This window comes from Streptomyces sp. NPDC046821 (assembly GCF_040645335.1).
Lineage (GTDB): Bacteria > Actinomycetota > Actinomycetes > Streptomycetales > Streptomycetaceae > Streptomyces.
On record NZ_JBEYYB010000016.1, the window covers coordinates 1 to 203,556 of the forward strand.

Sequence of the window (203,556 nt, forward strand, 5' to 3'; positions counted from 1 at the left end):
TACATCAACCTCGGCCCCATCTACAAGGACTACTGGTCCTCGTTCATGACGCCGTTCCTCACCGCCCTGCTCGGCCTCGGCCTGAACGAGGCCGCCTACATGGCGGAGATCTGCCGCGCCGGCCTGATGTCGGTGGATGAGGGGCAGACGGAGGCCTCGCACGCGCTGGGCATGAGCCACGCCAAGACCCTGCGCCGGATCGTGATCCCGCAGGCGATGCGGGTGATCGTGCCGCCCACGGGCAACGAGGTCATCAACATGCTCAAGACGACCTCCCTCGTCTCCGCGGTCCAGTTCTACGAACTGTTCCGCTACGCCCAGGACATCGGCCAGAACTCCGGCGCCCCGGTGGAAATGTTCTTCCTCGCCGCCGCCTGGTACCTGGTCCTCACCTCGGTCCTGAGCGTGGGCCAGTACTACCTGGAGCGCTACTACGCCCGCGGCTCCAGCCGCTCCCTGCCCGCAACACCGTTCCAGAAGGTCAAGGCGAACATGCTGTCCCTTGGCCGCCCGAGGGGAGGCGCGTCCGCATGACCGCGATGGTGAAGTCCGAAGGCGTCCACAAGTCGTTCGGTCAGGTCGAGGTCCTCAAGGGCATCGACCTGGAGGTCAAGGAGGGCGAGGTCTTCTGCCTCATCGGCCCCTCCGGCTCGGGCAAGTCGACGTTCCTGCGGTGCATCAACCACCTGGAACAGATCAACGCCGGCCGCCTCTACGTCGACGGTGACCTGGTCGGTTACCGGCAGAAGGGCGACAAGCTCTACGAGCTCAAGGACAGCGAGGTCGCCCTCAAGCGCCGTGACATCGGCATGGTGTTCCAGCGTTTCAACCTGTTCCCCCACATGACCGCCCTCGAGAACGTCATGGAGGCCCCGGTCCAGGTCAAGCGCCAGTCCAAGAGCGCGGCCCGCGAACGCGCCGCCCAGCTCCTGGAACGCGTCGGCCTTGGCGACAAGGCGGGGAACTACCCCTCGCAGCTGTCCGGTGGCCAGCAGCAGCGCGTCGCGATCGCCCGCGCGCTCGCGATGGACCCCAAGCTGATGCTGTTCGACGAGCCGACCTCGGCCCTGGACCCGGAACTGGTCGGGGACGTCCTGGACGTCATGCGGGACCTGGCCGAGTCGGGCATGACCATGGTCGTGGTCACCCACGAGATGGGCTTCGCCCGCGAGGTCGGCGACAGCCTCGTCTTCATGGACGGCGGCGTCGTCGTGGAATCGGGCAACCCGCGTGACGTGCTGACCAACCCCCAGCACGAACGCACCCAGTCCTTCCTCTCGAAGGTGCTGTAACCCGGCGGATCCGGGGAAGGGGGCGGTACGGACCACAGGTCCGCACCGCCCCCTTTCGCGTGCGCACCCATGCGTCGGGAACCCTCGCACTCGTAATACCCTCATAGAGAGAGCGTCCATTACGCCCGCCCGCCAGCAGACAGACCACCCCGGTAAGGACTACAAGTGGAACTGGCCTATTACTCGGACTACGCCGTACGCCTGGTCAACAGCGAGGAACCGGGGCGCGGCAAGGACTCCCTGACCACGGTCGAGGCGGTGCGCGGGCTGTTCGGCGTCAACCAGTCGGCGGCCCGGCGCGCGACGGACGCCGACGTGACCCGCTTCCGGGGCGTACGGGCGCGGCTGCGCGCGGTCTTCGAGGCGGCGGACGGCGGCGACGAGACCCTCGCGGTCGACCTGCTGAACTCGCTGCTCCTGGAGTTCCCGGTCAGCCCGCAGATCTCCGGGCACGATCACCGTCACGACGACGACAGCCCGCTGTGGCACATGCACCTGGCCGACCATCCGTCGAACGCGACGGCGGGTTACGCGGCGATCGCCGCGATGGGCCTCGCCTTCCACCTCACGGAGCACGGCGTGGACCGGCTCGGCCTGTGCGAGGCGGCGCCGTGCCGCAACGCCTACCTGGACACGTCGACGAACCGCTCCCGGCGCTACTGCTCGGACCGCTGCGCGACCCGGGCCAACGTCGCGGCCTACCGCGCCCGCAAGCGCGCCGAGGCCAACCGGTCGGACAGCACGGGCCGCACCGCGCGGAACGCCCAGGAGGCGACGGCCGTGAGCGAGCGCTGACCCTCGCCCTCGACCCACGGCTTACGGCGCCGCAGCCGGCCCCGCACCTTGGCGAGGACGAGGTCGTCGGGCACCGTCCCGTACACCTCGCTGTCACCGCCGGCGTGAGGGTTGTCGCCGAGCACCCACCAACCCCCCTCGCGCCGCTCGGAGATCCGCTTCACGACGAGCAGATCCTGCTGGAAGGGGTGCCGCAGGATCACCACGTCCCCCGGCCGCACCCGGGCGCCGTGGTGCACGAGCATCCAGTCGCCCGGATACAGCGTGGGCACCATGGACGGCCCGTCCACCTCGATGATCTGGAACGGCACCCTGGCCTCCCGCGTATCCGCCACTGCCTCAGGCATGAAGACATCCTCCCCGGATCCGCCCGCCGGTCCGCCGGTCCCATACTCCACCAGTCCCGGTCACACCCTGGACTTTTGTACTAAGCCCAAGGGGGCACCCGAGAAAACCCCTCTGGCACGGAGTAATGTCCCACCTGAGAAGACGATCACGAGGAAGGACAGCTACATGCTTTCCCGCCTGTTTGCCCCCAAGGTGAAGGCCAGCGCGCACTGCGACCTCCCCTGCGGCGTGTACGACCCGGCCCAGGCCCGCATCGAGGCCGAGTCGGTCAAGGCCGTCCAGGAGAAGATGGCCGGCAATGACGACGTGCACTTCCAGGCGCGTGCCACGGTCATCAAGGAGCAGCGCGCCGAGCTCGCGAAGCACCACGTGTCGGTGCTGTGGAGCGACTACTTCAAGCCCCCGCACTTCGAGAAGTACCCGGAGCTGCACCAGCTGGTCAACGACACCCTGAAGGCCCTCTCGGCCGCCAAGGCGTCCACCGACCCGGCGACGGGCCAGAAGGCCCTGGACTACATCGCCCAGATCGACAAGATCTTCTGGGAGACGAAGAAGGCCTGATCTTCGATCATGCCGCTTGACCTGCGATTTCTTCGATCGTCTGGTCTACCTGTCCGCACCCGGTCCGCAGGCCGCCGAGCACGGCGTCCATGACGGTCCGGGTGCGGTCTTCTTCGCCCGGCCACAGGTGGGCGTAGATCCGCAGCGTGCTGTTGGACCTGCTTGACGCTCGCTCCGCCCGCGATGAGGGCGGAGGCGAAGAAGTGGCGCAGGTCGTGGGTCACCATGTGCGGCAGCTCGACGGGCTTGCGGCCCTCGCGCTCGGCCGCCCCGCTCTCCGCCGCCGGGAGCGCGCGGCGAGCGCAATTCCACTCCGTCTTCCAGCGGCGGTAGTTGAGGGGCTCGCCCTCCTCCATCGTGAACAGCCAGTCCTTGGAGGGACGCGCGGCCGGGTGTGTGAGGAGGCGTCGGTGACAACCTCACTGACCGGCACCGTGCGCCGGGACTTACCGGTCTTCGGCGGCCCGATCAAGCCGGACTGCAGCCGCTGCCACACAACCCAAATCGTGCCGTTCTTGAAGTCGACGTCCGACACCTTGAGTCCCAGCAACTCGCCTATGCGCAAGCCTGATCCGGCCAGGACGACGATCGCCGCGCGGACGTAAGGCGGCATGACGGCGGCGGTCATGCCGCGTACTAGAACGTCGTAGATCGAGCGGTCCATCGCCTGGCTCTTCTGCTACCGCCGCCTCACCATCCGATACGAACGAAACGGCTCCCACTTCCTCGCCTTCCCCGGCCTCGCCGCCAGGCTGACCTGCTACAAGAAGCCGGCGAAACACGCCACGTGAGACAACCTCTAAGGTCGGGCCGCCGGTGTTCAAGTCCCGCAAGGACCATCGGTAGTCCGTCCGCTTCACCAGGAACGCCGAGGGCCTGCCCGCCGTCGGGATCGACCTCGGGCTCAAGCACTTCGCGGTCCTGTCCGACGGCACGAAGATCTCCTCCCCGCGGTTTCTGCGCCGGGCGGAGAAGAAGCTCGAGAAGGCTCAGCGTGAGCTGGCCCGGAAGAAGAAAGGGTCGAAGAACCGGGACACAGCCCGGTTGAAGGTCGCTCGTGTGCAGGCTCAAGTTGTCGACGCGCGCCGCGAATTCCAGCACCAGCTGTCCACCCGCGTCGTCCGTGAACACCAAGCGGTCGCCGTGGAGGACCTCGCGGTGTCAGGAATGGCGCGCACCGGATTGGCCAAGAGCGTGCACGACGCGGGCTGGGCCGCGTTCGTGAACATGCTCCGGTACGAGTGCGAACGCTACGGGCGGGCGTTCGTGAAGATCGGCCGATTCGAACCGACCACCCGCCGCTGCCACGCCTGCGGGCATGTCGACGGGTCCAAACCCCTCGACATCAGGGAATGGGACTGTCCCGCCTGCGGTGCGCATCTGGACCGCGACATCAACGCCGCCACCAATGTGAAGGACGTCGCCGGACGGGCAGCGTATGCCTGTGGAGCACCCCCCCAAGACCACGGCCCAGTGCCGTGGTGGGGCGTGGTTAGGCAGGAAGCCAGGGAATCCAGGCCGGAGCCCGCGCCGCGTAGCGGCGCGGGCTCCGGACCGGAAGGCCAGAATCCTCTCCCTTCGGGGAGAGGATTCACGTCACTGCTTGCCGTAGCCGACGGGGTCGACCGTGACGCCCGGACCGGTCTCCGAGCCGGCCTCCTCCACCGGCATGCTGAGGCCGATCCGGACCGTCTTGGAGTGCGTCTCGTTCGGCGGGGTCACGACGATGGAGACGACCCGGATGCCGGTGCCGCCGGTGTGGTTGGGCGGGTAGTGCAGCGTGAAGCGGGTGGTCTCGCCGCCGCCGAGGACGACCTCCTGCGGGGTGTTCGCAGTGCGGTCCGCGCTCATCGTGTCGCCGTCCGAGGTGTTCAGGTCGACGCCGGGGAAGCCCTTGAGCGAGCAGGCGTCGCTGTCGTTCTTCAGGCTGACCAGGACGTCGCCCTCGGCCATGCCGTCGGCGGCGGTGATGGTGAGATTGGCCGTCTTGCACGGGCCGGTGTTGATCTGGCCGCCGCCGCTGCCCTTGTCACTGCCGCTGCCGTTGCCGTTGCCGTTGCCGGAGCCGCCGCCCTTGCTGCCGTCGTCCGTGGCGGTGCCGCCGTTGCCGCCGGTGCTGCCCGAGGGGGCCGCGGAGTTCTCGGCGGCGGGGGAGGACGCGGTGTCCTGCGACGGGGCGGCGTCGGTGTTGCCGTCCTGGCAGGCCGTCAGAGTCAGGCCCGCGAGGACGGCCACGGTGGCGAGGGTCAGCTTCTTCGTCAGCTTCGGCTGGACGTGCATCGGGACTTCCTTGCTGTGGTGTGGGGGGTGGTGCGGGACGGTGGTGCGCTACTGATGCGCGCTACTGATCATTAAGACCCGTCTGACTAACGTCATGCTGCTGTTTGGCTAACGTTTCGCTGTTCAGCCAGTAAGACGCTTCACGCTGCCCGCTCCTTCGTTTCACCCCAAGTAAAACCCGCGCCTTGAGGTGCTCCTGTCATAAATACAGGACGAAAGCGGCATAGATCATTCAATCGCCTCTCGCCACTAGGAAGCTTCCCTTTCGGCATGCACTCGGAGGCGTTAGTTCCGGGATCCGACTAATTCACGAATGATTTGCGCCCACCCTCGATCTCGACTGCGAGCCCCTCCGCCCGGAACAGGAAGTCGAGGAACACCTGCCGCCCGTCGGCCGTGTCCACCTCGACCTGGCTCTCCGGGCACAGCCCGCCGTCCAGCACCGCCCGATGAACCCGCACCGACTCCCGCCCCGGCCCACTTTGATCCGCTTCCGGCACGCGGGGTCGATGAACTCGGGCATGACGGGCGGCGCCGACCTGGGCATCTCCGTACGCCACAGCGCGGCGGCGGCGTAATGACTGACGACGAGCCGGGGACAGACCCCCTGCTCGGCCCGGAGCCGCACCAGCAGGTCCACTTCCTGCCCCGCCTCGACCCAGGCCCCGGCAACCAACCGGGTCCACCCCTCCCGAGCCAACTCCCGGTACAACGGCCGTGGGTTCGGTTTCGGGGTGCTGGTCCGCACACAGTCCGCAGGACACCCGATCAAGACCGTCTTACCCCTTCGCCAGCCATCACCAAAAGGCCAGGTCAGCACCCCGCAAGGAACAACCCCGCAAGTCACCGACCCGCCCCATCACCAGGAAACGAAGAAGGCCTGACGCCTTCCCGTCGTTTGTCCCGTCCCACAGCACCCTGCATCCGCGCGGAGCCGGGTGCTGTCGGCGTTTGGGGTGGGCTCGGGTAGCGTTTTGCGGATGGACCAGTCACGCCCCCGCATCCTCTACGTCACCGATCTCGCGTACCCGGCCCGTGGGCGGCGCTACTGCGACGAGGACATCTGGCTGACCTCGCGCCTGCGTGAGGACTTCGACGTAGCTCTGTGCCACCCGCTCGACGCCGCCGCCCTGATGGACGGCTTCGACGCGGTCGTGGTGCGTAACAGCGGGCCCGTGCTGCACTACCAGGCCGCCTACGACGCGTTCCGCGAGAAGGCCCTCGCCAACGGCGTGCCCGTCTACACCGAGCTGACCGGCAAGGCCGACATGGCCGGCAAGGCGTATCTGCTCGATCTGACCGCCGCCGGGTATCCGGTCATACCGACCGTGAACCGTACCGCCGACCTCCACCTCCTGCCCGAGGTGGACGAGTACGCGGTCAAGCCCGTCCTCGGCGCCGACTCCATCGGCCTCGAATTCGTCGGCCCCGAGGCGCTGCCCGGCCTGGCGCTCGACGGCGGCACCCTGGTCCAGCCGCGGATCCGCTTCCAGTACGAGGTGTCGTTCTACTTCGTCGACCGCACCTTCCAGTACGCCCTGTACGCGCCCCGGCCGGAGGAGCGGTGGGTCCTCGAACCGTACGAACCGACCGACGCCGACCGGGAGTTCGCGCAGCGGTTCGTCGACTGGAACACCGTCGACCACGGCATCCAGCGCGTGGACGCGTGCCGTACGCCCGAGGGTGAGCTGCTCCTCGTCGAGCTGGAGGACCTGAACCCCTATCTGTCCCTCGACCTGGTCAGCGAGGAGACGCGGACCGCGTTCGTCGCCGCGATGGCCCAGTCCCTGCGGGGGCTGCTCGCCTCCTAGGAGAAGCAGGTCAGCGGGCCGCCTCCTTCGTGACGTCCGCCGTCCAGGCCGTCAGGCGGTCCGCGAGCGCCCCCTCGCCGTCGAGGACGTGGCGCGTGAACGCCGTGCGCTCGTGGGCGAGTACGGCCGCCTCCCATACGCAAGGGGCGAGGCCGACGCGGCCGGGGCGCAGCAGTTCCGGGCGTCCCGCCGGGCCGGTGAAGACCGCCAGGTCGGACATGTGGCCCTCGATCCACGTGTGGACGAGGACGTAGTCGCCGTCTCCCCCGGCGTGCAGCAGGACCACGGCGAGCCCGAGGGAGCCACGTACGCCGCCGAGCGCCAGGTGCGCGTCGACCAGCGGCGCGACCGCCGCGACGTCCGCCTCCGTCACCGCGCGCCCCGGCGCCTCGATGGCGTACGTCTTGACGAGGTGACCGGAGCGTTCCGCGCTGCCCAACGGGCGTACCGCACGGGCGTGGTGGCCGTTCGCGAGGGCGAGGAGCGCGTCCTGGTCGATGGCCGACGGGAGCTTCACGGTCTCGGTGTGATCGGACATGCGTCCATCATGCAGCGGCACCGAGCTCAGGCGCGCGCCTTGTCGCGTCCAAGGCCGAGCCCGGCCAGTACCGAACCAGCCGCCACCAGCAGGGAGTTGACGAGTACGGCCGTCGAGACCCCGGTCAGGACCGCGCCCGGTCCTGCCGCGTCGCCGATGCGAGCCGTCACGACCGCGCTCATCACGGGGATGCCCATGGCGATGCCGACCTGCTGGGTCATCGTGGCGAGTCCGGTGGCGAGTCCCTGTTCCTCGTCGGGCAGTCCGGACGTGGCCGTCACCATGAAGCCGACGATCATCAGCATGTTGCCGACGCCCCCGACGAACGTGGCCACGAGCAGCAGCCAGATCCAGGCACCCGACGAGCCGAGGGCGACCAGGGCGAGCGTCGCGACGGCCTGGACGACGCCTCCGACGACGATCGTGCGCCGGTTGCCGAAGCGTCCGACGGCCCGGCCGCCGAGCGTGCCGCCGAGCACGGTGCCGAGGCCGAGGACACCGAAGGCGAGGCCCGTCGCGAGCGGCGAGTAGCCGAGGACTTCCTGCAGGTAGAGCGTCAGCAGGAAGACGAGGGACGTCTCGGTGACGAAGGCGATGAGACCGGTCGCGTTGCCCCAGATCACGCTGCGTCGCTTGAGGATGTGGAGGGGTACGAGGGGTGCGGCGGCCCGCTTCTCGACGAACCCGAACGCTACGAGGAGTGCGGCGCCGGCGAGCAGCGCGGCCAGGGTCGTGGGGGCGCCCCAGCCGGTTTCGCCTGCCTGCGTGAGTCCGTGGACCAGGAGCAGCAGTCCGCCGGTGACGGTCGCGGCGCCGGGCAGGTCGAGGCGGGGGCGGTGCGCGGGGCGCGAGTCGGTGATCATGGACGGGGCGAGGGCGAGGACGAGCGCGGCCACGGGGACGTTGACGAAGAACGCCCAGCGCCAGGACAGCAGGTCGGTGAGGAGCCCGCCGAGGATGGCGCCCGCGGTGAATCCGGCCGACATGAGCGCGCCGTTGAGGCCGAGCGCGCGTTCGCGGAGCCGCCCTTCCTTGAAGGCGGTGGTCAGGAGGGCGAGTCCGGCCGGGGTGACGGCGGCGGTCGCGAGACCTTGCAACACCCTTGCCACGAGCAGGACTTCGGGTGAACCGGCGAGCCCTCCGAGGAGTGACGAAGCGCCGAGGACCGCCATGCCGACCAGGAACAGCCTCTTGCGGCCCACGAGGTCGGCGACGCGGCCGAAGAGGAGGGTGAACCCGGCGGCGGCGAGGGCGAACGACGTGGCGATCCACTGGAGTTGGGACAGCGGGAAGCCGAGACCCTTGCCGACGACGGGCAGCGCGACGTTCAGGATCGAGAAGTCCACGGCGATCATGAACTGGGCACCAAGGAGGAGAGCGAGGACGAGCTTCTGGCGGCCCGTCATGCGGAGGGGTGGTGGTGCGGCGGGCGGGGTGGGGGTGGGCTGTGCGGGAGTGGGCTGCGTGGGGGTGGACTGCGCAGGGGTGGGCTGCGTGGGCGCCGACGACATGGCGGGCTCCTTAAATGGTTCTACGTTCCCATTAGGGCACGCCAAAGGTAGCAGTATGGAGCCACCTAAAGGAACCTGAGTCCCATTACGCCGATCCCGTGAGCCGCACCGCCCGCCGCACCGCCCACCGCACCGCCCGCCGCGCGGGTCGCCCCCCCTACGCCGGGGCGCCCCACCCCCGTACCTCCGTCACCGCGTCGACCGGCAGCGGCCCGTAAATGTGCGGGAACTCCTCACCTCCCGGCTCAGGCGCCTCGAACCTGATCGGCGAAGGCACCCGCGCACTGTCGATGACCAGCACCACCAGCTCGTCCGGCCCCTTGTAGCCGCCATACAGGAAGTCGGCCACGCGCTGGAGCTGGTCGGCGAGCGAGCAGTGGATGAAGCCCTCTTCGGCGAGCGTCTTGCCGCGTGTGGACATCTCGTAGGCGCCGGAGGGCTGAGCCGCGTCCCACAGGGCGCGCTCGGTGATGTGCAGGAGTTCGGTCATACGGGACAACGTACGGGCCGCCCGCCGAGGGCACCGTTTCCAATGCCTCACCCAAGTCGGGCCGAGCGGAGCTCCAGGTACCGCTTCTCCGGGCCGCTGAGCGTCGCGGCCGCTGCCGCCTGGTACGCCGCGCGTGCCGCGTCGCGGTCTCCGGCCAGTTCCAGGAGGTGACCCCGCACGGCGGCCAGCCGATGGTGTCCGCCGAGGACGTCCGTCAGCTTGTCCGTCTCCGCGAGGCCCGCCTCGGGGCCGTGCACCATGGCCACGGCGACCGCCCGGCCCAGCGCGGCCATCGCGTCCCCGTCGGGCACCACCCGCACGAGCAGGTCGTACAGGCCGAGGATCTGCGGCCAGTCGGTGTCCTCCGCGCGCGGCGCCTCGTCGTGCAACGCGGCGATGGCCGCCTGGAGTTGATACGGGCCGACCGGTCCGCGCGGGAGCGCTACGGCGACCAGCGCGACGCCCTCCGCGATCGCCGCGCGGTCCCACAGGGAGCGGTCCTGTTCGTCGAGGCGGACCAGTTCGCCCGCCGCGTCCGTGCGGGCCGCGCGGCGCGCGTCGGTGAGCAGCATGAGCGCGAGCAGCCCCGCGACCTCGCCCTCGCCGGGCAGCAGCGCGCGGACGGCCCGGGTCAGCCGGATCGCCTCGCGGGCCAGGTCGGCGCGCTGGAGCCGGGGACCCGACGAGGCCGTGTACCCCTCGTTGAAGATCAGGTAGAGGACCTGGAGAACGGCGGGCAGGCGCTCGCGCCAGTCCTCGGGAGGGCTGAACCGCACGCCTCGCACCCGCTGCTTGGCGCGGCTGATCCGCTGCGCCATCGTCGGCTCCGGCACGAGGTGGGCGCGGGCGATCTCGGCGGTCGTCAGGCCACCCACGGCACGCAGGGTGAGGGCGATCTGGGCGGCGGGGGTGAGGTCCGGGTGGCAGCACAGGTGGAGCAGGGTGAGGGTGTCGTCCTCGGAGGGGGCGCGGCTCTCGCCGGGCGGCGGTGCCGTGAACGCGTCACGCGGGGTGAGCGCCGCGTCCGCCTCCTCTCGCCGGCGGCGGGCGTCGTCGCTGCGCAGGGTGTCGACGAGCCGGCGCGACGCGACCTTGATCAGCCAGCCGCGCGGGTTGCCTGGCACCCCGCTCTCGGGCCACTGCGACGCGGCGGCGAGCAGCGCCTCCTGCACGGCGTCCTCGGCGGCGTCGAAATGCCCGTACCGGCGTACGAGCGCGCCGAGGACCTGCGGCGCGTGGCGGCGCAGCAGGTCCTCGGTCTCGGCGCTCAGCACTGCGGCAGGTCCTCGGTCGCGGCCCTCAGGCGAGGTCGCCGGCGCCGTCCAGGATGGGGCGGATGACGACGGGGCGGACGGGTGCGCCCTCGGGGGCGGGGCACTCGGCCACGCGCTTGGCGATCTCGGTGACGCGGTCCAGGTTCTCGCATTCGAGAACCCAGTAACCGGCGAGCAGTTCCTTGGTCTCCCCGTAGGGGCCGTCACTGATCACGGGCCGTCCGTCCTCGCCGGGGGTGACGAACCGGGTCCGCGCGGGCTCCGCGAGACCGTTGCCGTCGAGCATCTCCCCGGACTCCGCGAGGTCGTCGTTGATGCTCTGCATATGGGCGAACATGGCCTTCAGGTCGTTCCCGTCCCAGGCCGGATTGCCCTCGGACGCCTTGCCCCGCATCGCTTCGTAGTCGAGCTGTGTGCCCTGCACCATCATCAGGTACTTCATGGCTGCGCTCCTTCGGCCCGCCGTCCGCCGGGCGCGGGCGGCTTCACTGGAGACGTCGGAGCGGCAACAGCGTTCTCGACACCGCCCGGAAAAAATTCTAGCGGCGAGGGTGCGGGGGCTTCCTGCTGTACGTCTCCGACGCCCAGCGCTATGCGTCCCTGTTGTACGTCGCCGGCGGCTCGCTCTACGGGTCCCTGCGTCTCGTTGCGCACCGAGGCGGGCCTCCCCGGCGGCGCGGAGACGGTGACCGCGCCCTCGCGCTTGCCGGGCGTGAGTAGGGCAGGTGGCCGTGCGGCGCCGGACGTCCGGACCGGTGGCCGTCCGACCAGGCTACTGGGCTCAACCCCCTTGCGGATCCCGCCACATGGGCCACATCGTCGGCCCGTCCGGCAGCGTGATCCCGCTCCCGTGACAGGTGAACCCCAGCCGCTCGTACAGCCCACGGCTACGCGCGCTGCTCGCCTCCAGGTAAGCCGCCTCACCGTCACGGTCGCACCGGTCGAGCACGGGCGTCATCAACGCGGTGCCGAGACCCTCGCCCTGCCGGGCCGGCTCCACGGCGATCATCCACAGGTATTCGTGCGCGCGCCCACGCGGGTGAGCGGCCGAGGTCAGCCGGCCGATCTTCTCCACGCGTTCGTTGTCCGGGTCCACGGCGGCACGCAGCTGCGCGGGGGCATCGCCGGCGTCTGTTTTTACGGCAGCTGCGGCTTCCGCACCCGGTACCGAGAGCCAGAGCGCGGCCGCCGTCCCGTCCTCCGTCATGTCAGCCCACCCCTGGGCCAGCGCGATGTCGACGAAGGCGGCCATCAGGCCCGCGTGCGTACGGCGGCGGTGGGCCAGGTCGGGGAAGACCCAGCCGCTCACCGGGTCGTCCATGAACGCCAGGTCGAGCAGCCGCACAAGAGCCGCCCGGTCGTCCTCCGTGGCCCTCCGGATCGCCACACCCATCGTCGCCCCCGCCCCCTCGAACTTCGCGGCCCGAGTCAACAGGCCGCTCTACTAAGCCAGTTGGCCGCCGATACGCCGACCCATCGGCAGCCTAGGCGATCGCCCCCGTGCGCATGGGACGGACCCGACACCTCCCCGAGCGCGGACTCCGCGACGACACGCGGGCGGGGCCCTCACGCCTCCCCGAGCACCGGCCCCGTCCAACACGCAGGCGGGCCCCGCACCCCTCCCGGAGTGCGGGACCCGCCCGTCACGTCACCTTCCCCTGCGTCTCCCCTGGCACCCCTCCCTTAGTGGCTCCTCCGAGTCACGAACTCCGAGAGCGACAGCAATCCGTCCGCGGCCTCAGGCTCCGGTACCGCCCGGGACAACTGGTGCACCGCGCGGGACATCCGGTCAGCGGCATGGAGCTGTGCCCAGTCGCGCCCTCCGGCCCGCTCGACGACCAGCGCCATGGCCTCCAGCTCCCCTTCCTCCGGCGGAGCGTCGTCCGGCTCCAACACCCCGTAGAGCGCGGCCAGTTCCGCGGCCTCCGGTGTGCCGGAGGCCAGTGCCGCCACCACCGGCAGGGACTTCTTGCGGACCGCAAGATCCGCGCCCGCCGCCTTGCCCGTACGGGCCGGGTCCCCCCAGATCCCGATGATGTCGTCGATCAGCTGGAACGCGAGACCGGCCTCCCTGCCGAACCGGTCGAGCGCCGCGACCTCCTCCTCCCCGGCCCCCGCGTACAGCCCGCCGATCGCGCAGGCGCAGCCCAGCAGCGCCCCCGTCTTCGCTTCCGCCATGACCAGGCACTCGTCGAGCGTGACCTCGTCCGGACGGCGCCTCTCCATGGCGACGTCGGTCACCTGGCCTTCGCACAGCTCCATGACGCAGGCCGCGATCCGGACCGCCGCCTCGCGGGCCGCCGGATGCGGGTCCTCGGCGAGCAGCCGCTGCGCGAGCGCCTGGATCGCGTCGCCCGCCAGGATCGCGTCGGCCTCACCGAAGACGGTCCACGCGGTCGGCCGGTGCCTGCGCGTGGTGTCGCGGTCCATGACGTCGTCGTGCAGCAGTGTGAAGTTGTGGACGAGCTCCACGGCCGCCGCGGCCCGTAGGGCGAGCTCCGGGGTTCCGCCCAGGGCCCGCACCGCGGCGAGGACGAGCGCCGGCCGGATGGCCTTGCCCGCGTGCCCCGCCGCCGGAGTGCCGTCCGCGTGCTCCCACCCGAAGTGGTAGAGCGCGACACGGCGCAGCGACCCCGGGAGGGTCTCGATCGCCCTGCGCAGCTCCGGGTCCACCTGCGTCCTGGCCTGCGCCAGGATCGCCGCCGCCTCCTGTCCGTCCGAGGCCGCCACGGCCCCGGCGGCGGCTATGCCTGCCCCCTGCGCCTCCTGCTGGTGTGGCACCGACGACTGCTTCGTCCGCGTCATGAGCGCCCCCCGGACCGGGTGCCGGGCGTCAACTCCACCTGCCGATCTCGACGTTCTCCAGGACACCGAGCGCGTCCGGCACGAGCACCGCGGCGGAGTAGTACGTCGTCACCAGGTAGGAGATGATCGCCTGCTCGTTGATGCCCATGAAGCGCACCGACAGGCTCGGCTCGATCTCGTCCGGGATGCCCGCCTGCCGCAGGCCGATGACGCCCTGGTCCTCCTCGCCCGTACGCATACAGATGATGGACGTCGTCCGCGCGTCGGAGATCGGGATCTTGTTGCTCGGGAAGATCGGTACGCCGCGCCAGGTCGGGATCCGGGTGCCGCCGATGTCGACGGACTCCGGGACGAGGCCCCGCTTGTTGCACTCGCGGCCGAACGCGGCGATCGCGCGCGGGTGGGCGAGGAACAGCTTCGAGCCACGGCGGCGGCTGAGCAGCTCGTCCATGTCGTCCGGGCTGGGCACGCCGGCGTGCGGCTGGATCCGCTGGTCGTACTCGCAGTTGTTGAGGAGGCCGAACTCGCGGTGGTTGATGAGCTCGTGCTCCTGGCGCTCCTTCAACGCCTCGACGGTGAGCCGCAGCTGGTGCTCCGTCTGGTTCATCGGCTGGTTGTAGAGGTCCGCCACGCGTGAGTGGATGCGCAGGACGGTCTGGGCGACGCTCAGCTCGTACTCGCGCGGCGCGGACTCGTAGTCGACGAACGTGCCGGGGAGCACCGCCTCGCCGACGTGGCCGGCGGAGAGGTCGATCTGCTTCTCGCCGTACTTGTTGGTGCGCTGCTCCGGCAGGGAGCGCAGCGCTTGCAGGTGCGCGGCGAGGCTCTCGGAACGCTCGGCGACCTGCTCCAGGTCGTTGCGCGGCAGGGTGAGCACGGTGCAGGCGGTCACGGCGCGTGCCGTGTACTCCCAGATGGCGTCCGCTTCGACGAGTGCCTGCTCGCCGAAGTACGCCCCGTCGGCGAGGGTCCCGAGGACGGCGTCGTCCCCGTAGGGACCCGTGCCGACCTTCTCGACCTTGCCGTGGGCGAGCAGGAAGACCTCGTCGGCGGAGCTGCCGAAGGAGGCGAGCAGCTCGCCCGGCTGGTACTCCCGCTGCCGGCAGCGGGACGCCAGCTCGCCGAGCACCTCCTGGTCCCCGAAGTCCCGCAGGACCGGCAGTTCGCCGAGCTCGGCGGGGATGACCCGTACTTCGTCGCCGGTCTTCACGAAGGTGACACGCCCGTCACCGACCGAGTAGCTGAGCCGCCGGTTCACCCGGTACGTGCCGCCCTGCACGTCCGTCCAGGGCAGCATCTTCAGCAGCCACCTGGAGCTGATCTCCTGCATCTGCGGGGCGGACTTGGTGGTGGTGGCCAGATTCCGCGCGGCCGCTGTGCCGAGACTCTGCTGCGGCGGGGTCTGTTCCGCGCGGACTTCTTCGCCTACCGACATGAACTTTGCCTCCCGATCAAGAACTGACCTGCGGCGTCAAGACTTTCAGCCGGGATCATGGCGGCGCTATTACACGAACGAGGGGGGTTGAGCGAGGGATGAAGGGGCATGTTGCCCAATTTCCCGGGAGTTGAACGCCCAAATGGAGGAACTTCAAGATCCTGGCGGGCGTTCAACCGGTACACCGCGACACCGACGAGGAATGACGCCAGTAACGGACGACCGCTTCACGGATGACGGGAGACAGTGATGTCGAGCTTCCTGGACCGCGCCAAGGAACAGGCGCAGCGCGGGCTCACGCAAGGCAAACAGAAGCTGGACGAGGTGCAGGCGCAGCGGACGGGCGGCGACCTCCTGAAGAAGCTGGGCGCCGCGTACTACGCGGAGCGCAAGGGGACGGGCACCACCGAGGCGACGCAGGCCGCGCTCGGAGCGGTGGAGAGCCATGCCGCGGAACACGGGGACGCGTTCCTGCGGAGCTGAGCGTGCCGGCACCTCCCTCCTGACCGGAAGGCCCGCGCAGCCCTGGCCGAACCACGGCAGCCCTCCTGACCGGACCACCCGCGACGACCGGAACGGCGCGCTCCCGTGACCGGAACGGCTCGCTTCAGGTGACCGGAACGACTCGCACGCGATGCGAACAAGTCGTTCTGGCACGCCGGTTCGGGTACAAGCGGCGGTACGAGACGGCGGCGTCCGGCCGCCGTCGCATCCGCGAAGGAGGCGGCCGTGGCCTCGCCCATGTCCGCGAGCAGTTTCCTGGCCGCACTCAGGCACGAAGGCCTGACCGTGGTCGAGGTCGGCGACTGGCGGCACCACAATCGCAATCACAAAGGCCCCTGGGGTCCCGTGCACGGCGTGATGATCCACCACACGGCGACGTCCGGCAGCGAGCGGACCGTCGAGCTCTGCCGCGTCGGGCACGCGGACCTGCCGGGCCCGCTGTGCCACGGCGTCATCACGAAGGACGGCCATGTCCACCTCGTCGGCTACGGCCGGGCCAACCACGCCGGTCTCGGCGACGACGACGTCCTGCGCGCCGTCATCGCCGAGAAGGCGCTACCGCACGACAACGAGGCGAACACCGACGGGAACCGCTACTTCTACGGCTTCGAGTGCGAGAACCTCGGCGACGGCGAGGACCCCTGGCCCGCGGTCCAGCTGGAGGCCGTCGAGAGAGCCGCGGCAGCGGTGTGCCGGCATCACGGCTGGTCCGAGCGGTCGGTGATCGGTCACAAGGAGTGGCAGCCGGGAAAGGTCGACCCGCGCGGCTTCACCATGGCCTCGATGCGGGCCCGCGTCCACGACCGGCTCAAGTAGCGTGCCCTCGGCACGCGGCCCTTCACGGACGGATTGCACAATGTCCGGATGACCCCGCCGGCCCCGTCCACCCCGCCGACCTCGCCGTCCTCACATCTGCGCCCCCGGCTGCCTTCGCCGGTGGAGCAGGTCGACGACGACCGGTTCCGCCGGCACGGGGTGCGGCTGCTGCTGAAGCGGGACGACCTGATCCACCCCGACCTGCCCGGGAACAAGTGGCGCAAGCTGGCCCCGAACCTGGAGGCGGCGACCGCCGGAGGCCACCGCACACTGCTCACGTTCGGCGGCGCGTACTCCAACCACCTGCGCGCCACGGCCGCGGCCGGCCGTCTCCTCGGGCTGCGCACCATCGGCGTCGTACGCGGTCACGAGCTCGCCGGCCAGCCCCTGAACCCGTCCCTCGCGCGCTGCGCGGCCGACGGTATGCGCCTGCACTTCGTCGACCGCACGACGTACCGGCAGAAGCGGGATCCGGACACGCTCGCGCGGATCCTGCGCGAGGTGGCCGACGAGTCCGACGGGGCTCCTTACGTCGTCCCCGAGGGCGGCAGCAACGTCGCCGCCGTGCGCGGCTGCGTGGCGCTCGGGGAGGAGCTGCGCGGCAAGGCCGACGTTGTCGGCGTCGCGTGCGGCACCGGCGGCACACTCGCCGGACTCGCGGCGGGACTCGACGAAGGACAGCGCGCCCTCGGCATACCCGTCCTGAAGGGCGGCTTCCTCGGCGACGAGATACGCGCCCTCCAGGAGGCGGCGTTCGGCGGACGGCGCGGCGACTGGTCCCTGGACGAGCGCTTCCACGGCGGCGGCTACGGCCGCACCACCCCCGCCCTTCTCGCCTTCGCCGACGACTTCGCACAGCGCCACGGCGTCCCGGTGGAGCAGCTCTATGTGGCCAAACTGCTGCACGCCCTGCTGACCCTCACAGAGGAGGGCACATTCGCGCCAGGCACGCGCCTCATAGCCGTCATCACCGGCACGCCCTCCCCGTAGGCACCTCCCCGTAGGCACCTCCGGAGCGCCCGCTCCACCGGCACGCCGTCCGCGTAAGCACCTCTCCGTAAGCACCTCCGAAGCACCCGCCCCACCGGCACGCCCTCCCCGTAGACACCTCCGTAGCGCCCGCTCCCCCGGCACATCCCCCTGAAAAGCCCGGCCGGCAGGCCCCCTCACTCGTCGACTTCGCGGCTCGCCGCCGCCTCCTCCAGGTCCAGCTTGCGCAGCAGCGTGCGCATCATCTCGTCGTCGATCCGCCGCTCGTCCCGCATCCGTACGAAGACCTCGCGCTCGGCCGCGATCGCCTCGCGGGTGAGCCTGCGGTAGGTGTCGTCGGCGGACTCTCCCGTGATCGGGTTGGTCTGGCCGAGCCGCTCCCACACGGAGTTGCGGCGCCGCTCCAGGACGGTCCGCAGCCGGTCCTCAAGGGGCTGGGGCAGGCAGTTGCGCCGGTCCGCCATCAGCTCGTCGATACGCGCCTCGGCGGCCTGCGAGGCGAGGGTCTGCGCCTGCGCCTCGACCAGCGTCTCGGCCTTCGCGTCGCGGCCCGGCAGCTTAAGGATCTTGATCAGCCACGGCAGCGAGAGCCCCTGCACGACCAGCGTGCCGATGACGGTCGTGAACGTCAGGAAGAGGACGAGGCTGCGTGACGGGAACGGGCTCCCGTCGTCGAGGACCAGCGGGATGGAGAACGCGATCGCGAGCGACACGACCCCGCGCATCCCGGCCCAGCTCACGATCAGCGGCCGCCGCCAGTCGGTGTCCCGTTCCCGCTCCCTGATCCGCGACGACAGGCACAAGGGCAGATAGGTCGCCGGATACGACCACACGAAGCGCATCAGCACGACGAGGACGAAGACCGCGAGGGCGTACCCGAGGGACTCACCGACGGTGTACTCGCCGAGGTTCTTCAGGACGACCGGCAGTTGCAGTCCGATGAGTGCGAAGACCGTCGACTCCAGGATGAAGGCGACGACCTTCCACACAGCGGCCTCCTGGAGGCGCGTCTCGAAGTCGACCTGCCAGGAGCGGTGCCCCAGATAAAGGGCGACCGTGACGACAGCCAGCACTCCGGAGGCGCCGACCTGCTCGGCGGCCGCGTAGGCGACGAACGGGATGAGCAGGGAGAGCGTGTTCTGGAGGACGGCCTCGCGCAGATGCGTCCGCAGCCAGTGCAGCGGCACCATCAGGACGAGCCCGACCCCGACCCCGCCGACGGACGCCACCAGGAATTCTCTGATGCCGCCCGCCCAGCTGGCGCCCGCCCCGACCGCGGCGGCCAGCGCCACCTTGTAGGCGGTGATGGCGGTCGCGTCGTTCACCAGGGACTCGCCCTGGAGGATCGTCGTGATCCGCGCGGGCAGCCCCACCCGCCGCGCGATGGCCGTCGCGGCGACCGCGTCCGGCGGGGCGACGACCGCCCCCAGGACGAGCGCGGCCGTCAGCGGCAGATCGGGGATCAGCTCGTACGCGAGCCAGCCCACCGTCACGGTCGCGAACAGCACATACCCCACGGAGAGCAGCGCCACCGGTCTCACATTGGCCCGCAGGTCGAGGTACGAGCTCTCCAGGGCCGCGGTGTGCAGCAGCGGCGGCAGGACGAGCGGCAGCACGATGTGCGGGTCGAGCGTGTAGTGCGGCACCCCGGGCACGTACGACGCCCCGAGCCCGACGGCGACGAGCAGCAGCGGAGCGGAGACCGGTGTCCTGCGCGCGGCCCCCGCCACCGCCGCGCTCCCCGCGATCAGTCCCACCAGGGGCAATACGTCCATCAGCCCGTCCCTCGCATCCGCGCCCGTCGTAACCTGGCCATCATGAACGAGTGCCAGCACATCGAAGCGCTGCCGCCCGAACCGGCGCCCCTGAGCGACACCTGTCTCGAATGCGTCGCGGCCGGCACCCATCCCGTGCAACTGCGGCTCTGCCTGGTGTGCGGATATGTGGGCTGCTGCGACTCGTCGCCGCTCCAGCACGAGTCGCGGCACTTCAAGGAGACCGGCCATCCGGTGATGCGGACGTTCGAGCCCGGTGAGAGCTGGCGCTGGTGCTTCGTGGACAACCTGCTCGTCTGAGGTTCGAGCGCGCGAGGCCTGGGTACGTCAACCCGGCGCCCCCTCCGTCCAATTGGGCCCGCACACCTTCCGGCAACTGTCCGTACCCGTAGACTTACGATGAGTGACACCTTCGGGCCGGGGGTCCCCGGGACAGAAGACAAGGGTGCGCGGTAGCGTCACCGCTGAACACGTAGCACACACCCGGGGGACGAGCCCTCCGGAGCCCGAAAGTGCTTGTACGACCATGGAGGTGAGGGTGTCCCAGATCGCAGGCGAGCCCGGGAATCAGGACTTCGTAGAAGTCCGGCTGCCGGCTGCGGGTGCCTACCTGTCGGTGCTGCGGACGGCCACGGCCGGCCTCGCGGCGCGTTTGGACTTCACCCTCGACGAGATCGAGGACCTCCGCATCGCGGTGGACGAGGCGTGCGCGATCCTGCTCCAGCAGGCGGTGCCCGGCTCCGTTCTCAGCTGCGTCTTCAGGCTCGTCGACGACTCGCTGGAGGTGACGGTCTCGGCCCCGACCACCGAGGGCCGCGCCCCGGAGCGCGACACCTTCGCCTGGACGGTGCTGTCGGCCCTCGCGGGCAAGGTGGACTCCTCCGTCGCCGACGACAACACGGTCTCGATCAGCCTCTACAAACAGCGCGGCGCGGGTCCCGGGCCGGCGTGAGGGACGGGGACGGGCCGGTGCGGGACGAGAAGCACGGCACACAGGACCTCCCGGCCGACGGCAGGGAGGGGATGCGGCGGCTGGCCGCCGGTATCCCCGAACAGCAGGCCCGGCCGCACCCGGAGGACTCCGCGGACCCGGACCGGCCGGGTCCGGTGGCGGCCGATGCGTCGGAGCAGGCAGAGCCGGCCGGCGGAGAGATGATCTCCGAGGGACCGGACGCGCGACGGGCGGGATGGATGAGCGAGCACGAGCGAAACGATGAGCGGCAGCGCACGCACGATCCGCGGGACCGCAGCGGCGCGCGGGCGATGTTCATCGAGCTGCGCACCCTGGAGAACGACAGCCCGGAGTACGCGGACCTGCGCAATCAGCTGGTCCGTATGCACCTGCCGCTCGTCGAGCACCTGGCCCGCCGCTTCCGTAACCGTGGGGAGCCGCTCGACGACCTGACGCAGGTCGCGACGATCGGTCTGATCAAGTCGGTGGACCGGTTCGACCCGGAGCGCGGCGTGGAGTTCTCCACGTACGCGACGCCGACGGTGGTCGGTGAGATCAAGCGGCACTTCCGCGACAAGGGCTGGGCGGTGCGCGTCCCGCGGCGTCTTCAGGAGCTGCGGCTCGCGCTGACGACGGCGACGGCCGAGCTGTCGCAGCTGCACGGCCGGTCCCCCACGGTCCACGAGCTCGCCGAGAAGCTGGCGATCTCGGAGGAGGAGGTCCTGGAGGGCCTGGAGTCGGCGAACGCGTACTCCACACTGTCCCTGGACGTCCCCGACACGGACGACGAGTCGCCCGCTGTCGCGGACACGCTGGGTGCGGAGGACGAGGCGCTGGAGGGCGTCGAGTACCGCGAGTCCCTCAAGCCGCTTCTGGAGGACCTGCCTCCGCGGGAGAAGCGGATCCTGCTGCTTCGTTTCTTCGGGAACATGACGCAGTCGCAGATCGCGCAGGAGGTCGGCATCTCGCAGATGCACGTCTCCCGGCTGCTGGCCCGCACCCTCGCCCAGCTCCGCGAGAAGCTCCTCGTCGAGGAGTGAGAAGCGCTACTTCTGAGCCCTACGTTCTGAGCCCTACGTTCTGAGCCCTGCTTCTGAGCGCTACTTCTGTACGTCGCCCGCGGCGCCCGGCGTCTTGATACCGAGCGCCCGCGTGGTGGCGGGGTTCACGAGCAGCACCAGGGCCGTCACGGCGACGACGGCGAGGGCGATCCCGCCGGGGATCATCACGCTGTTCGCCTGGAGCAGCGTGTAGGCGACCGGCAGGGCCATGATCTGCGTGATGATCGCGGGACCCCGGCTCCAGCTGCGCCGCTTCAGGAGTCCGCGCGCCGCGATCAGCGGCAGCAGGGCGAGGACGGCGAGCGTGACACCGCCGGTCACGGCCTGCTGAGTGTTGTCGGGGTGACCCGAGAGCCCCTGTACGAGCATGAAGGCGCCGCCGACGAGCAGGGCGACCCCTTCGAGTCCGGCCAGCGCGGCGGCCGCGGTCAGTCGTCCGGGGCGCGGTCCCTCGTCGGTGGTCGCGTCGTCGGTGGGGGTGGGGTTCTGCGCAGAGCTCACCTCAGCAGGGTAGCCCGCAGGGGACACGGCCCGGCCGCCGCGGGTCCGGGGCACCCCAGGCCGCCGCTTCTTACCGGACTCCTACCTCGGTCTGGGCCGAGTACCACCCGGTAGGTACCCTGCCTCTCATGCGTGCACTTCTTGTGGCCAATCCAGCGGCAACCACCACCAGTGCGCGTACGCGTGATGTGCTGATCCACGCGCTGGCGAGCGAGATGAAGCTCGAGGCGATCACCACGGAGTACCGCGGGCACGCCAGGGACCTCGGCCGGCAGGCCGCGGAGAGTGACGACATAGACCTCGTGGTCGCCCTCGGTGGCGACGGCACGGTCAACGAGGTCGTGAACGGCCTCCTGCACCACGGCCCCGACCCGGAGCGCCTCCCCCGCCTCGCCGTCGTCCCCGGCGGCTCCACCAACGTCTTCGCGCGCGCCCTCGGCCTGCCCAACGACGCCGTGGAGGCAACCGGCGCCCTGCTCGACGCCCTGCGCGAGGAGCGGGAGCGCACGGTGGGCCTCGGGCTCGCGGCCGGCACCCCGGGGACGGAGGACGAGGCGGTGCCGTCCCGCTGGTTCACGTTCAGTGCGGGGCTCGGTTTCGACGCGGGTGTGGTGGGCCGGGTCGAGCAGCAGCGTGAACGCGGCAAGCGTTCGACTCACGCCCTGTACGTGCGACAGGTGGTGCGCCAGTTCCTCGGTGAGCCCGACCGGCGGCGCGGCACGATGACGCTCGAACGGCCGGGCGAGGACCCGGTCACGGATCTGGTCGTCTCCATAGTGAGCAACACCTCACCGTGGACGTATCTCGGCAACCGACCGCTCTTTCCGACCCCTGACGCGTCCTTCGACACCGGCCTTGACGTGCTCGGACTCAAGAAACTGTCGGCTTCGGCGGTGGCCCGTTACGGCACTCAGCTGCTGACTTCGACGCCCGATCGCGGCCCCCACGGCAAGAGCGCGGTAACGCTCCACGACCTGACCGACTTCACCTTGCATTCGAAGGTTCCCCTGCCCCTCCAGATGGACGGTGACCACCTGGGGCTGCGTACGAGCGTGACGTTCACAGGCGTACGTCGTGCACTGCGTGTGATTGTGTGAGTGGAAGAGCCCAAAGTCCTTTATCTCGAACGTTTGGGCCAGGATCCACCCCATGGAAGTACGGCTGTGACCTAGCCGACACCGAGGAATCAAAAAAAACTTTCCCGAAGGGGTTGTATCCGCCGCCGAGGTTTGCGAATCTCTACATGGCGCTCGGGACGGCCCGCAACATCGGCCCCACAGAGAGCCCGAACCCCCTCCTCAACACATAGGACCGTCGTCACATATGTGACGGAAGTCCCTTCCGTTGTCAGGGGATTCGTGAAAGCGTTCACATTCACAAGCAAGTTTCACGTAATACCAAGGAGAGGTAGCAGCCATGGACTGGCGTCACAACGCCGTTTGCCGCGAGGAAGACCCCGAGCTCTTCTTCCCCATCGGCAACACCGGTCCTGCGCTGCTGCAGATCGAGGAAGCCAAGGCCGTCTGCCGCCGCTGCCCCGTCATGGAGCAGTGCCTGCAGTGGGCGCTCGAGTCCGGCCAGGACTCCGGCGTCTGGGGAGGCCTCAGCGAGGACGAGCGCCGCGCCATGAAGCGTCGCGCCGCCCGCAACCGTGCACGCCAGGCCAGCGCCTGACACCCACGCCCCCCACGAGCCTGAGCCCGGCGGCGCGTACAGCGAGTACGCAACTCCCGCCCCCGAGCCGCAGCGCGCAGTACCCCCGAAGCTCCACCCAGGCTCAGCCCGGGATGTAGACCCGGGCAAGACGACAGTGAGCCCCGGACCATCTGGTCCGGGGCTCACTGTCGTATCCGGGTGCTGTTTGTTCGCGTGTGCTGTTCGCGTGTGCTGTTCGCGCGTTTCGTTTGCGGATGCGTCGATTGCGCGGATGGTGACCCTGCGTGTGCGGGTGTGGCGTCCGTTACTTGGCGCCGTCGATGGGGATGTCGAGGACGACCTGTGTGCCGCGGTCGGGGGCCGGGACCATGTCGAACGATCCGCCCAGCTCGCCCTCGACCAGGGTGCGCACGATCTGCAGGCCCAGGTTGCCGGCGCGCTTCGGGTCGAAGCCCTCGGGCAGGCCCACGCCGTTGTCGGTGATCGTGATCAGCAGGCGCTGGTTCTTGGTGGTGCCGCCGCGCACGGCGGAGACCTCGACCGTGCCGGTGTCGCCCTGCCGGAAGCCGTGTTCAAGCGCGTTCTGCAGGGCCTCGGTGAGGACCATCGCGAGCGGGGTGGCGACCTCGGCGTCCAGGATGCCGAACCGTCCGGTGCGGCGGCCGGTGACCGCGCCGGGCGAGATCTCCGCGACCATGGCGAGCACCCGGTCCGCGATCTCGTCGAACTCCACGCGCTCGTCCAGGTTCTGGGACAGCGTCTCGTGGACGATGGCGATGGAGCCGACGCGGCGGACCGCCTCCTCCAGCGCCTCGCGGCCGCTGTCGGAGTCGATGCGGCGGGCCTGGAGGCGCAACAGCGCGGCGACGGTCTGGAGGTTGTTCTTCACCCGGTGGTGGATCTCCCGGATGGTCGCGTCCTTGGTGATCAACTCGCGCTCGCGGCGGCGCAGTTCGGTCACGTCGCGGAGCAGGACGAGTGAACCGATGCGGGTGCCCTTGGGCTTGAGGGGGATCGCGCGGAGCTGGATCGACCCCTCCTCCCCCTCGATCTCGAACTCGCGCGGTGCCCAGCCGCTGGCGACCTTGGCGAGCGCTTCGTCCACCGGGCCGCGCGACGGGGCGAGTTCCGCGGTCGTGCGGCCGAGGTGGTGGCCGACGAGGTCGGCGGCGAGGCCGAGGCGGTGGTACGCGGAGAGCGCGTTCGGGGACGCGTACTGGACCACGCCGTCGGCGTCGAGGCGGATGAGGCCGTCGCCGACGCGCGGCGAGGCGTCCATGTCGACCTGCTGGTCCGGGAACGGGAAGGAGCCGGCCGCGATCATCTGGGCGAGGTCGGAGGCCGACTGGAGGTAGGTCAGTTCGAGGCGGGACGGGGTGCGGACCGTGAGCAGGTTCGTGTTGCGCGCGATCACGCCGAGGACGCGGCCCTCGCGGCGTACGGGGATGGACTCGACCCGTACGGGTACCTCTTCGCGCCACTCGGGGTCGCCCTCGCGGACGATGCGGCCCTCGTCGAGCGCGGCGTCGAGCAGCGGGCGGCGGCCGCGCGGCACGAGATGGCCGACCATGTCGTCCTGGTAGGAGGTGGGGCCGGTGTTGGGCCGCATCTGCGCGACGGAGACGTACCGGGTGCCGTCGAGGGTCGGGACCCACAGCACGAGGTCGGCGAAGGAGAGGTCGGAGAGCAGCTGCCACTCCGAGACCAGCAGGTGGAGCCACTCGAGGTCGGAGTCGCCGAGGGCGGTGTGCTGGCGTACGAGGTCGTTCATGGAGGGCACGGAGCCGAGGGTACCTGGCGCGGCGCCGGGACCTGTGGCGGTGACAGGCCCTGAGACACCCGCGGGCCGCGGCGCCTGGGAGGGACCCTCAGCCCTCCCGGCACCGCAGCCCGGAGTTAACAACAGCCGTCGGGTGTGCGGTCCCTCCGGCCGTGTGAGGATCCGCCGCGGTCAGGGCAGAGAGCGTCGGATCCTCGGTCCGTCCTCCTGTGCGGGGAGGGCGGAGGCTTTACCTTCGCATTGTGGACTAGACCATTCTGTCATGTCTACGCGTCGGACGATGTTTGTTCCCGGCACTTTCGCCGCCGGCGATGACCTCTGGAAAAGCGCCTCTCATCACAGCCTGCCAGAGCGGTCGGGTCGGCGTCAGGCGGTTCGAGGTGCCGTGCGGGCGCGGAGCGTCGAGCATGGGAAAGCGGGCCCGTACGCCCCGTGACCGGCCGGGCCGCCTCTGCTAGATTGGTCTATACCACATGCGTGGCATCACATCCTCGACCCGATCGGCAGGCCCAGCGTGGAAGTTGTGATCGTCCCGGACGCGAAGGCAGGCGGCGAGCTCATCGCCGAGGCGATGGCCCGGCTGCTGCGACGCAAGCCCGACGCGCTGCTCGGTGTGGCCACCGGCTCGACCCCGCTGCCCATCTACGAGGCCCTGGCGGCCAAGGTCCGTGGCGGGGAGGTCGACGCCTCGAAGGCGCGGATCGCGCAGCTCGACGAGTACGTGGGTCTGCCGACCGGGCACCCCGAGTCGTACCGCGCGACCGTGCTGCGTGAGGTCGTCGAGCCGCTCGGGCTGAGCGAGGGGTCTTTCATGGGCCCGGACGGCAGTGCCGAGGATGTGGAGGCGGCGTGCGTCGCCTACGACGAGGCGCTCGCTGCGGCCGGTGGGGTCGATCTGCAGCTGCTCGGGATCGGGACGGACGGGCACATCGGGTTCAACGAGCCGTGTTCGTCGATCGCGTCCCGTACGCGGATCAAGACGCTGACGGAGCAGACGATCGCGGACAACGCGCGGTTCTTCGACGGGGATCTCGGTCAGGTGCCGCGGCATGTGATCACGCAGGGGATCGGCACGATTCTCGAGGCCCGGCATCTGGTGCTGCTCGCCACGGGTGAGGGGAAGGCGGACGCGGTGGCGGCGACCGTCGAGGGGCCGGTGGCTTCTGTGGTGCCGGCGTCTGCCTTGCAGTTGCATCCGCACGCGACGGTTGTCGTCGACGAGGGGGCGGCGTCGAAGTTGAAGTTGATTGACTACTTCCGGCATACGTATGCCAATAAGCCGGCTTGGCAGGGGTTGTAGGGGGCGGGCGTTTTGCGCAGTTCCCCGCGCCCCTGAAGGGGCGCTCCCCCGCCCGTTGTCGACTGCCGGTCCGTCGTGGCTTGTCGCGCAGTTCCCCGCGCCCCTTTCAGGGGCGCGGGATTCAGCCCGTGACGATTACCTCTGCTGCTGCCAGGCCGCATACGCGGGCCGCTCCGTGGGTTGCCACGTGGAGGGCGCCCTGGGGTGGGGACTGGGGTACGCCCATTTCTACGACGATGGTGTCGGGGCGGGCGGCGATGAGCGTTGTCAGTGCTCGGGTCATCCACTCGTGGCGGTGGGCGTCTCGGACCACCGCGACCACGCGTCTCTCCCCCGCCGCCTCCAGCGCCGCGGCACCCGCGTCGTCTCCCGTGAAGCTGCCCGTCTCTGTGCCGGGGAGCAGGCGTCGGAGTTCGGCGGCCACGCCCCATGGGGTCTCGTCGCCGACCGCGATGTTGGCCATCGGCGTGAACGCGGCGACGTACGGCGACTCGGTCAGCGGGGTCGAGGGGGCGCCGCGCGTGACGGTGACCGCGCGGCGGGCCGCGACCAGGCCGATCTCGGTGCCGGGCGCGCCCCCCGAGTGCTCAGCCGCGCCCGGCACCGAAGTCCATGCGGCGAGCGCCCGTACGCGCGCGGCCGCGTCGGCGAGACGCTCCTCCGGCAGTTCGCCCGCGCGCACCGCCATCACGAGCGCGTCGCGCAGCCGCCGGACCGTGAGGTCGTCGGCGAGTCCCCCGCCGACACAGATCGCGTCGGCGCCGGCCGCGATGGCCAGGACGCTGCCGCGTTCGATGCCGTACGTGCCGGAGATGGCCCGCATCTCCATGCCGTCGGTGACGATCAGGCCCTCGTAACCCAGTTCCTCGCGGAGCAGGCCGGTCAGGATGCGGTGCGAGAGGGTGGCCGGGCGGTCCGGGTCCAGGGCGGGGACGAGGATGTGGGCGCTCATCACCGCGCGCGTGCCCGCCTCGATGGCCGCCCGGAACGGAGCGAGTTCCCGCGCGTGCAGCACGTCGAGGCTGACGTCGATGCGGGGCAGGTCGTGGTGGGAGTCGACCGCGGTGTCGCCGTGGCCGGGGAAGTGCTTGGTGCAGGCGGCGACGCCGGCCGACTGGAGCCCGGATACGTACGCGGCGGTGTGCCGGGACACGAGCGCGGTGTCGGCGCCGAAGGAGCGGACACCGATGACGGGGTTGTCCGGGTTGGAGTTGACGTCGGCGGACGGCGCCCAGTTGAGGTTGACGCCGCACTCCGCGAGGCGGCTGCCGAGTTCGGCGGCGACGGCCCGGGTCAGCTCGGTGTCGTCGACCGCGCCGAGCGCGTGGTTGCCGGGGAAGGAGGAGCCCGTACGCACTTCGAGGCGGGTGACGTCGCCGCCCTCCTCGTCGATGGCGACCAGGACGTCGGGGCGCTCGGCGCGCAACTGAGCGGTCAGGAGCGCCAGTTGCTCGGGCGAAACGATGTTGCGGCCGAACAGGCCGACGGAGGCGAGGCCCTCGCCGAGGCGGCGCAGCAGCCAGCCGGGGGCGGAGGTGCCGGTGAAGCCGGGCTGCAGAACGGTGAGCGCGTCGCGGGTGAGGGTGTCGGAGCCGCGTGCGGTGAGTGTCGTCATCTGGGGTGTTATCCCTTCACGGCGCCGTCGGTGAGGCCGCTGACGGCCCTGCGTTGCAGGAAGACGAAGAGGATCAGGATGGGGATCGCGAAGAGGGAGGACGCCGCCATGGTCGCACCCCAGTCGTCGCCGAAGGCGGTCTGGAAGCTGGAGAGCCACAGCGGCAGCGTCTGCGCCTCGGGCGCCTTGTTGAGAACGAGGACCATCGGGAACTCGTTCCAGGCGGTGATGAATCCGAACAGCGAGGTCGACATGAGGCCTGGTGCGAGCAGCGGCAGGATGACCTTGCGGAAGGCCTGCATCCGGGTGCAGCCGTCGACCATCGCGGACTCCTCCAGCTCCCTGGGCACGGCGGCGACGAAGCCGCGCAGCGTGAGGAGGGTGAAGGGCAGGATCATCACCATGTAGAAGAGCGTCAACGGGACGAGGCTGTTCAGCATCGACGCGTCGCGCACGATCATGTAGATCGCGATGACCATGACCTCCCAGGGCGCCATCTGGGCCAGCATGAAGCCGATCACGAAGCCGCGGCGGCCCTTGAACCGCATCCGCGCCAGGGCGAACGACGCGGCGAGCCCGATGACAAGGGAGAACAGGACGGCGAGCACGGTGACGGTGACCGAGTTGCGGACCAGCGTCCAGAAGTGGTCGGCGCCGACCGCCGTCCTGAAGTGCTCGAACGTGATGTCGGTGGGGAACCAGACGGGGTTCTCACTGATGATGTCGCCGGTCGGCTTGAGGGCCGTGGCGAACATCCAGTAGACGGGGAAGACGAAGCCGGCGAACAGGATCACGGCCGTCACATTGGGCCAGGCGCGGCCGAAGAGTGAGCGCTTCACAGCTCGTCCTCCTCTTGCTTGAGCACGATGCGCAGGTAGTAGGAGGTCAGCGCGAGCAGGATCAGGATGGTCAGGACGGCGATCGCGGCGCCCATGCCGTAGTGCTGGTTGCCGACGCCCTCGATGTACGCGTACACGGGCAGGATCTCGGTGAGGCGGTCGGGGCCGCCGCCGTTGATGGTGAAGACCTGGACGAACGCCTTGAAGACCCAGATGACCTCCAGGAACGTGGTAGCGAGGAGGAACGGCTTCAAGTAGGGCAGGGTGACCGAGAGGAAGCTCTTCCAGGGGCCGGCGCCGTCGAGGGACGCGGCTTCGTACAGCTCCTTGGGGATGGTGGTCGTCGCGGCGTAGGTGTTGATCGCGACGAACGGGATCGACTGCCAGACGATGAGCAAGGTGACGACGAAGAACGTCGACATCTGGCTGCCGGTCCAGCTGTAGTCGGCCATGGAGTGCCAACCCAGCCTGTCCAGAACCCAGTTGACGACTCCGAAGCGCTCCGCGAACAGCCACTGGTAGACCGTGGTCGCGGCGACGACCGGCATCGCCCAGGCGAGGACGAGCCCGATCAGGAGGAGTACGCGCATCCGCTTGCCGAGCCGGGCGAGCAGCAGGCCGACGAGGGTGCCGAGGGCCATGGTCAGCAGGGCGTTGGTGAGGGTGAAGACGATGGAGCGTCCGGTCACCCGCCAGAAGTCCGAACTGGTCAGCGTCTCCTGGTAGTTGGCGAAGCCGTTCCACTCGGTGACGTGCTGGATCAGCTGCCCCATGTTGAGGTTCTGGAACGACAGCAGCGCGTCCTTGAGCAGCGGCCAGCCGAGCAGCAGCACCGTGACGGCGACGGCGGGGAGCAGCAACAAGTAGGGCGCGAGCGCCCCGGCCCGTGCGCTCGGTTTCGCGGGGCCCCCGCCGGCCGTCTTCGGGGTGGCCGCCGCCGGGCCGGAGGGCGGCCGTTCGGTCTGCACGGTCATGCTCGCCATCTCTTCTCCGGTCCCGGCGGGGCCTGTTGCCACGTACCGCTACGACGTACTGCCTCTGTTCAGGGCTGCTGCTACTGCTTCTGCGAGAGGCGCTTGTCGAACTCGGCCTGGACCTGCTGGGCGGCGGCGGCCGGGGACTTCCCCTTCAGCACGGCGGTCATATAGGTCTTGATCGGGTTGGGCGCGTTCTCGACCGGGGCCCACTCGGGGATCAGCGGCGTGGTGCCACCGCCCGCGGCGGCCGGGGCGGCGGCTTCGGCGGCCGCGTTGCCCTTGAGGTTGGACTGCAGCGCCGCCTTATTGGGGATCACGCCGCCTTCCTTGGCAAGCTGTCCCTCGAACTTGTCGGAGAGCGCGATCTTCAGGAACTCCTTGGCGAGGTCCTGCTTCTTGCTGCCCGCGGCCACGGCGAGGTTGGAGCCGCCGAGGAAGACACCCTCGGGCTTGTCCGCCGTGGCGCCCGGGATCGTGAAGTAGCCGATCTCCTTCTCGATCTTCGGGTTGGCCTTGACGGCGAGCGCGGACTCCCAGCCCATGCCGATGAAGGCGCCGGTCCTGCCCTTGGCGAAGACCTCGGCCTGCTGCGGGGTCGCCTCGTCCTTGTCCTTGGGGGCCTTGGAGAGCGCCTGGAACTTCTTGTACGTCTCCATGGCGGCGGCGACCTTGGGGTCGGCGAGGTTGGAGACGTACTTGTCGCCGTCCTTCTTGACGAGTTCGGCGCCCTCACCGATGGTCAGGCCGACGAAGTGGTACCAGTTCTGGCCGGGCAGGTAGAGCGGCTCGGCGCCGGTCTTCTTGCCGATGGTCTGGAGGTCCTTGTAGAACTCGTCGCGCGTCTTGGGGGTGTCCTTGATGCCGGCGTCGGCCCAGATCTTCTTGTTGTAGATGACGACGCGGTTCACCACGAACCAGGGGGCGGCGTACTGCTTGCCGTCCGAGACTGCGGACTTGTTCATCGACTCGGCCCAGTCGGCGCCGATCGACGACTTGAGGTCACCGAGGTCGGCGAGGCCGCCGGTCTTGGCGTAGGCGGGGGTCTGGGTGTTGCCGACCTCGAAGACGTCCGGCGGGTTCTGCTCGGAGAGGGCGGTGGTGAGCTTCTGCTGGATGCCGTTCCACTGCTGGACCTCGAACTTCAGCTTCGCGCCGGTCTTCTTCTCGAAGGCCGCCGTCACGTCCTTCTGCCAGGTGTCCGGCGTCGAGCCGTCCATGGCCCACACCGTGAGCGTCTGCCCCTTGTACCCGTCGGGCCCCACCTTGCCGCCACTGTCGCTCTTGGCGCCGCCGCCACCGCCGCCGCACGCCGCGATCGAGACCACCATGCCCGCGACACCGATGGCCGCAATGAGCTTGCGCTTCACGTCACCCTCCTCAGGGATGAAAGCAACCGCCCGCCCACAACGACGCATACGACGAACAGAACGAACTCGACGCGGTACTGCACGTGGGACTGGGACCTGGTCTTTAATGGTGTAGACCAGTACGGGGAGCTTGGCCTAGACCTTTAGGGGTGTCAAGGGTGCGCAAGAAGGGCTTCGGCGTCCGTTATCGGACCGACACCTGAGGCAGCACGACCCTCCTGGGCAGGGCCGTGCCACGATGTGACCCGCGAACAGACGGAGGTGCCGGTGACGGCAGCACCACAGGAGCCGGGAAGGCAGATCATGGGCACCCATGCGGGAAGCGGCGGAACCGACGCCGGCGGCGCCACGACGGCGGAGACACCGGCAGCGGGCCGCACCGCGCGCGTGCCCAAGTACTACCGCCTGAAGAGGCACTTGCTGGACATGACCGAGACGCTGCCCCCGGGCACCCCGGTCCCGCCCGAGCGCACCCTCGCCGCAGAGTTCGACACCTCCCGCACGACCGTGCGCCAGGCCCTCCAGGAGCTGGTCGTCGAGGGCCGCCTGGAGCGCATCCAGGGCAAGGGCACGTTCGTCGCCAAGCCCAAGGTCTCGCAGGCGCTGCAACTGACCTCGTACACCGAGGACATGCGCGCCCAGGGCCTGGAACCCACGTCCCAGCTCCTGGACATCGGCTATGTCACGGCGGACGACACCCTCGCCGGGCTCCTCGACATCAGTACGGGCGGCAGGGTGCTGCGCATCGAGCGGCTGCGTCTCGCGAGCGGTGAGCCGATGGCCATCGAGACGACGCATCTGTCGGCCAAGCGCTTCCCGGCGCTGCGCCGCTCGCTCGTCAAGTACACGTCCCTCTACACGGCGCTGGCCGAGGTCTACGACGTACGCCTGGCCGAGGCCGAGGAGACCATCGAGACGTCACTCGCCACCCCGCGCGAGGCGGGTCTGCTCGGTACGGACGTGGGGCTGCCGATGCTGATGCTGTCGCGCCACTCGATCGACGGCGCGGGCCAGCCCGTCGAGTGGGTGCGCTCGGTGTACCGGGGCGACCGCTACAAGTTCGTGGCCCGCCTGAAGAGGCCTACGGACTGAGGCGGTTCACGGGCTGAGGTGGCCGCCGGGCTGAAGAACCTGCCGGACCAGCACCTCTGACGTACCGACACGTCACCCTTTGACACGACTCGATCATGTCCGCTATTCGGACGGGGTTTCCAAACAGCGAGATCGTCCCCTAAATTTTTCGATCGTTAAAGGTGAGATAAGCAAGCGGAGATCGGCGAGGGGACGGGAGCCGCAAGATGTCGGATGCGCCTGAAGTGAGACGGCCGGTGGTCACACCGGTCCGCGTGGTCATCGCCCTGTGCCTCGTCGCGCCGTTCGTGGCGATGCTCTGGGTCAGCTCGTACGCGAAGGTCGACCCGGCCTTCCTCGGCATCCCGTTCTTCTACTGGTACCAGATGCTCTGGGTGCTCATCTCCACCGCGCTGACGATGATCGCGTACAAGCTCTGGCAGCGTGACCAGCGCTCCCGGAACGCGGGGGGCAAGGCATGAAAACCGGAGTCAACGGCGTCGCGCTCGGCGTCTTCATCTTCTTCTTCATCGCCGTCACGGTGATGGGCTTCCTGGCCGCGCGCTGGCGCAGGTCCGACAACGAGCAGAGCCTCGACGAATGGGGCCTGGGCGGACGGTCGTTCGGCACCTGGGTCACGTGGTTCCTGCTCGGCGGCGACCTCTACACCGCGTACACGTTCGTCGCCGTCCCCGCGGCGATCTACGCGGCCGGTGCCGCCGGCTTCTTCGCCGTGCCGTACACGATCCTCGTGTACCCGCTGATCTTCACGTTCCTGCCGCGTCTGTGGTCGGTCTCGCACAAGCACGGCTACGTGACGACCTCCGACTTCGTGCGCGGACGCTTCGGTTCCAAGGGACTTTCCCTGGCGGTCGCCGTCACCGGCATCCTCGCCACGATGCCGTACATCGCGCTCCAGCTCGTCGGCATCCAGGCCGTCCTCGACGTCATGGGCGTCGGCGGTGACGAGTCGACGAACTGGTTCGTCAAGGACCTGCCGCTGCTCATCGCGTTCGCCGTGCTGGCCGCGTACACGTACTCGTCGGGCCTGCGGGCGCCCGCGCTGATCGCGTTCGTGAAGGACGGCCTGATCTACCTGGTCATCGCCGTCGCGATCATCTACATCCCGATCAAGCTGGGCGGCTTCGACGCCATCTTCCACGCGGCGAACGAGAAGTTCTCGGCCACGAATCCCGCGACGGGCAAGCCGGTGGGCGCGCTCGCCCCGGCTCCGGCCGGGCAGTGGACGTACGCGACGCTCGCCCTGGGCAGCGCGCTCGCGCTCTTCATGTATCCGCACTCGATCACCGCGACGCTGTCCTCACGCAGCCGCAACGTGATCCGCCGCAACACCACGATCCTGCCGCTGTACTCCCTGATGCTGGGCCTGCTCGCGCTGCTCGGCTTCATGGCGATCGCGGCCGGGATCAAGGTGCAGAACGGTCAGCTGGCGATCCCGCAGCTCTTCGAGAACATGTTCCCGGACTGGTTCACGGGCGTCGCGTTCGCGGCCATCGGCATCGGCGCGCTGGTCCCTGCGGCCATCATGTCCATCGCGGCCGCGAACCTGTTCACGCGCAACATCTACAAGGACTTCCTGAAGCCGGACGCGACCCCCGAGCAGGAGACCAAGGTCTCCAAGCTGGTCTCGCTCCTGGTGAAGGTGGGCGCGCTCGCGTTCGTCCTCACCATGGACAAGACGGTCGCCATCAACTTCCAGCTCCTGGGCGGCATCTGGATCCTGCAGACCATGCCCTCGCTCGTCGGCGGCCTGTTCACGCGCTGGTTCCACCGCTGGGCGCTGCTCGCCGGCTGGGCGGTCGGCATGGTCTACGGCACGCTCGCCGCGTACGGAGTCGCGTCGCCGACGCAGAAGCATTTCGGTGGCAGCGCCAAGGAGATCCCGGGCATCGGCGAGATCGGCTACATCGGCCTCACCGCGTTCGTGCTGAACGTCGTGGTGACCGTCGTCCTCACCGTTCTCCTCAAGGCCTTCAAGGCCCCCGAGGGCGTCGACGAGACCTCGCCGGCCGACTACACGGCGGACGCGGGCGACGCGGGCGTCATGGACACGCTGCCGGAGGCGACGGCGGGAGCGGGCGGGCACTGATCTCCCCAACTCCCCCAAGTACGTTGACGGGCCGCCCGATTCCTCCGGCGGCCCGTCTGCGTATCGGGGCCCTGAGGGCTCACGAGCCCCCGTAGAGGTCCTTCCTGACCCGCTGGGCCGCCGCGGCGGCGGAGGAGAGCGTCAGGGCCCTGTCCGTGCCCGCTCCGACCGTCACCAGGACGCCGCCGACGCGGAGTTCGACCTCGTAGTGCGGGGTGCCGTCGTGCTCGTCGTCGCCCGTCGTGCGTGTGGTCTCCAGGAACGCCTCGTCGCCCAACTCGGGGAGGGGACGGGCCTCGTGGTGTTCAACGACCGGAGCGGCCTCGGTGTCCACGGTGACGCGGGCGCACGACTCGTGAAGGGCGCGCCGCAGTTCGAGGTACCGGCCGGCCCGCGCGGCCGGCATCGAGACGAGGCGCTCGAAGACGTAGGGGTTGCCGTCGCCGGTCGCGGCGGGGTCGGGGCGGACGGTGCGCTCGGCGCTGGCGCCGGTCATGCGGATCAGTTCCCCGCGCGCGTCCCGGCCGGCCGCGCACGCGCCCCAGTCACCTCCGCCGAAGTGCCGGTCGAAGAGGCCGAGGGAGATCTCGTTCGCCTTCGCGTGCTTGCCGATGGCCTCGGGCGGCAGGAGGGCGGAACCCAACTCGGCGTCCGTGAAGAGCTTTGCGGGGTCGGCGGAGCCGTCGACGCCGGGGGCCGAGGCGGCGACGTCGGGCACTGAGCCGTCAGCGCCGGGCACCGAACCGTCGGCACCAGTGGCCGCGGAAGGCCGCTTCCCCGCGCCCTCGCCGGGCGCCCCGTCCCCGCCGTTCCCGCACCCCGCGAGCAGCATCACCAGTACCGCCGCACAGCCCGTTCCCCGCCCCCGCACCGCGCCTCCCCCTGCTCGGCCACCAGTTCGGCAGCCACCCTAGTCGACACAAGATGTGGGGCTGCGTTTCACGGCCAACACAAGATGTATGCTCGTGCTCGCTGTCGTCGCAGGGGAATCCGGTGCAAGTCCGGAACTGTCCCGCAACGGTGTACGTATGCGCGCATACGTGAGTCCGAGGACCTGTCGACAGCCCCGCCCGAGCCGTCCGGCCCGGGTGTGACAGACGTCCGGGTCTCGTGGAGTGGGCCGGTGACACGGGCTCCGCCATGCCCCCGTGCCCTCCTCCCCCAAGGCCCAGAGCCGAGCGAGGGAGAGCCCCACGTGACCATCGCGCCCGCCGAACCGGCCTCAGCGCAGTCCGAGTCGGAGGACAGCCCGGGAACCGCGCTGCTGCGCACCCTGACCGAGCTGACCGCCGATCTCCCCGACGCCGACCCCGGCCGGGTCGCCGCCGCCGCGCTGCGCGGCCGGTCCGCCGCAGCCGACGAGGCCGAGCTGCGCTCGCTCGCCACGGAGGCGGCCGCGGGGCTCATCTCCGAGGACCCGGCGTACTCGAAGCTCGCCGCCCGGCTCCTGACGATCAGCGTCGCCGCCGAGGCCGCCTCGCAGGGCGTCACGTCGTTCTCCGAGTCGGTCGCGGTGGGCCACCGCGAGGGCCTGATCGCGGACCGTACGGCCGAGTTCGTGACGCTCCACGCCGCGCGGCTCGACGCCCTGATCGACCCGGCCGGCGACGACCGCTTCGGCTACTTCGGTCTGCGCACCCTGCACAGCCGCTACCTGCTGCGCCACCCGATCACCCGCCAGGTCGTCGAGACCCCCCAGCACTTCATGCTCCGCGTCGCGTGCGGTCTCGCCGAGGACGAGTCGGTCCGCGCGCTCGACGAAGTGGCCGCCCTGTACGGCCTGATGAGCCGCCTCGACTACCTGCCGTCGTCGCCGACGCTCTTCAACTCCGGCACCCGGCACCCCCAGATGTCGTCCTGCTACCTCCTCGACTCGCCCCTCGACGAGCTGGACTCCATCTACGACCGCTACCACCAGGTGGCCCGCCTCTCGAAGCACGCGGGCGGCATCGGCCTCTCGTACTCCCGTATCCGCTCGCGCGGTTCGCTGATCCGGGGCACGAACGGGCACTCCAACGGCATCGTGCCGTTCCTCAAGACCCTCGACGCGTCCGTGGCGGCCGTGAACCAGGGCGGCCGGCGCAAGGGCGCCGCGGCCGTCTACCTGGAGACCTGGCACTCCGACATCGAGGAGTTCCTGGAGCTGCGGGACAACACCGGTGAGGACGCCCGGCGCACGCACAACCTCAACCTCGCGCACTGGATCCCGGACGAGTTCATGCGCCGCGTGAACGCCGACGAGTCGTGGTCGCTGTTCTCGCCGGCCGACGTGCCCGAGCTGGTCGACCTGTGGGGCGACGAGTTCGACGCCGCGTACCGCAAGGCCGAGGCCGAGGGGAAGGCCCGGAAGACCATCCCCGCGCGGGACCTGTACGGCCGCATGATGCGTACCCTCGCGCAGACCGGCAACGGCTGGCTGACCTTCAAGGACGCCGCCAACCGCACCGCCAACCAGACGGCGGAGCCGGGCAACGTCGTCCACTCGTCGAACCTGTGCACCGAGATCCTGGAGGTCACGGACGACGGCGAGACGGCCGTGTGCAACCTGGGTTCGGTGAACCTCGGCGCCTTTGTGATCGACGGTGACATCGACTGGCAGCGCCTCGACGAGACCGTCCGCACGGCCGTCACGTTCCTCGACCGCGTCGTCGACATCAACTTCTACCCGAGCGGGCAGGCCGGCCGCTCCAACGCCAAGTGGCGTCCGGTGGGCCTGGGCGCGATGGGCCTCCAGGACGTCTTCTTCCAGCTGAAGCTGCCGTTCGACTCCCCCGAGGCCCGCGCCCTGTCGACGCGGATCGCCGAGCGCATCATGCTCGCCGCGTACGAGGCGTCCGCCGACCTGGCCGAGCGCAACGGACCGCTCCCCGCGTGGGAGAAGACCCGTACCGCGCGCGGTGTCCTGCACCCCGACCACTACGGCGTCGAGCCTGTCTGGCCTGAGCGCTGGGCGGCGCTGCGGGAGCGGATCGCCGCGACCGGGATGCGTAACTCGCTGCTCCTCGCGATCGCGCCGACCGCGACGATCGCGTCCATCGCGGGCGTCTACGAGTGCATCGAGCCGCAGGTCTCCAACCTCTTCAAGCGCGAGACGCTGTCCGGCGAGTTCCTCCAGGTCAACTCCTACCTGGTGGCGGAGCTGAAGCGGCTCGGCGTGTGGGACGCGCAGACCCGCGAGGCGCTGCGCGAGTCCAACGGCTCGGTGCAGGGCTTCACCTGGGTCCCGCAGGACGTGCGCGACCTGTACCGCACGGCGTGGGAGATCCCGCAGCGCGGCCTCATCGATATGGCGGCGGCCCGTACGCCGTTCCTCGACCAGGCGCAGTCCCTGAACCTCTTCATGGAGACGCCCACCATCGGCAAGCTCTCGTCGATGTACGCGTACGCCTGGAAGCAGGGCCTGAAGACGACGTACTACCTGCGCTCGCGGCCGGCCACGCGGATCGCGCGCGCGGCGTCCTCGGCGCCCGTCCCCGTCCAGCAGGTCGCCGACCCCGACGCGGTCGCCTGCTCCCTGGAAAACCCCGAGTCCTGCGAGGCCTGCCAGTGACCACCGAAGACCGTCAGAAGAACCTCCTGGACCCGGGCTTCGAGCTGACGCTCCGCCCCATGCGCTACCCGGACTTCTACGAGCGCTACCGGGACGCGATCAAGAACACGTGGACGGTCGAGGAGGTCGACCTCCACTCGGACGTCGCCGACCTCGCGAAGCTGTCGCCGGGCGAGCAGCACATGATCGGCCGCCTGGTCGCGTTCTTCGCGACGGGCGACTCGATCGTCTCGAACAACCTGGTCCTGACGCTCTACAAGCACATCAACTCCCCCGAGGCGCGCCTGTATCTCTCGCGCCAGCTGTTCGAGGAGGCCGTGCACGTCCAGTTCTACTTGACGCTCCTGGACACGTACCTGCCCGACCCGGAGGACCGCGCCGCCGCGTTCGACGCGGTCGAGGAGATCCCCTCCATCCGCGAGAAGGCCGGGTTCTGCTTCAAGTGGATGGACTCGGTCGAGAAGCTGGACCGCCTGGAGACCAAGGCGGACCGCCGCCGCTTCCTCCTCAACCTGATCTGCTTCGCGGCCTGCATCGAGGGCCTGTTCTTCTACGGTGCGTTCGCCTACGTCTACTGGTTCCGCAGCCGCGGCCTGCTCCACGGTTTGGCCACGGGGACGAACTGGGTGTTCCGGGACGAGACGATGCACATGTCCTTCGCGTTCGACGTCGTCGACACGGTCCGCAAGGAGGAGCCGGACCTGTTCGACGACGAGCTGCGCGTCCAGGTCACCGACATGCTGCGCGAGGCGGTAGACGCCGAGCTGCAGTTCGCCCGCGACCTGTGCGGTGACGGCCTGCCCGGCATGAACACCGACTCGATGCGCCAGTACCTGGAGTGCGTCGCCGACCAGCGCCTCCAGCGCCTCGGCTTCGCCCCGGTCTACGGCTCGGAGAACCCGTTCTCGTTCATGGAGCTCCAGGGCGTCCAGGAGCTGACGAACTTCTTCGAGCGCCGGCCGTCGGCGTACCAGGTGGCGGTCGAGGGATCGGTCGGGTTCGACGAGGAGTTCTGAGCGGTACCAGAGGGGTTCGGCTGTTCCTGGCAGGAGCTGGGAACAGCCGGACTCTCACCGCGGTTCTTCAAGTCCGGCCCCTTCAAGGCCACTTCGATCAACGCGACCGGTGAAATTCGCGTGCGGCGGCCGGTGTTCCCCCGCCACACTCATCCGGCATGACAGCACCCCACACGCCCCGGCTGGCCGCCGAAGTAGCCGACTACTACACCCGGCGCTTCGACGAGCACGCCCGGCTGAGTGCCTCCGCGCCGGGCGTTCTCGAACTCGTCCGCACACAAGAGCTCTTACGTCGCCACCTGCCCGCCGGGCCCGCCTCCGTCCTGGACGTGGGCGGCGGCCCGGGCGCACATGCGTGCTGGCTCACGGCGGACGGATATCAGGTGCACCTGGTCGACCCCGTCGAGCGGCATGTGGCGCAGGCCGCTGAGGCGGGGTGCTCTGCGGAGCTGGGCGACGCGCGGGCGCTGAGCGCTGCCGACTCCTCGTACGACGTCGCCCTGCTGCTCGGCCCGCTCTACCACCTTCCCGAACCCTCCGACCGGCAGCGGGCCTTGGCGGAGGCGATGCGGGTGGTGCGGCCCGGTGGGCTCGTCGTGGCCGCGGGGATCCAGCGGTTCGCGCCGCTCTTCGACAATGCGGGCCATGCCCGACTGCATCTCGACGAGTGCGAGACCCGTACGGCCAGGGTTCTGGCCAAGGGGGTCAATGACGGAAAGCTGTTCACCAGCGCCTACTTCCACCGCGTGGAGGACCTGGAGCGGGAACTACGAGAGTCCGGGCTCGCGGAGGTGTGCGCTTATGGCGTGGAGGGTCCGGGAGAAGCTCTCCTGAAGGCCGCCGAAGTGGCCACCGGCCGCCGGGTCCCAGTGGAGTCCGACCTGTTCAGGTCGGCTCTGGTCGCGGCCCGGACAGCTGAACCGCACCCCGAGCTCAGGGTCACGAGTTCCCATCTGCTGGCCTTCGGATGGCGGCCCGGTCAGGCTGCCACGTCGTAGCCGGAGCGCCGCTCCTCGGCCTCGCGAGCCGCGCGGATCTGGCGGTCGATCCGGCGGTCGTGGGCCATCCCGTACAGCGACGGGGCGGCGAGGAGGAGGAAGACGGCCAGGACGGTGAGGTAGTTCATCGCTGTGTTCATGCCTCCACTCTGGCGCCGGGCGGCCAGTCGCGGCAGTGGCAGGACTGTCATGGACCCTCGAATTACTGCCAACTCTGCGGCACACTCGGAAGCATGTTGAAAAACGTCGCCGCGGTGCTGCTCGACGAAGTGCATCCCTTCGAACTCGGCGTGGTCTCCGAGGTGTTCGGGCTCGACCGGAGTGACGAGGGCCTGCCGGTCTACGACTTCGCGGTGGTCTCCGCCGCGGGGCCGACGCTCACCACGAACGCCGGGTTCACCGTCTCGACCCCGTACGGGCTCGACCGGCTCGACGAGGCCGACCTGATCGCCCTGCCGGGTATGCCCCGGCGCGACAGCTATCCGCCGGAGCTGCTCGACGCGCTGCGCCGGGCGGTGGACCGGGGCGCGCGGGTGCTCAGCGTCTGCTCCGGCGTCTTCGCGCTCGGCGCGGCCGGCCTGCTCGACGGCCGCCGCTGCGCGGTCCACTGGCGGTACGCGGCCGAACTGGCGGTACGCCACCCGCGCACCCACGTCGACCCCGACGTCCTGTACGTGGACGAGGACCCCGTCTTCACCTCCGCGGGCTCGGCCGCCGGCATCGACGCCTGTCTGCACATCGTCCGCAAGGAGCACGGCACGGAGGTCGCCAACGCGATCGCGCGCCGCATGGTGGTCCCGCCGCACCGCGACGGCGGCCAGGCCCAGTACGTGGAACGCCCCCTGCCGGTCACGCCCTGTGACACGGTCGGAGGCGTACTGGCCTGGATGGAACGGCACTTGGACGAAACCCTCACGGTCGAGGCCCTCGCGGCCCGCGCCCACATGTCCCCCCGCACCTTCGCCCGCCGCTTCCAGCAGGAAACGGGCACAACCCCGTACCGCTGGCTTCTCCGCCAACGGGTCCTGCGGGCCCAGGAGTTGCTGGAACGCACAGACGAAACAGTGGAAACAATCGCCGCGCAAACCGGCTTCGGCAACGCGGCGGCGATGCGCCATCAGTTCATGAAGGCGCTGGGGACTACGCCCAATGCGTTCCGGCGGACCTTCCGGGGGCGGTCCATCGCCTAGGACGACGTGGCCCATGGGTGCACGGTGCGCGTGGGTGGTCGCCCACGCGCACCGTGGTCGCGCGGCTACTTCCGTTCCTCCACCCGCAGCAGCGACCGCTTCGGCTGCAGTGTGATGCCGATCCTGGCCGTCGTGTCGGTTTCGGTGGTCGGGACCAGTCGCCAACGGGGCGTCACCGTGGCGAGAATGATGGCCAGTTCGGCCATGCTGAAGTGGTCGCCGGGGCATTTACGGTTGCCCACGCTGAACGGCATCATCGCGCTCTGGCGGACTTCCGCGGCGCGTTCCGGCAGCCAGCGGTCGGGGTCGAACTCCAGATGGTCACGGAAGGAGCGCGGATCGCGCTGCATCGCGAACGGGCTGTACACGATGTCCGCACCGGCCGGAATGTGATACCCCCCGAGCTCGGTATCGACGGCGGCCTGCCGCGTCAATATCCATACGCCGGGACGCACACGCATCGCCTCGGTGATGACATTGCGCGTATGAATAAGGCCATCGAGGTCGGCGAATGCGACCGGGCGGCCGCCCGTCGCCGATTCGACCTCGTCGTGCATCCGCCTTTCCTGCTCGGGGTGTTCGGCGAGGAGGTGGAATGTCCACGTGAGGGTGGACGCGACATTCTCCGCACCGGCGACGAGGAGCGAGACGACCTGGTCGTGCACCTCCTGCTCGGAAACGGAATCGCCATTCTCGTCCCGGGCGTCGAGCAATGCCGCGAGCAGATCCCCGGGATTGAGGCCGGAAGCGCGCCGCTGCGCAATGATCTCGTCCACGAGCCGATGCAAATCGGCCAGCGCCCGCTCGAATCGCCGGTTGGCCGGAAGGGGCAGCCGGTAGAACGGCCCGACGGACAGCACCATGCGCCGGTAGAGACCACTGAAGACCGTGTGCAGCGAGGAGCCGAGCCGGTCGGCCCGCTCGTCGATGGAGTCGACGTGCAGGACCGAGCGGGCGACGATGCGGACCGCGGTGCGGAACACCTCGGCGCCGATGTCGACCGTGTCGCCCGGCTTCCAGCGCGCCGCCATGGCGCGCGCCTCCTCCTCCATGACCGTCGCGTGCTCGGCGATGCGGTCCATGCGGAACGTGGGCTGGATGGTGCGCCGCTGGCGCCGGTGGAGCGGGCCGTTGCTGGTCGCCACTCCCTTGCCCAGGAGGACGCCGAGGGTCTCCCACAGGGGCCCGCCGACCATGAAGTCGGGGCTCTTGAGGAGTGCGGCCACGAGGTCCGGGTCGCACACCGCGTAGGCCGTCTTCGGACCGAGCTTGAGGCGGACCAGATCGCCGTGGTCGCGCAGGGAGGCGACGAAGCCGAGGGGGTCGCGCAGGAGCTTCCCGGCGTGCCCGAGGAGGGGTGCGCCGCCGCCGGCGTAGGGCGGTGTGCGCCGCTCTCCGGGGTCCGCGCCGAGGGCCGGCGTGGATTCGGCAGATTCGACTGTCATTCGCCACCGTCCTGGTCGCTGATGTAAGGCGGGGTGGCCCGGTCGTCCCACGTGTCGACCTGATAGCGGCCGGACTCGTGGTGGAACCAGTACACGGAACTGAACCAGTTCCGCATATTGGAGACACATGACCTGAGTGCCGTGGCGAGGCTGTCTCCGGCTAAAGTGCCGTCCGCCGCCTCGTCGGCTATTCGGAGCACTTCAGGCTCGGCCGCCAGGAATTCGGAAATGCATTCCTGGACCCGCTTGCGGACTTCTTCGACGGCCTCTTCGAGCGAAAGCCCCTCGTGGTGAATGAGGCTGATCCCGAGATTGTGGAGTTCATCGCCCGCGAGTTCCTTGGGCAGTGAACAGAGGTCGTTGTACCAGGCGGCGAAATCCTGGCACGCGAGCGCGGCCCGCTGATATTCAGCGTTTTCGAGGACCTTTTCCGGGAGCTCGAACTGCGCCGTCGGCTCCAGGAGGTCGAGCCATATCCAGTGCGCGAAGGTGTTCCTCCGCAGCTCGATGTATTCCTCGACCGTGGGGACCGTGCCCGTGGTGCGGTTGTGGAATTCCTGGTCGTACGCGTCGATCACCACGTGGAAGTGGCGGGCGAACCGGGCGTTCCAGCTCGGGGTGAGGGAGCCGTTCAGCCGGACGATGCTGTCGGCGAAGGCGGCCACCAGCGGGTCCTTGTGGTGCAGATGGAGCTGTGGTGCGTCCAGTGCCGCGTGCAGCTGGACGGCGAGGCGCCGCCAGGCTTCGGGCCGGCCGTGGATGACGTCGCGGTCGTGGCGGTCGTCCCAGACGAAGAACCACGCGCTGTAGTCACAAATCGCGGAGAGGAGCTCGTCGGGGGCGCCTATGTAGTAGCCCGCCATGAGGTCCGTGTAGCACAGGCCATCGGCATATTTCTCCACCTTGTCCGCCGGCATGAGCCGTTTGTGGAGCAACCAGGAGCGCGTAGTCTCCTGAAGCTTCGGCCAATACGGATGAAGATTGCGAGGAAACGCCTCCTCGATCACCGGTAGCGCGAGCGCCGGTGGGACCGCTGTCTGCGTCTGTGACTGCACCCGAGTCCGTGAAGTGCTGTGTGAATAAGCAGGCACGAACAAACCCCTCTCAGCCGCCTTGTTGCGTACGCCCGTTCCCTGTGCCGGGCGTGCGCCGTTGCGTATCCCCGCACTTTCTATTCAGCACTACAACTGACCGTTCTGGGAACGGATTTGCTCCCCTCACTACCCCCAGACGCCGAAAAAGTCCCCTTGGATGACTGATTTTGGATCATCGGCGGCTGGTCCGGTTCGCACACCTGACCACCCCGGGCAGTCGGCACCGCACAGACGAGCGGCGCCCGGCCAGGAGGATCCTGTCCGGACGCCGCTCATGTCACACGCATGTGCCCCGGGCCAACAGGCCCGCGGCGCTCAGTCGTTGGGCACGACCTCGTAGCGGGGGGTGCCCTCGGCCATCTGCTTCAGGGCGTCCTTGCGCTCCCGCTTGGAGAGACGGTCGATGTACAGGTACCCGTACAGGTGGTCCGTCTCGTGCTGGAGGCAGCGCGCGAAGTAGCCCGTGCCGCGCACCTTGATCGGGTTGCCCTTCTCGTCCTGCCCGGTCACCACCGCGTAGTCGGGGCGGGCGAGCGCCGCGTACGCGGTCGGGACGGAGAGGCAGCCCTCGTTCGAGTCGTCGAGGCGGCGCTGTTCCGCGGGCAGCTCCTGGAGCACGGGGTTGCACACGACACCGGTGTGCCGCATGCCGTCGTCGTCCGGGCAGTCGTAGACGAAGACCTTGAGGTCGACGCCGATCTGGTTGGCGGCGAGGCCGACGCCCTCCGCGGTGCGCTGGCTGGCGAACATGTCGTCGACCAGCGCGGCCAGCTCGTCGCCGAACTCGGTGACGTCCTTGCACTCCTTGTGCAGGACGGGGTTGCCGACGACGGTGACCGGTCGCGACGTGCCGCGCGCGACGGCGGCCTCCTCGCGCTCGGCGTTGTCCTCGGTGTCGATGACGAAGCCCTCGTCGTCCACGGGGAGCACTCCGGCGTGCCCTTGCTCGGTGTCCTGCTGCGCCATGTCCGACGTACGCCTTCCGGTGCCTGCTACGGGAGAAATCCAGGGAAAATCAGGGGTACAGCCTACGGGGATCGCGGGGATCGCTCAGCAGACCTCTTCGAGGTCCCGCCAGTCCCGGGAGTCCGGGCTGTCCGCGACCCAGCCGTCGAGCAGCCCCCGCACGAGCGACGCGGGCGCCGCGACACCGCACTCACGCTCGGGCACCCACAGGTTGCCGTCGGTGCGGTGGCCGAGCGGTCCCGGATGGCCGGGCTCGCTGTGGTCGTGCGGGTCCAGGTGCTCGCCGTCGCCCTCGTCGGACGGCATCCGCGACTCGGAGCACATCCGGCACAGCAGCCGCACGGAGGACGACCAGTCCTCGGCGGCGAACCCGGCGTCGGAGGCGAGCCGCTCAAGCGCGTCCCGGTCGGACTCGGTCGCGGCCTCCAGGAGGACGACCCAGGTGGGCACCGGCGAGGGCGCCCACAGCTCGATCTCGTCGAAGACGGGGTACGCGTGCCCGGCGGCCGTCGTCCTCTCCCCGTGAGGCACCCCGTCGTGCAGGACGACCTCGCCCCAGCGGCGGCCGGAGGACGGCAGCGGGATCGACAGGACCTCCATGCGGGCGGGGTCGAGCCTGCGCCCCCACACCACCTCGGCCTCGCCCTCCGGCGACAGCCGCACGGCGGCGCTCCCCAGATCCATCCCGGTCGGCTCCCCGGCGGCGGTGGCACCGCCCGGCACCTTCAGCCCGTACGCCTGCCAGGCCCGCCGGGCGAGCGGCCAGTCCTGCAGTGCGGTGGCCGCGATGCCGACGTTCCACCAGTCCGGGGCGCCGGACTCGCGCTCCAGGAGGGCCACCGCGCGCAGTCCCGCGGCCCGCGCCTGCTCCCAGTCGTGCCGGAACTTGTGCAGCAGCGCGAGATTGAACCAGGACTCGGACAGCCACGGTTCGAGATCGGCGGCCCGGGTGAGCAGCGCGCCGGCGTCCTCGTACCGGCCGTCGCCGATGAGCGTGAACGCGCGATCGGTGGCCTGCCGCCATGAGGCGGAGGGCCGATGCCGTCCCTTGCCGAAGATCCTCACGATTCCCGCCTGCATTCCCGCCTGTAGGTCCGGGGGGCAGTGCCCTCGGGGCGCCTTCCCCGGAGAGCACGGCCGGGGGCCTGAATACCCGGACATCCTCTTGTTCGCATCCAACCACGTACGGCCGGACGGCCGCTCATTACCCATGGGTTACCCCGCGGGCGGCAGGGTCACCCCGCCCCTCGACACCACTCTGGCCAGGGATTCCACCACATCCGGCTGGTAGTCGCGCCCGGTGGCCAGGCGCAGTCTCTCCAGGGCGGTGAGGGGGCCTTGTGGGCCTTCTCCCCGGGCCATCTCGTCGTATGCGTTGGCCACACGCACGATCCTCGCGCTGAGAGGCTGCTCACGGAAGGGGTCGGCCTGACGCTCCACGACGACGGCGACCTCGGCGTCCACGCCCGTCTGCCGCACGACGGCCCCGCCGAGCAGCGCGATTCTGCGCTGTTCCTGGGCGGGCAGGGCGGCGGTGGCGCCGTCGGCGACGGGGTCGACGAGGGACAGCTGTCCGATGTCGTGCATGAGGGCCGCGTACTCCAGGACGGTGAGGTCGGGTTCGGAGATGCCCAGCTCACGGCCCACGGCCCGGCTGAGCGCCGCCACGCGCAGGGCGTGGCCCTGCGGGGTGTAGCCGGCGATCTCGGTGGCGCGGGCCAGCGAGGTGATCGTCTGCCGGTAGGTGGTCCGCACGGCGGCGTACCGGCGGAAGGCGAGCTGGGTGAGGAGCAGGGGGAGGCAGAAGACGGGCAGGGCCCACAGGCCTGCGACGGCGACGGCGAGGGTCATCACGGCGCCGGTCGCCATCACCGCCGTACCGATGCCGGTCATGGCCCGAAGCTCGTCCCGCAGCAGCGGCCCGAACGGCCAGCCGGTCCGGGCGTGCATGAGGACGGCGGCGAGTACGGCGTCGCACAGCGCGGTCAGTACGAGGAGCAGGACGAGCAGCAGGGCGTAGGCCGCGCCGTCGCCGAGCCAGGCGCTGAACCGGCCCTGGCCGTACAGAGGTTGGAAGCAGACGGCGGCGAACGCGACGGTGAGGACGCGGCGCGCCATGTCGTCGGCGGACGGCCCGCGCCCGAGCGCGAGGTGCGGCACGCAGCCGACGAGCCCGGCCGCGACAACGACGGCGACGGCCTGGGGCGCTCCGTGGTGGGTGGACCGGCCCGCCGCCTCCCCGAGGAGGGCGTAGGCGAGCGCGCCGGCGGCCCCTAGGGGCGCGGGCTCCCGGTCCCCGCCGGGTGCCCCCCAGCGGGCGAGCTCACCGACGGCGATGAACACACCGAAGGCGAGGGCCGTCCCCGGTTCCGCGACGCCGTGCCAGATCGTGGCGCCGACCGCGGCGACGGCGACCGCGAGAGCGAGGCCCTGGACCGCCACGATCGTGGTGAGCGCTTTTCCGCTGCGCGGCACGCAGGACGCCGCCCACGTCACCGCGGGGCCGCCCGCCGCTCGGAGCGGGGACCGGGCAGCCCGGGGGCGGCCTCGTCCACCGTCACGACGGGGTGCCACCCGTGCTGTCCGAGCGCCCGCACGAGCGCGCCGACCATCTCGGGGTCGAACTGTGTGCCCGCGCACCGGGTGAGCTCCCCGAGGGCGGCGTCCACGGGCCGGGCGCGCGAGTAGGTCCGGGTGGACGTCATCGCGTCGAACGCGTCGGCGACGGCCACCACGCGCGCGAACTCGGGGATCTGCGCCCCGGAGAGCCCGTAGGGGTAGCCGCTGCCGTCCATGCGCTCGTGGTGGTGCAGGATCGCCGCCCGCGCCTCGCCGAGGAAGCCGATCCCGCGCACGATCTCGTGCCCGTACTCGGGGTGCAGTTCGATGACGCGTCGCTCCTCGGGGGTCAGGGGGCCGTCCTTGCGCAGGAGGCGGGTGGGGACGCCGAGCTTGCCTACGTCGTGCAGGATCCCGGCGAAGCGCAGGACCTCGGCCCGTTCGTCCGCCATGCCGAGTTCGCGGGCGATCATCATGGACGCCTGGCCGACCCGCTCGCTGTGGCCGCGCGTGTACCCGTCCTTGATGTCGACGGCCTGCACGAGCGCGCGGATCGTCTCGTGGTGGGCGGCGCGCTCGCGGTGGTACTGGGCGAACACCCAGCAGGAGATGTACATCGGCAACAGCACGAGCAGCGCCGCGAGCGGCCCGTACGGGCTGCGCCACAGGACGGCCATCATCAGGCCCGCCAGGCCGTGCACGGCGACCGGGGCGAGGGCCCGCGCGAAGAGGCCGCGCCAGGCGGCGCGTGGCGGGACGCGTTCGGCGGTGGCGAGGATGGCGCCGTCCAGGAGCGCGAGGACGGCGCAGAACACCAGGACGGCCGCTCCGGCGGGCGCCAGGGCGTACGGGAAGCGGGGCGCCGACACCGCCGCGGCGCCGCCGAGCGCGACGTGGACGCGGGCGGCGGCCCAGGTGGCGAGGGCGAGCTGGGCGGCGCGCCAGACGCGGCGCAGGCCGGCCGGGCGCCGGTCGGTGGTGGCGAGGAGCGCGCCGGGTACGGCGACGAGGGAGGCCGCGGCGGGCGGCAGGAGGAACGCGCCGGCGAGCAGGACGGGGAAGAAGGTGCCCATGCCGTGCGGCACGCGCCGCCCGAACAGCCTTAAACGGCCCGCGTGTTCGCACGCGGCGCACAGGGCGGCGAGGAAGGCGACGGCGGGCCAGGGGGTTGCCGGGCCGGCGGCGGGGGCGGCGCACACGAGGGCGCCCGCGACCACGCACAGGACGCACCCGAGAGCCAGAGGCGGAACCGCCCGCATTGCCGACTCCCTCCCCCGTGTCCCGGCTTCAGCCTCCGGAGAATAGGGCGGCGGGACGGGCGCGCGGGCGGCATCGCGAGGATTCCCCTGGCCACCGGCGGCGGATTAGCACGTTCGGGTGACGCGGGCGCGGAACGGCGGCCGGACGTGACGGCGGGGTGTGGTGACGGTGCGCGAAGTGCCGTGACGGGGCCGCGAACGCGACGGTGGGACGTGACGTACCGCCGTCACGTCCCACCGGTTCACCGCATGTGTGGGGGCCTGACCCCCGGGCCCATGAGGGGCCAGGCCTTGAAGGCTCGCTCTCAGGCTTCCCTGAGCTTCGGCGCCTGCGACTGCGTCTGGGTCTGCGCCTGTGCCTGTGCCTGTGCCGCTACGTCCTGGTCCGGCACCGACTGGCCGGAGCGGATCAGCTCGATGCGGCCCATGACCTTCGACCGCAGGTCCGTCGGTACGTCGTCCTGGCCGCAGCAGCGCTTGACCAGCTTCTTCACCGCCTGCTCGAGGCCGTACTTCTCCAGGCACGGAGAGCACTCCTCGAAGTGCGTCTCGAACTTCGTGCAGTCGCTGTCGGGCATCTCGTGGTCGAGGAACTCGTAGAGATGGTCGAGGACTTCACTGCAATCCGTCTCGTGCGGCTCTCCGCAGCTCATGAGCCCGAGCCTTTCTCGTTCGACTCTCCGGCGCCCGCCGGGACCAGACCACGGTCACGGGCGTAGTCCTCGAGCATCCCGCGCAGCTGCCGGCGGCCCCGGTGCAGCCGGGACATCACCGTGCCGATGGGTGTCCCCATGATGTCCGCGATCTCCTTGTACGCAAAGCCCTCGACGTCCGCCAGGTAGACCGCGATGCGGAACTCCTCGGGGATCGCCTGGAGCGCCGACTTCACGTCCGAGTCGGGCAGGTGGTCGAGCGCCTGCGACTCGGCGGAACGCAGGCCGGTCGACATGTGCGACTCGGCGCGCGCCAGCTGCCAGTCCTCGATCTCCTCGGCCGCACTGCGCTGGGGCTCGCGCTGCTTCTTGCGGTACGAGTTGATGAAGGTGTTCGTCAGAATGCGGTACAGCCACGCCTTGAGGTTGGTGCCCTCGCGGAACTGGTGGAACGACGCGTACGCCTTCGCGTAGGTCTCCTGCACCAGGTCCTCGGCGTCGGCCGGGTTGCGCGTCATGCGCAGGGCGGCCGAGTACATCTGGTCGAGGAACATGAGCGCGTCCCGCTCGAAGCGCGCGTTGCGCTCCGTCGCGGACTCCTCGGGCTCTTCCGCCTGGCCGCGTTCGGTACCTGCGTCGGTCCCTGTGACCGGACCCACCTCCTCCAACGACGTGACGGGGCCGAACGGGACCCCACTGCTCGAATCGGAGAATAGACGACCTTCGGTCGCGGGGCCTCGTCGATCCTGTCCGCCGGCCGCCCCGACGGGGATGGTCGTGGCCGCGTGCAGCACGCTCCACTCCAGGTCAGGAGTGGTGCTGCGGCTCGGGCAGATGGTCGAACCCATGCGGCGGACTTCCTCTCGTCAGAACTTCTCACCGCGCGAGGACAAGGCCTTGTCCACACGTGATGAACGGTGCCGGCGGTCTCCCGCACCGTCTGTTCGGGACAACAGAGGTCCGCCCCACAACATTCCCGGTGTCACCCGAGTGACGCGGTCCACTTCGCGACGGCGCCCGTGATGAGCGCGAGGGCCTCGTCCTGCCCGATGTCCGCGCGCTTGGGCACCGCGAACCCGTGGTCCCCGTAAGGGACTTCGACGAGTTCGTAGGTGGTGGCGCCGGGGAACTCGGCGGGCTTGCCGAAGGGGTCGTTGCCGCCCTGGACTACGAGAGTGGGGACGCCGGCGCCGAGGAGTTCGTCGGCGCGGGACTTCTCGGGCTTCCCCGGCGGGTGCAGCGGGAAGCTCAGGGCGAGGACGGCGGCGGCGCCGAGCTCCGTCGCCGTGCGGCAGGCGACGCGCGCGCCCGCGCTGCGCCCGCCCGAGATCACCGGGAGTCCGGGCTGCGTCAGGGCGGGCCACACCCCGCGCCAGCCGACGTCGAGGGTCTTCGGCGCGGGCGCCACCTTCTTGCCGGCCACGCGCCACGGCTGCTCGACGAGCGCGACGGTCACGCCGTGCGCGGGCAGCTCGGCGGCGATGGCGGCGAGGTCGCGCGCCTCGATGCCGCCGCCGGCGCCGTGGCTGAGCGCGAGGACGAGGCGGGCCTTGCGCGCGGGGGCCGGGTGCCAGGTGATACGCGCCTCACCGGCGCCCGTCTCGACGAGCTCGCTCCGGGTCGCTTTCTGGGTCACGGTCGGCTCGCTTTCTGGGTCGCGTGCGGGATCTTCTGGGTCGCGTGCTGGATCGCGCTCTGGCTCGCGTGCGGGATCGCGCTCTGGGTCACGTTCTGGATCTCGTACTGGATCACGTCAGAAGAGTGTGCCCTCTTCCGGGCCTTCCAGCTCCTTGAGCAGCTCCGGCCCGTTGTTGCGTACGTTGCTGACCGAGGTCGACACGGGGTACGCCCGCATCAGGCCTTCCGGGGGCGGCGCGAGCAGGGGCCTCAGGTCGTCGACGTCGGTGTGCGTGGGGTCGAGCCACGCGTCCCAGCGGTCCGGCGTGAGCATGAGCGGCATCCGGGGGTGGATGTCCGAGAGGGAGCGCGGGCCCTCCTCCGGGCCGACGGCGAGCGGCGCGGTCTCGGCCTCCGTGGTGATCACGGTGCACGTCACCCACCAGGCGAGCGGGTGCTCGTCCGGCAGCGTGCGGTCGCGCCAGAACTCGTACAGGCCCGCCATCGCGAAGACGGAGCCGTCGGCCGGGGTCACGAAGTAGGGCTGCTTGCGGGGGCGCTTCTTCTTGCCCTCGACCTCCAGCTCGCGCTCGCCGACGCCGGTCACCCACTCGTAATAGCCGTCGGCGGGGAGGATGCAGCGGCGGCTGGCGAAGGCCCGGCGGTAGCTCGGCTTCTCGTGGACGGTCTCGGCGCGGGCGTTGATCATCCGGGCGCCGCCCTCGGGGGTCTTGGCCCAGGACGGGACGAGGCCCCACTTGAGCGTGCGCAGCTGGCGAACCGGAGTGCGGTCGGCGGCGTCCTTCACAGGGCGGTCGAGTACCGCGTAGACCTCCTTGGTCGGGGCCACGTTGTAGTCGGGCGCCAGGGCCTCCTCGGGCTCCCACTTCTCGATCTCAAAGACTCCTGCGAGATCCTCGGGCCTACGACTCGATGCATACCGTCCGCACATACGTGCCACAGTGCCAGAACCCGGCCGACCGTAGGGAGCCTTCCCCCACCATGTACGCCACCGCGAGTACCGCTGCCGCCGACCTGTGGGACGAGGTCTTCGGCAGCCAGCCCGACCCCGACCGGTGGGTGGTGTTCGCCACAGCGGCGCTCGCGCTCGCCGCGATCGTCCCGCACGCGATATGGCGGCTGACCCGCAACGCGATCACGATCGCCCACGAGGGCGGGCACGGCATCGTGGCGCTGCTCAGCGGGCGCCGGCTCGACGGCATCCGGCTGCACTCGGACACCAGCGGCCTCACCGTCAGCCGCGGCAAGCCGCACGGCCTCGGCATGATCCTCACCGCGGCCGCCGGCTACACCGCTCCCCCGCTGCTCGGCCTCGGCGGCGCCGCGCTGCTCGGCGCGGGACACATCACCGCGCTCCTTTGGATCGCCACGGCCCTGCTGGTCGCGCTGCTCGTGATGATCAGGAACGCGTACGGCGCCCTGACCGTGATCCTGACGGGCGGCCTGTTCGTGCTCGTGTCGTGGATGACCGGTCCGCAGGTGCAGGCGGCGTTCGCGTACGTCGTGGTGTGGTTCCTGCTCCTGGGTGGCGTGCGGCCCGCCTTCGAGCTGCAGAGCAAGCGCCGGAGGGGCGGGGCCGGGGACTCGGACGCGGACCAGCTGTCGCGGCTCACACACGTGCCGGCGGGCATGTGGCTGTTCTTCTTCCACGCCGTCTCGCTGTGCTCGCTGATCGGCGGAGCGCGCTGGCTGCTGGGCGTCTGAAAGACGGTGCGTGCGAGGGGCCGTGCGCTCGCCTGGAGGCGCGTGATCCGGCCCTGTCCCGTGGGCCCACTAAAGTAAAGGCATGACCGCAACCCCCGAGCCCACCGCCCTCTGGCCCGCCCCGCACGCGAGCGGACCCGTCCTGGCGACGGTCCATGTGCCGGGGTCCAAGTCGGTCACCAACCGCGCGCTCGTCCTGGCCGCGCTCGCCGCCGAGCCGGGCTGGCTGCGCCGCCCGCTGCGTTCGCGCGACACGCTCCTGATGGCGGCGGCCCTGCGCGCCATGGGCGTCGGCATCGAGGAGGGCGTGGGCCCGGACGGTTCGGGCGAGGCCTGGCGCGTCATCCCGGCGGGGCTGCGCGGGGACGCCACGGTCGACGTGGGCAACGCCGGCACGGTCATGCGCTTCCTGCCGCCGGTCGCCGCGCTCGCCGACGGCCCGGTCCGCTTCGACGGCGACCCCCGGTCGTACGAGCGTCCGCTGAACGGTGTGATCGACGCGCTGCGCGTGCTCGGCGCCCGGATCGACGACGACAGCCGTGGCGCGCTGCCGCTGACCGTGCACGGCACCGGCGCCCTGGACGGCGGCACGGTCGAGATCGACGCGTCCTCGTCGTCCCAGTTCGTGAGCGCCCTCCTGCTGTCCGGCCCGCGCTTCAACCAGGGCGTGGAGGTGCGCCACGTCGGCGGCCCGCTGCCCTCGATGCCGCACATCCGGATGACCGTCGACATGCTGCGCGCGGTCGGCGCCCAGGTCGACACCCCGGAGTCCGGCGGCGAGCCGAACGTCTGGCGGGTCACGTCGGGCGCCCTGCTCGGCCGCGATCTGACGGTGGAGCCCGACCTGTCGAACGCCCAGCCGTTCCTGGCCGCGGCCCTCGTCACCGGCGGCAAGGTCACCATCCCCGACTGGCCGGAGAGCACGACGCAGCCCGGCGACCGGCTCCGCGAGATCTTCACGGAGATGGGCGGTTCCTGCGAACTGACCGAGAAGGGCCTGGAGTTCACGGGGTCCGGCTCGATCCACGGCATCGACGTCGACCTGAGCGAGGTCGGCGAGCTGACGCCCGGCATCGCCGCGGTCGCCGCCCTCGCCGACTCCCCCTCCACGCTCCGGGGCGTCGCGCACCTGCGCCTGCACGAGACGGACCGCCTGGCCGCGCTCACCAAGGAGATCAACGAGCTGGGCGGTGACGTCACCGAGACCGCCGACGGCCTGCACATCCGGCCGCGCCCCCTGCACGGCGGGACCTTCCACACGTACGACGACCACCGCATGGCGACCGCGGGCGCGATCATCGGTCTGGCGGTGCCGGGTGTCGGGATCGAGAACGTGGGGACGACGGCCAAGACCCTGCCCGACTTCCCTGACCTGTGGTCCGGGATGCTCGGGAACTGACGGGCGGATCGAGACCATGCGCCGTTACGGCAAGAACCCCGACGAGGACGACATCCGCGTCCGTCCCAACCGCAAGGGCAACCGCCCCCGCACGAACATCCGCCCCAAGCACGAGGACGCCGCCGAGGGCATGGTCCTGACCGTGGACCGGGGCCGCCTCACCGTCCTCATCGACGACGTCCAGGTCACCGCGATGAAGGCCCGCGAGCTGGGCCGCAAGGCCGCCGTGGTCGGCGACCAGGTCTCCGTCGTCGGCGATCTCTCCGGCAAGAAGGACACCCTCGCCCGCATCGTCCGCATCGGCGAGCGCACCTCCGTCCTGCGCCGCACGGCCGACGACGACGACCCGTACGAGCGCGTGGTCGTCGCCAACGCCGACCAGCTCGCCATCGTCACCGCCCTCGCCGACCCCGAGCCGCGCCCGCGCATGATCGACCGCTGCCTGGTCGCCGCGTACGACAGCGGACTCGACCCGCTGCTCGTCCTCACCAAGTCGGACCTCGACCCGCCGGACAAGCTCCTGGAGCTGTACGGCGCCCTGGGCGTCCCGTACGTCGTGACCAGCCGGGACGAGCTGGAGAGCGGGACGGCGGTCGCCCGGGTGCGCGAGCAGCTCGACGGCAAGATCACCGTGTTCGTCGGGCATTCCGGCGTAGGCAAGACCACGCTGGTCAACTCGCTGGTCCCGAAGGGCAGCCGCCGTACGACGGGCCATGTCAACGCGGTCACGGGCCGCGGCCGGCACACCACGACGTCCGCGCTCGCGCTGCCGCTGCCCGACGACAGCGGCTGGGTGATCGACACCCCGGGCGTGCGTTCCTTCGGTCTGCACTACATCGACCCGTCGCGCGTCATCCACGCGTTCCCCGACCTGGAGCCGGGCTCGGAGAACTGTCCGCGCGCGTGCAGCCACGACGAGCCGGACTGCGCGCTGGACGAGTGGGTCGCTCAGGGACACGCGGATCCCGCGCGTCTTTACTCCCTGCGGAGGCTGCTCGCGACGCGCGAACGTCGCGAGGGGGACTGACCTCGCGCATGATCGAAGCGGACGGCCCCGAGCGGCCGCGGAAGTCGACGACGCTGGAGGCAAGCACATGGCGTGGCTGCTCGTCATCGTGGCGGGGATTCTGGAGACCGGCTTCGCGGTCTGCCTGAAGCTCTCGCACGGGTTCACCCGCCTGTGGCCGACGATCGCGTTCTCCTGCTTCGCCCTGGGCAGCTTCGGCCTGCTCACCCTGGCCCTGCGCAGGCTGGACGTCGGCCCCGCGTACGCGGTGTGGACGGGCATCGGAGCGACGGGCACCGCGATCTACGGCATGATCTTCCTCGACGACCTGGTCTCCGTCCTCAAGATCGTCTCCATCTCGCTGGTGATCATCGGCGTGATCGGGCTCCAGCTCTCGGGGTCGACCCGCTGATCCGGTACGGCATGTCAGTTCGGGCCGGGCCACCCGACTGCCGGTCGCGCGCCGCCCCTTGTGGCCCCGGACCGGCGTCGATGGCTAGGGTTCACCCATGCCCGACTACCTCGATGACCTGCGTCTCGCCCACGTCCTGGCGGACGCCGCCGACGCCGCGACCATGGACCGGTTCAAGGCCCTCGACCTGAAGGTCGAGACCAAGCCGGACATGACGCCGGTGAGCGAGGCCGACAAGGCGGCGGAGGAACTGATCCGCGGCCAGCTCAAGCGGGCCCGCCCGCGCGACGCGATCCTCGGCGAGGAGTACGGCATCGAGGGCACCGGCCCGCGCCGCTGGGTCATCGACCCGATCGACGGCACCAAGAACTACGTGCGCGGCGTGCCGGTGTGGGCCACGCTCATCTCGCTCATGGAGGCCGGCGAGGGCGGCTACCAGCCGGTCGTCGGCGTCGTCTCCGCACCGGCGCTCGGCCGCCGCTGGTGGGCGGCGAAGGGCGCGGGCGCGTTCACGGGCCGCAGCCTGACCTCGGCCACGCGTCTGAACGTCTCCAAGGTCGGGCGCCTGCCGGACGCCTCGTTCGCGTACTCCTCGCTCAGCGGCTGGGAGGAGCAGGGCCGCCTCGACGGTTTCCTCGACCTGACCCGCGCCGTGTGGCGCACGCGCGCGTACGGGGACTTCTGGCCGTACATGATGGTCGCCGAGGGCGCGGTCGACATGGCGGCGGAGCCGGAGCTCTCGCTGTGGGACATGGCGGCGAACGCGATCATCGTGACGGAGGCGGGCGGCGTCTTCACCGGCCTCGACGGGCGCCACGGCCCGCACAGCGGCAACGCGGCGGCGTCGAACGGCCTGCTCCACGGGGAACTGCTGAGCTACCTCCAGGGCTGAGGGCGCGCAACGAACCCTTCACGCCCCCTTGCGGCGCAACGAACCTTTCACACCCTCTTGTTGACGGCCCGTCCGGATGCGACTCTATGGATTCCCCCACTTGTGAACTTGTGAATCCGTTCTCCAGGTAACCACCGGAGGCAGTCCTTCGGCAATCGCGGAGGTCGCGGGTTCCCCAAGGAGGTGGCTCACGCCCATGCTCGTCCGCGACGCCATGAGCTCCATGATCCTCACCGTCGGCCCGGCCCACACGCTGCGCCAGTCCGCCCGCCTGATGTCCGAGCGCCGCATCGGCTCGGCGGTCGTCCTCGATCCCGACACCTACGGGATCGGCATCCTGACCGAACGCGACATCCTCAACTCGCTGGGCCTCGGCCAGGACCCCGACCACGAGACCGCCGGCACCCACACCACGACCGACGTCGTCTTCGCCGCCCCGGAGTGGACGCTCGACGAGGCCGCCGAAGCCATGGCCCGCGGCGGCTTCCGGCACCTCATCGTGCTCGACGGCCGCGAGCCCGTCGGCATCGTCTCGGTCCGCGACATCATCCGCTGCTGGGCTCAGGCCCGCCACCCCTTCACGACCCTCGTGAGCTAGGAGCCGCCACACATGAGGGCCGACGCCCGAGGGGGCCGGCCCTCACCCCAGGGAAACCCCACCATGGACATTGTCTAAATCAAGCAGGAGTCCTAAGTCACACCCATTCGGGATCGGACCTCTCTGCTGTTACGCTGACCCTCATGAGTGACCTGTTGGAACGACTGCGCGGACGCGGCTGGCGTATGACCGCGCAGCGGCGCGTCGTGGCCGAGGTCCTCGACGGCGACCACGTACATCTGACGGCCGACGAGGTGCACGCGCGCGCCGTCGCCAGGCTGCCCGAGATCTCCCGGGCGACCGTCTACAACACCCTCGGCGAGATGGTCTCGCTCGGCGAGGTCATCGAGGTCGCCACGGACAAGCGCGCCAAGCGCTACGACCCGAACGCGCACACCCCGCACCAGCACCTGGTCTGCGCCCTGTGCGGAGCGATCCGGGACGTCCACCCGAGCGGCAACCCGCTCAGCGACCTCCCCGACTCCGAGCGCTTCGGCTTCACCGTCTCGGACGTCGAGGTGACGTACCGAGGCATCTGCCCGAGCTGCGCGGCCGCCTAGCCATAGCAGTAGTTCGCACCCGTTCTCCGAAGAGGGCCCGCACCTGATGGCGCGGGCCCTCTTCGCGTACCCGTCGGCTCCACTTTTGGTGCACCTCTCAACCACCTGCCCCCTTCCCTGATCTGACGACCCGTCATATCGTCGGCGGCGCCCACCTCCGCCGCACCCAGGGAGGGAAACCGTGGGAGATCCGCACCCCAAACTCCAGGCCCGCACGCTCACCAGGGCCTTCGGCCGAGGCCACCGCACGGTGGAGGCCCTCGGCCCGATCGACCTCACCGTCGCTCCCGGCGAGTTCACCTGCGTAGTCGGCCCCTCCGGCTGCGGGAAGTCCACGCTCCTGCGGATCGCCGCCGGTCTGCTGCGCCCCACCTCGGGCGAGCTCGCCATCCGCACCGACAGCGACCGCCCCGCCGCGATGATCTTCCAGGACTACGGGATCTACGACTGGAAGACCGTGCAGGCCAACGTCCGCTTCGGGCTCGACATCCAGAAGGTGCCGCGCCGGGAGGCCGACGCCCGCGCCACCGACTGGCTCACCCGCATGGGACTCGCCGAGTTCGCGGACGCCTACCCGGCCACGCTGTCCGGCGGTATGCGCCAGCGCGTCGCCATCGCCCGCGCGCTCGCCGTCGAACCCGAGATCCTGCTCATGGACGAGCCGTTCGCGGCCCTGGACGCCCAGCTGCGCACGATCCTCCAGGACGAGCTCCTCGACCTCACCCAGAACACCCGCACCACCACCCTCTTCATCACGCACAGCCTCGAAGAGGCGATCGTGCTCGGCGACCGCGTCCTCGTCATGTCCGCCCGGCCGGGCCGGATCATCGCCGAGCGCCGCCCGCCGTTCGCGCGCCCGCGCACCGGCGAGATCCGCCAGGCCCCCGAATTCACCGCCCTGAAGAGCGAGTTGTGGGACCTGCTGCGGGGCGAGGTCCGCCGGGACGAGGTGGTCCCGGCATGACGGCCACCGAACCCAAGGAGGACACGCGGCTCCTGGTCAGACGGCCGGGCCCGCAGGAACTGCACCCCGCCCGCACCCATCGCAGGCGCCGCACCCTCGAACTCTCGCTCGCCGTCGCGGTCCCGCTCGCCCTGGTCCTGCTGTGGCAGCTCGCCGCCGGCCAGCAGTGGATCGACGCCCGCGTCTACCCGGCGCCGTCCACGATCCTCGCCGACGGCTGGCACCGCGCGGCGGACGGTGAGCTGTGGCCGGACGTGTGGGCCACCCTCAAGCGCGTACTCGCGGGCTACGCGGTCGGCACGGTCTCCGGGTACGCCCTCGGCCTCCTGATGGGCTCGCTCTCGATCGTCCGCGCCGCCCTCGAACCGATGCTGGACGCGCTCTACGTCGTCCCGAAGCTGGCCCTGCTGCCGATCTTCCTGAACATGTTCGGCCTCGGCGAAGGCCCGCAGATCGCGCTGGTCGCCGCGACCGTCTTCTTCTTCGTGTGGATCTCCACGATGGCGGCCGTGCTCGCCGTCCCCACGGGCCACCGGGACGCCGGGCAGGTCTTCGGCGCCTCGCCCTGGCAGATGTTCCGGCACGTCCTGCTGCCCGCGTCGCTCCCGGCCGTGCTGGTGGGCGCCCGTATCGCAGCGGGTGTGGCGGTCCTCGTGATCGTCGCCTCCGAGCAGATCGCGGCCACGAACGGCCTCGGGCACCTGATCTTCGACGCCCGCGCCCTCTTCCAGAACGACGTCATGTTCGTCGGCATCGTCTGCGTCGCCGTGCTCGGCGTCGTCTTCTCCGAACTGGTGCGGATCGCGGGCCGGTTGCTCACCCCGTGGGCCCCGCGCGACCACGGCCGCAGCCAGTCCTGACCTCCCTCAGCCCCTTCCCGTACGGAGTTCCCATGCGCACCAGACTCATCTGTACGACCCTGATCACGGCGAGCGCCCTGCTCACCTCGGCCGGCTGCGCCAAGACCGACGCGACCTCGGACGCGCCGGCGAAGCCCCGCGCGGTCAAGGCCGTGGCGGGCTGCGAGAAGAACGGCTGGACCGACCCGTCGGACCTGGCCCCCGACCGCGCCCCCGCCCGCTGTGACAAGGGCGCCCCTGCCCCCATCAAGCTCGCGAAGACCCGCAAGATCACCATCGCGACGGGCACCCTGAGCGCCGAGTACGTCGCTCCCCTCGAAATGGCCGTGGAGAAGGGCGAGTTCAAGAAGGAGGGCCTCGACGTCACGCTGAAGGTCCTGCCGACGCCGGACGCGCTGCCGCTGCTCGCCAAGGGCGACATCGACGCGCAGTGGGCCGCGCCCGAGGCCGCCGTGATGAACGGCATCGAGGGCGGCTTCGACATCAAGTGGGTCGCGTCGAACTTCTCCTCCGACCCGAAGTCCAAGAGCGGTCTGTGGGTGCGCCTGAAGAAGGGCGAGTCCCCTGACCACGTGGCGATGGCGGGCCGCAAGCTCGGCACGATGATCGGCAAGGGCTCGGTCATCTCGTACCCGATGGACAAGGCCCTGAAGAAGCACGGCGGCGGCCTCGACAAAGTCCAGTTCCAGCAGCTCGGCGCGGCCGACGTGCTGACGGCGCTCCAGAACGGCGGCGTGGACTCGGCCTGGCTGCTCGACCCGGTCTGGCGCAAGGTCGACGGCGACAAGCGGTACGCGTTCCTGGGCGGCCAGCCCCAGGGCGAACCGCTCGGCGGCCTCCTGTACGGGCCGAACCTGCTCAACAAGGACCCGGACGCCGGGGTCGCGCTCCTGCGCGCGTACATCCGGACGGTGAACACGTACTTCGCGGGCGACTACAAGAAGGACCCGGCGTTCGTCGCCGACCTGGCCAAGCTCCTCAAGACCGACAAGGCGGTCCTCCAGTCGACGCCGTCGCTGCGCATGGACTGGGAGATCAGGTCGGGCACGACTGACCGGCTACAGGCGGCGTACCGCGCGGCGGGCGTCTCGAAGGGAGCTCCGCTGCCGGAGAGCAAGGTCGTGGACCGGGCGATGTACGGGGAGGCGGTGGGCCACAAGGCCTGACATAGCACTGAGGCCCGGAACCAAATGGTTCCGGGCCTCAGGCCTTCAGTAGCGGGGACAGGATTTGAACCTGCGACCTCTGGGTTATGAGCCCAGCGAGCTACCGAGCTGCTCCACCCCGCGTCGGTGAACCTGACTCTACGCGACCCTTCCCGACCAGCGCAAATCGCTTACGGTGCGGTCATCGGTTTGCGGGCGACCCTTCCCGCCTCGTTTGTGGGCAGGCGTTCCGCACGGCGGAACGGGTGGGCACAAACGGCCCACCGGCCAGCACCCGCCCACGCACCCCAGCCCCTGCCCGCGCTACGCGGAAAGCTCCGTGCGCAACGCATCCCGCAACCTTCCGGCCCGCTCCGCAACCTCCGGAGGACCAAGTTCCACGGCCCGCTGCGCCCACCGCTGCCCCTCGACGAGGTCCCCACGCCGCGCGCACAGCAGCGCAAGCCGCAGCGCCGCCCGCCCGTGCCCCGCGTCAGCAGCCCGCGTCCACCACAGCGCGGCCTCCGGCTCGCTCCCCTCGCGGGCAAGGAGCAGCCCGAGATTGAACGCCCCGTTGCGCGATCCGGCCTCCGCGGCCTCGCGGTACCAGCGCGCGGCAGAGACCACGTCGCCCCGCGCCGCGGCCAGCATCCCGACCCGCACCTGAGCGCGCCGGTGCCCCTGCTCGGCGGCCCGCTCGTACCACTCCTCGCACTCGGCGCGCTCGCTGACGCACTCGCCGAGGGACGGCGGTCCGGGCGGCGGCTGCCGCGCGTCGAGCACGGTGGCAAGGCGGTACGCACCCTCCGCGCTGCCCCCGCCCGCGGCGCACCGCAGATGCCGCTCGGCGGCCTGCTCGTCGCCGTCCCGCAGCCGGGCGATCCCGGCCTGGAGGGCGGCCTGGGTGTGCCCGCCCGCCGCGGCCCGCTCGTACCACTGGAGCGCGGCGCCCGCGTCGTCCCTGCTCGCGTACAGGATGCCGAGGTTGAAGGCGGCGTCCACGCTGCCCGCCTCGGCCGCCTTGGAGAACCACGGCTCGGCGCCCGCCGCGTCGCCGCCCTGGAGGAGCAGCACGGCCAGCGCGTTCGCCGCCTCGCGGTGGTTCGCGTAAGCGGCCCGGCGGTACCACTGGTCGGCCTGGCTGGTGCGACCCTGCTCGGCGCAGAGCAGCCCGAGGTTGTACGCGCCATTGATGTCGCCGGCGTCCATGGCAGCGCGGTACCAGCGCTCGGCGGTCTGGGTCTCGCCGCGCTGGGCGTGCAGGGCGCCGAGGGCGTTGGCCGCGTTGCCGTCGCCTTCCTGGGCGGCGCGCAGCCACCAGACGGCCGCGCTCTCCTCGTCTCCGGCGTCGCGCAGGAGGAACCCGAGCGCGCAGGCGGCCCGGGGCTCGCCGTCCTTGGCGGAGTTCAGGTACCAGCGCCCGGCTTCCTTGAGCTCGCCGCGCCTCTCCAGGATCGCGCCGAGGTGCAGGGCGGCGCGGCGGTGTCCGCGCGCGGCGGCCTGCCGGTACCACTGCTCGGCCTCCGCCCCCACGGGCAGCTTCCGGCGGACGCCGGTGGCGGTCGGATCGGCGCTTTCGTCGGCCTTCGCAGGCGCGCCTCGGAGCGCGCCCTCGGGGCGCTGCTGGGCGGTGCGGCGGTCGAGAGCGCGGGCGAGCCGGTACGCCGCCTCGCGGTGACCGTGCTCGGCGGCGGCACGCATCCAGCGCTCGGCGCCGTCGTCCCCCCGGTGTTCGAGCAGGTCGGCGAGCGCGTAGGCGCCGAGGGCGTGGCCCTGTTCGGCGGACTGGCGCAGCCAGTACTCGGCGGCGGGCTCGTCCCCACGCTCGCGGTGGTGGCGGCCGAGCGCGTGCGCGGCGGGTGCCGATCCGGCGACGGCGGCGATCCGCCACCAGCCGGCGGCCTCGTCCGCGTAGCCGCGCTGGTGCAGCAGTACGCCGAGGTTGTTCGCCGCGGCCCGGTCCCCCGCGGCCGTCGCGGCGCGCAGCTGCGGCTCGGCACCGTCCAGGTCACCCCGGCGCAGCAGCATGGCCCCGAGGACACTCATCGCCTCGACGTCGCCCGATTCGGCCGCCGGCCGCAGACGCGCTTCCTCTACCGCCGCTCCGGTTTCCTCCCGGTCGGCCCCCTGCACAAACCGCCCTGTCTCCAACAGAGTTGCCTTGTCCCCCATAACGTCCATCGTCGCACCACCTGCAACCTGGGTACACCGGGTATACCGCAGCCATTGAGGTCACTACAGCGTTTTGTCGACTTGCCCACAGGGAGACAAGTGAAACACAGAAACCTCAACTACCCACGGGAGAGGCACGCTTCGTACGTACACACGCTTCGGGCGCGCACGACAAAGGCCCGGATCCTCATAGGATCCGGGCCTTCGCCTTCAGTAGCGGGGACAGGATTTGAACCTGCGACCTCTGGGTTATGAGCCCAGCGAGCTACCGAGCTGCTCCACCCCGCGCCGTTGTGAGAAAACCGTACCACGGCGCGAGGGGGTGCTCGCTCAGCTGCTCGAACCGCTGCCGTTCTTGCTCGTGTCCTTGGTCGCGTCCTTACCGGTGCTCTGAGCAGCGCTCTTGTCGCCGGCCTTGGCGTCCGGCTTGGCCGCGCCCTTGCCGTCGCCCGCCGCCTTGTCGGCCGCGGACTGCGCCTTCTCGGCGCGCTTGAGGGCCGCCTCCAGCTTGTCCTGGGCGTCGGCGTAGGCGTGCAGGTCGCCCTTCTTCATGGCGGCCTGGCCCTCCTCGAAGGCCGACTCCGCGTCCGCGAGGGCTTCCTTGACCGTCGAGTTCGCCGGGGGCTTCGTGGTGTCGCCGCCGGGCTTCGTCGGTGTGGCCGGCTGCGAGCCGTCCACCCCGAACGCCTGGGTCAGCGCGTCCCCGAGATTGTCGGCGAAGCCCGTTCGGTCACCGTAGGAGACGGCGACCTTGCGCAGCAGCGGGTACTCCGCGTTGCGGCCCTGGGCGTAGATCGGCTCGACGTACAGGAAGCCGTTGTCGAGCGGGACCGTCAGCAGATTGCCGTACAGGACCGTCGAGTCGGCGCCCTTCATGTCGCGGACGAAGTTCGCCACGGGCGTCACGGAGTTGAGCTTGTTCTGCACCTGCTCCGGGCCGTACACCTTGTCCTCGGTGACCCGCAGCAGTCTTATCTTTCCGTAGTCCTTGCTGGTGGCGTCGGCGTCGACCGCCATGAACGCGCGCAGGTTGGGGCGCCCGCTCGGGGTGAACGTCGTCGTCAGCGAGAACTGCTGGTCCGTCTGGCCCGGCATCTTCATGGACAGGTAGTACGGCGGGACCGCGCTGTTGTCCTTCTTCGTCGGGTCGTTCGGGACCTGCCACGCGTCCGACGCGTTGTAGAACTGGTCGGAGTCGGTGACGTGGTACAGCGACAGCAGCTCACGCTGGACCTTGAACATGTCCTGCGGGTACCGCAGATGCTCCCTGAGCTGCTGCGGGATCGCGCTCTTGGGCTCGACCGTGCCGGGGAACGCCTTCTTCCAGGTCTTGAGGACCGGGTCCTTGTCGTCCCACGTGTACAGCTTGACCGTGCCGTCGTAGGCGTCGACCGTGGCCTTCACCGAGTTGCGGATGTAGTTGACCTGGTTCTGCTGGGCCACCACCGCGCGCTGGTTGTCCCCCTCGTTGAGGGAGTCGGCCGTCGTGTCACCGAGCGTCGTACGGGACGCGTACGGGTATCCGTTCGACGTCGTATAAGCGTCGACGATCCACTGGATGCGGCCGTTCACGACCGCCGGGTAGGCGTCGCCGTCGATGGTCAGCCACGGGGCGACCGCTTCGACGCGCTCCTTGGGCGTGCGGTTGTAGAGGATCTTCGATCCGTTGCCGATGGCTCCGGAGTAGAGGATCTGCGGCTCGCTGAACGCCACCGCGTACGCGGCCCGGTCGATCGGGTTGGAGAGGCTGACGCCGCCCTTGCCGTCGTAGCTCGTGGTCTTCTGCGTGCCGTCGTCCTGCTCGTAGTCGAGCTCCTTCTGGGGACCGCCGACGATCGAGTACTGGCGCGTCTTCTCGCCGTAGTAGATCCGCTGCTGGTAGTTGCCCAGGGAGCCGCCGGCCGGCAGGCCCGACTCGGTGAACAGAGGGGCGCCCGGGGAGTCCGGGTCGGTCTGCGTGCCCTTGGCCGAGATGGTGCCGAAGCCGTGGGTGTAGGTGAAGTGGTCGTTGATCCAGTTCCGCTTCTCCACGCCCGAGAGGTCGAGCTCGCGCAGGCCGATGACGGTGTCCTGCCCGTTGTACCGGTCGACGTCGAGGGTCGTGGGGAACTGGTAGTACTTCCGCTCCTGTTCCAGCTGCTGGAACGTCGGCGAGACCACGTTCGGGTCGTTGATCCGGTAGCTGGCCGCCGAGTCGGCGTCCGTGCGCTGCTTCTCGGCGTCCTTGACCGTGCCCTTGCCGGTGTAGTCGTCCGGAGTCACCCCGTCGATGCCGTACGCGATGCGCGTGGCCTCGATGTTCTTCTCGATGTACGGGGCTTCCTTGGACTGCTCGTTCGGCTGGACCTGGAACTTCTGGACGATGGCCGGGTACAGGCCGCCGATCAGGATCGCGGACAGCACCATCAGGCCGAAGCCGATGACGGGCAGCTGCCAGGTGCGCCGCCACAGCGTCGCGAAGAACAGGACGGCGCAGATCGCGGCGATGCAGAACAGGATGGTCTTGGCGGGCAGATACGCGTTCGCGTCGACGTACCGCAGGCCCGTCCAGTTGTTCGTCGCCTTGAAGCCGCTCGACTTCACCGCGAGCCCGTACCGGTCGAGCCAGTACGCGACCGCCTTCAGCGTCACGAACACACCGAGCAGTACGGAGAGATGGCCGGTGGCCGCGGCGCTCGCGCGCGTGCCCGGGCTCGTGATGCGCAGCCCGCCGTACAGGTAGTGCGTCAACGCGGCCGCGATCAGGGCGAGGACGGTCGCCGCGAAGCCGAAGCCGAGCAGGAAACGGAACCACGGCAGGTCGAACGCGTAGAAGGACACGTCGAGATGGAACTGCGGGTCCTTCTGGTGGAACGGCACGCCGTTCACCCACATCAGCCAGGTGCGCCACTGGGTGGCCGCGGACGCGCCCGCGATGAGGCCGACCAGCGCCATCACGCCGATCAGCAGCCACTTCTTGTAGGGCGCGATGCTCATGCGGTACCGGTCGAGGCTCTGTTGCTCCAGCGACATGGCGCTCAGCGGCGGTCGCAGCCGGTGCGCGAGCCACACGTTCACACCGACGCCGGCCGCCATCAGCAGGCCGAAGACGAAGAACAGTCCGATCTTGGTCCACAACGTCGTCGTGAACACGGACGAGTAGTCGACCGATCGGTACCAGAGCCAGTCGGTCCAGAAACCCGCGAACATGACGAACGCCATGCCCAGTGCGGCAAGGACACCCAGCGTCATGAGCAATGACCTGGCCCGCCGTGACGGTCGGCCCACTCTTATCCGCGGTCCCGTCGGGCCTCCGCCGCGGTCCGGCATCTGGAAAGCCAAGGTGCGCACCTCGAAGTTCGAAATCGATCGGTCAGGCCCCCGTGATCGCGGACCCATCACCTATGCAACTTACTCACGCTTTACTCAGTTCCCGGATCCGGGGAGGAACGAGGCAGGATTGTGACCATGTCCAACACTCCCATGGCAGCCAGCCCGCTCACCCGGGCCGTACTCGAGATCGACGAGTACACCTCCGGCCTCGGCTGGGACCAGCCCGCCCGCCTCTTCGCCCTCGTCGACACCGCCCGTCTCCGGGCCCAGGAACCCGGCCTCGCGGCCCAGCTCGGCCTCGACGGCGAGCAGGAGGCCGCAGCGGCCTTCACCCCGATCGAGCAGGACGAGGTGCCCGCCGACAAGGCGCTCGACGAGTTCCTCGGCACCATCGCGTGGCCCGACGCGGTCGTCGGCTGCGCCCTGACCGTGGAGCGGCTGATGCTGCCGCCGTCCGCGGAGGCGTCCGTTCCGGAGGGCCTGAGTCAGAAGCAGCTCGCCAAGTGGGTCGCCAAGCACCCGGACCGTCAGGAAGTCCGCATGACGGTCGCCGTGCTGCGTGACGGCGCGCGGGAGTCGGCGGTGCGGCTGCGCGAGAAGGACTCCGCGACCGAGGTCCTGACGGGCTCGGACCTGGTCCCCGGCCTGGCCGAGGCCCTCGCGGCGACGTTCGAGGACTAGGACGGCACCCTTTCCACCAGGGCTGTACGAGAGTTCGGCCAGGGCACATAGGAGAGGGGCGCCGCGGATAGTCCGCGGCGCCCCTCTCATGTCTCAGCCCTGTCAGCCCTTGGCCGTGCAGCTCGCCAGGTCGGCCGTGTCGCCCGTGCGGATGTCCTTGAGGGCGGTCATCGCGTCGTCGATGGTGTTGACCTTGACGAGGGTGAGGCCCTTCGGGACGTCCTTGGCCGCGTCGGCGCAGTTGTCCTTCGGGGTCAGGAAGTAGCGCGCGCCCTTGTCGCGGGCGCCGACCGTCTTCATCTGGATGCCGCCGATGGGGCCGACCTTGCCGTCGTCGTCGATGGTGCCCGTACCGGCCACGAACTTGCCGCCGGTGAGGGAACCGGGCGTCAGCTTGTCGACGATGCCGAGCGAGAACATCAGTCCGGCGCTGGGCCCGCCGACGTCGGCGAGCTTGATGTCGATAGCGAACGGGAACGTGTGGTCGGTGCCGGCCTGGATGCCCACGATCGCGCGGCCGTCCTTCGCCTTCTCCGTCGTGACCGTCACCTTCTGCGTGCGGGTGGCCTCCTTGCCCGCCTTCTCGGCGGCGGCGGCCTCCTTGACGGGCACGATCGTGAACACGACGGCCTGGCCCGGCTTGTGCTGGGTGACGAGCTTCGCGACGTCGGCGGGCTTCTGGACGGGGGAACCGTCGACGGCCTTGATGACGTCACCGGCGTGCAGCCGGCCCTCGGAGGGGCTGCCCTTGATGACCGACTGGACGATCACCCAGGACTTCACCGGGATCTTCAGCTCACGCAGGGCGGCGACCTTGGCGCTCTCCTGGGACTGGCTGAACTCCTCGGCGTTCTCCTGCGTGGACTGCTGCTCGGTCTTGCCGTCGGGGTAGAGCGTGGCGTGCGGCACGACGATGCTGTCGTGCGCGAGCCAGCCGTAGACCGCCGAGACGAGGTTCATGTTGTAGTCGGCGCTGGTGACCCGGACCGTCGTCATGTTGAGGTTGCCGGTCGTCGGGTACGTCTTGTGGCCGGAGATCTGCAGCACCGGCTCGCCGTCGTGGTCTCCGAGGGTGTTGACCGTCGGTCCCGGGCTCATCTCCGCGTACGGAACTTTGATCAGCATTCCCGCGCAGATCAGCGCGATCAGCATCAGGGTCGAGGCGAGCATCGTCGCGGTGCGGCGTGGCATGGAACGACAGTACGGGACCAGTCTGTCAGTGCACCGCCGGGGCATCCGTCCGAGCCTCTACGGAGGCGGGTGCTTCCGCCTGGCCCGCTTCCGTTTCCGGTGCCGTCACCAGTTCCGTTCCCGTTTCCGCGACGGTGTACGACTTCTCCATGGCCTCGCGGAAGCGGGCGTACCCGTTGAGTTCCGTCGCGTCACCGGTCCTGCGGTTCCGTGCGGCCCAGCTGCCCCACAGACCGGCCCCGACCGCTGCGACAAGAGGAATGAGCAGCCACATGAGCGCTGCCATGCCGACCTCCGACCGTGAGCCACCGCAACTGACTGATCAGCAGATTAACCATCCGCTGCGTCAACGCTCGCCTCAGGGGTGCGGTTACGCAACCGGAGCCGGTCCGTGTGGGCGACGGCCTTGTCCTGGGCCGGATTTCGGGGCTGTCGGCAGGGCTTGCCGGGTCGGTTTTCGAAGCCGACGGAACGCGATTTCCCGGGCCGCCGTCAGCAGGCGCCGACCCACTCCTCGGTGCCGTCCGAGAACTTCTGGTGCTTCCAGATCGGCACTTCGTGCTTGAGGTCGTCGATCAGCTTGCGGCAGGCCTCGAAGGCCTCGCCCCGGTGCGGGCAGGACACGGCGACGACGACCGCGAGATCGCCGACCGCCAGATCGCCCACCCGGTGGACGGCCGCGAGAGCGCGCACCGGGTACTGCGCGACGACCTTCTCGGCGACCCGCCGCATCTCGGCCTCGGCCGTCGGGTGGCACGAGTAGCCGAGCATGTCGACATCCGCGCCGCTGTCGTGATTGCGCACGGTCCCCACGAACAGCGCGGTGCCGCCCGCCGCGTCGTCCCCCACTGCCTTGAAGACCTCGTCCAGGGACAGGGGCGTGTCGCGGATCTCCAGGAGGCGGATGGGATCCGGCGCCGCCTGCTCTCCGGGGTGGTCGTTCGTGGTGCTTGCCATGAACCCATCGTGCCGTACGCGGCCGCCGACGCGGAATAGAGCTATCCACCGGCACGCGCGCGTAGCGGCTTGGAGCCTCCTACAGGGAGGGCCCCCGGCCGGCGGGACGGTCGGTCAGAACCGGCGCCTGGCCTTGCGGGCTCTGCGTACGACGGCTGCCGCGCCGAGCAGGGCGACGGTGGCGCCGGCCGCACCGGCGGCGGTCGCGTCCTTGCGGCCGAGGCGGCGGCCCGCCACGGTGTGCCGCCCGGAGACCTCGTCGAGGAGTTCGGCGAGCACCTCCTCGTTCGTCCACTGCGGGCGCCACCCCGCGTCGTGCAGCCGGCTCACGCTGACCACCCAGGGGTACATCGTGTACGCGAGGTCGCCGGCCGGGGACGGGGTGAGCCCGATCCGGTGCAGCCGGGCGGCGGCGCCGAGGGCGACCGCGGAGGGCAGCTCCATGCGCCGGATCCCGCTGAGCTCCTCGACCTCCTCCTGCTCCAGCCAGCCCTCGCAGCCGACGGCGAGCTCGCCCTCGACCTTCTCCAGGACGGCGTACTCCAAGGCGCTGCACAGGTCCTCGACGTGGCAGAACTGCCAGGCGGGGCGGGAGCCCGCCACGACGAGCAGCCGGGGCGACTCGAAGTACCGGGTGAGGGCGGTGTCGGTGCCGCCGCCTACGAGGACGGCGGGCCGGACGACGGTCACGTTGAGGCCGGGGTGGGCGCGGGGGGCGCGCCGGGCGAGCCGCTCGACCTCCAGGAGGTCGCCGACGCCGGTCGCCTCAGCGGTCGCGCGCAGTTCGGCGTCTTCGGAGAGGGGCAGTTCGTTGTCCTCGAGCGCTCCGTAGACCATCGCCGAGGTGCACAGGACGACGCGGTGGACACCGGCGGCGGCCGCGGCGGTGAGCACCGTCTGGGTGCCGCGCACGTTGTATGCCGTCCGCGCGGCCGAGTCCGTCTCCAGATCGAGGTCGAGCGCGAGGTGCACCACGACGTCGGCGCCGCGCAGCTTCTCGGCGATCGCCGGGTCGCGCACGTCGAGGATGTGCCAGGTCGCGGAGGCGCACTCGCCCCGGCGCTCGTCGATGGCCACGACCTGCTTGATCTCGTCGGACGCGGCGAGGCGCTCGGTCAGCAGCGCGCCGACTCCGCCGGCGGCACCGGTGACCGCGACCACGGGGCCGCGGGCTCCGGAACGACTAGAAGGGTTTCGCGCTCCGCGAACCTGTGGATCTGGGGAACTCACCGGGCGTCTCCAGTGGTTGTCTTCAGTACGTACGTGTACGACGCGTGCGTACCAGGAGGCATCCATCCTGCCGCAGGCCCTGAGTGGGCGGAGCACCGAGGCCCGATCGCGTCGCGGTGTCTACGCTGGGTGTGTAGTCGGGCAATCGCCGCCGGGACAGAACCGGTGGCCTTACCAGCCGAGGAATCCCGTGAGTGACACCCCATTCGGATTCGGCCTTCCGCCGGAGGAGCCGGACGACGGCGACGAGGGCAAGAAGAAGGATCAGCAGGGCGGTGGCGGTCAGGGACCTGCCAACCCCTTCGGTTTCGGAGGTCTGCCCGGCGCGGGCGGCGGGGACAACCCGTTCGCCGCGATGTTCGGCTCCCTGAACCCCAACGACCTGGGCGCCGCGTTCCAGCAGCTCGGCCAGATGCTCTCGTACGAGGGCGGGCCGGTGAACTGGGACATGGCCAAGGACATCGCCCGTCAGACGGTGTCCCAGGGCACCGCCGACGGTGTCAAGGACGCCAGCGTCGGTCCCTCCGAGCGCTCGCAGGTCGAGGAGGCCGTGCGCCTGGCCGACCTGTGGCTCGACGACGTGACGTCGCTGCCGTCGGGCGCCGCGTCCGCCGTGGCCTGGAGCCGTGCCGAGTGGGTCGAGGCGACCCTCCCGGTGTGGAAGGAGCTCGTCGACCCGGTCGCCGAGCGCGTCGGCCTCGCCATGGGTGACGTCCTTCCCGAGGAGATGCAGGCCATGGCCGGCCCGCTCATCGGGATGATGCGCTCCATGGGCGGCGCCATGTTCGGCTCGCAGATCGGGCAGGCCGTTGGCGTGCTCGCGGGCGAGGTCGTCGGTTCCACGGACATCGGCCTGCCGCTCGGCCCGGCCGGCAAGGCCGCGCTGCTCCCGGTGAACGTCGAGTCGTTCGGCAAGGACCTCGGCATCCCCAAGGAGGAGGTGCGGCTCTACCTGGCGCTGCGCGAGGCCGCCCACCAGCGGCTCTTCTCGCACGTGCCGTGGCTGCGCTCGCACCTGTTCGGCGCGGTCGAGGGGTACGCGCGCGGCATCAAGGTCGACACGGCCAAGCTGGAGGACGCGGTCGGCCAGCTCGACCCGCAGAACCCGGAGCAGCTCCAGGAAGCGCTCCAGCAGGGCATGTTCCAGCCGGAGGACACCCCGGAGCAGAAGGCCGCCCTGGCCCGCCTGGAGACCGCTCTCGCCCTCGTCGAGGGCTGGGTCGACGCGGTGGTCCACGCGGCCGCGAAGCCGCGTCTGTCGTCGGCCGACGCGCTGCGCGAGACGCTGCGCCGCCGCCGGGCGACCGGTGGTCCCGCCGAGCAGACGTTCGCGACGCTGATCGGCCTCGAGCTGCGCCCGCGCCGCCTGCGGGACGCCTCGCGCCTGTGGGCCTCGCTGACGGACGCGCGCGGTGTGGACGGGCGCGACGGCCTGTGGGCGCACCCGGACATGCTGCCGACGGCCTCGGACCTGGACGACCCGGACGGCTTCGTGCACCGCGAGCAGCTGGACTTCTCAGAGCTCGACAAGCTGCTCGGCGAGGCGGCGAGCGGCGGCGGCCTGGGCGGGCCGGACCTGTCCAAGGGCGACGCCAAGCCGGATGCCAAGCCTGGCGACGCCCCGGGTGACTCCAACGGCGGCTCCGAGAACGACGAGGGCAAGTGACGCTGCACGACGACGCCGTCCTGGTACTGAAGGGCTACGAGGGCGGGTTCGAGGGCCGGGCCGCCGAGCAGGTCGAGCTGCGTCAGGCGTATCTCGACCACTTGGCCGCCCACCCCGACGACGCCATGTGGAAGTCCTGCACGGACGGTCATCTCACGGCGAGCGCGCTCGTCATCGACCCCTCGCGCGGGCGCGTGCTGCTCACGCTGCACAAGAAGCTCCAGATGTGGCTGCAGATGGGCGGCCACTGCGAGCCGGGCGACGTCACGCTCACGGACGCCGCGCTGCGCGAGGCCACCGAGGAGTCCGGCATTCCGGGCCTGACGCTGCTTGCGGGCGGCCCGGTGCGGCTCGACCTGCACGCGATCCCTGGACCGTGCACCCAGCACTTCGACGTGCAGTACGCGGCCCTCGCCCCTGCGGACGCGGTCGCCGCGATCAGTGACGAGTCCCTGGACCTGCGCTGGTTCCCGTACGACGAGGTCGCGGCCGTGGCGGACGAGTCGGTCGTCCGGCTGCTGGAGGCTACGCGCGCCCGTCTGTGAGCGGGCAGGTGTAAGGCGCGGCATGTGTAAGCGGCACGCGTAAGGGGCGGTCACCATGGGTGGCCGCCCCTTACACATGCTCTGGATCAGCTCCAGACGTTGCCCTGGTTCTGGCCCCGGGCGCCCTGCTGGCCCATGCCGTACTGGGCGCGGAGGCCCCCGCCGATCTCGGCGTTCTGCGGCGGCAGCAGCTCGCTCGGCTGGACGAGGGCGTAGCCCTGGCCCATGAAGCTGAGCTCCCAGCCCTCGCCCGTGTTCCCACGGCGCCGCCACACTCCGGAGGAGTGCGTCTGGGCCTGCATCTGCACACGCAGGCTGTTCGACCAGGCGACGATCGCGTCCGAGTCGACATTGACGTACTTGTCCGGGGTGACCTGGATCATCAGCGGCTGCCCGGACGTCATCAGGGCGACCTTGCCGCGCCCGGTGATGTTGAGCTGGTACTTGCCGGAGCCGGAGATGCCGTACTGGCTGTCCACGGCGACGACCTGGTAGCTGAGCGACGAGTCGAGCGCCAGGACGTAGCTGCTGTCCACCGTCAGGCCGTCCTGCTCGACCTCGACGACGTGGATGTACTGGGCGAGGTTCGCCAGGTAGACGGTGCCCTGCCCGTGGCAGCGCATCAGGTCGAGACCCTCACCGGTGTGCGCGCGGGCGCGCCGCTCGCCGGACGACTGGATCTCGCCGTCGAACTCCACGAGGCCCTGGTAGGCGACCATGGCGCCCTTGCGGGCGAGGATGTCGTCGTGGCCTTCGAGGGTGACCCGCAGCATCTGCGGGTTCTGGAGCGTGTAGCGCTCCTGGGACTGCACGTCGGCGTGTGCGAAAAGCGGACTCTGCATGGTGTTCCGTTCCCCCTCAGCCCCGCGCCCGGAGGCGGTCGGTGCTGTCCTCACTGGGCTGTACGACGACGATGCCCTCGCCGGAGAAGCCCATCTGGTAGGCCTCGCCGCTGCCGCGCCCGATGAGCGAGCCGGCCCTGAAGCTGCGCTTCCCCTTCACCTTGAGGTTCGGGGACCAGGCGATCAGCGCGTCCGGGTCGACGTATGTCTCGTCCTCCCCGCTGCCGCAGTCGACGACGATCGGGGTGCCCCGGGATGTGAGGGCGACGTAGCCCTGGCCCGAGATCCTGATGTTCCACAGGCCCTGGCCGGCGAACTTGGCGAGTCCCTTGACGCGCTCGACGCCCCACTGGAGGTGCGCGTCGAAAGCGAGCAGGTTCGTGCCGTTCACCGAGATGGAGTCGCCGCCGAGGTTGATGACGACGACGTCGGCGCCGTAGTCGGCGAGGTACAGCAGGCCGTCGCCGGAGGCCTTCATCAGGGGCGCGCCCTCGCCGGTGATCCAGTCGCGGGCGATCTGGCGGACGGCGGGCGGGTTGGGCTCGTACTGGACGAAGCCTTCGTAGGCGACCATCGAGCCCACGCGCGCAAGGAGGTCGTTGCCGGTCTGCATGGCGACCTTCAGCATGTTGGACCCGTGGTTCTCCATGCGGGCGGCTACCGGGGTCGGGGCATAGCCCGCGAGCGGCTGGTTCATGACGGGCTCCCTCAGACCTCGAACGGCTGGACGACGATGAAGTTCCCGGGCGCACCCCGGAACTGGAGGTTCACGCTCTCCCCGCTGTGGCCGGGGTAGGCGTTGTAGCGCATACGCACCTGGCTGGAGACGATCGCCTGCGCGGCGGCGGACCAGGCGACGACCGCGTGGCAGTCCGCGAACGTCGTCGGCGTCACGGGGAGCACGACGGGCGTGCCGTGCGTCTTGACGACGACGGTGCCGGTGCCCTGGAACTGCATGACGAACAGGGCGCCGCCGGGGATGCCGTGGCCCTCGATCCGGCGCACCTCGTGCTGGAGGCTCTCGTCGAACGCCAGCACGTTCTCCGCGGAGACGCAGATCGCGTCGCCCTGGAGCTCGATGGGGTGCAGATAGGTGGCCTCGTCCGCGAGGAAGACCTGTCCGCGTCCGGTGCAGCGCATGAGCTGCATCTCCTGGCCGGTCGCGGCGCCCACGATCCGGCCGGCGAAGCCCGCGCCCTTGTAGCTGAACTCGACCTTGCCCTGGTAGAGCACCATGCTGCCCTGACGGGCGAGCACCGGCTGGTCGTTGGCGCCGAGGTCGACGCGGATCAGCTTCTTGTTCTGCAGCGTCCACCGCTGTCCGGTGGGCGCCTCCTTGTACAGCTGCAGCGCGGCGGCCACGCCGGGGGCGGCTGCCGCTTGCGGGGTGCCCTGAGGCATTCCCTGGGGTGCGCCGTACGGCGACGGGGCGGGCGGCTGGCCCGGGAACTGCTGTCCGTAGCCCGGCGGCGGGGCGGGCGCCTGGGGCGGCTGCCCGTAACCGGGGGGCGCGGTCGGCGTGTGCTGCTGCTGGCCGTAACCGGGGGGCGGGGTGGGTGCGTGGGGCGGCTGTCCGTAGCCGGAGGGCGGGGGCGGGGTCTGGCCGGGCATGTGGCCGATCGGCGGCGCTTGCGGGGACGGTGCCGCCGGGGGCTGTCCGGTCAGCGGCGCGATGATCGTCGGGGCCGCGTGCACGGACTGCTGGGCCGGCTCGGGCGCGGGCGGCGGCGTGAAACCCTGGGCGGGCTGCGGCGCGGGTGCGGGGGCCGAGGGGGCGCCGAAGGCCGGGGGTTCCGTGACCTGCGCGGGCGGCGCGAACGACGGTGCGCCGGCGGCCTGCTGGGGCTCCGGAGCGGGCTCCTCCTCGGCGACCTCTCCGCCGAAGTTCTTCAGCAGCGCCTCGAGGCCGCCGTCGAACCCCTGCCCGACGGCCGCGAACCGCCAGACGTCCTTCAGGTAGAAGTCGCCCAGCATGACGGCACGTTCGGTCGAGAACTCCGTGCCGTTGAACGAGTAGCGGGCGACCTCTTCGCCGCCCGCGACGATCCGTACGTATCCGGGGGCGATCTGCGACATCTGGCCGGCGCCGTCGATCGTGGCCGTGAACGACAGCTTCTGGATGTTCGCCGGGATCCGGTCGAGCGTGACGCGGAAGGACTCGGTGTCGCCGGCCTGGGCGCCCAGAAGCTGAATCGACTCCTCGGGTGATTTCGGCTGATTGAAGAAGACGAAATACCGGTCGTCCGAGAGCCGCTCGTCGGCGTCAAGACCGAAACAGCTGATGTCGAAGGTCAGCCCGGGCCCCGCGATCTGTACGCCTACGTACAGATCCGTGCCCGCGGTGAGGTCACTGATCCGGGCCTTGTGGCCGCGTTGGAATTCCCTGGCCATGCGTTACGACCGTCCCCCATCCCGAAGGTGAATACGTCGAGTCAGGCTATCCGCAAACACTGACAGCGGCGGCAGCCGGTACAGCCCTGGTACACAACGGGCACGTCGCAAGCGGGATCAGCGAACGCGCGGGACGATCGCGCGCGCGGTCACTTCGCGAACGGTCACTCTTCGCGAACGGTCACTCTTCGCGATCGGTCGCCAGGTGCGGCAGCCGGTCGGCCGCGACGACACCCTCCAGATAACCCCGCGCCCGCTCGGTACGCGGATACGCCTCAAGCAGGCGCCAGAACCGCGGCCCGTGCCCGGGCACCAGCAGATGCGCCAGCTCGTGCACCAGGACGTAGTCGACGACGTACTCCGGCATACCCTGCAGCCGGTGCGACAGGCGGATGCTGCCCTCGGCCGGTGTGCACGACCCCCAGCGCGTGTTCTGATTCGTCACCCAGCGCACCGACTTGGGGCGGGCGCGACCCTCGAAACACTGCTCGGAAAGGCGCTCCGCGCGCTCGGCGAGCTCCGCGTCCCCGAGCACCCGCTTGCTCTCCTGCGCCGCCAGCTTGTCGAGCATGACGGTGACCCAGCGCTTCTCCTCGGCCTCCGACATCCGGGCCGGAATGAGCACCACGGTCCGGTCGCCCTCGCGGTACGCGGAGACCGTTCTGCGCCGGCGGGCGCTTCGGCGGACCTCGACCGCGCTCGCCCGGGGACCGCCTGGCGGCGGGCTGGTCGTGCTGCGCTGCGTGTTCGTGGCACGGTGCAGAGGGTCGGCGGGCACGCCCCGACGTTACCCGCTGCACATGGGGGAAGTCCCGCCTCCGGGCGTCTTCGGTGCGGCCCGGCACGCCTCCCTGACGATTAATACGACTACCGCCCCCGCCTGTGGATAACTTTTCGCACCAATTCCCCCCGCGATGCATCCTGGCAATCGACCGACGCACCAACCGAATTCCGGACCGTGCGTCACCGCCATCACGGGCACCGCACGAACATCACGGGGGAAAACATGGGAAGTTCACCGCCGACGGCCACACATCCGATCCTCAAACCGGCACTGCGGCGGGGCTGGCGCGACCTCAACACCGTCCAGTTCGGGGCGGCTCCGGCACACGCCGTGATCCTGGGTCCGGTCGACACCGCGACAGGCAGCTTCCTCACCCTTCTCGACGGGACGCGCGGCGTACCGCTGTTGCGCGAGGAAGGCCGACGGATGGGACTGCCCGACGGCCATGTCGACGCTCTGCTCCATCGCCTGACCAGGGCGGGGCTGATCGACGACGCCACGGGCGGCGGCCCTGCCTTCGACTCGCTCCGCGAGCGCCCGGGAGTCCTCGACCGCCTCCGCCCCGACCTGTCGGCCCTCACCGTTCTCTCCCCCGAACCAGCAGCCGGGGCAAGGAAGTTGGCGGCCCGTCGCACCATGCGCGTCCAGGTGAGGGGGACCGGTCGCGTCGGCACGGTCATCGCGTCCGTCCTGTCCGCGGCCGGCATCGGCCATGTCGACGTACGTGACGGAGGCTGCGTCGAACCCTGGGACGTCGCCCCGGGCGGACTCTCCGTCGAATCCGTCGGCGAGCGCCGGGACACCGCCGCGCTCCGAGCCGTACGCAGGGCCGCGCCCGACCGCCCGCCTCGCCCCGACCGTCGCGCGCGCCCAGCGTCCGGTTCCCGGGGCCGGTTCGAGGGCCCGCCCCTCTCCCTCGCGGTCATCGCTCCGCGCGACGGTCTCTCCGCGTACGCACCCGACCCGCTCGCGGCCGAAGAACTCGTCGACTCGGGAACTCCCCATCTCTACGCGGGAGTGGTCGAGGCCACCGGAGTCGTCGGTCCACTCGTCCTGCCCGGCGGCACCCCCTGCGCGGGCTGCCTCGCGCGAGGGCGCACCGACCGCGATCCCACCTGGCCGCGGCTGATCGCGCAGTGGCGTTCCGGACACCAACAGCACGTCCCCGCATGTGACGTGGCGCTCTCCACGGCCGTCGCCGGACTCGCGGCCGCCCACGCGCTGGCCTTCCTCGACGGAGAGCTGCCCGCCAGCAGCGGCGCCCGCTGGGAGGCCTCGGCTCCGGGCCTCGACTGGCACGCCCGCCCCGTGTGGCCTCATCCGGACTGCTCGTGCGGGGCACACGAGCGTGGTAAGGGGGAGCAGACCTCCGAGGGCGAGGAGCAGCACGACACAATGGCCGGGTAACCGCCGCAGGCGGCACGGCAGTCTGGGATTTGGAGGGGCATATGTCTGATCTTCCCCGGAAGGCGGTCACCCGTACCGCCAAGCTGGCCGCGCTGCCGCTCGGCTTCGCGGGGCGCGCGACCTGGGGCCTCGGAAAACGTATCGGCGGCAGATCCGCGGAGATCGTCGGGCGGGAGCTGCAACAGCGCACGGCGGACCAGCTGTTCAAGGTGCTCGGCGAGCTCAAAGGCGGCGCCATGAAATTCGGGCAGGCCATGTCCGTCTTCGAGTCCGCCCTCCCCGAGGAGATCGCCGGCCCGTACCGTGCCGCGCTGACCAAGCTCCAGGAAGCCGCGCCGCCGATGCCCACCCAGACCGTCCACACGGTCCTGGCCGAACGGCTCGGGGACGAATGGCGTGACCATTTCCAGGAGTTCGAGGACAAGCCCTCGGCGGCCGCGTCGATAGGGCAGGTCCACCGGGCCGTCTGGCACGACGGGCGCACGGTCGCCGTCAAAGTGCAGTACCCCGGCGCCGGTGAGGCCCTGCTCTCCGACCTGACCCAACTCGGCCGCTTCGCCCGCCTCCTCGGCCCGCTGATCCCCGGCATGGACATCAAGCCGCTCATCACGGAGCTGCGCGACCGGGTGTCCGAAGAGCTCGACTACGAACTCGAGGCCAAGGCCCAGCGCGCCCATGCCGAGGAGTTCGCCGACGACCCCGATGTGCACGTGCCCGACGTGGTGCACCAGTGCGAGCAGATCCTCGTCACCGAGTGGATCGACGGAACGCCCTTGTCCGAGGTGATCGTCGACGGCACCGACGAACAGCGTGACCGGGCGGGACAACTCCTCGCTCGTTTCCTGTTCTCGGGACCCGCCCGCACCGGCCTCCTCCACGCCGATCCGCACCCGGGAAATTTCCGCCTGCTGCCCGACGGGAAGCAGGGCTGGCGGCTGGGCGTCCTCGACTTCGGCACGGTCGACCGGCTTCCCGGCGGCCTGCCGGAGACGATCGGCACCTCACTGCGTATGACCCTCGCGGGCAACGCGGAGGCGGTCTATGAGCTGCTGCGCACAGAGGGCTTCGTCAAGGAGAACATCGAACTCGAACCCGACGCGGTCCTCGATTACCTGCTGCCGATCATCGAGCCGGCCGTGGTGGACGAGTTCACCTTCACCCGCGGCTGGATGCGCAGCCAGGCCGCCCGCATCGCCGACCTGCGCTCCCCCGCCCACCAACTCGGCAAGCAGCTCAACCTGCCGCCGTCCTACCTGCTGATACACCGCGTGACGCTCAGCACCATCGGAGTCCTGTGCCAGCTCGGCGCGACGGTACGGCTGAGGGACGAACTGGAGGACTGGGTACCGGGATTCGCGCCGGGGGCGTGACCGACGCGGGCGGGCCGCTTCGCACTCGCGGGCGCGCCGCTTGTCACCACCACTCCGAGTCGAGGCGTCCCTCGATGGCTCTCAGGTTCTCCCGGGCGCACCGCTCGCAGTAGTGCAGGCCGGTCCCGTTCTCCACGGAGTAGGTCCAGGTGGGCGGGGGGCCTTGGGCGGTGGCGCCGCAGAGGGCGCACACGACGGTGCCGGGTTCGGGCTCGGTGTCGGGATCGGGCTCGGTGTCGGGCCGCTGCGTGGAGTGCCCGTCGGAAGAAGACGTCACGCCTCGACGATATCGCCGCGCCCCCGAAGGTGCGGGGACGCACCGCGGGGGCCGGTCCGTGGTGGACCGGCCCCCGCGGGGTGATCACTGCATGACCGCCATGGCGAGCGCGCGGCGGGCGCGCAGCGAGGCGCGTTCGGCACGGCGCTGCATCCGGCGGGCCGTCATCAGGCGCATGGCCCGGCGTTCGGTCTCGGCGGCGCGCAGTTGCTCTTGCTGTTGCATATGCGCGCGAGCCAGGGCTTCTGGGATGAGTTGCATCTCACGGGTCCTGTTCTGACGCGACTCGTGCGCGCCGGTGGTGGTGAAGTCTGAGAGGGCGGAGCCGGTGGGCTCGCTGGTGGACGGCGTCATCGGGGCCTGCTTCTGGGGGTCGTGCGTCAGGGGGCGGTCGATCGTTCCTCGTGCGTTCATGCCGCGACCGGGTTCTTGCGCGGGCGGCCACGCGGCCGCTTCCGGGCGACGACGACGCCCTGGACGAACAGCTCGCCACCCCAGACGCCCCAAGGCTCACGGCGCTCCTTGGCGCCGGCGAGGCAGGCCTCGACCAGCGGGCAGGTGCGGCAGAGCGACTTGGCGTACTCGACGTCCGCCGGCGACTCCGCGAAGAAGACCTCGGGGTCATAGGCACGGCAGGGGACGGGTACGCCGAGGTTCTCGATGGCGTTGTCGAGCGCGGTGAGCGCGGTCAGGGGGTTCAAGGTGGAGTCCTCCGTGAGGCCGGGCGGGGGGAGAGTGTCGGAAGGCGGTACTGACGGGGCGTGCGCTTCGAGTTGCACGGTGTTGTCTTCCTCGTCTGTTCGTTCCGGCCTGGTGGGCCGGGTGGCGGTGGTACCGGGTCTTTTCTTGTCCCGAGGCCCCTTCGTTCCGTTGTCCCGTACGGGCAAAACAGAAGGGCCGCGGATCCCGGGTGGGGTTCCGCGGCCCTGAAGGCGCCGGTCTGATCGAAGATCAGACTGGATCACTCCAGGGTTCGAGCCCACGGAAGGCCCACATCGTGTGGTGGTGCGTCGTCGTCTGCTTCCGGGATCCGGCACCGGCCGCCGCAAGGGCATAGGCCTGGGCCTGTGCCGTCGCTACTGCTTCCGGTGCCTTGGTCGGTCGCTCATTGCCCTCGCGGACGCGGACGTCGGCGAGAGACAGGAAGGACTCCGGACGGGCGGCGGGAATGCCGGACATACCGGTGCCCAGGTTCGAGAAACCGAGCAGGCAGGAAGCGACGACCGAGCGATCGGTCATTTTGGCGGTGCTGATGAAGCTGGCGTTGATGCTGATCACTGGAATTCGCCTCCTCTCGGCGTCTCTGGGACCGGTGATACCGGTCCGACGGCTTTAGTACAGCACGGAACCAGGGCCTCGGAGAAGAGGCGCTGTTTCCGTGCTTAAGAACCTATGGGGCTTGCTGGGGCATGTGCAAACTATTTTTCCGACGAGTTTCCGTCAGGCCTCGTCGTCGGTTCCCACAGGCTCCGCACCTGGGGTATCACCTGCGCAGATGGCCAGTACGTCGGTGCCGAACCGGTTGAGCTTGCGCATCCCGACGCCGGGGATCCGGGCGAGTTGCGCCGCGTCCTCGGGCATGGTTTCGGCGATGGCGACGAGGGTCTTGTCGGTGAAGACGCAGTAGGCGGGCTGTCCGAGCTGCTCCGCCTGGTCGGCGCGCCAGTCGCGGAGGCGCTCGTAGAGGCCTTCGTCCATGTCGGAGGGGCAGTCCTCACATCGCATCAGCTTCATCTCGCCGGCGTCGGTAAGGGTGCGTCCGCAGACACGGCAGCGGGCGACCTTTCTGTCGGCGCGGCGTCGGACGGGGCCGGTGGAGGTGCGGGGGGCCGACGGCGTTCCGTGTTCGACGCCGCCCTGTCCGGTGCTCGTGCTGCGGGCCGCGGCTCCGGTGCTGCCGGGGCGGATGCCGTCGAGGAAGCGGCTGGGGCGTCTGTTGGGGCGGCCGCCGGGTGAGCGGGAGAGGGCCCAGGACAGGCTGAGGTGGTGGCGGGCCCGGGTGACGCCGACGTAGAGGAGGCGGCGTTCCTCCTCGATCTGTTCGTCGGTCTTGGCGTAGGTGATCGGCATCATGCCCTCGGTGAGGCCGACGACGAAGACGGCGTCCCATTCGAGGCCCTTGGCGGCGTGCAGGGAGGCGAGGGTGACGCCTTCGACGGTGGGCGCGTGCTGGGCGGCGGCGCGTTCGTCGAGTTCGGCGACGAGGTCGCCGAGGGTGGCGGCAGGCTTGGCGCGGGCGAAGTCCTCGGCGAGGCGCACGAGGGCGGCGAGGGATTCCCAGCGTTCGCGGACGGCTCCGGAACCGGCGGGGGGCTGGCTCGTCCAGCCTTCGCCGGAGAGGACCGCGCGCACCTGGGAGGGCAGGTCGACGGCGTCTTCGAGAAGCGTGTCGTTGTTACCGAAGCGGGCGGCGCTGCGCAGGGCGTGGCCGGCTTTGCGTACTTCGGCGCGCTCGAAGAAGCGTTCCGCGCCGCGGAGCTGGTAGGGGATGCCGGCGTCGGCGAGGGCCTGCTCGTAGGTCTCGGACTGGCCGTTGGTGCGGAACAGGATGGCGATCTCTCCGGCGGAGACGCCGTCGTCGATCAGGGCGCGGATACGGCGGGCGGTGCCTTCGGCTTCCGTGGGTTCGTCGGCGTAGTCCGTGTAGGCCGGTTCCGGGCCTCGCTCCAGCTGGGAGACGAGTTCGAGGCGGTGTTCGGCGGCGCGGCCCCGGGCGTGGGAGAGGAGGGTGTTCGCGAGGTGGACGACCTGGGGGGTCGAGCGGTAGTCGCGGACGAGCTTGACGACGGTCGCGCCGGGGTGGCGGGTACGGAAGTTGAGCAGGTGGTCGGGGGTGGCGCCGGTGAAGGAGTAGATGGTCTGGCTGGCGTCGCCGACAACGCAGAGGTTGTCCCGGTCGCCGAGCCAGAGTTCGAGGAGCCGCTGCTGGAGGGGGCTGACGTCCTGGTACTCGTCGACGACGAAGTGCTGGTACTGGGCGCGGACCTGCTCGGCGATGTCGTGGCGGTCCTGGAGGATGCCGACGGTCAGCAGGAGGACGTCTTCGAAGTCGATGACGGCCCGGTCGCGCTTGAGGGTCTCGTAGGTGGCGTAGATCTGGGCGGTCTCGGCGGGGTCCCTGGGGGTGTCGCGGCCGGTCTTGGCGGCTGCGGCGGCGTAGTCCCCTGGGACGGTCTGGGTGACTTTGGACCACTCGATTTCAGCCGTGACGTCGCGCAGCTCGCCACGGTCGAGGCGGATGCGACAGGCGGCGGCCGCGTCGGCGACAAGCTGGATCTTCCGGTCGACGAGCCGGGGGAGGTCGCCGCCGACCGCCTTGGGCCAGAAGAACTGGAGCTGGCGCAGGGCCGCCGAGTGGAAGGTGCGGGCCTGGACTCCGCCGGCGCCGAGGTGGCGGAGGCGGCCGCGCATCTCGCCTGCCGCGCGGTTGGTGAACGTGACGGCGAGGACGCTGGCGGGCTGGAGTATTCCGGCGCGGACTCCGTACGCGATGCGGTGGGTGATGGCGCGGGTCTTGCCCGTGCCCGCTCCGGCGAGGACGCACACCGGTCCGTGCAGGGCGGTGGCCACGGCGCGCTGCTCGGGGTCGAGCCCGTCGAGCACCGCGTCGGCCGTGTCCGGAACCTGCGGGAAGAGGGTGGAGTGCGTTGCTGCTGTCACCCCGCCATGCTGCCAGGTCGGTGGGTGCGGGTGCGTCGCGTTGTCCACAGGGGGCGCGTGCAGTCGTATTAATGCGGTGCGCATCACGTGCGCGGGCTCACGAGAGTGCGGTGCGCGTCACGTACGCAGGCTCGGAGAGTGCGGTGCGCGTCACGTCTCGCGGTGTTCGGCCCGGAACGGGGAATGGTGGCCGGGTCATGTGCGTTCGACCTTTTGCTACTACGCATCCCGAGCCGTAAAGGAGCACGAAGAACATGCCGGGGACTGTGACGATGTACAGCACGACGTGGTGCGGCTACTGCCGTCGGCTGAAGGGCCAGATGGACCGCGAGGGCATCCAGTACACCGAGGTCAACATCGAGCAGGACCCTGACTCGGCGGCGTTCGTCGAGAAGGCGAACGGCGGGAACCAGACGGTTCCGACCGTTCTCTTCCCGGACGGTTCGACGCTGACGAACCCTTCGCTGGCGCAGGTCAAGCAGAAGCTCGCCTGACCGGAGCGGGTGCACCCCGGCCAGAGCCCGAGGGCTCGTGGCCGGGGTTTTGTACGCCGTCGGCTTGTGCGGCGCCGTCTTACGCGGCGTCGCCCGGCTTGGGCAGGGGCTTGCCGTACCAGAGCTCGATGAGACGGGCCGCGATCGAGATTCCGTAGGGAGGGATGACCTCTCCGGACTCGAACGCGGCCCGCAGGTCTTCGCGGGAGAACCAGCGGGCTTCGTGGATCTCCTCGCCGTCGACGTTGATCTCCGACGAGGTGGCGCGGGCCATGAAGCCGAGCATCAGGCTGGACGGGAACGGCCAGGGCTGGCTGGCGACGTACTCGACGTCCTCGCCGACGACGACTCCGGCCTCCTCGAACACCTCGCGGCGCACGGACTGTTCGATGGACTCCCCGGGCTCGACGAAGCCGGCGAGCGTCGAGAAGCGGCCTTCCGGCCAGTGGACCTGGCGGCCGAGGAGCGCGCGGTCCTGGTCGTCCGTGACGAGCATGATCACCGCGGGGTCGGTGCGCGGGTAGTGCTCGGCTCCGCAGGCCTGGCAGCGGCGGACGTGGCCCGCGGCGGCGATGACGGTGCGCTCGCCGCAGCGGGAGCAGAAGCGGTGCAGGCGCTGCCAGTTCTCCAGGGCGACGGCGTGCGTCATGAGGCCGGCGTCCCGGTCGGACAGGAGGAGTCCGGCCTCGCGCAGGCCGGCCGGGCGTGCCGACTGGTCCATGCGGCCGGGGAGGCTGTCCTTCTGGAGGGCGAAGTAGCTGACGCCGTCGTCGTCGGTGCCCAGGAAGTAGCGGTGGGACTGCGTGGGGGGTGCCTCGAAGGCCGGGGTCATGACCAGTTCGGTGGCGCCGTCCGCCGTCTCGTCGATGAGCACCTGTCCGCCGGAGACCACGAAGACGCGGGTGGTGGGGTGGCTCCAGGCTGCGGCGAGCCAGGCCTCGTCGAGGCGGTGGTGTGCGGCGCGGTCGATGCCGCTCGGCGCGGAGAGCGCGAGCGGGCGGTCGGCTGCTTGAGCGGTCCAGGTGGTGGTCACGGGTACTTCCAACTCCCCCTGTGGAACGGGTTTTCCGGCGGGACGGTGCGGCTGGGCGGGTGCGGTGTGCGGCGCGTGGGGTGGCTCATTCAGTGTGCATCGCGCCAGTTCTCCGCGAGGTCGCCCCACAGGTGGGCGGCTGTTTCGACGCCCTTCTTGAGAAGGTCGAGCTCGACCTTCTCGTTCGGGGCGTGCCAGCCGTCGGAGGGGACGGAGATGCCGAGGAAGAGGACGGGTGCGTCGAGCACGTCCTGGAGGTCGGCGGCGGGGCCGGAGCCTCCCTCGCGCGTGAAGCGGATCTTCTGGTCGAACGCGAGGCCCATGGCACGGACCACGGACTGGAGCGCGGGGTGGTCGAGCGGCGTGAGGCAGGGGCGGGTGGCGCCGAGGAAGGTGATGGTGTGGCGGATCCCGGCGGGGAGCTGCCCGGCGACCCACTCGGCGACGGCCTTCTCGATGCGCTCTGGGTCCTGCCCCGCGACCAGCCGGAATGACAGCTTCAGCATCGCGGACGACGGGACGATCGTCTTGCCGCCGGGTCCCTGGTAGCCGCCGCCGATGCCGTTCACCTCGGCGGTGGGGCGGGCCCAGATCCGCTCGAGCGTGGTGTGGCCGGCCTCGCCCTGGGTGGCGTGCGAATGCGCGGTACGCAGCCACTGGGCCTCGTCGAACGGAAGCTCGGCGAAGAGTTCCCGTTCGCGGTCGGTGAGGGGCGTGATGCCGTCGTAGAAGCCGGGGACGGCCACGCGCGCGTGCTCGTCGTGCAGGGCGGCGACGAGGCGGGCGGCGGCCATCGCCGGGTTGGGTACGGCGCCGCCGAAGGAACCGGAGTGGATGTCCTGGTCGGGTCCACGGAGTTCGATCTCGCACTCGGCGAGGCCGCGCATTCCGGTGCAGACGGTGGGGGTGTCCTCGGACCACATGCCGGTGTCGGAGACGATCACGGCGTCGGCGGCGAGGCGGTCCTTGCGCTGCTCGACGAGGGCGCGGAAGTTCGGCGACCCGGACTCCTCCTCGCCCTCGATGAGGAGCTTGAGGTGGACGGCGGGCGTCGTGCGGCCGGTGGCGGCGAGGTGGGCGCGGACGCCGAGGGTGTGGAAGAACACCTGCCCCTTGTCGTCGGCGGCTCCGCGCGCGTGCAGGCGGTTCCCGATGACGACGGGGTCGAACGGGTCGGTGTTCCAGCCGTCCTCGCGGGCCGCGGGCTGCACGTCGTGGTGCCCGTAGACGAGGACGGTGGGGGCGTGCGGGTCGTCCGAGGGCCAGTCGGCGAAGACGGCGGGGGCGCCGGGCGTCTCCCAGATCTCGGTGGTCGGGAAGCCGGTCTCCCGGAGCTTCTCTGCGAGCCAGTCGGCGCTGCGGCGCACGTCGGGTGCGTGGTCGGGCTGGGCCGACACGGACGGGATGCGGAGCCACTCGGCGAGATCCTGGAGGAACGCGTCGTGGTGGGTCTCGATGTACGCACGGACGGCGCTGACGGCGTTGTCCGCGTTGTCGGCTGGCTTGCTCATGTTCCCGACCTTATCCGCCCGCCTGGGCGTGCTTGTCCGGCGGTTCCGGTGCGGTCCGTTCGTCCAGGCCAGGGCCGTGCTCTGCGACAAGGAGACGTTCCAGTTCGGCCCGCCCGGGGAGGTCGCGGGGCGTCACGGTCTCGCCGTCGCGGACGTACACGAACGTGGCACGCACGGACTCGGGCGCAAGCCCGTGCTGCTCGGCCCAGGCCAGCCGGTAGACGGCCAGCTGGAGGGGATCCCCGGTGCGGCCGCGCGCGGTCTTCCAGTCGACGATCTCGTACGTGATGTCGTCGCCGTCGCCTTCTTTGTAGACGGCGTCGATGCGGCCCCGGATGACGCGGCCCGCGAGGGTGATCTGGAACGGCGTCTCCACGCGGTGCGGTGTGCGGTGCGCGTAGGGCGTGCGGTCGAAGGCTTCCTTGAGGGTTTCGAGGTCGCGTTCGTCGGCGATGTCGGCCTCGCTGCCGGGGATCTCCTCGGGGCCGAGCATGGGCAGGCGGAGCTCTTCGAAGCGGGACTGGACCCAGGCGTGGAAGCGGGTGCCGCGGCGGGCGGCGGGCTGGGGCGGGCGGGGCATGGGGCGCGCCAGGTCCTGGGCGAAGCCGTCGGGGTCGGCGGCCAGGTGCAGGAGCTGGGAGGCGGTGAGAGTGGTGGGCAGGGGGACGTCCCGGACGGCCTGACGGGAGCGGAGGAGCTCGCCGGTGAGGGCGTCCAGGTCGCGGTCCCAGGAGGCGATTGTGCGGGTGTCCTCCGGGGTTAGCGGGGGGTGGGCGTCGGGGGCGGAGGCGGGCTGGGGGGCGGCGTGGGCGTCCTGGGTGTGAGCGTCGTCGGCGTGGGCGTGGGCGTGGGCGTCCTGAGGGTGGACGTGGCTGTCGGCGTCCTGAAGCTGGGCGTGGGCGTCGGCGGCCTGAGGGTCGGCGTCCCGGTGGCTCGTCTGGTGCGGGAGCGTAGGCCGTTCCTGGGTCAGCTCGTCCCAGTCCGTCGATGCCTCCAGCTCGTCCCAGTCGTCCCACTCGTCCCCGAACGGCTCCTCCTCGGGCGCGGGCGGCCACTCCGGGTCCTCGTACGTCGCCGGGTGTTCCCCCGCGTCGCCTTCCGCCAGGGTTTCGAGGTGGGCGAGGACCGTCGCCGCCGCCGCGCGCCGCCGCGCCATCGCCTCGTCGTCGAGCGGAAGCGGCCACGCCTGCTCGGCCGACGCCTCCTGGAGCGCGGGATTCTCCTCGCCCTCCTCCGGTTCGTCGGCCCAGACCTCGATCTCTCCGTGTCCGGCGGCGCAGTGGTCGTAGAGCGCCTGGAGGAAGTCGGAGGGGCCACGGGGCTTCTTCTGGGCGGGGCCCCACCAGTGGCCCGAGCCGAGGAGGAGGGTGCGGGGGCGGGTGAACGTGACGTAGCCGAGGCGGAGTTCCTCGGTCCGCTGGTGTTCCTTCATCTCCTCGTGGAAGGCCTTCATAGCCTTGGAGTCCCACGCCTCGATGTCGGGCAGCGTGGCGGCGTCGCCACGCAGTTCGTGCGGCAGGACCTTGCTCTGGGCGGTCCACTTCTCGCGGCCCTGGGCGCTGGGGAACGTACCGGTGACGAGGCCGGGAACCGCTACGACGTCCCACTCCAGGCCCTTGGACTTGTGGGCGGTGAGCACCTTCACGGTGTCCTCGCCGCCGGGCAGCGCGTTGTCGAGGCCCTTCTCGTACTGGGCTGCCGTGCGCAGGAAGCCGAGGAACGCGAGCAGCGTCGCGGAGCTGTCGTTCGCGGCGAAGGAGGCGGCGATGTCGAGGAAGTTGGACAGCGTCTCGCGGCGGCGCGCGGCGAGGGCGTGCGGCGAGGCGGCGAGTTCGACTTCGAGACCGGTGACGGCGAGGACGCGGTGGAGTACGTCCATCAGCGGGTCGGCGAGCGAGCGGCGCAGGTCACGCAGCTCGGTGGCGAGGCGCGCGAACCGTACGCGCGCGTCGGCTGAGAAGGGCAGGCCGTCGTCGCCCGGCTCGTCGAGAGGGGTCTCCAGAAACGTGTCGAGGGCGTCGGCGAGCGATATCACCTCGGAGGGGTCGACCCCCTCGACGGCTTCGGCGAGGCGGCGGTCCGGGTCGTCGTCGCCCCCGCGCGCGTGGGCGACGAGATGGCGGGCGCGGCGGCCGAGGAGGGCGAGGTCGCGGGCGCCGATGCGCCAGCGGGGGCCGGTCAGGAGGCGGACCAGTGAGGCGTTGGCCCCGGGGTCCTGGAGGACTTCGCAGACGGCGACGAGGTCGGCCACCTCGGGGAGGTGGAGCAGGCCGGAGAGGCCGACGACCTCGACAGGGATGTCGCGCGCGACGAGGGCGCCCTGGATCGCGGCGAAGTCCGTCGCCGTGCGGCACAGGACGGCGATCTCGCCGGGGGCGGTCCCGGTGCGGACGAGGTGGGCGATGGAGTCGCCAAGCCAGTCGATCTCCTCGGCGTGGGTGCGCAGGAGGGCGCTGCGGACGACGCCGTCGCGTTCGGCGCCGGGGGCCGGGCGCAGGGCTTCGACGCCTTCGTGGAGCGCGCGCAGCGGCTGGGCGAGGTCGTTGGCGAGGTCGAGGAGGCGGCCGCCGCTACGGCGGTTCTCGCTGAGGGAGAAGCGGGTGGCGGGGCGGCCGTCGGCGTGGGCGAAGTGCTCCGGGAAGTCGTCGAGGTTGGCGACGGAGGCGCCGCGCCAGCCGTAGATCGCCTGGCAGGGGTCGCCGACGGCGGTCACGGCGTGGCCGGTGCCCGCTCCGAAGAGGCCGGCCAGGAGGATGCGCTGGGCGACGGAGGTGTCCTGGTACTCGTCGAGGAGGACGACGCGGAACTCGTCGCGCAGGATGGCGCCGACGTCGGAACGGGTGCGGGCCAGGGTCGCGGAGAGGGCGATCTGGTCGCCGAAGTCGAGGAGGTCGCGGGTGCGCTTGGCCTCGCGGTACCGGGTGACGAGTCCCGTGAGGGCGAGGCGGGCGGCGGCTGCCTCGGGGACCTTGCGCAGGTCGGCGTTGCTGAGCTTCTGGCCTTCGAGGGTGCGCAGGAGATTGGTGTCGTAGGCGCGCAGGGCGTCGGGCTGGACCAGGTGTTCGGCCAGCTCGGCGTCGAGGGTGAGCAGGTCGCTGACGAGGTCGGCGAACGACCTGGTGAGGGCCGGGTAGGGGCCCGGCGCCTCACGCAGGACACGGGCGGCGAGCTGAAAGCGGGTGGCGTCGGCGAGCAGCCGCGCGGTGGGTTCGAGGCCGATGCGCAGGCCGTGATCGGTCAGGAGCCGCCCGGCGAAGGCGTGGTACGTGGAGATCACGGGCTCGCCCGGGGGGTTGTCCGGGTCGATGACGTCAGGGTCGGTGACGCCTGCCTTGATCAGTGCCTTGCGGACGCGCTCGGCGAGCTCGCCGGCGGCCTTGTTGGTGAAGGTCAGGCCGAGTACCTGTTCGGGAGCGACCTGTCCGGTGCCGACGAGCCAGACGACGCGGGCGGCCATCACCGTCGTCTTGCCCGACCCGGCTCCGGCCACGATCACCTGCGGGGCGGGCGGCGCCGTGATGCAGGCCGTCTGCTCCGGGGTGAAAGGGATCCCCAGCAACTCCTTGAGCTGCTCGGGATCGGTGAGTCGCGTGGTCACCTCATCGACACTAACCGGCCCCACTGACAGCCCCGGACCGCTCCCGGACCCATCCCGACGGATCCGGGCGGGCTCCGGCCGGACCAGGCCAGTCCGGTCGGGCGTCGCGGACGGCGAACGTCACCGAGGAGAGGCGTACGTCACGCCCTGAACGTCACCCGGCCTCCGCCACGCCACCCGTCACTCCACGACGTGCTTCCCCTCCGGCCGCGCGCTGCACGAGGCGCGGAACGCGCAGTGCGTGCAGTGCTGTCCCGTAGTCGGCGAGAAGCGTTCGTCGAGCACCTTGCCGGCTGCGGTGGCGAGCAGGTCGCCGACCCATGTGCCCTCGCCGTCCTCTCCCCCGTCACTGAGAGGCTGCTGCGCCTGCGTCTTGGGCAGGGCGTCGCCGCCGTCCTTCTTGGCGGCGCCCTGGCGCAGATGCACGAGTTCGGCGCCGCCTGGCTCAGGGCGTTCGCCGCCGAAGTGTTCGTCGACGGCGCCCTCGCGGACGGCGAGCTGGTAGACGGCGAGCTGCGGGTGGCGGGCCACATCGGCGGCACTGGGAGCGTTCTTGCCGGTCTTGAAGTCGACTACGTAGGCGCGGCCTTCGGTGTCGCGTTCGACGCGGTCCATGGAGCCGCGGATGCGTACTTCGTAGGAGCCCGCTTCGAGGGTGACGTCGAAGGAGTGCTCGCTCGCCACGGGCGTACGGACGCGGCCGGAGTCGACGTGCCACCGCAGGAAGCGTTCGAGCGCCACGCGCGCGTTCTCCTTCTCCTGCGTCGACTTCCAGGGGGCGTCGAAAGCGAGGGCGTCCCACACCGAGTCGAGGCGCTCCATGAGGACGTCGAGATCGGCCGGTGTCCGGCCGGAGGCGACCTCGTCGGCGAGTACGTGGACGACGTTCCCGAAGCCCTGGGCGGCCGTGGCGGGGGCGTCGGCCTTCACCTCGCGGCCGAGGAACCACTGCAGGGAGCAGGTGTTGGCGAGCTGGTCGAGGGCGCTTCCGGAGAGCACGACGGGCTTGTCCCGGTCGCGGAGCGGAATCCGGCTCTCCGTCGGGTCGTCCATGCCCCACCAGCGGTAGGGGTGCGCGGACGGCACCAGAGGGCGTCCGTCGTCGTCGGTGAGGGCGGCGAGGCGCGCGAGGCGGCGGGCAGCTGCGTCGCGCAGTGCCGCGGACTGCCGGGGGTCGACAGTCGTGGAGCGCAGTTCGGCGACGAGCGCGGCGACGGCCAGGGGGCGCCTGGGGCGGCCGGTCACGTCCTGCGGCTCCACGCCGAGTTCGGTGAGGAAGCGGGACGGCTGGTCGCCGTCGTCGGCGGGAGCCTTGACCGCGGTGACGACGAGCCGTTCACGCGCGCGCGTGGCGGCCACGTAGAACAGGCGGCGCTCTTCGGAGAGGAGCGCTCCCGGGGTGAGGGGTTCGGCCAGCCCGTCGCGTCCGATCCGGTCGGCTTCGAGGAGTGAGCCACGGCGCCGCAGATCGGGCCAGAGCCCTTCCTGTACGCCGGCCACGACGACGAGGCGCCATTCGAGGCCCTTGGAGCGGTGGGCGGTCATAAGACGTACGGCGTCGGGGCGTACGGCGCGGCCGGCGAGGGTGTCGGCGGCGATGTCCTGGGCCTCGACCTCTTCGAGGAAGTTCAGGGCGCCACGGCCTCCGGTGCGTTCCTCCGCGCGGGCGGCCGTCGCGAAGAGGGCGCACACGGCGTCGAGGTCGCGGTCGGCGTTGCGTCCGGCGGCGCCTCCCCTGCGGGCGGCGCGTTCCAGGCGCTGGGGCCACGAGGTGCCGTTCCACAGCTGCCAGAGGGCCTCTTCGGCGGTGCCGCCTGCGGTGAGCACATCGCGTGCCGCGCGGAGCAGGGCGCCGAGGCGCTGGGCACCGCGCGCGTGGGCGGGGTCGTGCGCGGCCAGGCGCTCGGGCTGGGCGAGGGCGCGCGCGAGGAGCTCGTCGGAGGGCGGCGGTACGTGGTTCCCGGCGGCGCGCTCCTCCTCACGCAGGGCACGGCCGAGCCGGCGCAGGTCGGCGGCGTCCATACCGGCGAGGGGCGAGGCGAGGAGGTCGAGCGCGGTCTCGGTGTCGAGCCAGACGGGGGGTTCGGAGTCGTCACCGGGTTCGGCGGCGCTGTCCTCCGTGACGCCCGCCTCCGCCCCCACACCGAGCGCCACCGCCCGCAGCGCCGTCAGCAGCGGCGTGACCGCCGGCTCGTGGCGCAGCGGCAGGTCGTCGCCGTCGATGTCGAGAGGGACGCCGGCGGCGGTGAGGGTGCGCCGGATCGCCGGTATGGAACGCGTGCCGGCCCGGACGAGGACGGCCATGTCGCTCCAGGGGACGCCGTCCTCGAGGTGGGCGCGGCGCAGGATGTCCGCGATGTTGTCGAGCTCTGTGCCGGAGGTCGGGTACGTGTAGACCTCGGCCCGGCCGCCGTCCCGCGCGGGGGTGAGGTCACGGTGGGCGCGCACCTTGTCGGCAGGGAGCCGCGTCAGGGGCATCCGCTGGGTGATGCGCCGGGTGGCGTCCAGGAGGCGCGCCCCGGAGCGGCGGGACGTCGTGAGGACCTCTACGGGGGCCGGGTTGCCGTCGGCTCGCGGGAAGTCGTGCGGGAACTGGAGGATCCCGTTCACGTCGGCGCCGCGGAACGTGTAGATCGACTGGTCGGGGTCTCCGAAGGCGAGCAGCGTGCGGCCGTTGCCCGCGAGGGCGTGCAGCAGCCGGACCTGGGCCGGGTCGGTGTCCTGGTACTCGTCGACGAACACGGCGTCGTAGCGCGTGGCGAGCTCGTCGGCGACCGGGGTGCGGTGGGCGAGGAGGACCGCGCGGTGGACGAGTTCGGCGTAGTCGAGGACGCCGTGCAGGTCGAGGACGTCGAGATATTCGGCGAGGAAGGTGGCTGCGGCCTTCCAGTCGGGGCGGCCGATGCGCCGGGCGAAGGCGTCGAGCGCCGCGGGGCCGAGGCCCAGTTCGCGGCTGCGGGCGAGCACGGCGCGGACCTCGTCGGCGAAGCCGCGCGTGGTGAGGCAGGCCCGCAGTTCGTCGGGCCAGCGCACATGGGCGAGCCCGGCCCGCTCCAGGTCCATCTGGCCGGCGAGCAGCTCGCGTACCGCGACGTCCTGTTCGGGACCTGACAGCAGGCGCAGGGGTTCCGCGAAGAGGCTCGCGTCCTGGTGGGCGCGGACGAGGGCGTAGCAGAACGAGTGGAACGTGGTGGCCTGTGGTGCGCGGGCGGCGCCGATGCGCCGGGCCATGCGGTCGCGCAGTTCGACGGCGGCCTTGCGGCTGAAGGTGAGGACCAGGATGCGCTCGGGGGCGGTGCCCTTGGCCACGCGCGCGGCGACCGCCTCGACCAGCGTCGTCGTCTTGCCCGTACCCGGTCCCGCCAGGACGAGAAGCGGGCCCCGTTCATGGTCAACCACGGCGCGCTGCCGTGCGTCCAGACGAGGGGGGTCCACCGGGTCCGGCGGGGTACGCACCAGTCGGTACGCGCCGGGGGTCCCCTGTCGTACCTGGCGGTGCGACAGGTTCCGGGTGGAGGGAGGGGAGCTCACGTGGATCGCTGGTCCTGGTGGGTGTGCGGGGGCAAGTGGGCGGCCGGCGGCCGTCCGGGCGGGGTGGTGGCGGCGGGGTGAGGCAGGTGTGCGCCGTCGACGCTACGCCGTCGAGTGTGGCGGAAGCCGGTCTTCCGTCGGCTCTCCCGGGCCCCGTGGGGCGCGGGTGTGCCGCGATTCACGAACGCGCGCGGTGGCGGCGGAGTGCCGCGTTCACCTTGTTTCCCTCTTACGGGCCACGGGCCCCCCGTTCGGGCGTGCGATGGCGGAAGCTGTCAGGTGTGAGATTCCGCGCGTTGTCCGCCGTCCCATCGCGCGCGCCTCATGTCGAGGCGCGGGAGGTTGCCTCCGGACGCGCGCGAGGCCTGTCGCAAGGGGGTGCCCTCGGTCCGGTAGTGCTCCAGGGCGCGCAGTTCGTGTCCGGGCAGCAGCACACCGTCCGAGCGGACGACCCGCCACCACGGAACGGCTCCTCCGTAGAGGGCCATCACGCGGCCGACCTGGCGCGGTCCGCCGTCGCCCAGCCACTCGGCGACGTCTCCGTAGGTCATGACGCGCCCGGACGGGATCAGTTCCGCGACCTCGAGCACCCGCTCCGCGTACTCCGGCAGCTCACCCGCCGCACCGCTCTCCTCGCTCATCCGGCCATCCTGCCGCACCCCACCGACACTGTGACGGCCCGCTCACGGGACGTGGAGAGGCCCGATGACGACACGCGGAGCCGTGTTTGCGGGATACTTTGCTCCCCCGCATCGCACCCTGATGCCCCCTTGTGTCGGTGGGACGTGCCACCATCGTGCGGGCGGTGACTGGTGATACGAGATCAAGAAGAGACGACGGAGCAGCAGGGCGTGCACCCCGATAAGGCGGAGGGCACGTCCGGGGCTTCGGCGCGCCCGGACACCGGTGAGGCCGACCACACCCCCTCGTCCGAGCACCCCGGCCACCCGGCCGTGGCGGAAACGGGCGGGCGGGAAGCGGCGGCGAAGGACGACAAGAAGGAAGCCGGCCGGACCGAGGTCCCCCTCGTCGACCCCACATCCATCGACGCGGACACGCACGCCGAGCGGGTCGAGGGGGACGAACCCCTCCTCCCCGCGCGCGTGCACCGCCCGTCCGATCTCATGCGGCTCCTGGTCGGCGTACTCGCGATCGTCGTGGTGCTGGCTGTCGCGGCGTTCGCACACGGAACGACGTCCGGTCTGCAGCAGGACATCAGCAAGGGCACGGGGGCCGCGCCCGACCTCCTGATCAAGTTCGCGGGGCTCGCGTCGAGCATCGCGATCCTCCTCGTGCCGGTCGCCTTCGCGATCGAGCGGCTGATCAAACGGGACGGGCTGCGCATCGCCGACGGTGTGCTCGCCGCCGTCCTGGCGCACGGGGTGACGCTCGCGACCGACCTGTGGGTCGCGCAGGGCGCGCCGCAGTCGATCCAGGACGCGCTCACCCGTCCCTCGCCCGGCGACATCCACGCGCTGACCGATCCGGTGCACGGCTATCTCGCGCCCGTCATCGCCTATATGACGGCGGTCGGGATGTCCCGAAGACCACGCTGGCGTGTGGTGCTGTGGGTGGTGCTGCTGCTCGACGCGTTCGCGATGCTCGTCACCGGGTACACGACGCCGTTCGCGATCGTCCTGACGGTCCTGATCGGCTGGACCGTCGCCTACGGAACGCTCTACACGGTCGGTTCGCCGAACGTGCGGCCGACGGGCCAGAACCTGCTGGCGGGCCTGCGGCACGTCGGGTTCCACCCGGTGAGCGCGTCCCGCGAGGAGGCCCACGAGGGCACTACGGAGAACGGCGACAGAGGGCGGCGGTACTTCGTCACCCTGGAGGACGGCCCGCCCCTGGACGTCACGATCGTCGACCGTGAGCAGCAGGCGCAGGGCTTCTTCTACCGCGTGTGGCGCCGTCTGACGCTGCGCGGCATCACCACGGGCCGGAGTCTGCAGTCCCTGCGCCAGGCGCTGGAGCAGGAGGCGCTGCTCGCGTACGCGGCGATCGCGGCGGGCGCCAACGCGCCGAAGCTGATCGCGACTGCCGAGCTCGGCCCCGACGCGGTCATGCTCGTCTACGAGCACACGGGCGGCCGCTCCCTCGACGCGGTGCCCGACGAGGAGATCACCGACGACCTGCTGCGCGACACGTGGCACCAGGTGCAGGCGCTCCAGTCGCGGCGTATCGCCCACCGTCGGCTCACCGGCGACGCCATCGTGGTGGATCGTTCCGGCACGGTGATCCTCACGGATCTGCGCGGCGGCGAGATCGCGTCCGGCGATCTGATCCTGCGGATGGACATCGCGCAGCTCCTGGCCACACTGGGCCTGCGCGTGGGCGCCGAACGGGCGGTGGCGTCCGCCGTGGGCGTGCTCGGCCCCGACGCGATCGCCGACTGTCTGCCGCTGCTCCAGCCCATCGCCCTGAGCCGTACGACGCGCTCGACGCTGCGCAAGCTCGGCAGGGAGCGTGCCCAGCGGGAGCGCGAAGCCGTACTCGAGGCGTCCCACCGGGCGAAGCAGGCCCGGCTCGAAGAGGCCGCCCTGGCGGAGACAACCTCCGCCCGGGCGTCCTCCACGGGCGCGGTGGCCGCACAGCGCACCGAGCGCGGCGAAGTGACAGAGCCCCTTCCGGACAGCACCGGAACCCTTCCGGACAGCGCCGGAACACCGACCTCCGCCGGGAAACCGGCGTCTACGGAGAAGGCCGACAAGAAATCGCCCTCTACGGAGACGCCCGTCGCGAAGACCGGGCGGCAGGCCGGGAAGGCTGAGCGGCAGGCCGAACGGCAGGCGGAGAAGGCCGAGCGGCAGGCCGAGAAGAAGGCCATCGACGAGGCCCTGGAAGAGGCCCGCGAGGAGGATCTGCTCACCCAGATCCGCCACCAGGTGCTCCGCATCCGCCCGCAGGCGCCGGTCGAACCGGCCCGTCTGGAGCGCGTCAAGCCGCGCACCCTGGTGAGTTACATCGCCGGCGCCATCGGCGCGTACTTCCTGCTGACGCAGCTCACCCAGACCGAGTTCGGCACGCTCTTCCGCAACGCGCAGTGGGGCTGGGTGGCCGCGGCCGTCCTGTTCTCGGCGCTGAGCTACTTCGCCGCGGCGATGGCCCTACTCGGGTTCGTCCCGGAGCGCGTGGGGTTCCTGAGGACCGTCGCGGCGCAGGTCGCCGGCTCGTTCGTGAAGATCGTGGCACCGGCCGCCGTCGGCGGCGTCGCGCTCAACACGCGCTTCCTCCAGCGCGCGGGGGTACGCCCCGGGCTCGCGGTGGCCAGTGTCGGCGCGTCCCAGCTCTTCGGTCTGGGCGCCCACATCCTGATGCTGCTGACATTCGGCTATCTGACCGGCACGGAGAAGACGCCGTCCCTGTCGCCGTCCCGGACGGTCATCGCTGGCCTGCTGACGGTCGCGGTGCTCGTGCTCGTGGTGACGTCGATCCCGTTCCTGCGGAAATTCGTCGTCACGCGCGTGAGGTCGCTCTTCGCGGGTGTCGTGCCGCGCATGTTGGACGTGCTCCAGCGGCCGCAGAAGCTGCTCACCGGCATCGGCGGGATGCTGCTGCTGACCGCCTGCTTCGTGATGTGCCTGGACGCGTCGATCCGCGCCTTCGGGGACTCCTCGACGACCCTGAGCGTGGCCAGCGTCGCCGTCGTCTTCCTCGCGGGCAACGCGCTCGGCTCCGCCGCGCCGACGCCGGGCGGTGTCGGGGCCGTCGAAGCGACGCTGACGTTCGGCCTGATCGCCGTAGGACTCCCCAAGGAGGTCGCGGCCCCGGCCGTGCTGCTCTACCGGCTGCTGACCCTGTGGCTGCCGGTCCTGCCGGGCTGGCTCTTCTTCAACCAGCTCTCCCGGAGAGGGGCTCTGTAGGTCACCCGCCTCTCCCGGAGAGGGGCGCTGTAGGTCACTCGCCTCTCCCGGGGAGGGGCTCTCCAGGTCACTCGCCTCTCCCGGGGAGGGGCTCTCCAGGTCACTCGCGCGGCCCTCGCCCCGAGCATCCCTCCAGGTGTAGGCGCAGGATGGATACATGCCGACTCCGCCCCGGCCGCGTGCCGCTGCCCTGGCCGCCGTCGCCGCGCTCGTGATCTCCCCCCTCGCGGCGTGCGGCAACAGCAGCGCACAGCACGTGGACCTGCAGTCCCAGACCCTCGACTGGAAGGACTGCCCCGCGCCCGCCAACTCGGAGGGCGGCGGCCCCGCGCCCTCCCCGCTGCCCGGCGGCACCGCGTGGCAGTGCGCCACCATGAAGGCGCCCCTCGACTGGAACAACCCCAAGGGCGACACGATCGACCTGGCCCTCGTACGCGCCAAGGCCTCCGGCCCAGCGAACCAGCGCATCGGTTCGCTCGTCTTCAACTTCGGCGGCCCCGGCGGCTCCGGAGTCACCACGCTGCCCGCCTTCGGCAGCGAGTACGCCAAGCTGCGCACGCGCTACGACCTGGTGAGTTTCGACCCTCGCGGCGTCGGCCGCAGCGACGGCGTGAAGTGCGAGAACGACCAGCAGCTCGACCAGTTCTTCCAGCAGGACTCCACACCTGACAACACCGCCGAGACGAAGCAGCTCGTCAGCAACCTCACGCAGTTCAACAACGCCTGCGAGAAGAACTCCAAGCCGGTACTCCCCCACGTCGCCACCACGGACGCGGCCCGCGACATGGACCTGATGCGGCAGGTCCTCGGCGACAAGAAGCTGTACTACTTCGGGATCTCGTACGGCACGGAACTGGGCGGCGTGTACGCGCACCTGTTCCCCAAGAACGTGGGGCGCGCGGTCTTCGACGGCGTGGTCGACCCGACGCAGAACTCCGTGGAGGGCGCGCTCGGCCAGACCAAGGGGTTCCAGCTCGCCCTCGACAACTACGCGAAGGACTGCACCTCCAAGCCCGAGCCGTGCCCGGTGGGCAACACCCCCGAAGAGGTCGAGGCGAAGATCGCGAAGCTGCTCAAGGACCTGGACGCCAAGCCGATCCCGGGCGTCTCCCCGCGCCAGCTGACACAGACGGCGGCGACGAACGGCATCGCGCAGTCGCTCTACTCCAAGGACTTCTGGCCGTACCTCACGGAAGGCCTCCAGCAGGCCTACGACGGCGACGGCAAGATCCTGATGCTGCTGTCGGACTCGCTGAACGGCCGTAACGACAACGGGACGTACAGCAACATCCAGGCAGCGAACGTCGCGGTCAACTGCGCCGACGACAAGTCGCGTTCCACGGTGGCGGACGTCCGGGCGATGCTTCCGCAGTTCCGCGCCGCCTCTCCCGTGTTCGGCGACTATCTGGCGTGGGGAATGCTCAGCTGCACGGACTGGGCGGTCCCCGGTGCGGCCTACCACCCCACGGTGAGCGCGCCCGGTTCGGCGCCGATCGTCGTCGTCGGCAACACCGGCGACCCGGCCACGCCGTACGAGGGTGCGCGCAAGATGGTCGACTCGCTCGGCAAGGGTGTGGGCGTGGAGCTCACGTACGAGGGCCAGGGGCACGGCGCGTACGACAGCGGGAACACGTGTGTGCAGAACGCCGTGAACGACTATCTGCTGAACGGGACCGTGCCCAAGGCCGGGACGGTCTGCAAATAGCCCCGGAGTTGGGGGCGCGGGCGCTGAATTCCCTGGTCAGGCGGTTGCGAGGGGCGTTGCCAGAGGCGCTGCCTAGGATGGTCTGACTGTCTTCGGATCTGACAGTTTTCGGATCTGCCTGCCTTCGGATTCTGACCGGGGCAGGCCAGGGGGATCGCCAGGGGGGAGATGCCGGTGTCGCGTCGTATGCGTTCGCTCGCGCTGATGGCCGCGGGATTGCTGATGGCCGGTGCCGTCGCGGGGTGTGGCGGGCCGGGGGACCCGTCCGGGAACGGTGAGCGGAAGGGGCAGGCCCAGCCACCGCCGTCCCGGTCCGCGCAGAACACCGGCACCGATCCGGCGCTGCCCGCCGCGCTCACGTCGCAGCGGCTGCACTGGGGAGCCTGCGAGGCCACCGACGACAGCGCCGCTCCCGGTCCCGAATGGCAGTGCGCGACGCTGAAGGCGCCGCTCGACTACGCGAAGCCTGAAGGGAAGACCATCGGCGTCGCCCTCATCCGCGCCAAATCCACGGGCGGCGGACGTGACGGCTCCCTCCTGTTCAACTTCGGCGGACCGGGCGGCTCCGGAGTCTCGCTGCTGCCCGCCTTCGCACCCCGCTACGCGAAGCTGCGCGAGCGGTACGACCTGGTGAGCTTCGACCCGCGCGGCGTCGGCCGCAGCGAAGGGGTGCGCTGCCGCGACGACAAGGCGATCCAGGCCGCCGAGTCCGTCGACCTGACGCCGGACACCCCGGCCGAGGAGCGCGCGTACTTCCAGGACGCCGCCGACTTCGGCGCGGGCTGCGCACGACAGGCCGGCAAGCTGCTCGGACATCTGTCGACGGACGACACGGCCCGCGACATGGACCTGACGCGTCAGGTCCTCGGCGACGACAGGCTGCACTACCTGGGCGTGTCGTACGGGACCCAACTGGGCGGTGTCTACGCCCACTTGTTCCCCGAGAGGGTGGGCCGGCTGGTCCTGGACGCCGTGGTCGACCCGACGACGGGCACCGTGGGTCACGCACTGGGTCAGACGCGGGGCTTCCAGCGGGCCCTCGACGACTACCTGAAGGCCACCGGCCAGAACCCGGATCGCGGGACGCAGAAGATCGCCGCGCTCCTGAAGCGGCTCGACGCGAAGCCGCTGCCGACGGCGGACGGCCGCAAGCTCACCCAGTCGCTCGCGACGATCGGCATCACCATCACGCTGTACAGCAAGGGCAGTTGGCCCTCGCTGACCAGCGCGCTGGCCGCGGCCGAGAACGGTGACGGCACGGAGCTGCTCGCGCTGGCCGACGCGTACAACGAACGGAATTCCGAGGGGCATTACGGCTCGCAGAGTCACGCACAGCGGGCGATCTCCTGCCTCGACGACAAGGAGCGGCCGACGCCGGCGGAGGCGCGGAAGCGGCTCGGCTCGTTCCGCGCGATCTCGCCCGTCTTCGGGGAGTTCATGGCCTGGGACACGGCGGGCTGGTGCCATGACTGGCCGGTGCCGGGCCAGCACGCGACGCCCGAGGTGAGCGCGCCCGGGGCCGCCCCGATCCTCGTCGTGGGCAACACCGGGGACCCGGCGACCCCGTACGAAGGCGCCCGCCACATGGCCGACGAGCTGGGCAAGGGCGTCGGCGTGGAGCTGACCTGGAAGGGCGAGGGGCACGGCGCCTACGGGAGCGGGTCGGCCTGTGTCGACTCGACGGTGGAGGCGTATCTCCTGGAGGGCCGAATACCGCGCGACGGCAAGGTCTGTACTTCCTGAGAACGGTCTTCCTGAGGACGGCCCGCACCCGGGCGCCGGAAACGGCGAACGGGTCCCGCACCTGAGGTGCGGGACCCGTTCGGAAGAGCTCAGCCGGCCGCGTGGGCCGACGGACGGTCTAGTAGACCGGCTTCTCGGGCTCGATCTGGTTGACCCAGCCGATCACGCCGCCGCCGACGTGCACGGCGTCGGAGAAGCCCGCGGCCTTCAGGACCGCGAGGACTTCCGCACTGCGGACACCCGTCTTGCAGTGCAAGACGATCTTCTTGTCCTGCGGGAGGCTCTCCAGGGCGGTGCCCATGAGGAACTCGTTCTTCGGGATCAGCGTGGCGCCCGGGATCGAGACGATCTCGAACTCGTTCGGCTCGCGGACGTCGATGATCTCGATGTTCTCGCCGTCGTCGATCCACTCCTTGAGCTGCTTGGGAGTGATCGTCGAGCCGGCCGCCGCCTCCTGGGCCTCCTCGGACACGACGCCGCAGAAGGCCTCGTAGTCGATGAGCTCGGTGACGGTCGGGTTCGGGCCGCAGACCGCGCAGTTGGGGTCCTTGCGGACCTTGACCTGGCGGTACTGCATCTCCAGGGCGTCGTAGATCATCAGGCGGCCGACGAGCGGCTCACCGATGCCGGCGAGGAGCTTGATGGCCTCGTTGACCTGGATGGAGCCGATGGACGCGCAGAGCACGCCCAGGACGCCGCCCTCGGCGCAGGAGGGGACCATGCCGGGCGGCGGGGGCTCCGGGTAGAGGCAGCGGTAGCACGGGCCGTGCTCGGACCAGAAGACCGACGCCTGGCCGTCGAACCGGTAGATCGATCCCCACACGTACGGCTTGTTGAGCAGCACGCACGCGTCGTTGACCAGGTAGCGGGTCGCGAAGTTGTCCGTGCCGTCGACGATCAGGTCGTACTGGCTGAAGATGTCCATCACGTTGTCGGCCTCGAGCCGCTCTTCGTGGAGGATCACGTTCACGTACGGGTTGATGCCGAGGACGGAGTCCTTCGCGGACTCGGCCTTGGAGCGGCCGATGTCGGCCTGGCTGTGGATGATCTGGCGCTGGAGGTTCGACTCGTCGACCTCGTCGAACTCGACGATGCCGAGCGTGCCCACGCCGGCCGCGGCCAGGTACATGAGCGCGGGCGAGCCGAGGCCGCCGGCGCCCACGGCGAGCACCTTGGCGTTCTTCAGCCGCTTCTGCCCATCCATCCCGACATCGGGAATGATCAGGTGGCGGGAGTACCTGCGGACCTCGTCTACGGTGAGCTCAGCAGCTGGCTCTACCAGGGGTGGCAGCGACACGGGGGCTCCGTTGATCGTCTATTCGGAACAGTGGTTCTTGCAGTAACACTGCCACGCCCTTCTTCATTCCGAGACACCCGTTCCGACCCGCGAGACGATTTCGTCCCAGTAGCCGGGCATGGCCTCCCAGGGGTCGGCGGCGCCTCCACGGTCCGTGCGGTCGGTGAAGTAGATGGTGCCCGCGCCCTGCCAGCGGGCGATGCGGAGCGCTTCGTCGAGGTGCCCGCGCGGGACGCCGTGCACGAAGTGGCAGAAGCGATCCGGGGGATAGTCGGCGGTCCATTCGGCGACCTGGGCCCAGCGGTAGTCGCTCCACGCCCCGGAGAAGGTCACGAGCTGGTCGGCGGTCTCCGCGTAACCCGGGTAGGGGTGGGTGCCGTGGCCGAGGACGATGTGAGCGTCCTCACGCAGGGCGCGCAGCGTGGTCACGATGCGGCGCACCTCGGGGAGAGCGGCCCGCTCGGTGGGACAGCGGTCCAGCGAGAACCCGTCGACGCGGTACCAGTCGAGGTACCGGTGGGCGTCCGAGACGACCTCCCCGAAGGAGCGGGCTCCGTAGGTGAGGTCGAGGTGGCCGAGGACCCGCACGCCCTGGTTGCGCAGCCTGCCGGAGGCCTCGAGGCAGTGCGGGTCGGGGCGGGCGCCGGGACCGCCCGCGACGTTGAGGACGACCCAGTGCAAGGGGGTCCCGGGGCGGGTGAGTTCGGCCCATTCGACGGGGGCCATCAAGGGGTGGGCGTAGCCGGGGATGCCGAAGCCGAGCCGGGTGTCGGTGCTCGCGGCGCCCAAGAGGGTGGGGGTCAGATACGACATGCCGCCTCCATCCAGATGTCGGCGAGTGATTCCTCGAGGTTGATGCGGGGGCGCCAGCCGAGCCGGTCGCGCGCGGTGCGCACGTCGGCCTGCTGCCAGCTGCCGCAGCCGTCGGGGTACGGGTACGCGGCGGGCGCCGCGTGGTCGGGGTCGGAGCGGGGGTGGCCGAGCACGCTGCGCACGGGGCCGCCGGGTGAGTCGAGTTCGTGCAGGGCGCCGCCGAAGCCGGCGACGCGGGCGAGCACGGAGGCCGCGTCCCGCAGCCGGACGGCACGTCCCGAGCCGATGTTGATGACGCCCTGCGCGGCGGAGAGCGAGGCCGCGTGCACGGCGCGGGCCACGTCGCGTACGTCGATGAAGTCGCGCTGGGCGCCGAGTCCGCCGAGTTTGAGCTCGCCGTCGCCGGACTGCATGGCGCGGCGCATGGCCTCGGCGAGGCGGCCGAGCGGTGAGCCGGCGGGGGTGCCGGGTCCGGCGGGTGAGAAGACGCGCAGGACGACGGCGTCGAGTCCGGAGCCGAGGACGAGTTCGGTCGCGGCGAGCTTGCTCACGCCGTACGGTCCGCCGGGCCTCGGCACGGCGTCCTCGGCGGTGGAGGAGCCGGGCTGCGAGGGCCCGTACTCGGCGCCGCAGCCGATCTGGACGAGCCGCGCTCCGCAGCCGCTGCGCCGCAGTGCCTCGCAGACGGTGGCGACGGCGACGGTGTTGTGGCGGGTGAGGTCGCGGGCGCCGCCTCGGGTGGCTCCGGCGCAGTTGATGACGACTCCGGGGTGGACCGCGTCGAGGAAGCGGGTGAGCGCGCCGGGACTGCCGGTGGCGAGGTCGAACCGTACGTCGGCGTCGTCGCCGCGGCCGAGCGCGGTGAGCTGGACGGCCGGGTCGGCGAGGAGGCGGTCGGCGACGAAGCGGCCGAGGTATCCGTTGGCTCCGATCAGCAGCACCCTCATCGAACGCCTCCCTGGGTGAGCGTTCCGAGTTCTCCGGGAAGTCCCGGGCGCCCGGGGTGTCCGGATGGTCCGGGGCCTCCGGGGGGAGGGGTGGTCATCTCGCGTTCTCCTTCGGGGTGTTGCCGTGGGTCTTGGACGAGCCCGCGGTGTCGGCCCCGCGGGAGGTGGGCGGCCGGTCCGGCCGCTTCGTGTGGTCGTCGGGCTTCGTGCGCGGTCACTGCGTGGCGTCCGTGGGCGCGTGGGCGGAGGCCCTGGTGAGGTTGCGGGCCGCGTGGACGAGCAGGGCGAGCGCGGCGACACCGCAGGTGAGGCCGGGTACGGCGCCGGGCCCCCAGGCCTGGACGGCGGTCTCGACGGGTACGGCGAGGAAGCCGCAGCCGGGGAGGCGGCCGGCGAACACGGTGGCCAGGGCGAGGACTTCGGCCGCAGCGGCGGCTCCGAGGACGACGGCGGGCGCGTGCGTGCGGCCGTGCGCCGTGAGGAGGCGGGCGAGCAGCAGGAGCGCGCCGAGCGTCCCGGCTCCCGCGTACGCGGCGCTCTGGCCGAGTACCGCGCCCGCCACCGCGATGAGGGTGCACAGCGCGCCCACGAACAGTACGAAGACGGCGAGCAGCAGGGGGCGGACGGAGGCGGCGAACTCTTCGAGGCCCCGGCTGGAGGCGAGCCTGCGCCGGGCCGCCGCGCTGAAGAGGCGTGCGCACCAGGCGGCGGGGGCGACGGCGAACGCGAGGGCGAGGAAGGGTGCCGTGGCGGGCGCCCAGGCTCCGTCGGGTCCTCCGGCGATGGCCGCGTTCAGGAGTCCGTCGCCGAGGAGCGCGTAGGCGAGGAGCCAGCAGGTCCAGACGCGGGTGGCGGGTGCGGTGCGGGCGGTGGCGTGCAGCGGGCCCCGGCTCAGGGCGACGCGGAGCGCGACGGAGACGGCGAGTGCGCCGCCGGCCCCGATCGCGAGCCACAGCTTTCCGTCGGTGAAGCGCAGGCCCACGAGGGTGAGCGCGCACACGATGCCAGGCAGCAGCGCGAGGGCGGCCCAGACGGGACGCCGGCCGCTGGGCTCGTCGGTGGCCGCGCGTGACGCTTCCGGTTCGGCTTCCGTGTCACGGGGCACGCGCGCGTACATCTCCTCGGCGAGCGAGAAGACGTCACGGTGCCGGAAGCGGGCGGCGGTCCGGTCGGTGACGCCGTGCGCCTCAAGGCCGGCGGCGATCTCCAGGGCGTCGATGGCCCGCTCGCACAGGTCCCGGTGTCGGTGCATCAGGGCTTTGACGGGGTCGACGCCGGTACGGCGACGGGTTCCGGCGGAGGCGTCTTCGGGCGTTTTGGCGGGGCCCGTGGCGGCGCCGGGCGGGCCGGGGTTGCCGGGCCGGGTGGGCTCGTCGGGCCGAGTGAGTTCGACGGGCCGGCCGGCCTGGTCGGTCTCGCTTTGGCCGTCGTCGTCGCCGTCCCGGTCAGTGAGATGAGTGACCGGAATGTGGGCGGACGCGTCGGGCCGCGCGGCGCCGGTGGACGCTGAGGCGGCGCGCCAGGCCGCTAGTTCGTCCAGCAGCGCCTCGTCCAGGGCCTCGTCGACCGCATCTGGGGCGAACCCGTCAGCGGCGGAATCCCCTCCCGGCTCCCCTACGGGCTCCGGCTTCAACTCCCCCGGCGGATCCAACGGTCCCGGTTCCGAAGCCCCCAGCGCCCGCTGAGACCCCGCGCCCCACGCGTCCGCCCCACCCGGCACCCTCGGCGCATCAAACCCGAACCCCGAACCGAGCCCCGAGCCAAGCTCGGAGTCCAGCCCCGAGCCAAGCCCCGAACCAAACCCGGAGTCCAACCCCGAACCGAGCCCCGAACCGAACCCGGAGTCCAACCCCGAACCCAACCCGGAGCCCGCCCCCGAGCCAAACCCGGAGCCCAACTCCGAACCGCCCCCCGACCTGAACCCGGAACCGAACCCCGAGCCGAACTCAAGCCCAAGATCCGCCCCCTCGGCGACGTCGAGGCCGAGCCCCGCGCCCCCACCGTCCAACTCCTGACTGTTCACGCGTCCCCTTCCCCACCGGGAATGACCCCGGCCATCTGCTCCCTCTCACTGGAATCCCGCTCCCCCTGCTCACCGGCCGGCCGCTCCCCAGCAACCGCACCAGCACGTGCTCCAACCGCCGCCGCCCCGTCGGCCCAGCTCGGCACCCCTACGGAGGAACCCCGATGCCCGGCCGGCCACGTGGCGAAGCCACCGCCCAAACCCGCACCGCCACGCGCACCACCACCCACACCGCCGACCCCACCCCCGTCTCCGTCCGCCGACGACTCCCCCGCGGACGCCGTCCAGCGCCCCGGCACATGCGCCTCCGCCGGATTGGCGAAGGGCAGCGGCTCCCCCGACTCGTCCACGGCCTCGCGGCGGACGGGGCAGTGCGAAATGATCTCCAGGTAAATGCCGTGAAATGCCGTGATGTTCTGCTCGACGGTGAACAGTTCGAGCGCCCGCGCCCGTGCGGCGGCACCGAGGCGTTCACGGCGCTGCGGGTCACGCAGCAGCGCCACGCACGCGTCGGCGAGCGCCCGCGGATTGCGCGGCGGCACCACAAGCCCCGTACCGCCGATGACCTCGACGACCGCGCCCGCGTCCGTGGAGACCGTGGCTCGACCGCAGAACATCGCCTCGACGAGGCTGATGGGGAACCCTTCGACGACGCTCGACAGGACGACGACGCTCCCGGAGCCGTACGCGGCCGCGAGGTCGGGTGCCTCGGGACCACCGATCTCCTCGAAGGAGACGGGGTTGTCGCCCATGGAGTGGGCGCCGTCCGCCTCGTCGGGGAAGAGCTGGGCGGCCAGCGCCTTGCACTGGGCGAGGTAAGCCGCCGCCTCGGGCCCTTCGGCGGGTGCCCCGACGAGGCGCAGCCGGGACTTGGGCTCCTCCTTGCGGATCTCCGCGAACGCGTGCAGCAGGGAGATGAGGTCCTTGGCGGGTTCGATGCGGCCGACCCAGACGAGGGCGCCGGGCTCCCCCGGCTCCTCGCGCTCGCCGATCTCGGCGAAGCGGGAGGCCTCCATGCCGGGGTGGACGGTGCGCAGCTTCGCGCGGTCGGCGCCGCATCGCTCCTGCCAGCGTCGCGCGTGCGTGTTTCCGGGGGTGATGACGGCGGCCTGCCGGTACGTCTCGGCGGCGAGCCGGCCGTGGAAGGCGGCGAGCATCGCCCTTACGGGGGCGCTCAGTTCGGCGTCGCCGGCCGCGATGTAGTGGGCCCGCAGCTGTACGCCGTACTCCGTGACCAGGAGGGGGACGTCGGAGAAGTGGTGGGCGACGAGTCCGGGCAGGGCGGCGGGGCCGCCGGACGTGGCGTGGCACAAATCGACCGAGGCGAGGCCGTCGTCGCCGTACCAGTCGAGGGAGAGCGGGCGCAGGATGCGCTCGATGTGGCCGGCGACGGCGAGGAGGTCGGGGACACGGGCGGCGCGGGCCGCGCGCAGGGCGCCGGGGGCGCGGCAGGCGCGCTCCAGCGTGCGCACGGCGGATTCGGAGCGCAGGGCGCCGACGAGTCCGCCTTCGTCGCGGGCGAGTTCGGCGAGGGCGTAGAGGGCGTTGCCGAAACGGTCCGCCTCGGCGCCTGCGGACGCGGCGGGAAGGGATCCGGAGCCGGTGGCGTCCGGGAGGGCACCCGTGCAGACGGCGGCCGCCAGCTCCCCGTACGCGTCGGCGAAGCGTCGCCTGGCCCGGCGGCCGTAGCCGATGCCGTCGTCCTCGGCGGTCCACAGCGGGGCGGTGCGCACCTGGCTGACCTGCGGCGGGAGTTCGATCCAGCCGTGTTCTTCCTGCTCAGGGCTGCGGCTGAGCGCGTAGAGGTCGAACTCGTGCTGCTCAAGCCCGCGCACGAGCCGGTCGCACCAGAGTCTGGCCTCACCGCTCACATACGGATAGCCACCCTCCGTAAGCAGTCCGATGCGCACGAGTACACCCCCGATCTCCCGCATGAGGAGCCGCCGTCTTCCCGGTGGCTCAGCGGGACGAACGTATGCGGACATGCCGGTGGCGTGATGGACGGTTGTCCATCACGCCACCAAAAGGGGTGAACGGCCGTAACTTTCCCGCACGGGTAGCGTTCTGTCGCGCTATGCGCCCATGCGATTACGGTGAGTCAAGCAGAGGCCAGCCCTGGAGCCGTGCGCCTCAACTCTCGGGAAACGCCCAGGCGTTGGGCTTGCAGGTGATTCCGTCCAGGGTCAGGAACTTGGTCTGCTGCTGCATGACGGGCGCCAGCTCGCCGCTCTTCGTACAGGTCACGTGGTTGTACCCGAGCCGGTGCCCGACCTCGTGATTGATGAGCATCTGCCGGTACAGATGCATCTTGTCGTCCCCGTACGTCGTCGATCCCTGCGCCCAGCGGTAGGCGTTGATCATGACGCGCTCCGTGGAAGCCGAGTCGCAGGAGACGTTGTCCTCGGTCGTGTCGAGCCCGGACTTGGCGCACCAGACGCCGGTGGTGCCGGGGCTGGCGAGCGTTATCACGAAGTCGGGCTCGCCCGAGGAGATCCGCTCGAAGGTCCGGGCGCCGTCGTGGGCCCAACTCCGGTCGTCGTTCAGGGTCTTCTGGACGGCCTGCGCGAAGAGTTCGCCGTCGAGACCGAGCCCGTTCTCGATGTCGACCCGGTAGCGGAACTTCCGCCCACCGCCCGGCGCCTTGTCGAATCCGGGCACCGCGGTGAACTCCCCTGACGCCTTGAGCGCGGGGGACAGCGGATACGCCTCGGCCATCTTCTGGTCGTACGTCAGCGGGGTGACGGCGCGGTCGTCGGACCGGGACGCGGACCCGGTCGTCGGGCGCCCGCCGGCGTCGGCGGCGGCCCGCGCGCGGGCGTCGGTCGCGGTTCCGCGGCCCTGGACAACGTGGCCCGCGACGACGACGGCGAGCACGGTGACTACGGCGGCCGCGGCGATCCCGGCGTAGGTACGCCCCTTGCGCCGCTTGCCGCCGGCCTCGGACTCGGTGGGTTCGGTGGGTTCGGCGGTCTCGGGAGCGTCGGCGTCCCAGTCGGTGACGTCGGCGTACACGTCGACGGTCGGACCGGCCGGGGCGAACGCGTCCACGTAGTCCTGCCGCGGTGCCGGTATCCCCGGCGCGGGCGCGAACCCGACACCCGTACGGGTCTCCCCGCGGGCACCCTCGAACTCCTCGGACTCCTCGGGGTGCCCACCGCGCACCTGCGGAACGCCATGGGCGGGCGTGCCCTGAGGGAAGCCGTGCGGCGGGGTCGCCTCCGGCGAGCGGTGGAGCGCGGTCGCGAGGGGGACACCACGGGGCGGGGTCGCCTGCGGGACACCACGGGCGGGCGTCGCCTGCGGGACGCCTCGCCGCGGGGTACCCCTAGGGGCTCCCTGAGGCGGAGTGGCCCGGGGGGCGCCTTGCGGCGGGGTCATGCCAGGGGTGCCATGAGGCGGTGTGCCATGGGGCGACCCCTGAAGCGGAGTCGCCCGGGGCGCACCCTGAGGCGGAGTCACGGGAGGAGTGCCCTGCGGCGGCGTGCCCTGAGGTGCCCCCTGGGGAAGCTTGGCCCGGGGCCCACCCTGAGGCGCAGCCGCACGAGGCGTACCCCCCGACCGAGTCACCCGCGGAAAACCATGCGCCGGAGTCGCCTGCGAGACGCCTCCCGGCGGACCCGCCACCGACGGACCGGCCGTCGGCGGCACAGCCGGAGCGTGCCCGGCCATGGGCGAAGCGTGACCGGCCATGGGCGAAGCGTGACCGGCTTCAGCCGCAGCGTGCCCGACTGCAACCGGCCCAAGGCCGCCCGTCGCCGACGGACGCCCCGCCACCCGCGAACCAGAAACGGAAGCCTCGTCAGCAGCGACCCGTCGCCGCCGTCCGCGACCCGGCGCACCGGACGCCTCGCCGCTCTCCTCGTCACTCGCCGTTGCCGTCGCCGTATCCGGCGACGCGTCCGGCCCCCGGCGGCTATGCCGTCCCACTCGCCGCCTCAGCTCCCCGCCCACTCGTCCCGTCGGCGTCCCCGGCCGAAGCCGACACGTCCCGCACGTCCTGTACGTCTCCCGCGCCCGCCGCGCCTTCCGCTGCCTCCGCCGCCGCGCTCTCCGCGTCCGCGAGAAGCTCACGCATCGCCGTGGCCACCGTCTCCGGGTACTCCATCATCGCCACGTGTCCCGCGTCCGGCAGGGTCAGGAGCCGTGACGAACGGAACGCCCGCGCGGCCCGCGCCGCCATCCGGTAGGACACGAGCTGGTCGCGTCCACCGTAGACGAGGAGCGTGGGCGCGAGGACACGTTCGGCCTGACGCCAGAGTCCGTGCTGGCCACCGAGGGTGTAGGCGTTGACGACACCGCGCGCCGAACGGGCCATCGCGTCCCAGAAATAAGGGAGTTGGACTCTCCGCTCCATCTCCTCGACGGCGGCGCGGAACCCCTCGGGGCTGACCTTGTTCGGGTCCCCGTAACAGAGCGCCATGACGCCGCGCACACGCTGCTCGGGGGTCCACTCCTTGGTGAGGCGAGTGAAGAGCGAGGCGATGCCGGGTACGGCGAGGAGCGCGGTCGGCACCGCCGTGCGCTGCACCCGGATCTCGGGCAGCGCGGGCGAGACGAGCGTGAGGGTGCGGACGAGGTCGGGCCGTACGGCGGCGACGCGGGTGGCGATCGCTCCGCCGAGCGAGTTGCCGATGAGGTGGACGGGGCCGCGGCCGGCCGCGTCGAGATAGCGGATGACGGCGCGGGCGTGCCCGGTCACCGAGTAGTTCCCGTCGTCCGGGGGCGGCGAGTCACCGAACCCCGGGAGGTCGATCGCCTCGCCGTCGACGACGTCCTCGAGGAGCGGCATCAGGGCGGACCAGTTCTGCGAGGAGCCGCCGAGGCCGTGCACGTAGAGCGCGGGGGGCAGTCCTTCTCGGGTGCCGGGCCGGGAACGGACGGTCAGCGTGAGCCCCGGCAGGCTCACCGACCCGAGCCGCTCGCCCTCCGCGACCCTGACGGAACCCGGCTCGGGCGCCACGGTCGCGCTGACGGCGGGGACACGCGGCGACTCGGTCGAAGACATGCGGATATGTTACGAGACGATCACGCACACGATCGTGTGTTCGCCATCACAAGCCGCACCGCGCGCCGCGTCGGATCACACCCCACGCCACCGCAGATCAGCTCGCAAGCCGTCACAGATAAGAACTCACCCGGTCACAGACCGCATCGCGCCCCTTTCGGGTGTCTCCTACGCTCGGATCAGGGCACCCGCCCACATGAGGACGCTCCAGGACGCATGAGGAAGGGAGCCGTCATGACGGTCGACCCATCCGACCCCGACACGTTCGAGGCGGAGAAGGATGACGCGGAGTTCAGTGTCGAGGCTCCCGAGGCGGACGCGGCCGAGCAGCTGACGGAGCTCGCCCCGCACCGCGACGACCCGCCCAGGGACGCGAACCCGGACACCGCGAACGAGGCGGACCGGGTCGAACAGGCCCGTGTCGTCGCCCTGGACGAGGACGACTATCGGTGACCTGCCCGTATTTGCCCGTATGCGGACGGTTTCCCTAGCTGTCCGGTCCGTGAAATTGTGCCTCCGCACCGCGCACACCACTGTTACCGAAAAGTACGATGGCGACGCGGCGCACACCGCACAACGGACGATTTTGGGAGGCGGCGTGACAGCCATCGAGCAGACAGAGGCAGCGCGCCCTCGGGGCACGCGCCTGCCGCGCCGTGCCAGACGCAATCAGCTCCTGGGCGCGGCGCAGGAGGTTTTTGTCGCGCAGGGCTACCACGCGGCGGCCATGGACGACATCGCGGAGCGCGCGGGCGTCAGCAAGCCGGTGCTCTACCAGCACTTCCCCGGCAAGCTCGACCTGTACCTGGCCCTGCTCGACCAGCACTGCGAGGCCCTGCTCCTGGCCGTGCGCGGGGCACTGGCCTCGACCTCCGACAACAAGCTGCGCGTCGCGGCCACGATGGACGCGTACTTCGCCTACGTGGAGGACGAGGGCGGCGCGTTCCGCCTGGTCTTCGAGTCGGACCTGACGAACGAGCCCGCGGTGCGCGAGCGCGTCGACCGCGTGAGCCTGCAGTGCGCGGAGGCGATCTCCGACGTGATCGCCGAGGACACCGGCCTCTCCAAGGAGGAGTCGATGCTGCTCGCCGTCGCGCTGGGCGGCGTATCGCAGGTCGTGGCGCGGTACTGGCTCTCCAGCGAGTCGACGATCCCGCGCGACGGAGCCGTACAGCTCCTGACGTCGCTGGCGTGGCGCGGCATCGCGGGCTTCCCGCTGCACGGCACCGAACAGCCCTGACGGCGGCCGCCGCTGCCGCCGTCCGCGCCGTGTTCGCTCCTGGCGTGCAGCGTGGACGCCGGGTACGTCCCCTCACCGGGCTAATGTGTGCTGGGTACGGCGCGGTCGTCCGCGCACATCACGGATCGTCGGAGGGACAAGGCCGTGGAGGTCAAGATCGGCGTGCAGCACACGCCTCGCGAGATCGTGCTGGAGAGCGGCCAGACCGCCGAGGAAGTCGAGAGCGCGGTGTCCGAGGCACTGTCCGGCAAGTCGCAGCTGCTGTCTCTCGTGGACGAACACGGCCGCAAGGTCCTGATTCCGGCCGAGCGCCTGGCGTACGTGGAGATCGGTGAGCCCGCGACGCGCAAGGTGGGCTTCGGCCCGCTGTAAAGCCTCGCTCCAAGGGGCGCGTGCAAGGTCTCGCCCCTTGGGGCCGCACAAAGAAGTCTCGCTCGAAGGGCCCGGTGGCATCAGCCGCCGGGCCCTTTCGCGTCGTCGCTCTCTTTATGCCACCCATACGGGGAGGGTTGTATTCCGCGGCCCGGGGGTAGACCGGCTAGGACCGATTTGCGCCACGGCCACGCGGGAGGGACCCCACCCAATGCTTCTGGAAGCGCTCGGCTCCGCCCTGTTCGGCCTCGCCCTCGGCATGGCCTCTGCCCGCACCCTGCCGCACCGGCTCCCGTCCCGGGCGCTCGTGCTGGCCACGGGCATCGCGGGCGCGCTCTTCGGGGCGTTCGTGACCCACAGCGCGCTGGGTTCCGGCCACTTTGTGGCCACCCTCACCGGAGCGGTCGTCATGAGTGTGGCGCTTCTGTCGCTGCTGATCCGCCCCTCAGCACAGGTCCGCCGGTCGGCAGCGGTCTGAAGGACCGTGACCGACCGGCGGTGAGAACCCGTAGGAACCGGTAGAACTGACCGCTCGTCAGGCGGCGAGCCCCAGCGCGGCCATCCGCTTCGTGTGCGCCTCGGTGATCCGGGAGAACATCCGCCCGACCTCCGCGAGGTCGAACCCGTCGGCCACGCCGCCCACGAGCATCGTCGACAGGGCGTCCCGGTCGGCGACGACCCGCTGCGACTGCGACAGGGCCTCGCCCATCAGACGCCGGGCCCACAGCGCGAGCCGTCCGCCCACGCGCGGCTCCGCCTCGATCGCGGCGCGCACCTTCTCCACGGCGAAGCTGGCGTGCCCCGTGTCGTCGAGCACCGCGAGCACGAGGGAGCGGGTGTCCGAGTCGAGGCGGGCGGCGACCTCACGGTAGAAGTCACTGGCGATCGAGTCGCCGACGTAGGCCTTGACCAGGCCCTCCAGCCAGTCCGACGGCGCGGTCTGGCGGTGGAAGCCGTCGAGCGCGGCGACGAACGGCTCCATCGCCTCGGTCGGCTCGACGCCGATCGCCGAGAGCCGGTCGCGCAGCTGCTCGAAGTGGTGGAACTCGGCGGAAGCCATCTTCGCGAGCTCGGCCTTGTCGGCGAGCGTCGGCGCCAGCTTCGCGTCCTCCGCGAGCCGCTCGAACGCGGCCAGCTCTCCGTAGGCGAGTGCGCCGAGCAGGTCCACGACCGCTGCACGGTAGTGGGGGTCGACGGATGCCTTCGCCCAGTCCTGGGCGGCGATTCCGGTGGGTTCGTCGGCTGCGGCGGCAGTGTCGGGCGTCTCCATAGGACCGCACAATAGCCCGCCGCCCCACCCCCTGAAGTTCCTGGTCAACGAGTGTGACAACGACTACGTGACGAATTCGGCCATCGCATATGCGCGATTCCGGGGTATGGTGGTAAAGAGCCCGCCGGGTACGGACTGTACTTTCGCGTATCTGTTTCTACGTCTTGTACGTCTGTACGTTCTCGACGGGCCTATGAATGAGGATGCCCGGTCGGTGGCCCGATCGGCTCCGACCCGACAGCCCTCCGGGCGGTGCGTCACACGGCGTACGGCACGAGGAGGGACCCTCAGCGGCACGAGCGCTCGAGCGTCGGCAGTGGTCCCGCGTCATCCGGCCCGCCGCCTCTGGCTGGCGACCGGCGATCCATCGGCACGGTCACGACCCCCGCGTTCGCCTCGCACCGCGTCTCACAGAAGAGGCAACACCCTGACTACGCAGCAGATTTCCACGTTCCGTGACCTCGGCATCCTGCCCGAGACCGCCGAAGCCCTCGAGGCCGTCGGCATCGTCAACCCCTTCCCCATCCAGGAGATGACGCTCCCCGTAGCGCTCTCCGGCACCGACGTCATCGGCCAGGCCAAGACCGGCACCGGCAAGACGCTCGGATTCGGGCTTCCGCTCCTCGAGCGCGTCACCGTCCCCGCGGACGTCGAGGCGGGCCGGGCCAAGCCCGACGACCTGACCGACGCCCCGCAGGCGCTCGTCGTCGTCCCCACCCGTGAGCTGTGCCAGCAGGTCACGAACGACCTGCTCACCGCCGGCAAGGTGCGCAATGTGCGCGTCCTCGCCATATACGGCGGCCGTGCGTACGAGCCGCAGGTCGAGGCCCTCAAGAAGGGCATCGACGTCGTCGTCGGCACCCCGGGCCGCCTGCTCGACCTCGCGGGCCAGAAGAAGCTCAACCTGAAGCACGTGAAGTCCCTCGTCCTCGACGAGGCCGACGAGATGCTCGACCTGGGCTTCCTGCCCGACGTCGAGAAGATCATCAACATGCTTCCGGCCAAGCGCCAGACCATGCTGTTCTCCGCGACGATGCCGGGCGCCGTCATCGGCCTCGCCCGTCGCTACATGTCGCAGCCGACGCACATCCGCGCCACGTCCCCCGACGGCGAGGGCGCCACGGTCGCGAACATCTCGCAGCACGTCTACCGCGCGCACAACATGGACAAGCCGGAGATGGTCTCGCGCATCCTGCAGGCCGACGGCCGCGGGCTCGCGATGATCTTCTGCCGTACGAAGCGCACCGCCGCCGACATCGCCGACCAGCTCCAGAAGCGCGGTTTCGCCTCCGGCGCGGTCCACGGTGACCTCGGCCAGGGCGCGCGCGAGCAGGCCCTGCGGGCGTTCCGCAACGGCAAGGTGGACGTGCTCGTCTGCACCGACGTCGCCGCGCGCGGTATCGACGTCGAGGGCGTCACGCACGTCATCAACTACCAGTCCCCCGAGGACGAGAAGACGTACCTGCACCGCATCGGCCGCACCGGCCGCGCGGGCGCCTCGGGTACGGCGATCACGCTGGTCGACTGGGACGACATCCCGCGCTGGCAGCTGATCAACAAGGCGCTCGACCTGAAGTTCCCGGACCCGGTCGAGACGTACTCGTCGTCGCCGCACCTCTACGAGGAGCTGAGCATCCCGGTCGGCACGAAGGGCGTGCTCCCGCGCTCCGAGCGCACCCGGGCCGGCCTTGCCGCCGAAGAGGTCGAGGACCTCGGCGAGACCGGTGGGCGTGGCGGACGCGGCGGCCGTGCCGGCCGTTCGGCCGCTCCGGCTCCGGCTCCGATCCAGGAGCGCGAGCCGCGTGCGGCCCGTACGACGCCGCGTCGCCGCCGCCGTATCCGTAACGGCGAGCCGGTGGCCGCGCCGACGGCGAACGAGCCGAAGACGGTGCCCGCACCGGCCGCCGAGGCCGCGGACTCCGCGGTGGTGGAGCCGCGTACGCCGCGTCGCCGTCGCCGTACCCGTGGGGGCGCCGCGCCGGAGGCCGTCGTCGAGACCGCCGCCGTCGTGACGGCCGAGGCGGTCGCCGACACGGTCGAGGCCGCCGAGCCCGTCGTGGAGACCAAGCCGAAGCGCACGCGTAAGGCCGCCGCTCCCAAGGCCGCCGCCGTCGAGGAGGTCGCCGAGACCGCCGAGGCGACGGTGCCGAGGCCGCGCCGCCGGACCCGTAAGGCCGCGGAGAAGGTCGTCGAGACCGCTGCGGTGGTCGAGACCGTCGAGGCCGCTGCGGTCGCCGAGGTCGTGGAGACCAAGCCGAAGCGGACCCGCAAGGCCGCGCCCAAGGCTGAGGCCGTGGTCGACACGGTCGAGGCGACCGAGGTCGTCGCGGAGGCCAAGCCGAAGCGCACGCGTAAGGCTGCCGCTCCCAAGGTGACCGCTGAGGTCGTCGCCGAGGAGGCCGAGGTCAAGCCGAAGCGCACCCGCACCCGCAAGGTCGCGGAGAAGGCCGTCGAGACCGCCGAGGTCACGGAGGCCGAGGCGAAGCCGAAGCGCACGCGCAAGGCCGCCGCTCCCAAGGCCGCCGCCGAGACCGCGGACGCCGAGGTCAAGCCGAAGCGCACCCGTAAGGCCGCCGCCCCCAAGGTGACCGCCGACGCCGCTGAGGCCAAGCCGAAGCGGACCCGCACCCGCAAGGTCGCGGAGCCGACGGAGAGCTGAGCAGGACCGGTGAACGGCCCGGCCCCCGCGAGAGCGGGGGCCGGGCCGTTTCCGTGCGTGGACGCCGCCGGAATGACCCGCGCCGGCACTGCCGTTAGCCTCGTCGCATGAGCCGGCCTCCCTCGTTCGTCCCGCCTCCCGGCGCCGTCGCGCACGTCCTGAGCACCGCGCGGGGTGACTTCGCCGCCATCAGTGCCGGTCCGCAGGGCGCCGAGCACACCGGCACCGCGCTCCTGCTGCCCGGCTTCACCGGCAGCAAGGAGGACTTCATCGCCCTGCACGAGCCACTCGCCGCCGCCGGATACCGGACGGTGGCCGTGGACGGCCGTGGCCAGTACGAGTCGAAGGGGCCGCTCGACGACGAACTCCCTTACGCACAGCGGGAGTTGGCGCGGGACGTGCTGGCGCAGGCAGCCGCCGTGGACGACGGTACGCCGCTGCATCTGGTGGGGCACTCGCTCGGCGGGCAGATCGCGCGGGCCGCCGTTCTGATCGACGCGACGCCGTTCGCCTCGCTCACCCTGATGTCGTCCGGCCCCGCGCAGATCTCGCCGTCGCAGCAGGAGCGCGTCAAGCTGCTGCGGGACGCTCTCGCCGTGCTCGACATGGCGCAGGTGTGGGAGGCGATGCGGGCACTGGACGCACCCGAAGACACCGACATCCCGGGCCCGGACGACTCCGACGCCCTGCGGCACCGCTGGCTGCTCAACAGCCCGGCCCAGCTCATCGCGACCGGCCGCCAGCTGTGCACGGAACCCGACCTCGTCGACGAACTGACGGCGGTCCGGCTGCCCAAGCACGTGCTGTCGGGCGAGCGGGACGACACCTGGCCGGTGCAGCTCCTGGACTCCATGTCCGTACGCCTCGCGGCCCGCAGGACCGTCATCACCGGCGCCGAACACTCCCCCAACACGGACCGCCCCAAGGAGACGGCGGCGGCCCTGGCCGGGTTCTGGGACCTGCACCCACCAGTGATCTAGGGGCCGCTAGTACTGCGACTGGAGATGGCTCCAGAAGCCGTCCCGCAGGGCTCGCCGCAGATCGGACTGGCCGCGCAGCGAGTACTGGAGCAGCCCCTCCGCCTCGACGAGGAGGTCCTGGTCGACCGGCCCCGGGAGATACGGGTGTCCCGGGAGCAGCCCGACCAGGGACTCCCGGCCCCGCGCGGCCAGCCACTTCGCGGCGACCTGGGCGCCGACGAAGCGCACGTCCTCGCGCGAGGGGCGGGGCGTGCTCGCGTTCTCGAAGGCCGGGGCGGTGGCGCGCCGGGACACGTAGGGCTTGAAGAAGGACAGGTCGAAGGTGCGCTGGCTGTCGACCTCCCAGAGCAGCGGTTCCGCCTGGTTGCGGCCTTCGGGGGCCTCGATGCCCCACAGGTGGACGCGCGCGCCGTACCCCTGCGCGGCCTCGACCGCGGAGACCAGGTCCTCGTCCCCGCCGATGAGCGCCGCGTCGCTGATGGCGCGGTGCCGGGCGAGCGATTCCAGGTCCGAGCGGATCAGGGAGTCGACGCCCTTCTGCTGGTTGTTGGCGTTGAGGTTGCCGAGCCTGACCTTGACGTCGGGCAGCTCGGCGATCGACTGCTGCTCGTTCGTGTGGATACGGCGCCGGGCGCCGTCGTACCAGTAGACGCGCAGCAGGCGGCTGTCCGCGAAGATCGTGCGGGCCCGGTCGATGAGCGCGTCGACGATCCCTTCGGCGTCCAGGTCGAAGGACCTGCGGTCCTCGGTCCCGGCGACGAGGCGGCCGGCCGCGGCGTAGAGGTATCCGGCGTCCACGAAGATCGCGTGGGTGGACGGCGTCTTGGCCACTTCGGCGAGCACGCGCTGGAGCAGCTCGTTCGTCCGGCCGAGTTCCGCGCGGATGGCCGTCAGGTCGTCATCGTTCATAGACGACCTATTGTTCCGGCCGTCACGCTGCGAGTACAACCGCTCCCGCTACCCGCGGGTAATTAGACGATCGAAAAATTTCCTTAGCGTAGGGAATGTTTGCTGGGGGCAACTCGTTGGACCCTACAGACGCGCGGCGAAGCAGCCGTGCCAGTAGTTCTCCTCCGGAGGATGACCAGACGAAGGGAGAAGCCAGATGCGCTTCGAAATCATGCGACTCGACGACGTCGACGGAATCGCCGTGGACAGCACCGTCGTGGATGCCGCTTCCGCCACCAGGATGGTTCAGCAGGCGGCCTCCATCGGCCAGCGCCTCTACATCCGCCCGGTCGAAGCCCCGGCCTCGTAACGCGATGACGACTCCCCCGCAGTACCGATGTAGCACCGCCGCTGCATTGACGTAGTCACTTCACACGCTTGAGAGCCCCCGTACGCACGATGCGTACGGGGGCTCTCTCGCGTCGGCGGGCCGGGCTTCAGGAGCCCTGGATCACCCGGGTCACGCCGTTGATGATCTGCTGCACGGCGATGGCCGAGAGCATCATGCCCGCGAGGCGGGTCACCAGGACGACGCCACCGTCCTTGATCACGCGGATGATCAGCAGCGAGTAGCGCATCACGAGCCACAGGACGATGTGGATGGCGATGATCGCCGACCAGACCGCCACCTTCGTCGGGACGCTGTCCGCCTTCTGCACGGCGAGGATGACGGACACGATCGCGCCGGGGCCCGCGAGCAGCGGCATACCGAGCGGCACGAGCGCGACGTTCACGTCCTTGGTCTGCTTCGGCTCGTCGGTCTTGCCGGTGAGCAGGTCGAGCGCGATGAGCAGGAGCAGCAGACCGCCCGCGATCATCAGCGCGGGGACGGAGACGTGCAGGTAGTCGAGGATCTGGTGGCCGAGGAGCCCGAAGACCGCGATGACGCCGAACGCGACGCAGACGGCCTGGAACGCCATCCGCTTCTGCGTCTTGGCGGGCCGGCCCGCGGTGAGCCCGAGGAAGATCGGGGTGATCCCAGGAGGATCCATGATCACGAAAAGGGTGAGGAACAGGGATCCGAAGACAGCGAAATCAAACACGGGGTCGCCTTGTGAGTGGGGTCCGCGGGATCGCCCGGGACACGACGAGCGTGGGTGTGCGGTGCGTGGGTGTGCGGTACGCCGGCGCGGTGGGTGTGGGCCCGCACCGGGCAGTACAGGAGGCGGCCGGTCGGATCGCGACGGGCCGCCGGGTCACGCGGTGGTTCCGCCCGCGCCCGGCACGGGGAACGCCCCGGTGGCCCGGCGCGTGATCTCCCCGTAGACGTCGGGGTCGGTGGTGAACTCGCCGAGGACGCAGGTCTTCCGGCTGCCGTGGTAGTCGGAGGAGCCCGTGACGAGGAGGCCGAGGTCGTCGGCGAGGCCGTGCAGGCGCGTGCGCGTGGCGGGGTCGTGGTCCATGTGGTCGGCCTCGATGCCGTCGAGTCCGGCGGCGGCGAGCTGCGCGATGGCGGACTCGGGCACGACCTGGCCGCGCTTGACGGCGGCCGGGTGCGCGAAGACGGTGACCCCGCCCGCGGCCTTGACCAGGCGGATCGCATCGAAGGGGTCGAGCTCGTGCTTGGGGACGTAGGCGCGTCCGCCGTCGGCGAGCCAGTCGGGCGTGAAGGCGTCGGAGACCGTCTCGACGACGCCGAGCTCGATGAGGGCCTCCGCGACGTGCGGGCGGCCGACGGAGCCGTCACCGGCGATGCGGGCGACCTGCTCCCAGGTCACGGGGACGCCGAGCTCCTGGAGCTTGGTGACCATGCCCCGCGCGCGCGGCACCCGGTCGTCGCGGACGAGCTCGCGCTCGCGCAGGAGGTCGGGCTCGTCGGGGTCGAAGAGGTAGGCCAGCATGTGCAGGCTGATGCCGTCGAGGCGGCAGGAGAGTTCGGCGCCGGTGACCAACGTGAGTCCGGCGGGCAGGGCGGCGATGGCTTCCGCGTGCCCGCGGGTGGTCTCGTGGTCGGTGAGCGCGACGACGTCGAGTCCGGCGGCGGCCGCGTTACGGACCAGCTCGGCCGGGGTGTCCGTGCCGTCGGAGGCGGTGGAGTGGGTGTGCAGATCGATGCGCACGCTCGTACTCCAGGCTCTGACCAAGCGGAAGGGGACGTTCAAGGATAACGGGATCCGAGACACCCCTGGAACCCCTGTTCGTCACGCCTCCGTCAGGCCGGAAGCCACCCCTCCGCGAGGCCAGAAGCCGCCTCTCCCTCAGGCCGGAAGCCACCGCTCCCTCGGGCCCCGCCCAGGCCTCGCTCACGCCAGAATGCGCGGCGACAGCGCTCCGCAGGGCAGCAGGTCGGTCTCCGCGCCCGCGTCCCGCAGGTCGGTCAGTATCAGCTCGTCGTACAGGAGAAGCCCCGCCTTCTCGGGCCACGCGATGGCCCACACCCACAGGCCGCGCGCCTCGCCCGCGAAGACCGCGCGGTCGTCGGGGGTGCCGGTGACGTGCCACATCGGGGTCGGCCGGCCGGCGGCGAGGACCTTGCCCTGGGGCGGCTTCTCGACGCTCATGTACGGGCCGGGGTCGGGACCCTCGATGCCCGCGTAACGGGCGCCGAGGCCGACGCCGAGTTCCTCCGCCACGATCAGCAGCTCGCCCATGCCGCCGAGCGGTCCCGGGCCCGAGCAGGCCACCGCCGTGGCCCGGCCGCCCGTGCGGGAGTCACCCGCGCTGGCCACGCCCGTGAACAGCCAGCCGACCGGCAGCGGCCACGGCATCCACACCGGCACCTGGGCACGACGTACCACGACGTCGAGGGCCTCGACACTGGGCGGGATCACGGGCTGCAGCGGATGCACCGTCCCGTGCACGCCGCATTGCCAGGCGTCGGAGAAGAGTCCGGGAGCCCTGACCCGGCCACCACACTTCGGGCAACTGGGTTCGCCCCTCATAAGGACCAACGGTCCTCCCCGTCACCCTGACAGTCAAGGACGATCACCCGTCCGGGGGCTTGATCTCGTGCCGCTCCCACCAGGAAAGATAGATGTAACTTGCATTTATTAGCTGACCTAACTTATTATGTGTATACAGCAACGATCTTCCGCAAAGGTGAGGAACCGGCATGAGCAACCACGGCAGTACAGGAGGTCCCGCCGAGGGGGACACGTTCGACGCGGGGGCGACCAGCCTGCTGCGTCAGCCGAAGGCGGTCTGGGCGACCGCCGGGGCATCCGTCGTCGCCTTCATGGGCATCGGTCTCGTCGACCCGATCCTGCCGTCGATCGCGCAGGGCCTGAAGGCCACCCCGAGCCAGGTCTCCCTGCTCTTCACCTCGTACTTCCTGATCACCGCCGTCGCGATGCTCGTCACCGGATTCGTCTCCAGCCGCATCGGCGGCAAGAAGACGCTGCTCGCGGGGCTCGCGCTCGTCGTGGTGTTCGCCGCGCTCGCCGGTACGTCCGGCTCCGTCGGTGAGCTGGTCGGCTTCCGCGCCGGCTGGGGCCTCGGCAACGCGCTGTTCGTCTCGACGGCCCTCGCCGTCATCGTCGGCGCCGCGGCCGGCGGCTCGGCCGCCGCGATCCTGCTCTACGAGTCGGCGCTCGGCCTCGGCATGGCCTGCGGCCCGCTGGTCGGCGCGCTGCTCGGCAACGCGAGCTGGCGCTACCCGTTCTTCGGCACCGCCGCCCTGATGGCGATCGGCTTCCTCTGCATCACGGCGTTCCTGAAGGAACAGCCGAAGCCCGCGAAGAAGACATCGATCCTCGACCCGATCAAGGCGCTCGGCCACGGCGGGCTCGCGTCGGCCGCCGTCTCGGCCTTCTTCTACAACTACACGTTCTTTACGATCCTGGCCTTCACCCCGTTCGTGCTGAACATGACCCCGTACAAGTCCGGCGGCGTCTTCTTCGCCTGGGGTGTGCTGCTCGCGCTGTTCTCGGTGATCGTCGCCCCGCGGATGCAGGCCCGCTTCGGCTCGCTCAAGGTGCTCGGCGGCTCGCTGGTCCTGCTCGCCGTGGACGTGCTCGTGCTCGGGTACGGCAGCCACACCGCGGCCATCGTCTGCACGATCCTGTCGGGCGCGTTCATCGGCGTGAACAACACCGTCTACACGGAGCTCGCGCTCGGCGTCTCGGACGCCCCGCGTCCGGTGGCCTCCGCCGGCTACAACTTCGTCCGCTGGTTCGCGGCCGCGGCGGCCCCGTTCCTCGCGCCGAAGATCGAGGAGTGGAGCAACATCCACATCCCGTTCGTGGTCGCCGCCGTCACCGCCGTGCTCGGCGCCGGGGTGGTCTGGGTCCGCCGGAACGCGCTCAGCCACGAGGCCGAGGAGCTGGAGCCCCGGCACGCGACCGAGGACTCCGTCTCCGTCTTCGCCAACTGACGGCCGAACCAACCGGAACTCAGTCCAGGGACACGGGCCTGCGCAGCGGATCGCGCAGGTCCGTTCCGCTGTTCAGCCACTTCTCCTCGAGGGCGGCCGCGCCGTGCACGCGCTTCCACGCCGCCTCGTTCTGCGTCATCGGCAGCAGCGGCAGGAACCGTACGGGGTCCAGCGGATCGTCCAGTTCCAGGTCCTCGACGAGGCCGCCGGAGGCCGTGACGAGCACCGAGGTGAACGGGGCGCCGGGCCACAGGGGCTCCCCCACGTCGAGCGAGGCACCCGGGGCCACGACGACACCCTCGACCTGCGGAGTGGCGGCGAGCACGGCGAGCGGGCGCAGCACCTTGTCGGTGTCGGCGCGGCCGGCGCGCACCGTCAGGACGAGTTCCGCGCGAGGGCCCTTGAGCGGGTCGGCGAGCGCGGACGTCGGGTCGGCCATGGGGGCCGCGGACATCCCGAGGGTCGCGTATCTGACGACGGCGCCGTTCTCGTCGTCCGCCGCGCTCGTGAAGCGCAGCACCTCGATGCGGTCGGTGCCGAGGAACGTGACCGCGGCGCGCGCGTCCGGTTCACCGAGGGCCGTACGGAGCCGGGCCTCTACCAGAGCAAGAACATCTCCCATGCGGTGAGCATAGAACTCGCATGTAATGGGTAAAGGCGGGGCTTGGTTCTTCAGTCGGCTGATAGTCTTGGCCGCTGGTCGGGGCAGCACGCCGAGCGTCGCCTTCGAGCCCCTGACCAATGACCTGCATACATCCCCAGCGAGGGATGACGTCGTCCCTCACGGGGGACCGGCCGGAGGAGGTGGGGCTGCAATGGACCGAAGTCGATCGTGCAGTACCACCCGCTCTTCCGGCCTCTGAGCCGCACTTTTCCGGCTTTTCGCGCAGGCCTCCAAGGTGTCCGCGCACCACGGAAGAGCACTTCGTTTCCGCCTGATCTCAATCAGTAGCGAAGCCGCCGCCGTGCTGTGCCGGTGCGGTGCTCCCCGCTTTGTGGACGTGGACGCGCAATCAGGATCCACCGTCAGGACGTCCTCATTCCGGGCAGTGCCGACCCGATCGGCCGCAGGCGGCTCCCGCCCGCGAAGGAGCCTGCCCATGTCCATGATCCGTGACCTGCGTGCCGCCGTCCGCCCCGCCCCGCGCCAGAACGTCACCACGCCCGCCGTCGGCCCGTACGACACCACCCGCGACCCGTCGACGCCCACGGCCGTCGTCGACTGCGCCGTCTACCGCGACGGCCGGCGCCTGCGTGACGAGGACTGCCTGACGCCCGGCGGTGCCATCCGCAAGGCGCGCCGCGACGGCGGCTTCGCCTGGATCGGCCTGCACGAGCCGACCGAGTCCGAATTCGCAGGTATCGCGGCCGAGTTCGGGCTCCACCCGCTCGCCGTCGAGGACGCCGTCCACGCCCACCAGCGCCCCAAGCTGGAGCGTTACGACGACACCCTGTTCACGGTCTTCAAGACCATCCACTACGTGGAGCACGCCGAACTCACCGACACCAGCGAGGTCGTGGAGACCGGTGAGGTCATGTGCTTCACGGGCCGGGACTTCTTCATCACCGTCCGGCACGGCGGGCAGGGGTCGCTGCGGGCGCTGCGGCACCGGCTCCAGGACGACCCCGAGCTGCTGGCCAAGGGCCCGTCGGCCGTGCTGCACGCCATCGCGGACCACGTCGTGGACGGCTATCTCGCCGTGGCGGACGCGATGCAGGACGACATCGACGAGGTCGAGACGGACGTCTTCTCGCAGACCGGCAAGGGCTCACCGCGCGGCATCGACGCGGGGCGGATCTACCAGCTCAAGCGCGAGGTGCTGGAGTTCAAGCGGGCGGTGGCGCCGCTCCAGCGGCCCATGCAGCTCCTGAGCGAGCGGCCGATGCGGCTGGTCGACCCGGACATCCAGAAGTACTTCCGGGACGTGGCCGACCACCTCGCGCGCGTGCAGGAGCAGGTCGTCGGCTTCGACGAACTGCTCAACTCCATCCTCCAGGCCAACCTCGCGCAGGCGTCCGTCGCGCAGAACGAGGACATGCGCAAGATCACGTCCTGGGCGGCGATCATCGCCGTACCGACGATGGTGTGCGGTGTGTACGGCATGAACTTCAAGCACATGCCGGAGCTGCGCTGGCGGTACGGCTATCCGCTGGTGCTGGTCGTCACCGTGGGCGCGTGCTTCGCGATCCACCGCATCCTGAAGCGGAACGGCTGGCTCTGAACGGCCCGGATACGCTTGCGCACATGACGGAAACGCTGCTCGACCAGGCCCTCGTCGAGGAGGCCACCAAGAAGTCTGGCCTCATCTGGGTACGGGGTGCTTCCGGCCCCGAGCGCGCCCTCTGGCACGTGTGGCACGAGGGCGCCGCGCACCTGGTCGGCGACGGACCCGGCGAGCAGCCGCTGCCCGGCCTGACCGACGGCGGCCCCGCGACCGTCACCGTACGCAGCAAGGACAAGGGCGGCCGCATCGTCGGCTGGACGGCCACGGTCGCCGAGCTGGCGCCGCACTCCCCCGAGTGGGAGGCGGCCGTCGCCGAGCTGAAGGGCAAGCGCCTGAACGCGCCGGACGGCGAGGCGATGCCGGAGCGCTGGGCACGCGAGTGCCGGGTGGTCCGCCTTCAGCCCACAGGGACCACGGTGCCGGCGTCGTCCGAGTCGGCGGCCGCGGCACCGCTCGCGACCCCTGCCACCACGCGCCGAGAGGCCCCGGCGGCCCTCCCCCGACTGCTTATGCGCCGCAAGCGGCGGAAGTAGCGGGCCGGGACCCGGGGGCGCTTTCCGCCGTCACAAGCCCGACCCGGGACCGAAAGGGGCCGCCCCTTGAAACAGCCCGCCTCCCTGCACAATCCCGCCTCAGGACTCCGGAAGCTGCGCCCCGTAGTCCACCGTGTCCGCATCCGCGGGCTCGCTGAGCGCGAAGTCCTTGCCCCAGTCCGACAGTTGGAGCGTGCCCGCGCCGCCCCCGCGCTTCAGGCTGAGCGGGTACGGGCTGCCTTCGAGGGAGACCGCGAGCGTGCCGCCGGCGCCCTTGTCGCCGGTGAGTTCGACCGTGCGTACGCCGCTGACCGAGCCCCGGTCGCCCTTGGACACCTTGCCGTGCAGCGCGAGCAGGCCGTCCAGGAGGGCGCCCTTGACGGTGAAGCCGCTCAGGCGCTGGTAGGCCGGGTCGCCCTGCGGAACCTTGACGTACTTGTCGTCGAGCTTGTCGGCGGCGGAGGAGCCCGCCTGCGACGTGGAGCCCGAGCCCTTGGCGTCCTGATGCGTCCAGAACTCCGCGTCGGCCTTCAGGAACAGATGCTCACCGACCCGCAGCAGCCGGAACGTACGGCCTTCAGTGGTCACGGAACCGCTGCCGCCCTCGTCCTTGAGCCGCATGTCGATCTTGTACGAGTTCCCGCCGCTGACCACCGTGCCGGAGAGCCGGACGGCCTTTGCGCCCTGCGCGGCCTGGACGGTACGGCTCTGGATCTTCGGGGCCGACAGCTTGCCGAGCCCGTTCGTACCCGCGTCCGGATCCGCCTCCCCGCCGCACGCCGACAGGCCCAGGCACATCAGGCCCACCAGGGCGATCCCACGGGTTCGGCGGCGGGCCAGGGGAAGTACGGTCACGGCGCGCGCTACCTCTCGTACGACGGCTTGCTCGGCGGCAGAACGGCAGCGTACCCGGGTCACGCAAGCAGAGCGGAGCCCGCCAGTCCGTATCAGCGCAAAGGCGGACAGGAGCACGACGGGCTAGCCTGAAACACACCTTCTGGATGAATACGGATGCAAAGGAAGCGCGGCACATGGCGGCAGGCGCCCCCCGGATCTTTGTCTCGCACCTCTCCGGCATCGCCGTCTTCGACCCCAACGGCGACATGGTGGGGCGCGTACGCGACCTCGTCGCCATGCTCCGCGTCGGCCGCCGCCCGCCCCGGCTGCTCGGCCTGGTCGTCGAACTGTCCACGCGCCGCCGCATCTTCCTGCCCATGACGCGCGTGACCGGCATCGAGTCCGGCCAGGTCATCACCACCGGCGTCCTGAACGTGCGGCGCTTCGAGCAGCGGCCCACCGAGCGGCTCGTCCTCGGCGAGATGCTCGACCGGCGCGTGCGGCTCGTCGGGTCGGACGAGGAGGTCACGGTCCTCGACGTCTCCGTCCAGCAGTTGCCGGCCCGCCGGGACTGGGAGATCGACCGCGTCTTCGTCCGCAAGGGCAAGGAGAGCGCGTTCCGTAGGTCCAAGGGCGAGACGCTGACCGTCGACTGGTCGGCCGTCGACGGGTTCTCGCTGGAGGAGGAGGGGCAGGGCGCCGAGAACCTCCTCGCCACGTTCGAACAGCTGCGCCCGGCCGACCTCGCCAACGTCCTGCACCACCTCTCGCCCAAGCGCCGCGCGGAGGTCGCCTCGGCCCTCACGAACGAGCGGCTCGCGGACGTCCTGGAGGAGCTGCCGGAGGACGACCAGATCGAAATCCTCGGCAAGCTCAAGGAGGAGCGCGCCGCCGACGTCCTGGAGGAGATGGACCCGGACGACGCCGCCGACCTGCTCGGCGAGCTGCCCGAGGACGACAAGGAGCGCCTGCTCGCGCTGATGCAGCCGGGCGACGCGGCCGACGTGCGGCGCCTGATGGCGTACGAGGACAAGACCGCGGGCGGTCTGATGACGACCGAGCCGATCGTGCTGCGGCCGGACGCGACCGTGGCGGACGCGCTGGCCCGGGTCCGCAACGCCGACCTCTCCCCCGCCCTGGCCGCCCAGGTGTACGTGTGCCGGCCGCCGGACGAGACGCCCACCGGCAAGTACCTCGGCACCGTGCACTTCCAGCGGCTGCTGCGCGATCCCCCGTACACGCTCGTCTCGTCCATGGTCGACGACGACCTGCAGCCCCTGGCCCCGGACGCGGCGCTGCCCGAGGTCGCCGGGTTCTTCGCTACCTACGACATGGTCGCTGCGCCCGTGGTCGACGAGAGCGGTTCGCTGCTCGGGGCGGTCACCGTGGACGACGTCCTCGACCACATGCTGCCGGAGGACTGGCGCGAGCAGGAGTTCCATCTGGCGAACGGTGAGGCGGAGGTGGCCCATGGCACCGGCTGAGCGGGAGCGGGACAGCCGCGCCGAGACCGCGCGGGCGCCGCGCTTCCGGCTGGACCAACCGCTCCCACCACGCCGCAAGCTGCTGCCCGACTACGACCCCGAGGCCTTCGGGCGCATGTCGGAGCGGATCGCCCGTTTCCTGGGGACGGGCCGCTTCATCGTCTGGATGACGGTGATCATCATCCTGTGGGTGGTGTGGAACATCGCCGCTCCGGGTTACCTGCGCTTCGACCAGTACCCGTTCATCTTCCTGACCCTGGCCCTCTCGCTCCAGGCCTCGTACGCCGCTCCGCTCATCCTGCTGGCGCAGAACCGGCAGGACGACCGGGACAAGGTCAACCTCGAACAGGACCGCAAACAGAACGAACGCTCGATCGCGGACACCGAGTACCTCAGCCGTGAGGTCGCCGCCCTGCGGATCGGTCTGGGCGAGGTCGCCACCCGTGACTGGATCCGCTCGGAGCTCCAGGACCTGCTCAAGGAGCTGGAGGACCAGCGCGTCTCGTTCCCGCCGCGCCCCGCGCGTGACCTCGCGCGCGGACGTGACGCAGACGACCGCTGACAGCCCTTTCCGGACCATGGTTACCGCGCCGTACTATCGGCGTATGGCTACGGAAGACGCGGTGCGCGAAGCACTGGCGACGGTGAACGACCCTGAGATCCAGCGACCCATCACCGAGCTGGGGATGGTCAAATCGGTGGAGATCGGCGCGGATGGCGCGGTCGCGGTCACCGTGTACCTCACGGTCTCCGGCTGCCCCATGCGCGACACCATCACGAAGAGTGTGACCGACGCCGTCGCGGCCGTCGAAGGCGTCACCCGCGTCGACGTCACGCTGGACGTCATGGGCGACGAACAGCGCAAGGAACTCGCCGCGGCGCTGCGCGGCGGCACGGCCGAGCGCGAGGTCCCCTTCGCCAAGCCGGGCTCGCTGACCCGCGTGTACGCGGTGGCGTCCGGCAAGGGCGGCGTCGGCAAGTCCTCGGTGACGGTGAACCTGGCGGCCGCGATGGCCGCCGACGGACTGAAGGTCGGCGTCGTCGACGCCGACATCTACGGCCACAGCGTGCCGCGGATGCTGGGTGCCGACGGGCGGCCGACCCAGGTCGAGAACATGATCATGCCGCCGTCGGCGAACGGCGTGAAGGTCATCTCGATCGGCATGTTCACGCCGGGCAACGCGCCGGTCGTGTGGCGCGGCCCGATGCTGCACCGCGCGCTCCAGCAGTTCCTCGCGGACGTGTTCTGGGGCGACCTGGACGTGCTGCTCCTCGACCTGCCGCCGGGCACGGGTGACATCGCGATCTCCATCGCGCAGCTCGTCCCGAACGCGGAGATCCTCGTCGTGACGACGCCTCAGCAGGCGGCGGCGGAGGTCGCCGAGCGGGCCGGTTCCATCGCCGTGCAGACCCACCAGAAGATCGTGGGCGTCGTCGAGAACATGGCGGGCCTGCCGTGCCCGCACTGCGACGAGATGGTCGACGTGTTCGGCACGGGCGGCGGCGAGCGCGTCGCCGAGGGCCTCACGCGGACGACGGGCGCGACGGTGCCGGTGCTCGGCTCCATCCCGATCGACGTACGCCTGCGCGAGGGCGGCGACGAGGGCAAGCCGGTGGTCCTGACCGACCCCGACTCCCCCGCGGGTTCGGCGCTGCGCGCCATCGCCGGCAAGCTGGGCGGCCGCCAGCGCGGCCTGTCGGGCATGTCGCTGGGACTGACGCCGCGTAACAAGTTCTGAGGGCCTGAGATTTTCGCCCCTTAAGGGGCGCGGGGAACTGCGCGACCGGCCACAACCGGCCCGCAGACAAACCGCGCCCCCGCGGGCTACGCGTACGCGCCGATGTCCTTGATCATCGAGAACCCCAGCCCGTACGCACTCATCCCGCGCCCGTAGGCGCCGAGGTGCACACCTTCCTGCGTGGACCCGGCGAGCACCCACCCGAACTCGGACTCGCGGTAGTGGAACGGCGTCGGAACGCCGTCCACCGGCAGGGACAGACTCGTCCAGTCCTCGCCCTCAAGATCGTCCGCGAGCGTCCACGCCGTCTCGGTCTGCTGCTCCAGCCAGTTCTCGCGCAGGATGTGGTCCATCTGCCCGGGCCAGGTGACGTTGAGCAGGCCGACCCCGGCGAGCCAGGCCGCCGAGGACACCGACGTCGCCTCCAGGACACCCGTACCGTCGGCGCTGCGCCGCACGGGGTTGGCGGCGACGGTCACGACGACCGCGAACCGCTGCTTGTCCTCGGTGCCGTCGTTGCGCACGGTGGGCTCGTCGCCGTGCCCGATGGAACCGTGCTCCACGGCACCGTCCGCCGAGGTCCCGACCTGCGTCAGCCAGCGCGGCCCCGCGAACGCCTCGTCGAGGCCGTACCAGGCGAAGGGCGCCAGCAGGTAGCCGTCGACCGTGCGCCGGGCCGTGAGGGCCTCGGAGGCCCCGTTCGCCGTTGGCGCCTGCGCGCCCACCCGACTAGTCGTCTCCATGTTCCCGGCCGCCTCTCGCTCCAGTCGGACCGCGACGGCCCGCCCCCCTCGGACGTGCGCCGTCGATCCGCGCAACAACAAGGCAGGATGCCACACCCGCCTCTCGGCACCGCCTATCCGCCTGGTCCAAAAGGCGGGTCGGCCCGGGTGCCGGAGGGGGTGGGTGGGGCGGGTGGGGCTGCTGGGACGGGTGGGGGCGGTGACGTGCGGCGGGGCGCGGGGTGGCACGAAAGGGTGGCGCCGGGTACGGCTGGTGGGGCATCACGCGCTGAGGGCGACGCGTCAGGATGCGTCGCCCTCGGGGGGTCGCGGTGCGGTCAGGTTGTACGGGTGCCCGGTGACCGCGACGCGGTCAGAATGCGTAGCCGTCGGATCGCGGCAGCGTCACGTCGCGTCGGCGTCGAACGGCGGGTGGTCGTCGCCCGCCGGCTTCTCGGGCCGCTTCTGCATGTCGATCTTGCCCGGAGCCGAACCGGACAACGCCGAGGAAGACGAGGACGAGGACGAACCGTCGTCCGTGCTCTGCACGGCCTCCGTGACCTCGGCCATCTCCTTCTTCAGGTCGAAGCCGTTCCGGATCTCCTTGAGCCCGAGCTCGTCGTTGTCCAGCTGCTTGCGGATGAAGTTCTTCGGGTTGAGGTCCTCGAACTCGAAGTCCTTGAACTCCGGACCCAGCTCCTCACGGATGTCCCGCTTCGCGCTGTCCGAGAACTCCCGGATCTTCCGGATCGTGCGCGTCACGTCCTGGATGACCTTCGGCAGCTTGTCCGGACCGAAGACGAGCACGCCGAGGACGATGATCGTCAGCAGCTCGGGTAGGCCTATGTCGTTGAACACCTTGCGCTCCTAGCGTGTCCTCAGGCCCGCAGCTGGTCTCCGTGGCAGGTCTTCCGGGTTCCGGACCGGGTCCACGGTACCCGGCGTTCCTGTCCGTCCGGTAGCCACAGGGCTACGTCTCGGTGCAGCGGTCACGCAAGCGCTTGCCGTCGGGGCGCTTCCGGGGCCTCTCGGGCGTGTCGCCGGCACCCCTCCGGGGCCCGCCGAAGGTGATGGCGAGCCCCGCTCAGCACCGGTTTCCACCCGGCTTTCCGCCCGGTTTTCCGCCCGGTCAGTTACCGTCAGTTGCCGTCCGCGGAGCCCAGGACGAGGGTCACGTCGTGCTCCTTGCCACCGCGCTGCATGGTCAGGGCCAGGTGGTCGCCGGGCCGGTGGGCCCGGATCCTGACGATGAGTTCCTCGGCGGAGTGCACCGGCAGACCATCAACGGCGGTGATGACGTCACGCGCCTTGATGCCGGCCTTGGCGCCGGGCCCGCCCGCGCTCAGCGGGGAACCGCCGTTGTTTCCCTTCGCGGCGACGCGGGCGCCGTCGCCCGAGTAGTTCATGTCGAGCGTGACGCCTATCACGGGGTGGGTCGCCCGGCCCGTGTTGATCAGCTCCTCGGCAACGCGCTTGGCCTGGTTGATCGGGATCGCGAACCCGAGGCCGATCGAACCGGCCTGGCCGCCCTCGACGTCCGAACCGCTGTCGGCGGACCGGATGGCGCTGTTGATGCCGATGACGCGGGCCTGCGAATCGACCAGCGGTCCGCCGGAGTTGCCCGGGTTTATGGGCGCGTCGGTCTGGAGCGCGTCGACGTAGCTGATGTCGCTGCCGTCGCCCTTCTCGCCGCCGGCGGTGATGGGCCGCTCCTTGGCGCTGATGATGCCGGAGGTCACGGTGTTGGCCAGGTCGAAGGGGGCGCCGATGGCGACGACGGGGTCACCGACCTGCACGTTCTCCGAGTTGCCGAGCGCCAGGGGCTTGAGGCCGTGTACGCCGGTGACCTTGACGACGGCCAGGTCGTAACCGGAGTCGCGGCCTATCACCTCGGCCTTGGCGGTCTGGCCTCCGCTGAAGGTGACGGTGATGTCGCCGCCGCTGCCGCCCGGTTCGACGACGTGGTTGTTGGTGAGGATGTGTCCGTCGGAGTCGAGGACGAATCCTGTGCCGGTGCCCTGGGCGGCGGAACCGCTGACGTGGATCGTGACGACGCTCGGCAGGGCACGGGCGGCGATCCCGGCCACGCTGCCGGGGGCACGCTTGGTGGACTCGGGCCCGGCCTGCGGCAGATTCACGTCGGCGGTGGCCCCGTCACGCTCGAGGTAGGTCCCGACGACCCCACCGATCCCACCCGCGACGAGCGCGACGGCAACGGTCCAGACGACGAGCAGCCGCCGCCCCCGCTTGTTCTTGCCTTGCACCCGATCCACAGGCGCAGGCGCGGCCCAAGGGTCATACCGCTGCCAGGGCCCTCCGGGCGGGGCCGGGGTGAGGGCGGGGGCGGCGTGGACCTCCGCCGGCTGCTGGGGCTGAGCGTGGGGCTGGGGGTGAGGCTGGGGCTGGGGGTACGGCTGAGCGTGGGGCTGGGGCTGAGGGCGGGGCTCGGGTGCCGGGTGCTGGGGATACGCGTTGGCCTGGGATATGGGACCACCGACGTACGGCGGCGGTACCTGCGTCCCGTGGGCGGTGCCCTGCGCAGGCATGGCGGCAGCCGGATGCTGAACCGGCGGCGCAGGCGCCCAGGGACCAGGCTCGCCATAGGGCGGCGTGCCATAAGGATCAGGAGCATGAAGCGGCCGCGGCCGCGGGGGTTCCGATACGACCTGCTCAACGGTCACGGGCTCACCGGAGACGGCACCATCAACGGCCGACGCGGGGTCCCCGGAAGCCTCATCAGCATCCACACGCCCGACGTCACTCGCGGCCACACCGCCATCGACGAGACCGCCTCCAGAACCGGCCACAGCCCCACCGACGGCGGCAGCCGCCGACTCCGACGCGTGCGCAGACACTGCCTCAGGCGAAGCAACAGGCCCAGCCGCAGCCTCAGCACCCGGCGCAGGCACCGGCTCAGCCGACGGGCCAGACGCAGGGACAGGCGCTGCCGCAGACGCGGAGGAAGGCGCGGGCTCGGTCGCTGCCGCAGACGCAGGGGAAGGCGCGGGCCCAGGCTCAGCCGCAGGCTCAGCCGCAGGCGCGGGCGGAAGCGCAGGCTCAGCCGCAGGCGCGGGCGCGGGCGCGATCTCAGCCGCTGCCACAGACTCAGGGCCGGTCACGGCCTCAGCTCCAGGTACGGCAGACGTCGGCTCTGGCGCAGACGCCGGGGCAGGAGCAGGAGCAGGCGCTGTCACATGGTCAGCCGCGCGCGCAGAGACAGGGGCAGGATCAACCCCGAGCGCAGGCACCGGCTCAGGCTCAGCCAGTTCAAAGTCGCCGTCATGACGAGGCCGCTCACGCGGTTCATCGCCCGATGCACCGCCCAGCTGATCACGCTCCCCGGAACCTCCGACACCGCGCCGCCCATCGAGCGTCCTGGCGCTCTCAGACACCTCAGCGCCCTGTGCGCTCGCGAGCGCCCCGGCACCCTCAGACGACCCGACAGCCTCAGACACCCTGGCGCCCTGCCGCCCCTCAAGCACCCCGGCACCGTCAGAACCTTCGGCCCCACCAACAACCTGGGCACGCTCAGACGCCTCAGCACCACCGACTCCCTGGGCACCCGCAAGCGCCCCGGCGCCCTCATGCACCTCAGCGCCCCGGCCTCCCCCAGACACCCCTGCATCCTCAGGCGTTCCGGTTCCGTCAGGCACCCCGGCGCCCTGCGCACCCCCGAGCGCCCCAGCACCCTCGGACCGGCCGCCGCCCCCAGCGCCCTGGCCTCCCTCAGACACCGCACCCTCGAGTGCCCCGGCGCCCTCACCACCCCGCACGCCAGAACCTTCGTCACCCGGCGCGCCAGAATCGGCCCCGTCACCGCGCGGAGCGCTGGGCTTCCCCTCGTCCATGTCCGCCGTTCTCCCCACACCTGGCCCGCGGCAACGTCCCGCGGGCAGCCACACGGCGATCGCCGCGTTCGGATCGCCCGTCGGCGTCGCGCCCCGGGATCGCCCGGCGGCCGCGGCCGCTCACCCGGCGATTCAACCAGGTTCGCGGACCGGCGCGCAGGCGGCAGGTCAGCGGGCGGCGGCCGTCGACGTACCGGTCGGCGGCGCCACGGAGGTCGCTGCGGGGCTTTCCGCGCCGGGCAGCGGCAAGGAGGGGACGGCCGCCGCGGGACGTATCAGCGGAGACAGAGGGGGCGTCCCGCCGAGGAGCGAGGCGGCTACCGGGTACACCGCGCTCTGCGCGCCCGGCTGCGTGGCCATGCCGGACAGCAGGGGCGCGCCCGCGCCGGTCGCGGCGACCTGCTCAGTCAGCGGGGTGTCCGCCCCCTGGCCGAGCATCGTCGTGAGGTTCCGGCGGCGCTGGCCCTCGGTCGATGACGCGGCGACGCCGGCCGTCTGCGTACGCAGCGGCGTCGCGTTGCTGCCGGAGCCCGCGCCCCGGCCGTCCCCGCCACCGTCGGACGGCATCCCCGTGGAGACTCCGCCGAGCGCGATCGCGGCCAGCGACACCGCACCGGCCGCGGCGAACGCGAACCGGCGCCCGCGCGAGGCCGCCCGGTCACTGTCGCTCCGGCCGACCTCATGGATACGGAAGCCGCGCTCCGTGGTGGGAGCGCTGGAAAGCATCGGGTCGTAGCCGAAGGGCTCGGGGTCTACTCCGAAGACGCCGTTCCCGAAGCCTCGGCCGCCGAGTCCGCCCCCGCCGAAGGGGGTGCCAGGGCCCTCTGAATCGCCGCCTCCCCCGGGGAGCCCCTGGAGACGGGCCAGGAAACTCTCGGTCGGAGGCGGGGGTGCCGCCTCGGCGAAGACACTTTTCAGGCGTCGCTGCGCGTCGGCCTCGGCCTTGCACCTGGAACAGGTGGCCAGGTGGGCGAGGCCCCGCTCGCGGGCGTCATGGCCCAGCTCGCCGTCGACGAGGGCGGCGAGCCGGTCTCCGAGATGGTGCTCGGAGAGGTGCCGCCCCGCGGGGTCGGGACGTGATCCACTCACGCGGTCGCGCCCCCTCCTCCAAGCGCCGGAACACCCGTGGCCGCGAGCGAACGACGCTCGGCGCGGGCCTCGGGAGACCGGTGCTTCAGGGCCTTGCGGAGCTGGGAGCGCCCGCGGTGGATCCGGCTGCGGACCGTACCGAGCTTGACGCCCAGGGTCGCCGCGATCTCCTCGTAGCTGAGGCCCTCGATGTCGCAGAGCACCACGGCGGCACGGAATTCGGGCGCGAGGGTGTCGAGCGCCTGCTGGACGTCCGCGTCGAAGTGGGTGTCGTGGAAGACCTGCTGCGGCGACGGCTCACGGCTCGGCAGCCGCTCCGCCGCGTCCTCGCCGAGGGCGTCGAAGCGGATGCGCTGCTTGCGGCGCACCATGTCGAGGAAGAGGTTCGTGGTGATGCGGTGCAGCCAGCCCTCGAAGGTGCCGGGCGTGTACGTCGACAGCGAGCGGAAGACGCGGACGAAGACTTCCTGGGTGAGGTCCTCGGCGTCATGCTGGTTGCCCGTGAGGCGGTAGGCGAGGCGGTAGACGCGGCCGCTGTGGGTGCTGACGATCTCCTCCCAGGTCGGGGGAGTCCACGCCTGCGATTCCGCATCTGCGGCAAAGGTCGCGGTCTGCGCGGAACGGGCGGCGTAGGAACGGTCAGCGGTGTCGGTCACGGATTTCGGCTCACCCGCCGACCTGAGAAAGCGCCGCAGCACTCCTCCCCGATCCACAGGCGCAGCCGCACCTCCCCTGTCGGCTCTGGTGGTGTCCAGTGGAGCCCCTACCATAGCCACCTCGCCCGTTAGCTCCGGATAAGCGTTTTTACCGAGATTTGCCTCGGGGTGTCCCGCCCCCCGATTCCTCTGTCGATCCACCGGCCACCCCCGCGCTCATTCCCGCTCCGTTATCCCCTGCCCTCCTAAACGCCCGGTCCCATCTGCGAGTTCCCGCCACCAACGGATACAGTCACGCGCAGGCAACCACGGGGACAGGAGAGGGCCATTACCGGCAACCGGCAGACGAGCTGGGCGTTCGCCGACGCGTTTGTCGCCGAGGACGACGCGCTGCGCTGGGCCCGCGACCGGGCCCGGGAAGCCGGCTGCCGTCCGGTGTCGCCCGGCGCGGGCGCCGCGCTGCGGATGCTCGCCGCCTCCGTGGGCGCCAAGGCGGTGGCCGAGATCGGCACGGGGACCGGGGTGTCCGGCATCCATCTGCTGCACGGCATGAGGGCCGACGGCGTCCTGACCACGGTGGATCCGGAGCCGGAGCGGCAGCAGTTCGCCCGGCAGGCGTTCCGCACGGCCGGTTTCGCCAGCAACCGGGCGCGATTCATCCCGGGACGGGCCCTCGACGTACTGCCGCGGCTCGCGGACAGCGGGTACGACCTGGTGTTCTGCGACGGCGACCGCACCGAGGGGCTCGACTACCTCGCTGAATCGTTGCGGCTGCTGCGGCCGGGCGGGCTGGTCTGTTTCGAGGGCGTCTTCACGGACGGGCGGACGGTCGATTCCGGCCCCCAGCCTGTGGAGGTTCTGCGGATGCGGGAGCTGCTGCGTGCGGTGCGCGAGGCGCAGGACCTGGTGCCGTCACTGCTTCCGGTCGGCGACGGCCTGCTCTGCGCCGTCAAGCGCTGACGTAGCTCTGGCATAGCGGTGACCTAGCGCTGACCTAGCTCCGACGCCCGCCCCGGATCTCTCCCAGAACCCTGAGATCAGGGCCCTGACCTGCATATATACGACTGCCCCGGCACCGCTTGCGGTACCGGGGCAGTCGACAGGTATGGTCGCTTCCGCGTCAGCCGACGACCTTCTTGAGGGCATCGCCGAGTGCATCGGCCTCGTCCGGAGTCAGCTCGACGACAAGCCGACCGCCGCCTTCGAGCGGAACGCGCATGACGATGCCCCGCCCCTCCTTGGTCACCTCGAGCGGGCCGTCGCCCGTCCGCGGCTTCATGGCCGCCATGCTCGTTCCCCTTCCTGAAACCAGCTCATCGCAGCCGACAACCCAGGTGTCACCGGCATCGAACACATTGCTTCTTGGCCATTATCCCGCATCGCGGGACCCGATGACCAACTTCGGTCGGCATCCCTTGCACAACGCGCTCAGGCAAAACCACGCAATTCGGCGGTGGGGCTGCGATACTCCGCCACCTTCACGACTCCTCCGGGGCCTATTTGTTTGACGCAGGTCACATGCGCGGCCCCCGGCCGCCGACCGTGATCTCCGTCATGCTGGGCGCAGACGACCACCGAGAGCCGTACGAGTTGGAGGGGATCCATGGCCGACAGCGTTCTCTACGAGGTGAGCGACGGGCTCGCGACGATCACGCTGAACCGCCCCGAGGCGATGAACGCGATGAACACCGAGGCCAAGGTCGCCTTCCGGGACGCGGCGCAGGCCGCCGCGGCGGACGGTGCGGTGCGGGCCGTGCTGCTGACCGCCGCCGGTGACCGGGCGTTCTGTGTGGGCCAGGACCTGAAGGAGCACGTCGGTTCGCTGATGGCGGACCGCGAGGCGGGCACCGGCCGCACGATGAGCACGGTGCGGGAGCACTACAACCCGATCCTGCGGGCCCTGACGCAGATGGCCAAGCCCGTCGTGGCCGCGGTCAACGGCGTCGCCGCGGGTGCCGGCTTCGGCTTCGCGCTCGCCGCCGACTACCGGATCGTCGCGGACACGGCGTCCTTCAACACGTCGTTCGCGGGCGTCGCCCTGACCGCGGACTCGGGCGTCTCGTGGACGCTGCCGCGCATCGTCGGCCCCGGCCGCGCGGCCGACCTGCTGCTGTTCCCGCGCCAGGTCAAGGCGCAGGAGGCGTACGAGCTGGGGATCGCGAACCGGATCGTTCCGGCCGCCGAACTGGCTGAGGAGGCACGGAAGTTGGCGCGCTCGCTGGCCGAGGGCCCGACGGTGGCGTACGCGGCACTGAAGGAGTCGCTGGCGTTCGCCGCCGGTCACACGCTGGACGAGTCCCTCGACAAGGAGGACGAGCTCCAGACACTGGCGGGCGCCTCCGAGGACCACGCGATCGCAGTCCAGGCCTTCATCGCCAAGGAGAAGCCGAGGTACCTGGGCCGGTAGTCGGCCGGGGGGCCTGGGCCGGGCCGACAGTCGGTCTGCCGCGGGTCGACAGCCGGCCCACCACACGGCCGATGGCGGGTCACCGTCGACCCGCCGCAGGCCGATCTCCGGTCCGCCGGGGGTCGACAGCCGGCCCATCGCCGGTCCGCCGCAGGCCGACAGCCAGCCCACCCGGGTCGATCGCCGGTCCGCCGGGGTCGTCAGTCGGCCCACGCCAGGCCCATCGCCAGTCCGCCGCAGGACGTCACCCGGCCCACCTCAGGCCGCTCGCCGATCCGCTGTAGGCCGACAGCCGGCCCACCGCTGGCCCACCGCCGAGCCGCCGCAGGCCGATAGGCAGCTCACCGCGCGCCGCCGATCGCCGAGCCGCCGCCGGTCGACAGCCGACCCACCACAGGCCGATCCCCGGTCCGCCCCGGGCCGGCAGCCGGCCTCCCGCGGCCCGGTATCCGGCCCCGCCCGGGATGCGCGGGCTTAGCGCAAGCGCTACCGCTCCCGGGCGAAGCAGTCCGCCAAGTGGTCGTTGACCAGGCCGCACGCCTGCATCAGGGCGTACGCCGTGGTCGGGCCTACGAAGCGGAGGCCGTTCTTCTTCAGGGCCTTGGACAGGGCCGTCGACTCGTCCGTGATGGCCGGTACGTCGCCGATGGCGCGCGGCGCCGGGCGGGTGGCCGGGTCCGGGGCGTGCGACCAGATCAGCGCGTCGAGTTCGCCCTCGGGCCAGTCGGCGAGCACGCGCGCGTTGGCCAGGGTGGCGTCGATCTTGGCGCGGTTGCGGATGATGCCCTCGTCGGCGAGCAGCCGCTCGCGGTCGGCGTCCGTGAAGGCGGCCACGTCCGAGATCTTGAAGCCGGAGAACGCGGCGCGGAAGCCCTCGCGGCGGCGCAGGATCGTGATCCAGGACAGGCCCGACTGGAACGCCTCCAGACAGATCCGCTCGAACAGCGCGTCGTCACCGTGGACGGGCCGCCCCCACTCCTCGTCGTGGTACGTCACGTAGTCCTCGGACGACAGACCCCACGGGCAGCGCAGCCGGCCGTCCGGGCCGGTCACGGCGCCACCGGCGCGCTCGTCGCTCACCGGTCGTCCTCCCCGAACCCAGTCCCCGCGTGGCCAGGGCCGTCGTATCCGGAGTCGTCGTGTCCGGAGCTGTCGTATCGGGAGTCGTCGTGTCCGGAGCTGTCATATCCGGAGCTGTCGTATCGAGAGCCGCCATACGCAGGACCGCCGTACCCAGGGCCCTCGTGGCCGAGCGCGTCGTGGCCGAGTTCATCCTGGCGCGTCTGGGTGCGGGCGCCCGACAGCGCGGTCTCCAGGTCGGAGATCCGGCGGTCCCGCTCGGCGAGCTCCGCGCCGAGTCTGCCGAGGGCGTCGTCCACCTCCGCCATGCGGTAGCCGCGCAGCGCCACCGGCAGCCGCAGGGCCTCGACGTCGGCGCGGCCGACGGGCCGGTCCTGGGGCAGCGGGTCGGCGAAATACTCGGCCGGCGCCTCCTGGAGCGTCCCGCTCTCACCGCCGCCGGCCACGGCGAGCGTCACCGCGCCGACGACCACGACGAGCGCGACGACCAGAAACAAGAACATGACCATCTTCGCTGTCCCCTGGCTCGAAGCCCGGATCCGGTCCCCTGTCCGGGTCCGGAAACTGTCAGGGTCCGATCGTGCCATGTGGGTCTGACAGTTAAGGTCGCAGGCGACCGGTCGACAGTTTTCACGTACAGCCGCAAGGAGAGTCACAGGGGATGCTCAGGCTTGGCACGCGCGAGTTCGGCGCACACGAGCCGGTGATCATGGCGATCGTGAACCGGACCCCTGACTCGTTCTACGACCAGGGTTCGACCTTCCAGGACGAGCCCGCGCTCACCCGTGTCGAGCAGGCCGTGGCCGAGGGCGCCGCGATCATCGACATCGGCGGCGTGAAGGCGGGCCCCGGGGACGAGGTCAGCGCGGAGGAGGAGGCCCGCCGCACGGTCGGCTTCGTCGCCGAGGTGCGCCGGCGCTTCCCGGACGTCGTCATCAGCGTCGACACCTGGCGGCACGACGTCGGCGAGGCGGTCTGCGAGGCCGGCGCCGATCTCCTGAACGACGCGTGGGGCGGCGTCGACCCCAAGCTCGCGGAGGTCGCGGCGCGCTACGGCAAGGGCCTCGTCTGTACGCACGCGGGGGGCGCCGAGCCTCGGACGCGTCCGCACCGGGTGACGTACGACGACGTCATGGCGGACATCCTCGACGTGACCGTGGGCCTCGCCGAGCGGGCCGTATCCCTCGGGGTGCCGCGCGAGTCGGTGCTGATCGACCCGGGGCACGACTTCGGCAAGAACACCCGGCACAGCCTGGAAGCGACGCGTCGGCTCCCCGAGATGGTGGAGACGGGCTGGCCGGTCCTGGTCTCCCTGTCGAACAAGGACTTCGTCGGCGAGACGCTCGACCGGCCGGTCAAGGAGCGGGTGATCGGCACGCTCGCGACGACGGCGGTGTCGGCGTGGCTGGGCGCGCAGGTGTACCGGGTCCACGAGGTGGCGGAGACGCGGCAGGTACTGGACATGGTGGCGACGATCGCCGGCCACCGGCCCCCGGCGGTCGCCCGGCGCGGACTCGCCTAGCCCGCACGTCCTCCGCGGTCGCCCGGCGCGGGCTCGCCTGAGCCCACGTACACGTACACGTACACGTAAAACACAACGCCCCCGGCGGCAGCCCGCCGGGGACGTACAGGCGCCCGAACCCTCGGGAACCTACTTGTTGACCTCCTTGGTCACCAGCGTGATCGCCTCCTGCACGTCGTCCGTGACGTGGAAGAGGAGCAGGTCGGCCGGGGAGGCCTTGCCCTGGGCGATGACGGTGTTCTTCAGCCAGTCGACGAGGCCGCCCCAGTACTCCGTCCCGAACAGGACGATCGGGAAGCGCGTGACCTTGGTGGTCTGGACGAGGGTGAGCGCCTCGAACAGCTCGTCCAGCGTGCCGAGCCCGCCCGGCAGGACCACGAAGCCCTGCGCGTACTTCACGAACATCGTCTTGCGGACGAAGAAGTAGCGGAAGTTCAGGCCGAGGTCGACGTACTGGTTGAGCCCCTGCTCGAAGGGCAGCTCGATGCCGAGGCCGACGGAGATGCCCTTCGCCTCGACGGCCCCCTGGTTGGCGGCCTGCATGGCGCCGGGGCCGCCGCCCGTGATGACCGCGAACCCGGCCTCGACGAGCGCCCGGCCGATGGCGACTCCCGACGCGTACTCGGGCGAGTCCGGCTTGGTGCGGGCCGAGCCGAAGACGCTGATCGCGGGCGGGAGTTCGGCGAGCGTGCCGAAGCCCTCGATGAATTCCGACTGGATGCGCAGGACCCGCCAGGGGTCGGTGTGGACCCACTCGGAGGGACCCTTGGAGTCGAGGAGGCGCTGGTCGGTGGTGCCGGGCTGGACCTGGTCGCGACGCCGGACCACCGGGCCGAGCCGCTGCTCCTGGGGACCCTTCCTGCCCTCGGGGTTGCTCATTCGCTGCTCCCTCCACTACGTACGTGCAGCAAGGGTAGATCTACGCGGGTTACACGCGGGGGACCTCGGGGTGTCAGGCCGTGAGCCAGGAGTGCAGGCGCTCCTCGCAGGCGAGGATCTTGGCGGTGTCGACGCGCTCGTCGACCTTGTGGGCGAAGATCGGGTCGCCGGGTCCGTAGTTCACCGCGGGCACGCCGAGCGCGCTGAAGCGGGAGACGTCGGTCCAGCCGAACTTGGGGCGGGCCTGGCCGCCGACGGCCGCCATGAAGGCCGCGGCGGCGGGGTGGTCGAGGCCGGGGCGGGCGCCGCCGGTGTGGTCGTCGACCACGTAGTCGTCGATGTCGCAGCCGGCGAAGAAGTCGCGGACGAACTCCTCGGCCTCCTGCTCGCTGCGGTCGGGCGCGTAGCGGAAGTTGACCGTGACGGAGCAGCTGTCGGGGATGACGTTGGTGGCGACGAAGCCCTCGACGCGTACGGCGTTGAGGCCCTCGTGGAACTCGAGGCCGTCGACGACAGGCTTGCGGGGCTCGTACGCGGCGAGGCGTTCGAGGATGGGGGCGGCCTTGTGGATCGCGTTGGAGCCCATCCACGCGCGCGCGGAGTGCGCCCGCTCGCCCTTGGTGGTCAGGATGACGCGCAGGGTGCCCTGGCAGCCGCCCTCGACCTCACCGTCGGTGCCCTCCAGGAGGATGGCGAAGTCGCCTTCCAGCCAGTCGGGGTGTGCGGCGGCCACATGGCCCAGACCGTTGAGGTGTGCGGCGACCTCTTCGTTGTCGTAGAAGACGAAGGTGAGGTCGCGGTTGGGCTCGGTGACGGTCTGCGCGATGCGCAGTTGGACCGCGACGCCGGACTTCATGTCGGTGCTTCCGCAGCCCCAGAGGATGCCGTTCTCGTCGAGGCGGGACGGCACGTTGTCGGCGATCGGCACGGTGTCGATGTGGCCGGCCAGGATGACCCGCTCCGCGCGGCCCAGGTTCGTACGGGCCACGACGTTGTTGCCGTACCGGTCGACCGTGAGGTGCGGCAGGGCGCGCAGGGCGTTCTCGACGGCGTCCGCGAGACCCTTCTCCTGCCCGCTCGGCGACGGAAAGTCGACCAGCTGGGCGGTGAGCACAGCGGCGTCCTGCGTGAGGTCAAGAGCGGTGAGGTCCATGGCGTCGACCCTAATGCCCGGTGCCCTGAAGGCGCGTCGGAGGCCTCCAGTACCTTGTAGGCGTGCCCGAGCCCCCCACTTCTGCTTCTGTCCGGCGCGGCCGTCTCCTGCGTACAGGGGCGGCCGTCGTGGTGCTGCTCTCCCTCGCCGCCTATCTGGTGGTGCAGTACGTCTCGGGCGGCAGACCGGCCCCGCGCTGCACTGTGGTGTCGGGGAACGGTGACGGGGCGTCGTACAGCTTCACGGCCGAGCAGGCGGTGAACGCGGCGACGATCTCGGCCGTCGGGACCACGCGCGGGATGCCCGAGCGGGCCGTCACGATCGCGCTCGCGACCGCGCTCCAGGAATCGGGCCTGCGGAACATCCACCACGGCGACCGCGACTCGCTGGGCCTGTTCCAGCAGCGCCCGTCGGAGGGCTGGGGCACCGAGCAGCAGATCATGGACCCCGTGTACGCGGCGGGACGGTTCTACGAGCATCTGGACCAGGTCCCGGGCTATTCGCGGCTGCCCCTGACGGTGGCGGCGCAGCGGGTCCAGCGCAGCGGCTATCCGCAGGCGTACGCGAAGCACGAGCCGGACGCCACGCTGCTGGCCGCCGCCCTCACCGGGCGGGCCGGCGCCTCGCTGACCTGCGAAGGACGGCCGAGCGGCACGGATGTGCGCAAGCCGGGCGACCCGGCGACGGTGCGGGCGGAACTGGTGCGTGACTTCGGCCAGGGGGTGGCGCCGGCGACCGGCATCGGTGAGGTGACCGTCCCGGTGCCCGCCACGGTGGACTCGGCCGGAGGCGGCGAGCAGCAGCGCGGCTGGGAGCTGGCGCACTGGGCGGTGGCCAATTCGTCGGCGCTGCGGATCGAGCGGGTGTCCTACGCGGGCCGCGTGTGGACCGCGGGCGACTCCGGGGGCAAGTGGAGCGGGGCGGACGCGAAGGCCGTCGCCGGGTCGGAAACGGACGCCGGAGAGGTCCGGATCGTCACCGCGCAATAGTGCGGTTGATAGCTCGAACGGGTCATAGGCGCCGTTCGGGGAGCGACAACCCGCACGGCTCTTCGCCGCACTTCGGCATATGCGGGAATTCCCTTGCGATCAAAGGGACGTAGGCGATTTACGACGCGACAGAGCGCGTGAAGTTTGCCCGTTTTTCGCCGCAGATGATAATGCGACGCATTGCCAACTCTTTACGTTGGGCGAGCGAAACCTTCGCGGCCTTCGAGCGGTAGTCACGGCGTCCGAGGGCCGGGCACCCGGCCCCGGACATCACCGTTCTCTCCCGTTCAAGGAGCATCAATGTCCCTCCCCCTGACCCGCCGGATCGCCCGTGCCGCGCTGCTGCTCGCAGCGGGAGCGGCTCCCGTGGTCGGAGCGGCCGGATCCGCGAGCGCCGCTGAACTCCCGGCCACCCCGAACCTGGGCGGCGTCACCGCTCTCGACGGGGCGAACCTCGGCAGCACCGTCGACGGCGCGGCCCAGAACGTCAGCGGACTCGCGGGCGAAACGGGCGGCAAGGCCGTCAAGACGGCCGTGCCGACCGCCGGCAAGGCCGTGGGCAAGAGCGCGAAGACGGCGACCCCCGCGGCCCAGAAGGCGGCCGGTGACGTCGCGGGCAGCGCCGGTGACACGGTCGGCCAGGCCGCGGGTACGGTCACGGGCAGCGGCCTGCCGACCGACGCGCTGACCAAGGGCGGCCTGCCGTCCACGGGCAACCTCCCGACGCAGGGCCTGCCGATCGGCGGCTGAACAGCCGTCTGACCGAAGCAAAAGGGGCGGGAAGCCTGTCGACCGACAGGCTTCCCGCCCCTTCGTCATGCGTAGGACTAGCTGAGGCGCTCCACCGCCGCCGCCACCCGCTCGTCGCTGGCCGTCATCGCCACGCGCACGAACTTGTCGCCGGCCGGCCCGTAGAAGTCGCCCGGCGCCACCAGGATGCCCAGCTCCGCGAGGTGCGCCACCGTGTCCCAGCAGGACTCGTCGCGCGTCGCCCACAGGTAGAGGCTCGCCTCGCTGTGCTCGATGCGGAAGCCGTGCGCGACCAGGGCGTCGCGCAGGGCAGCGCGCCGGGCAGCGTACCGCCCGCGCTGCTCCTGTACGTGCTGGTCGTCGCCGAGCGCCGCGACGACGGCCGCCTGCGTCGGGGCGGAGGTCATCATGCCGCCGTGCTTGCGGATCTCCAGCAGGTCGCCCAGGACGGCGGCGTCACCGGCGAGGAACGCTGCCCGGTAACCCGCGAGGTTCGACCGCTTGGAGAGCGAGTGGACCGTCACGATCCCCTCGTACGAGCCGCCGCAGACGTCCGGGTGCAGGACCGAGACCGGCTCGGCCTCCCAGCCGAGCTCGATGTAGCACTCGTCGGAGAAGACGAGGACGTCGTGCTCGCGGGCCCAGGCGACGATCCGGGTCAGCTCCTCCTTGGAGAGGACGCGGCCGGTCGGGTTCGAGGGCGAGTTGAGCCACAGGAGCTTCAGGCCGGCCGGGTCGAGTTCCGTCGGGTCGTCGTAGGAGACGTGCTCCGCGCGGGCCAGGCGGGCGCCGACCTCGTACGTCGGGTAGGCGAGGCGCGGGTAGGCGACCTTGTCACCGGGGCCGAGCCCGAGGTGCGTCGGGAGCCAGGCCACGAGTTCCTTGGAACCGACGATCGGCAGGACGTTGCGGTGGGTGAACCCGCGCGCGCCGAGGCGCCGCTCGCTCCAGCCCACGAGGGCGTCCCGCAGCTCGGGCGTGCCCCACACCGTGGGATAGCCGGGCGAGTCCGCCGCCGCGATCAGCGCTTTCTGGATCAGCTCGGGCACCGGGTCGACCGGCGTGCCGACCGACAGGTCGACGATGCCGCCCGCGTGCGCGGCGGCCGTCTTCTTGTACGGCTCGAGCTTGTCCCAGGGGAACGTGGGGAGGCGGTCGGAGACTGCGGACACCTGGCTCACTTCTCTCGTACGTGCGTGGCTACCCGGGCCAACGCCTCGGTCCCGTACGGCGGGTGTGCCGTACGGGACCGAGGCGGCGCGATGTGCTGCCCGCTTACTGGTTCTGCGGCGGAAGCGCGGCGATGAAGGCGTGGTCGCGCTCGATCAGGCCGAGCTTGCTGGCGCCGCCGGGCGAGCCGAGCTCGTCGAAGAACTCGACGTTCGCCTTGTAGTAGTCCTTCCACTCTTCAGGAGTGTCGTCCTCGTAGAAGATCGCCTCGACCGGACAGACCGGCTCGCAGGCTCCACAGTCGACGCATTCGTCCGGGTGGATGTACAAGGACCGGGAGCCCTCGTAGATGCAGTCGACCGGGCACTCCTCGATGCACGCCTTGTCCTTGACGTCGACACAAGGCTGCGCGATGACGTAGGTCACGCTGTCGTTCCTCCTCGATAGGGCGCGGCGGGCCGATCTGCGGCTCCGTCCACGGGCGCGCGGGAGCGCGGCGTCGTCGATGCCCGCACCTAGTATCTCCGTTCCTGGGCATGATCCGAACAGGAGGGGTGGAGAGAGCTGTGGAATTCACTGCGGGCGGACGACTCGAACTGCGCTTGACCGCCGCTGACGTGGGCAAACGCGTGTCTGTGCGGCGGGTGACAGAGGGCGGCGCGCCGGGTGCGAAGTTCACCGACACGGTCGGGGTTCTCACATCGTGGGACGCGGGTGTGCTGCACATCACAAGGCGGAACGGCGAAGAGGTCCAGATTCCGGAATCCTCGCTGGTCGCGGGCAAGGTCGTACCGTCCGCGCCGGCCCGTCGCCGGGGGCCCGCCGCGTCGTACGAGGAGCTGGCCCGGGTCTCCGCGCGCGCGTGGCAGCCGCTGGAGAGCGAGCGGCTCGGCGACTGGGAGCTGCGGGCCGCCGAGGGGTTCACGCGGCGGGCCAACTCGGTGCTCCCGCTGGGCGACCCGGGCCTCCCCCTCGACGAGGCGCTCACGCGCGTACGTAACTGGTACGCGGAACGGGAGTTGCCCGCGTACATACAGACCGCGACTGGCGCCGAGAGGACGCAGGGGCCGCTGTGCGCCGAGCTGGAGGCGCGGGGGTGGGTGCGTGAGGTCAGTGCGGAGCTGTGGGTCGGCGGGCTCGCGCCGATCGCGGACGAGGTCGACCCGGGTGACCGCGTCGTGCTGTCCCGGGAGCCCGACGAGGCGTGGCTCGGGCGGTATCAGCGCAAGGGCGCGAGCGAGACGGCGCTGCGGGTGCTGACGGCCGGACCTTCGGTCTGGTTCGCGACCGTGCCCGGCGCGGGCGACGTGCCGGACGCGATCGGGCGGTGCGTGGTGGACGGGCGGTGGGCCGGGTTCGCGGCGGTCGAGGTGGATCCCGCGCTGCGGCGCCAGGGGCTCGCCACGCTCGTGATGACGGCGCTCTCGCGCCGGGCGCTCGACGAGGGCGCGTCGGCGTCCTGGCTCCAGGTGGAGAACGACAACGCGGGTGCGCGGGCCCTGTACGAACGGCTCGGTTTCGCCCCGCACCACGCGTACCACCACTACCGTGCTCCGGACGCGGCGGGAGACTGGAAGTGAGGCCGGGCAGGGGCTCCGGACACCGTCGGCCGGATTGAGAGGGCACGAGGCGCGTATGTCCCGCGAAATGTCACCGCGGTCCGAGCGGCTGCGTCTGCGGTTCGCCGATGAGGCGCGGGCGGAGCGGCCCGACCTGTCGGAGCTGTGCCTGCTGGTGGCGGCCCAGGCCGACGGGTCGCTGGACGAGGCCGGCATGGACCAGGTGCAGATGGAGCTCGACGACCTCGCCGGGCAGCTTCCGTTCCGGCCGGGCGGCCCGCGGTCCTGGGCGACGGCGATGGCGGAGCTGCTGGGCGCGCGACTCGGGTTCCACGGCACGCCCGGGGACTACCAGCGCCTGGAGTCGTCGCTCCTGCACGACGTGCTGCGCCGCCGGCGAGGGCTGCCGATCCTGCTGTCGGTGGTGTGGATGGAGGTCGCGCGGCGGGCCGGGGCGCCGGTGTACGGGGTCGCGCTGCCGGGGCACTTCGTGGTGGGTTTCGGGCCCGCACGGGACCAGGTGCTCGCCGACCCCTTCGACGGGGGCCGGGTCCTGACCGGTGAGGACGCGGAACTCCTTGTGGCCGGGGCGACGGGCGCGCCGCTCGACGCGTCGATGCTGCGGCCGGCCGATCCGCTGGACGTCGTACTGCGCATCCTGAACAACATCCGGGCCTGGGCGGCGACGCGCCCCGAGCGGGCGGACGTCGGCCTGTGGGCCATCGAGCTGTCTCTGCTGCTCCCCTCGCACCCGGCCCGCCTCCGCTACGAGCGGGCCCAACTCCTCGTCAACAGCGGGGACTTCCTCACGGGCGCGGTCGAGCTGGACGCGTACGCGGACGTGGTGGGCGTGATCGACGAGGGCGCGGCGGAGACGATCCGCGGGCAGGCACGGGCGGCCCGCGCGATGCTCAACTGAGGCCAAAGGGACTACAGCCAGCCCTTCTCCCGCGCGATCCGGACGGCCTCCGCCCTGTTGCGTACGGCGAGTTTCTGGATGGCCGTCGAGAGGTAGTTGCGGACCGTGCCCTGGGACAGGTGCAGGGCCGCCGCGAGTTCGGCGTTGGTCGAGCCGTCGGCCGCCGCGCGCAGGACCTCGCGTTCACGGTCGGTCAGCGGGTTGGCGCCGTCGGCGAGCGCGGCGGCCGCGAGGGTGGGGTCGATGACCCGCTCGCCGGCGAGCACCTTCCGTACGGCCTCGGCGAGTTGGGACGCGGGGGCGTCCTTGACCAGGAACGCGTCGGCGCCGGACTCCATCGCCGTACGGAGATAGCCGGGGCGGCCGAAGGTGGTGAGGACGACGACCTTGACGGCGGGGAGCTGTTCGCTGAGCCGGGCGGCGGCCTCGATGCCCGTCATGCCGGGCATCTCGATGTCGAGGAGCGCCACGTCGGGCCCGTGCGCACGGGCCGCCTCCAGGACCTCGTCACCGCGCGCCACCTGGGCGACGACCTCGATGTCGGGTTCGAGGCCGAGGAGCGCCGCGAGGGCCTCCCGCACCATCGACTGGTCCTCCGCGAGCAGGACCCTGATCTGGCTCTGAGCGCTCATGCGCCGGATCCTACGGAGGCCACGGGGACGCGGGCCACCAGGACGAACCCGCGGCGACGGGCGGGCGCCGCCTCAAGGGTGCCGCCCACGGCCTCGATGCGTTCGCGCAGGCCCGTCAGGCCGTTGCCCGGGGTGACGCCGCCGCCGGCGGCCCCCGCTCCGTCGTCCTCGACGGTCAGCTCGACGACGGGGCCGTCCAGGGTCTCGCGGCGCGTGACGGACACCGTGCAGCGGCGGGCGCCGCTGTGCCGTACGGCGTTCGTGACGGCCTCGCGGAGCGTCCAGGCGAGGGCCGCCTCCTGCTCGGCGGGCAGGCCGTCCGGCGCGTCCGGCGGAACGTCGGCCTCGATGCCCGCGGCGGCCAACGCGGCGCGTGCTCCGGCCAGTTCGGCGCCGAGCCGGGGGCGCCGGTAGCCCGTGACGGCCTCGCGGACGTCGACGAGTGCCTGGCGGCTGACCTGTTCGATGTCGGCGACCTGCTGGGCGGCCTTCTCGGGTTCGCCGGGGAGCATCCGGCCGGCCAGCTCGCTCTTGAGCGTGATCAGGGAGAGCGAGTGGCCGAGGAGATCGTGCAGGTCGCGGGCGAGCCGCAGCCGCTCCTCGTTGGCGGCGAGCTGGGCGACGGTGGCGCGTGCCCGCCGCAGTTCGACGGTCGTGCGCACGAGCTGGCGTACGCCCGTCATCGCGAAGCCGCCGAGGAGTGCGGGCACCACGAGGCCGAGGTCCCAGCCGCGGCCGAGCGGGATGCCGAGGAGGACCATCCCGGCGGTGACCACGAGGATCGACCAGCGGGCGTACCGCATGGGCAGGACGGCTCCGCAGGACACGGAGACGTAGACGAAGAGGACGAGCCAGGGGGCGCCGAGCGTGAGGGACATGACGACGGCGACGGCGGCGAGCGAGCCCACGATCGCGGCGAGCGAGCCGAGGGGCAGGGAGCGGGCGGTGTGCCGGAAGACGAGGACCAGGTAGACCGCGACGAAGCCGACGAGGCCCAGCCAGCCGAGCGCAGTGGCCCAGGCCGTGTGGCCGCCGTCGAGGAGGTCCTCGATCGGGGCGCCCATGAAGACCAGCCAGATGCCGATCCACAGCAGCTTGCGCAGGGCCTCGCGGCGGTTGCGGGGCGGCTGTCCCATGCCGGTGAGCCGGATCTCGTCCTTCGTCATGGCGTTCACGCCTTCAGGGTGTCCTTCCGGTACAGCCAGGCCGCGCCGCCCGCGAAGACCAGGAAGTAGGCGACCATCAGGGCGATGTCCTTGGCGTGCGGGGCGTTGCCCAGCTCGATGGCCTGGCCGACGGCAGCGTACGCGTGGGTGGGCAGCCAGGACGCGATGTTCCGCAGCCAGTCGGGGAAGCCGGCCGAGGGGAACCACAGGCCGCCCAGGATCGACAGCCCGAAGTAGACGATCATCGTGATCGGGCGGACGGCGTCGCCGCTCGCGATGTAGCCGATGGCGACGCCGAGCGCGGCGAAGCAGAGGCTACCGGCCCAGATCGCGCCGACGAGGGCGAGCCACTGCCAGGCGTCGAGCCGTACGCCCTTGGTGACGGCGGCGACGATGAAGACCACGACGATGGACGGCAGGCTGACCACGGCGGCGCTGGCGGTCTTGGCGAGGACGTAGCCGCGCCCGGGGAGCGTGGTGAGGCGCAGCTGGCGTACCCAGCCGCTCTCGCGTTCCTTGGCGATGCGCTCGCTGTTGCCCATGAGGACGGCGGTCAGCGCGCCGAAGGAGGCCATCGACACCATCATGAACGCGGCGAGGTTCAGGCCCGTGCCCTCGACCATGGACGCCCTGCGGGAGCTGCCCGCGATGAGCAGGAACAGGACCGACGGGTAGACGACCGAGAAGAACAGGAACTTCTTGTTGCGCAGGGCGCGGGTGATCTCCAGCTTGATCAGGCTGTTCATGACGTCCTGGCCTCCTCGGCCGTGGTGATGGCGACGAAGGCCTGCTCCAGGCCGAGGCCCGCGACCTCCAGGTTGCGCGGGTACAGGCCGAGTCCGTACAGGGCGTGCACGGTGGCGTCGGCGTCGCTCGACTGGAGCCGGACGGTGCGTCCTGACACGTCGACGGTGGTGAGGAACGGCAGGGCGCGCAGGGCCTGTTCGTCTATGGCGCCGTCCAGGTCGAAGGCGACCTTGCGGACGCCCGCCTTCGCCTTGATCTCGGCGGCGGTGCCGTCGGCGAGGAGGCGGCCGCGGTGCAGGACGAGGACGCGGTCGGCGATCGCGTCGGCCTCTTCGAGGTAGTGCGTGGCGAAGAGGACGGTACGGCCCTGGTCGGCCTGTTCGCGCATGGTGGCCCAGAACGCGTGGCGGGCCGAGACGTCCATGCCAGTGGTCGGCTCGTCGAGCACGATGAGGTCGTTCGCGCCCGCGGTGGCGAGGGCGAAGCGCACGCGCTGTTCCTGGCCGCCGGAGAGCTTGTTGACCTTGCGGTCGGCGATCTGCGCGATACCGGCCCGGGACAGGACGTCGGCCGGCTTGTAGGGCCTCGGGTGCAGATCGCAGGCGAGCCTGACGAGTTCGGCGACGGTGACCTCGTCCATCAGGCCGCCGCTCTGCAGCATGGCGCCGACGCGGCCCTGCACGATCGCGTCGCGGGGGCTGGTGCCGAAGACGCGGACGGTGCCGGTGTCCGCCGGGCGCAGGCCCAGGAGGAGGTCGAGAGTGGTCGACTTGCCGGCGCCGTTGGGACCGAGGAGGGCGACGGTCTCGCCCGGGTGGAGGGCCAGGCTGAGCCCGTCCACGGCCCTGACGGCGCCGTAGCTCTTGCTCACCCGCTCGAAGCTGACCACCTCGGTGGCCTTGACTGTCGTTGTCATACGGCCATGGTGGCCCGCGGGGGTGTACGCGCGGCAGTGTCGGCAGGCGTGGGTACGGGATGACAGATGTCATGCCCGGGGACGTGCTTCTGTCCGGGGACAGCGATCGGGCGGGCCCCCGCGAAGGGACCCGCCCGATTCCTGACCTGCGTACGCCGCCTAACTCGGGTTCGTCTGGATGACCCCGATGCGCTGCGCCGGCGTCTTGCCCTTGAGTGCCATCCGCATCACGCCGATCACGTCCTCCGGCGTCACCGGCGTCTTCTTGCCGGTGGCGCGGGTGATGAGGATGCCGTCGAACGTGTTGCCGTAGAGCTTCTTCAGGGCGTCCCGGTCGTAGTACTCGACGAGCTTGCCGTCGACGGCCTTGACGCTGAGGATCTGCGGCAGCGACTTCGCGGGGCCGAACGGGATCTGCGCGTTGCCCGCCTTGATGATGACGTTCGCGGACATCGCCGGCTGGGCGAACTCCTTCATCATCCGGTCGACCTCGGCGTTCGAGACGGTCGGCGTGCGGGTCGCCGTCGCCAGCGGCACGGGCAGGGACGCGCCCGTCTCGACGTGCGTGCGGTACGCCTCCTCGACGGACTGCGCGGAACGGGCCACGTCGACGCCCTCGCCGGTCTTGCCGTACACGGCGACGGCCTTGCCCGGCACGAAGCGGATCGTGCCGTCGCTCGAGGCGGTGGCGCCGCCGGCGGCCCGCTCCAGGGCGGCCTGCAGCTTCTCCTCGTCGACGGGCATGACCGGGTTGACGACGCGTTCGTTGCCGAACAGCGAGCCGATGACGGAGACCGGGTTGTAGTCGCTGCCCGCGGCCGCCGCGACGGTCGCCGCGCTGTCCAGGCTCAGACCGGCCTGGTCCGGCTTGAGGGTGACGTTCTTGCCGTCGACCGTGAGCTGGAGCGGCTCGGTGGTGCGCTTGGCGAAGGCGTTGTCGAGCTTGGCCGTGGCCTCGTCACGCGTGCCGCCGCCGATGTCGACGCCGAGCACGGTGGTGCCCTTGGCGACGTCGGCGTGGTTCATCAGCAGACCGGCGCCGTACGCGACACCGGCGAGGGCCACGACGCCGCCGCCCAGGAGGACGAGCTTGCTGCGGCCCTTCTTGCGCGCGGGCGCCGGGGCGCTCTGGCCGACCGGGTCGGGCAGCTTCGGCGGGGTGTGCGGGCCGGAGGTCTCAGGGTTCGAGCCCTGCCCGAACGGCGCGTTGGGGCCGCCGAGGCCCGGCGGGACGACCGGGATGCCGCTGGTCAGCGTGCCGCCGGAGACATGGGCCGACGGGTCGTCGGAGCCCGGCTCGGGCGCGGGCGTCTGCGGGGTGAGGATCGCGGTGTCGTCACTCAGTCCGCCCGGGGTGCCGGGCGTCATGGGGCGGGTGACGGTGCTGTCGCCGCCGGCGGGTCCGCTCGTCGGCCCCTTGGGCCCGGCCGGGGGGACGCCGGGGCCGGTGCCGTCCGGGTTCCCGGCGAAGAAGGGCAGGTCGCCGCGGAGCGGGTCACCGGAGTCGCCGGGCTGCGGCGGGCGGTTCTGCGCGGTCACGCCGAGCGGTCCGGCCGCGACGGCGCCCGATACGTCGAAGGCACCGGAGCCGGACGACGGGCCGGGCACCGCACCGGAGTTGCCCGCGCCGGCGGCGCCGCCGCGCTGCGGGGCGCCCGCCTTGCGGGGCGCGAACCAGTCGCTGGTCTTCTCCGCGGCGGCCGGGGCGGCGGGCGCCGCGGGGGCGGCCGTCGCCGTGCTCCGGGCGTCACCCGAAGGAGCGGTCCGGGGAGCCGGCTCCGCGGCCCTCTCGGGTGCCGGGGCCGGGGCCTTGGCCGGGGTCCCGTCGCCGGGGCCGCCGTTCACGTCGCTCATGGGCGTACGCATCACCACGGGCGGGATGGGGCGCGAGCCGGGGATGTTGATCCGGATCCGCGTCGTCAGCGTGGTCTCCGTCTTGCGCTCCTCCGCGGGGCCGTCGGCGGGCTGCCCGGCGGGACCGGGCGCGCCGTCTCCCGCACCGGCGCCCTGTGCGGGGGTGCCGTACGGAGGCGTCCCCGAGGGATAGGCGGCACCGCCGCGCCCCTGGGGACCGGAGGACGAACTGTCAGTTTCACGACTCAAAGCAGGTTCTCCCGGTTGGCTCCGCCGCCCGTCTCGACCTCACGCGGGCTGCTCGGCGGCGCGCACCACCATACTGGCCACGGCCGGAACGCATCCGGTGACCGCCGACGAAAACCCGTGGGGGGCATGGGCCACGGGTGGGTCCGGTGCATCAGGGCCGCCGGAGTCGCAGCGTCCGGTTCCGCGCTCCACACGGCTCCGGAGCGCCCCGATAGCGGGGCTATTGGGGCGTTTCGGCAGCGCAGCGAGGTGCCGCGCCGGACGTCGAACCCCCGGCCACGGCCCGTCGGCCGCTCCCCAAGTGGTACGTCACTTCCCAAGTCGGGCGCCGGGGCCCGGCGGTTGCCGCGGCAGGCCGAAGGTGGCGCAGATCACAGCCAGGGTCATCCCGCCGAGCAGGAACACGTACGAACCGGTTCCCGCGCCGAACACGAAGTCGCCCTCGGGCCGGGTCGTGGTGAGCAGAATGACCGTCACCACCCAGCCGGCGGCGGCCGCGGCGGCCCCGCCCTTGGTGCCCGTGAGGCGCCCACCGCCGAGGAAGACGCCGGCCGCGCCGAGCAGCGCGAGCAGCAACCCGCCGGGGAACCAGCCCGCTTGGACGAGCGACCCGGCGACGCCGACGAGGGCGCCGAGCACGAGGAGTCCGGCGTGCGCGGCGAGGCGCGCGACGCCGAGACCGGGCCCCGGCGGCACCGGGGCAGGCGGCTTGGCGGCGCCGCTCGACGCGGTCGCCCGTCCCTGCCTGGCCGCCTTGCCCGACCCGCCTGCACCACTCATCACGCCACCACTCCCGCGAACAGATCGTGCTCGTACGGCGCCGCCGCCTCGCCCCGCGCCAGCTCGTAATACTCCACGTCGAAGACCGGCTGGGCGAGTCGGTTCGACAGGATGAAGAGGGGTTCGCCGCCGGGGGCGACCTCGACCTGGGTCGCGTGGGCGGCCATCGCGGCGGTCTTGGCCGCGAGGAAGCCCTGGCCGTCGATCTCGGCGGTGATCAGCGCGTCGTCGACGACACCGGGCACGTCACCGATCTCGGCGACGGCGTCGTACGGGGTCTGGCCGAGGGCCCCGGCCAGCCAGCGGAAGCGCTCCTCGGCCACGGAGCGCGGCACCCGGTTCCAGTAGATCTTGGCGATGGTGTGGGGCTCGCCGAGGTCGCGGCGGAACGCGGGCTCGGCGGCGAGGTCCGCCGCGCGCATGGCGACGCGGTGGGCCTGGATGTGGTCGGGGTGGCCGTAGCCGCCGTCCGGGTCGTAGGTGACGAGGACCTGGGGGCGCACCTCGCGGATCACCTCGACGAGGCAGGCCGCGGCCTCGTCCAGGTCGGCGGACCAGAAGGCGCCCGGCCGCTCGTTCTGCGGGGCGCCCATCATCCCGGAGTCGCGGAAGCGCCCCGGGCCGCCGAGGAAGCGGTGGTCGGTGACGCCCAGCTCCTTCATGGCGGCGGCGAGCTCGCCGATGCGGTGCGGGCCGAGGATGTCCTCGCGGTCCGGGGCGAGGTGGGCGAGCCGGTCGGGAATGACCTCGCCCTCCTCACCGAGGGTGCAGGTCACCAGGGTGACGTGGGCACCGTCGGCCGCGTACCGGGCCATGGTGGCGCCGTTGTTGATCGACTCGTCGTCGGGGTGCGCGTGCACGAGGAGCAGACGCCGGTCGGGCAGTTCCGTCATATGCCCAGCCTAGGACGTGATGACTTCGCGCCCGTAATGGCTCCGACGGCCTCCGGTTCCGCTTCTGCGGGCCCTAGAACTTGATCCCGCCGACCATGCCCGCGACGTTCTTCGTGATCTGGCTGATCGTGGGTGCGATGGAGGAGCTGGAGAGGTAGAACCCGAGCAGGACGCAGATGAGCGCGTGTCCGGCTTTCAGACCCGATTTCTTGATCAGGATGATGACGATGATCGCGAACAGCACCACCGCTGAAATCGAGAGTGCCACAGCGGTCCACCTCCCTTGTCCCGAGCCCAACTGCCGTACGCAGTGCGGCGAACGGCTTCTACCCACACGACGCTAGAGATCATAACTATCCGTCCGGACGCATGGATCGGTGCATGGGCGCAAGGGGGGCGCACGACCCGTCCGGCGTCCTATGGTCTGGGGATGACCACCGAGCCTGTTTCCTTTCCGCGCCGGCACGCCCGCACCCAGCGCTTCACGCTGGGCGCGCCACGGGCGTTCGCGGTCGCGCCCGACGGCGAACGCGTCGTCTTCCTGCGCTCCGGTTCCGGTACCGACCGCGCGAACGCGTTGTGGGCCCTGGACGTGGCGTCCGGCGAGGAGCGGATCGCCGCCGATCCGCTCGCGCTGCTCGGCGGCGCCGAGGAGGATCTGTCGGCCGAGGAGCGCGCCCGGCGCGAGCGCAGCCGCGAGGGCGCCGCGGGCATCGTCGGCTACGCGACCGACGCCGCCGTGGAGCTGGCCGCGTTCGCGCTCAGCGGACGGCTGTTCACGGCCGAACTGCGCGCGGGCACGACGCGTGAACTCACCGAAGCGGCGCGCCACGGTTCCGTGATCGACCCGCGTCCCTCGCCCGACGGCCGCCACGTCGCGTACGTCGCCGGGGGCGCGCTGCGCGTCGTCGGCGCGGACGGCGAGGGCGACCGGGTTCTGGCCGGGCCGGCCGAGGACGAGACGGCGACCGTCACCTACGGCCTCGCGGAGTTCATCGCGGCCGAGGAGATGAGCCGTTCGCGCGGCTTCTGGTGGTCGCCCGACTCGGACCGGCTGCTCGTGGCGCGGGCGGACGACGCGGCCGTACGGCGCTGGTGGATCGCGGACCCGGCGCACCCGGACCGCGAGCCGGCCCGCAACGCCTACCCGGCGGCGGGCACGCCCAACGCGGAGGTGCGGCTCTTCGTCGTCGGCCTGGACGGCGAGCGCACCGAGGTGTCGTGGGACCGGGCCGGATACCCGTACCTGGCCCGCGTGCACTGGTCGGCCGACGGGGCGCCGCTGCTTCTCGTGCAGGCGCGTGACCAGCTGAGCGAGCTGTATCTCGCGGTGAACGTCGAGGACGGCTCGACGCGGATGGTGCACGCGGACGAGGACGGGCAGTGGCTGGAGCTGTTCCCCGGTGTGCCGTCGTGGTCGCCGAGCGGGCAGCTCGTGCGGATCGCCGACGAGGGCGGGGCGCGGGTGCTCGCGGTCGGTGAACGTCCTTTGACCGGGCCGCAGTTGCACGTACGGGCGGTGCTCGACGTGGGCGCGAGCGACGTGCTGATCTCGGCGTCGGCGGGCGCTGCGGCGCCGGAGCGGGAGACCGGCGAGGTACATGTCTACCGGGTCAACGAGCTGGGCGTGGAGCGGGTCTCCGAGGAGCCCGGCGTGCACTCGGCGGTGCGTGCGGGCGGCGTGACCGTCCTGGCGTCGGCGAGCACCGGCGAACCGGGCACGCGGGTGCGGGTTCTTCGCGACGGCAAGCAGATCGCGACGGTCGCCTCGCACGCCGAGCGCCCCTCGCTGAGCCCGCGCCTGACGCTCACGGAGGCGGCCGGGATCCCGTGCGCCGTCCTGCTCCCGTCCTCGTACCAGGAGGGCGACGGTCCGCTGCCGGTACTGCTCGACCCGTACGGCGGTCCGCACGGGCAGCGGGTGGTCGCCGCGCACAATCCGCATCTGACGTCGCAGTGGTTCGCTGACCAGGGCTTCGCGGTGGTCGTCGCGGACGGGCGCGGCACCCCGGGCCACTCCCCCGCGCGGGAGAAGGCGATCCGCGACGATCTGACGCTCACGCTCGACGACCAGGTGACGGCGCTGCACGCGCTCGCCGAGACGTTCCCGCTCGACCTGGGCCGGGTGGCGATCCGCGGCTGGTCGTACGGCGGCTACCTCGCGGGCCTCGCGGTCCTTCGCCGCCCGGACGTGTTCCACGCGGGCATCGCGGGCGCCCCCGTCACGGACTGGCGCCTCTACGACACCCACTACACGGAGCGCTACCTGGGCGACCCGACGACCTCGCCGGAGGTGTACGCGAAGAGCTCGCTGGTCACCGACGACGGGCTGTCCGAGGCGGCGGAGCAGCACCGGCCGCTGATGATCGTGCACGGCCTGGCCGACGACAACGTGGTGGTGGCGCACAGCCTGCGCCTGTCCTCGGCTCTGCTCGCCGCGGGCCGGCCGCACGAGGTGCTTCCGCTGTCGGGCGTGACCCACATGACGCCCCAGGAGCAGGTCGCGGAGAATCTGCTGCTGCTCCAAGTCGACTTCCTGAAGCGCTCGTTGGGCCTCGCCTAGGCAGCTGACCGGCCGGGGCGGAATCACCCGCCCCGGCCCGCCTACTCGGTCGGCACGACCTTCATCTCCTCCGCGAAGAAGCACGCAGAGGCGTGCTTGGCCGAGGACTCCCCGATGCGGAACTCGGCGGGCACGGCGAGTTCTGGGATCTCCAGGGAGCACCGCTCCTGCGCCTTCCAGCAGCGCGTGCGGAAGCGGCAGCCCGACGGCACGTTGGCCGGGGACGGCACGTCTCCGGTGAGGATGATCCGCTCGCGGTGCTCGCGCGCCTCCGGGTCGGGGACGGGGACGGCGGACAGGAGCGCCTGTGTGTAGGGGTGCGTGGGGTGTTCGTAGATCTCCTCGTCGGTGCCGGTCTCGACGATGCGGCCGAGGTACATGACGCCGACGCGGTCGGAGATGTGGCGGACGATGGACAGGTCGTGGGCGATGAAGACGTAGGAGAGGTCGAACTCCTTCTGGAGGCTGTCGAGCAGGTTGACGACCTGGGCCTGCACGGAGACGTCGAGGGCGGAGACCGGTTCGTCGGCGACGATGATCTCGGGGCGCAGCGCCAACCCCCGTGCGATACCGATGCGTTGACGCTGGCCGCCGGAGAACTGGTGCGGGTAGCGGTTGATGTACTCGGGGTTGAGTCCGACGACGTCGAGGAGGTCCTGGACCCTGCGGCGCCGGTCGCCCTTGGGGGCCACCTCGGGGTGGATCTCGTAGGGCTCGCCGATGATGTCGCCGACGGTCATGCGGGGGTTGAGGGACGTGTAGGGGTCCTGGAACACCATCTGGATGTTGCGGCGTACGGCTTTCAGGGCGCGCCCGGAGAGTTTGGTGACGTCCTCGCCCTTGTACTTGATCTGCCCGGCGGTCGGCCGCTCCAGGTTGACGAGCATCTTGGCGACGGTGGATTTGCCGCAGCCGGACTCGCCGACGATTCCGAGGGTCTCGCCCCGGGCGAGCGCGAAGTCGACGCCGTCGACCGCCTTGACCGCGCCGACCTGCTTCTTGAACAGGATTCCCTGGGTGAGCGGATAGTGCTTGACCAGGCCGCTGACCTCCAGGATCGGCTCGCCGGTGGGCGTGGGCCCGACGTCTTTCGTCCCTGTCGCCACGTCAGCCATCGAGCGTCTCCTTCCAGAAGTGGCAGGCGCTGCGCCGGGCCGGGTTCACCTCGTTCAGCGGGGGGACGTCGGTGCGGCACACGTCCCGGGCCATGGGGCAGCGCGGGTTGAAGGCGCAGCCGGGCGGGATGTGCATCAGGTTGGGCGGCAGGCCCTTGATCGCGTACAGCTCCTGGCCCTTCTGGTCGAGGCGCGGGATCGATTCGAGGAGGCCCTTGGTGTACGGGTGGGCGGGCGCCTTGTAGATCTCGTGGACGGGGGCCGTCTCGACGATGCGGCCCGCGTACATGACGGCGATCTTGTCGGCGACGTCCGCGACGACGCCGAGGTCGTGGGTGATGAGGATGAGCCCCATGCCGAGTTCGCGCTGGAGCTCGGCGAGCAGGTCCATGACCTGGGCCTGGACGGTGACATCGAGGGCGGTGGTGGGCTCGTCGGCGATGATCAGGTCCGGTTCGAGGGCGAGCGCCATCGCGATCATGATGCGCTGGCGCATACCGCCGCTGAACTGATGCGGGTACTGGCCGACGCGCTCCTTGGCGGCCGGAATCCTGACTCTGTCCATGAGTTCGACGGCCTTGGCGCGGGCGTCCTTGCGGGACATGCCCCGGTGGACGGTGAACAGCTCGCCGATCTGGGCGCCGACGGACAGGACGGGGTTGAGGGAGCTGAGGGCGTCCTGGAAGATCATCGCCATCTTGGCGCCCCGGATCTTCCTGCGCTCGTCCTCCTTGAGCTTGAGGAGGTCCTTGCCCTGGAAGACGATCTCGCCGCCGGCGATCTTTCCGGGCGGGGTGTCGAGGATGCCCATGACGGCCTGCGCGGTCACGGACTTGCCGGACCCGGACTCGCCGAGGACGGCGAGCGTCTCGCCCGCGTCGACGGTGTAGTTGACACCGTTGACGGCCTTGGCGACGCCGTCGCGGGTACGGAACTCCACGTGCAGGTCGCGTACTTCGAGCAGCATGGGCGCCTACCTCAGCTTGGGGTCGAGGGCGTCGCGCACCGCGTCGCCGAGCATGATGAACGCGAGCACGGTGACCGCGAGGGCGCCCGCGGGCCAGAGCAGCATGTGCGGGGCGTTGCGGATGTAGGGGGACGCCGCGGAGATGTCGATGCCCCAGCTGACGGTGGGCGGCTTCAGGCCGACACCGAGGTACGAGAGGGTCGCCTCCAGGGAGATGTACGTGCCGAGGGCGATGGTGGCGACGACGATGACCGGGGCGACCGCGTTGGGCAGGATGTGGCGCAGGAGCATCCGGGAGTTGGAGGCGCCGAGGGCGCGGGCCGCCTGGACGTAGTCGTTCTGTTTGGCCGTGATGACGGAGCCTCGGGCGATGCGGGAGAGCTGCGGCCAGCCGAGCAGCACCATGAACCCGATGACCGGCCACACGGTGGCACTGGTGACGACGGACAGCAGCACCAGGCCGCCGAGGACGACGGGGATGGCGAAGAAGACGTCGGTGATACGGGACAGGATCGCGTCCCCCGACCCGCCGAAGAACCCGGCGAGCCCGCCGAGGACGCTGCCGAGCAGCGCGACGCCGAGGGTGGCGCAGACGCCGACGGTGACGGAGGTGCGGGCGCCGTACACGGTGCGGGTGTAGACGTCGCAGCCCTGGCCGTCGAAGCCGAAGGGGTGGCCTGGCTGGGAGCTCTCCTGGGCCTTGGCGAGGTCGCAGGACAGGGGGTTGCCGGAGGCGATCAGGGAGGGCCAGAGCGAGATGACCACGAGGAAGACGATGACGAGGCCCGAGATGATGAAGATCGGGTTGCGGCGCAGGTCGCGCCAGGCGTCGGACCACAGGCTCCGCGGCTTGCCGGCGGGTTCGCCGCCGCCGGGACCGCCGGGCGTCTTCTCCAGGGTGGTGCCCTCGCTGGTGGCGAGGTCCATGGCGCCGCCCGCGCCCGTGGCCGCTATGGCGCCGTCCTCGGGGGCGCGGCCCCCACCCGAGGTGAACGGCTCCGGAGGCTGGGGTTCAGGCATAGCGGATCCTCGGGTCGAGTACGGCGTACAGGAGGTCGACGATCAGGTTGGCCACCAGGAAGACGAGGACGAGGACGGTCACGAAGCCGACGACGGTCTGGGTGTTCTGGCGGAGAATGCCCTGGTAGAGCTGGTAGCCGACGCCGTGGATGTTGAAGATGCGCTCCGTGACGATGGCGCCGCCCATCAGGGCGCCGATGTCGGTGCCGATGAAGGTGACGACGGGGATCAGTGAGTTGCGCAGCAGGTGCCGGGTGATCACGCGGTGGCGCGGAAGGCCCTTGGCGATGGCGGTGCGGACGTAGTCGGCGCGGCGGTTCTCGGCGATCGAGGTGCGGGTGAGCCGGGTGACGTACGCGAGGGAGACCGAGGCGAGGACGAGGCCGGGGACGATCAGTTCGGAGAACGTGGCCTCGGTGGACACCGCGGGTTTGATGACGCCCCATTCGACGCCGAGCAGCAGCTGGAGCAGCAGGCCGGTGACGAACGTCGGCACGGAGATGACGACCAGGGTGAGCAGCAGTACGCCGGTGTCGACGGGGCGGCCGCGGCGCAGGCCGGTGACGACGCCGAGGGTGATGCCGATGACGATCTCGAAGAGGATCGCGACGATGGTCAGGCGGATCGTCACGGGGAAGGCGGTCGACATCAGTTCGGTGACCTTCTGGCCGTTGAACGCGGTCCCGAAGTCGCCGGTGAAGACGTGCCCCATATAAGTCAGGTATTGCTGCCAGACGGGCTTGTCGAGGCCGAACTCCTGCTTGAGCTGGGCGGCGGTGGCGGGGTCGCAGGTCCGCTCGCCGCACAGGCCCGCGATGGGGTCGCCCATCACGTTGACCATCAAAAAGATGAGCAGCGTCGCGCCGAAGAAGACCGGGATCATCTGCAGCAGACGCCGGATCACATAACGTCCCATGACGGGGCTCCCGAATCGGGGGGAGCGGCCGCCCGGCGGTGTCCGGGCGGCCGCTCCCCGGACGTCACTTGACCTTGATCTCGTTGTAGACGGGGACGCTGAACGGGTTCAGGGCGACGTTGCTGACCTTGTCGGAGTAGCCGGCGCTGCCGTTCTGGTACCAGAGCGGGATGGCGGCCATGTTGTCCCGTACGACGCCCTCGGCCTGCTGGAACAGCTGGATCGCCTTGGTCTTGTCGGACTCGGCGTTGGCCTGGTCGACGAGCTTGTCGAAGTCCTTGTTGGACCAGTGGCCGTCGTTGGACGAGGCGTTGGTGTAGTAGAGCGGCTGCAGGAAGTTCTGGATGAGCGGGTAGTCCATCTGCCAGCCGGCACGGAACGGGCCCGTCATCTTCTTCTGCGTGATCTTGTTGCGGAAGTCGGCGAAGGTGCCGGTGGGCAGGCCGACGCAGGCCTTGTCGTTGCCGAGCGCGTTGTTGATGCTGTTGCAGACGGCGTCGACCCACTCCTTGTGGCTGCCGGTGTCCGCGTTGTACGCGATCTTGACCTGGCCGCCGGGGAGGCCGCCGCCCTCCTGGACGAGCTTCTTGGCCTCGGTGGGGTTGTAGTCGCAGGCCTTTCCGCACAGGCCGTCCTGGAAGCCGCCCTCCTTGCCGAGGACCGGCGAGGTCCAGTCGGTGGCCGGGGTGCGGGTCTTCTGGAAGATCGTCTCGGTGATCTGCTTGCGGTTGATCGCCATGGACAGGCCCTCGCGGACCTTGTCGCTGTTGGCCTTGTTCCACGCGGGGTCGTAGAAGGGGAAGGCGATCGTCTGGATGATGCCGGCCGGGGTGTTGATGTACCGGCCGCTCAGGTCGGCGTTCACGTTCTTGAGCTGGGCCGCGGGGACGTCGTCGACGAGGTCGAGGTTTCCGGCCGTCAGATCGGTGTAGGCCGTGTTGTTGTCGGTGTAGACCTTGAGGTCGACGCCGCCGTTCTGCGCCTTGTCCGTGCCCGGGTACTTGTCCCACTTGCGCAGGGACATCTGGGAGCCCTTGGTGTAGCTGTCGATCGTGTACGGGCCGTTGCCGACGGGCTTGCTGATCCAGGCCGCGTGGTTGTCGAAGAAGGCCTTGGGGAGCGGCGAGAAGGCCGCGTAGCCGAGGGTGTCGGGCCACAGCGAGAACTTCTGGCTGAGCTTGACGGTGAAGGTGAGCGGACCGGTCACCTTGAGGCCGGACAGGGTGGTGGCGCTCGCGGCGCCGGAGTCGGGGTGGACCTTGTCGTAGCCCTCGATCTGGCCGAAGAAGTAGGCGTTCTTCTGGTTGTTCTTGAGGGCCGCGCCGTAGTTCCAGGCGTCCACGAAGGACTGGGCGGTGACCTTCTCGCCGTTGGAGAACGTCCAGCCGTCCTTGACGGTGATGTTGAAGTTGACGGAGTCCGTGGTCTCGATCTTGTCCGCCAGCATGTTCTCGGCGGCACCGGTCTTCGGGTTGTAGCGCACCAGTCCGCGGAAGATCATGTCGAGGACCTTGCCGCCCTGCACCTCGTTGGTGTTCGCGGGCTCCAGCGGGTTCTGCGGGTCGCCCCAGGACGAGCGGACGATCCCCGACCCGTCACCACCACTGCCACTGCCACCACCGCTGTCGCTCCCACCACCACAGGCCGTCGCCGTAAGTGCGACCACCACCGCACAAGCGGCCCACCTGGCGTGCGTGGCTCCACGCATGGAGTCCTCCTCGGAATCCTTCTGAGTCCGCGCCTTACGGCACTTAGGCCCAAATATCATCCTTAACGGCATATAACGCACTTTCAGCCGTCCGTATGGGCGGGAAGGTGCTCTACGGGAGGACCGGAACCGACGCGGGCTCAGCCGTCAGCGTGCAGGCGTGACTCAGCAGATTGCCGAGGTGGCCCTCGCTGTCGCCGTTCTTGTAGGCGAGGGCACGGCCCGTCAACTCGCCTTCAAGTAGGCAGAGTTCGAGGCCGAGTAGCGGGCCGGCGATGTGCGCGTCTGCGGTCGGGAGCTGGAGCGGGAAGGTGGCGCGCAGGGCGAGGGTGTCTGTGGCGGTCGCGTCGGCGGTGGCCGTGGTGGCTCCGATACGCAGCTCTGCCTGGCCCTGTGCCAGGATCCGTAGCCGGACGCTGACGTCACCCTCCGGGGTCTCGATCCGGCCCGCCCACTCCCCCTGCGGCAGCGTCAGGGGGCGGGCGGGGGCGGCGAAAGACGGGGTGATCCGCTCGGGGGCGTAACCCGGGACCAACTCGCCCAGTACGTGGTTCACGACCGCGTCGCGGGCCGCCTTCGTCGTCGTGTTCGTCAGGACCGCGACCGACAGGGCCCGTTCCGGCGCCGCCGCCACCATCGCGGCCACCCCGCCCATGCCGCCACCGTGGCTCACCAGGAGCGGACCCGCGCCGAGCGAGACACACCAGCCGAGGCCGTACCCGAGGTGCTCGCCGATCGGGACGGCGTCGGTCATCGCGGCCGCGGTGTCCGGCTTCAGGAGCCGCGGCCAGGACCCGGCGAAGCGGGCGAGTTCGGACGCCGTCGCCCAGCCGAGCGTGGCCCCGGGGTGGCTGGTGCGCAGGACGTCCGGGTAGGGGCGCCCGTCGGATGTGTACCGGGTCGCGGCGCCCGGGCGGGCGGGGGCGATACGGAGGCCGCCGAGGCCGAGGGGTTCGGTGACCCGCTCATGTACGTACGTCGCGAGGTCCTGGCCCGTCGCCTGCTCCAGGAGCCGGCCGAGGAGCCGGTAGCCGAGGTTCGCGTACTCGAAGCCGGAGCCGGGCTCGCGGTACAGGCGGGTGTAGCGCTCGGCGTCGATCGCGGGCGCGCCCGTCTCGCCGTAGTGGAAGTCGTAGTGCGCGCCAAGGCCGCCCCGGTGCCGCAGAAGCTGACGCGGCGTAGCGCCGAGCGGGCCCGGGGCGTCCAGGTCGATGAGCCCCGCGTCGGCCGCGACGCAGACCGCCACGGCGGTGAGCGGCTTGGTGACGGAGGCGAGGGCGTACGGGGTGCCCGGCGTGGCCGGGGTCCCGGCGGCGATATCCGCGAGCCCGTACGCCCCGGCGAGAACCACCTCTCCGCGCTCGGCCACAGCGACGGAGACGGATGGACACCCGTACCTGTCCATGGCCTCGACGCAAAGCGTCTCCAGGTCATTCAGCACCGCGACCCCAATCCTCGTACGCGAAACGGCCCGCCACCGGTGGCCGGCCCCAGCAGGCCATCGCCTCAGCGCGGCACGCCCCCAGACCACACGCCCCCGCGGCCTCTTCCCCCTACGTCGAACGGCCCGCCACCGGTGATCCAATCACCAGTGGCGGGCCGCCAGTTGAAAAGACGAAGCGTCAGGCGTCGTCGCCCGTCTCCTCCTCCAGGGCCACCAGTGCCGGGTCGAGGACGATGTCCTCGCCGCGGTCCTCCGTGGTCGGCTCCTCCGGGAAGTGGCAGGCCGTCAGGTGGCCGTCACGGTTGCCGGAGATCTGGACGAGCGGCGGCTCCTCCGTGGCGCACTTGTCCTGCGCCTTCCAGCAGCGCGTACGGAAGCGGCAGCCGGACGGCGGGGCGATCGGCGAGGGCACGTCGCCCTGCAGCCGGATGCGCTCACGGTCCTCGCCGTCCTCGATCTCCACCTCCGGCACGGCCGAGAGCAGCGCGTGCGTGTAGGGGTGGCGCGGCGCGTTGTAGATCGAGTCGCGGTCACCGATCTCGACGATCTTGCCGAGGTACATGACCGCGACGCGCTGCGAGAAGTGCCGCACGATCGCCAGGTCGTGGGCGATGAACAGGAACGCGATCCCGAGCTCGTCCTGGACCTTCTTGAGCAGGTTGACGACCTGCGCCTGGATCGACACGTCGAGCGCGGAGACCGGCTCGTCCGCGATGATCAGCTTCGGGTTCAGGGCGAGCGCGCGGGCGACGCCGATGCGCTGGCGCTGACCGCCGGAGAACTCGTGCGGGAAGCGGTTGTAGTGCTCCGGGTTGAGACCCACGGTCTCCAGGAGCTCACGGGCGCGCTTCTCCCGGCCGCCGGGCGGCTCGATCCCGTTGACCTCCATCGGCGACTTGATGATCGTGCCGACCGTCTGCCGCGGGTTCAGCGACGAGTACGGGTCCTGGAAGATCATCTGGATCTCGGAGCGCACCGGCGCGAGCTGCTTGCGGCTCGCGCGGCTGATGTCCTGGCCCTGGTACGTGATCGTGCCGCTGGTGGGCTCCATCAGGCGCGTGATCAGCCGGCCGGTGGTCGACTTGCCGCAGCCGGACTCGCCCACGAGGCCGACGCTCTCGCCCGCGTGCACGGTGAGGTCCACGCCGTCGACGGCCTGCACGGCGCCGACCCTGCGCTTGATGGGGAAGCCGCCGTAGATCGGGAAGTGCTTGGTCAGGCCCTCGACGTGGAGCAGCGCCTCGCCGGACTTCGCGGGCCCTTCGCCGGATCCCTGCTGCTTGGGAAGGGTGACGTTGTCAGTCATGTCGTGTACTTCCTAGCCGAGCCGGGGCTTGATGCGGTCGATGAAGATGGACTGCCGCTGCTCCGAGGTGAGGTGGCACGCGGCGGCACGGCCGTCCGCGAGCAGCGGTCGCTCGCTGGCGCAACGGCCGTCCGACACCTGGTCGGTGAAGGCGCACCGCGGGTGGAAGCGGCAGCCCGTCGGCGGGTTGAGCAGGGACGGCGGGGTGCCCGGGATCGGCGTGAGCGCCTCGTTGATGTCACCGCCGAGCCGGGGCATCGACGAGAGCAGGCCCCAGGTGTACGGGTGCTGCGGCGTGCGCAGCACCTCCTTCACCGAGCCGCGCTCGACGGCCCGTCCCGCGTACATCACGAGCAGGTCGTCGGCCATCTTCGAGATGACGCCGAGGTCGTGGGTGATGAAGACGATCGCGGAGCCGAACTCCTGCTGGAGGTCCTTGAGGAGGTCCAGGATCTGCGCCTGCACGGTCACGTCGAGCGCGGTGGTCGGCTCGTCGGCGATCAGCAGGTCGGGGTCGCAGACCAGGGCCATGGCGATCATCGCGCGCTGGCGCATACCGCCGGAGAACTGGTGCGGGTAGTCGTCGACGCGCATCTTCGGCTGCGGGATGCCGACCTTCTCGAGCATGTCGATGGCGCGGATCCTGGCGTCCTTCTTGGAAGCACCGGTGTGCTTCATGAAGGGCTCCATGATCTGGCGGCCCACCGTGTAGTACGGCGACATCGCGGTGAGCGGGTCCTGGAAGATCATCGCGGCCTTGTTGCCGCGGACCTTCTCCAGTTCCTTCTCCGTCGCGGTGACGAGTTCCTGGCCGTCCAGGACGATCTCGCCGTCGACGGTCGTGGACTTCTTGTTGTGCAGCCCGAGGACCGTCAGGTTGGTGACGGACTTGCCCGAGCCGGACTCGCCGACGATGCCGAGCGTCTTGCCGCGCTCCAGGTCGAACGAGAGCCCGTCGACCGCCTTGACGATGCCGTCCTCGGTGGAGAACTGCACCCTGAGGTCACGGACCGAGAGGAAAGCCTCCGAACCGGTCGGGGCCGGGGTGTCCTCGGTCTTGGTCACAGTGGTCACGGTCGTTCTCCTAGGCGAGGCGCACGCGCGGGTCGATGTATGCGTATGCGATGTCCACGATGATGTTCAGGATCAGGATGAAGAAGGCGCCTACCAGCATCGCTCCCATGGTCACCGGGAGGTCCTTGTCGGTGGACGACTCCACCGCGAGCCGGCCGAGACCGGGCAGGTCGAAGGTGTACTCGGTGACCACCGCGCCCGCGAGCAGGCCGGAGAGGTCGATGCCGAGGATGGTGACGATCGGGATGAGCGATCCGCGCCAGGCGTAGCGGAAGAAGACGTACTTGCCGCGCATTCCCTTGGCCTTGGCGGTGCGGACGTGCTCCTCCTGGAGCTGCTCGATCATCGTGGAGCGCGCCATACGGGTGTACTGCGCGGTGAAGATCGTCGCCATCACGACCCACGGGATGAGCAGACCCATGAACCACTTGGCGGGACTGTCGAAGAACGAGAAGTACTTGGGGTTGTCCATCCAGCCGGTGCTGTAGACGAACAGGCCGAGGACGATCGGTCCCAGCAGGTAGATCTGGAACGAACTGAGCACGATCGAGGCGCCGGAGACGATCCGGTCGAGCATCGTGCCGCGCTTCCACGCGGCCAGCAGACCGGTGCCGAGGCCCACCACCAGGAAGACGACCAGACCGCCGATGGTCAGGGAGAGGGTCAGCGGGAAGCGGTCGGTGATCGATCCCCACACGAAGTCGTTGGTCTTGAACGAGACGCCCAGGCACGGGGCCGGGCAGTGACCGATCGGGAAGTCGCGGCCCATCACGATGCCCCGGATGAACTCCCAGAACTGCGCGGCGATGGACTTGTCGAGGCCCAGGTTCTCGCGGATGACCGCGATGTTCTGCGGTGTGCAGTTCTTGCCGCAGGCCAGCTCGGCGAAGTCCTGAGGAACCGTATAGAACAGGAAGAACGTGAACGCCGCGATCAGAAACATGATCACGACCGCACCGGTCAACCGGCGGATGAGGAACTGAAGCATGGCGGTCGGCTGCTCTCTTCGGAGGCGGTGGTAACTAGGGGCTCAGCAGGCCGTGGGGGTGCGCTCCGCCTGGCGCGCACCCCCACGGATCAGCCGTGATCGGCGGCGATGGCTACAACTTCACGAACTGGTCGCTTACTTCACGAACAGGTCGTTGATGTCGATGTAGCTCGACTCGGTGCTGTACTTCGCACCGCCGATGCCGGAACCGAACATCTGGATCGACTTGGAGTAGTACACCGGGGCGGCCGGGTTGATGTCCTCGACGATGCGCTTGTGCAGCGCGGCCCACTTGGCCTTGGCCTGGGCCGGGTCCAGCTTCAGGGCCTCCTTGATGCCGGCGTCGACCTGCGCGTCCTTGATGTGGGAGTAGTTCGAGCCACCGTCGTGGACCTGCGTGCCGTCGTAGACCGGGGTGACGACCGTGCCCTCGGACGGCCAGTCCTGGCCCCAGCCGGTCATGTAGAGGTCGTACGGGTTGTCCAGCTTGCCGATCTGCTCGTAGAAGCTGGCCCGGTCGATCTCCTTGGCCTGGATGTTGAAGCCGAGCTTGGTCAGGGTGTCCTTGATGATGACCATCTGGGCCTGGCCGCGCGGGGTGTTCGAGTAGGCGTAGGTGAGCTTGGTGCCCTTCTTGACACCGGCTTCCTTGATGAGCTGCTGGGCCTTGGCCATGTCACCGTTGGGCTTCTTCAGCTTGCCGAACGGGTCGAAGGTCGGGTCGAAGTTCGGCAGGGTCGGGGCGAACAGGCCGCCCGCGATCTCGCCGCCGTACTTGCCGCCGTCGGCCTGGACCATCCGCTGGCTCGGGATGGCGTAGGTGATGGCGTCGCGGACCTTCTTGTCCTTGATGCGGTCCAGGTTGAAGGTCATCTGCCACACGTAGGGCTGGTAGCCCTTGATGGTGCGCTTGTTGACCTTCGGGTCGGTGACGACGTCCTGGAGCTGGGCCGGGTCGACGATGTCCGTGAACTGGATCGCGGTCTTGGCCTCGCCCTGGTCGGCGATCAGACGCTTGGTCTGGCTGTCCTGGGCGACCGTCAGCTCGAAGTTGAAGCCGTTGACGTACTGGTGGCGCACGGAGTCCGTCTTCGGGTCCCAGTTGGTGTTCTTCACCAGGGTGAGGGACTTGCCGGCCTTGTAGTCGGAGATCTTGTACGGGCCGAGCGAGGCGGGGGCCTTGTCGTACTTCTCCTTGGTGTCCCGCTTCTCGGGGACGATGCCGTAACCCGGCATGGCGAGCGCCTGCGGCAGGTCGGGGCGGGCCGTGTCGAAGTGGAAGACCACGGTCTTGGCGTCCGGGGTCGACAGGACGGAGTCCGGCAGGTGCTTGCCCTTGAAGGGGCCGTCCGGCAGCTGCTTGCGGTAGTCGTCACCGGAGAGCCAGGACTGGATGTAGGTCGGGCCGTCGAAGATGAACTTCGCGTACTGACGCTCGATGGTGTGGCGGACGTCCTTGGACGTGATGACGTTGCCCTGGTCGTCCTTGATGCCGTCCTTGAGCGTGTACGTCCAGGTCTTGCCGCCGTCGGACGACTTGCCGGAGTCGGTGGCGATGTCACCGACGACGGTCAGGTTGCCCTTGTCGTCCTCCTGGTAGTTCGTCAGACCACGCGTGATCAGGTTGCCGAACTGGCCGGCGTCCGAGACGTAGCTCTGGCCCGGGTCCATGTGCGTCAGGTCGGACTGCGCGTACACGGTGATCTGGCCGCCGGGCTTGGCACCCGGGACGTCCTTGGCCGGGCCGACGGACGCGGCCGCGTCACCGTAGGCGACCGGCTTGGACTGGTGCGCCGCGTCCTTCTGCGTCTTGGAGTCGTCCTTGGCCTTGCCGTTGCTGCCGCCGGAGCATCCCGTCAGAGCGAGGGAACCGGCCGCGATGGCGACGACTATGGCGCGAGAGGTGCGCGCGTTGAGGGACTTCATGATGCTGATGCACCTACCTGTCTTGTTATCCACGAGTGCTGCCTGAAGGCTCCGGTCGCCCGGATCTGGGGTGGCAGCCACCCCCCACCAATGAACGTCAACGTCCGGACTTGGGGTCGAACGCATCCCGGACGGAGTCACCAAGAAGGTTGAACGCCAGGACGAAAATCACGAGCGCGGCACCGGGGAACAGGAGGAAGTACGGGTCCTGTTCGTAGAGGCCGGCACCCGTCCGGAACATGCGGCCCCAGTCGGGGGTGGGCTCGACGAAGCCGACGCCCACGAAGGACAGGAACGCGATGTTCAGAATGTTGCTGGGCAGCATGTACGTGGTCTGCACCAGGATCGGGGTGACGATGTTCGGCAGGACCTCCTTGCGGATGATCCGCGCCGGGGAGGCTCCCGAGACCTTCGCCGCCTCCACGAACTCCCGCTCGCGCAGGGAGAGTACGGAGCTGCGGACCAGTCGGGCCAGACCCATCCAGCCGAGGAACCAGGTCACAAGGACGATCGCGAGGACACGCAGGTAGGTCGGGGTCTCATCGCGCGGCGACACGAACAGGGCCGTGACGATCGGCATGAAGGCGATGAAGAACAGCTGCGACGGGAAGCCGAGGAAGAAGTCGGTGATCCGGCCGAGCCAGTAGTCGACCTTGCCGCCGAAGTAGCCGCCGACCATGCCGATGATGACGCCGGTGACGACGCTCAGGATGGTGATGGCCACCGCGACGTACAGCGAGGTCCGCATTCCGTACAGGAGTTGGGTGAAGACGTCCCGGCCGAGCTTGGGCTCGACACCGAACCAGAAGTCGCCCGAAACGCCACCGAACGGGGCGGAAGGCATTCCGAAGTCGTCCAGAATGTTCGGGAAGTCCGGCTCGGAGGGGTACAGCGTGTACGGGTCCTTGCCGTAGATCTTCGAGATCACCGGCGCGAGCGCCGCGACCACGAAGAAGAAGATCACTACGACTGCGGAGACCATGCCCGTGCGGTCGCGCTTGAAGCGCATCCACATGAGCTGACCGGGCGAGCGACCCTCGAGCTTCGCGGGGTCCTTCGCGCCGTTGTCTTTCGTCGCACCGGGATCGCCGTCCAAGACGACGGCGACTTCGGCATCGCCGGCCTCAACTGGACTCGTCATGATTTGTCCGTTTCGCAGGTTTCAGCAGCCAGTCGGCAGCGCCGGCTGACAGACGTCGGATCAGTGTCTGGGTCTGGCTCGGAGAGGAGAGCACCATTTCCCTGGCGTTCGACGCACCGTCCGGTCCGTGCCCGCGCACGCCAACACGCCCCACCCAAGACGGAGTTGGGACGGCGGCGAGCAGGTTGCGGCACTCCGGAGTGCGTCCGGACCTATCGGTCCGCGTGGCTCCCTGCGGGATCAGCCACGCACAGGGAACAGGATCCGACCACGCTCACCCTCGGGGGCTTCGCGACCCAATGAGCGCTTGTGGCACCGAACATGGGCTACCTCCTCTTGAGACTGCTCGTTGACTACGAGGAGAGATGCCCTTCGTCAGGCCGACACCCCTGACGACCCGCGAACGACTTCTCACTCTGCTCGAAGAGTCCACCGTGCGCGACCCATTGACCCGAGCTCTACGCGCTCAACTATCTGGCATGAGAATCGGGCTAGACCACAGTGTTTTGGTCTCGGTTCGATCACACCTGATGCGTACTTAGTCCAAAATCCGGACAAACAGATCCGAGATAGATCCTTGCGAAACGGACTCGTTACACATCTATCGGTCAATCACGTCCGGATAACGGACGGAGGGCGGAGGAAATCGAGTTGCGCAACACGCGCTCGTGCGCAGGGCCGCGGAACGGCTCCCGGCGGGCTTATCAACGCGCGTGGATAACGCGGGCTTGTCCAGGATGCCACGAGGTTAGTGAAGTGCCACAGGACGTGGAAGACGATCCCGTAAAAAAAATCCCGCCCCGGGGCTCCGGAACGGGACGGACGGACGTACGGCGAGGGCCGTACAGCGGTGGACATACGGCGGTGGACGTACGGCGAGGGCCCGGCCCCCCGAGGGGAGCCGGGCCCAAGTGTCGCCAGATCAGCTGTGCTTGGCGCGCGAGGCGCTGCGGCCGCGCTCCTTCTGGTCCAGGACGACCTTGCGGATGCGGACGGCCTCCGGGGTCACCTCGACGCACTCGTCGTCGCGGCAGAACTCCAGGGACTGCTCCAGGGAGAGCTTGCGCGGCGGGACGATCGCCTCGAAGGAGTCGGCGGAGGAGGAGCGCATGTTGGTGAGCTTCTTCTCCTTGGTGATGTTCACGTCCATGTCGTCGGAGCGCGAGTTCTCGCCGACGATCATGCCCTCGTACACCTCGGTGCCGGGGTCGGTGAACAGCACGCCGCGCTCCTGGAGGTTCGTCATCGCGAACCCGGTGACGGCACCGGCGCGGTCGGCGACGAGCGAACCGTTGTTACGGGTCTGCAGCGTGCCGAACCACGGCTCGTGGCCCTCGTGGATGGAGTGGGCGATACCCGTACCGCGGGTGTTCGTGAGGAACTCGGTACGGAAGCCGATGAGGCCGCGGGACGGAACCACGAACTCCATGCGGACCCAGCCGGAGCCGTGGTTCGACATGTTGTCCATCCGGCCCTTGCGGACGCCCATGAGCTGCGTGACCGCGCCCATGTGCTCCTCGGGCACGTCGACCGTGAGGCGCTCGACGGGCTCGTGGGTCTTGCCGTCGATCTCCTGCGTGACGACCTGCGGCTTGCCGATCGTGAGCTCGAAGCCCTCGCGGCGCATCTGCTCGACCAGGATCGCCAGGGCCAGCTCACCGCGGCCCTGCACCTCCCAGGCGTCGGGGCGCTCGGTGTCGAGGACGCGCAGCGAGACGTTACCGATCAGCTCGCGGTCGAGGCGGTCCTTGACCTGGCGCGCGGTGACCTTGCGGTCCTTGACGGCGGACTTCGCGGCCGCGCCCTTGCCCGTGCCACCACGGCCGACCAGCGGCGAGGTGTTCGTACCGATGGTCATGGAGATGGCCGGCTGGTCCACCGTGATCAGCGGCAGCGCGATCGGGTTCTCCGTGTCGGCCAGCGTCTCGCCGATCATGATGTCGGGGATACCGGCGACGGCGCAGATGTCACCGGGGCCCGCGTACTCGGCGGGCTTGCGGGTGAGCGCCTCGGTCATCATCAGCTCGGTGATGCGGACGTTCGAGATCGAGCCGTCGCGCTTGATCCACGCGACCGTCTGGCCCTTGCGCAGCTCGCCCTGCTCGACGCGGAGCAGCGCGATACGGCCGAGGAAGTTGTCGGCGTCGAGGTTGGTGACGTGGGCCTGGAGCGGCGCGTCCTCCTCGAACGTCGGGGCCGGGACGTGCTCCAGGATCGTGGAGAAGAACGGCTCCAGGTTGGTGGAGTCCGCGGGGACCGTGCCGTTCTCCGGCTTGGTCAGCGAGGCGATGCCGTCACGGCCGCAGGCGTAGACGATCGGGAACTCGATCTGGTCCTCGTCGGCGTCCAGGTCGAGGAAGAGGTCGTACGTCTCGTTGACGACCTCGTCGATCCGGGAGTCCGGACGGTCCGTCTTGTTGATGCAGAGGATGACGGGCAGACGCTGCTGGAGCGCCTTGCGCAGCACGAAGCGGGTCTGCGGGAGCGGGCCCTCGGACGCGTCCACGAGCAGGACCACCGCGTCGACCATCGACAGACCGCGCTCGACCTCGCCACCGAAGTCGGCGTGGCCCGGGGTGTCGATGATGTTGATCGTGATGACGTCGCCGCCATCCTTCGGGTGGTACTTCACCGCCGTGTTCTTGGCCAGGATCGTGATGCCCTTCTCACGCTCCAGGTCGTTCGAGTCCATCATGCGGTCGTCGAGCGACTCGGCGGCGTGCGCGGCGAACGAGCCGGCCTGCTTGAGCATGGCGTCGACGATGGTCGTCTTGCCGTGGTCGACGTGGGCGACGATGGCGACGTTACGGATGTCGTGGCGCGTGGCCATATTGCGGCGTACTCCCGGAATAGTGGACGGCTGCGCATACGAGTCTTCGTACGCGCGCCCTGCCGGGCTGGACACGCCACGGCCTCACCCCATCGTACGGGCCTCCGGCCGAGGTGGCCTTCTCGGGCCTTGGAGGCCGGAATGCACAGTAAGTGAACAACCGGGGCGAGTGTACGGGGTTCCCCGGGGAAACTGCAGGTCAGAGGGGGTAAGGCACCTTGCCCGCCGGGCGGGCCGGCGGGCAGGGTGAGTGAGCTCGGATCCGAGCTCAGCGATCTTGAGTTGTGCGATGTGCGTCACGTCGGCGTCATGTGGGCGTCACATCGGGTGTCGTGCCGAGGCCGTGGCTCAGTCCTTCGTCGCCTTCTCCGAAGGGCTCGCGGCCGGCCCGGAGGCAGGGCCCGAGCCCTGGTCGGAGCCGTGCTTCGCACTCGGCTGCGAGCCCGGCCGCGCGTTCGGCTTCAGGAAGCCCATGTCCTCGTACGCGGGCTCCTGGAAGCCGAAGGCTCCGGCGTTGGCGAGGTTGCGGCGGGCGGCCACCAGTTCCGGGCGCTGATAGAGAGGAATCGATCCTGCCGCGGCCCAGATACGGGCGTCCGCCTGCTTGACCAGGGAGCGCTCCTCGTCCTCGTCGAGCGTCCCGATCGCCTGGTCGAAGAGCTGGTCGATGTGGTCCGTGCCGACCCGGGTGTAGTTCTGCTCGACGGTCAGCGAACCGTCCGCGGCCGGCACCGGCTTGGCGTAGATCGGCCGGGCGTCGGTGGCCGGGAAGGCCGAGGCGGGCCACGAGTAGAGCGCCATGTCGTACTGGCCGGACGCGATGTGGTCCTTGAAGTAGCTGTCGTCGGCGACCTTCGTCGTCTCCGTCTGGATGCCGATCTTGCCCAGCATCTGCGAGATCCGGTCGGCGACCGTGCGCAGCGAGTCCGAGCCGGGGCCCGACGGGAGCACGAAGCGCAGGGTCAGCGGCTTGCCGTCCTTGGCGCGCGGTCCCGCCGGGGCGCCGTTCGGCGCGGGCGTGCCCTTGGGCGCGTACGCACCCGGGGCGCCGCCGTGTCCGACGGACTCGTCCGTGAACCGGTTGCCGTCGTTCGCGGCGACGGCCTCTTCCTGGCCCTTGTCCTTGTCGGCCCCGCGCAGCTTCTGCGCGTCGGCCTGGTGCAGGAGCGCCTCGTACTCCATGGCGGCCTCGTGTCCGGGAGACAGGAGCGAGACCTGGCGGCCGCCCGGCTTCTGGTCGGTCTCGCCGACGATGTAGGTGCCGTCGCCGTCCTTGCCGTTCTCGCTGTCGGACTTGCTGTCCGACTTGCTGTCCGACTTGCTGCCGGCCGTCTTCGGCTTGGTCTTGGCGTTGTCGTCCTTCTTCAGGGGGCCGCCGGGCACCCAGCCCGCGTCCGCGAGCAGCGCCCGCGCCTCGGCGGTGTCCTGGTCGCCGAGCGCCCCGCTGTTGTCGGAGTACAGCTCCTGCCCGGCGAGCGCGAGGTGGCTGCCCACGGGACTGGCAGGCAGGCCGAGCGGCTTGAGGACGGCCTGCGCGAGCGCCTTGCGGTCGATGGCGCGGGCCACCGCGCGGCGCACCCGCTCGTCGGCGAGGGGGCCTTCGGAACCGTTCAGGGCGAGCTGCGTGTAGGCGGGCTCCAGGGACTTGCGGACGACGTAGCCCTGGAGGTTCGCCTGTTCGCTCGCGTACTTCTTGACAGCCTTGGCGGTCTTCTCGCGGGCCGCGATCTCCTTGGCTGCCGCCTTCTCGTCCTCGCCGTGCGCGACGGCCCAGGACTTCAGGGACTGCGCGGGCGTCAGGTCGGAGCCGGGGCCGTGGGCGAGCGGGCCCGACGCGCCCTTCTCGCGGCCGGCGCGTGCGACGCGGGAGGCGTCCTCGGGGTCGATGGCGGCCAGGTCGAGGTCGCCCGAGGCGAGCGCGGCGGCCCGCTCGTCCCTGGCGACGGCCTTCAGGACGATCTTGTCGAGCTTGGGCCGGCGGCCCCACCAGCGCGCGTTCCGCACCAGCGTGACCTCCTTGGCCTGGCGGTCGATCTCCTTGATCGCGAACGGGCCCGCGGTGACCGCGAGCTTGCGCCGCGACCCCTCGTTGAACGCGTCCGGGGTCCCCATGACCTCCTTGGGGTACAGCGGCGAGAACAGTGAGCGCCAGTCCGCGTACGGCTTGGCGAAGGTGACCTGCACCTCCAGGTCGTTCTTGCCGCGCTCGATCTTCTCGATGCGGTCGTAACCGGCGTTGTGGGCCGTCCAGTACGAGGAGTCCTTGCCGGACAGGGCGCGCCACTGGGCGGCGAAGTCGGCGGCGCCGATCTCGCGGCCGTCGCTCCAGACCGCCTGCTGGTTGAGCTTGTAGAGGACGACCTGCTTGGGCTCGGTCTTGATGACCTCGGCCTTCTCCAGGTAGTCCGCGTCGCGCTTCGCCCGGCCCTGGGCGTCGAGCCGGTACATCGAGGGCAGGACGGCGCCGGCGATACGGGACGTGCCCGCGTCGGCGTCGGCCTGGAAGGAGTTGAGGGTGCCCGGCAGGGCGTCGAGCGCCCAGCGCAGGGTGCCGCCGTCCGCGACATCGGCGCGTACCGCGGGCGCGATGTCCTGGCGGGCGGCCTGGGCGCCGGACTGGTCTTTGTCGTCCGAGCCGCAGCCGGCCAGGGCGGTCACCGCGAGCGCCCCCGAGACGAGGAACGCGGCCGAGCGCAGGACGGGACGCCGCGCGGGACGCCTGGCGGGGCGCGATGTGGCGCCGTCATGGGACATCACGGGTACCTCCGGGGCTGTTGACCGGGCCGGGTTTGATCACGTTTGGCGGTATATGGAGCTGATCAGATCTATCGCCTCACTGAAGGCGATGGCGCTCCGCGGCGGGCTCAGACACGGCCGTGGGAGGTCGGAAGCCCACTCGTGCGGCTCAATGTGTGGCGCCCGGGAGGCGGGGTAGGTCCGTTTTGTCGGCGGGTGCGGGTGTGTGCTCGCTGGTCACGCGGTTCCCCGTGCCCCTTTCGGGCCCGGGATCGGGGGCAATCGGCGTAGGCCCCCTTCACAACGCGTGATGTGACGCGCGACACTCTCAGCCGCATCAGTCTCCGCCGCACCAGCGGAAGCGAGGGCAAGTCATGTCCCTGAACGACGACCTGGCGGCAGCCGAGCGCTGCCTCGACGAACTGAACCGGACCGTCGGGCGCCTGGAACGGCAGCTCGACGACAGCCTCGACGTCCGGCGCGTCCGCGCCGACGCCGATCACCTGCGAGAAAGCGTCGCCCTGCTGCGGGCGTCCACGAACAGTCCCGCGCCACCACGCCCGCCCGAAGTGGTGCGCGTCCCCGACACCCCGTACGACAGCGCGCTGTGGACCGACTCGGACGACGAAGGACTCGGGTCCCAGGACCGGCACGCACCCTGACCCTCTGAGCGGAGGCTTCCTTGGCCACCGGCACGGAACCCCACCCCCCGGACGCCGCCGCGCACGGCGTCCGGGGCAGGACGCGCGCGGCGATCGCGTCCGGCCACCTGCGCACCGACCGCTGGTGGCTGGCGCCCGCCGGCACCGCCGCGGGACTGCTCGCCTTCGTCGTCTACTCGACCTGGCGGGCCTTCTCGAACGCGGACTACTACGCCGCGCCCTACGTCTCGCCGTTCTACTCCCCGTGCGTCGCGGACAACTGCGTCCCGATGCACGGAGGCCCCGACTGGGGCATCGTCGGCGGCTGGTGGGGCCTGTCCCCCGCGCTGCTGATCCTGATCTTCCCGCTCGGCTTCCGGCTGACCTGCTACTACTACCGGAAGGCCTACTACCGCGGGTTCTGGGCGTCACCGCCCGCCTGCGCGGTCCCGGAGCCCCACAAGAAGTACACGGGCGAGACCCGTTTCCCGCTGATCCTGCAGAACATCCACCGCTACTTCTTCTACGCGGCGCTCGTCGTGGCCGGAATCCTGACGTGGGACACCGTGCTCTCGTTCCGCGACGAGCATTACGCGTGGGGCCACATGGGGCTCGGCACGCTCGTGTTCCTCGTGAACATCACGCTGATCTGGGCGTACACCCTGTCCTGCCACTCGTGCCGGCACATCGTCGGCGGGCGGCTCAGACACTTCTCGAAGCATCCGGTGCGCTACCGGCTCTGGGGCTTCGTCAGCAAGCTGAACAACCGTCACATGCAGCTCGCCTGGGCCTCGTTGGTGAGCGTGGCGCTCGCCGACTTCTACGTCTACCTGGTGGCGTCCGGCGCCTTCGACGATCCGCGCTTCTTCTGAACACACAGATACGGGGTGGAACCTCCTGATGTCTCAAGTCGAGCGTCAGCAGTGGGATGTTGTCGTGGTGGGGGCGGGCGGCGCGGGCCTGCGCGCGGCGATCGAGGCGCGCGAGCGCGGCGCGCGTACGGCCGTCATCTGCAAGTCCCTCTTCGGCAAGGCGCACACCGTGATGGCCGAGGGCGGCATCGCGGCGGCCATGGGGAACGTGAACTCCCACGACAGCTGGCAGGTCCACTTCCGCGACACGATGCGCGGCGGCAAGTTCCTCAACCAGTGGCGGATGGCCGAGCTGCACGCGAAGGAAGCCCCGGACCGCGTCTGGGAGTTGGAGACCTGGGGCGCCCTCTTCGACCGGACCGCCGACGGCCGTATCTCGCAGCGCAACTTCGGCGGCCACGAGTACCCGCGCCTCGCGCACGTCGGCGACCGCACGGGCCTGGAGCTGATCCGCACGCTCCAGCAGAAGATCGTCGCCCTCCAGCAGGAGGACTTCAAGGAGTACGGCGACTATGAGGCCCGCCTGAAGGTGTTCCAGGAGTGCACGGTCACGCGCGTACTCAAAGATGGCGACCGGGTCTCGGGCACGTTCTGTTACGAGCGCGAGAGCGGCCGTTTCTTCGTTCTGGAAGCGCCGAGTGTGGTGCTCGCGACGGGCGGCATCGGCAAGTCCTTCAAGGTGACGTCGAACTCGTGGGAGTACACCGGCGACGGTCATGCGCTCGCCCTGCTCGCGGGGGCGCCGCTGCTGAACATGGAGTTCGTGCAGTTCCATCCGACGGGCATGGTCTGGCCGCCCTCGGTGAAGGGCATCCTCGTCACCGAGTCCGTGCGCGGCGACGGCGGGGTGCTCAGGAACTCCGAGGGCAAGCGGTTCATGTTCGACTACATCCCCGACGTCTTCAAGGAGAAGTACGCGCAGTCCGAGGACGAGGGCGACCGGTGGTACGACGACCCGGACCACAACCGGCGCCCGCCCGAACTGCTCCCCCGCGACGAGGTGGCGCGCGCCATCAACTCCGAGGTGAAGGCGGGCCGCGGCTCACCGCACGGCGGGGTCTTCCTCGACGTCTCCACGCGTATGCCGGCGGACCGTATCCGGCGCCGACTCCCGTCCATGTACCACCAGTTCAAGGAGCTGGCGGACGTCGACATCACGGCCGAGCCGATGGAGGTCGGGCCGACCTGCCACTACGTGATGGGCGGCATCGCCGTCGACTCGGACACGGCGGCGGCCCACGGGGTGCCGGGCCTGTTCGCGGCCGGTGAGGTCGCGGGCGGTATGCACGGCTCGAACCGGCTCGGCGGCAACTCCCTGTCCGACCTGCTCGTCTTCGGCCGCCGCGCAGGGCTGCACGCGGCGGAGTACGCCGCCGGGCTCGCCGGACGGCCCCTCGTGGACGCGCCGCAGGTCGACCTGGCGGCGGCGGAGGCGCTGCGCCCGTTCTCCGCGGAGGGCCCGGCGGACGGGGGCGTCGCCGAGAACCCGTACACCCTGCACCAGGAACTCCAGCAGGCGATGAACGACCTGGTCGGCATCATCCGGCGCGAGGAGGAGATGGCCGAGGCGCTTGCCCGGCTCGACAAGCTGCGGCTGCGGGCGCGGCGGGCCGGGGTCGAGGGGCACCGCCAGTTCAACCCGGGCTGGCACCTCGCGCTCGACCTGCGCAACATGCTCCTCGTCAGCGAGTGCGTCGCGCGGGCCGCCCTCGAACGCACCGAGTCGCGCGGCGGCCACACGCGCGAGGACCACCCGACGATGGACCGCGCCTGGCGCCGCACGAACCTGCTGTGCCGGCTCGCCGACGCCGACCCCATCGGCGGCCGGATCGACCTCGTCCGCACGACCACCGAACCGATCCGCCCGGACCTGCTCGCCCTCTTCGAGAAGGAGGAGCTGGTCAAGTACCTCGCCGCAGAGGAGCTGGACGAGTGAGTTCGTACGACGCGAATTTCAGGGTCTGGCGCGGGGACGCCGACGGCGGTGACCTCCAGGACTTCACCGTCGAGGTGAACGACGGCGAGGTCGTCCTCGACATCGTCCACCGCATCCAGGCCACCCAGGCCTCCGACCTCGCGGTCCGCTGGAACTGCAAGGCGGGCAAGTGCGGTTCGTGCTCGGCGGAGATCAACGGCAGACCGCGCCTGATGTGCATGACCCGCATGTCGGTCTTCGACCCCGCCGAGACGATCACGGTGACACCCCTGCGCACGTTCCCGGTCGTACGGGACCTCGTCACGGACGTCGGCTTCAACTACCAGAAGGCGCGCGAGGTGCCCGCCTTCGTGCCGCCCGCCGATCTGGGCCCCGGCGAGTACCGGATGCAGCAGGAGGACGTGGACCGCTCGCAGGAGTTCCGCAAGTGCATCGAGTGCTTCCTGTGCCAGGACACGTGCCATGTGGTCCGTGACCACGAGGAGAACAAGACGGCGTTCTCCGGCCCGCGCTTCCTGATGCGGGTCGCGGAGCTGGACATGCATCCGCTCGACGCGGCGTCGGCCTCCGGTCTCGACCGTAAACGCACGGCCCAGGAGGAGCACGGCCTCGGCTACTGCAACATCACGAAGTGCTGCACGGAGGTGTGCCCCGAGGGCATCCACATCACGGACAACGCCCTGATTCCCTTGAAAGAGCGGGCAGTTGACCGGAAGTACGACCCGGTGGTGTGGCTGGGGAACCGGATCCGGCGCCGGAAGGGGTGACGGGGGCCGCGCTTCGGCGGTCACCCGTCCAGACGTAGGGGCGGCCGTGCGGAGCACCCCGGTCGCGGCGCTCCGGGGCCCGCCATACGCTCCGAACTGTGACGTCGCCACCGAGGGTGCGGATGGGCACGCGGTCGGCCGGGGCCGTGGTGCTCGCGCTCTGCTGGGCCGTGCCGCCCGCCGCGACGGCCCGCGCCGACGCCCGGCTCCTGGCCGCCGTCGAGCCGGGCACGTCCGCCCCCGATCTCGCGCTGCCCCTCATCGCGGCCGGCGGCGCGGTCACGATCGCGGCCCTCTCGTACGCCCGTCGCAGGAGGCGTATGAACACGCGCACCACTCCCGGCGGCGGTGCTCGGGTCACACCGCTGCCCGATCTCGACCGGCGGGCCCGGCGGATACTGGTCGAGAGCGATGACGCGATCCGCACGAGTGCGGAGGAACTCGGCCTGGCTGACGCTCAGTTCGGGGGCGAGGCGGTCAAGACGTTCGCCGAGACGGTGGCCTTCGCGCGGTCGGAGGTGACCACCGCGTTCCTGCTGCGGCGGCAACTCGACGACGTCCGCCCGGGGGACGACGTGACGAAGCGGCGGCTCCTGGACGAGATCATCGGCCACTGCACGGAGGCGGGCCGCGCGCTCGACGCGGAGGCGGCGGACTTCGACCGGTTACGCGACCTGGAGGACACCGTCCCCGAGGCCCTCGCGCACGCGGAGGCGGCCGCCACTGAACTGGCCGCCCGCACCGCGACCGCCGGGGAAACGCTGACCGCGCTCCGCTCCCGTTACGCGCACTCCGCCGTGCTGCCCGTGGAGGGTCACGTGGAGCAGGCCAAGGACCGCCTCCTGTTCGCCACGACCAACTTCGACCAGGCCCGTGACCTGGTCGGATCCGGCGGCCACGGCCGGGCGGCGGCGTTCCTGCGGGCCGCCGAGTCGGCCCTCGGCCAGGCCCGCACCTTCGTGGACGGCGTCGACCGGCGCGGCCGCGAGCTGGCCGACGCCGACGCGAAACTGCCCGCCGCGCTCACCGCGTCGGACGCGGTCCTCGCGGCAGCGCGCGCGTTCGCACAGGGCAGGTCAGCGGCGTCGACGGGGGTTCTGCACGGGCGCGTCGTCCGTGTGGAGAGCGTCGACCTGCGCGTACGGAGAGCGCTGGCGGCCGGCCCGTACGACCCCGTCGACGCGCTGCGCCGGGTGGAAGAGGCGGACGCGGCGCTGGACGCGGCCCTCACCGAGGCGGGCGAAGGCAAGGCCGACACGGCGCGCCTTCGCGGCCTGCTGGACCGGGCGGAACTCGCCGCCCGCAGCAGTTTCGGCGCCGCGTCGGACTTCGTGGAGACGCATCGGGGGGCGGTGGGGTGCGAGGCACGGATGTGTCTGGCGGAGGCGGGCCGGGAGCTGGGGAGTGCGGGGATGGGGGTGCGGGTGGGGGCGGGGACTCCAGCCGAGGCCGGGGGCAATCCCGCCACCGCACTGGACGCCGCCCAGCGGGCCGACTCGCTGGCCAGGCAGGCGCTGTACCTCGCCCAGCAGGACGTGCGGTTCTTCGGGAGCCCGCACGGGGGTGACGGCGGGGGTGTGGGCGGAGCGATCCTCGGCGGGATCATCCTGGGTGAGGCCCGAGATGACGGCCGGCCCGGCGACGGCCCCTGGAGCTTCGGCGGACCCGAGACCCGTGGCCGCCGGGGTGGCGGCGGACGGTACTGACCGCTGCCACCACGCCACTCCCCGGCCACACCTCAGTACAGGCTGAGCAGCGCCTCCGTAGGATCCACGGTCGCCGAATTCCCGTCCGGCAGCGGGAGTTCGAACCAGACCGTCTTCCCGCGCGGTGTCCGGCGCGAGCCCCACGACGCGCTGAGCAGGCCGACGAGCTGAAGCCCGCGGCCGCCCTCGTCCGTGTCGCGGGCGCGGCGGCGGCGCGGCTGGACGAGGCCCGCGTCCCACACCTCGCACACGAGGGAACGGTCGAGCAGCAGCCGTAGCCGGATCTCGCCCTCGCCGTAGCGGAGCGCGTTGGTGACCAGCTCGCTGACCAGGAGTTCGGTGGTGTCGACGAGCGCGTCCATGTCCCAGGCGGTCAGCTGGGCGCGGGTGAGCTCGCGGGCGCGGCCCACCGAACGCGGCTCGCGCTCCAGGACCCAGTCCCCCACCGCCTCTTCGGGCAGCCCCTGCACCCGCGCCATGAGGAGCGCGATGTCGTCCTCGCCGTGGTGCGTGTCGAGGGTGTTGAGGACGTGGTCGCAGACGTCCTCCAGGGCCGACGACGGATCGTCGAGCGCGCGGCGGAACGCGGACAGGCCCTCGTCGAGCGGGTGGTCGCGGGACTCGACGAGCCCGTCGGTGTAGAGCGCGAGGAGCGAGCCCTCGGGCAGCTCGACCTCGACCTCCTCGAACGGCTCGCCCCCGACACCGAGCGGCATCCCCGGCGGTACGTCGAGCATGAGCGCGCCCTCGCCGGGCTCGACGAGGACGGGCGGCAGATGGCCCGCGTTGGCGAACGTGCAGCGGCGGGTCACGGCGTCGTAGACCGCGTAGACGCAGGTGGCGAGGTAGACCTCGGAGAGGTCGGCGTGGCCGGCGCGGCGGGCGGCGCGGGTCGCCTGCTGGACGCCGCCGCCGGGGCCGACGGCCGAGGAGGACGGGCCGCCGGGCGTGCCGAGGCCGCGGGCGATCTCGTCGAGCGCGGAGAGCACTTCGGCCGGTTCGAGGTCGAGGAGGGCCAACGTCCTTACGGCGGTGCGGAGTTCACCCATGGCGACGGCGGCGCGCAGGCCGCGTCCCATGACGTCGCCGACGACGAGGGCGGTGCGGTGGCCGGGCAGCTCGATGACGTCGAACCAGTCGCCGCCGACCTCGGTCGCCGCGTTGCCGGGCAGGTAGCGGCAGGCGATGTCGAGGCCTGACGCCTCGGGGTTGTCGGGCGGGAGCAGGGACCGTTGCAGTATCAGGGCCCGCTCGTGCTCGCGCCGGTAGAGGCGGGCGTTGTCGATGCAGACGGCGGCGCGGGCGGCGAGTTCGACGGCGAGCGCGCGGTCCCGGTCGTTGAACGGCTCGCTGCCCTTCGTACGGGCGAAGCGCGCGAGGCCGACGACGGTGTCGTGGGCGACCATCGGCACGGCGAGCGTCGACTGGATGAGGCCGCCGGCCTCGGCGGGGACGAACTGCGACCGGGCGGTGCGCAGGGCGTCCGCGCAGGGCGAGTTGAACGAGTAGCGGTGCACGGCGCCGACGTCGACGGCCCCGTCCCCGCCGGACGCTTCGAGGTACGGCACGTCGGCGACGGCGCTCGCGGCGGCGACCCGGCGCAGTTCGGCGCTGCCGTCGGCGAGGCTGCGGCTGTTGAGCGCGGCCTCGTCACCCGCGAGGAGCCCCTGGTAGAGATCGACGGAGGCGAGGTCGCAGAAGCCGGGCACGACGACGTCGAGGAGTTCGCGGGCGGTGGTCTCCAGGTCGAGGCTGTTGCCGATGCGGGCGCCGGCCTCGTTGAGGAGGGCGAGGTTGCGGCGGGCGTGGGCGGCCTCGCGGGCGGCGGCGTGGCGCCGGGTGACGTCGGTGGCGAGGCCGGCGACGCCGATGGGGCGGCCGCTGCCGCTGTGCACGCGGTAGAGGTTGATCGTCCAGTGGCGGCGTTCCCCGGAGTCCGGCGCGGGCCCGACGAGCTGCATGTCCGTGACGGACTCGCCGGTCTCCAGGACGCGGCGCAGGGCGGCCTGCACGCGGTCGGCCTCGCCGCGCGGCAGGTAGTCGTGGACGGTACGGCCGCGGTGATCGTCGGCCCGTCCGCCGAAGACGGAGGCGAAGGGCCGGTTGGCCCGCAGCACCCGAAGATCCGTGTCGAACAGCAGGAAACCGAAAGGAGATTGGCCGAAAATGGCCTCCGACGCCGCAAGGTCGGTCTCGATCCGGCGCAGAGCGCGGACGTCGACGACGATACAGACGGCGGCCCGCTCACCTGACTCCGTCTGGGTCGGCATGACGTAGACCTCGGCGACACCTTCCGTGACGCCTGCGGTGACGCCTTCTGTGGCACGGGGGCTGCCGCTGCGGGGGCTGCTGACACGCGGGGCACCGGCACCCGCACCCGTACCCGTACGCATACGCGACGCGTCCGTCGGCTCCACAGGCTCCGTCGGCATCCGGAACGGGACGACACCCGTCCACTCACGCCCGTCGAGGATCTCCGCCATCTTGCGGTGCCCGCGCTCGCGCAGCTCCGCCGGGACGAACGCCTCGATGGGGTCCTTGCCGACGGCCTCGCCCGCGGGCACACCGAAGAGCTGCGCGGCGCGCCCGCTCCACTGGTCGATGAGACCGTCGGGGCCGATGGAGAAGGAGGCGACCTTGATGTAGTCGTACAGAGAGCCGGGCGGGCTGCTGTGCCAGGTCTCGGCCGTGGGCACGCCTCCCGCGTCCCGCGCGGCCGCCTCGCCCGAGGAACCCTCGGACGACATGGCCTTCGCTGGTATCTCGCTCACGCGAACCGTCCCCTCCAGCTCACCGCGTCCGGCACCGGTCACCGGGGCGGCTGCCCGCAGTATCCAGCACTTCGGAGCCGGGCAACACGGTGTTCACGATCACACCACGGTCCTGACCGTTTTTGGGCCGTCCGTGCATAACAGGACGGCAACCAGGACCACGTGCGTCCGTACCGTTCTCCGTCGCCCGCGCCTCCGTACGCGCTCTTCCCTGTCAGCCCCTCGCTCATTCGTCGCCGAGCAGAATGCTCTCCTTCTCCTGACCGGTGAGAATTCTGCTCAATCCGTGAGACGCCACACGGAACGGCGGCCGGTCACTGCCGGCCGGGCAGGGGCAGCTCGAACCACACCGTCTTGCCCTTGCCACCTGGCCAGGTCCCCCAGCGCCGCGCGGACCCGGCGACCAGCTGGAGCCCCCGCCCGCTCTCCTCGTCGGGCCCGGCCAGGCGCTCGCGCGGCGGATCCGGAAGCGGATCGGAGACCTCCACCCGCAGGGTGCCCTTGGGGTCCGTGGACCGTACGAGGCGTACGCCGATGGGGCCGGAGGCATGCCGGAGCGAGTTGGTCACCAGCTCACTGACGAGAAGTTCGGTGACGTCACCCAGCGATTCGAGACCCCAGGCTCCGAGCTGGCCGCGGACCGCGGCGCGGGCGGATCGGACCGTACTCGGCTCCTCGGGGAAGACCCAGTCGGCACAATCCCCGTCGGCATCGATCACGCGGATCACTTCCCAGGCATCGGTTTAACCCCGGCCACCCCTTCGGGCGATGCCCGATATCGTAGGGTTAATCGGCATATACCCGGTAGGCAGCACGCGCTACCGCCTCAGGAGAACACTCCCCGAACGGCTACGGGCGGTGACGCGAGCGGGGGTGGGCGGAGCGCGTGAGCGGGGGGTGGGCGGAGCGCGGAGCGGCCCTGGTCACCCCGGCGCGAGCGCCGTCCGCGCCGCGCGAACGGCGGGAACGTCCTGGTCCAGCCAGTCCACGGACCAGGTCTCGTCGGGGCCGAGCCAGCGCAGCTCGTCGTGGTCCTCCAGCGGGCGCGGCCGGCCGGACCGGAGCCGGGCGGTCCACACCCACAGTACGTATCCGGGTTTCAGCGGCCACTCCCCCGGTACGCGGGCCACGAGTTCGGCGTCGACGCCGAGCTCCTCGCGCAGTTCCCGTACGAGCGCGCGCTCGGGGTCCTCGCCGGGTTCGACCTTGCCGCCGGGGAGTTCCCAGCGGCCCGCGAGCTCGGGGGGCGCGCTGCGCCGCGCGGCGAGCAGACGCCCGTCCTCCTGGAGCGCCGCCGCGACGACGACGGTCGGTTCAGTCATGCGCCGGAGCCTACGGCGCGAACGGGTGCTCCCTCACGCCTGCCCCGGGCGTGCGGACCCTGGGCGGCTCACGCCTGCCCGAGCCGCTCCACCCAGTAGAGCTGCTTGTGGCCGCGGCCATCGAGACTGTCGGCGGTCTGCTGGGCCTCGGCCCGGGTCGCGTACCGGCCCACGCGATAGCGGTTGCCGTTGTCGTCCTGGCGTATGACGAGCCACTGAAGTGTGGTCGTACTGTCGCTCATCGCGCCCCTCCGCTCCCCGACCCCGCCCCGCACTGCGCCCCGCTTTCTGAGGAAACCTCAATCCGCATATGCCCGAGCGTACGCCTGACCTTCACGGAGCGAATACGGATTGGCACAAAGAGATACGCAACCAGCCAACTCGCAGGGGGCGCACTCGGCTGAGTGCGCCCCCTTGATGTTCCGTGGCCGCGAAGTCAGTCCGTACGCAGCTCAGCCCGTACGCACCGTCGGCATCGGCATGAGCACCAGGCCGCTCCCCGCGTCCTTGCGGCACACGTCGCCGCACTCCGCGTCGAGCGAGCAGCACAGCGAGCAGATCGGCCCCGCCTGGACCGGGCAGTCCGCGATGTCGGGAAGCTCGTACGCCGTCTCGCAGACCCCGCACACATGGGTCGCCGTGATGTCGGCGATCTCGACGCCGGGACCGTTCACCGGGTTCGGCCGGGCGAGGTAGTACCTGCCCTTGGTGGCCCAGGCGATCAACGGGCAGAGGGTCAGGGCGAGTCCGGCCGCGATGAACGTCGAGAAGGCCTGCGCGTACGGGCCGAACACCCCGAAGAAGGCGACGATCGAGACCGCCGACGCGACCACCATGGCGCCGAAGCCGGCCGGGTTCACCGCGTACAGATAGGCCCGCTTGAACTCGATGTACCGGGGGCTCCAGCCGGCCCGCTTGTTGACGACGAGGTCGGCGGCGACGGCCGCGATCCAGGCGATGCCCACGTTCGAGTAGAAGCCGAGCAGCTTGTTCAGGGCCGCGAACATGTTCATCTCCATCAGCGTGAGCGCGATGGCGAGGTTGAGGAAGATGTACCAGACCCGACCGGGGTGCCGGTGGGTGACGCGGGAGAAGAAGTTCGACCAGGACAGGGAGCCGCTGTAGGCGTTGGTGACGTTGATCTTGATCTGGGAGACGACCACGAAGAGCGCGGCGGCGGGCAGGGTGACGGAGCCGAGCCAGGGCCTGAGCGCTTCGACCTGCGGCGCGATGGGCTCCAGCGCGTGGGCCCTGCCGACGGCTTCGAGGGCGACGAAGGCCAGGAGCGCACCGCCGAGCTGCTTGGCCGCGCCGATGACGACCCAGCCGGGGCCGGCCGCGAGAACGGCCAGATTCCAGCGCTTCCGGTTCTGCTCGGTCCTGGCCGGCATGAAGCGCAGGTAGTCGGCCTGCTCGCCGATCTGCGCGATGAGGGAGAGCGCGACTCCGGTACCGAGCCCGAAGCCGAGCCAGGAGAACCCGCTCCCCGCGCCCTCGGTGCCGCCGAAGTGGGTGAAGTCCGCGAAGACGCCGGGCGAGTGGAAGGCCAGGATCACGAACGGCAGCACGAGCCCGATGAGCCAGACCGGCTGGGTCCACGCCTGCACCTTGGCGAGCGCGCCCATGCCCCGGAACACGATCGGGATGACGATGAGCGTCGTCAGCAAGTAGCCGACCGGCAGCGGGAGTCCGACGACCTCGTGCATCGCCTGCGCCATGATCGAGCCTTCGAGCGCGAAGAAGATGAAGGTGAACGAGGCGTAGATGAGGGACGTCAGTGTGGAGCCGAAGTAGCCGAAGCCCGCACCCCGGGTGACCAGGTCCATGTCCAGGCCGTATCTGGCGCAGGCCCGCGCGATGGGGATGCCCGTCAGGAAGATGATCGTCGCCGCGCACAGGATCGAGGCGAGCCCGCTGGTGAAGCCGTAGGTGAAGACGATGGAGGCGCCGATCGCGAAGTCGGCGAGGTAGGCGATGCCGCCGAGCGCCGTGGAGGCGACCATGGCCGGGGACCAGCGCCGGTACGCGTGCGGGGCGTAGCGCAGCGAGAAGTCCTCGCGGCTCTCGTCGGCGGCGAGCCTGGCGTAGCTGCGCCGCGGCGGGGCGGCCTCCGTGTCACGAGTGACCGTGTCCGTCATGGGGGCTCCTGTCGTCCGGCCTGATGCGGGTACGGACGGAAGGTAAGAGCGGTACATGACAATCGGTGGCGGGCCGCGATTGCCCCGGCGTTACGGGAGCTGATGGTTCGTTAAGTCGTCGTCACGGGTGGCGGACGGGGCGTCCGGATATCGGACGCACCATCGATAGGCGCCGGCGCGTGGTCGGCGATGAACTACTTCACCGGCAGGTGATACGCGATCCGGTACCGGTCCGCCGGGACCACGATGTCCGCCGTCTCGACCGGGCGGCCCGAGGCGAAGTACGTGCGCTGGATGACCAGGACGACATGGCCGGGGACTCCGCCGAGCGCCATGAGTTCCTCGGCGAGGCCGGGGCGGGCGCCGACCTCCTCCGTGACGTTGTCCACGATCACGTCGATCGCGGCCATGCGCTCGACGACGCCGCAGCCGCCGAGGGGGCCCTCCTCGGGGAGCATCACCGGCGTGCGCCCCGTCACCGCGAGGGGCTCCCAGGAGGTGGAGAGCATCATCGTCTCCCCCGCGTCCCGGTACACGTACTTCGTGCACATCACGCGGTCGCCCGCGCGGATGCCGAGGCGCTCGGCGATGGCGCTGCTCGCCTCGACCTGCTCGCTGCGGGAGTCCCACGTGCCGCGCGCCGTGTCGTCGGCCTGCTCCTGCTTGAAGGGCGTGGAACCGCTCGTCGGCCGGTACCCGGAGCGGGCGAGGCGGCGCGGGACCGGCGTCTCGCGCACGTACGTGCCCGACCCGGAGCGCCCCTCGACCAGCCCTTCGGCCATCAGGACCTTGCGGGCCTCCAGGGCGACCGTGTCCGAGACCCCGTACTCCTCGCGGATTCTTGCCTGTGAGGGCAGCCGGGTGTGGGGTGGCAGCGAACCATTGACGATCTTCTGCCGAAGATCACCCGCGACGCGCAGATACGCCGGCTGCTCACCGAATGTCACTGGTGTACTCCCTCGAACCCCGTGGCGACCCGTCAGATTGACAGACAGCAACAGCGTCGCAACCGTGGGTTGTGCGCCGCAAGCAAAGGCCAAAGAATCACTCGATGTGATGACAAGCGCGCCGGCAAGCCTTCACGCAGGGACTTTCTCCAGGTAGGTCAATCCTTACACTTTGCCTCTGGGGCAAGGCGCGCCAAGGCGCACCCGCCCGCCGCAGGCTCGCCCCGCCATCCGTGGGACCTGCGGAGCGGGTCGCCCGCCTCCCGTCCGCGCCGCGCGCATCGTCGACGGGTGACCCGATCACGACGTTCCCCCGCCCGCCTCACCGCCCTCGTCACCCTCGCGGTGCTGGGAGCCGCCACCTCGCCGGAACCTGCCCTGGCCATGAGCCCCGCACCGTCGCTGGCCGCGCACCCCGCGTCGAGCCCCGCGCCGCCACCGTCCGTACGCCCCACCCGGCCCCCCGGCGATGCGACTGCCTGCCCCCTCACCCCCCCCTGGGCCCCCGCCACCACCCGCCCCGACCCCGCGAACACCTTCCACGCGTACACCGGCAACGGCTATCTCGGCGTACGCGTGCCCCCGGCCGGCGCGGGCTACGCCGAGCCCGGCGACAAGACCGGCTGGCCGCTCTACACACCGCGCTACGACGGGGCGTTCGCGGCCGGTCTCTACGCGCGCGGGCCCGAGAACACCGCCCACCGCGAGGCGATCGCCGCCCTCCCGAACTGGACGGCGCTCAACCTGACCGTGGGCGGCGAGACATACGGCCCGCACAGCCGGATCTCGCGCTACCGGCAGACCCTCAGCCTGCGCTGCGGGTTCGTCCGCACGTCGCTGACCTGGGAACACAAGGACGGCCGGCGCACCGACCTGACGTATGACGTGCTGACCGACCGGGCGCACGCGCACACCGGGGCCGTGCGGCTGCGGGTCACGCCGCGCTGGAACGGCGAGGCGACCGTCACCGATCTGATCGACGGGCGGGGCGCCCGCAGGATCGCGCCGACGGGCGGCGGGCCCGAGGGTCCGGGCACCATGGACGTGGGCTTCCGGACGGACGGCACCCGCACCGACGGAGTCGTCGCCTCCACCCTGAACGCCCCCGGCCGCACCCAAATGGCAAGCGCCACAAAGACATTGACGGCTCGCCAGTCGGCGTCCTTCCCCGTCTCGAACGGCCGCACCTACACCGTCACCAAGTACGTCGGCGTGAACACGGCGCTCACCTCGCGCACCCCGCACGCCTCCGCCGTGGACGCCTCGCAGCGGGCGGCGGACGCCGGATGGGACGCCGTCTTCGGTGAACACGCCGACGCCTGGGGCAAGTTGTGGACGTCGGACATCGAGGTGCCGGACCGCCCCGAGATCCAGCTCCAGGCACGCGCCGCCCAGTACGGACTCCTGTCCTCTGTGCGCTCCGGCGGCCGTGACAGCATCGCGCCCGCCGGTCTGACCAGTGACGCGTACGCCGGAATGGTGTTCTGGGACGCGGAGACCTGGATGTTCCCCGCGCTGCTCGCGGAGCGGCCCGGGCTGGCGCGACCCGTCCTCGAATACCGCTACCGCACGCGCGAGGCCGCCGCCGACAACGCCCTGAAGACGTCGGTCAAGGGCCTCATGTTCCCGTGGACCAGCGCGAGCCGGGGCGCCCTGTGGACCGAGTGCCAGAGCTGGCTCCCGCCGCACTGCGTCACCCAGAACCACCTCCAGGGCGACATCGCGCTCGCCGCCTGGCAGTACTACCTGGCCACCGGCGACCGCGCCTGGCTCCGCTCGCGCGGCTGGCCGCTGCTCCAGGGCCTCGCCGAGTACTGGACGTCTCGCGTCACGAAGAACGCGGACGGCTCGTACTCGATCAAGGACGTCGCAGGTCCAGACGAGTACAGCAACGGCGTCGACGACGGTGTCTACACCAACGCCGTCGCGGCCACCGCCCTGCGCTCCGCCGCCCGCGCCGCGCGCCTCGTGGGGGCGAAGGCGCCGACGGCCTGGACGACGATCGCCGGCAAGCTGCGCATCCCGTACGACCCGAAGCGGAAGGTGTTCCTGCAGTACGCGGGCTACGACGGGTCGACGATCAAGCAGGCCGACGCGGTCCTGCTGCTGTATCCGCTGGACTGGAAGCCGATGCCGAAGGGCGCGGCGGCGGCGACGCTCGACTACTACCTCGCGCGCACCGACCCGGACGGGCCCGCGATGACGGACTCCGTGCACGCGGTGGCCGCGGCGGCGATCGGGGAGCCGGGCTGTTCGACGTACACGTTCCTGCGGCGGGCGTCGAAGCCGTTCTTCCGGGGGCCGTTCGATCTGTTCTCGGAGTCGAGGGGCGCGAAGGCGGGGTCGAGTGATCCGCTCGCGGGGTCGCCCGCGCAGGACTTCCTGACGGGGAAGGGCGGCTTCCTCCAGGTGTTCACGCACGGCCTGACCGGGCTTCGCCTGGAGGAGGACGCGCTGCGCCTCGACCCGTCGCTGCCGCCGCAGCTCGGCAGGGGCGTGACGCTGCGCGGCCTGACGTGGCGCGGGCGGACGTACGACATCGCGATCGGGCCGCGGCGTACGACGGTCCGGCTGACCTCGGGCAAGCCGTTCCCCGTCGTGACGCCCACGGGACGCGCCACGGTCGGCCGCGGCGGGCTCGTCCTGAACACTCGCCGCCCGGACCTCGAACCCACCTCCGACCTGGCCCGATGCCATGCGGCGACGGCGACGTCCGAGGATCCGGGCCGGTACGCGGAGGCCGCCGTCGACGGCAATCCGGTCACGTCCTGGCTCCCGGACGCCAAGCACGCCTCCCTCAAGGTCGACCTCGGCCGGACGACGCCCGTCTCCCATGTCGACGTCACGGGCACGCGCGCGTACACGGTGACGACGTCGGCGGACGGGGCGCACTGGCGGCCTTACGCGCCGGGGCGCTCGGCCCGTTACGTACGCATCACCGAGAACGGGAACAAACCGGAGCCCGTAGAAGAGCTGATCGTGAAATAGGCCGCCGGGCGGCGCGTGGCCCCACACCACGCGCGGCCCGGCGGCCGGTCAGTTGCCCCTCGGGGGTCCGTTGCCCCTGGGGTCGGTTGCCCCTAGGGGGCTAGTTCGCCTCGGCCGGGACCGGGGCGAGGGAGCGGGACCGGACGACGAGCTGAGCGACGGCCGTGACCAGCAGGTTCGGGATGAGTGCGATGAGCCCGGTGTCGAAGGTGCCGACGTCCACGCCGCCGAAGGTGAGCCAGATCAGGACGGCGACACCGGTCACGATGCCGAGCAGCGCGGGCACGGCGTCAAGGCGGACCTTCTTGGGCAGGGCCATGACGATCGCCGGGGCGAGCTGGGTGAGGCCTCCGTAGGTGAGCAGCAGCAGGTCGGACAGGAGTCCGGGCCGGGTCAGGCCGAGCACGAGGGCGAGGCCGGCGGCCGCGATCACGCAGATGTGGTTGGTGCGCAGCTGCGTGCGCTCGTTGCTGACGCTGAGCAGGTTGCGGGACAGCAGGCTGGAGATGCCCACGACGATGGCCGCGGACGGCACCATCGCGGCCGAGGCCGCGGCGACCGCGACGACGCCGACGAGCCAGCCGGGCAGGGTCTGGCCGGCGAGGGTCAGGGCGACGCCGTTCGGCGCGGACCCCTGCTTGACCAGCAGGATTCCGGCGAAGCCGACGATCACGGGGACGCCGAGGGCGATCTGGTAGAGCGGCAGCCAGACCGCGTTCTTGCGCAGGGCGCGCCCGCTGCCGGCGGCGAGGACCGGCGGCCACAGGTGGGCCATGGTGCCGAGTCCGCCGCCGATGCCGGAGATGATGACGGCGGTGACGAAGAACGTGGCGTCGTAGCCCTCCTGGTGGAACGTCAGGAGGTTCGGGTGGCTGTTCCGTACGGTCTCGAAGAGGCCGCCGATGCCGCCGTGCACGGAGAGCGCGACGCCGACGATCAGGACCACGAGCCCGATGATCATCAGGGCGTCCTTGAGGTAGGCGACGCGGGCGATGCCGCGGATGCCGGACCACAGGACGAAGGCGACGGTGAGGACGGTGGCGAGCACCATGCTCAGGTTGCCGCCGGTGCGGCTGCCGGTGGCGAGCTGCACGATGAGGCCGAGGCCGGTGATCTGGAGCTGGAGGTACGGCAGCAGGAAGACGGCGCCGACGACGGCGACGACCTTGCCGAGCAGGGGGCTGCGGTAGCGGTCGGCGAAGAAGTCGGCCTGCGTCAAGTAGCCGCCCTTGCGGCCGAGTTCACGCATCCGGGGTGCGGTGAAGTACTGCAGGATGAAGTTGATCGCAAGGTAGCAGAGGGCGAACGCGGCGGCGACGCCTCCGCCGAACGCGATGCCCGCGAGACCGAGGAAGCTGAAGGTCGTGAAGGCCTCGCCCGCCTGGAGGAACCAGGTGGTGAAGGTGGAGAACTTCCGCTTGCCGACGGTCCATTCGCTGAATTCGCCGCGGCTCGGCCGGCGGCCGCTGATGCCGACGACGGCGATGGTCACGATGCCGACCAGGGTGATGGCCATGGTGGTGTTCACGCGGCGGCCTCCTCGTACGCGGTGAGCGTCTCGTGGTCGTCTTCGTCCTCGTCGTCCGTGTGGTGCGCGAAGTGCTCGACGAGCGCGAGCGACGCCGTCGTGCCCGCGGTCCACATCAGGCACCAGGCAAGGACGGAGGGGATGCCGAACCAGAGGTGCGGGCCGTTGACGAAGGGCAGGAACGGTGTACTGAGGAAAGCCACTACGGGCACGACGGCCCAGAGCACGTGCGGTGATCTCATCGGGGCTCCATACGGCTACGGGAGGGAGGGGCGACGGCGTCCGTGCCCGGTGGCGGCCTCGTAGGCGGCACCGGTCTCGAGCACGGTCCTCTCGGCGCGGGGCGGACCCACGATCTGGAGGCCGACGGGAAGCCCGGCAGGGGTGAAACCGGCGGGGACGGAGAGGGCGGGTGAGCCCAGAACGGTGACGAAGTACGCGGAGCGCATCCAGTCGAGGTAGGTCTGCTGTGGCTGTCCGTCGATGTCGGTGGGGTATTCCGACTCGACGGCGAACGGGGTGACCTGGCTGACCGGGGCGATCAGCACGTCGTACCGCTGGAAGAAGGCGGTGGCGGCGAGGTGGATGCGGGTGTGCCCGTTGCGGGCGCGGACGAGGTCGGCGCCGGTCAGGCGCCGCCCCTCCTCGATGTTCCAGATGAGGCTGGCCTTGAGCGACGCGCGGTCGCTGTCGAGCAGCGCGCCGAGCCCGTGGTTGAACTCCTGGGCGCGCAGCGTGCGGAACACGTCCTCGGCGCCGTCCAGGTCGGGGCAGTCCTCGACGACGTGGGCGCCGAGGTCCTCGAAGACCTTGGCCTGGCGCTCGAAGACGTCACGCACGTCCCGGTCCACGGGGACGCGGCCGCCGAGGTCGGGGGAGAACGCCACGCGCAGGCCGGCCATGTCCCGCCCGAGCGGGGCGCGGAGCGGGGCGCCCGGCTCGTCGAGGGAGATCGGGACGCGCGGGTCGGGCCCGGCCATGACGGACAGCAGCAGCGCGGTGTCGGCGACGGTACGTCCCATCGGTCCGGCGACGCCCATGGTGTCCCAGAGGTTGCCGGTGGGGTGCGAGGGGACGCGGCCGGGGGTGGGGCGCAGGCCGACGACGTTGCAGAAGGACGCCGGGTTGCGCAGCGAGCCGCCCATGTCGCTGCCGTCGGCGATGGGCTGGAACCCGGCGGCGAGCGCGGCCGCGGCACCACCACTGCTGCCACCGGCGGACTTCGTCCGGTCGTACGGGTTCCGGGTCGCGCCGAAGACGGTGTTGAAGGTGTGCGAGCCGGCCGCGAACTCGGGGACGTTCGTCTTGCCGATGCGGATGGCGCCCGCGTCCTGGATGCGCTGGACGAGGAGCTCGTCCTCGAACGGGACGTGCTCGGCGAAGAGCGGCGAGCCGTGCGTGGTGCGCATCCCGCGGGTGCTGTGGGTGTCCTTGAACGCGATGGGCAGGCCGTGCAGCGGGCCGAGCTCCTCGCCGCGCGCCTGGCGCTCGTCGGCGGCGGCGGCCGCGGCCAGCGCACCCTCGGCGTCCAGGGTGACGATCGCGTTGACGGCCGGGTTGTGGCGGTCGATGCGGTCGAGGTGGGCCTGGACGACCTCACGGGCCGAGAGCTCACCACGGCGGACGCGGGCCGCGAGGTCCACGGCGTCGAGCGCGCAGATCTCGTCCCGAGAGGAAGCGACGGGGCCGGAGCCGGAGTCGGCGTGGCCGGTGGCGGGGGCGACGGGGCCGGGAGCAACGGGCATGGCAGTCCTAGGGCAGCAGGCACGGGGGCGCGTCGCCGCGTTGATGGTGATCCGGCCGGGGCCGGGGCGCGACGCGTGTGGTGCACCACACTGGGGCTGCTGACGGTTTCAGTCAATAGCTGTGGCTTGATGAAGTTTTAAGACGCTAGATCATCGACTTTGAAGATTTCAGTCAACGTAGATCGGGGTTCACGTCGCGATGCGTGGCCGACAGCAGTCACGATGCGCAGCCGACGGCAGTCACGACGCGTGGCCGGCACCCGGGAACTCGACGCCACTGCGCTTGAACGACTCGACGACCAGATGGGACTGCACGGCCTCCACGTGCCGCACCCACGGCGAGGCCGTCAGGAACTCGTGCAGCGCGGCCTTGGACGGCTGCGTCACGTCGACGAGCAGCTGGTGCTCCCCCATCACGACGGCCGCGTACCGCACGAGCGGGGACTCGACGAGCAGCCGCCCCACCTTCTCGACGACATCGGGCCGGGCCTTGATCCACAGCAGCGCCTCGACGGGGAAGCCGAGCAGCGCGGGCTCGACGGCGGCGCGGATGCTGACGAGCCCTTCCCGCGTCAGCGTCTCGACGCGGCGCCGCGCGGTCGCCACGGAGACCCCGGCGACGGCCGCCAGGTCCTCGTGCGTACGCCGCCCGTCCTCGGCGAGCGCCCCCAGGATCGCCAGCTCCTCGGGCCCGACCTCGACGTCCGGGAGCGCCAGCTCGTCGACGGTCCCGGGCCCTCCGAGCGCCTCTACCTCCGAAGCGTCGAGAATCCCGGGCGACCACTCATGAACAGTCCGGAAATACCGCAGCACAGGCGAGACACTCTGCGAAACGAGCCCCGGCAAGGCGGGCACCTCATCCAGCATCAAGGGCCCCAACCGCCCGGGCGGACACTGCAGTTCGGCCACACAGTCGACGGGCCCGGCGAGCGCGTACGAGAAAATACAGTCCGCGCGCCGGGCAGCCGCGACGGCGGCGTCCCGCACAGCCCCCGGCCGGCAGGTCATCCGCAGAATGACGGTCTCGCCCCGCACGACCAGCCCCCGCACGGCGACGTCCCCACTCTCCAGCAACCGCAGCCCCCGCCGCGCCACCTTCCGCTCAGGCTCCCCCAGCGCCCCGGCAATCCGCCGCCACGAGGCCCGCCCGTCGATCTGCAGCGCGGCGACGATCCGCCGGTCGAGAGCGTCGAGGGGCCCGGCGGGCTGGGCGGCGGGGATGGTGGGGTGAGTGGAGGGGCGGGGGGAGGCCCCGGCCGGCGGCGTGGACGGGCCTGCGGGGGCGGCCGAGGTGGCTTGGGCCGGGGTTGCCGGTACGGGGTCTGTCACGGGTCGACCCTAACTACTGGCACCTGGGGACACCCTGGAGATGGGGAGCCGCGCGGGCCGCCGTCCCGACATCCCGGTCGCTCCTGACAGGCCCTTGCCGGCACCGAACTGCTTGCGCATCTCGGTCGTGAGCCGCCGCTTCCTCTCCTGTCACTCACCAGGCTCGGATGCCATGGGCCTCGCCTCCACACCCAGACGCGCCTGCTCCTCCTCGACGATCCGGCGGGCCAGCTCCGTGTCCGACACGTCGACCGCGTCCGGGGTGGCTTCGGCCACAGTGCTGCGGCGGGCGTAGGCGTCGAACAGACGGGTCTTCTTCTCCAGCATCGTCACCATGCGTTCATCCACTCCCCCGGTGGCGAGAAGGCGATGCACGTGAACCGGCCTGACCTGGCCCATACGGTGGGCCCGGGCCACCGCCTGGTGCTCGATGGTCGGCTTGATCTGCGGTTCGCAGATGATGACGACCGAGGCAGCCTGCATATTGAGGCCGACGCCCGCCGCCTGGATCTGCGCCAGGAGCACCGCGGGTCCCGAGACCCCGGCGAAGTCGTCGACCATCTGCTGCCGTCGCACGGCCGGGACGCCGCCGGTGAGCGGGCCGAACATCGGAGTACGCGCATCGGGCCCCACCGCGAGCGCCGCCTCCACCACGCCCAGCACACCCTTGAAATTGGAGAAGATCACCGTCTTCTGCCCGCTCTCGCCGGCCTCCTGAACGATCTCGCGGAGCCGCTCCAGCTTGGCCGACTTCTCTGGGCTCATGTACGCGGCCCTGCGCATCGCCATGAAATTGCCGGCACGTACGGCTTCGCGGTACGCCTCCTCGTCCGACGCGCTCAGCTCCTCCCACTCGTCGGTCTGCTGGAGGCTGGGGAGTTCCGTCAGTACGTCGTCCTGGTTACGTCGCAGGTAGACCGGAGCGACGGCCTTGCGAAAGGCGACCGATCCCGCCAACGTGTCACGCTCGCCCAAGGAGTCCGCGACTCCCGCGTCGAGCATGTGGACCAGGTTGCGGAACTCCACCACCCGGTTCTCCATAGGGGTTCCGGTCATGAAGAGGCTGCGCTCGCAGCGCTCCGCCCACAGAGCGACCGCCTGTGACCTCTTGGCCTTCGGGTTCTTCACGGAGTGCGCCTCGTCGACGACGAGCAGTCCGACCTCCCCTCCGCCGGGCGCCGGAAATCCCCGCAACGCGTCGAACGTGGTCACCGCGACCCCGCCCCGGCCCTTCCAGTCGGCGAACGCGTAGTGGCGGTCGGGGCCGTGGAGCACCATGACGCGAAGGCTGCTGCGGGCCTCGATCTCCCGGGTCCAGTTCACGAGGACGCTCGCCGGGCAGACGACCATGAAGTGGCTCTGCCCCTCGGCGGCCAGGTGTGCCAGCACGGCGATCGCCTGAATGGTCTTCCCGAGGCCCATCTCGTCGCCGAGTATCACCTTGCGCTGCGCGAGGGCGAAACGCGCGCCGAAGGCCTGGTAGCCGCGCAGGGAGACCCGGCGATGCGAGTCGTCGAGATGCTGGCCCCGTACCCGCTCGGCGATCTCCTCCGGCAGGAAGCCCTCGGCAGCCGCCGCGTCGGGCAGCCGGCCGGAGATCTCGGCGAGCAGGCTGTAGTACTCGGCGGAACGGAGTTCGAAGTCCACCCAGGCCGCGATGTCGGACGAGGATCCGCGCAGCAGGTCCACCGACGCCTGGGCGATCAGCTCGGGCAGGCCCGCCTGCTCCGCCTCGTCGGCCAGGGAACGGATCTCGGTGACCGCCTCCAGGGCCCGCGCCTTCTTCGCCCGGCCGGCCAGCAGCATCCTGAAACGCCCTGCGGCGGGCTTCCCCGCGACCAGCAACGGGCCGAGCCGCTCCGACAGCGCCGCGGCACGGTCCACCGCGCGCCGGGTCTCGGGACCGGCTTCCACCAGCACCTGCAAGGCGATGACGAGTGCGGTGGTGTTCGGTTCCTGCCGGTCCACGTCGATGTGGACGGCCACCGTCTCGTGCACCGCCTCGGAAAGCCGACGAGCTGCGGCGATCATCTGGTCCACGGTGCGCTGCCCGACACCGGGAATCTGCCGCAGCCGGTAGGGACCGGCTTCGAGAACGTCTCCCACCGTACGGAACCCGCTCTTCTCCACGTTCCCGAGCCGCAGGCGCCCCTCGGTGACGTCCTGCAGCCGGGCGATGGGGATCCCCTCCAGCTCCCGCTTCGCCGCGGCGTCGTGAATCGGCCTCAGCGCGGCCCGCACGGCCTCGACGGCCCGACCGTGGTCACCGGCCAAGGCCTGCGCCGCCTCGTACAGTCGCGCTCCCCTCGCGACCGACTCCCGCTCACCACGCCCCACGCGCCCGCCCCCCTCCCGCAGTCTCCGCATCTTCCCATCACCCATGCCGGGCGGGACGGGCGTCCATCAGGCCTCTTGACTTCACGGGCGTGACTGCGGAGTTCAGGCGGGCCGGCCCGCGCCTCCCCCCTCCGGCGTCCTTTACATACGACCTCCGTGTCTCGGCGGAAAAGTGACCACACCCGCCGAACATCCCCGAGACTCCGACCCATGCGCAGCTACCGAAGCCTCTTCCGCACGCCTGAGTTCAGTCCGTTCCTGTTGTCCTTCGCGGCCTTTGCCGCCGGGCAGACGATCGGGGGGCTGGCGCTCGCCACGATGGTGTTCCGGGCCACCGGGTCGCCGTTCCTGTCGGCGGTGAGTATGTTCGGGCCGCAGTTGGCGCAGTTGCTGGGCGGTGCGCTGTTGCTCTCGGGGTCCGATCGGCTGCCCCCGCGCGCGGTCCTCACCGGCCTGGCGCTCGCCTTCGCGGGTGGTACGGCGGTGCTGGCGTTGCCCGGGCTGCCGGTCTGGGCGATGTTCTGCGTCATCCTCGCCCAGGGGCTCGTCGCCTCGCTCGGGGGCGGGGTGCGCGGCGGGCTGATGAACGATCTCCTCACCAAGGACGGTTACGTCCTCGGCCGTTCGGTGTTCAACATGCTCTGGGGCCTGACGCAGATGGCCGGCTTCGCGACGGGCGGCGCGCTGCTGGCGCTCCTGTCGCCGCAGACCTGCCTGCTGCTCGCGGCCGCGCTGTACGCCCTCTCGGCCCTCGTCACGCGCCTCGGCCTCACCGCCCGCCCGCCCCGCGCCGCCGGCCGCCCGTCCGTCTCGGCGACCTGGCGCACCAACGCCCTCCTGTGGTCCTCCCCCGCCCGCCGCCTCGCGTACCTCGGCCTGTGGGTCCCGAACGGCCTGATCGTCGGCAGCGACTCGCTCTACGTCTCCTACGCCCCCGCGGCCGCCGGCACCCTGTACGCGTGCGGAGCGCTCGGCATGTTCGCGGGCGACATGGCCGTGGGCCGCCTGGTCCGACCGTCGCTCCGCCCCCACCTGGCAACCCCACTACGCCTACTCCTGGCCGCGCCATACCTGTTCTTCGTCCTACGCCCCGGGGTGGCCCTGTCCGCCGTAGCGGTCACCGTCGCCTCGGTCGGCTTCGCCGCGAGCCTGGTCCTCCAGGAACGCCTGATGTCCCTCACCCCGGACGACCTCGCGGGCCAGGCCCTGGGCCTGCACACCACGGGCATGACCGCGATGCAGGGCCTCGGCGCTGTCGTCGCCGGCACTCTCGCCCAACTGGCCACCCCAGCAATGGCGATGAGCCTGATGGCGGCCGCCTCGGTCACCACCACCGCGACGCTCGCGGCACTGGGCAGGCGGGCTGAACGACAGCCGGCCGACGCAGGCCGGCCCGTCACCCGGTGAACCCTGCGCTCAGTCCTCGATCACCGGATTGCACGGCGAGAGGAACGGGTCCAGGCGCTCCTCGACGAGCCCCCGGCGCACGACGCGGACCCGGAACGCGTTGTCGGCGTTCGGGATGTCGCCTTCGTCGGAGCGGTCGTGAACCATCCCCCACGAGCCGGGGAAGCGCCGCGCGATGTACGTCACGAGCTCGTCCAGCTGCCCGGCCTCGTAGCCCTTGTGGTTGGTCTGGCCGGCGGCGGTGACGATCGGCAGCCCGTTGAGGACGTCGAGCGTGACCTTGCAGCTGGAGGACCACTGGACGGCGTCGATCCGTGCGCGCAGCTCCTCGACGCCCGTCCTCAGGGACTGCGGGTCGTCGTCGTACGGGTCCTCGGAGATGCCGAACCAGCCATGGAACTCGTACATGCCCTCACTCCAGCGGAGTCGTGTCGATCAGTCGTGTCGATGCGTCGTGTCGATGCGTCGTGTCGATCAGTCGTGTCGATCACCGGCTCGACGCCGTAGCGGCACCGGCCGGTGACCAAGGCAGACCAAGGCAGATCAAGGACCAGTGATCGCCTTGATCGTGTACGGGTAGGACTCCTGCTGCCACGTGGTGGTGAACACCGCCGTCGGACGCGCCGCGACCTGCGGCACGCGGCCGTCCGACGTGAGCGTCTTCGCGGTGCCGAAGGTGCCGGAGCGGCTGATCACCCGGGCGGTGGCCTTCGTGACGCTGTACGGCGGCGTGGAGATGGCCGTGGTGGTCTGCGACACCAGCATGCCGTCGCCGTCGTCGTCCAGGGCGAGGTCGGGGCGGTCGCCCGCGCCCAGCGACGTGATCGCGCCGAGGGTGCCGCCGGCGGAGAGCTTGCGGCCGTACAGCTCGCGCTTTCCGGCGTTGTTGCGTACCCACGCGATCATCGAGTCGCCGTCCAGGTCCGTCCCGAGGGTGTGGTGGGCGTCCGCGTACTCCGCGGACGTCGTGATACGCAACGGGTTCGACAGCGTGCCCGTGCGGCTCCAGCGCGAGGCCCAGACCTGCGGGCGGGCGCCGCCGCCGGAGCGGTAGCTGATCACCGCTTCGCCGTCCCGGTCCACGCCGACCCGGACCATGCCGAAGCCGCCGTACGCCGCGACCGGCGTGGTGAGCACCTTCGTCGCGGAGATCGAGGTCGCGGTCATCCGCTTGGCCACCACCTCGGAGCCGCGCACCCAGGCCACGACGAACTGGCCGTTGCGGTCGACCCCGATGGCCGGCGGCTCCGCCGAGCCCGAGCCGAGGGTGTGCACCGCGCCGAGCGTGCCGTCGAGCTTCAGCCGGCGGGCCACCACGTACCAGCTGCCGTCGCGGATCTCCGTCCACGTCACCATCGAACTGCCGCCGGGCGTCACGGCGACCGACGGCGTGGATGCGGGCGCCCCGGGGGTGGAGAGCATCTGCAGCGAGCCGACGAGGCTGCCGGAGGACGCGACCCGGCGGCCGACGACGGTGCTGTCCTGCTGCCACACCACGGACGAGTCACCGGTGTCGTCGGAGTCGGCCTGCACCCAGCTGATGGCACGGCCGTCCGGGGACAGCGTGCGGGTCGCGCCCAGGGTGCCGCTCGCGTACTTCACCCGGGTCTGGACGCGGAAGTAGGAGCTGTTCGCGTTGTCCATGGCCGCCCAGGCGAGCAGCGCGTCGCCGGAGCGGTCCATGGAGACCTGGGGGCTGTCCTGGCCGGACCAGCCGGACGCGGTGACATTCCACGTGGACGTCCACGCGGCGTCGGCGTTCACTGCGACCGTCGCGGTGAACGCGATTCCGCCCACGGCCGCCGCGGCGCCTGCGCCGATGAGGCGGCGCTTCAGCGAACGCCGGTGACGTGCTGCCTGAGGTGCCACTCTTGATATCCCTTCCAGGGCTGCCATGGGCTCCACGGCAGCGAGGCCGTCCCGTACGGCCGCTCAGGAGGTACAGCGCAGTTGAGTGCACACACGTCACACGAGCAACACAGGCCCCTGCCCGAGGTCGAGCGGCACGACCCGGGTTGCCGTCGACAAGGCGTACGCGGACCAGTCCGCCGATGCCCGGCCACAGATCGACGAAGCGGCGTGACCCCTCCCCCGCGTGCCGGTTGCCGTGTCGGCATCGAGGACGCCGACACCTGATCGACACCTGATCGACTCCTGACGGGAAGACGGGAAGAGGGGAAGAGGGGGAAGAGGGGAAGCCGGGAAGAGCAGCGGCGTCAGGCATCCCGGTCCTGGTCGGGCGGGGCAGGATGCGGGGTTCGAGGCTCGGCGAGGCGAAACATGTCGGAGGGCGGGGCCGCTTCGGGGCGCGGGGCCGCTTCGGGCCCCGCCCGCCCCGGGACCGGGCAGGCCTCAGCCTGCGGGGCTGGTCCAGTCGGCGGGAATCCGGGCGAGGC

Annotated in this window: 179 protein-coding genes, 2 tRNA genes, 4 pseudogenes and 1 riboswitch; of the genes and pseudogenes, 71 read left to right on the plus strand and 114 right to left on the minus strand. The window is 70.8% G+C overall.

Going from position 1 to position 203,556, the window contains the following annotated elements; genetic code table 11:
• From ABZ893_RS29705 to ABZ893_RS29715, 3 genes are all read left to right on the plus strand, one after another.
• On the plus strand, positions 1 to 534 hold a 534-nt coding region (locus ABZ893_RS29705), incomplete at its 5' end, for an amino acid ABC transporter permease (protein WP_361409722.1).
• Positions 531 to 1,292 (plus strand): amino acid ABC transporter ATP-binding protein, encoded by a 762-nt coding sequence (locus ABZ893_RS29710; protein WP_361409725.1) that lies wholly within the window; start codon positions 531 to 533, stop codon positions 1,290 to 1,292. The genes ABZ893_RS29705 and ABZ893_RS29710, both read left to right, overlap by 4 nt.
• Positions 1,293 to 1,457: 165 nt before the next feature.
• Complete coding sequence (locus ABZ893_RS29715; protein WP_361409728.1) at positions 1,458 to 2,087, plus strand: CGNR zinc finger domain-containing protein; 630 nt, start codon at positions 1,458 to 1,460, stop codon at positions 2,085 to 2,087.
• Here ABZ893_RS29715 and sodX read toward each other — a convergent pair.
• Positions 1,991 to 2,434 (minus strand): nickel-type superoxide dismutase maturation protease, encoded by a 444-nt coding sequence (gene sodX / locus ABZ893_RS29720; RefSeq protein ID WP_361409731.1) that lies wholly within the window; start codon positions 2,432 to 2,434, stop codon positions 1,991 to 1,993. The two genes, ABZ893_RS29715 and sodX, sit on opposite strands and share 97 nt — an antisense overlap.
• Positions 2,435 to 2,600: 166 nt before the next feature.
• Between sodX and sodN the strand changes: the two genes are divergently transcribed.
• Complete coding sequence (sodN, locus tag ABZ893_RS29725; protein WP_361409733.1) at positions 2,601 to 2,996, plus strand: superoxide dismutase, Ni; 396 nt, start codon at positions 2,601 to 2,603, stop codon at positions 2,994 to 2,996.
• A gap of 7 nt (positions 2,997 to 3,003) precedes the next feature.
• Here the strand turns inward: sodN and ABZ893_RS29730 are convergent.
• Positions 3,004 to 3,654: pseudogene (locus tag ABZ893_RS29730) on the minus strand (site-specific integrase); the annotation flags it as partial.
• Between ABZ893_RS29730 and ABZ893_RS29735 the strand changes: the two are divergent.
• Positions 3,647 to 3,787: pseudogene (locus ABZ893_RS29735) on the plus strand (IS5/IS1182 family transposase); the annotation flags it as partial. The pseudogenes ABZ893_RS29730 and ABZ893_RS29735 overlap by 8 nt on opposite strands.
• 10 nt (positions 3,788 to 3,797) lie before the next feature.
• Positions 3,798 to 4,448 (plus strand): annotated as a pseudogene (locus ABZ893_RS29740) (RNA-guided endonuclease TnpB family protein); the annotation flags it as partial.
• A gap of 144 nt (positions 4,449 to 4,592) precedes the next feature.
• On the opposite strand, the gene ABZ893_RS29745 reads toward ABZ893_RS29740, so the two are convergent.
• Positions 4,593 to 5,276 (minus strand): DUF4232 domain-containing protein, encoded by a 684-nt coding sequence (locus ABZ893_RS29745; protein ID WP_361409736.1) that lies wholly within the window; start codon positions 5,274 to 5,276, stop codon positions 4,593 to 4,595.
• A gap of 302 nt (positions 5,277 to 5,578) precedes the next feature.
• Complete coding sequence (locus ABZ893_RS29750; protein ID WP_361409739.1) at positions 5,579 to 5,737, minus strand: hypothetical protein; 159 nt, start codon at positions 5,735 to 5,737, stop codon at positions 5,579 to 5,581.
• Here ABZ893_RS29750 and ABZ893_RS29755 point away from each other — a divergent pair.
• Positions 5,726 to 5,854 (plus strand): hypothetical protein, encoded by a 129-nt coding sequence (locus tag ABZ893_RS29755; RefSeq protein WP_361409742.1) that lies wholly within the window; start codon positions 5,726 to 5,728, stop codon positions 5,852 to 5,854. The genes ABZ893_RS29750 and ABZ893_RS29755 overlap by 12 nt on opposite strands.
• Positions 5,855 to 6,256: 402 nt before the next feature.
• Positions 6,257 to 7,087 carry a hypothetical protein gene (locus ABZ893_RS29760; protein WP_361409745.1) on the plus strand — a complete coding sequence of 277 codons (831 nt, stop codon included), beginning with the start codon at positions 6,257 to 6,259 and terminating at the stop codon, positions 7,085 to 7,087.
• Between the two features lie 10 nt (positions 7,088 to 7,097).
• Here ABZ893_RS29760 and ABZ893_RS29765 read toward each other — a convergent pair whose 3' ends face one another.
• From ABZ893_RS29765 to ABZ893_RS29800, 8 genes are all read right to left on the minus strand, one after another.
• The gene (locus tag ABZ893_RS29765; protein WP_361409748.1) at positions 7,098 to 7,625 is read right to left on the minus strand and encodes a hypothetical protein; all 528 of its coding nucleotides are present in this window, start codon (positions 7,623 to 7,625) and stop codon (positions 7,098 to 7,100) included.
• Between the two features lie 26 nt (positions 7,626 to 7,651).
• Complete coding sequence (locus ABZ893_RS29770; RefSeq protein WP_361409751.1) at positions 7,652 to 9,136, minus strand: MFS transporter; 1,485 nt, start codon at positions 9,134 to 9,136, stop codon at positions 7,652 to 7,654.
• Between the two features lie 157 nt (positions 9,137 to 9,293).
• Complete coding sequence (locus ABZ893_RS29775) at positions 9,294 to 9,626, minus strand: DUF952 domain-containing protein (protein WP_361409754.1); 333 nt, start codon at positions 9,624 to 9,626, stop codon at positions 9,294 to 9,296.
• A gap of 47 nt (positions 9,627 to 9,673) precedes the next feature.
• Entirely contained in the window at positions 9,674 to 10,897 is a 1,224-nt protein-coding gene (locus ABZ893_RS29780; protein WP_361410192.1) for a sigma-70 family RNA polymerase sigma factor, read from the minus strand.
• A 28-nt stretch (positions 10,898 to 10,925) separates the two neighbouring features.
• Positions 10,926 to 11,342: a YciI family protein gene (locus ABZ893_RS29785; RefSeq protein WP_361409757.1), complete on the minus strand. Its 417-nt coding sequence runs from the start codon at positions 11,340 to 11,342 to the stop codon at positions 10,926 to 10,928.
• A gap of 339 nt (positions 11,343 to 11,681) precedes the next feature.
• Positions 11,682 to 12,293 carry a GNAT family N-acetyltransferase gene (locus ABZ893_RS29790; protein ID WP_361410195.1) on the minus strand — a complete coding sequence of 204 codons (612 nt, stop codon included), beginning with the start codon at positions 12,291 to 12,293 and terminating at the stop codon, positions 11,682 to 11,684.
• A gap of 290 nt (positions 12,294 to 12,583) precedes the next feature.
• On the minus strand, positions 12,584 to 13,705 hold the full coding sequence (locus tag ABZ893_RS29795) for a family 2 encapsulin nanocompartment cargo protein polyprenyl transferase (RefSeq protein ID WP_361409760.1): 1,122 nt from the start codon (positions 13,703 to 13,705) through the stop codon (positions 12,584 to 12,586).
• A 28-nt stretch (positions 13,706 to 13,733) separates the two neighbouring features.
• Positions 13,734 to 15,140, minus strand: a complete 1,407-nt coding sequence (locus ABZ893_RS29800) for a family 2B encapsulin nanocompartment shell protein (RefSeq protein ID WP_361409763.1) — start codon at positions 15,138 to 15,140, stop codon at positions 13,734 to 13,736.
• Positions 15,141 to 15,389: 249 nt separating this feature from the next.
• Between ABZ893_RS29800 and ABZ893_RS29805 the strand changes: the two genes are divergently transcribed.
• The 3 genes from ABZ893_RS29805 (at position 15,390) to ABZ893_RS29815 (ending at position 17,450) form a co-directional block, all read left to right on the plus strand.
• Positions 15,390 to 15,623, plus strand: coding sequence for a hypothetical protein (locus ABZ893_RS29805; protein ID WP_361409766.1), 234 nt, complete (start codon positions 15,390 to 15,392; stop codon positions 15,621 to 15,623).
• Between the two features lie 246 nt (positions 15,624 to 15,869).
• Positions 15,870 to 16,460, plus strand: a complete 591-nt coding sequence (locus tag ABZ893_RS29810; protein WP_361409769.1) for an N-acetylmuramoyl-L-alanine amidase — start codon at positions 15,870 to 15,872, stop codon at positions 16,458 to 16,460.
• A 48-nt stretch (positions 16,461 to 16,508) separates the two neighbouring features.
• The gene (locus ABZ893_RS29815; protein ID WP_361409771.1) at positions 16,509 to 17,450 is read left to right on the plus strand and encodes a pyridoxal-phosphate dependent enzyme; all 942 of its coding nucleotides are present in this window, start codon (positions 16,509 to 16,511) and stop codon (positions 17,448 to 17,450) included.
• 176 nt (positions 17,451 to 17,626) lie between these two features.
• On the opposite strand, the gene ABZ893_RS29820 is transcribed toward ABZ893_RS29815, so the two are convergent.
• Positions 17,627 to 19,225, minus strand: a complete 1,599-nt coding sequence (locus tag ABZ893_RS29820) for a Na+/H+ antiporter (protein ID WP_361409773.1) — start codon at positions 19,223 to 19,225, stop codon at positions 17,627 to 17,629.
• 42 nt (positions 19,226 to 19,267) lie between these two features.
• Between ABZ893_RS29820 and ABZ893_RS29825 the strand changes: the two genes are divergently transcribed.
• From ABZ893_RS29825 to ABZ893_RS29835, 3 genes are all read left to right on the plus strand, one after another.
• Positions 19,268 to 19,525, plus strand: coding sequence for a UBP-type zinc finger domain-containing protein (locus tag ABZ893_RS29825; protein WP_361409776.1), 258 nt, complete (start codon positions 19,268 to 19,270; stop codon positions 19,523 to 19,525).
• Positions 19,526 to 19,763: 238 nt separating this feature from the next.
• A complete protein-coding gene (locus tag ABZ893_RS29830; RefSeq protein WP_361409779.1) occupies positions 19,764 to 20,177 on the plus strand; it encodes an anti-sigma regulatory factor in 414 nt (137 codons plus the stop codon).
• Entirely contained in the window at positions 20,174 to 21,217 is a 1,044-nt protein-coding gene (locus ABZ893_RS29835; RefSeq protein ID WP_361409781.1) for an RNA polymerase sigma factor SigF, read from the plus strand. The genes ABZ893_RS29830 and ABZ893_RS29835 overlap by 4 nt, the downstream gene beginning before the upstream one ends.
• Before the next feature lie 60 nt (positions 21,218 to 21,277).
• Here the strand turns inward: ABZ893_RS29835 and ABZ893_RS29840 are convergent, their stop codons facing one another.
• Positions 21,278 to 21,739 (minus strand): hypothetical protein, encoded by a 462-nt coding sequence (locus ABZ893_RS29840; protein ID WP_361409784.1) that lies wholly within the window; start codon positions 21,737 to 21,739, stop codon positions 21,278 to 21,280.
• 128 nt (positions 21,740 to 21,867) lie between these two features.
• On the opposite strand from ABZ893_RS29840, the gene ABZ893_RS29845 reads away from it, so the two are divergent.
• Both ABZ893_RS29845 and ABZ893_RS29850 read left to right on the plus strand, forming a co-directional pair.
• Positions 21,868 to 22,836, plus strand: coding sequence for a diacylglycerol kinase family protein (locus ABZ893_RS29845; protein ID WP_361409787.1), 969 nt, complete (start codon positions 21,868 to 21,870; stop codon positions 22,834 to 22,836).
• A gap of 319 nt (positions 22,837 to 23,155) precedes the next feature.
• The gene (locus tag ABZ893_RS29850) at positions 23,156 to 23,413 is read left to right on the plus strand and encodes a WhiB family transcriptional regulator (protein ID WP_016639615.1); all 258 of its coding nucleotides are present in this window, start codon (positions 23,156 to 23,158) and stop codon (positions 23,411 to 23,413) included.
• A gap of 286 nt (positions 23,414 to 23,699) precedes the next feature.
• Here ABZ893_RS29850 and ABZ893_RS29855 read toward each other — a convergent pair whose 3' ends face one another.
• Entirely contained in the window at positions 23,700 to 25,166 is a 1,467-nt protein-coding gene (locus ABZ893_RS29855; RefSeq protein WP_361410198.1) for a PAS domain-containing sensor histidine kinase, read from the minus strand.
• Between the two features lie 523 nt (positions 25,167 to 25,689).
• Here ABZ893_RS29855 and nagB point away from each other — a divergent pair.
• Positions 25,690 to 26,475 carry a glucosamine-6-phosphate deaminase gene (gene nagB / locus ABZ893_RS29860; protein ID WP_361409790.1) on the plus strand — a complete coding sequence of 262 codons (786 nt, stop codon included), beginning with the start codon at positions 25,690 to 25,692 and terminating at the stop codon, positions 26,473 to 26,475.
• 121 nt (positions 26,476 to 26,596) lie between these two features.
• Here the strand turns inward: nagB and ABZ893_RS29865 are convergent, their stop codons facing one another.
• From ABZ893_RS29865 to ABZ893_RS29880, 4 genes are all read right to left on the minus strand, one after another.
• Positions 26,597 to 28,090: a glycoside hydrolase family 3 N-terminal domain-containing protein gene (locus ABZ893_RS29865; RefSeq protein WP_361409793.1), complete on the minus strand. Its 1,494-nt coding sequence runs from the start codon at positions 28,088 to 28,090 to the stop codon at positions 26,597 to 26,599.
• A gap of 8 nt (positions 28,091 to 28,098) precedes the next feature.
• Positions 28,099 to 28,929, minus strand: a complete 831-nt coding sequence (locus ABZ893_RS29870; RefSeq protein WP_361409796.1) for a carbohydrate ABC transporter permease — start codon at positions 28,927 to 28,929, stop codon at positions 28,099 to 28,101.
• Complete coding sequence (locus ABZ893_RS29875) at positions 28,926 to 29,903, minus strand: sugar ABC transporter permease (protein WP_361409799.1); 978 nt, start codon at positions 29,901 to 29,903, stop codon at positions 28,926 to 28,928. Before ABZ893_RS29875 ends, ABZ893_RS29870 begins: the two co-directional genes overlap by 4 nt.
• 80 nt (positions 29,904 to 29,983) lie before the next feature.
• Entirely contained in the window at positions 29,984 to 31,273 is a 1,290-nt protein-coding gene (locus ABZ893_RS29880; protein ID WP_361409802.1) for an extracellular solute-binding protein, read from the minus strand.
• Between the two features lie 303 nt (positions 31,274 to 31,576).
• On the opposite strand from ABZ893_RS29880, the gene ABZ893_RS29885 reads away from it, so the two are divergent.
• The 3 genes from ABZ893_RS29885 (at position 31,577) to mctP (ending at position 34,454) form a co-directional block, all read left to right on the plus strand.
• On the plus strand, positions 31,577 to 32,365 hold the full coding sequence (locus ABZ893_RS29885) for a GntR family transcriptional regulator (protein ID WP_361410201.1): 789 nt from the start codon (positions 31,577 to 31,579) through the stop codon (positions 32,363 to 32,365).
• A gap of 206 nt (positions 32,366 to 32,571) precedes the next feature.
• Positions 32,572 to 32,826: a DUF3311 domain-containing protein gene (locus ABZ893_RS29890; RefSeq protein ID WP_361409805.1), complete on the plus strand. Its 255-nt coding sequence runs from the start codon at positions 32,572 to 32,574 to the stop codon at positions 32,824 to 32,826.
• Complete coding sequence (gene mctP / locus ABZ893_RS29895; RefSeq protein WP_361409808.1) at positions 32,823 to 34,454, plus strand: monocarboxylate uptake permease MctP; 1,632 nt, start codon at positions 32,823 to 32,825, stop codon at positions 34,452 to 34,454. Before ABZ893_RS29890 ends, mctP begins: the two co-directional genes overlap by 4 nt.
• A 79-nt stretch (positions 34,455 to 34,533) precedes the next feature.
• On the opposite strand, the gene ABZ893_RS29900 is transcribed toward mctP, so the two are convergent.
• A complete protein-coding gene (locus ABZ893_RS29900; RefSeq protein ID WP_361409811.1) occupies positions 34,534 to 35,325 on the minus strand; it encodes a hypothetical protein in 792 nt (263 codons plus the stop codon).
• A 71-nt stretch (positions 35,326 to 35,396) separates the two neighbouring features.
• Positions 35,397 to 35,531: riboswitch (cobalamin riboswitch) on the plus strand.
• A 118-nt stretch (positions 35,532 to 35,649) separates the two neighbouring features.
• Between ABZ893_RS29900 and ABZ893_RS29905 the strand changes: the two genes are divergently transcribed.
• From ABZ893_RS29905 to ABZ893_RS29915, 3 genes are all read left to right on the plus strand, one after another.
• Positions 35,650 to 38,004, plus strand: coding sequence for a ribonucleoside-diphosphate reductase subunit alpha (locus ABZ893_RS29905; RefSeq protein WP_361409814.1), 2,355 nt, complete (start codon positions 35,650 to 35,652; stop codon positions 38,002 to 38,004).
• A complete protein-coding gene (locus ABZ893_RS29910; protein ID WP_361409817.1) occupies positions 38,001 to 39,020 on the plus strand; it encodes a ribonucleotide-diphosphate reductase subunit beta in 1,020 nt (339 codons plus the stop codon). Before ABZ893_RS29905 ends, ABZ893_RS29910 begins: the two co-directional genes overlap by 4 nt.
• A 158-nt stretch (positions 39,021 to 39,178) precedes the next feature.
• Positions 39,179 to 40,018 (plus strand): class I SAM-dependent methyltransferase, encoded by an 840-nt coding sequence (locus ABZ893_RS29915; protein ID WP_361409820.1) that lies wholly within the window; start codon positions 39,179 to 39,181, stop codon positions 40,016 to 40,018.
• On the opposite strand, the gene ABZ893_RS29920 is transcribed toward ABZ893_RS29915, so the two are convergent.
• Positions 40,000 to 40,158, minus strand: coding sequence for a hypothetical protein (locus ABZ893_RS29920; RefSeq protein ID WP_361409823.1), 159 nt, complete (start codon positions 40,156 to 40,158; stop codon positions 40,000 to 40,002). The genes ABZ893_RS29915 and ABZ893_RS29920 overlap by 19 nt on opposite strands.
• 93 nt (positions 40,159 to 40,251) lie before the next feature.
• Between ABZ893_RS29920 and ABZ893_RS29925 the strand changes: the two genes are divergently transcribed.
• Complete coding sequence (locus ABZ893_RS29925; protein ID WP_361409826.1) at positions 40,252 to 41,208, plus strand: helix-turn-helix domain-containing protein; 957 nt, start codon at positions 40,252 to 40,254, stop codon at positions 41,206 to 41,208.
• Between the two features lie 65 nt (positions 41,209 to 41,273).
• Here the strand turns inward: ABZ893_RS29925 and ABZ893_RS29930 are convergent, their stop codons facing one another.
• The 10 genes from ABZ893_RS29930 to ABZ893_RS29975 form a co-directional block, all read right to left on the minus strand.
• Positions 41,274 to 42,653, minus strand: a complete 1,380-nt coding sequence (locus ABZ893_RS29930) for a cytochrome P450 (protein WP_361409829.1) — start codon at positions 42,651 to 42,653, stop codon at positions 41,274 to 41,276.
• Positions 42,650 to 43,744 carry an epi-isozizaene synthase gene (cyc1, locus tag ABZ893_RS29935; protein ID WP_361410204.1) on the minus strand — a complete coding sequence of 365 codons (1,095 nt, stop codon included), beginning with the start codon at positions 43,742 to 43,744 and terminating at the stop codon, positions 42,650 to 42,652. Before cyc1 ends, ABZ893_RS29930 begins: the two co-directional genes overlap by 4 nt.
• A 318-nt stretch (positions 43,745 to 44,062) precedes the next feature.
• Entirely contained in the window at positions 44,063 to 44,713 is a 651-nt protein-coding gene (def, locus tag ABZ893_RS29940) for a peptide deformylase (RefSeq protein ID WP_361409832.1), read from the minus strand.
• An 84-nt stretch (positions 44,714 to 44,797) separates the two neighbouring features.
• Positions 44,798 to 45,778: a hypothetical protein gene (locus ABZ893_RS29945; protein ID WP_361409835.1), complete on the minus strand. Its 981-nt coding sequence runs from the start codon at positions 45,776 to 45,778 to the stop codon at positions 44,798 to 44,800.
• A 150-nt stretch (positions 45,779 to 45,928) separates the two neighbouring features.
• Positions 45,929 to 47,188 (minus strand): HD domain-containing protein, encoded by a 1,260-nt coding sequence (locus ABZ893_RS29950; RefSeq protein ID WP_361409838.1) that lies wholly within the window; start codon positions 47,186 to 47,188, stop codon positions 45,929 to 45,931.
• A gap of 17 nt (positions 47,189 to 47,205) precedes the next feature.
• Positions 47,206 to 48,531: an HD-GYP domain-containing protein gene (locus tag ABZ893_RS29955; protein ID WP_361409841.1), complete on the minus strand. Its 1,326-nt coding sequence runs from the start codon at positions 48,529 to 48,531 to the stop codon at positions 47,206 to 47,208.
• 305 nt (positions 48,532 to 48,836) lie between these two features.
• Positions 48,837 to 49,184, minus strand: a complete 348-nt coding sequence (gene rsrA / locus ABZ893_RS29960; protein ID WP_361409844.1) for a mycothiol system anti-sigma-R factor — start codon at positions 49,182 to 49,184, stop codon at positions 48,837 to 48,839.
• Positions 49,181 to 49,843 carry a sigma-70 family RNA polymerase sigma factor gene (locus tag ABZ893_RS29965; protein WP_361410207.1) on the minus strand — a complete coding sequence of 221 codons (663 nt, stop codon included), beginning with the start codon at positions 49,841 to 49,843 and terminating at the stop codon, positions 49,181 to 49,183. Before ABZ893_RS29965 ends, rsrA begins: the two co-directional genes overlap by 4 nt.
• Before the next feature lie 323 nt (positions 49,844 to 50,166).
• Entirely contained in the window at positions 50,167 to 50,820 is a 654-nt protein-coding gene (locus ABZ893_RS29970) for an alpha/beta family hydrolase (protein WP_361409847.1), read from the minus strand.
• Between the two features lie 117 nt (positions 50,821 to 50,937).
• A complete protein-coding gene (locus ABZ893_RS29975; RefSeq protein WP_361409850.1) occupies positions 50,938 to 51,753 on the minus strand; it encodes an SOS response-associated peptidase in 816 nt (271 codons plus the stop codon).
• A gap of 50 nt (positions 51,754 to 51,803) precedes the next feature.
• Between ABZ893_RS29975 and ABZ893_RS29980 the strand changes: the two genes are divergently transcribed.
• From ABZ893_RS29980 to ABZ893_RS30025, 10 genes are all read left to right on the plus strand, one after another.
• Positions 51,804 to 52,526 carry a M50 family metallopeptidase gene (locus ABZ893_RS29980; RefSeq protein ID WP_361409853.1) on the plus strand — a complete coding sequence of 241 codons (723 nt, stop codon included), beginning with the start codon at positions 51,804 to 51,806 and terminating at the stop codon, positions 52,524 to 52,526.
• 82 nt (positions 52,527 to 52,608) lie between these two features.
• The gene (gene aroA, locus ABZ893_RS29985) at positions 52,609 to 53,925 is read left to right on the plus strand and encodes a 3-phosphoshikimate 1-carboxyvinyltransferase (protein WP_361409856.1); all 1,317 of its coding nucleotides are present in this window, start codon (positions 52,609 to 52,611) and stop codon (positions 53,923 to 53,925) included.
• Positions 53,926 to 53,941: 16 nt separating this feature from the next.
• Positions 53,942 to 54,952 (plus strand): ribosome small subunit-dependent GTPase A, encoded by a 1,011-nt coding sequence (gene rsgA / locus ABZ893_RS29990; protein ID WP_361409859.1) that lies wholly within the window; start codon positions 53,942 to 53,944, stop codon positions 54,950 to 54,952.
• Positions 54,953 to 55,019: 67 nt separating this feature from the next.
• Positions 55,020 to 55,343: a multidrug efflux SMR transporter gene (locus ABZ893_RS29995; protein WP_361409862.1), complete on the plus strand. Its 324-nt coding sequence runs from the start codon at positions 55,020 to 55,022 to the stop codon at positions 55,341 to 55,343.
• A 97-nt stretch (positions 55,344 to 55,440) separates the two neighbouring features.
• On the plus strand, positions 55,441 to 56,235 hold the full coding sequence (gene hisN / locus ABZ893_RS30000) for a histidinol-phosphatase (RefSeq protein ID WP_361409865.1): 795 nt from the start codon (positions 55,441 to 55,443) through the stop codon (positions 56,233 to 56,235).
• 196 nt (positions 56,236 to 56,431) lie between these two features.
• Positions 56,432 to 56,833 carry a CBS domain-containing protein gene (locus ABZ893_RS30005; RefSeq protein WP_361409868.1) on the plus strand — a complete coding sequence of 134 codons (402 nt, stop codon included), beginning with the start codon at positions 56,432 to 56,434 and terminating at the stop codon, positions 56,831 to 56,833.
• Between the two features lie 143 nt (positions 56,834 to 56,976).
• Complete coding sequence (locus ABZ893_RS30010; protein WP_361409871.1) at positions 56,977 to 57,393, plus strand: Fur family transcriptional regulator; 417 nt, start codon at positions 56,977 to 56,979, stop codon at positions 57,391 to 57,393.
• A gap of 181 nt (positions 57,394 to 57,574) precedes the next feature.
• Positions 57,575 to 58,357 (plus strand): ABC transporter ATP-binding protein, encoded by a 783-nt coding sequence (locus ABZ893_RS30015; protein WP_361409874.1) that lies wholly within the window; start codon positions 57,575 to 57,577, stop codon positions 58,355 to 58,357.
• A complete protein-coding gene (locus ABZ893_RS30020; protein ID WP_361409877.1) occupies positions 58,354 to 59,217 on the plus strand; it encodes an ABC transporter permease in 864 nt (287 codons plus the stop codon). The genes ABZ893_RS30015 and ABZ893_RS30020 overlap by 4 nt, the downstream gene beginning before the upstream one ends.
• A gap of 32 nt (positions 59,218 to 59,249) precedes the next feature.
• Positions 59,250 to 60,383, plus strand: coding sequence for an ABC transporter substrate-binding protein (locus ABZ893_RS30025; protein ID WP_361409880.1), 1,134 nt, complete (start codon positions 59,250 to 59,252; stop codon positions 60,381 to 60,383).
• Between the two features lie 49 nt (positions 60,384 to 60,432).
• On the opposite strand, the gene ABZ893_RS30030 is transcribed toward ABZ893_RS30025, so the two are convergent.
• The 4 genes from ABZ893_RS30030 to ABZ893_RS30045 all read right to left on the minus strand — a co-directional run bounded on the left by ABZ893_RS30030 (position 60,433) and on the right by ABZ893_RS30045 (position 65,843).
• A tRNA-Met gene (locus ABZ893_RS30030) sits at positions 60,433 to 60,506 on the minus strand.
• A gap of 180 nt (positions 60,507 to 60,686) precedes the next feature.
• Positions 60,687 to 62,543, minus strand: coding sequence for a sel1 repeat family protein (locus tag ABZ893_RS30035; RefSeq protein ID WP_361409883.1), 1,857 nt, complete (start codon positions 62,541 to 62,543; stop codon positions 60,687 to 60,689).
• A 205-nt stretch (positions 62,544 to 62,748) separates the two neighbouring features.
• Positions 62,749 to 62,822: transfer RNA gene (locus ABZ893_RS30040), tRNA-Met, on the minus strand.
• Positions 62,823 to 62,864: 42 nt separating this feature from the next.
• A complete protein-coding gene (locus ABZ893_RS30045) occupies positions 62,865 to 65,843 on the minus strand; it encodes a UPF0182 family protein (RefSeq protein WP_361410210.1) in 2,979 nt (992 codons plus the stop codon).
• Between the two features lie 138 nt (positions 65,844 to 65,981).
• On the opposite strand from ABZ893_RS30045, the gene ABZ893_RS30050 reads away from it, so the two are divergent.
• Positions 65,982 to 66,527 (plus strand): PPA1309 family protein, encoded by a 546-nt coding sequence (locus tag ABZ893_RS30050; RefSeq protein WP_361409886.1) that lies wholly within the window; start codon positions 65,982 to 65,984, stop codon positions 66,525 to 66,527.
• 102 nt (positions 66,528 to 66,629) lie between these two features.
• On the opposite strand, the gene ABZ893_RS30055 is transcribed toward ABZ893_RS30050, so the two are convergent.
• The 4 genes from ABZ893_RS30055 to ABZ893_RS30070 all read right to left on the minus strand — a co-directional run bounded on the left by ABZ893_RS30055 (position 66,630) and on the right by ABZ893_RS30070 (position 69,905).
• The gene (locus ABZ893_RS30055) at positions 66,630 to 67,718 is read right to left on the minus strand and encodes a PDZ domain-containing protein (RefSeq protein ID WP_361409889.1); all 1,089 of its coding nucleotides are present in this window, start codon (positions 67,716 to 67,718) and stop codon (positions 66,630 to 66,632) included.
• Between the two features lie 25 nt (positions 67,719 to 67,743).
• Positions 67,744 to 68,004: a hypothetical protein gene (locus ABZ893_RS30060; protein ID WP_361409892.1), complete on the minus strand. Its 261-nt coding sequence runs from the start codon at positions 68,002 to 68,004 to the stop codon at positions 67,744 to 67,746.
• Positions 68,005 to 68,210: 206 nt separating this feature from the next.
• Entirely contained in the window at positions 68,211 to 68,675 is a 465-nt protein-coding gene (locus ABZ893_RS30065; protein ID WP_361409895.1) for a molybdenum cofactor biosynthesis protein MoaE, read from the minus strand.
• Positions 68,676 to 68,789: 114 nt separating this feature from the next.
• On the minus strand, positions 68,790 to 69,905 hold the full coding sequence (locus tag ABZ893_RS30070) for an SDR family oxidoreductase (RefSeq protein ID WP_361409898.1): 1,116 nt from the start codon (positions 69,903 to 69,905) through the stop codon (positions 68,790 to 68,792).
• A 190-nt stretch (positions 69,906 to 70,095) separates the two neighbouring features.
• On the opposite strand from ABZ893_RS30070, the gene ABZ893_RS30075 reads away from it, so the two are divergent.
• Complete coding sequence (locus ABZ893_RS30075) at positions 70,096 to 71,571, plus strand: zinc-dependent metalloprotease (protein ID WP_361409901.1); 1,476 nt, start codon at positions 70,096 to 70,098, stop codon at positions 71,569 to 71,571.
• Positions 71,568 to 72,116: an NUDIX hydrolase gene (locus tag ABZ893_RS30080; RefSeq protein ID WP_361409903.1), complete on the plus strand. Its 549-nt coding sequence runs from the start codon at positions 71,568 to 71,570 to the stop codon at positions 72,114 to 72,116. The genes ABZ893_RS30075 and ABZ893_RS30080 overlap by 4 nt, the downstream gene beginning before the upstream one ends.
• An 86-nt stretch (positions 72,117 to 72,202) precedes the next feature.
• Here the strand turns inward: ABZ893_RS30080 and ABZ893_RS30085 are convergent, their stop codons facing one another.
• From ABZ893_RS30085 to ABZ893_RS30100, 4 genes are all read right to left on the minus strand, one after another.
• Positions 72,203 to 72,958 carry an AIM24 family protein gene (locus ABZ893_RS30085; RefSeq protein ID WP_361409906.1) on the minus strand — a complete coding sequence of 252 codons (756 nt, stop codon included), beginning with the start codon at positions 72,956 to 72,958 and terminating at the stop codon, positions 72,203 to 72,205.
• Positions 72,959 to 72,974: 16 nt separating this feature from the next.
• Positions 72,975 to 73,655, minus strand: coding sequence for an AIM24 family protein (locus ABZ893_RS30090; RefSeq protein ID WP_361409909.1), 681 nt, complete (start codon positions 73,653 to 73,655; stop codon positions 72,975 to 72,977).
• An 11-nt stretch (positions 73,656 to 73,666) separates the two neighbouring features.
• Positions 73,667 to 75,349 (minus strand): TerD family protein, encoded by a 1,683-nt coding sequence (locus tag ABZ893_RS30095; protein ID WP_361409912.1) that lies wholly within the window; start codon positions 75,347 to 75,349, stop codon positions 73,667 to 73,669.
• Positions 75,350 to 75,530: 181 nt separating this feature from the next.
• The gene (locus ABZ893_RS30100) at positions 75,531 to 76,127 is read right to left on the minus strand and encodes a M48 family metallopeptidase (protein WP_361409915.1); all 597 of its coding nucleotides are present in this window, start codon (positions 76,125 to 76,127) and stop codon (positions 75,531 to 75,533) included.
• A gap of 228 nt (positions 76,128 to 76,355) precedes the next feature.
• Here ABZ893_RS30100 and ABZ893_RS30105 point away from each other — a divergent pair, with 228 nt between their 5' ends.
• Positions 76,356 to 77,540 (plus strand): TOMM precursor leader peptide-binding protein, encoded by a 1,185-nt coding sequence (locus ABZ893_RS30105; RefSeq protein WP_361409918.1) that lies wholly within the window; start codon positions 76,356 to 76,358, stop codon positions 77,538 to 77,540.
• 41 nt (positions 77,541 to 77,581) lie between these two features.
• Complete coding sequence (locus ABZ893_RS30110) at positions 77,582 to 78,910, plus strand: AarF/ABC1/UbiB kinase family protein (RefSeq protein WP_361409921.1); 1,329 nt, start codon at positions 77,582 to 77,584, stop codon at positions 78,908 to 78,910.
• A gap of 43 nt (positions 78,911 to 78,953) precedes the next feature.
• Here the strand turns inward: ABZ893_RS30110 and ABZ893_RS30115 are convergent, their stop codons facing one another.
• The 5 genes from ABZ893_RS30115 to ABZ893_RS30135 form a co-directional block, all read right to left on the minus strand.
• Positions 78,954 to 79,187 (minus strand): hypothetical protein, encoded by a 234-nt coding sequence (locus ABZ893_RS30115; protein WP_361409924.1) that lies wholly within the window; start codon positions 79,185 to 79,187, stop codon positions 78,954 to 78,956.
• An 84-nt stretch (positions 79,188 to 79,271) separates the two neighbouring features.
• Positions 79,272 to 79,601 (minus strand): hypothetical protein, encoded by a 330-nt coding sequence (locus ABZ893_RS30120; RefSeq protein WP_361409927.1) that lies wholly within the window; start codon positions 79,599 to 79,601, stop codon positions 79,272 to 79,274.
• Positions 79,598 to 79,966: a WhiB family transcriptional regulator gene (locus ABZ893_RS30125; protein WP_127832347.1), complete on the minus strand. Its 369-nt coding sequence runs from the start codon at positions 79,964 to 79,966 to the stop codon at positions 79,598 to 79,600. Before ABZ893_RS30125 ends, ABZ893_RS30120 begins: the two co-directional genes overlap by 4 nt.
• Before the next feature lie 172 nt (positions 79,967 to 80,138).
• Entirely contained in the window at positions 80,139 to 80,465 is a 327-nt protein-coding gene (locus ABZ893_RS30130; protein ID WP_361409929.1) for a hypothetical protein, read from the minus strand.
• 162 nt (positions 80,466 to 80,627) lie between these two features.
• Positions 80,628 to 82,847, minus strand: a complete 2,220-nt coding sequence (locus ABZ893_RS30135; RefSeq protein WP_361409932.1) for an ATP-dependent DNA helicase UvrD2 — start codon at positions 82,845 to 82,847, stop codon at positions 80,628 to 80,630.
• Between the two features lie 254 nt (positions 82,848 to 83,101).
• Between ABZ893_RS30135 and ABZ893_RS30140 the strand changes: the two genes are divergently transcribed.
• Positions 83,102 to 83,341, plus strand: a complete 240-nt coding sequence (locus tag ABZ893_RS30140; RefSeq protein ID WP_361409935.1) for a mycoredoxin — start codon at positions 83,102 to 83,104, stop codon at positions 83,339 to 83,341.
• A 79-nt stretch (positions 83,342 to 83,420) separates the two neighbouring features.
• Here the strand turns inward: ABZ893_RS30140 and nudC are convergent, their stop codons facing one another.
• The 5 genes from nudC to ABZ893_RS30165 form a co-directional block, all read right to left on the minus strand.
• Positions 83,421 to 84,374 (minus strand): NAD(+) diphosphatase, encoded by a 954-nt coding sequence (nudC, locus tag ABZ893_RS30145; RefSeq protein ID WP_361409938.1) that lies wholly within the window; start codon positions 84,372 to 84,374, stop codon positions 83,421 to 83,423.
• 89 nt (positions 84,375 to 84,463) lie between these two features.
• The gene (locus ABZ893_RS30150) at positions 84,464 to 85,885 is read right to left on the minus strand and encodes a dipeptidase (RefSeq protein WP_361409941.1); all 1,422 of its coding nucleotides are present in this window, start codon (positions 85,883 to 85,885) and stop codon (positions 84,464 to 84,466) included.
• A 10-nt stretch (positions 85,886 to 85,895) separates the two neighbouring features.
• Positions 85,896 to 89,483: an ATP-dependent DNA helicase gene (locus ABZ893_RS30155; RefSeq protein ID WP_361409944.1), complete on the minus strand. Its 3,588-nt coding sequence runs from the start codon at positions 89,481 to 89,483 to the stop codon at positions 85,896 to 85,898.
• A gap of 180 nt (positions 89,484 to 89,663) precedes the next feature.
• Entirely contained in the window at positions 89,664 to 93,014 is a 3,351-nt protein-coding gene (locus ABZ893_RS30160) for an ATP-dependent DNA helicase (protein WP_361409946.1), read from the minus strand.
• A 275-nt stretch (positions 93,015 to 93,289) separates the two neighbouring features.
• Complete coding sequence (locus ABZ893_RS30165) at positions 93,290 to 93,655, minus strand: MGMT family protein (protein WP_361409949.1); 366 nt, start codon at positions 93,653 to 93,655, stop codon at positions 93,290 to 93,292.
• Between the two features lie 171 nt (positions 93,656 to 93,826).
• Here ABZ893_RS30165 and ABZ893_RS30170 point away from each other — a divergent pair, with 171 nt between their 5' ends.
• The 3 genes from ABZ893_RS30170 to ABZ893_RS30180 all read left to right on the plus strand — a co-directional run bounded on the left by ABZ893_RS30170 (position 93,827) and on the right by ABZ893_RS30180 (position 100,328).
• On the plus strand, positions 93,827 to 96,880 hold the full coding sequence (locus tag ABZ893_RS30170; RefSeq protein ID WP_361409952.1) for a lysylphosphatidylglycerol synthase domain-containing protein: 3,054 nt from the start codon (positions 93,827 to 93,829) through the stop codon (positions 96,878 to 96,880).
• 157 nt (positions 96,881 to 97,037) lie between these two features.
• Positions 97,038 to 98,585 carry an alpha/beta hydrolase gene (locus ABZ893_RS30175; protein ID WP_361409955.1) on the plus strand — a complete coding sequence of 516 codons (1,548 nt, stop codon included), beginning with the start codon at positions 97,038 to 97,040 and terminating at the stop codon, positions 98,583 to 98,585.
• A 174-nt stretch (positions 98,586 to 98,759) separates the two neighbouring features.
• Positions 98,760 to 100,328 (plus strand): alpha/beta hydrolase, encoded by a 1,569-nt coding sequence (locus ABZ893_RS30180; protein ID WP_361409958.1) that lies wholly within the window; start codon positions 98,760 to 98,762, stop codon positions 100,326 to 100,328.
• Between the two features lie 118 nt (positions 100,329 to 100,446).
• Here ABZ893_RS30180 and moeZ read toward each other — a convergent pair whose 3' ends face one another.
• The 7 genes from moeZ to ABZ893_RS30215 form a co-directional block, all read right to left on the minus strand.
• Positions 100,447 to 101,625, minus strand: a complete 1,179-nt coding sequence (moeZ, locus tag ABZ893_RS30185; RefSeq protein WP_361409961.1) for an adenylyltransferase/sulfurtransferase MoeZ — start codon at positions 101,623 to 101,625, stop codon at positions 100,447 to 100,449.
• 63 nt (positions 101,626 to 101,688) lie between these two features.
• On the minus strand, positions 101,689 to 102,438 hold the full coding sequence (locus ABZ893_RS30190) for a spherulation-specific family 4 protein (protein ID WP_361409964.1): 750 nt from the start codon (positions 102,436 to 102,438) through the stop codon (positions 101,689 to 101,691).
• Positions 102,426 to 103,385, minus strand: coding sequence for an NAD-dependent epimerase/dehydratase family protein (locus ABZ893_RS30195; RefSeq protein WP_361409967.1), 960 nt, complete (start codon positions 103,383 to 103,385; stop codon positions 102,426 to 102,428). The genes ABZ893_RS30190 and ABZ893_RS30195 overlap by 13 nt, the downstream gene beginning before the upstream one ends.
• 214 nt (positions 103,386 to 103,599) lie before the next feature.
• Positions 103,600 to 105,036: a hypothetical protein gene (locus ABZ893_RS30200; RefSeq protein WP_361409970.1), complete on the minus strand. Its 1,437-nt coding sequence runs from the start codon at positions 105,034 to 105,036 to the stop codon at positions 103,600 to 103,602.
• A gap of 368 nt (positions 105,037 to 105,404) precedes the next feature.
• Positions 105,405 to 107,318: a DUF3492 domain-containing protein gene (locus ABZ893_RS30205; RefSeq protein WP_361410213.1), complete on the minus strand. Its 1,914-nt coding sequence runs from the start codon at positions 107,316 to 107,318 to the stop codon at positions 105,405 to 105,407.
• Between the two features lie 220 nt (positions 107,319 to 107,538).
• Positions 107,539 to 108,786 carry a DUF3152 domain-containing protein gene (locus ABZ893_RS30210; RefSeq protein ID WP_361409973.1) on the minus strand — a complete coding sequence of 416 codons (1,248 nt, stop codon included), beginning with the start codon at positions 108,784 to 108,786 and terminating at the stop codon, positions 107,539 to 107,541.
• Between the two features lie 535 nt (positions 108,787 to 109,321).
• Entirely contained in the window at positions 109,322 to 110,413 is a 1,092-nt protein-coding gene (locus tag ABZ893_RS30215) for an alpha/beta hydrolase (protein ID WP_361409976.1), read from the minus strand.
• A gap of 234 nt (positions 110,414 to 110,647) precedes the next feature.
• Here ABZ893_RS30215 and ABZ893_RS30220 point away from each other — a divergent pair, with 234 nt between their 5' ends.
• The 4 genes from ABZ893_RS30220 (at position 110,648) to ABZ893_RS30235 (ending at position 112,503) form a co-directional block, all read left to right on the plus strand.
• A complete protein-coding gene (locus tag ABZ893_RS30220) occupies positions 110,648 to 110,866 on the plus strand; it encodes a hypothetical protein (RefSeq protein WP_361409979.1) in 219 nt (72 codons plus the stop codon).
• A gap of 145 nt (positions 110,867 to 111,011) precedes the next feature.
• Entirely contained in the window at positions 111,012 to 111,653 is a 642-nt protein-coding gene (locus tag ABZ893_RS30225; RefSeq protein WP_361409982.1) for a TetR/AcrR family transcriptional regulator, read from the plus strand.
• Between the two features lie 144 nt (positions 111,654 to 111,797).
• Positions 111,798 to 112,025 carry a DUF3107 domain-containing protein gene (locus tag ABZ893_RS30230; protein WP_361409985.1) on the plus strand — a complete coding sequence of 76 codons (228 nt, stop codon included), beginning with the start codon at positions 111,798 to 111,800 and terminating at the stop codon, positions 112,023 to 112,025.
• 211 nt (positions 112,026 to 112,236) lie between these two features.
• Positions 112,237 to 112,503, plus strand: a complete 267-nt coding sequence (locus ABZ893_RS30235; RefSeq protein ID WP_361409988.1) for a hypothetical protein — start codon at positions 112,237 to 112,239, stop codon at positions 112,501 to 112,503.
• Between the two features lie 57 nt (positions 112,504 to 112,560).
• Here ABZ893_RS30235 and ABZ893_RS30240 read toward each other — a convergent pair whose 3' ends face one another.
• On the minus strand, positions 112,561 to 113,295 hold the full coding sequence (locus tag ABZ893_RS30240; protein ID WP_361409991.1) for a ferritin-like fold-containing protein: 735 nt from the start codon (positions 113,293 to 113,295) through the stop codon (positions 112,561 to 112,563).
• Between the two features lie 532 nt (positions 113,296 to 113,827).
• Here ABZ893_RS30240 and ABZ893_RS30245 point away from each other — a divergent pair.
• Together ABZ893_RS30245 and ABZ893_RS30250 are read left to right on the plus strand one after the other, a co-directional pair.
• On the plus strand, positions 113,828 to 115,954 hold the full coding sequence (locus ABZ893_RS30245; protein WP_361409994.1) for a DEAD/DEAH box helicase: 2,127 nt from the start codon (positions 113,828 to 113,830) through the stop codon (positions 115,952 to 115,954).
• 107 nt (positions 115,955 to 116,061) lie between these two features.
• Positions 116,062 to 116,934: an alpha/beta hydrolase gene (locus ABZ893_RS30250; protein ID WP_361409997.1), complete on the plus strand. Its 873-nt coding sequence runs from the start codon at positions 116,062 to 116,064 to the stop codon at positions 116,932 to 116,934.
• Between the two features lie 6 nt (positions 116,935 to 116,940).
• Here ABZ893_RS30250 and ABZ893_RS30255 read toward each other — a convergent pair whose 3' ends face one another.
• A complete protein-coding gene (locus tag ABZ893_RS30255) occupies positions 116,941 to 117,843 on the minus strand; it encodes an NYN domain-containing protein (RefSeq protein WP_361410000.1) in 903 nt (300 codons plus the stop codon).
• 196 nt (positions 117,844 to 118,039) lie between these two features.
• Here ABZ893_RS30255 and ABZ893_RS30260 point away from each other — a divergent pair, with 196 nt between their 5' ends.
• A complete protein-coding gene (locus tag ABZ893_RS30260) occupies positions 118,040 to 118,192 on the plus strand; it encodes a hypothetical protein (RefSeq protein ID WP_361410003.1) in 153 nt (50 codons plus the stop codon).
• 127 nt (positions 118,193 to 118,319) lie between these two features.
• Here ABZ893_RS30260 and ABZ893_RS30265 read toward each other — a convergent pair whose 3' ends face one another.
• The 3 genes from ABZ893_RS30265 to ABZ893_RS30275 form a co-directional block, all read right to left on the minus strand.
• Positions 118,320 to 118,925 carry a MarC family protein gene (locus ABZ893_RS30265; protein ID WP_361410006.1) on the minus strand — a complete coding sequence of 202 codons (606 nt, stop codon included), beginning with the start codon at positions 118,923 to 118,925 and terminating at the stop codon, positions 118,320 to 118,322.
• A 153-nt stretch (positions 118,926 to 119,078) separates the two neighbouring features.
• Positions 119,079 to 119,942, minus strand: coding sequence for a PHP domain-containing protein (locus ABZ893_RS30270; protein WP_361410008.1), 864 nt, complete (start codon positions 119,940 to 119,942; stop codon positions 119,079 to 119,081).
• A gap of 183 nt (positions 119,943 to 120,125) precedes the next feature.
• The gene (locus tag ABZ893_RS30275) at positions 120,126 to 120,764 is read right to left on the minus strand and encodes a DUF6758 family protein (RefSeq protein ID WP_361410011.1); all 639 of its coding nucleotides are present in this window, start codon (positions 120,762 to 120,764) and stop codon (positions 120,126 to 120,128) included.
• A 170-nt stretch (positions 120,765 to 120,934) separates the two neighbouring features.
• On the opposite strand from ABZ893_RS30275, the gene ABZ893_RS30280 reads away from it, so the two are divergent.
• On the plus strand, positions 120,935 to 122,194 hold the full coding sequence (locus ABZ893_RS30280) for an MFS transporter (protein ID WP_361410014.1): 1,260 nt from the start codon (positions 120,935 to 120,937) through the stop codon (positions 122,192 to 122,194).
• 19 nt (positions 122,195 to 122,213) lie between these two features.
• Here ABZ893_RS30280 and ABZ893_RS30285 read toward each other — a convergent pair whose 3' ends face one another.
• Positions 122,214 to 122,816 carry a suppressor of fused domain protein gene (locus ABZ893_RS30285; protein ID WP_361410016.1) on the minus strand — a complete coding sequence of 201 codons (603 nt, stop codon included), beginning with the start codon at positions 122,814 to 122,816 and terminating at the stop codon, positions 122,214 to 122,216.
• Between the two features lie 478 nt (positions 122,817 to 123,294).
• On the opposite strand from ABZ893_RS30285, the gene ABZ893_RS30290 reads away from it, so the two are divergent.
• Both ABZ893_RS30290 and ABZ893_RS30295 read left to right on the plus strand, forming a co-directional pair.
• A complete protein-coding gene (locus ABZ893_RS30290) occupies positions 123,295 to 124,416 on the plus strand; it encodes a magnesium and cobalt transport protein CorA (RefSeq protein ID WP_361410019.1) in 1,122 nt (373 codons plus the stop codon).
• Between the two features lie 23 nt (positions 124,417 to 124,439).
• Positions 124,440 to 124,952: a hypothetical protein gene (locus tag ABZ893_RS30295; RefSeq protein ID WP_361410022.1), complete on the plus strand. Its 513-nt coding sequence runs from the start codon at positions 124,440 to 124,442 to the stop codon at positions 124,950 to 124,952.
• A 99-nt stretch (positions 124,953 to 125,051) separates the two neighbouring features.
• Here the strand turns inward: ABZ893_RS30295 and ABZ893_RS30300 are convergent, their stop codons facing one another.
• Complete coding sequence (locus tag ABZ893_RS30300; RefSeq protein WP_361410216.1) at positions 125,052 to 125,750, minus strand: hypothetical protein; 699 nt, start codon at positions 125,748 to 125,750, stop codon at positions 125,052 to 125,054.
• A gap of 233 nt (positions 125,751 to 125,983) precedes the next feature.
• Between ABZ893_RS30300 and ABZ893_RS30305 the strand changes: the two genes are divergently transcribed.
• The 3 genes from ABZ893_RS30305 to ABZ893_RS30315 are packed head-to-tail and all read left to right on the plus strand — an operon-like array spanning position 125,984 to position 129,012.
• Positions 125,984 to 127,273 carry a CBS domain-containing protein gene (locus ABZ893_RS30305; RefSeq protein ID WP_361410024.1) on the plus strand — a complete coding sequence of 430 codons (1,290 nt, stop codon included), beginning with the start codon at positions 125,984 to 125,986 and terminating at the stop codon, positions 127,271 to 127,273.
• Positions 127,260 to 127,835: a DUF1003 domain-containing protein gene (locus ABZ893_RS30310; RefSeq protein WP_361410027.1), complete on the plus strand. Its 576-nt coding sequence runs from the start codon at positions 127,260 to 127,262 to the stop codon at positions 127,833 to 127,835. Before ABZ893_RS30305 ends, ABZ893_RS30310 begins: the two co-directional genes overlap by 14 nt.
• 43 nt (positions 127,836 to 127,878) lie before the next feature.
• On the plus strand, positions 127,879 to 129,012 hold the full coding sequence (locus tag ABZ893_RS30315; protein ID WP_361410030.1) for an Mrp/NBP35 family ATP-binding protein: 1,134 nt from the start codon (positions 127,879 to 127,881) through the stop codon (positions 129,010 to 129,012).
• 86 nt (positions 129,013 to 129,098) lie between these two features.
• Here ABZ893_RS30315 and ABZ893_RS30320 read toward each other — a convergent pair whose 3' ends face one another.
• The 6 genes from ABZ893_RS30320 to sigE all read right to left on the minus strand — a co-directional run bounded on the left by ABZ893_RS30320 (position 129,099) and on the right by sigE (position 135,441).
• Entirely contained in the window at positions 129,099 to 129,755 is a 657-nt protein-coding gene (locus ABZ893_RS30320) for a hypothetical protein (protein ID WP_361410032.1), read from the minus strand.
• 384 nt (positions 129,756 to 130,139) lie between these two features.
• Entirely contained in the window at positions 130,140 to 130,592 is a 453-nt protein-coding gene (locus ABZ893_RS30325; protein ID WP_361410034.1) for a sec-independent translocase, read from the minus strand.
• A 281-nt stretch (positions 130,593 to 130,873) separates the two neighbouring features.
• On the minus strand, positions 130,874 to 132,820 hold the full coding sequence (locus ABZ893_RS30330) for a trypsin-like peptidase domain-containing protein (protein ID WP_361410219.1): 1,947 nt from the start codon (positions 132,818 to 132,820) through the stop codon (positions 130,874 to 130,876).
• Between the two features lie 104 nt (positions 132,821 to 132,924).
• Positions 132,925 to 133,101 (minus strand): hypothetical protein, encoded by a 177-nt coding sequence (locus tag ABZ893_RS30335; protein ID WP_361410037.1) that lies wholly within the window; start codon positions 133,099 to 133,101, stop codon positions 132,925 to 132,927.
• A 649-nt stretch (positions 133,102 to 133,750) separates the two neighbouring features.
• Positions 133,751 to 134,671, minus strand: a complete 921-nt coding sequence (locus ABZ893_RS30340) for a zf-HC2 domain-containing protein (protein WP_361410040.1) — start codon at positions 134,669 to 134,671, stop codon at positions 133,751 to 133,753.
• Positions 134,668 to 135,441: an RNA polymerase sigma factor SigE gene (gene sigE / locus ABZ893_RS30345; protein WP_361410043.1), complete on the minus strand. Its 774-nt coding sequence runs from the start codon at positions 135,439 to 135,441 to the stop codon at positions 134,668 to 134,670. Before sigE ends, ABZ893_RS30340 begins: the two co-directional genes overlap by 4 nt.
• A gap of 147 nt (positions 135,442 to 135,588) precedes the next feature.
• On the opposite strand from sigE, the gene ABZ893_RS30350 reads away from it, so the two are divergent.
• The gene (locus ABZ893_RS30350; protein WP_361410222.1) at positions 135,589 to 136,287 is read left to right on the plus strand and encodes an O-methyltransferase; all 699 of its coding nucleotides are present in this window, start codon (positions 135,589 to 135,591) and stop codon (positions 136,285 to 136,287) included.
• A gap of 160 nt (positions 136,288 to 136,447) precedes the next feature.
• On the opposite strand, the gene ABZ893_RS30355 is transcribed toward ABZ893_RS30350, so the two are convergent.
• Positions 136,448 to 136,615, minus strand: a complete 168-nt coding sequence (locus tag ABZ893_RS30355) for a DUF3117 domain-containing protein (RefSeq protein WP_003966491.1) — start codon at positions 136,613 to 136,615, stop codon at positions 136,448 to 136,450.
• A gap of 315 nt (positions 136,616 to 136,930) precedes the next feature.
• Between ABZ893_RS30355 and ABZ893_RS30360 the strand changes: the two genes are divergently transcribed.
• Positions 136,931 to 137,734, plus strand: coding sequence for an enoyl-CoA hydratase-related protein (locus ABZ893_RS30360; RefSeq protein ID WP_361410046.1), 804 nt, complete (start codon positions 136,931 to 136,933; stop codon positions 137,732 to 137,734).
• A 486-nt stretch (positions 137,735 to 138,220) separates the two neighbouring features.
• Here the strand turns inward: ABZ893_RS30360 and ABZ893_RS30365 are convergent, their stop codons facing one another.
• A complete protein-coding gene (locus tag ABZ893_RS30365) occupies positions 138,221 to 138,814 on the minus strand; it encodes a DNA-3-methyladenine glycosylase I (protein ID WP_361410049.1) in 594 nt (197 codons plus the stop codon).
• A gap of 209 nt (positions 138,815 to 139,023) precedes the next feature.
• A pseudogene (locus ABZ893_RS30370) lies at positions 139,024 to 139,323 on the minus strand (DivIVA domain-containing protein); the annotation flags it as partial.
• Positions 139,324 to 139,475: 152 nt separating this feature from the next.
• On the opposite strand from ABZ893_RS30370, the gene folP reads away from it, so the two are divergent.
• Positions 139,476 to 140,336, plus strand: a complete 861-nt coding sequence (folP, locus tag ABZ893_RS30375; RefSeq protein ID WP_361410052.1) for a dihydropteroate synthase — start codon at positions 139,476 to 139,478, stop codon at positions 140,334 to 140,336.
• A gap of 129 nt (positions 140,337 to 140,465) precedes the next feature.
• Here folP and ABZ893_RS30380 read toward each other — a convergent pair whose 3' ends face one another.
• Positions 140,466 to 141,215 (minus strand): TIGR00730 family Rossman fold protein, encoded by a 750-nt coding sequence (locus ABZ893_RS30380; protein WP_361410055.1) that lies wholly within the window; start codon positions 141,213 to 141,215, stop codon positions 140,466 to 140,468.
• Positions 141,216 to 141,288: 73 nt separating this feature from the next.
• Positions 141,289 to 142,368, minus strand: a complete 1,080-nt coding sequence (dapE, locus tag ABZ893_RS30385; RefSeq protein WP_361410058.1) for a succinyl-diaminopimelate desuccinylase — start codon at positions 142,366 to 142,368, stop codon at positions 141,289 to 141,291.
• A gap of 62 nt (positions 142,369 to 142,430) precedes the next feature.
• Here dapE and ABZ893_RS30390 point away from each other — a divergent pair, with 62 nt between their 5' ends.
• Together ABZ893_RS30390 and ABZ893_RS30395 are read left to right on the plus strand one after the other, a co-directional pair.
• The gene (locus ABZ893_RS30390; protein WP_361410061.1) at positions 142,431 to 143,357 is read left to right on the plus strand and encodes a heavy metal transporter; all 927 of its coding nucleotides are present in this window, start codon (positions 142,431 to 142,433) and stop codon (positions 143,355 to 143,357) included.
• 300 nt (positions 143,358 to 143,657) lie between these two features.
• Positions 143,658 to 144,107, plus strand: a complete 450-nt coding sequence (locus ABZ893_RS30395; RefSeq protein ID WP_361410064.1) for an ATP-binding protein — start codon at positions 143,658 to 143,660, stop codon at positions 144,105 to 144,107.
• A gap of 77 nt (positions 144,108 to 144,184) precedes the next feature.
• Here the strand turns inward: ABZ893_RS30395 and ABZ893_RS30400 are convergent, their stop codons facing one another.
• Both ABZ893_RS30400 and fdxA read right to left on the minus strand, forming a co-directional pair.
• A complete protein-coding gene (locus ABZ893_RS30400; protein ID WP_361410067.1) occupies positions 144,185 to 145,279 on the minus strand; it encodes a bifunctional succinyldiaminopimelate transaminase/glutamate-prephenate aminotransferase in 1,095 nt (364 codons plus the stop codon).
• Positions 145,280 to 145,382: 103 nt separating this feature from the next.
• On the minus strand, positions 145,383 to 145,703 hold the full coding sequence (gene fdxA, locus ABZ893_RS30405; protein ID WP_030573070.1) for a ferredoxin: 321 nt from the start codon (positions 145,701 to 145,703) through the stop codon (positions 145,383 to 145,385).
• 140 nt (positions 145,704 to 145,843) lie between these two features.
• On the opposite strand from fdxA, the gene ABZ893_RS30410 reads away from it, so the two are divergent.
• Together ABZ893_RS30410 and ABZ893_RS30415 are read left to right on the plus strand one after the other, a co-directional pair.
• Entirely contained in the window at positions 145,844 to 146,857 is a 1,014-nt protein-coding gene (locus tag ABZ893_RS30410) for a GNAT family N-acetyltransferase (RefSeq protein WP_361410070.1), read from the plus strand.
• Between the two features lie 67 nt (positions 146,858 to 146,924).
• A complete protein-coding gene (locus tag ABZ893_RS30415) occupies positions 146,925 to 147,755 on the plus strand; it encodes a transglutaminase-like domain-containing protein (protein ID WP_361410073.1) in 831 nt (276 codons plus the stop codon).
• A gap of 11 nt (positions 147,756 to 147,766) precedes the next feature.
• Here the strand turns inward: ABZ893_RS30415 and ABZ893_RS30420 are convergent, their stop codons facing one another.
• The 8 genes from ABZ893_RS30420 to ABZ893_RS30455 form a co-directional block, all read right to left on the minus strand.
• A complete protein-coding gene (locus tag ABZ893_RS30420) occupies positions 147,767 to 148,387 on the minus strand; it encodes a response regulator transcription factor (protein ID WP_361410076.1) in 621 nt (206 codons plus the stop codon).
• Complete coding sequence (locus ABZ893_RS30425; protein WP_361410225.1) at positions 148,384 to 149,553, minus strand: sensor histidine kinase; 1,170 nt, start codon at positions 149,551 to 149,553, stop codon at positions 148,384 to 148,386. Before ABZ893_RS30425 ends, ABZ893_RS30420 begins: the two co-directional genes overlap by 4 nt.
• A 5-nt stretch (positions 149,554 to 149,558) precedes the next feature.
• The gene (locus tag ABZ893_RS30430) at positions 149,559 to 150,299 is read right to left on the minus strand and encodes an ABC transporter permease (protein ID WP_361410079.1); all 741 of its coding nucleotides are present in this window, start codon (positions 150,297 to 150,299) and stop codon (positions 149,559 to 149,561) included.
• The gene (locus ABZ893_RS30435) at positions 150,296 to 151,216 is read right to left on the minus strand and encodes an ABC transporter ATP-binding protein (protein WP_361410081.1); all 921 of its coding nucleotides are present in this window, start codon (positions 151,214 to 151,216) and stop codon (positions 150,296 to 150,298) included. The genes ABZ893_RS30430 and ABZ893_RS30435 overlap by 4 nt, the downstream gene beginning before the upstream one ends.
• A gap of 159 nt (positions 151,217 to 151,375) precedes the next feature.
• Complete coding sequence (locus ABZ893_RS30440) at positions 151,376 to 153,319, minus strand: hypothetical protein (protein WP_361410084.1); 1,944 nt, start codon at positions 153,317 to 153,319, stop codon at positions 151,376 to 151,378.
• 309 nt (positions 153,320 to 153,628) lie between these two features.
• A complete protein-coding gene (locus ABZ893_RS30445) occupies positions 153,629 to 154,099 on the minus strand; it encodes a DUF6113 family protein (protein WP_361410087.1) in 471 nt (156 codons plus the stop codon).
• A complete protein-coding gene (gene mshB, locus ABZ893_RS30450; protein ID WP_361410089.1) occupies positions 154,099 to 154,992 on the minus strand; it encodes an N-acetyl-1-D-myo-inositol-2-amino-2-deoxy-alpha-D-glucopyranoside deacetylase in 894 nt (297 codons plus the stop codon). The genes ABZ893_RS30445 and mshB overlap by 1 nt, the downstream gene beginning before the upstream one ends.
• Before the next feature lie 73 nt (positions 154,993 to 155,065).
• Positions 155,066 to 155,260 (minus strand): hypothetical protein, encoded by a 195-nt coding sequence (locus tag ABZ893_RS30455; RefSeq protein ID WP_361410092.1) that lies wholly within the window; start codon positions 155,258 to 155,260, stop codon positions 155,066 to 155,068.
• A 162-nt stretch (positions 155,261 to 155,422) separates the two neighbouring features.
• Here ABZ893_RS30455 and ABZ893_RS30460 point away from each other — a divergent pair, with 162 nt between their 5' ends.
• Complete coding sequence (locus tag ABZ893_RS30460) at positions 155,423 to 157,555, plus strand: prolyl oligopeptidase family serine peptidase (RefSeq protein WP_361410095.1); 2,133 nt, start codon at positions 155,423 to 155,425, stop codon at positions 157,553 to 157,555.
• A gap of 41 nt (positions 157,556 to 157,596) precedes the next feature.
• Here the strand turns inward: ABZ893_RS30460 and ABZ893_RS30465 are convergent, their stop codons facing one another.
• The 13 genes from ABZ893_RS30465 to ABZ893_RS30525 form a co-directional block, all read right to left on the minus strand.
• A complete protein-coding gene (locus ABZ893_RS30465) occupies positions 157,597 to 158,670 on the minus strand; it encodes a dipeptide ABC transporter ATP-binding protein (protein ID WP_361410098.1) in 1,074 nt (357 codons plus the stop codon).
• Positions 158,663 to 159,637, minus strand: a complete 975-nt coding sequence (locus ABZ893_RS30470; RefSeq protein WP_361410101.1) for an ABC transporter ATP-binding protein — start codon at positions 159,635 to 159,637, stop codon at positions 158,663 to 158,665. Before ABZ893_RS30470 ends, ABZ893_RS30465 begins: the two co-directional genes overlap by 8 nt.
• A 6-nt stretch (positions 159,638 to 159,643) precedes the next feature.
• Positions 159,644 to 160,657: an ABC transporter permease gene (locus ABZ893_RS30475; protein ID WP_361410104.1), complete on the minus strand. Its 1,014-nt coding sequence runs from the start codon at positions 160,655 to 160,657 to the stop codon at positions 159,644 to 159,646.
• Complete coding sequence (locus ABZ893_RS30480; protein ID WP_361410107.1) at positions 160,650 to 161,573, minus strand: ABC transporter permease; 924 nt, start codon at positions 161,571 to 161,573, stop codon at positions 160,650 to 160,652. The genes ABZ893_RS30475 and ABZ893_RS30480 overlap by 8 nt, the downstream gene beginning before the upstream one ends.
• A gap of 64 nt (positions 161,574 to 161,637) precedes the next feature.
• On the minus strand, positions 161,638 to 163,281 hold the full coding sequence (locus ABZ893_RS30485) for an ABC transporter substrate-binding protein (protein ID WP_361410110.1): 1,644 nt from the start codon (positions 163,279 to 163,281) through the stop codon (positions 161,638 to 161,640).
• Between the two features lie 112 nt (positions 163,282 to 163,393).
• Positions 163,394 to 164,722, minus strand: a complete 1,329-nt coding sequence (locus tag ABZ893_RS30490; protein WP_361410113.1) for a serine hydrolase domain-containing protein — start codon at positions 164,720 to 164,722, stop codon at positions 163,394 to 163,396.
• A 181-nt stretch (positions 164,723 to 164,903) separates the two neighbouring features.
• Positions 164,904 to 166,031: a dipeptide ABC transporter ATP-binding protein gene (locus ABZ893_RS30495; RefSeq protein ID WP_361410116.1), complete on the minus strand. Its 1,128-nt coding sequence runs from the start codon at positions 166,029 to 166,031 to the stop codon at positions 164,904 to 164,906.
• 12 nt (positions 166,032 to 166,043) lie between these two features.
• Positions 166,044 to 167,105 carry an ABC transporter ATP-binding protein gene (locus ABZ893_RS30500; RefSeq protein WP_361410119.1) on the minus strand — a complete coding sequence of 354 codons (1,062 nt, stop codon included), beginning with the start codon at positions 167,103 to 167,105 and terminating at the stop codon, positions 166,044 to 166,046.
• A gap of 10 nt (positions 167,106 to 167,115) precedes the next feature.
• Complete coding sequence (locus ABZ893_RS30505; RefSeq protein ID WP_361410122.1) at positions 167,116 to 168,093, minus strand: ABC transporter permease; 978 nt, start codon at positions 168,091 to 168,093, stop codon at positions 167,116 to 167,118.
• Positions 168,094 to 168,228: 135 nt separating this feature from the next.
• Positions 168,229 to 170,019 (minus strand): ABC transporter substrate-binding protein, encoded by a 1,791-nt coding sequence (locus ABZ893_RS30510; RefSeq protein WP_361410125.1) that lies wholly within the window; start codon positions 170,017 to 170,019, stop codon positions 168,229 to 168,231.
• 97 nt (positions 170,020 to 170,116) lie between these two features.
• Positions 170,117 to 171,160 (minus strand): ABC transporter permease, encoded by a 1,044-nt coding sequence (locus ABZ893_RS30515; protein WP_361410128.1) that lies wholly within the window; start codon positions 171,158 to 171,160, stop codon positions 170,117 to 170,119.
• Positions 171,161 to 172,082: 922 nt separating this feature from the next.
• Positions 172,083 to 173,990, minus strand: coding sequence for a translational GTPase TypA (gene typA, locus ABZ893_RS30520; RefSeq protein ID WP_361410131.1), 1,908 nt, complete (start codon positions 173,988 to 173,990; stop codon positions 172,083 to 172,085).
• 348 nt (positions 173,991 to 174,338) lie between these two features.
• The gene (locus tag ABZ893_RS30525; RefSeq protein ID WP_361410133.1) at positions 174,339 to 176,744 is read right to left on the minus strand and encodes an ABC transporter family substrate-binding protein; all 2,406 of its coding nucleotides are present in this window, start codon (positions 176,742 to 176,744) and stop codon (positions 174,339 to 174,341) included.
• Between the two features lie 356 nt (positions 176,745 to 177,100).
• Between ABZ893_RS30525 and ABZ893_RS30530 the strand changes: the two genes are divergently transcribed.
• From ABZ893_RS30530 to ABZ893_RS30550, 5 genes are all read left to right on the plus strand, one after another.
• Positions 177,101 to 177,388, plus strand: coding sequence for a hypothetical protein (locus ABZ893_RS30530; RefSeq protein WP_361410136.1), 288 nt, complete (start codon positions 177,101 to 177,103; stop codon positions 177,386 to 177,388).
• Between the two features lie 20 nt (positions 177,389 to 177,408).
• Entirely contained in the window at positions 177,409 to 178,239 is an 831-nt protein-coding gene (locus ABZ893_RS30535) for a hypothetical protein (protein WP_361410139.1), read from the plus strand.
• Positions 178,240 to 178,267: 28 nt separating this feature from the next.
• Positions 178,268 to 180,175, plus strand: a complete 1,908-nt coding sequence (locus ABZ893_RS30540) for a fumarate reductase/succinate dehydrogenase flavoprotein subunit (RefSeq protein ID WP_361410141.1) — start codon at positions 178,268 to 178,270, stop codon at positions 180,173 to 180,175.
• Positions 180,172 to 180,942, plus strand: a complete 771-nt coding sequence (locus ABZ893_RS30545) for a succinate dehydrogenase/fumarate reductase iron-sulfur subunit (protein ID WP_361410144.1) — start codon at positions 180,172 to 180,174, stop codon at positions 180,940 to 180,942. Before ABZ893_RS30540 ends, ABZ893_RS30545 begins: the two co-directional genes overlap by 4 nt.
• A 98-nt stretch (positions 180,943 to 181,040) precedes the next feature.
• Positions 181,041 to 182,648, plus strand: a complete 1,608-nt coding sequence (locus tag ABZ893_RS30550) for a TPM domain-containing protein (RefSeq protein WP_361410147.1) — start codon at positions 181,041 to 181,043, stop codon at positions 182,646 to 182,648.
• 32 nt (positions 182,649 to 182,680) lie between these two features.
• Here the strand turns inward: ABZ893_RS30550 and ABZ893_RS30555 are convergent, their stop codons facing one another.
• The 6 genes from ABZ893_RS30555 to ABZ893_RS30580 all read right to left on the minus strand — a co-directional run bounded on the left by ABZ893_RS30555 (position 182,681) and on the right by ABZ893_RS30580 (position 189,826).
• Entirely contained in the window at positions 182,681 to 185,419 is a 2,739-nt protein-coding gene (locus tag ABZ893_RS30555) for a SpoIIE family protein phosphatase (protein ID WP_361410150.1), read from the minus strand.
• A 314-nt stretch (positions 185,420 to 185,733) separates the two neighbouring features.
• Positions 185,734 to 186,147 carry an ATP-binding protein gene (locus tag ABZ893_RS30560; protein ID WP_361410153.1) on the minus strand — a complete coding sequence of 138 codons (414 nt, stop codon included), beginning with the start codon at positions 186,145 to 186,147 and terminating at the stop codon, positions 185,734 to 185,736.
• 195 nt (positions 186,148 to 186,342) lie between these two features.
• A complete protein-coding gene (locus ABZ893_RS30565; RefSeq protein WP_361410156.1) occupies positions 186,343 to 186,741 on the minus strand; it encodes a (deoxy)nucleoside triphosphate pyrophosphohydrolase in 399 nt (132 codons plus the stop codon).
• Between the two features lie 68 nt (positions 186,742 to 186,809).
• Positions 186,810 to 186,983, minus strand: a complete 174-nt coding sequence (locus ABZ893_RS30570; RefSeq protein WP_361410159.1) for an SPOR domain-containing protein — start codon at positions 186,981 to 186,983, stop codon at positions 186,810 to 186,812.
• Positions 186,984 to 187,193: 210 nt separating this feature from the next.
• On the minus strand, positions 187,194 to 188,879 hold the full coding sequence (locus tag ABZ893_RS30575; RefSeq protein WP_361410162.1) for a hypothetical protein: 1,686 nt from the start codon (positions 188,877 to 188,879) through the stop codon (positions 187,194 to 187,196).
• Between the two features lie 194 nt (positions 188,880 to 189,073).
• Positions 189,074 to 189,826, minus strand: a complete 753-nt coding sequence (locus ABZ893_RS30580) for a GntR family transcriptional regulator (protein ID WP_361410165.1) — start codon at positions 189,824 to 189,826, stop codon at positions 189,074 to 189,076.
• Between the two features lie 384 nt (positions 189,827 to 190,210).
• On the opposite strand from ABZ893_RS30580, the gene ABZ893_RS30585 reads away from it, so the two are divergent.
• A complete protein-coding gene (locus ABZ893_RS30585) occupies positions 190,211 to 192,814 on the plus strand; it encodes a discoidin domain-containing protein (RefSeq protein ID WP_361410228.1) in 2,604 nt (867 codons plus the stop codon).
• A gap of 100 nt (positions 192,815 to 192,914) precedes the next feature.
• Here the strand turns inward: ABZ893_RS30585 and ABZ893_RS30590 are convergent, their stop codons facing one another.
• The 5 genes from ABZ893_RS30590 to ABZ893_RS30610 all read right to left on the minus strand — a co-directional run bounded on the left by ABZ893_RS30590 (position 192,915) and on the right by ABZ893_RS30610 (position 199,783).
• Positions 192,915 to 194,342, minus strand: a complete 1,428-nt coding sequence (locus tag ABZ893_RS30590; protein ID WP_361410168.1) for a sodium:solute symporter family protein — start codon at positions 194,340 to 194,342, stop codon at positions 192,915 to 192,917.
• Positions 194,339 to 194,584, minus strand: a complete 246-nt coding sequence (locus tag ABZ893_RS30595; protein ID WP_361410171.1) for a hypothetical protein — start codon at positions 194,582 to 194,584, stop codon at positions 194,339 to 194,341. The genes ABZ893_RS30590 and ABZ893_RS30595 overlap by 4 nt, the downstream gene beginning before the upstream one ends.
• A 15-nt stretch (positions 194,585 to 194,599) precedes the next feature.
• Complete coding sequence (locus ABZ893_RS30600; RefSeq protein ID WP_361410174.1) at positions 194,600 to 196,087, minus strand: amidase; 1,488 nt, start codon at positions 196,085 to 196,087, stop codon at positions 194,600 to 194,602.
• A 240-nt stretch (positions 196,088 to 196,327) separates the two neighbouring features.
• Positions 196,328 to 197,416 carry an Lrp/AsnC family transcriptional regulator gene (locus tag ABZ893_RS30605; protein WP_361410177.1) on the minus strand — a complete coding sequence of 363 codons (1,089 nt, stop codon included), beginning with the start codon at positions 197,414 to 197,416 and terminating at the stop codon, positions 196,328 to 196,330.
• A gap of 150 nt (positions 197,417 to 197,566) precedes the next feature.
• Positions 197,567 to 199,783: an SNF2-related protein gene (locus ABZ893_RS30610; RefSeq protein ID WP_361410180.1), complete on the minus strand. Its 2,217-nt coding sequence runs from the start codon at positions 199,781 to 199,783 to the stop codon at positions 197,567 to 197,569.
• A 180-nt stretch (positions 199,784 to 199,963) separates the two neighbouring features.
• Here ABZ893_RS30610 and ABZ893_RS30615 point away from each other — a divergent pair, with 180 nt between their 5' ends.
• A complete protein-coding gene (locus ABZ893_RS30615; protein WP_361410183.1) occupies positions 199,964 to 201,160 on the plus strand; it encodes an MFS transporter in 1,197 nt (398 codons plus the stop codon).
• A 9-nt stretch (positions 201,161 to 201,169) separates the two neighbouring features.
• Here the strand turns inward: ABZ893_RS30615 and ABZ893_RS30620 are convergent, their stop codons facing one another.
• Both ABZ893_RS30620 and ABZ893_RS30625 read right to left on the minus strand, forming a co-directional pair.
• Complete coding sequence (locus tag ABZ893_RS30620; protein ID WP_361410186.1) at positions 201,170 to 201,568, minus strand: Imm7 family immunity protein; 399 nt, start codon at positions 201,566 to 201,568, stop codon at positions 201,170 to 201,172.
• A gap of 135 nt (positions 201,569 to 201,703) precedes the next feature.
• Positions 201,704 to 203,029: a hypothetical protein gene (locus ABZ893_RS30625; protein WP_361410189.1), complete on the minus strand. Its 1,326-nt coding sequence runs from the start codon at positions 203,027 to 203,029 to the stop codon at positions 201,704 to 201,706.
• Positions 203,030 to 203,556: the final 527 nt, after the last annotated feature.

Excerpts from the sequence above, each read along its gene's own strand:
- ABZ893_RS29710 (WP_361409725.1), top strand. The coding sequence starts at position 531 with ATGACCGCGATGGTGAAGTCCGAAGGCGTCCACAAGTCGTTCGGTCAG.
- sodX (WP_361409731.1), bottom strand. The coding sequence starts at position 2,434 with ATGCCTGAGGCAGTGGCGGATACGCGGGAGGCCAGGGTGCCGTTCCAG.
- sodN (WP_361409733.1), top strand. The coding sequence starts at position 2,601 with ATGCTTTCCCGCCTGTTTGCCCCCAAGGTGAAGGCCAGCGCGCACTGC.
- ABZ893_RS29745 (WP_361409736.1), bottom strand. The coding sequence starts at position 5,276 with ATGCACGTCCAGCCGAAGCTGACGAAGAAGCTGACCCTCGCCACCGTG.
- ABZ893_RS29755 (WP_361409742.1), top strand. The coding sequence starts at position 5,726 with ATGAACCCGCACCGACTCCCGCCCCGGCCCACTTTGATCCGCTTCCGG.
- ABZ893_RS29760 (WP_361409745.1), top strand. The coding sequence starts at position 6,257 with ATGGACCAGTCACGCCCCCGCATCCTCTACGTCACCGATCTCGCGTAC.
- ABZ893_RS29765 (WP_361409748.1), bottom strand. The coding sequence starts at position 7,625 with ATGTCCGATCACACCGAGACCGTGAAGCTCCCGTCGGCCATCGACCAG.
- ABZ893_RS29770 (WP_361409751.1), bottom strand. The coding sequence starts at position 9,136 with ATGTCGTCGGCGCCCACGCAGCCCACCCCTGCGCAGTCCACCCCCACG.
- ABZ893_RS29775 (WP_361409754.1), bottom strand. The coding sequence starts at position 9,626 with ATGACCGAACTCCTGCACATCACCGAGCGCGCCCTGTGGGACGCGGCT.
- ABZ893_RS29785 (WP_361409757.1), bottom strand. The coding sequence starts at position 11,342 with ATGAAGTACCTGATGATGGTGCAGGGCACACAGCTCGACTACGAAGCG.
- ABZ893_RS29790 (WP_361410195.1), bottom strand. The coding sequence starts at position 12,293 with ATGGGTGTGGCGATCCGGAGGGCCACGGAGGACGACCGGGCGGCTCTT.
- ABZ893_RS29795 (WP_361409760.1), bottom strand. The coding sequence starts at position 13,705 with ATGACGCGGACGAAGCAGTCGTCGGTGCCACACCAGCAGGAGGCGCAG.
- ABZ893_RS29800 (WP_361409763.1), bottom strand. The coding sequence starts at position 15,140 with ATGTCGGTAGGCGAAGAAGTCCGCGCGGAACAGACCCCGCCGCAGCAG.
- ABZ893_RS29805 (WP_361409766.1), top strand. The coding sequence starts at position 15,390 with ATGTCGAGCTTCCTGGACCGCGCCAAGGAACAGGCGCAGCGCGGGCTC.
- ABZ893_RS29815 (WP_361409771.1), top strand. The coding sequence starts at position 16,509 with ATGACCCCGCCGGCCCCGTCCACCCCGCCGACCTCGCCGTCCTCACAT.
- ABZ893_RS29820 (WP_361409773.1), bottom strand. The coding sequence starts at position 19,225 with ATGGACGTATTGCCCCTGGTGGGACTGATCGCGGGGAGCGCGGCGGTG.
- ABZ893_RS29825 (WP_361409776.1), top strand. The coding sequence starts at position 19,268 with ATGAACGAGTGCCAGCACATCGAAGCGCTGCCGCCCGAACCGGCGCCC.
- ABZ893_RS29845 (WP_361409787.1), top strand. The coding sequence starts at position 21,868 with ATGCGTGCACTTCTTGTGGCCAATCCAGCGGCAACCACCACCAGTGCG.
- ABZ893_RS29850 (WP_016639615.1), top strand. The coding sequence starts at position 23,156 with ATGGACTGGCGTCACAACGCCGTTTGCCGCGAGGAAGACCCCGAGCTC.
- ABZ893_RS29855 (WP_361410198.1), bottom strand. The coding sequence starts at position 25,166 with ATGAACGACCTCGTACGCCAGCACACCGCCCTCGGCGACTCCGACCTC.
- ABZ893_RS29865 (WP_361409793.1), bottom strand. The coding sequence starts at position 28,090 with ATGACGACACTCACCGCACGCGGCTCCGACACCCTCACCCGCGACGCG.
- ABZ893_RS29875 (WP_361409799.1), bottom strand. The coding sequence starts at position 29,903 with ATGACCGTGCAGACCGAACGGCCGCCCTCCGGCCCGGCGGCGGCCACC.
- ABZ893_RS29885 (WP_361410201.1), top strand. The coding sequence starts at position 31,577 with ATGGGCACCCATGCGGGAAGCGGCGGAACCGACGCCGGCGGCGCCACG.
- ABZ893_RS29890 (WP_361409805.1), top strand. The coding sequence starts at position 32,572 with ATGTCGGATGCGCCTGAAGTGAGACGGCCGGTGGTCACACCGGTCCGC.
- mctP (WP_361409808.1), top strand. The coding sequence starts at position 32,823 with ATGAAAACCGGAGTCAACGGCGTCGCGCTCGGCGTCTTCATCTTCTTC.
- ABZ893_RS29915 (WP_361409820.1), top strand. The coding sequence starts at position 39,179 with ATGACAGCACCCCACACGCCCCGGCTGGCCGCCGAAGTAGCCGACTAC.
- ABZ893_RS29920 (WP_361409823.1), bottom strand. The coding sequence starts at position 40,158 with ATGAACACAGCGATGAACTACCTCACCGTCCTGGCCGTCTTCCTCCTC.
- ABZ893_RS29925 (WP_361409826.1), top strand. The coding sequence starts at position 40,252 with ATGTTGAAAAACGTCGCCGCGGTGCTGCTCGACGAAGTGCATCCCTTC.
- ABZ893_RS29930 (WP_361409829.1), bottom strand. The coding sequence starts at position 42,653 with ATGACAGTCGAATCTGCCGAATCCACGCCGGCCCTCGGCGCGGACCCC.
- def (WP_361409832.1), bottom strand. The coding sequence starts at position 44,713 with ATGGCGCAGCAGGACACCGAGCAAGGGCACGCCGGAGTGCTCCCCGTG.
- ABZ893_RS29955 (WP_361409841.1), bottom strand. The coding sequence starts at position 48,531 with ATGCGGGCGGTTCCGCCTCTGGCTCTCGGGTGCGTCCTGTGCGTGGTC.
- rsrA (WP_361409844.1), bottom strand. The coding sequence starts at position 49,184 with ATGAGCTGCGGAGAGCCGCACGAGACGGATTGCAGTGAAGTCCTCGAC.
- ABZ893_RS29975 (WP_361409850.1), bottom strand. The coding sequence starts at position 51,753 with ATGTGCGGACGGTATGCATCGAGTCGTAGGCCCGAGGATCTCGCAGGA.
- ABZ893_RS29980 (WP_361409853.1), top strand. The coding sequence starts at position 51,804 with ATGTACGCCACCGCGAGTACCGCTGCCGCCGACCTGTGGGACGAGGTC.
- aroA (WP_361409856.1), top strand. The coding sequence starts at position 52,609 with ATGACCGCAACCCCCGAGCCCACCGCCCTCTGGCCCGCCCCGCACGCG.
- rsgA (WP_361409859.1), top strand. The coding sequence starts at position 53,942 with ATGCGCCGTTACGGCAAGAACCCCGACGAGGACGACATCCGCGTCCGT.
- ABZ893_RS29995 (WP_361409862.1), top strand. The coding sequence starts at position 55,020 with ATGGCGTGGCTGCTCGTCATCGTGGCGGGGATTCTGGAGACCGGCTTC.
- hisN (WP_361409865.1), top strand. The coding sequence starts at position 55,441 with ATGCCCGACTACCTCGATGACCTGCGTCTCGCCCACGTCCTGGCGGAC.
- ABZ893_RS30005 (WP_361409868.1), top strand. The coding sequence starts at position 56,432 with ATGCTCGTCCGCGACGCCATGAGCTCCATGATCCTCACCGTCGGCCCG.
- ABZ893_RS30010 (WP_361409871.1), top strand. The coding sequence starts at position 56,977 with ATGAGTGACCTGTTGGAACGACTGCGCGGACGCGGCTGGCGTATGACC.
- ABZ893_RS30020 (WP_361409877.1), top strand. The coding sequence starts at position 58,354 with ATGACGGCCACCGAACCCAAGGAGGACACGCGGCTCCTGGTCAGACGG.
- ABZ893_RS30025 (WP_361409880.1), top strand. The coding sequence starts at position 59,250 with ATGCGCACCAGACTCATCTGTACGACCCTGATCACGGCGAGCGCCCTG.
- ABZ893_RS30035 (WP_361409883.1), bottom strand. The coding sequence starts at position 62,543 with ATGGACGTTATGGGGGACAAGGCAACTCTGTTGGAGACAGGGCGGTTT.
- ABZ893_RS30045 (WP_361410210.1), bottom strand. The coding sequence starts at position 65,843 with ATGCCGGACCGCGGCGGAGGCCCGACGGGACCGCGGATAAGAGTGGGC.
- ABZ893_RS30050 (WP_361409886.1), top strand. The coding sequence starts at position 65,982 with ATGTCCAACACTCCCATGGCAGCCAGCCCGCTCACCCGGGCCGTACTC.
- ABZ893_RS30055 (WP_361409889.1), bottom strand. The coding sequence starts at position 67,718 with ATGCCACGCCGCACCGCGACGATGCTCGCCTCGACCCTGATGCTGATC.
- ABZ893_RS30060 (WP_361409892.1), bottom strand. The coding sequence starts at position 68,004 with ATGGCAGCGCTCATGTGGCTGCTCATTCCTCTTGTCGCAGCGGTCGGG.
- ABZ893_RS30065 (WP_361409895.1), bottom strand. The coding sequence starts at position 68,675 with ATGGCAAGCACCACGAACGACCACCCCGGAGAGCAGGCGGCGCCGGAT.
- ABZ893_RS30085 (WP_361409906.1), bottom strand. The coding sequence starts at position 72,958 with ATGCAGAGTCCGCTTTTCGCACACGCCGACGTGCAGTCCCAGGAGCGC.
- ABZ893_RS30090 (WP_361409909.1), bottom strand. The coding sequence starts at position 73,655 with ATGAACCAGCCGCTCGCGGGCTATGCCCCGACCCCGGTAGCCGCCCGC.
- ABZ893_RS30095 (WP_361409912.1), bottom strand. The coding sequence starts at position 75,349 with ATGGCCAGGGAATTCCAACGCGGCCACAAGGCCCGGATCAGTGACCTC.
- ABZ893_RS30105 (WP_361409918.1), top strand. The coding sequence starts at position 76,356 with ATGGGAAGTTCACCGCCGACGGCCACACATCCGATCCTCAAACCGGCA.
- ABZ893_RS30110 (WP_361409921.1), top strand. The coding sequence starts at position 77,582 with ATGTCTGATCTTCCCCGGAAGGCGGTCACCCGTACCGCCAAGCTGGCC.
- ABZ893_RS30120 (WP_361409927.1), bottom strand. The coding sequence starts at position 79,601 with ATGAACGCACGAGGAACGATCGACCGCCCCCTGACGCACGACCCCCAG.
- ABZ893_RS30140 (WP_361409935.1), top strand. The coding sequence starts at position 83,102 with ATGCCGGGGACTGTGACGATGTACAGCACGACGTGGTGCGGCTACTGC.
- ABZ893_RS30150 (WP_361409941.1), bottom strand. The coding sequence starts at position 85,885 with ATGAGCAAGCCAGCCGACAACGCGGACAACGCCGTCAGCGCCGTCCGT.
- ABZ893_RS30165 (WP_361409949.1), bottom strand. The coding sequence starts at position 93,655 with ATGAGCGAGGAGAGCGGTGCGGCGGGTGAGCTGCCGGAGTACGCGGAG.
- ABZ893_RS30175 (WP_361409955.1), top strand. The coding sequence starts at position 97,038 with ATGCCGACTCCGCCCCGGCCGCGTGCCGCTGCCCTGGCCGCCGTCGCC.
- ABZ893_RS30190 (WP_361409964.1), bottom strand. The coding sequence starts at position 102,438 with ATGTCGTATCTGACCCCCACCCTCTTGGGCGCCGCGAGCACCGACACC.
- ABZ893_RS30195 (WP_361409967.1), bottom strand. The coding sequence starts at position 103,385 with ATGAGGGTGCTGCTGATCGGAGCCAACGGATACCTCGGCCGCTTCGTC.
- ABZ893_RS30210 (WP_361409973.1), bottom strand. The coding sequence starts at position 108,786 with ATGACCCCGCCGCAAGGCGCCCCCCGGGCCACTCCGCCTCAGGGAGCC.
- ABZ893_RS30215 (WP_361409976.1), bottom strand. The coding sequence starts at position 110,413 with ATGTCTTCGACCGAGTCGCCGCGTGTCCCCGCCGTCAGCGCGACCGTG.
- ABZ893_RS30220 (WP_361409979.1), top strand. The coding sequence starts at position 110,648 with ATGACGGTCGACCCATCCGACCCCGACACGTTCGAGGCGGAGAAGGAT.
- ABZ893_RS30235 (WP_361409988.1), top strand. The coding sequence starts at position 112,237 with ATGCTTCTGGAAGCGCTCGGCTCCGCCCTGTTCGGCCTCGCCCTCGGC.
- ABZ893_RS30240 (WP_361409991.1), bottom strand. The coding sequence starts at position 113,295 with ATGGAGACGCCCGACACTGCCGCCGCAGCCGACGAACCCACCGGAATC.
- ABZ893_RS30245 (WP_361409994.1), top strand. The coding sequence starts at position 113,828 with ATGACGCTCCCCGTAGCGCTCTCCGGCACCGACGTCATCGGCCAGGCC.
- ABZ893_RS30250 (WP_361409997.1), top strand. The coding sequence starts at position 116,062 with ATGAGCCGGCCTCCCTCGTTCGTCCCGCCTCCCGGCGCCGTCGCGCAC.
- ABZ893_RS30255 (WP_361410000.1), bottom strand. The coding sequence starts at position 117,843 with ATGAACGATGACGACCTGACGGCCATCCGCGCGGAACTCGGCCGGACG.
- ABZ893_RS30260 (WP_361410003.1), top strand. The coding sequence starts at position 118,040 with ATGCGCTTCGAAATCATGCGACTCGACGACGTCGACGGAATCGCCGTG.
- ABZ893_RS30275 (WP_361410011.1), bottom strand. The coding sequence starts at position 120,764 with ATGAGGGGCGAACCCAGTTGCCCGAAGTGTGGTGGCCGGGTCAGGGCT.
- ABZ893_RS30280 (WP_361410014.1), top strand. The coding sequence starts at position 120,935 with ATGAGCAACCACGGCAGTACAGGAGGTCCCGCCGAGGGGGACACGTTC.
- ABZ893_RS30285 (WP_361410016.1), bottom strand. The coding sequence starts at position 122,816 with ATGGGAGATGTTCTTGCTCTGGTAGAGGCCCGGCTCCGTACGGCCCTC.
- ABZ893_RS30290 (WP_361410019.1), top strand. The coding sequence starts at position 123,295 with ATGTCCATGATCCGTGACCTGCGTGCCGCCGTCCGCCCCGCCCCGCGC.
- ABZ893_RS30295 (WP_361410022.1), top strand. The coding sequence starts at position 124,440 with ATGACGGAAACGCTGCTCGACCAGGCCCTCGTCGAGGAGGCCACCAAG.
- ABZ893_RS30300 (WP_361410216.1), bottom strand. The coding sequence starts at position 125,750 with ATGTGCCTGGGCCTGTCGGCGTGCGGCGGGGAGGCGGATCCGGACGCG.
- ABZ893_RS30305 (WP_361410024.1), top strand. The coding sequence starts at position 125,984 with ATGGCGGCAGGCGCCCCCCGGATCTTTGTCTCGCACCTCTCCGGCATC.
- ABZ893_RS30310 (WP_361410027.1), top strand. The coding sequence starts at position 127,260 with ATGGCACCGGCTGAGCGGGAGCGGGACAGCCGCGCCGAGACCGCGCGG.
- ABZ893_RS30315 (WP_361410030.1), top strand. The coding sequence starts at position 127,879 with ATGGCTACGGAAGACGCGGTGCGCGAAGCACTGGCGACGGTGAACGAC.
- ABZ893_RS30320 (WP_361410032.1), bottom strand. The coding sequence starts at position 129,755 with ATGGAGACGACTAGTCGGGTGGGCGCGCAGGCGCCAACGGCGAACGGG.
- ABZ893_RS30335 (WP_361410037.1), bottom strand. The coding sequence starts at position 133,101 with ATGGGCGGCGCGGTGTCGGAGGTTCCGGGGAGCGTGATCAGCTGGGCG.
- sigE (WP_361410043.1), bottom strand. The coding sequence starts at position 135,441 with ATGGTAGGGGCTCCACTGGACACCACCAGAGCCGACAGGGGAGGTGCG.
- ABZ893_RS30355 (WP_003966491.1), bottom strand. The coding sequence starts at position 136,615 with ATGGCGGCCATGAAGCCGCGGACGGGCGACGGCCCGCTCGAGGTGACC.
- ABZ893_RS30360 (WP_361410046.1), top strand. The coding sequence starts at position 136,931 with ATGGCCGACAGCGTTCTCTACGAGGTGAGCGACGGGCTCGCGACGATC.
- folP (WP_361410052.1), top strand. The coding sequence starts at position 139,476 with ATGCTCAGGCTTGGCACGCGCGAGTTCGGCGCACACGAGCCGGTGATC.
- ABZ893_RS30380 (WP_361410055.1), bottom strand. The coding sequence starts at position 141,215 with ATGAGCAACCCCGAGGGCAGGAAGGGTCCCCAGGAGCAGCGGCTCGGC.
- dapE (WP_361410058.1), bottom strand. The coding sequence starts at position 142,368 with ATGGACCTCACCGCTCTTGACCTCACGCAGGACGCCGCTGTGCTCACC.
- ABZ893_RS30395 (WP_361410064.1), top strand. The coding sequence starts at position 143,658 with ATGTCCCTCCCCCTGACCCGCCGGATCGCCCGTGCCGCGCTGCTGCTC.
- ABZ893_RS30415 (WP_361410073.1), top strand. The coding sequence starts at position 146,925 with ATGTCACCGCGGTCCGAGCGGCTGCGTCTGCGGTTCGCCGATGAGGCG.
- ABZ893_RS30420 (WP_361410076.1), bottom strand. The coding sequence starts at position 148,387 with ATGAGCGCTCAGAGCCAGATCAGGGTCCTGCTCGCGGAGGACCAGTCG.
- ABZ893_RS30425 (WP_361410225.1), bottom strand. The coding sequence starts at position 149,553 with ATGACGAAGGACGAGATCCGGCTCACCGGCATGGGACAGCCGCCCCGC.
- ABZ893_RS30430 (WP_361410079.1), bottom strand. The coding sequence starts at position 150,299 with ATGAACAGCCTGATCAAGCTGGAGATCACCCGCGCCCTGCGCAACAAG.
- ABZ893_RS30435 (WP_361410081.1), bottom strand. The coding sequence starts at position 151,216 with ATGACAACGACAGTCAAGGCCACCGAGGTGGTCAGCTTCGAGCGGGTG.
- ABZ893_RS30445 (WP_361410087.1), bottom strand. The coding sequence starts at position 154,099 with ATGAGTGGTGCAGGCGGGTCGGGCAAGGCGGCCAGGCAGGGACGGGCG.
- mshB (WP_361410089.1), bottom strand. The coding sequence starts at position 154,992 with ATGACGGAACTGCCCGACCGGCGTCTGCTCCTCGTGCACGCGCACCCC.
- ABZ893_RS30460 (WP_361410095.1), top strand. The coding sequence starts at position 155,423 with ATGACCACCGAGCCTGTTTCCTTTCCGCGCCGGCACGCCCGCACCCAG.
- ABZ893_RS30465 (WP_361410098.1), bottom strand. The coding sequence starts at position 158,670 with ATGGCTGACGTGGCGACAGGGACGAAAGACGTCGGGCCCACGCCCACC.
- ABZ893_RS30470 (WP_361410101.1), bottom strand. The coding sequence starts at position 159,637 with ATGCTGCTCGAAGTACGCGACCTGCACGTGGAGTTCCGTACCCGCGAC.
- ABZ893_RS30475 (WP_361410104.1), bottom strand. The coding sequence starts at position 160,657 with ATGCCTGAACCCCAGCCTCCGGAGCCGTTCACCTCGGGTGGGGGCCGC.
- ABZ893_RS30480 (WP_361410107.1), bottom strand. The coding sequence starts at position 161,573 with ATGGGACGTTATGTGATCCGGCGTCTGCTGCAGATGATCCCGGTCTTC.
- ABZ893_RS30485 (WP_361410110.1), bottom strand. The coding sequence starts at position 163,281 with ATGCGTGGAGCCACGCACGCCAGGTGGGCCGCTTGTGCGGTGGTGGTC.
- ABZ893_RS30495 (WP_361410116.1), bottom strand. The coding sequence starts at position 166,031 with ATGACTGACAACGTCACCCTTCCCAAGCAGCAGGGATCCGGCGAAGGG.
- ABZ893_RS30505 (WP_361410122.1), bottom strand. The coding sequence starts at position 168,093 with ATGCTTCAGTTCCTCATCCGCCGGTTGACCGGTGCGGTCGTGATCATG.
- ABZ893_RS30510 (WP_361410125.1), bottom strand. The coding sequence starts at position 170,019 with ATGAAGTCCCTCAACGCGCGCACCTCTCGCGCCATAGTCGTCGCCATC.
- ABZ893_RS30515 (WP_361410128.1), bottom strand. The coding sequence starts at position 171,160 with ATGACGAGTCCAGTTGAGGCCGGCGATGCCGAAGTCGCCGTCGTCTTG.
- typA (WP_361410131.1), bottom strand. The coding sequence starts at position 173,990 with ATGGCCACGCGCCACGACATCCGTAACGTCGCCATCGTCGCCCACGTC.
- ABZ893_RS30525 (WP_361410133.1), bottom strand. The coding sequence starts at position 176,744 with ATGTCCCATGACGGCGCCACATCGCGCCCCGCCAGGCGTCCCGCGCGG.
- ABZ893_RS30530 (WP_361410136.1), top strand. The coding sequence starts at position 177,101 with ATGTCCCTGAACGACGACCTGGCGGCAGCCGAGCGCTGCCTCGACGAA.
- ABZ893_RS30540 (WP_361410141.1), top strand. The coding sequence starts at position 178,268 with ATGTCTCAAGTCGAGCGTCAGCAGTGGGATGTTGTCGTGGTGGGGGCG.
- ABZ893_RS30565 (WP_361410156.1), bottom strand. The coding sequence starts at position 186,741 with ATGACTGAACCGACCGTCGTCGTCGCGGCGGCGCTCCAGGAGGACGGG.
- ABZ893_RS30570 (WP_361410159.1), bottom strand. The coding sequence starts at position 186,983 with ATGAGCGACAGTACGACCACACTTCAGTGGCTCGTCATACGCCAGGAC.
- ABZ893_RS30575 (WP_361410162.1), bottom strand. The coding sequence starts at position 188,879 with ATGACGGACACGGTCACTCGTGACACGGAGGCCGCCCCGCCGCGGCGC.
- ABZ893_RS30585 (WP_361410228.1), top strand. The coding sequence starts at position 190,211 with ATGAGCCCCGCACCGTCGCTGGCCGCGCACCCCGCGTCGAGCCCCGCG.
- ABZ893_RS30595 (WP_361410171.1), bottom strand. The coding sequence starts at position 194,584 with ATGAGATCACCGCACGTGCTCTGGGCCGTCGTGCCCGTAGTGGCTTTC.
- ABZ893_RS30600 (WP_361410174.1), bottom strand. The coding sequence starts at position 196,087 with ATGCCCGTTGCTCCCGGCCCCGTCGCCCCCGCCACCGGCCACGCCGAC.
- ABZ893_RS30610 (WP_361410180.1), bottom strand. The coding sequence starts at position 199,783 with ATGCGGAGACTGCGGGAGGGGGGCGGGCGCGTGGGGCGTGGTGAGCGG.
- ABZ893_RS30615 (WP_361410183.1), top strand. The coding sequence starts at position 199,964 with ATGCGCAGCTACCGAAGCCTCTTCCGCACGCCTGAGTTCAGTCCGTTC.
- ABZ893_RS30620 (WP_361410186.1), bottom strand. The coding sequence starts at position 201,568 with ATGTACGAGTTCCATGGCTGGTTCGGCATCTCCGAGGACCCGTACGAC.